The sequence below is a fragment of the Methylobacterium sp. Leaf89 genome, assembly GCF_001422215.1.
Taxonomy (GTDB): Bacteria; Pseudomonadota; Alphaproteobacteria; order Rhizobiales; family Beijerinckiaceae; genus Methylobacterium.
Map to the genome: position 1 here is coordinate 717,681 of NZ_LMML01000028.1, position 189,365 is coordinate 907,045.

Annotated in this window: 183 protein-coding genes, 1 tRNA gene, 1 other RNA gene and 1 pseudogene; 98 read left to right on the forward strand and 88 right to left on the reverse strand. The window is 70.3% G+C overall.

What is annotated here, in order from left to right; translation table 11 throughout:
• The 3 genes from ASF18_RS24775 to ASF18_RS14565 all read left to right on the forward strand — a co-directional run.
• Window positions 1-184 (forward strand): methylenetetrahydrofolate reductase (locus tag ASF18_RS24775; protein ID WP_244472709.1); only part of this gene is annotated, 184 nt, incomplete at its 5' end.
• A gap of 137 nt (window positions 185-321) precedes the next feature.
• Window positions 322-4,074 (forward strand): methionine synthase, encoded by a 3,753-nt coding sequence (metH, locus tag ASF18_RS14560; RefSeq protein ID WP_056352542.1) that lies wholly within the window; start codon window positions 322-324, stop codon window positions 4,072-4,074.
• 143 nt (window positions 4,075-4,217) lie between these two features.
• Window positions 4,218-4,664, forward strand: a complete 447-nt coding sequence (locus ASF18_RS14565; RefSeq protein ID WP_056352544.1) for a hypothetical protein — start codon at window positions 4,218-4,220, stop codon at window positions 4,662-4,664.
• Here the strand turns inward: ASF18_RS14565 and ASF18_RS14570 are convergent.
• The gene (locus ASF18_RS14570) at window positions 4,661-4,876 is read right to left on the reverse strand and encodes a hypothetical protein (RefSeq protein WP_056215381.1); all 216 of its coding nucleotides are present in this window, start codon (window positions 4,874-4,876) and stop codon (window positions 4,661-4,663) included. The genes ASF18_RS14565 and ASF18_RS14570 overlap by 4 nt on opposite strands.
• 246 nt (window positions 4,877-5,122) lie before the next feature.
• Between ASF18_RS14570 and fae the strand changes: the two genes are divergently transcribed.
• Complete coding sequence (gene fae, locus ASF18_RS14575) at window positions 5,123-5,662, forward strand: formaldehyde-activating enzyme (protein WP_056214816.1); 540 nt, start codon at window positions 5,123-5,125, stop codon at window positions 5,660-5,662.
• Window positions 5,663-5,725: 63 nt separating this feature from the next.
• Here fae and ASF18_RS14580 read toward each other — a convergent pair whose 3' ends face one another.
• From ASF18_RS14580 to ASF18_RS14590, 3 genes are all read right to left on the reverse strand, one after another.
• Window positions 5,726-6,181, reverse strand: coding sequence for a hypothetical protein (locus tag ASF18_RS14580; protein ID WP_056352546.1), 456 nt, complete (start codon window positions 6,179-6,181; stop codon window positions 5,726-5,728).
• A 29-nt stretch (window positions 6,182-6,210) separates the two neighbouring features.
• Window positions 6,211-7,197 carry a histidine kinase dimerization/phosphoacceptor domain -containing protein gene (locus ASF18_RS14585; RefSeq protein WP_056352548.1) on the reverse strand — a complete coding sequence of 329 codons (987 nt, stop codon included), beginning with the start codon at window positions 7,195-7,197 and terminating at the stop codon, window positions 6,211-6,213.
• Window positions 7,198-7,333: 136 nt separating this feature from the next.
• The gene (locus ASF18_RS14590; protein ID WP_056352550.1) at window positions 7,334-10,657 is read right to left on the reverse strand and encodes an error-prone DNA polymerase; all 3,324 of its coding nucleotides are present in this window, start codon (window positions 10,655-10,657) and stop codon (window positions 7,334-7,336) included.
• A 160-nt stretch (window positions 10,658-10,817) separates the two neighbouring features.
• Here ASF18_RS14590 and ASF18_RS14595 point away from each other — a divergent pair, with 160 nt between their 5' ends.
• Window positions 10,818-11,774: a D-2-hydroxyacid dehydrogenase family protein gene (locus tag ASF18_RS14595; RefSeq protein ID WP_056352552.1), complete on the forward strand. Its 957-nt coding sequence runs from the start codon at window positions 10,818-10,820 to the stop codon at window positions 11,772-11,774.
• Window positions 11,775-11,792: 18 nt separating this feature from the next.
• Here the strand turns inward: ASF18_RS14595 and nudC are convergent, their stop codons facing one another.
• From nudC to ASF18_RS14630, 7 genes are all read right to left on the reverse strand, one after another.
• Window positions 11,793-12,698, reverse strand: coding sequence for an NAD(+) diphosphatase (nudC, locus tag ASF18_RS14600; RefSeq protein WP_056352555.1), 906 nt, complete (start codon window positions 12,696-12,698; stop codon window positions 11,793-11,795).
• Window positions 12,699-12,702: 4 nt separating this feature from the next.
• Window positions 12,703-13,119, reverse strand: a complete 417-nt coding sequence (locus ASF18_RS14605) for an HIT domain-containing protein (RefSeq protein WP_056352557.1) — start codon at window positions 13,117-13,119, stop codon at window positions 12,703-12,705.
• 46 nt (window positions 13,120-13,165) lie between these two features.
• Complete coding sequence (locus ASF18_RS14610; RefSeq protein ID WP_056352559.1) at window positions 13,166-13,945, reverse strand: molybdopterin-dependent oxidoreductase; 780 nt, start codon at window positions 13,943-13,945, stop codon at window positions 13,166-13,168.
• Window positions 13,945-14,583 (reverse strand): cytochrome b/b6 domain-containing protein, encoded by a 639-nt coding sequence (locus ASF18_RS14615; RefSeq protein ID WP_244472710.1) that lies wholly within the window; start codon window positions 14,581-14,583, stop codon window positions 13,945-13,947. The genes ASF18_RS14610 and ASF18_RS14615 overlap by 1 nt, the downstream gene beginning before the upstream one ends.
• A gap of 68 nt (window positions 14,584-14,651) precedes the next feature.
• Entirely contained in the window at window positions 14,652-15,251 is a 600-nt protein-coding gene (locus tag ASF18_RS14620; protein ID WP_056214846.1) for a hypothetical protein, read from the reverse strand.
• A 96-nt stretch (window positions 15,252-15,347) separates the two neighbouring features.
• Window positions 15,348-15,947 (reverse strand): hypothetical protein, encoded by a 600-nt coding sequence (locus tag ASF18_RS14625; protein WP_056214851.1) that lies wholly within the window; start codon window positions 15,945-15,947, stop codon window positions 15,348-15,350.
• A gap of 94 nt (window positions 15,948-16,041) precedes the next feature.
• Complete coding sequence (locus ASF18_RS14630) at window positions 16,042-16,899, reverse strand: universal stress protein (protein ID WP_056214854.1); 858 nt, start codon at window positions 16,897-16,899, stop codon at window positions 16,042-16,044.
• 328 nt (window positions 16,900-17,227) lie between these two features.
• On the opposite strand from ASF18_RS14630, the gene ASF18_RS14635 reads away from it, so the two are divergent.
• Window positions 17,228-17,935, forward strand: a complete 708-nt coding sequence (locus tag ASF18_RS14635) for a DUF4142 domain-containing protein (RefSeq protein WP_056214857.1) — start codon at window positions 17,228-17,230, stop codon at window positions 17,933-17,935.
• 103 nt (window positions 17,936-18,038) lie between these two features.
• Here the strand turns inward: ASF18_RS14635 and ASF18_RS14640 are convergent, their stop codons facing one another.
• From ASF18_RS14640 to ASF18_RS24785, 3 genes are read right to left on the reverse strand one after another with little or no spacing between them, the layout of a single operon-like run.
• Window positions 18,039-18,710 carry a carbonic anhydrase gene (locus ASF18_RS14640; RefSeq protein ID WP_056352563.1) on the reverse strand — a complete coding sequence of 224 codons (672 nt, stop codon included), beginning with the start codon at window positions 18,708-18,710 and terminating at the stop codon, window positions 18,039-18,041.
• Between the two features lie 60 nt (window positions 18,711-18,770).
• Window positions 18,771-19,286 carry an NUDIX domain-containing protein gene (locus ASF18_RS24780; protein WP_244472711.1) on the reverse strand — a complete coding sequence of 172 codons (516 nt, stop codon included), beginning with the start codon at window positions 19,284-19,286 and terminating at the stop codon, window positions 18,771-18,773.
• Between the two features lie 21 nt (window positions 19,287-19,307).
• On the reverse strand, window positions 19,308-20,090 hold the full coding sequence (locus tag ASF18_RS24785; RefSeq protein ID WP_056352568.1) for a DUF429 domain-containing protein: 783 nt from the start codon (window positions 20,088-20,090) through the stop codon (window positions 19,308-19,310).
• 102 nt (window positions 20,091-20,192) lie between these two features.
• Between ASF18_RS24785 and ASF18_RS14655 the strand changes: the two genes are divergently transcribed.
• On the forward strand, window positions 20,193-20,591 hold the full coding sequence (locus tag ASF18_RS14655; RefSeq protein WP_056214871.1) for a DUF3775 domain-containing protein: 399 nt from the start codon (window positions 20,193-20,195) through the stop codon (window positions 20,589-20,591).
• 45 nt (window positions 20,592-20,636) lie between these two features.
• Here the strand turns inward: ASF18_RS14655 and ASF18_RS14660 are convergent, their stop codons facing one another.
• Window positions 20,637-21,023 carry a hypothetical protein gene (locus tag ASF18_RS14660; RefSeq protein ID WP_056214874.1) on the reverse strand — a complete coding sequence of 129 codons (387 nt, stop codon included), beginning with the start codon at window positions 21,021-21,023 and terminating at the stop codon, window positions 20,637-20,639.
• A 130-nt stretch (window positions 21,024-21,153) separates the two neighbouring features.
• On the opposite strand from ASF18_RS14660, the gene ASF18_RS23760 reads away from it, so the two are divergent.
• The 3 genes from ASF18_RS23760 (at window position 21,154) to ASF18_RS14670 (ending at window position 22,535) form a co-directional block, all read left to right on the forward strand.
• Window positions 21,154-21,360, forward strand: coding sequence for a hypothetical protein (locus tag ASF18_RS23760; protein ID WP_156649827.1), 207 nt, complete (start codon window positions 21,154-21,156; stop codon window positions 21,358-21,360).
• An 82-nt stretch (window positions 21,361-21,442) separates the two neighbouring features.
• The gene (locus tag ASF18_RS14665) at window positions 21,443-22,102 is read left to right on the forward strand and encodes a transglutaminase-like cysteine peptidase (RefSeq protein ID WP_056214877.1); all 660 of its coding nucleotides are present in this window, start codon (window positions 21,443-21,445) and stop codon (window positions 22,100-22,102) included.
• Between the two features lie 94 nt (window positions 22,103-22,196).
• A complete protein-coding gene (locus tag ASF18_RS14670; protein WP_056352573.1) occupies window positions 22,197-22,535 on the forward strand; it encodes a hypothetical protein in 339 nt (112 codons plus the stop codon).
• Between the two features lie 43 nt (window positions 22,536-22,578).
• Here the strand turns inward: ASF18_RS14670 and ASF18_RS14675 are convergent, their stop codons facing one another.
• From ASF18_RS14675 to ASF18_RS14685, 3 genes are all read right to left on the reverse strand, one after another.
• Entirely contained in the window at window positions 22,579-23,712 is a 1,134-nt protein-coding gene (locus ASF18_RS14675) for an ABC transporter permease (RefSeq protein ID WP_056352575.1), read from the reverse strand.
• A 25-nt stretch (window positions 23,713-23,737) separates the two neighbouring features.
• Complete coding sequence (locus tag ASF18_RS14680; RefSeq protein WP_056214886.1) at window positions 23,738-24,178, reverse strand: DUF4112 domain-containing protein; 441 nt, start codon at window positions 24,176-24,178, stop codon at window positions 23,738-23,740.
• Window positions 24,179-24,289: 111 nt separating this feature from the next.
• Complete coding sequence (locus ASF18_RS14685) at window positions 24,290-25,444, reverse strand: aminotransferase (RefSeq protein WP_056275414.1); 1,155 nt, start codon at window positions 25,442-25,444, stop codon at window positions 24,290-24,292.
• 753 nt (window positions 25,445-26,197) lie between these two features.
• Here ASF18_RS14685 and ASF18_RS14690 point away from each other — a divergent pair.
• From ASF18_RS14690 to zwf, 5 genes are all read left to right on the forward strand, one after another.
• On the forward strand, window positions 26,198-27,694 hold the full coding sequence (locus tag ASF18_RS14690) for an MdtA/MuxA family multidrug efflux RND transporter periplasmic adaptor subunit (RefSeq protein ID WP_056352577.1): 1,497 nt from the start codon (window positions 26,198-26,200) through the stop codon (window positions 27,692-27,694).
• Window positions 27,695-27,698: 4 nt separating this feature from the next.
• A complete protein-coding gene (locus tag ASF18_RS14695; RefSeq protein WP_056352579.1) occupies window positions 27,699-30,824 on the forward strand; it encodes an MdtB/MuxB family multidrug efflux RND transporter permease subunit in 3,126 nt (1,041 codons plus the stop codon).
• On the forward strand, window positions 30,821-34,126 hold the full coding sequence (locus ASF18_RS14700; RefSeq protein WP_056352581.1) for an efflux RND transporter permease subunit: 3,306 nt from the start codon (window positions 30,821-30,823) through the stop codon (window positions 34,124-34,126). Before ASF18_RS14695 ends, ASF18_RS14700 begins: the two co-directional genes overlap by 4 nt.
• Window positions 34,123-35,619: an efflux transporter outer membrane subunit gene (locus ASF18_RS14705; protein ID WP_156394130.1), complete on the forward strand. Its 1,497-nt coding sequence runs from the start codon at window positions 34,123-34,125 to the stop codon at window positions 35,617-35,619. Before ASF18_RS14700 ends, ASF18_RS14705 begins: the two co-directional genes overlap by 4 nt.
• A 137-nt stretch (window positions 35,620-35,756) precedes the next feature.
• On the forward strand, window positions 35,757-37,283 hold the full coding sequence (gene zwf, locus ASF18_RS14710; RefSeq protein WP_082487552.1) for a glucose-6-phosphate dehydrogenase: 1,527 nt from the start codon (window positions 35,757-35,759) through the stop codon (window positions 37,281-37,283).
• Here zwf and ASF18_RS14715 read toward each other — a convergent pair.
• The 3 genes from ASF18_RS14715 to ASF18_RS14725 all read right to left on the reverse strand — a co-directional run bounded on the left by ASF18_RS14715 (window position 37,263) and on the right by ASF18_RS14725 (window position 40,206).
• A complete protein-coding gene (locus ASF18_RS14715; protein ID WP_082487553.1) occupies window positions 37,263-38,081 on the reverse strand; it encodes a restriction endonuclease in 819 nt (272 codons plus the stop codon). The genes zwf and ASF18_RS14715 overlap by 21 nt on opposite strands.
• 363 nt (window positions 38,082-38,444) lie before the next feature.
• Window positions 38,445-38,939, reverse strand: a complete 495-nt coding sequence (locus tag ASF18_RS14720) for a MucR family transcriptional regulator (RefSeq protein ID WP_056214905.1) — start codon at window positions 38,937-38,939, stop codon at window positions 38,445-38,447.
• A gap of 583 nt (window positions 38,940-39,522) precedes the next feature.
• The gene (locus ASF18_RS14725; protein ID WP_056352583.1) at window positions 39,523-40,206 is read right to left on the reverse strand and encodes a class II aldolase/adducin family protein; all 684 of its coding nucleotides are present in this window, start codon (window positions 40,204-40,206) and stop codon (window positions 39,523-39,525) included.
• 166 nt (window positions 40,207-40,372) lie between these two features.
• Here ASF18_RS14725 and ASF18_RS14730 point away from each other — a divergent pair, with 166 nt between their 5' ends.
• Window positions 40,373-43,003, forward strand: coding sequence for a bifunctional acetate--CoA ligase family protein/GNAT family N-acetyltransferase (locus ASF18_RS14730; RefSeq protein WP_056214910.1), 2,631 nt, complete (start codon window positions 40,373-40,375; stop codon window positions 43,001-43,003).
• A gap of 18 nt (window positions 43,004-43,021) precedes the next feature.
• On the opposite strand, the gene ASF18_RS14735 is transcribed toward ASF18_RS14730, so the two are convergent.
• A complete protein-coding gene (locus ASF18_RS14735) occupies window positions 43,022-43,918 on the reverse strand; it encodes a helix-turn-helix domain-containing protein (protein WP_056214913.1) in 897 nt (298 codons plus the stop codon).
• A 582-nt stretch (window positions 43,919-44,500) separates the two neighbouring features.
• Here ASF18_RS14735 and ASF18_RS14740 point away from each other — a divergent pair.
• The 3 genes from ASF18_RS14740 to ASF18_RS14750 all read left to right on the forward strand — a co-directional run bounded on the left by ASF18_RS14740 (window position 44,501) and on the right by ASF18_RS14750 (window position 45,576).
• Window positions 44,501-44,710: a cold-shock protein gene (locus ASF18_RS14740; RefSeq protein WP_055947623.1), complete on the forward strand. Its 210-nt coding sequence runs from the start codon at window positions 44,501-44,503 to the stop codon at window positions 44,708-44,710.
• Between the two features lie 134 nt (window positions 44,711-44,844).
• Window positions 44,845-45,207 carry a DUF6481 family protein gene (locus ASF18_RS14745; RefSeq protein WP_274534727.1) on the forward strand — a complete coding sequence of 121 codons (363 nt, stop codon included), beginning with the start codon at window positions 44,845-44,847 and terminating at the stop codon, window positions 45,205-45,207.
• Between the two features lie 174 nt (window positions 45,208-45,381).
• Window positions 45,382-45,576: a hypothetical protein gene (locus ASF18_RS14750; protein WP_055947626.1), complete on the forward strand. Its 195-nt coding sequence runs from the start codon at window positions 45,382-45,384 to the stop codon at window positions 45,574-45,576.
• Between the two features lie 98 nt (window positions 45,577-45,674).
• On the opposite strand, the gene ASF18_RS14755 is transcribed toward ASF18_RS14750, so the two are convergent.
• Window positions 45,675-46,595: a L,D-transpeptidase gene (locus tag ASF18_RS14755; protein ID WP_056214916.1), complete on the reverse strand. Its 921-nt coding sequence runs from the start codon at window positions 46,593-46,595 to the stop codon at window positions 45,675-45,677.
• A gap of 334 nt (window positions 46,596-46,929) precedes the next feature.
• On the opposite strand from ASF18_RS14755, the gene ASF18_RS14760 reads away from it, so the two are divergent.
• The 3 genes from ASF18_RS14760 to ASF18_RS14770 all read left to right on the forward strand — a co-directional run bounded on the left by ASF18_RS14760 (window position 46,930) and on the right by ASF18_RS14770 (window position 51,779).
• Window positions 46,930-47,178 (forward strand): hypothetical protein, encoded by a 249-nt coding sequence (locus ASF18_RS14760; protein WP_056214919.1) that lies wholly within the window; start codon window positions 46,930-46,932, stop codon window positions 47,176-47,178.
• A gap of 212 nt (window positions 47,179-47,390) precedes the next feature.
• Window positions 47,391-50,141 (forward strand): PAS domain S-box protein, encoded by a 2,751-nt coding sequence (locus ASF18_RS14765; RefSeq protein WP_056352586.1) that lies wholly within the window; start codon window positions 47,391-47,393, stop codon window positions 50,139-50,141.
• A 381-nt stretch (window positions 50,142-50,522) separates the two neighbouring features.
• A complete protein-coding gene (locus tag ASF18_RS14770; RefSeq protein ID WP_056275699.1) occupies window positions 50,523-51,779 on the forward strand; it encodes an MFS transporter in 1,257 nt (418 codons plus the stop codon).
• Window positions 51,780-51,789: 10 nt separating this feature from the next.
• Here the strand turns inward: ASF18_RS14770 and ASF18_RS14775 are convergent, their stop codons facing one another.
• Together ASF18_RS14775 and ASF18_RS14780 are read right to left on the reverse strand one after the other, a co-directional pair.
• The gene (locus ASF18_RS14775) at window positions 51,790-52,554 is read right to left on the reverse strand and encodes a ComF family protein (RefSeq protein ID WP_056352588.1); all 765 of its coding nucleotides are present in this window, start codon (window positions 52,552-52,554) and stop codon (window positions 51,790-51,792) included.
• A 49-nt stretch (window positions 52,555-52,603) separates the two neighbouring features.
• Window positions 52,604-52,834 (reverse strand): hypothetical protein, encoded by a 231-nt coding sequence (locus ASF18_RS14780; protein ID WP_056352590.1) that lies wholly within the window; start codon window positions 52,832-52,834, stop codon window positions 52,604-52,606.
• A 115-nt stretch (window positions 52,835-52,949) separates the two neighbouring features.
• On the opposite strand from ASF18_RS14780, the gene ASF18_RS14785 reads away from it, so the two are divergent.
• Window positions 52,950-53,831 (forward strand): methyltransferase domain-containing protein, encoded by an 882-nt coding sequence (locus tag ASF18_RS14785; protein WP_056275448.1) that lies wholly within the window; start codon window positions 52,950-52,952, stop codon window positions 53,829-53,831.
• Window positions 53,828-54,187, forward strand: a complete 360-nt coding sequence (locus ASF18_RS14790) for a DUF427 domain-containing protein (protein WP_056275450.1) — start codon at window positions 53,828-53,830, stop codon at window positions 54,185-54,187. The genes ASF18_RS14785 and ASF18_RS14790 overlap by 4 nt, the downstream gene beginning before the upstream one ends.
• Window positions 54,188-54,200: 13 nt before the next feature.
• Here the strand turns inward: ASF18_RS14790 and ASF18_RS14795 are convergent, their stop codons facing one another.
• The 4 genes from ASF18_RS14795 to argJ all read right to left on the reverse strand — a co-directional run bounded on the left by ASF18_RS14795 (window position 54,201) and on the right by argJ (window position 58,272).
• Window positions 54,201-55,772, reverse strand: a complete 1,572-nt coding sequence (locus ASF18_RS14795; protein ID WP_244472712.1) for a DUF6880 family protein — start codon at window positions 55,770-55,772, stop codon at window positions 54,201-54,203.
• Between the two features lie 84 nt (window positions 55,773-55,856).
• Entirely contained in the window at window positions 55,857-56,285 is a 429-nt protein-coding gene (gene mutT, locus ASF18_RS14800) for an 8-oxo-dGTP diphosphatase MutT (RefSeq protein ID WP_056214936.1), read from the reverse strand.
• Window positions 56,282-57,025 carry an SIMPL domain-containing protein gene (locus tag ASF18_RS14805; RefSeq protein WP_056352592.1) on the reverse strand — a complete coding sequence of 248 codons (744 nt, stop codon included), beginning with the start codon at window positions 57,023-57,025 and terminating at the stop codon, window positions 56,282-56,284. Before ASF18_RS14805 ends, mutT begins: the two co-directional genes overlap by 4 nt.
• Complete coding sequence (gene argJ, locus ASF18_RS14810; RefSeq protein ID WP_056352594.1) at window positions 57,022-58,272, reverse strand: bifunctional glutamate N-acetyltransferase/amino-acid acetyltransferase ArgJ; 1,251 nt, start codon at window positions 58,270-58,272, stop codon at window positions 57,022-57,024. Before argJ ends, ASF18_RS14805 begins: the two co-directional genes overlap by 4 nt.
• A gap of 380 nt (window positions 58,273-58,652) precedes the next feature.
• On the opposite strand from argJ, the gene ASF18_RS14815 reads away from it, so the two are divergent.
• Complete coding sequence (locus ASF18_RS14815; protein WP_056214943.1) at window positions 58,653-59,087, forward strand: hypothetical protein; 435 nt, start codon at window positions 58,653-58,655, stop codon at window positions 59,085-59,087.
• 213 nt (window positions 59,088-59,300) lie between these two features.
• Here the strand turns inward: ASF18_RS14815 and ASF18_RS14820 are convergent, their stop codons facing one another.
• Window positions 59,301-59,819 (reverse strand): PRC-barrel domain-containing protein, encoded by a 519-nt coding sequence (locus tag ASF18_RS14820; protein WP_056352596.1) that lies wholly within the window; start codon window positions 59,817-59,819, stop codon window positions 59,301-59,303.
• 192 nt (window positions 59,820-60,011) lie between these two features.
• Here ASF18_RS14820 and ASF18_RS14825 point away from each other — a divergent pair, with 192 nt between their 5' ends.
• Entirely contained in the window at window positions 60,012-60,620 is a 609-nt protein-coding gene (locus ASF18_RS14825) for a glutathione peroxidase (protein ID WP_056352598.1), read from the forward strand.
• 4 nt (window positions 60,621-60,624) lie between these two features.
• Here ASF18_RS14825 and ASF18_RS14830 read toward each other — a convergent pair whose 3' ends face one another.
• On the reverse strand, window positions 60,625-60,849 hold the full coding sequence (locus ASF18_RS14830) for a hypothetical protein (RefSeq protein WP_056275463.1): 225 nt from the start codon (window positions 60,847-60,849) through the stop codon (window positions 60,625-60,627).
• Between the two features lie 120 nt (window positions 60,850-60,969).
• On the opposite strand from ASF18_RS14830, the gene ASF18_RS14835 reads away from it, so the two are divergent.
• Both ASF18_RS14835 and ASF18_RS14840 read left to right on the forward strand, forming a co-directional pair.
• Window positions 60,970-61,200, forward strand: coding sequence for a hypothetical protein (locus tag ASF18_RS14835; RefSeq protein WP_244472713.1), 231 nt, complete (start codon window positions 60,970-60,972; stop codon window positions 61,198-61,200).
• Between the two features lie 87 nt (window positions 61,201-61,287).
• The gene (locus tag ASF18_RS14840; protein WP_056275467.1) at window positions 61,288-61,527 is read left to right on the forward strand and encodes a hypothetical protein; all 240 of its coding nucleotides are present in this window, start codon (window positions 61,288-61,290) and stop codon (window positions 61,525-61,527) included.
• A 24-nt stretch (window positions 61,528-61,551) separates the two neighbouring features.
• On the opposite strand, the gene ASF18_RS14845 is transcribed toward ASF18_RS14840, so the two are convergent.
• Window positions 61,552-62,889 carry a diguanylate cyclase gene (locus tag ASF18_RS14845; protein ID WP_056352600.1) on the reverse strand — a complete coding sequence of 446 codons (1,338 nt, stop codon included), beginning with the start codon at window positions 62,887-62,889 and terminating at the stop codon, window positions 61,552-61,554.
• Window positions 62,890-63,334: 445 nt separating this feature from the next.
• Between ASF18_RS14845 and ASF18_RS14850 the strand changes: the two genes are divergently transcribed.
• Together ASF18_RS14850 and ASF18_RS14855 are read left to right on the forward strand one after the other, a co-directional pair.
• Complete coding sequence (locus ASF18_RS14850) at window positions 63,335-63,934, forward strand: nitroreductase family protein (RefSeq protein WP_056352603.1); 600 nt, start codon at window positions 63,335-63,337, stop codon at window positions 63,932-63,934.
• Window positions 63,935-63,944: 10 nt separating this feature from the next.
• The gene (locus tag ASF18_RS14855) at window positions 63,945-65,561 is read left to right on the forward strand and encodes an AMP-binding protein (RefSeq protein WP_056214965.1); all 1,617 of its coding nucleotides are present in this window, start codon (window positions 63,945-63,947) and stop codon (window positions 65,559-65,561) included.
• Between the two features lie 3 nt (window positions 65,562-65,564).
• Here ASF18_RS14855 and ASF18_RS14860 read toward each other — a convergent pair whose 3' ends face one another.
• Window positions 65,565-65,972: a hypothetical protein gene (locus ASF18_RS14860; RefSeq protein WP_056352605.1), complete on the reverse strand. Its 408-nt coding sequence runs from the start codon at window positions 65,970-65,972 to the stop codon at window positions 65,565-65,567.
• A 252-nt stretch (window positions 65,973-66,224) separates the two neighbouring features.
• Between ASF18_RS14860 and ahcY the strand changes: the two genes are divergently transcribed.
• The 8 genes from ahcY (at window position 66,225) to addA (ending at window position 80,419) form a co-directional block, all read left to right on the forward strand.
• Window positions 66,225-67,631: an adenosylhomocysteinase gene (gene ahcY / locus ASF18_RS14865; RefSeq protein ID WP_156389726.1), complete on the forward strand. Its 1,407-nt coding sequence runs from the start codon at window positions 66,225-66,227 to the stop codon at window positions 67,629-67,631.
• A 313-nt stretch (window positions 67,632-67,944) separates the two neighbouring features.
• A complete protein-coding gene (locus ASF18_RS14870) occupies window positions 67,945-70,443 on the forward strand; it encodes a PAS domain-containing sensor histidine kinase (protein WP_056352875.1) in 2,499 nt (832 codons plus the stop codon).
• Window positions 70,444-70,635: 192 nt separating this feature from the next.
• Entirely contained in the window at window positions 70,636-72,162 is a 1,527-nt protein-coding gene (gene tsaE / locus ASF18_RS14875; RefSeq protein ID WP_082487612.1) for a tRNA (adenosine(37)-N6)-threonylcarbamoyltransferase complex ATPase subunit type 1 TsaE, read from the forward strand.
• 76 nt (window positions 72,163-72,238) lie between these two features.
• The gene (locus ASF18_RS14880; RefSeq protein WP_056275476.1) at window positions 72,239-72,976 is read left to right on the forward strand and encodes a nucleotidyltransferase family protein; all 738 of its coding nucleotides are present in this window, start codon (window positions 72,239-72,241) and stop codon (window positions 72,974-72,976) included.
• A gap of 67 nt (window positions 72,977-73,043) precedes the next feature.
• Window positions 73,044-76,184 carry a double-strand break repair protein AddB gene (gene addB, locus ASF18_RS14885; protein WP_056352877.1) on the forward strand — a complete coding sequence of 1,047 codons (3,141 nt, stop codon included), beginning with the start codon at window positions 73,044-73,046 and terminating at the stop codon, window positions 76,182-76,184.
• 66 nt (window positions 76,185-76,250) lie between these two features.
• Entirely contained in the window at window positions 76,251-76,664 is a 414-nt protein-coding gene (locus ASF18_RS14890) for a PIN domain-containing protein (protein WP_056275480.1), read from the forward strand.
• An 18-nt stretch (window positions 76,665-76,682) separates the two neighbouring features.
• Window positions 76,683-76,931, forward strand: a complete 249-nt coding sequence (locus tag ASF18_RS14895; RefSeq protein WP_056275483.1) for a hypothetical protein — start codon at window positions 76,683-76,685, stop codon at window positions 76,929-76,931.
• Window positions 76,928-80,419, forward strand: a complete 3,492-nt coding sequence (gene addA, locus ASF18_RS14900; RefSeq protein WP_056352608.1) for a double-strand break repair helicase AddA — start codon at window positions 76,928-76,930, stop codon at window positions 80,417-80,419. Before ASF18_RS14895 ends, addA begins: the two co-directional genes overlap by 4 nt.
• A 104-nt stretch (window positions 80,420-80,523) precedes the next feature.
• Here the strand turns inward: addA and cobT are convergent, their stop codons facing one another.
• From cobT to ASF18_RS14915, 3 genes are all read right to left on the reverse strand, one after another.
• Complete coding sequence (gene cobT, locus ASF18_RS14905) at window positions 80,524-82,425, reverse strand: cobaltochelatase subunit CobT (protein ID WP_056275490.1); 1,902 nt, start codon at window positions 82,423-82,425, stop codon at window positions 80,524-80,526.
• 37 nt (window positions 82,426-82,462) lie between these two features.
• Window positions 82,463-83,446 carry a cobaltochelatase subunit CobS gene (cobS, locus tag ASF18_RS14910; protein ID WP_056214992.1) on the reverse strand — a complete coding sequence of 328 codons (984 nt, stop codon included), beginning with the start codon at window positions 83,444-83,446 and terminating at the stop codon, window positions 82,463-82,465.
• Window positions 83,447-83,701: 255 nt separating this feature from the next.
• Window positions 83,702-84,328: a DnaJ domain-containing protein gene (locus ASF18_RS14915; RefSeq protein WP_056214996.1), complete on the reverse strand. Its 627-nt coding sequence runs from the start codon at window positions 84,326-84,328 to the stop codon at window positions 83,702-83,704.
• 135 nt (window positions 84,329-84,463) lie between these two features.
• Here ASF18_RS14915 and ASF18_RS14920 point away from each other — a divergent pair, with 135 nt between their 5' ends.
• Both ASF18_RS14920 and arfB read left to right on the forward strand, forming a co-directional pair.
• Window positions 84,464-84,748 (forward strand): BolA family protein, encoded by a 285-nt coding sequence (locus tag ASF18_RS14920; protein WP_056215000.1) that lies wholly within the window; start codon window positions 84,464-84,466, stop codon window positions 84,746-84,748.
• A 40-nt stretch (window positions 84,749-84,788) separates the two neighbouring features.
• Window positions 84,789-85,208, forward strand: a complete 420-nt coding sequence (gene arfB, locus ASF18_RS14925; protein WP_056215003.1) for an alternative ribosome rescue aminoacyl-tRNA hydrolase ArfB — start codon at window positions 84,789-84,791, stop codon at window positions 85,206-85,208.
• A gap of 22 nt (window positions 85,209-85,230) precedes the next feature.
• On the opposite strand, the gene ASF18_RS14930 is transcribed toward arfB, so the two are convergent.
• Both ASF18_RS14930 and ASF18_RS14935 read right to left on the reverse strand, forming a co-directional pair.
• Window positions 85,231-85,968, reverse strand: a complete 738-nt coding sequence (locus tag ASF18_RS14930) for a YoaK family protein (RefSeq protein WP_056215006.1) — start codon at window positions 85,966-85,968, stop codon at window positions 85,231-85,233.
• Window positions 85,969-86,161: 193 nt separating this feature from the next.
• Window positions 86,162-87,097, reverse strand: coding sequence for a methyltransferase domain-containing protein (locus tag ASF18_RS14935; protein ID WP_056215400.1), 936 nt, complete (start codon window positions 87,095-87,097; stop codon window positions 86,162-86,164).
• Window positions 87,098-87,138: 41 nt separating this feature from the next.
• Between ASF18_RS14935 and ASF18_RS14940 the strand changes: the two genes are divergently transcribed.
• The 3 genes from ASF18_RS14940 to ASF18_RS14950 are packed head-to-tail and all read left to right on the forward strand — an operon-like array spanning window position 87,139 to window position 90,373.
• Window positions 87,139-88,185, forward strand: coding sequence for a ligase-associated DNA damage response exonuclease (locus tag ASF18_RS14940; RefSeq protein ID WP_056352610.1), 1,047 nt, complete (start codon window positions 87,139-87,141; stop codon window positions 88,183-88,185).
• Window positions 88,182-89,906: a cisplatin damage response ATP-dependent DNA ligase gene (locus tag ASF18_RS14945; protein WP_056352613.1), complete on the forward strand. Its 1,725-nt coding sequence runs from the start codon at window positions 88,182-88,184 to the stop codon at window positions 89,904-89,906. The genes ASF18_RS14940 and ASF18_RS14945 overlap by 4 nt, the downstream gene beginning before the upstream one ends.
• Window positions 89,903-90,373 (forward strand): secondary thiamine-phosphate synthase enzyme YjbQ, encoded by a 471-nt coding sequence (locus tag ASF18_RS14950; protein ID WP_056352616.1) that lies wholly within the window; start codon window positions 89,903-89,905, stop codon window positions 90,371-90,373. Before ASF18_RS14945 ends, ASF18_RS14950 begins: the two co-directional genes overlap by 4 nt.
• Before the next feature lie 12 nt (window positions 90,374-90,385).
• Here the strand turns inward: ASF18_RS14950 and ASF18_RS14955 are convergent, their stop codons facing one another.
• Complete coding sequence (locus ASF18_RS14955; RefSeq protein WP_056352618.1) at window positions 90,386-90,832, reverse strand: DMT family transporter; 447 nt, start codon at window positions 90,830-90,832, stop codon at window positions 90,386-90,388.
• 95 nt (window positions 90,833-90,927) lie between these two features.
• On the opposite strand from ASF18_RS14955, the gene ASF18_RS14960 reads away from it, so the two are divergent.
• The 3 genes from ASF18_RS14960 to ASF18_RS14970 all read left to right on the forward strand — a co-directional run bounded on the left by ASF18_RS14960 (window position 90,928) and on the right by ASF18_RS14970 (window position 93,730).
• Window positions 90,928-91,839 (forward strand): LysR family transcriptional regulator, encoded by a 912-nt coding sequence (locus tag ASF18_RS14960; protein WP_056275502.1) that lies wholly within the window; start codon window positions 90,928-90,930, stop codon window positions 91,837-91,839.
• A gap of 85 nt (window positions 91,840-91,924) precedes the next feature.
• The gene (locus ASF18_RS14965) at window positions 91,925-93,097 is read left to right on the forward strand and encodes a zinc-dependent alcohol dehydrogenase (RefSeq protein WP_056215031.1); all 1,173 of its coding nucleotides are present in this window, start codon (window positions 91,925-91,927) and stop codon (window positions 93,095-93,097) included.
• 81 nt (window positions 93,098-93,178) lie between these two features.
• Window positions 93,179-93,730 carry a hypothetical protein gene (locus tag ASF18_RS14970; protein ID WP_056275507.1) on the forward strand — a complete coding sequence of 184 codons (552 nt, stop codon included), beginning with the start codon at window positions 93,179-93,181 and terminating at the stop codon, window positions 93,728-93,730.
• A 151-nt stretch (window positions 93,731-93,881) separates the two neighbouring features.
• On the opposite strand, the gene ASF18_RS14975 is transcribed toward ASF18_RS14970, so the two are convergent.
• Both ASF18_RS14975 and ASF18_RS14980 read right to left on the reverse strand, forming a co-directional pair.
• Entirely contained in the window at window positions 93,882-94,871 is a 990-nt protein-coding gene (locus tag ASF18_RS14975) for a catalase family peroxidase (RefSeq protein ID WP_056352620.1), read from the reverse strand.
• Window positions 94,872-94,964: 93 nt separating this feature from the next.
• Window positions 94,965-95,807, reverse strand: coding sequence for a porin family protein (locus tag ASF18_RS14980; RefSeq protein WP_056352622.1), 843 nt, complete (start codon window positions 95,805-95,807; stop codon window positions 94,965-94,967).
• A gap of 562 nt (window positions 95,808-96,369) precedes the next feature.
• On the opposite strand from ASF18_RS14980, the gene ASF18_RS14985 reads away from it, so the two are divergent.
• Entirely contained in the window at window positions 96,370-97,122 is a 753-nt protein-coding gene (locus ASF18_RS14985) for a bacteriorhodopsin (RefSeq protein WP_056352624.1), read from the forward strand.
• Between the two features lie 5 nt (window positions 97,123-97,127).
• Entirely contained in the window at window positions 97,128-98,042 is a 915-nt protein-coding gene (locus tag ASF18_RS14990) for a Brp/Blh family beta-carotene 15,15'-dioxygenase (protein ID WP_056352627.1), read from the forward strand.
• Here ASF18_RS14990 and queC read toward each other — a convergent pair.
• The 3 genes from queC to queE are packed head-to-tail and all read right to left on the reverse strand — an operon-like array spanning window position 98,009 to window position 99,755.
• Window positions 98,009-98,716: a 7-cyano-7-deazaguanine synthase QueC gene (gene queC / locus ASF18_RS14995; RefSeq protein ID WP_056352629.1), complete on the reverse strand. Its 708-nt coding sequence runs from the start codon at window positions 98,714-98,716 to the stop codon at window positions 98,009-98,011. The two genes, ASF18_RS14990 and queC, sit on opposite strands and share 34 nt — an antisense overlap.
• Window positions 98,713-99,078 (reverse strand): 6-carboxytetrahydropterin synthase QueD, encoded by a 366-nt coding sequence (gene queD, locus ASF18_RS15000; protein ID WP_056215059.1) that lies wholly within the window; start codon window positions 99,076-99,078, stop codon window positions 98,713-98,715. The genes queC and queD overlap by 4 nt, the downstream gene beginning before the upstream one ends.
• Before the next feature lie 44 nt (window positions 99,079-99,122).
• On the reverse strand, window positions 99,123-99,755 hold the full coding sequence (gene queE, locus ASF18_RS15005) for a 7-carboxy-7-deazaguanine synthase (RefSeq protein ID WP_056352631.1): 633 nt from the start codon (window positions 99,753-99,755) through the stop codon (window positions 99,123-99,125).
• Window positions 99,756-100,124: 369 nt separating this feature from the next.
• Between queE and ASF18_RS15010 the strand changes: the two genes are divergently transcribed.
• The 3 genes from ASF18_RS15010 to ASF18_RS15020 all read left to right on the forward strand — a co-directional run bounded on the left by ASF18_RS15010 (window position 100,125) and on the right by ASF18_RS15020 (window position 104,216).
• Window positions 100,125-101,645: a D-alanyl-D-alanine carboxypeptidase family protein gene (locus ASF18_RS15010; protein ID WP_056352633.1), complete on the forward strand. Its 1,521-nt coding sequence runs from the start codon at window positions 100,125-100,127 to the stop codon at window positions 101,643-101,645.
• A gap of 313 nt (window positions 101,646-101,958) precedes the next feature.
• The gene (locus ASF18_RS15015; RefSeq protein WP_056275534.1) at window positions 101,959-103,086 is read left to right on the forward strand and encodes a GTP-binding protein; all 1,128 of its coding nucleotides are present in this window, start codon (window positions 101,959-101,961) and stop codon (window positions 103,084-103,086) included.
• A 215-nt stretch (window positions 103,087-103,301) separates the two neighbouring features.
• Complete coding sequence (locus tag ASF18_RS15020; RefSeq protein ID WP_056352634.1) at window positions 103,302-104,216, forward strand: hypothetical protein; 915 nt, start codon at window positions 103,302-103,304, stop codon at window positions 104,214-104,216.
• Window positions 104,217-104,240: 24 nt separating this feature from the next.
• Here ASF18_RS15020 and ASF18_RS15025 read toward each other — a convergent pair whose 3' ends face one another.
• The 5 genes from ASF18_RS15025 to ASF18_RS15045 all read right to left on the reverse strand — a co-directional run bounded on the left by ASF18_RS15025 (window position 104,241) and on the right by ASF18_RS15045 (window position 108,280).
• Entirely contained in the window at window positions 104,241-104,564 is a 324-nt protein-coding gene (locus ASF18_RS15025) for an HPr family phosphocarrier protein (protein WP_056352636.1), read from the reverse strand.
• 117 nt (window positions 104,565-104,681) lie between these two features.
• Complete coding sequence (locus ASF18_RS15030; protein WP_055947765.1) at window positions 104,682-105,083, reverse strand: PTS sugar transporter subunit IIA; 402 nt, start codon at window positions 105,081-105,083, stop codon at window positions 104,682-104,684.
• Between the two features lie 125 nt (window positions 105,084-105,208).
• Window positions 105,209-105,730 carry an HPr kinase/phosphatase C-terminal domain-containing protein gene (locus ASF18_RS15035; protein WP_056352638.1) on the reverse strand — a complete coding sequence of 174 codons (522 nt, stop codon included), beginning with the start codon at window positions 105,728-105,730 and terminating at the stop codon, window positions 105,209-105,211.
• A 20-nt stretch (window positions 105,731-105,750) separates the two neighbouring features.
• Complete coding sequence (locus tag ASF18_RS15040) at window positions 105,751-107,472, reverse strand: sensor histidine kinase (protein WP_082487557.1); 1,722 nt, start codon at window positions 107,470-107,472, stop codon at window positions 105,751-105,753.
• A 97-nt stretch (window positions 107,473-107,569) separates the two neighbouring features.
• Window positions 107,570-108,280 carry a response regulator transcription factor gene (locus tag ASF18_RS15045; protein WP_055947774.1) on the reverse strand — a complete coding sequence of 237 codons (711 nt, stop codon included), beginning with the start codon at window positions 108,278-108,280 and terminating at the stop codon, window positions 107,570-107,572.
• A 342-nt stretch (window positions 108,281-108,622) separates the two neighbouring features.
• Between ASF18_RS15045 and ASF18_RS15050 the strand changes: the two genes are divergently transcribed.
• Window positions 108,623-109,438 carry a DUF2470 domain-containing protein gene (locus tag ASF18_RS15050; protein WP_200917608.1) on the forward strand — a complete coding sequence of 272 codons (816 nt, stop codon included), beginning with the start codon at window positions 108,623-108,625 and terminating at the stop codon, window positions 109,436-109,438.
• 86 nt (window positions 109,439-109,524) lie between these two features.
• On the opposite strand, the gene ASF18_RS15055 is transcribed toward ASF18_RS15050, so the two are convergent.
• The 3 genes from ASF18_RS15055 to ASF18_RS15065 all read right to left on the reverse strand — a co-directional run bounded on the left by ASF18_RS15055 (window position 109,525) and on the right by ASF18_RS15065 (window position 111,997).
• Entirely contained in the window at window positions 109,525-109,785 is a 261-nt protein-coding gene (locus ASF18_RS15055) for a hypothetical protein (RefSeq protein ID WP_056275544.1), read from the reverse strand.
• A gap of 137 nt (window positions 109,786-109,922) precedes the next feature.
• Entirely contained in the window at window positions 109,923-111,260 is a 1,338-nt protein-coding gene (locus tag ASF18_RS15060; protein WP_056352643.1) for an ATP-binding protein, read from the reverse strand.
• Entirely contained in the window at window positions 111,257-111,997 is a 741-nt protein-coding gene (locus tag ASF18_RS15065; protein ID WP_056352644.1) for a response regulator transcription factor, read from the reverse strand. The genes ASF18_RS15060 and ASF18_RS15065 overlap by 4 nt, the downstream gene beginning before the upstream one ends.
• Window positions 111,998-112,259: 262 nt before the next feature.
• Between ASF18_RS15065 and lepA the strand changes: the two genes are divergently transcribed.
• The 3 genes from lepA to ASF18_RS15080 all read left to right on the forward strand — a co-directional run bounded on the left by lepA (window position 112,260) and on the right by ASF18_RS15080 (window position 115,810).
• On the forward strand, window positions 112,260-114,065 hold the full coding sequence (gene lepA / locus ASF18_RS15070; RefSeq protein ID WP_056215406.1) for a translation elongation factor 4: 1,806 nt from the start codon (window positions 112,260-112,262) through the stop codon (window positions 114,063-114,065).
• 16 nt (window positions 114,066-114,081) lie between these two features.
• A complete protein-coding gene (locus ASF18_RS15075) occupies window positions 114,082-114,927 on the forward strand; it encodes a glycosyltransferase family 2 protein (RefSeq protein WP_082487559.1) in 846 nt (281 codons plus the stop codon).
• Between the two features lie 190 nt (window positions 114,928-115,117).
• On the forward strand, window positions 115,118-115,810 hold the full coding sequence (locus ASF18_RS15080) for a L,D-transpeptidase (RefSeq protein WP_056352646.1): 693 nt from the start codon (window positions 115,118-115,120) through the stop codon (window positions 115,808-115,810).
• A 14-nt stretch (window positions 115,811-115,824) separates the two neighbouring features.
• Here ASF18_RS15080 and ASF18_RS15085 read toward each other — a convergent pair whose 3' ends face one another.
• The 5 genes from ASF18_RS15085 to ASF18_RS15105 form a co-directional block, all read right to left on the reverse strand.
• Complete coding sequence (locus tag ASF18_RS15085; RefSeq protein WP_244472714.1) at window positions 115,825-116,880, reverse strand: sensor domain-containing diguanylate cyclase; 1,056 nt, start codon at window positions 116,878-116,880, stop codon at window positions 115,825-115,827.
• A 154-nt stretch (window positions 116,881-117,034) separates the two neighbouring features.
• Window positions 117,035-117,466, reverse strand: coding sequence for a hypothetical protein (locus ASF18_RS15090; protein WP_056352648.1), 432 nt, complete (start codon window positions 117,464-117,466; stop codon window positions 117,035-117,037).
• Window positions 117,467-117,639: 173 nt separating this feature from the next.
• Window positions 117,640-118,026, reverse strand: coding sequence for a hypothetical protein (locus ASF18_RS15095; protein WP_056215104.1), 387 nt, complete (start codon window positions 118,024-118,026; stop codon window positions 117,640-117,642).
• 66 nt (window positions 118,027-118,092) lie between these two features.
• Window positions 118,093-119,952, reverse strand: a complete 1,860-nt coding sequence (locus ASF18_RS15100; RefSeq protein ID WP_056352649.1) for a methylmalonyl-CoA mutase family protein — start codon at window positions 119,950-119,952, stop codon at window positions 118,093-118,095.
• Between the two features lie 169 nt (window positions 119,953-120,121).
• Window positions 120,122-120,925: an undecaprenyl-diphosphate phosphatase gene (locus ASF18_RS15105; protein WP_056352881.1), complete on the reverse strand. Its 804-nt coding sequence runs from the start codon at window positions 120,923-120,925 to the stop codon at window positions 120,122-120,124.
• 255 nt (window positions 120,926-121,180) lie between these two features.
• Between ASF18_RS15105 and ASF18_RS15110 the strand changes: the two genes are divergently transcribed.
• From ASF18_RS15110 to ASF18_RS15125, 4 genes are all read left to right on the forward strand, one after another.
• Complete coding sequence (locus ASF18_RS15110) at window positions 121,181-121,873, forward strand: glutathione S-transferase family protein (RefSeq protein WP_056215114.1); 693 nt, start codon at window positions 121,181-121,183, stop codon at window positions 121,871-121,873.
• A 68-nt stretch (window positions 121,874-121,941) separates the two neighbouring features.
• Entirely contained in the window at window positions 121,942-123,087 is a 1,146-nt protein-coding gene (queG, locus tag ASF18_RS15115) for a tRNA epoxyqueuosine(34) reductase QueG (protein ID WP_082487616.1), read from the forward strand.
• The gene (locus ASF18_RS15120; RefSeq protein WP_056352651.1) at window positions 123,084-123,947 is read left to right on the forward strand and encodes an SDR family oxidoreductase; all 864 of its coding nucleotides are present in this window, start codon (window positions 123,084-123,086) and stop codon (window positions 123,945-123,947) included. Before queG ends, ASF18_RS15120 begins: the two co-directional genes overlap by 4 nt.
• Window positions 123,948-124,031: 84 nt before the next feature.
• Window positions 124,032-125,123: an acyltransferase gene (locus ASF18_RS15125; protein ID WP_056352653.1), complete on the forward strand. Its 1,092-nt coding sequence runs from the start codon at window positions 124,032-124,034 to the stop codon at window positions 125,121-125,123.
• Window positions 125,124-125,135: 12 nt separating this feature from the next.
• Here ASF18_RS15125 and ASF18_RS15130 read toward each other — a convergent pair whose 3' ends face one another.
• A complete protein-coding gene (locus tag ASF18_RS15130) occupies window positions 125,136-126,182 on the reverse strand; it encodes a GNAT family N-acyltransferase (protein WP_056352654.1) in 1,047 nt (348 codons plus the stop codon).
• A 215-nt stretch (window positions 126,183-126,397) separates the two neighbouring features.
• Complete coding sequence (locus tag ASF18_RS15135) at window positions 126,398-126,832, reverse strand: DUF2267 domain-containing protein (RefSeq protein WP_280138939.1); 435 nt, start codon at window positions 126,830-126,832, stop codon at window positions 126,398-126,400.
• Window positions 126,833-126,980: 148 nt separating this feature from the next.
• Here ASF18_RS15135 and ASF18_RS15140 point away from each other — a divergent pair, with 148 nt between their 5' ends.
• From ASF18_RS15140 to ASF18_RS15205, 14 genes are all read left to right on the forward strand, one after another.
• Entirely contained in the window at window positions 126,981-128,513 is a 1,533-nt protein-coding gene (locus ASF18_RS15140) for a helicase HerA-like domain-containing protein (protein ID WP_056352664.1), read from the forward strand.
• A gap of 223 nt (window positions 128,514-128,736) precedes the next feature.
• Window positions 128,737-129,051, forward strand: a complete 315-nt coding sequence (gene rplU, locus ASF18_RS15145) for a 50S ribosomal protein L21 (RefSeq protein WP_056215136.1) — start codon at window positions 128,737-128,739, stop codon at window positions 129,049-129,051.
• 39 nt (window positions 129,052-129,090) lie between these two features.
• Window positions 129,091-129,357 (forward strand): 50S ribosomal protein L27, encoded by a 267-nt coding sequence (gene rpmA, locus ASF18_RS15150; RefSeq protein WP_056179428.1) that lies wholly within the window; start codon window positions 129,091-129,093, stop codon window positions 129,355-129,357.
• A 149-nt stretch (window positions 129,358-129,506) separates the two neighbouring features.
• Complete coding sequence (obgE, locus tag ASF18_RS15155) at window positions 129,507-130,541, forward strand: GTPase ObgE (RefSeq protein ID WP_056352666.1); 1,035 nt, start codon at window positions 129,507-129,509, stop codon at window positions 130,539-130,541.
• Between the two features lie 76 nt (window positions 130,542-130,617).
• Window positions 130,618-131,754, forward strand: coding sequence for a glutamate 5-kinase (proB, locus tag ASF18_RS15160; RefSeq protein WP_056352885.1), 1,137 nt, complete (start codon window positions 130,618-130,620; stop codon window positions 131,752-131,754).
• A gap of 108 nt (window positions 131,755-131,862) precedes the next feature.
• Window positions 131,863-133,161 carry a glutamate-5-semialdehyde dehydrogenase gene (locus tag ASF18_RS15165; protein ID WP_056215424.1) on the forward strand — a complete coding sequence of 433 codons (1,299 nt, stop codon included), beginning with the start codon at window positions 131,863-131,865 and terminating at the stop codon, window positions 133,159-133,161.
• Between the two features lie 30 nt (window positions 133,162-133,191).
• Window positions 133,192-133,815 (forward strand): nicotinate-nucleotide adenylyltransferase, encoded by a 624-nt coding sequence (locus tag ASF18_RS15170; RefSeq protein WP_056352668.1) that lies wholly within the window; start codon window positions 133,192-133,194, stop codon window positions 133,813-133,815.
• 63 nt (window positions 133,816-133,878) lie between these two features.
• Window positions 133,879-134,322 carry a ribosome silencing factor gene (gene rsfS / locus ASF18_RS15175; protein WP_082487563.1) on the forward strand — a complete coding sequence of 148 codons (444 nt, stop codon included), beginning with the start codon at window positions 133,879-133,881 and terminating at the stop codon, window positions 134,320-134,322.
• A 16-nt stretch (window positions 134,323-134,338) separates the two neighbouring features.
• Window positions 134,339-134,839 carry a 23S rRNA (pseudouridine(1915)-N(3))-methyltransferase RlmH gene (rlmH, locus tag ASF18_RS15180; protein ID WP_056275575.1) on the forward strand — a complete coding sequence of 167 codons (501 nt, stop codon included), beginning with the start codon at window positions 134,339-134,341 and terminating at the stop codon, window positions 134,837-134,839.
• Between the two features lie 29 nt (window positions 134,840-134,868).
• Window positions 134,869-136,191, forward strand: a complete 1,323-nt coding sequence (locus ASF18_RS15185; protein ID WP_244472715.1) for a peptidoglycan DD-metalloendopeptidase family protein — start codon at window positions 134,869-134,871, stop codon at window positions 136,189-136,191.
• The gene (locus tag ASF18_RS15190) at window positions 136,191-137,513 is read left to right on the forward strand and encodes a S41 family peptidase (protein WP_056215148.1); all 1,323 of its coding nucleotides are present in this window, start codon (window positions 136,191-136,193) and stop codon (window positions 137,511-137,513) included. Before ASF18_RS15185 ends, ASF18_RS15190 begins: the two co-directional genes overlap by 1 nt.
• Before the next feature lie 138 nt (window positions 137,514-137,651).
• Window positions 137,652-138,860 carry a divergent polysaccharide deacetylase family protein gene (locus tag ASF18_RS15195; protein ID WP_056352676.1) on the forward strand — a complete coding sequence of 403 codons (1,209 nt, stop codon included), beginning with the start codon at window positions 137,652-137,654 and terminating at the stop codon, window positions 138,858-138,860.
• Window positions 138,861-138,952: 92 nt separating this feature from the next.
• A complete protein-coding gene (locus tag ASF18_RS15200; protein ID WP_056275718.1) occupies window positions 138,953-139,510 on the forward strand; it encodes an RNA pyrophosphohydrolase in 558 nt (185 codons plus the stop codon).
• A gap of 14 nt (window positions 139,511-139,524) precedes the next feature.
• Complete coding sequence (locus tag ASF18_RS15205; protein ID WP_056215156.1) at window positions 139,525-140,136, forward strand: DUF2939 domain-containing protein; 612 nt, start codon at window positions 139,525-139,527, stop codon at window positions 140,134-140,136.
• 14 nt (window positions 140,137-140,150) lie between these two features.
• On the opposite strand, the gene ASF18_RS15210 is transcribed toward ASF18_RS15205, so the two are convergent.
• The 3 genes from ASF18_RS15210 to ASF18_RS15220 are packed head-to-tail and all read right to left on the reverse strand — an operon-like array spanning window position 140,151 to window position 142,125.
• Window positions 140,151-141,227 carry an ROK family protein gene (locus ASF18_RS15210; protein ID WP_056352678.1) on the reverse strand — a complete coding sequence of 359 codons (1,077 nt, stop codon included), beginning with the start codon at window positions 141,225-141,227 and terminating at the stop codon, window positions 140,151-140,153.
• 55 nt (window positions 141,228-141,282) lie between these two features.
• Window positions 141,283-141,645: a hypothetical protein gene (locus ASF18_RS15215; RefSeq protein ID WP_056352679.1), complete on the reverse strand. Its 363-nt coding sequence runs from the start codon at window positions 141,643-141,645 to the stop codon at window positions 141,283-141,285.
• Between the two features lie 51 nt (window positions 141,646-141,696).
• Window positions 141,697-142,125, reverse strand: a complete 429-nt coding sequence (locus ASF18_RS15220) for a response regulator (RefSeq protein ID WP_056352681.1) — start codon at window positions 142,123-142,125, stop codon at window positions 141,697-141,699.
• 168 nt (window positions 142,126-142,293) lie between these two features.
• Between ASF18_RS15220 and ASF18_RS15225 the strand changes: the two genes are divergently transcribed.
• The 5 genes from ASF18_RS15225 (at window position 142,294) to ASF18_RS15245 (ending at window position 146,236) form a co-directional block, all read left to right on the forward strand.
• Window positions 142,294-142,983 (forward strand): YoaK family protein, encoded by a 690-nt coding sequence (locus ASF18_RS15225; protein ID WP_056352683.1) that lies wholly within the window; start codon window positions 142,294-142,296, stop codon window positions 142,981-142,983.
• Between the two features lie 13 nt (window positions 142,984-142,996).
• Window positions 142,997-143,998, forward strand: a complete 1,002-nt coding sequence (locus ASF18_RS15230; protein WP_056352685.1) for a hypothetical protein — start codon at window positions 142,997-142,999, stop codon at window positions 143,996-143,998.
• Window positions 143,999-144,003: 5 nt separating this feature from the next.
• Window positions 144,004-144,291 (forward strand): hypothetical protein, encoded by a 288-nt coding sequence (locus ASF18_RS15235; protein WP_056275586.1) that lies wholly within the window; start codon window positions 144,004-144,006, stop codon window positions 144,289-144,291.
• A gap of 67 nt (window positions 144,292-144,358) precedes the next feature.
• Window positions 144,359-144,886 carry a DUF2937 family protein gene (locus ASF18_RS15240; protein WP_056352688.1) on the forward strand — a complete coding sequence of 176 codons (528 nt, stop codon included), beginning with the start codon at window positions 144,359-144,361 and terminating at the stop codon, window positions 144,884-144,886.
• 111 nt (window positions 144,887-144,997) lie between these two features.
• Window positions 144,998-146,236 (forward strand): hypothetical protein, encoded by a 1,239-nt coding sequence (locus ASF18_RS15245; RefSeq protein ID WP_056352689.1) that lies wholly within the window; start codon window positions 144,998-145,000, stop codon window positions 146,234-146,236.
• 4 nt (window positions 146,237-146,240) lie between these two features.
• Here ASF18_RS15245 and ASF18_RS15250 read toward each other — a convergent pair whose 3' ends face one another.
• Together ASF18_RS15250 and ASF18_RS15255 are read right to left on the reverse strand one after the other, a co-directional pair.
• The gene (locus ASF18_RS15250) at window positions 146,241-146,660 is read right to left on the reverse strand and encodes a metallopeptidase family protein (RefSeq protein WP_056352691.1); all 420 of its coding nucleotides are present in this window, start codon (window positions 146,658-146,660) and stop codon (window positions 146,241-146,243) included.
• A complete protein-coding gene (locus ASF18_RS15255; RefSeq protein WP_056215191.1) occupies window positions 146,657-147,385 on the reverse strand; it encodes a pyrimidine 5'-nucleotidase in 729 nt (242 codons plus the stop codon). The genes ASF18_RS15250 and ASF18_RS15255 overlap by 4 nt, the downstream gene beginning before the upstream one ends.
• Before the next feature lie 406 nt (window positions 147,386-147,791).
• Between ASF18_RS15255 and ASF18_RS15260 the strand changes: the two genes are divergently transcribed.
• The 4 genes from ASF18_RS15260 to ASF18_RS15275 are packed head-to-tail and all read left to right on the forward strand — an operon-like array spanning window position 147,792 to window position 151,322.
• On the forward strand, window positions 147,792-148,346 hold the full coding sequence (locus tag ASF18_RS15260; RefSeq protein WP_056275594.1) for a SiaB family protein kinase: 555 nt from the start codon (window positions 147,792-147,794) through the stop codon (window positions 148,344-148,346).
• A gap of 14 nt (window positions 148,347-148,360) precedes the next feature.
• A complete protein-coding gene (locus ASF18_RS15265; RefSeq protein ID WP_056215197.1) occupies window positions 148,361-148,747 on the forward strand; it encodes a DUF1987 domain-containing protein in 387 nt (128 codons plus the stop codon).
• The gene (locus tag ASF18_RS15270; protein WP_056352695.1) at window positions 148,744-149,604 is read left to right on the forward strand and encodes a diguanylate cyclase; all 861 of its coding nucleotides are present in this window, start codon (window positions 148,744-148,746) and stop codon (window positions 149,602-149,604) included. The genes ASF18_RS15265 and ASF18_RS15270 overlap by 4 nt, the downstream gene beginning before the upstream one ends.
• Window positions 149,601-151,322 (forward strand): SpoIIE family protein phosphatase, encoded by a 1,722-nt coding sequence (locus tag ASF18_RS15275; RefSeq protein ID WP_056352696.1) that lies wholly within the window; start codon window positions 149,601-149,603, stop codon window positions 151,320-151,322. Before ASF18_RS15270 ends, ASF18_RS15275 begins: the two co-directional genes overlap by 4 nt.
• Window positions 151,323-151,343: 21 nt before the next feature.
• Here the strand turns inward: ASF18_RS15275 and argB are convergent, their stop codons facing one another.
• Complete coding sequence (gene argB / locus ASF18_RS15280; RefSeq protein ID WP_055947887.1) at window positions 151,344-152,240, reverse strand: acetylglutamate kinase; 897 nt, start codon at window positions 152,238-152,240, stop codon at window positions 151,344-151,346.
• Window positions 152,241-152,504: 264 nt separating this feature from the next.
• Between argB and ASF18_RS15285 the strand changes: the two genes are divergently transcribed.
• On the forward strand, window positions 152,505-152,714 hold the full coding sequence (locus tag ASF18_RS15285) for a hypothetical protein (protein ID WP_056215206.1): 210 nt from the start codon (window positions 152,505-152,507) through the stop codon (window positions 152,712-152,714).
• A gap of 200 nt (window positions 152,715-152,914) precedes the next feature.
• The gene (locus ASF18_RS15290) at window positions 152,915-153,190 is read left to right on the forward strand and encodes a hypothetical protein (RefSeq protein ID WP_056215210.1); all 276 of its coding nucleotides are present in this window, start codon (window positions 152,915-152,917) and stop codon (window positions 153,188-153,190) included.
• Here ASF18_RS15290 and ASF18_RS15295 read toward each other — a convergent pair.
• Complete coding sequence (locus ASF18_RS15295) at window positions 153,187-153,963, reverse strand: MOSC domain-containing protein (protein WP_056352698.1); 777 nt, start codon at window positions 153,961-153,963, stop codon at window positions 153,187-153,189. The genes ASF18_RS15290 and ASF18_RS15295 overlap by 4 nt on opposite strands.
• A gap of 229 nt (window positions 153,964-154,192) precedes the next feature.
• On the opposite strand from ASF18_RS15295, the gene clpB reads away from it, so the two are divergent.
• Complete coding sequence (clpB, locus tag ASF18_RS15300) at window positions 154,193-156,823, forward strand: ATP-dependent chaperone ClpB (RefSeq protein WP_056352700.1); 2,631 nt, start codon at window positions 154,193-154,195, stop codon at window positions 156,821-156,823.
• Window positions 156,824-156,895: 72 nt separating this feature from the next.
• Here clpB and ASF18_RS15305 read toward each other — a convergent pair whose 3' ends face one another.
• Entirely contained in the window at window positions 156,896-157,279 is a 384-nt protein-coding gene (locus ASF18_RS15305; protein WP_056352703.1) for a hypothetical protein, read from the reverse strand.
• 162 nt (window positions 157,280-157,441) lie between these two features.
• Between ASF18_RS15305 and ASF18_RS15310 the strand changes: the two genes are divergently transcribed.
• Together ASF18_RS15310 and ASF18_RS15315 are read left to right on the forward strand one after the other, a co-directional pair.
• Window positions 157,442-158,887 carry a TIGR00366 family protein gene (locus ASF18_RS15310; RefSeq protein ID WP_056215223.1) on the forward strand — a complete coding sequence of 482 codons (1,446 nt, stop codon included), beginning with the start codon at window positions 157,442-157,444 and terminating at the stop codon, window positions 158,885-158,887.
• A 35-nt stretch (window positions 158,888-158,922) separates the two neighbouring features.
• Entirely contained in the window at window positions 158,923-159,546 is a 624-nt protein-coding gene (locus tag ASF18_RS15315; RefSeq protein WP_056352705.1) for a hypothetical protein, read from the forward strand.
• 129 nt (window positions 159,547-159,675) lie between these two features.
• Here the strand turns inward: ASF18_RS15315 and ASF18_RS15320 are convergent, their stop codons facing one another.
• The 5 genes from ASF18_RS15320 to rpmH all read right to left on the reverse strand — a co-directional run bounded on the left by ASF18_RS15320 (window position 159,676) and on the right by rpmH (window position 163,484).
• Window positions 159,676-160,050: a DUF423 domain-containing protein gene (locus ASF18_RS15320; protein ID WP_056352707.1), complete on the reverse strand. Its 375-nt coding sequence runs from the start codon at window positions 160,048-160,050 to the stop codon at window positions 159,676-159,678.
• A complete protein-coding gene (gene yihA, locus ASF18_RS15325) occupies window positions 160,047-160,697 on the reverse strand; it encodes a ribosome biogenesis GTP-binding protein YihA/YsxC (protein WP_056215233.1) in 651 nt (216 codons plus the stop codon). Before yihA ends, ASF18_RS15320 begins: the two co-directional genes overlap by 4 nt.
• 136 nt (window positions 160,698-160,833) lie before the next feature.
• Window positions 160,834-162,687, reverse strand: coding sequence for a membrane protein insertase YidC (yidC, locus tag ASF18_RS15330; RefSeq protein ID WP_056352709.1), 1,854 nt, complete (start codon window positions 162,685-162,687; stop codon window positions 160,834-160,836).
• The gene (gene rnpA, locus ASF18_RS15335; protein ID WP_056352711.1) at window positions 162,680-163,264 is read right to left on the reverse strand and encodes a ribonuclease P protein component; all 585 of its coding nucleotides are present in this window, start codon (window positions 163,262-163,264) and stop codon (window positions 162,680-162,682) included. The genes yidC and rnpA overlap by 8 nt, the downstream gene beginning before the upstream one ends.
• Before the next feature lie 85 nt (window positions 163,265-163,349).
• Window positions 163,350-163,484 carry a 50S ribosomal protein L34 gene (gene rpmH / locus ASF18_RS15340; protein WP_055947927.1) on the reverse strand — a complete coding sequence of 45 codons (135 nt, stop codon included), beginning with the start codon at window positions 163,482-163,484 and terminating at the stop codon, window positions 163,350-163,352.
• Between the two features lie 601 nt (window positions 163,485-164,085).
• Between rpmH and ASF18_RS15345 the strand changes: the two genes are divergently transcribed.
• Entirely contained in the window at window positions 164,086-164,616 is a 531-nt protein-coding gene (locus tag ASF18_RS15345) for a DUF1465 family protein (protein ID WP_056215243.1), read from the forward strand.
• Between the two features lie 132 nt (window positions 164,617-164,748).
• Here the strand turns inward: ASF18_RS15345 and rpmE are convergent, their stop codons facing one another.
• Window positions 164,749-165,003: a 50S ribosomal protein L31 gene (gene rpmE / locus ASF18_RS15350; RefSeq protein WP_055948879.1), complete on the reverse strand. Its 255-nt coding sequence runs from the start codon at window positions 165,001-165,003 to the stop codon at window positions 164,749-164,751.
• A gap of 178 nt (window positions 165,004-165,181) precedes the next feature.
• On the opposite strand from rpmE, the gene ASF18_RS15355 reads away from it, so the two are divergent.
• Window positions 165,182-167,029 (forward strand): ABC transporter transmembrane domain-containing protein, encoded by a 1,848-nt coding sequence (locus ASF18_RS15355; protein ID WP_056215246.1) that lies wholly within the window; start codon window positions 165,182-165,184, stop codon window positions 167,027-167,029.
• Between the two features lie 36 nt (window positions 167,030-167,065).
• Here ASF18_RS15355 and moeB read toward each other — a convergent pair whose 3' ends face one another.
• Window positions 167,066-167,848: a molybdopterin-synthase adenylyltransferase MoeB gene (moeB, locus tag ASF18_RS15360; protein ID WP_056352888.1), complete on the reverse strand. Its 783-nt coding sequence runs from the start codon at window positions 167,846-167,848 to the stop codon at window positions 167,066-167,068.
• A gap of 112 nt (window positions 167,849-167,960) precedes the next feature.
• On the opposite strand from moeB, the gene dapE reads away from it, so the two are divergent.
• On the forward strand, window positions 167,961-169,172 hold the full coding sequence (gene dapE / locus ASF18_RS15365; protein WP_056352714.1) for a succinyl-diaminopimelate desuccinylase: 1,212 nt from the start codon (window positions 167,961-167,963) through the stop codon (window positions 169,170-169,172).
• Between the two features lie 32 nt (window positions 169,173-169,204).
• Here dapE and truA read toward each other — a convergent pair.
• From truA to recR, 4 genes and pseudogenes are all read right to left on the reverse strand, one after another.
• Window positions 169,205-169,951, reverse strand: a pseudogene (gene truA / locus ASF18_RS15370) (tRNA pseudouridine(38-40) synthase TruA); the annotation flags it as partial.
• A 19-nt stretch (window positions 169,952-169,970) separates the two neighbouring features.
• Window positions 169,971-170,900, reverse strand: a complete 930-nt coding sequence (fmt, locus tag ASF18_RS15375; RefSeq protein ID WP_056352716.1) for a methionyl-tRNA formyltransferase — start codon at window positions 170,898-170,900, stop codon at window positions 169,971-169,973.
• A gap of 22 nt (window positions 170,901-170,922) precedes the next feature.
• Complete coding sequence (locus ASF18_RS15380; RefSeq protein ID WP_056352718.1) at window positions 170,923-171,438, reverse strand: peptide deformylase; 516 nt, start codon at window positions 171,436-171,438, stop codon at window positions 170,923-170,925.
• Between the two features lie 106 nt (window positions 171,439-171,544).
• Window positions 171,545-172,150, reverse strand: a complete 606-nt coding sequence (gene recR / locus ASF18_RS15385; RefSeq protein ID WP_056215269.1) for a recombination mediator RecR — start codon at window positions 172,148-172,150, stop codon at window positions 171,545-171,547.
• 426 nt (window positions 172,151-172,576) lie between these two features.
• Here recR and ASF18_RS15390 point away from each other — a divergent pair, with 426 nt between their 5' ends.
• Complete coding sequence (locus ASF18_RS15390; RefSeq protein WP_056352889.1) at window positions 172,577-174,193, forward strand: phosphoenolpyruvate carboxykinase; 1,617 nt, start codon at window positions 172,577-172,579, stop codon at window positions 174,191-174,193.
• Window positions 174,194-174,251: 58 nt separating this feature from the next.
• Here the strand turns inward: ASF18_RS15390 and ASF18_RS15395 are convergent, their stop codons facing one another.
• The 5 genes from ASF18_RS15395 to ffs form a co-directional block, all read right to left on the reverse strand.
• On the reverse strand, window positions 174,252-174,584 hold the full coding sequence (locus tag ASF18_RS15395; protein WP_056215272.1) for a hypothetical protein: 333 nt from the start codon (window positions 174,582-174,584) through the stop codon (window positions 174,252-174,254).
• A 155-nt stretch (window positions 174,585-174,739) separates the two neighbouring features.
• Window positions 174,740-176,647, reverse strand: a complete 1,908-nt coding sequence (locus ASF18_RS15400; RefSeq protein WP_056352722.1) for a CHASE3 domain-containing protein — start codon at window positions 176,645-176,647, stop codon at window positions 174,740-174,742.
• Window positions 176,648-176,760: 113 nt separating this feature from the next.
• Window positions 176,761-177,081 (reverse strand): YbaB/EbfC family nucleoid-associated protein, encoded by a 321-nt coding sequence (locus tag ASF18_RS15405; RefSeq protein ID WP_056215279.1) that lies wholly within the window; start codon window positions 177,079-177,081, stop codon window positions 176,761-176,763.
• 67 nt (window positions 177,082-177,148) lie between these two features.
• On the reverse strand, window positions 177,149-179,035 hold the full coding sequence (locus tag ASF18_RS15410) for a DNA polymerase III subunit gamma/tau (RefSeq protein ID WP_056352724.1): 1,887 nt from the start codon (window positions 179,033-179,035) through the stop codon (window positions 177,149-177,151).
• Between the two features lie 67 nt (window positions 179,036-179,102).
• Window positions 179,103-179,201: signal recognition particle sRNA small type (gene ffs / locus ASF18_RS23110), an RNA gene on the reverse strand.
• 235 nt (window positions 179,202-179,436) lie between these two features.
• On the opposite strand from ffs, the gene ASF18_RS15415 reads away from it, so the two are divergent.
• Complete coding sequence (locus ASF18_RS15415) at window positions 179,437-179,904, forward strand: DUF5991 domain-containing protein (protein ID WP_156649831.1); 468 nt, start codon at window positions 179,437-179,439, stop codon at window positions 179,902-179,904.
• A 47-nt stretch (window positions 179,905-179,951) separates the two neighbouring features.
• Here ASF18_RS15415 and ASF18_RS15420 read toward each other — a convergent pair whose 3' ends face one another.
• Window positions 179,952-180,215 carry a PepSY domain-containing protein gene (locus ASF18_RS15420; protein ID WP_156389713.1) on the reverse strand — a complete coding sequence of 88 codons (264 nt, stop codon included), beginning with the start codon at window positions 180,213-180,215 and terminating at the stop codon, window positions 179,952-179,954.
• A gap of 163 nt (window positions 180,216-180,378) precedes the next feature.
• Between ASF18_RS15420 and ASF18_RS15425 the strand changes: the two genes are divergently transcribed.
• Window positions 180,379-181,914, forward strand: a complete 1,536-nt coding sequence (locus tag ASF18_RS15425) for a YifB family Mg chelatase-like AAA ATPase (RefSeq protein WP_056352728.1) — start codon at window positions 180,379-180,381, stop codon at window positions 181,912-181,914.
• A 90-nt stretch (window positions 181,915-182,004) separates the two neighbouring features.
• Here ASF18_RS15425 and scpA read toward each other — a convergent pair whose 3' ends face one another.
• Together scpA and ASF18_RS15435 are read right to left on the reverse strand one after the other, a co-directional pair.
• Window positions 182,005-184,170, reverse strand: coding sequence for a methylmalonyl-CoA mutase (gene scpA / locus ASF18_RS15430; RefSeq protein ID WP_056352730.1), 2,166 nt, complete (start codon window positions 184,168-184,170; stop codon window positions 182,005-182,007).
• A gap of 167 nt (window positions 184,171-184,337) precedes the next feature.
• A complete protein-coding gene (locus tag ASF18_RS15435; RefSeq protein WP_056215295.1) occupies window positions 184,338-185,246 on the reverse strand; it encodes an N-formylglutamate amidohydrolase in 909 nt (302 codons plus the stop codon).
• A 208-nt stretch (window positions 185,247-185,454) separates the two neighbouring features.
• Between ASF18_RS15435 and ASF18_RS15440 the strand changes: the two genes are divergently transcribed.
• The 4 genes from ASF18_RS15440 to ASF18_RS15455 all read left to right on the forward strand — a co-directional run bounded on the left by ASF18_RS15440 (window position 185,455) and on the right by ASF18_RS15455 (window position 187,536).
• Window positions 185,455-185,811 (forward strand): response regulator, encoded by a 357-nt coding sequence (locus ASF18_RS15440; protein ID WP_003603128.1) that lies wholly within the window; start codon window positions 185,455-185,457, stop codon window positions 185,809-185,811.
• Between the two features lie 94 nt (window positions 185,812-185,905).
• Window positions 185,906-186,163, forward strand: a complete 258-nt coding sequence (grxC, locus tag ASF18_RS15445) for a glutaredoxin 3 (RefSeq protein ID WP_056215299.1) — start codon at window positions 185,906-185,908, stop codon at window positions 186,161-186,163.
• Complete coding sequence (locus tag ASF18_RS15450; protein WP_056352732.1) at window positions 186,160-187,008, forward strand: carbon-nitrogen hydrolase family protein; 849 nt, start codon at window positions 186,160-186,162, stop codon at window positions 187,006-187,008. Before grxC ends, ASF18_RS15450 begins: the two co-directional genes overlap by 4 nt.
• A gap of 36 nt (window positions 187,009-187,044) precedes the next feature.
• On the forward strand, window positions 187,045-187,536 hold the full coding sequence (locus tag ASF18_RS15455) for a DUF1178 family protein (protein WP_056352734.1): 492 nt from the start codon (window positions 187,045-187,047) through the stop codon (window positions 187,534-187,536).
• A 3-nt stretch (window positions 187,537-187,539) separates the two neighbouring features.
• Here ASF18_RS15455 and ASF18_RS15460 read toward each other — a convergent pair whose 3' ends face one another.
• Window positions 187,540-188,028 (reverse strand): disulfide bond formation protein B, encoded by a 489-nt coding sequence (locus ASF18_RS15460; RefSeq protein ID WP_056352735.1) that lies wholly within the window; start codon window positions 188,026-188,028, stop codon window positions 187,540-187,542.
• Between the two features lie 20 nt (window positions 188,029-188,048).
• A complete protein-coding gene (locus ASF18_RS15465) occupies window positions 188,049-188,630 on the reverse strand; it encodes a YqaA family protein (protein WP_056215313.1) in 582 nt (193 codons plus the stop codon).
• Between the two features lie 139 nt (window positions 188,631-188,769).
• Between ASF18_RS15465 and ASF18_RS15470 the strand changes: the two genes are divergently transcribed.
• Window positions 188,770-188,854: transfer RNA gene (locus ASF18_RS15470), tRNA-Leu, on the forward strand.
• The last annotated feature ends 511 nt before the right edge of the window (window positions 188,855-189,365 follow it).

Below are 189,365 nucleotides of genomic sequence, written 5' to 3' on the forward strand. Positions count from 1 at the left end.
CGACGTCGAGACCCGGCGCCTCGTGGCGGCGGCGGTGGCGGCCGAGCAGGTGCTCGACCTCGTCGACCACGGCGTCAACGACTTCCACTTCTACTCGATGAACCGGTCCGACCTCGTCTACGCCATCTGTCACGTGCTCGGCCTGCGGGCGCAGGCACCCAAGGTCGCCGCCAAGGCGGCATAAGCAAACGTCATCCCGGGGCGCCGAAGGCGAGTCCGGGATCCGACACGCCGACCCTGTCGAACTTCACTGTCCGGACCCGTCGCGGTTCCGGGTTCCGGGTGCCGCGCCGCGGTCCCGGAACGATGCGTGAGAAACCCATGACCGACCTGCGCCCCGTCGACGGAAAAGAGATCGAAGCCGCCCTGCGCCAGCGCGCGGGCGAGAAAATCCTCGTCCTCGACGGGGCGATGGGAACTGTGATCCAGCGCCTGGGCTACGGCGAGGCGGACTTCCGCGGTGACCGCTTCGGCGACCATGCGCACGACCAGAAGGGCAACAACGACCTTTTGATCCTCACCCAGCCCGACGCGATCCGGCAGATCCACCTCGATTACTTCCTGGCCGGGGCCGACGTCTGCGAGACCAACACCTTCTCGGGCACCACGATCGCCCAGGCCGATTACGGCATGGAATCGATCATCCACGAGCTGAACGCGCAAGGCGCGCGCCTTGCCCGCGAGGCCGCCCAGCTCGCCGAGCGCCAAGACGGCCGCCGCCGCTTCGTGGCCGGCGCCATCGGCCCGACCAACCGCACCCTGTCGATCTCGCCGGACGTCAACAATCCCGGCTACCGGGCCGTGACCTTCGACGAGGTCAAACAGGCCTACGAGGAGCAGGTGCGCGGCCTGATGGATGGCGGCGCCGAGCTCATCCTGATCGAGACCATCTTCGACACGCTGAACGCCAAAGCGGCGGTCGCCGCCGCCTGGGCGGTGTTCGAGGAGCGGGGCATGGCCCTGCCGATCATGATCTCGGGCACGATCACCGACCTCTCCGGCCGCACCCTCTCGGGCCAGACCCCGGAGGCATTCTGGAACGCGCTCCGCCACGCCGGCCCGCTCACCATCGGGCTGAACTGCGCGCTGGGCGCCAAGGAGATGCGCGGCCATATCTCGGAGCTGTCGCGCATCGCCGACACCCTGGTCTGCGCCTACCCGAATGCCGGCCTGCCCAACGAGTTCGGCCTCTACGACGAGAGCCCCGAGGCCATGGGCAAGCTGGTGGGCGAGTTCGCCACCGCCGGCCTCGTCAACATGGTCGGCGGCTGCTGCGGCACCACGCCGGACCACATCCGCGCCATCGCGCAGGCCGTAGAGGGCGTGAAGCCCCGCGCCATTCCCGAAGTGCCGCGCCTGATGCGCCTGTCGGGCCTGGAGCCGTTCACGCTGACGAAGGAGATCCCCTTCGTGAACGTCGGCGAGCGCACCAACGTCACCGGCTCGGCCAAGTTCAGGAAGCTCATCACCGCCGGCGACTACGCCGCCGCTCTCGACGTCGCCCGCGACCAGGTGGCGGCGGGCGCCAGCATCATCGACGTCAACATGGACGAGGGTCTGCTGGATTCCGAGAAGGCGATGGTGGAGTTTCTCAACCTCGTCGCCGCCGAGCCCGACATCGCCCGCGTGCCGGTGATGATCGATTCCTCGAAGTTCCACGTCATCGAGGCCGGGCTCAAGTGCGTCCAGGGCAAGGCGATCGTGAACTCGATCTCCATGAAGGAGGGCGTCGAGAAGTTCGTCCACGACGCCCGGGTGTGCCGCTCCTACGGCGCGGCGATCGTGGTGATGGCCTTCGACGAGCAGGGCCAGGCCGACACGCTGGAGCGCAAGGTCGAGATCTGCACCAAGGCCTACAGGGTCCTGACCGAAGAGGTCGGCTTCCCGCCGGAAGACATCATCTTCGACCCGAACGTGTTCGCCGTCGCCACCGGCATCGAGGAGCACAACGGCTACGGCGTCGCCTTCATCGAGGCGACCAAGACCATCCGCGAGACCCTGCCCCACGCCCACATCTCGGGCGGCATCTCGAACCTCAGCTTCGCCTTCCGCGGCAACGAGCCGGTGCGCGAGGCCATGCACGCGGTGTTCCTTTACCATGCGATCCAGGTCGGCATGGACATGGGCATCGTGAATGCCGGCCAGCTCGCGATCTACGACGAGCTGCCGCCCGAGCTGCGCGAACTCTGCGAGGACGTCGTCCTCAACCGGCGCGACGATGCCACCGATCGCCTGCTGGAGGCGGCCGAACGCTTCAAGTCCGGCGGCGGCGTCCAGGCCAAGACCGCCGACCTGTCCTGGCGCGAGGCGCCTGTCGAGAAGCGCATCGAGCACGCGCTCGTCAACGGGATCACCGAATACATCGTCGCCGACACGGAGGAGGCCCGCCTCGGGGTGGAGCGTCCGCTCCACGTCATCGAGGGCCCGCTCATGGCCGGCATGAACGTGGTGGGCGACCTGTTCGGCTCGGGCAAGATGTTCCTGCCGCAGGTGGTGAAGTCGGCCCGCGTGATGAAGCAGGCGGTCGCCTATCTCGAGCCCTTCATGGAGGCGGAGAAGCTCGCCAACGGCGGCGACGGCAAGCGCCAAGCCGCCGGCAAGATCCTGATGGCGACCGTGAAGGGCGATGTCCACGACATCGGCAAGAACATCGTCGGCGTCGTGCTCGCCTGCAACAACTACGAGATCATCGACCTCGGCGTGATGGTGCCGGCGGCCAAGATCCTCGACGTCGCCAAGCGCGAGAACGTCGACATCGTCGGCCTGTCCGGCCTCATCACCCCGTCGCTGGACGAGATGGTGCACGTCGCGGCCGAGATGGAGCGCGAGGGCTTCGACGTGCCGCTCCTCATCGGCGGCGCCACCACGAGCCGCGTCCACACGGCGGTGAAGATCCATCCCTCCTACAACCGCGGCCAGACCGTCTACGTCACCGATGCGAGCCGCGCCGTCGGCGTGGTCTCCAGCCTGCTCTCGAAGGAGACGCGGGATTCGACCATCGCCAACATCCGCGCCGAGTACCGCAAGGTCTCGGACGCCCATGCCCGCTCGGAGCTCGACAAGCAGCGCCTACCGCTGGCGAAAGCCCGCGCCAACCCGTTCCGGATCGACTGGTCGGGCTACCAGCCGAAGAAGCCGAGCTTCACCGGCGTGCGGGTCTACAGCTCCTACGAGGTCGCGGACCTCGTGCCCTACATCGACTGGACGCCGTTCCTGCAGACCTACGAGTTCAAGGGCCGCTACCCGGCGATCTTCGAGGATCCCAACCAGGGGCCGGCCGCCAAGGCCCTGTTCGACGACGCCCAGGAGATGCTGGCCCAGATCGTCTCCGAGCGCTGGTTCAACCCGAAGGCGATCATCGGCTTCTGGCCGGCGAACAGCCTGGGCGACGACATCACGCTGTTCACCGGCGAGAGCCGCTCGGAGACCCTCGCGACCTTCTTCGGCCTGCGCCAGCAGCTGACGAAGCGCGACGGGCGCGCCAACACCTGCCTGTCCGACTTCGTCGCGCCGGCCGAGACGGGGATCGCCGACTATGTCGGCGGCTTCGTCGTCACGGCGGGCCTGGAGGAGGTGCGCATCGCCGAGCGCTTCGAGCGGGCCAACGACGATTATCGCTCGATCCTGGTTAAGGCGCTCGCCGACCGCATCGCCGAGGCGTTGGCCGAGCGCATGCACGAGCGGGTCCGCCGCGAGTTCTGGGGCTACGCCGCCGACGAGACCTTCACGCCGACAGACCTCGTGCGCGAGGAATATGCCGGTATCCGTCCCGCGCCCGGCTATCCCTCGCAGCCCGACCACACCGAGAAGGTCACGCTGTTCGATCTCCTCAAGGCGGAATCGCGCATCGGCGTGAAGCTCACCGAGTCTTACGCCATGTGGCCGGGCTCCTCGGTCTCGGGCCTCTACATCGCCCATCCGGAGGCGCATTACTTCGGCGTCGCCAAGGTGGAGCGCGACCAGGTCGAGGACTATGCCGTCCGCAAGGACATGGATGTGCGCGAGGTCGAGCGCTGGCTCGGCCCCATCCTGAACTACGATCCGGGCCGCTACCTCGCGGCCGCCGCCGAGTAGGATGCGCGATCCCGTCCCGGAAGCCGGGGCGGGATCGAATCACACCGGGATGTGGCCGGCGGAGGCTTGACCGTGGGCGCGCCTGCGCTTCAATGCCGATCCGGACCGACCATGGCCCGAGACCAGCGAAGGGCGTCTGAATCGTGTACCGGCTCACCGGCTCCCTCGTCGCCACCGTCGCGCTCGGGCTGATCGCCTCGGGCTGCACCGGCTTCGCCTACATCTCCAAGACCTATGTCAGCCTGACGCCCCAGGTCGTCACCATCGGCTGCAAGGACCCCTACGAGGTCTACGACCAGCGCCGGGTCCGCAAGATGCTGATCGTCTCCAACGCCCTGCGCGAGACCACCGGCTGCGGCATCGACGATGCGTTCGTCGGCGGCGATCCGGCCCTGACCCGGGTCAAGCGCTTCCGCGATGCGGCGCGCACCTACCTGAACGAGACGGGGCGCGAGGATTGCCGGGTCCGAGGCGAGACCGTGTTCACCGACCTGCAGACCGAGTTCACCTACACCTGCGCGGCGCCGATCGAGCCCCGCGACGCCAAGGTGCAGACCCTGCCGGGCCGCAGCAACCGCGTCGGTCTCTAGCGTTCCCCGGAGCCCGAGGCGCGGGGAAACGTCCGCTCCATCGCGTCGCCCGATGCCGCCAGCAGCGCCCGCGCCAGGGTTCGGGCCTCCTCGCGGTCGAGGGCGAGGATCGCCGTGACCGGGGCGCCGTTCGTACCGGGCAGACCGATCTCGACCCGGACCCCGTCAGGCGCGGCCGCCACCGCGATGCTCCAGTCCCGTTCTCCGCTCATGGGCTTTGCGCCTCTCCCGTGTCCTCGACCCTCCCGGTCGCTGGCGGTCCTGCATAGCCGATCTTGCATAACCGATCCTGCATGACTGATCCTGCATGACTGATCCTGCATGACCGATCCGATGGCGTGAGGCCAGGGGCCGGAAGATCCGCCCCGCGATTGACGCCGTGCCGCCCTCTGGTGTTTGTGCGCCCCGACCCATCCCGGCCCCCGGGGCACGGCGATCATTCAGGGAAGGAAGACCCCATGTCCGAGATCTGGTTCCGTACCGGCGAGGCGACCGTGCTCGCGGCGGAAGGGCAGTACACCGACGCGATGCCGGAGGTGCTGATCGGTTCCACCCGCGGCCCGGTGGGCCAGGCCTTCGCCGGCATGATGGGCCAGGTCCAGGGCCACACCCGGATGTTCGTGGTGCGCGATCTCAACCAGCTCGTACGCCCGGCCACGATGATGACCACGAAGGTCACGATTCATACCGCCGAGTATGCCGAATTGCTTGGCGGTGTCGTCCAGGCCGCCACGGGGGATGCCATCATCGACTGCGTGATCGAGGGCGTCCTGCCCAAGGACGGGCTCGACGAGCTTTGCATGATCATCATGATCTGGCTGGACGAGCGCTGCGGATCCGACCCGGACGTCGACCGCAAGGATCTCTACCGGACGAATTACGAGGCGACGAAGCTCGCGATCAGCCGCGCCATGAAGGGCGAGCCGACCATCGACGAGCTCATCGCCAACCGGAAGACGGTGAAGCACTACGCCCTGGAAGACGTGATCGAGTACTGATCCTTTCGGAGCTGCGACGGGGCGCGGATCCAGGGTGATCCGCGCATCCGGAGAAGGAGCCTCCTAACTCGGCGGGATCCGTCCCACCGAGCACAGGGTGCGGATTGAGCCACTGGCGTCGGTGTAGCAGCTCGCCGACCAGCCGTTCTGCTGGATGAAGGATTTGCGCCGCTCCTTCAGGGCGGTGGCGTGCGCCGTGGCGATGGCGGCCTGGACCGCACCGGCACCCTCGCCGACCACGATCTCGGCCGCCAGGGCGAGATCGGCGAAGTAGGCGGCCGAGGGCGTCGGGTCGGAGGAGGCGGCCTGCACGATGGGCTCCGCCCGGCAGGTCAGGTCGAGCTTCAGGCCGCCGGGGACCCGCAGGTCGATGCTGGGGCCGGTGCGCCGGCCGACCTTTCCACCCATGGCGCTGGCGATCCGGGCGGCGAGGTCGTCGCACGCGTCGGCCCATGCGAGGCCGGGTCCGAGCAGGCTCGCGCCGAGGAGGAGGGGGAGGAGGGCGCTGCGCAATCGCATGGTCGGGCTGTCCGGGGAGGTGAGGCCCCTCAGGGCGTGAAGGCCAGGCGGACCACCGTGCCGCCCTCGTTGCTGTAGGTGAGCTGGCCGCCGAGCTGTCCGGCGAGGCCCTGTGCGATGCGGAAGCCGAGGCTGCGCGTGGCGTCCGGGTCGAAATCCGCGGGCATGCCGCGCCCGTCATCGGCGATGACGAGCTGCAGGCGCTCCGCATCGAGCTGCTCGAGTTGGATCGTGATGGTGCCCCGCCGCCCGTCCGGGAAGGCGTGCTTCAGGGCGTTGGTCACCACCTCGACCACGAGGAGCGACAGGGTGGTGAGCTGGGTGAGATCGAACCGCAGGGGCGGCGTGTCGACGAGGCAGACGATGTTCTGGGCGCCCGTGGCGTCGAGGAGATCGGTGCAGAGTTCCTTGAGGTACTGCCCCACCGGGCGCTCGATGCTGCTCGGGTCGTACAGGCGCCGATGGATCCGCGAGATCGTCTCCAGCCGCACCCGGGCCTCGTCGAGGGCGGTGAGCGCCGCCTTCGGATCGTTGCCGACCTTGCGCTTCTGCAGGGTCAGCAGGGCGGCCACGAACTGCATGTTGTTGGCGACCCGGTGCTGCAGCTCCTGGAACATCGTGCGCTGCTGCTCGTAGAGCCTCGCAGAGACCTGCCGTTCGGTGCGCAGCCGCTCGCCCGCCCGGTGCATGACGTGGATCAGCGCGATGTCGACCGCGACGATGAACACGTAGAAGCACAGGGCCAGGGCGGTCGGCCCGTCGATGAGGAAGGTGCTGGCGGGCGGGATGAAGAAGTACCAGGCGGCGAAGCCGCTCAGGGCCGCGCAGGTGATGCCGGGCCGCAGGCCGAAGAAGAAGGTCGTGAGGATCACGGCCGGGAAGAACGTCAGGTAGGGAAAGCCCGGCGGCAGGATGTCGTCGAGGGCGAAGCGCAGGCCGAGGGCGAGGGCCGAAGCGGTTAGGGCGGCCCCCTCGCCCAGCCACGCGCGCGCGCGCAGGCGCTCGGTCGCATGCACGACCTGCCAGCCTTTCCACCAGGGGGCGTGTGTCGATGAGTGGGGCAGCGTCGTGGGTCTCGTCGAGGTTTGGAACAGCTCTAGTCTTGGGCAGGCCGAGTGGCCAGCGGGTTCGGCCCGTAGTCGCGATTCGGCCTCAATGAAAATCGCGGCTGCGGTAAATTCGTCGATCCTCCGGGGCGCCGAAATCGGTGGTCTCGGGCGGTAGCCGCAGGCCGCCGGCGCGCAGGTCGCGCAAGGCGGACGAGAGGTCGCGGAACTGTTCGGCCAGGAGGTGCACCACGAGGCCCTGGCGCTGCACCCGGCCGCGCACCGCCAGGAAGCGGGCGCCCATGGCGGTCGCGCGGTTGGCCTCGAACACGTCGCGCCAGACGATGACGTTGGCGATCCCGGTCTCGTCCTCCAGGGTCAGGAACACCGTTCCGCGCGCCGTGCCCGGCCGCTGCCGGGTGAGGACGAGGCCCGCCACGGTGACGCGGGCATTGTTCGCCACGCGGGACCCGTCGTGGTGGTCGCGAGCCGGGATCGCGCCGATCCGGGCGAGCCGCGTCCGGAAGAACGCCACCGGGTGGCCCTTCAGGGAGAGGCCGGTGGCGGCGTAGTCCTCCGCCACGTGCTCCGAGGCCGCCAGGGCGGGCAGGGCCACGGCGGGTTCGGCCCGGAACAGCCCGTCATCGGCATGGAAGGCGAAGAGCGGCATCGGCGTGTCGAGGAGATGCGCCCGCCGGTCGCCGTCGGTCCGCAGGGCCGCCTTGCGGGCGGAGGTGCCCTCCAGGGTCCGCACCGCCCAGAGGGCGGCCCGCCGGTCGAGATCGAGGGAGCGGAACGCATCCGCCTCCGCCAGCCGCTCCAGGGCATTGCGGGGCAGGGCGAGGGCCGCCTGCAGGCCCTCGATGCTGGCATAGCCGTTGCCCCGCAGAGCCACGAGGCGGTGCATGGCGGCCTGCGGCACCCCGCTCACCTGGCGCAGGCCGAGGCGCACGGCGAAGCGCCGCGGGACGCCGGGGGGCGGGGGCTCCAGGGCCGGTTCGAGGGTGCAGTCCCAATCGCTCGCATTGACGTCGACGCCGCGCACCTCGACCCCGTGGGCGCGAGCGTCGCGCACGAGCTGCGCCGGCTGGTAGAAGCCCATCGGCTGGGAGTTGAGGATCGCGGCGAGGAAGACGTCGGGATGCCGGCACTTCATCCAGGCCGAGGCGTAGACCAGCAGGGCGAAGCTCGCCGCATGGCTCTCGGGGAAGCCGTAGGTGGAGAAGCCCTCGATCTGCTTGAAGCAGCGTTCGGTGAAGTCGCGCGGGTAGCCGCGCGTCACCATGCCCTCGACGAACTTGGTGCGGAAGTTCACGATCTGGCCGTTGTGCCGGAAGGTGGCCATGGCTCGGCGCAGGCCGTCGGCCTCGTGCGGCTCGAAGCCGGCGGCGGTGATGGCGATCTGCATGGCGTGCTCCTGGAACAGGGGCACGCCATAGGTCCGCTTGAGCACGCTCTCGAGTTCGTTCGCAGGCCCGTGATCGGGATGGGGTGAGGGGTATTCGACCGGTTCGATCCCCTGGCGGCGGCGCAGGTACGGGTGGACCATGTCGCCCTGGATCGGCCCCGGCCGGACGATCGCCACCTGCACCACGAGGTCGTAGAATTCCCGCGGCTTCAGGCGCGGGAGCATCGACATCTGCGCCCGGCTCTCGACCTGGAACACGCCCACCGAATCGGCCCTGGCCAGCATCGCGTAGGTGGCTTCGTCCGCGCGCGGCAGGTCGGCCAGCGTCGGATAGTCGTGCCCGTAATCGCGTGCCAGGAAATCCACGCCCCGGCGCAGGCAGCTCAGCATGCCGAGCGCCAGCACGTCGACCTTCATCAGGCCGAGGACGTCGATGTCGTCCTTGTCCCATTCGATGAAGGTGCGGTCCGCCATGGCGGCGTTGCCCACCGGCACGGTCTCGTCGAGGCGTCCGCGCGTCAGTACGAAGCCGCCCACATGCTGTGACAGGTGGCGCGGGAAGCCGATCAGCGCGTGGGCGAGTTCCAGCGCCTGCCGGATCCGCGGATTGTCCGGGTCGAGCCCGGCCTGCCGGATATGCGCGTCGGGCAGGTCCTTGCCCCAGGAGCCCCAGACCGTGTCGGCCATCACGCCGGTGATGTCGGGGGGCAGCCCGAGGACCTTGCCGACCTCCCGGATGGCACTGCGCGGGCGGTAGTGGATCACCGTGGCGCAGATCGCGGCCCTGTCGCGGCCGTAGCGGTCGTAGAGGTACTGGATCACCTCCTCGCGGCGCTCGTGCTCGAAGTCGACGTCGATGTCGGGGGGCTCCGCCCGGTTCTCCGAGATGAAGCGGGCGAACAGCAGCCGGATCTCGGTGGGGTCGACCGCCGTGATGCCGAGGCAGTAGCAGACCACGGAATTGGCCGCCGAGCCGCGCCCCTGGCACAGGATGCCCCGCTTGCGCGCGAACTCGACGATGTCGAACAGGGTGAGGAAGTAGCGCGCGTAGTTCATCTTCTCGATGAGCCGCAGCTCATCCTGGATCGTGTTCACGATTTGTTCGGGAATGCCGTCGGGATAGCGCCATTGGGCGCGCTTCATCACCTGGTCGGTCAGATAGCCCTGTGCGGTGAAACCCGGCGGCACCGGCTCGTCGGGGTATTCGTAGGTCAGTTCGTCGAGGGAGAAGCTGCAGGTCTCCGCGATCTCGATCGTGCGGGCCAGGGCCTCGGGATGATCGGCGAAGAGGCGCGCCATCTCGGCCGCCGGCCGCAGGTGGCGCTCCGCATTGGCCTCCAGGCGATAGCCCGCAGCCGCCAGGGTGCAGCCCTCGCGGATGCAGGCGACGATGTCCTGCAGGGGACGCCGGTCCGGGTGGTGGTAGAGCGCGTCCGAGACCGCCACCAGGGGGGCGCCCAGGCGTTCGCCCCAGGCGGCCAGGCGCCCGAGGCGGCGACGCTCGTCGCCGCGCCGGCGGTGACTCCCCGCCAGGGTGACCCGGCCGGGGGCCTCGGCGGCGAGCTGGCGGACATGGCCGAGGAAGGGGTCGTCGTCGCCGAGCCGCTCCGGCGGAACCGCGATGAGCATCTGGCCTTCGCTGGCAGCCAGGAGCTCCGAAAAATCGAACCGGCACTGGCCCTTCTCGGAGCGGCGGTTGCCGAGGGTCAGCAGCCGGCACAGGCGGCCATAGGCGGCCCGGTCCATCGGGTAGGCCACGACCTCGAAGCCCTCCTCGGTCACGAGGCGCACGCCGGGCAGGAAGCGGATGCCGGGCTCGCCGGCGGCGGCACGCCGTTTCGCCTCGGCATGGCCCCGAACCACGCCCGCCAGGGTGTTGCGGTCGGCGATGCCGATGGCGTGGAGCCCGAGCTCGGCGGCCTGCCCCACCATCTCGCCGGGATGCGAGGCCCCGCGCAGGAAGGAGAAGTTCGTGGTGACGGCGAGCTCGGCATAGGCGGGCGGTTCGAATATCGACCCCATCTTCCTCCCGGCTCCGCTGCACCCGTCTGCAGTCGAGAACGAATCGTGATCGTTTCGGATCCCGGGGTGCCGGTTTCGCGTCGCGGAGTCAAAGTCTCGAGGGCGGCTGGCCAAGCTGTTCGCTGTGCGTTAGCCCGGTCCTCCCCTGACAGGATGTCCCATGCTCACTTGTGCGATCCTCGACGATTACCAGGGCGTCGGCCCCACCATGGCCGACTGGTCTGGGCTGTCGGACCGCCTCACCCTGCGCGACCTGCGGACCACCTTCGCGTCGCGGGAGGCGCTGGTCGACGCGATCCGGGACTGCGAGATCGTCGTGATGATGCGCGAGCGCACGCCGTTCCCGGCCGACCTCTTCGCGCAGCTGCCGAAGCTGAAGCTCCTCCTCACCAGCGGCATGCGCAACGCCTCGATCGATCTGGCCGCCGCGCGTGCGCACGGCGTCACGGTCTGCGGCACCGCCAGCCACCCCGAGCCGCCGGTGGAGCTGACCTGGGCGCTGATCCTCGGGCTCGCCCGCCACCTCGTGCCGGAGGTGCAGGCCCTGCGGACGGGCGGACCCTGGCAGTCGAGCGTCGGCAGCGACCTGGCCGACCGCCGTCTCGGCCTCGTCGGTCTCGGCAAGACGGGTGCCCGGGTCGCCCGGATCGGCCAGGCCTTCGGCATGGAGGTCAGCGCCTGGAGTCCCCATCTCACGGCCGAGCGGGCCGCGGCCGAGGGCGTGGCCCTCGCGCCCTCGCTGGCGGCGCTGCTGGCGGCGAGCGACGTGGTCTCGATCCACCTCGTCCTCGGCGCCCGCACCCGCGGCCTCGTCGACGACGCGGCCCTGCGCCGGATGCGGCCCGAGGCGTTCCTGATCAACACCTCCCGTGCCGCGATCGTGGACGAGGCCGCCCTCCTGGCCGCCCTCACCGAGAACCGGATCGCCGGTGCCGGCCTCGACGTCTTCGAGACTGAACCGCTGCCGCCGGATTCGCCCTGGCGCACCCTGCCCAACGTGCTGGCGACGCCGCATCTCGGCTACGTGACCGAGCGGAACTACCGCACCTATTTCCCCGAGATCGTGGAGGACATCCGTGCTTTCCTCGATGGGGCGCCGATCCGCGTCCTAGGATGAGCCGGCCGGGGCAGGGCCTCAGGCCCGCCCGTCCACGAAGGCCCGCATCAAGAGGTTGGCGATCGCCAGGGGGGGCGGCGTGGTCAGGCCGTCGGGATGGCGGCCCTCGAGCATCGCCGCGACGGTGTCCCGCGAGAACCATTGCGCGTCGGCGAGTTCCTCTGGATCGAGAGTGATGGTCGCGTCGAGGCTCTCGGCCACGCAGCCGATCATCAGCGAGGACGGGAACGGCCAGGGCTGCGAGGCGTGGTAGCGCACCGCGCCGATGGTCAGGCCGACCTCCTCGAAGGTCTCGCGCCGCACGGCGTCCTCGACGGTCTCGCCGGGCTCCAGGAAGCCGGCGAGGCAGGAATACATGCCCTCATGGAAACGCGGCGAGCGCCCGAGCAGGCAGGCATCGCCCCGGGTGATCAGCATGATCACCACGGGGTCGGTGCGGGGAAAGTGATGCGTCCCGCAGGCCGTGCATTCGCGGCGGTAGCCGCCGGCCGCGAGGGTCGTCGGCGCTCCGCACTGGGCGCAGAAGCCGTGACGCGCATGCCAGCCGAGCAGCGACTTCGCCGTGGCGAGGAGCCCGAGTTCATGGGGCGCGATCCGGCCCTCGCCGGCGAGGCTGCGCAGGTCGTTGGTCCGGGATCCCGGATCGGCCTCAAGGCCCTCGGCCAGCTCCGCCGGAACGGCGGCGGCGAAGACCGGGTCGCCGTCCAGGCGGCCGAGATAGAGCGTCAGGCTGCGCGGGGCCGTCCGGGCGGCCACCTCCGGCGTCAGGAGTGCCGTGTCGCCGGCCAGTACGACGCGGTCGCCGGCCAGGACGACGATCCGCGCGCCGGGCGCGTCGAGGTCGGGGATCGCGGACGCGCTCTCGGCGGAGTGGCGCACGAGGCGGCTGTGGACGTAGCCGAGCTGGCCCGAGGCATCGACCATCGCCTCAGGCCGCCGCGAACAGGGCGCCGATGCGCTCGATCATCTGGGCGCGGGCATGGTGCGGGTAGGGGGTCGCGGTGCCGATGCCCCAAATGGGCTTCGGCCAGGCCGGATCGGAGTGGAAGCGCCCGATCACGTGGACATGGAGCTGGGCCACCACGTTGCCGAGGGCCGCGACATTGACCTTGTCGGGCTTGGCCAGCGCCAGCATCACCCCGGTGGCGATCCGCATCTCATCCATCAGGCTTCGGGCATCCTCCGGCGCGAGGTCCGTGATCTCGCTGGCGCCGGCCCGGCGCGGCACCAGGATCAGCCAGGGGAAGCGGGCATCGTCCATGAGGAGGACGCTGCAGAGGGTGAGGTCGCCCACGTGCACGGTGTCGGCGGCGAGCTGCGGGTCGAGGGCGAAGTCGGGTTCCATGTCGCTGCGATGTAGCGCGCAACCGTGGCCGATGCGAGGGCCGGCTTCAGATCCCACTGAACCAATTGTAGCCCTGGTCCTCCCAGTAGCCGCCTGGATAATCGTTGGTCACGAAGATCGCTGCGATGTGCTTCGGGCTCTTGAAGCCGAGCTTCGTCGGCACCCGGACGCGGAGCGGATAGCCGTACTCGGGCGCGAGAGGCTGGCCGGCGAAATCGAGGGCCAGGATCGTCTGGGGATGCAGGGCGCTCGGCATGTCGAGGCTGCCGTAATAGCGGTCGGCACATTTGAAGCCGACATACTTGGCGGTCAGGTCGGCGCCGCTCCGTTCCAGGAAGGTCCGCAGCGGCACGCCGCTCCACTGCCCGATCTGGCTCCAGCCCTCGATGCAGATGTGCCGGGTGATCTGGCTCTCCTGCGGCAGGGCGCGCAGCTTCGCCAGCGTCCAGGGCGTCTTGTCGGCGACCCGGCCGGAGACCTCGAGCGTCCAAGTCGACTCGTCGATCTCCGGGATGTTGTCCGGCGGGTAGAAGGCGTTGAAGCGGAACGGCGTATCGATCATCGAGGCCGGGTAGGTGGGGGCCAGGGTCGTGGGGTCGAACAGCCATTGCTGGACCTGGTCGTTGGCCCGCGACATCGCCCAGAGCACCCGGTCGGCCAGGGTGCCGTTGCTCCCCGTGGAGAGATCGCAGCCGGACAGGAGCGTCAGGGCGCCGACCGAGAGGCCGCCCCGCAGGAGCATGCGTCGTTCCAGGCTGGCGAGGTCCGGGGCGATGTCCCTGCGCAGGGCCTTCAGGCGGGTGGCGGTTTCGGGATCGCGGGACATCAGGCGGAGGTCTCCTCGTTGATGCGGGCACGCCCGGTGATCATCGCCAGCAGCGTGCTCGGCACGATGACCACGAGGGCGAGGTGCAGGAGGATGAAGCCGGCGAGACCCGCCATGGCGCCGAAATGGACCCGCCGCGCCCATTCATACCCACCGAACAGGTTGGCCAGGGTCTGCCACTGCACGGGCTTCCACAGGGCGCAGCCGGAGGCGACGAGGAGGAGGCCGAGCACGATGGCGATCAGGTAGGCGAGGCGCTGGACGGCGTTGTAGCGTCCGATCCGGTGGCTCAACCGCAGTCGCAAGGCCGCGCGGGCGTCGCGCCAGATCGCGCCCGGGCTCAGGGGCAGGAAGCTGGTGGCGAAGTGCCGGGCCAGGAGTCCGTAGGCGAGGTAGGCGAGGCCGTTGAGGGCGAAGAGCCACATCGCGGCGAAGTGCCAGGCGAGGGCGCCGCCGAGCCAGCCGCCGAGAGTGGCCCATTTGGGAAACACGAAGGGAAAGAGCGGCGAGGCGTTGTAGATCGCCCAGCCGCTGAACAGCATGCAGAACACCGCGACGGCGTTGATCCAGTGGGTGATCCGCACCACGAGCGGGTGAATCACCACGAGGCGCGACGGTGTTTCGGGGACGATCGCCAACGGGACCTCGAGATTTGGGGATGGAAATCCCGGCCCCATCCGCGATCGCGGAGGGGCCGGGGAGGGGATCACATCGACGGGACGGTGCCGTTGCGGCCAACGATCAGGACGGCGGCGTTGAGCTTGCCGTCCGCGCCCGCCTTGGTGAAGGCCACCACCTTGGCGCCCGGAACCACGATGCTCTTCTCGCCCGGATCGACCAGGGTCACGGGCACGTCCTGCGGCACCACGACCTTCTTCTCGCCGCCCTGATACTTGACCAGCAGGGTCCGGCCCTCGGTGCCGGACAGGCTGCCGATGGCACCGTTGGTCATGGTGGAGTTGGAGCCGAGATCCCACGGATAGTGGCCGTCGGCGGTGCCGCGCAGGGAGGAGGCGAACACCGTCACTTGCAGGGCTTTCTGGGTGCCGTCGGGCTGGGGGATCGCGGCGGTGCCGATGTAGCTCTCGGACTTGATGTCGGAGAGCTGGCCCGTGCTGGCGGCCAGGATCTTGGTGTCGTCCCCGAAGACCACGGTCTTGGTCTCGCCCATGCGGGGCTTGATCGTGACGGTCGAACCATCGACCGACTCGATGGTGCCGCGGTAGCGCACCACGTCGGCGGCACGCGCCGGTGCGGCGGCGAGCGCGAGGCCGACGGTGAGGCCGGTGAGCAGCGTCTTCATCATGGCGTTCTCCCTAAGGTGTTGGAGGGCGGGCGCGGGGCGCCCGCCCCACCCGGTGTTCCGGGCGTCTTCAGGCGATGGGGCTGGCTGCGCCTCCGCTCACATCGGCGGGACGGTGCCGTTCTCGCCCACGATCATCCGGTCGGCCACCGCGACGCCGCCGGCATCCGCTTTGGTGAAGGCGACCACGCGGGCGCCCGGCTTGATCTTGCTGGCGTCTCCGGGGGCAAGGGCCACGACCGGCACGCCCTCCGGCACCGTGATGGTCTTCTCGCCGCCCTTGTAGGTCACCCGGATCGTTCGGTCGGTGGTCCCCGAGAGGGCCCCCACCGCGCCGTTGGTCATGGTGTTTTCCTTCTCGAGATCCCACGGATAGTGGCCGTCGCCGGTCCCGCGCATGCTCGGCGCGAACACCGCGACCTCGAGGGCCTTCAGGGTTCCGTCCGGCTGCGGCGTGGCCGCGGTCCCGATGTAGCTGTCGGGCTGGATGTCGCTGATCTTGGCGCTGTTGGCGGTGGCGACCCGGACGGAGTCGCCCAGCTTCACCTGCACCGGGGCGCCGAGGCGCGGCTTGATGGTGACGCTGGTGCCGTCCACCGCCTCGATCGTGCCTCGGATGCGGACGACGGGGGAGTCGGCCATGGCCGGCAGGCCGAGAGCGAGGCCGGACAGGGCGAGGACAAGGGTCAGCGACTTCATGCAGAGGATTCCTGGCGACCGGTTCGAACCGGCCGCCGGAACGGTGCTCCCGATCTTCTACGTGCGCAAGTCAATTGCGCGCGATGCGGATCGATCAGTGGGCCATCAGCATCGGGATCGCCGCATGGGCGAGGAGGTGGCTCGTCGGGCCGCCGAAGATCATCTGGCGCAGGCGGCTCTGGGTGTAGGCGCCCTTGATCAGGAGGTCGCACCCGAAGGTTTCGGCCTCGGCGAGGTAGACCTCTCCCGGGGTCCGCCGGCCGGCCGAATGGGCCCGGAAGTCGGCGCCGATGCCCTCGCAGGCCAGGGCGCGGGCCAGTTCCTCGGCGGTCGGGCCCGGCACCGTCCCACCCTCGACGCTGATGACGCGGATCCGTTTGGCTTGCCGCAGGAACGGCATTGCGAAGGCCACGGCGCGGGCGGTCTCGGTGGAGCCGTTCCAGGCGATCAGGATCGCCTCGCCCAGGGTAGCCGGGGCGATCGGCGGCGCCAACAGGATCGGACGGCCGCTCTCGAACAGGGCAGTCTCGAAGGTGGTCATACGCGGGGCGCCGTCCTCCGTGCCGGGCCGGCCCACCACCGTGGCGGTGAACAGGCGCGCGTACTGGCCCAGGAAGCCGTCGCCGGCCGGCACGTCGGCCCGCCAGCGGTAGCGCGGACCGGCGGCCAGGGCCTCCGGGTTGCACGGGCCCTCGGCCGCGAGCGGCAAGCCGGCCCGGGTCATGAAGTCGATGAACTGCCGCCCGGCGCGCTCAGCCTCGACCTTGTCGGCCTCCTCGTCACGGAGCCAGGTCATGCCGCCGACCATGTCGACGGGAACGTACTCGGCCAGGGCCGGCCGCAGGGAGACGCCCTCGATGAGGCTGCCGAACCGGCGGGCGGTGAGGATCGCGGTCTCGAAGACCGAGGGCAGGGCGTCGTGGGACGCGACGGGAACGAGCAGGGTCTTCATCGGGAGCCTTCCTCGCAGCGGCACGATGGGCCCAAGCTAGTGCGAAACGCGGTCCCGGAAAACAGGATGGCCGAGGCCGCCTGAAGTTTTCCCGAGGCCTCTGCGTCGCCAAACCAAGAGGCACGGCACACCGACTAATCGATCGATAAGCTTGGCCATTTCAAAGGTCAGTCGCTTTCGGAAAAAGCTCAGAAAAGACTTTGTCCAAGTTGGGAACCCCTTCGGAACTTCCTCGTTGGCCCCCCAATCGTGACAGGCGGGCTTCGCGTCGGGAAGAAATAGCCTTGGCGCGTTCGAGCTGCACTGTCTCGCCGGATTTGAGGAACACATGATCAAGAAAACTCTCGCTCTCACCGCCCTGATGACCGCCCTGTCCGCTCCCGCCTTCGCGCAGAGCATGGGCGATTTCCGTATGGACGCCATGCAGGCCAACGCCTTCGAGATTCAGTCCAGCCAGATTGCGATCAACAAGAGCCGCAACCCGCAGGTGCTGCGCTTCGCCCGCGATGCAATCCGTGACCACCGCGCCGCCAACGTCGCGCTGGCCGGTGGCGAGAACAACTACGCCGCGGTGCGCGGCAACGAGGGTCTCGGCGGCCTGATCACCGCCCCGCTTGCGGTCGCGGGTGGTGCGGTCGGTGCGGCCACGGGCGCCGCCGCCGGCGCAGTGGGCGGCACCCTGAGCGGCGGTCCCATCGGAGGCGTCGAGGGGATCGGTTCGGGCGCGGCCCGCGGCGCGGCGACGGGCAGCCAAGCCCTGCGCGGCGACGTGGACACCACGGCCGGCACCACCATCATCCAGCCGAACCCGCAGCAGCAGGCCATGCTCGCCGAGCTGTCGCAGACGCCCGCCGGTCCGCGCTTCGACCGTCTCTACGGCCGCATGCAGGTCCAGTCGCACGAAATGACCATCGGCATGTTCCGCTCCTACGCCGCTTCGGGCCCGAACCCGGCCCTTCGCGCCCATGCGGAGCAGGCCCTGCCGGTCCTGCAGGCCCATTACCAGATGGCGCAGAGCCTTCCGGGCGCCCGCTGAACCGTACCAGTGCCACGTCGGGCTTCATCGCCCGGCGTGGTGCGACGATCGAGAAGGACGCCAAGCCTCGGGGCTTGGCGTCCTTTTTCGTTTCAGGGCGGGCTTACGCCTCGGCGCAGCCGATCATCGAAGCCGGGCTCAGGCTGCGTCCCGCCTGGTCGATGGCGGGTTTGAACGCGCCTGTCTCGGGGTCGCGCAGGAGCAATTCACCGCGCGCGATGCCGAAGTGGGCCCCGTGCAGGATCAGCTGCCCGCCTTCCACTCGCTTGCGCACGAACGGGAATGTCATCAGGTTCTCGAGGCTCTGCGCGACCATCGCGTATTCGAGGCGGGTCAGGTAGTCCGGGGCCTCCGTGTCGCCGGCCTTGCTAGCGGCGGGCTCGACCAGGGAGACCCACTTGCCGATGAAGTCACCTTTCGAGAGGGGCTTGGCGGGGTTGGCGTAGGCCTTGATGCCGCCGCAGGTGGCGTGCCCCAGCACCACGATGTGCTTGACCTCCAGGCCCTCCACCGCGAACTCGATCGCCGCCGAAGTGCCGTGATAATCGCCGCCGGTCTCGTGCGGGGGGACGATGTTGGCGACGTTGCGGATCACGAAGAGTTCACCCGGTCCGGTATCGAAGATCACCTCCGGCGAGACGCGGCTGTCGCAGCAGCTGATCATCAGGACCTCGGGGCTCTGGCCCTCGGCGAGCTTGGCGTAGCGCTTGGCCTCGTCGGTCAGGCGTCCGTCGATGAAGGAGCGGTAGCCGGCCTTCAGCGTCTCTGGAAACATGGGTTGATCCTCGCTCATGGGTGTCGTGGAAGGCGCGCCAACGCGTGGCGCGCCGGATGGCTACGGTTGCTCCCGCCAGTTTACGACGACTGGCGCCGCCGGTATCGTCCCGGCAACGATGTCGCGGGCGACCTCGACCAGCCCCCTCGGCTCGATGCGCTCGGAGGTGGACGCGAGTTCGGCCAGCGTCCACCAGCGGGTACCGAGGACGGGGTTGTCCTCGGTCTCGGCCAGGCGGCTCGTGTCCACGGTCGCGTTGGGCAGGCGGACGACGAAGTAGCGCTCGCGGGCGTAGCGGGAGGTCCGGAACAGGTGGAAGGGGCCGTCGCAGGACGCGACCTGCGGCCCGATTTCGGCATCCGCCACGCCGATTTCCTCGGACAGTTCGCGCCGGCAGGCCTCCACATGCGTCTCGCCGGCCTCCAGCCCGCCCCCGGGCATGAACCAGAAGGTGCGGTCTTCCGGCTTGCTCGGATCGATCGGGCGCACGGACTCGTAGGCGATGAGCAACAGACGGTGATCGGGATCGAACACCAGCGCCCGGGCGATGTCGCGAACGGTCAGATCCTGCCTCATGTCCATTCCCGCCGCCCCGCTTCAGCTCCCCGATCTAGCAGGGATTTCGCTGGCGGCCAGGGGGTGGCCTGGCGGATCGGCCGGCATCCAGATCGCGACGGGAAGGCCCTCGCCGTCCCGGTCGGGCGGATCGGGCAGGGGGCGGGCACGGCCCTCGGCGAGATCGCGGGCGACCACGAGGGCGGCCAGCGCATCGAGGTGGTCGTCGGCACCGACCCCGGATGGCCGTCCCGTGATCAGGCCCTCGGGCAGGCCGGCGCGTCCGAGCAGGGCGCGGCGTTCGGAAAGGCCCGCCTGGCGTGCCGGGCCCTTCTTGCCCGCCGCCAGGGGACGTCCGCCGTTGAGGCAGCGGAACACGATCTCGGGATGGACCTCGTGAAGGCGCGCCATGAGATCCGGGCGGGCGCGCAGCAGCCCATCGACCGCCCGGATGGCAGGCAGGATGTTCCAGCACTGGATCGAGGGCGCGAAGGGCGGCGTGCTGTGCGCCCGCGACAGCGCCTTCGCGTCCTCGTAGGTCGCCGCATAGACCGCTGCGCGGGCCGGCACCGGAAACACGCTGGCCCGTCCGGCACCCAGGACGGCGCGTGCTGCCCGATCGGCACTTCGTCCACCGCCGGTCACGTGTGCCTCCAGACCGATGGGACAGTCGATCCCCACGCGGATCGGCGCCTCGGGACCGTCGAGGAGGTCGACCGGCCGAGCGACGCGTACGGCGCGGAAGCGTGCGGGGTCGTCGAGGTCGAGGAGGACCCCGGCCCAGGCCCCACGGCACCCGTCGAGACCCCCGATCCAGCGCGTCATCGGTGTCGGCCGGACGCGGTCGGCGCGAACCGGATCGGGCTTGGCCCGTTGTCGCTGCTCAGGACCGCCGCTGCCGGCGGCCGCCGAAGCGGGAATGCGTTCATGGACATCGCCGTCGACAAGGTCACCGAGATCATCCTGCGCGTGCGCGCCGTCGATGTGAAGGAAGGGGCGACCGACCCCGATTCCGGCTCCAACCCCACCGATGACGGGGCCACCGACGTGCTCGTCTCGGGCACGGACGACGCCACTGAGGAAGAATTGCGGTCGATGATCGGCGCCCTCAACGACGACGAGCGCGCCGACCTCCTGGCGCTCCTCTATATCGGGCGCGGCGACATGGAGCCCGAGGAATGGTCCGAGGCGGTACGCTTCGCCCGCGAGCGCGAGGCGGTCGGCGAAGGGGCCGCCCACGAGATCCTCGGCATCCCCAATGCGGGCGACCTTCTCGAAGAGGGCCTGTCCAACCTCGGCATCACGCCGGACCTGCCCCAGGCCTAAGGCCAACAGGAACCCGAGGCGGGCGGTGCGCCCCGGGGCGTGGCGTCAGCGGCAGGGCAGGGCGAGGGCGGTGTCGGCGACGAAGCCGGCCGTGTCGCGCAGGCCCTGCGGCTGACGCGAATCCGCCGACACCGCCTCGGCCTCCGCGTGCAGGCGGTCGTTGCAGGCACAGGTGGCAATCTGCCCACGTGGTGGCGAGCAGATGTCGTGGTGCATGCAGGCGAGGTCGAGGGCATCGATGGGCGGGCGCGGGCTGCGATTGCCCGGTCCGCAGTAATTGCCATGGATCAGGAACGTCCCGCTCTCCGGGTTCACGTAGGGCATCTCCTGCGCCCGAGCGGCGGGGATCATCACGGCCGCCAGGGCTGCGGCGAGCGCCAGCCGCGCCGTGGCCAGCCGGGCGGTCCGGAAGGGTCGATCTGCCTCAATCATCGAAGTCTCGTCGTCTCGGTCTGATTGCGCCCTCGCGGGTGGAAATGGGGCCTCCTCATCCGGTGACAAGCGTCCCTCCGCCCGACCCCGGGACACTTGCGGCGTGCGAGCCCAGCCGAGACTCCGTCGCATGCAGATCGACCCGAGATTGTTCGGCGTCCGGCAAAACAATCCTCGACCGCAACACGGACACGCGATGAAATTCAGTCCGGCAACGCTGCGCGGCCGTACGGGGACGGCGTCGTTCCCGCCGCCGATCTCGGGCGTGTCGTGGTGGATCGGTGCGTCGACCGAACGCCATGACGGCGAACCGAAGCGCCGCCATCCACACCGTTAACCTTTTCTTAACCCGCCGATTGTGGTGCAACGCCGGCCGTGGGACATTCGTTAACAGAAGCTTAACGGGGCCAAGGGCGGTCATGCGGTACGGGTTTTCCCAGCGGTTCTCGGCTCTGACGACCCGCTTCGCCGCCTTCGGCGCCGCGACGCTGTTCGCGGGCCTCGCCGCCCTGTCGGGGGCGGAGGCGCAGACCTTGGCAGCCCTGCCCACCGTCCCAAGCGCCATCAGCGCCGGCGCCCAGACCCGCCCGATCGCCGCCTGGGTCGATTTCTGCGCCGCCTACGCGACGGAGTGTGCGGTGAACGGCGCCGAGCCGGCTCAGATCACCCTGACGCCGACGATCTGGAACACCATCGTCTCGGTCAACCGCCGGGTAAACAAGTCCCTCGTCGCCGTCACCGACATGGACCACCTGCGCGTCGCGGACCGCTGGGACCTCGCCGAGGACGGCTCGGGCGATTGCGAGGATTTCCAGCTCCTCAAGCGCAAGCTCCTGGCCGAGGCCGGGCTGCCGCGCCGGGCGATGCGGATGACGGTCGTGATCGACGAGAAGGGCGAGGGGCACGCCGTTCTGACCCTGATCACGGATCGCGGCGACCTCATCCTCGACAACAAGACCAGCACGATCCTGCCCTGGCGTCAGACCGGCTACACCTTCATCAAGCGCGAGAGCCAGGATGCCGTCGCCTGGGTGTCCCTGGGCCGGGCCGCCTCGCCCGTCACCACCGCCAACCGCTGACGCTGTCCCCGTGCGGGATCGTGGACAATCCGATCCTTTAAGGGGCGGTTAAGCGTGGCGGCGCGAGGGTGATCCCGCTCCGGGATACCCCGCCATGACGTTCCGCCATCACCTCCGCACCGCCGCTGCGCCCGCTCTGCTGATGCTGCTCGTCGCGTCCGCGGCGGCGCAGGAGGCTCCGAGCGTGGCCGAGCGCCACGCCTCCTGGCGCGCGTGCCTCAACCGCAACTTCGCCCTCGAGGTCGTCCTCTCCAGCCGGGTCATCGCCGCCGACGCGGCCCTGCGCACCTGCCGGCCCAGCGAACAGGCCTACCTCACCGCCCTCGCGGCCTCCCCCCTCGTCGATAGCGACGACGTCGCCCGGGTCCGGCCGGCCCTGCTCCTCCGTGCCAGGGGCTGGCTGCTCGACGGCGGTCGCCAGCGCCCGCTCTGAAGAGCTCTCTCTCAAGGCTCCCCGCCGCGGCGGCAAACGGCTGTCAGGCGAAGGATTTTCGCGGGTCGAAGGCATCGCGCACGGCCTCGCCGGCGAAGACCAGCAGGCTCAGCATCACCGCCACCACGAAGAAGCCGCTCAGTCCGAGCCAGGGGGCCTGGATGTTGTCCTTGCCCTGGGCCAGCAATTCGCCCAGCGAGGCCGAGCCGGGGGGCAGGCCGAAGCCGAGGAAGTCGAGGGAGGTCAGCGTCCCGATCGATCCGTTGAGGATGAAGGGCAGGAAGGTCAGCGTCGCCACCATCGCGTTGGGCAGGAGGTGGCGGCTCATGATGCGGATGTTCGAGAGGCCCAGCGCCCGGGCGGCGCGCACGTACTCGAAGTTGCGGGCCCGCAGGAACTCCGCGCGCACGACTCCGACGAGGGACACCCACGAGAACAGCAGCAGGATGCCCAGCAGCACGAAGAAGCCCGGCTCGATGAAGGCCGAGATGATGATGATCAGGTAGAGGGTCGGGATGCCGCTCCAGACCTCGATGAAGCGCTGCAGGGCGAGGTCGACCCAGCCACCGAAATAGCCCTGCACCGCCCCGGCGATCACCCCGATCACCGAGGAGATCAGGGCGAGGATCAGCCCGAACAGCACCGAGATGCGGAAGCCGTAGATGATGCGCGCCAGCACGTCGCGGGTGGTGTTGTCGGTCCCGAGCCAGTGCGTCTCGAGTTCGGAGCAGGACTTGCCGACGTTCTGGCACTGGGCCTCCGTCAGCATCCAGGTCGGGGGCGAGGGGGAGGGGGTCGGCAGGCCATCGATGATCGTGTCGTAGGAATAGGGGATCGGCGGCCAGATCGCCCAGCCGTTGTCGGCGATCTCCTTGCGCGTCTCTGCCGAGCGGTAGTTGGGCCGGGCATAGAAGCCGCCGAACTTCTCGTCCGGGTAGTCGATGACCACCGGGAACAGGATCTCGCCCTTGTACGAGACCACCAGCGGCCGGTCGTTGGCGATGAACTCTGCGAACAGGCTCGTGACGAACAGGGCCGTGAAGATCAGGAACGACCAGTAGCCCAGGCGATTGCGCCGGAAATTGGCGAGCCGCCGCCGGTTCAAGGGCGAGAGGCCCCGCCCCGGCGGGGGCAGGGCGACTGCCCGGGCGCTGTCGGGACGCGCGACCTCGTTCATCGGGCGCCCCCCCGTACGTCGGATCTCAGCCGTCGATGTGCGTCGCCGTGCCTTCGATCTCGTTCGGGCGCAAGCCGCCATGCCGCTCGAGGTGACGCCGCAACAGGCGCACGTTGCGGCGGTTGGCCTTGAACGCCGCATCGAACAGGTCGCCTGCCAGGGGCACGGCACCGAGCGCCCCGTCGGCCGCGATGTTCAAGGCCATCCGGGCGATGAGCCAGCGCGGCGCCCCGAGCCGGCGCGCCTCCACCACGATGTAGGAGGCCAGCAGCATGCCGGCGACGTCGCCCACCACCGGGACGAGACCCACCAGGGCGTCGAGGCCCACCCGCCGGTTGATGCCGGGGATCACGAAGGCCGAATCCATGAGGTGTGCGAACGCCTCCAGGCGCAGCAGCGTTGCCTCGCGGTCGTCCGCCTTGGGTCGGAAGCGGGTCGTGGCACCGGCGGTCTGGGTGAAGTCCATGGTCGGGCTCCGGGGCAAGTCCAGCCTGGGGGAAGGGCGCGGCGTGGTCATGCGTCGGGATGTGGCCCCGGTCCCGTGCGCCCGCAAGCGCCGCCCCTGCGAACCCGCCCATCAGGCCGCCTGCCGCGCGACGGTGGAGAGCCGGTCGAGGGCCCGGTCGAGGACGTCGTCGGCCTTGGCGAAACACAGCCGCACGAGGTGGCGCACGGACGCATCCGGATAAAAGGCGCTGATCGGAATCGCGGCGACGCCGTGCCGGCGCACCAGGTCGTCGCAGAATGCGACGTCGTCGTCGCAGCCGAGGGGCGCGAGGTCGACGGTGAGGAAGTAGGTGCCGTGGGAAGGCAGCACCCGGAAGCCGCGTTCGGCGAGGCCCGCCGACAGGCGGTCGCGGGAGGCGGCGAAGCGCGCGCGCATGCCGGTGAAGTAGGCGTCGTCCTTGGCGAGCCCGTAGGCCACCGCCTCCTGCAGGGCGGGCGGCGTCGTGAAGGTGAGGAACTGGTGGGCGTTGGCCACCACCCGCAGCAGGGCCGGCGCCGCCATCACGAAGCCGACCTTCCAGCCGGTCAGGCCGAAGATCTTGCCGGCCGAGCCGATCTTCACGGTCCGGTCGCGCATGCCCGGGAGCGCCATCAGCGGGCAATGTCGTGCGCCGTCGAAGACGATATGCTCCCATACCTCGTCGCAGACCGCCACCACGTCGTGCCGAGTGCAGAAGGAGGCGAGGAGCGCCAGATCCTCCCGTCCGAAGACCGTGGCGCTGGGATTGAGCGGATTGTTCAGGACGACGAGCTTCGTCCGATCCGAGAATGCGTCCGCCAGGGCGTCCGCGTCGAGGCGGAACTGCGGGGGCTGGAGCGGCACGATGCGCGCGACGCCGCCGGCCCGGCGCACCAGCGGCAGGTAGGCGTCGTAGAGGGGGGCGAACAGCACGACCTCGTCACCCGGCGCGATCAGGGCGAACAGGGCGGCGGCGATGGCCTCGGTGGCCCCCGACGTCACCATCACCTCCGCCATCGGCTCGAGATCCAGCCCCTGGTGGTGCGCGTAATGCGCCGCGATCGCCCGGCGCAGGTTGGGCAAGCCCATCATCGGCGGGTATTGATTGTCGCCGTGCAGCACGGCCTCGGCGGCCCTGCGCCGGACATCCTCCGGTCCCGGATCGTCCGGGAAGCCCTGACCCAGATTGATCGCGCCGAGGTCGCGGGCGAGGCCCGACATCACCGTGAAGATGGTCGTCGGCAGATCGGCGAGGACGGGATTCATGGAGAGCGGGGGTTCGGGGAAGGGGAAGGGCGCGGCGAGCCGTGGCGTAGCACGCCCCTTCGCCCCGGTGAAATGTGCGTCTTCGCACGCCGCCCGAACCACCTCCGCGCGGGTGGCCTGACGATTGTTGACTTTCATCAGCCATCACGTAACTCTCGACTCACGGCTGGAGCGGTGATTGCCAGCGCGGGACTTCGCCCCCTCGTTCCGTACACGTGTCGTCGCCGCTCCGGTCCTTCCCAAGAAGAGGTCGTCGCTTCCCCCAGCGGCGGCCTTTTCTCGTCTGTCGGAGGGCTGGCCGCGTAACCGGGCGCGTCTCGGCAGGGATTTCCGGGTGCCGGCGCGACAGCAATACGGTGGAAACGCGAAGGCCGCACTGGAGTCGCATTGGTTCCCTAGAGCGTCTCCCATGCCGTGCCGCGACCGCCTTCGAGACCTGGGACCGGCCGGGGTCGAGTTTCGCTTGGAGCAGATCCAGGGTCGGGCGAGAACCGCCGATGCGGGGCGCAGGGTGCGACGTCGCTCGATCCTGTCCCGGGGCGCCCATGGACCTTATGTCCTCCCCATCGGCAGCCCCTGCCGATCCGGCCAAGCATCGACTGGCCGAGCACCAGCTGGCCAAGCGTCGATCGGACATGCGCCGACCGGGCATGGGGACCGGGATTGCGTTGCGCCGGCGGCCGTTGGTCTCGTGAGAGCCTGCCGGTTCTTCCGCTCGCAACGCCGTCCGCAACACGCCATGATCGTCAGGCCATGAACGAAACCTCTCCCATCCGCACCGAGACAGCGCGCGAATACCCCGGGACGCTCCGGGACGACGCGCGCCCGGGCGATGTGCTGCCGCGCGAGTCGCGCACCGCACCACCGGCCCGTCGCAGCCGGGCGGGGCTCTGGTTCGTCCTTCTCCTGATCCTGGCGGGGGGCGGATACGCCGGATACCGCTTCTACCTCGCGCCGAAAACGGAGACCCAGGTCGCCGCCACGTCCGGGCGCGGCAAGGGAGCGGGTGGGCGCGGCGGCCATGGCGAGCCGGCCCAGGCGGTGGGCATCGCCACGGTCGCGGCGGGCGACGTCCCGATCGTGCTGGCCGGCCTCGGCACGGTCACGCCCCTCGCCACCGTCACGGTGCGCTCGCAGATCAGCGGCTACCTCACGGAGATCGGCTTTCGCGAGGGCCAGACCGTGAAGAAAGGCGATTTCCTCGCCCAGATCGATTCGCGCCCCTACGAGGCCCAGCTCGCCCAGTATCAGGGCCAGTTGATGCGCGATCAGGCCCTGCTGCAGAACTCGAAGCTCGATCTCGCCCGTTTTCAGCGGCTCTCCCAGCAGGATTCGATTTCGAAGCAGAACGTCGACACGCAAGGGGCCCTCGTGAAGCAGAACGAGGGCACGGTGGCGGCCGATCAGGCCCTGGTCGACCAGCAGAAGCTCAACATCACCTACACCCGCATCGTCTCGCCGGTGGAAGGCCGCGTCGGCCTTCGGCAGATCGACCAGGGCAACTACATCACGGCGGCCTCGACCAGCATCGTGGTGGTGACCCAACTGCATCCGATCTCGGTGGTCTTCACCCTGCCGGAGGACGACGTCGCGCGGGTGATGCGCCGCGTGCGGTCGGGCGCCAAGCTCATCGTCACGGCTTACGACCGGGGCGACACCAACGTGATCGCCACCGGCGTCCTCGACACGGTGGACAACCAGATCGACACCACCACCGGAACGGTGAAGCTGCGCGCGATCTTCGAGAACCAGGACGACGCCCTGTTTCCGAACCAGTTCGTCAACGCCAAGCTCGTCGTCGATACCGTGCGCGACGCCCCGATCGTCCCCACGGCGGCGATCCTGCGCGGGACGCCGGGCACCTACGTCTACCTGCTGCAGGGCGACGACAAGGTCGTCGTCCGCCCGATCAAGCTCGGCGAGGCGGATGGCCCTCGTACGGTGGTGACCGAGGGACTGAACATCGGCGACCGCGTGGTCGTGGACGGGACCGACCGCCTGCGCGACGGCGCACCGGTGCGCATCACCGAGGAGGCCGGCAAGGCCCGGAGCGCCCCGCACCGCGATCATGCGGCCGATGTGCAGGGCAAGCCGGCCGGTGGTCGGGGCGCGCCGGCGGAGGCTCAGAGCACGCCGGCCGCCGCGCCGGTGACGGAGGGGGCCAAGCCCGACGCCGCCAAGGCGGATGCCGTCGCGCCCGAGAGCCAGAAGCGCGAGCGCCGCCGGCAGCGGCCGGCCGAGGCGCAATGAGCCGATGAATCCGTCCCGCCTCTTCATCCTGCGGCCCGTCGCCACCACGCTGTTCATGCTGGCGATCCTGCTCGTCGGGATGGTGTCGTACCTGAACCTGCCGGTCTCGGCCCTGCCGTCGGTCGACTACCCGACGATCCAAATCCAGACCTTCTATCCGGGCGCCAGCCCCGAGGTGATGACCTCGGCGGTGACGGCGCCGCTGGAGCGGCAGTTCGGACAGCTCGCCAACCTCAACCAGATGACGTCGCAGAGCTCGGCCGGCGCCTCCGTCATCACCCTGCAGTTCAGCCTGGATCTCGCCCTCGACATCGCCGAGCAGCAGGTCCAGGCCGCGATCAACGCGGCGGGCAACCTCTTGCCCTCGGACCTGCCGGCCCCGCCGATCTACGCCAAGGTAAACCCGGCCGATGCGCCGATCCTGACCCTGGCTCTGACGTCGAAGACCCTGCCGCTCACCGAAGTGCGCGATCTGGCCGAGACGCGACTGGCCCAGAAGATCTCCCAGGTGGCCGGCGTCGGCCTCGTCAGCACCGGCGGCGGACAGCGCCCCGCCGTGCGCATCCGCTTCAACGCCCGCGCCCTGGCCGCCTACGGCCTCAACATCGACGACCTGCGCACCACGGTCACCAACCTCAACGTCAACACGCCGAAGGGCACCATCGACGGGCCGACGCAGTCCTATTCCATCAACGCCAACGATCAGATCCGCGACCCGAAGGCCTATGACGACGCGATCATCGCCTACAAGAACGGCGCGCCGGTTCGGCTCTCGGACGTGGCCGACGTGGTCAACGGTCCCGAGAACACCAAGCTCGGCGCCTGGATGGACGAGACGCCCGCCGTCATCCTGAACATCCAGCGCCAGCCCGGCGCCAACGTCATCAGCACCGTCGACAAGATCAAGGCGCTGCTGCCCCAGCTCCAGGCGACCCTGCCCGCCGCCATCGGCGTCACCGTGCTCACCGACCGCACCACGACCATCCGCGCCTCGGTGCACGACGTGCAGGTGGAGCTGGCGCTGGCCATCGGCCTCGTGGTGCTGGTGATCTTCCTGTTCCTGCGCAGCGTCTCCGCGACCCTGATCCCGAGCCTGTCGGTGCCGCTCTCCCTGATCGGCGCCCTGGCGGTCATGGACCTCTACGGCTTCTCCCTCGACAACCTGTCGCTGATGGCGCTCACCATCGCCACCGGCTTCGTGGTCGACGATGCCATCGTGGTGATCGAGAACATCGCCCGCCACGTGGAGGAGGGCGATTCCCCCCTCGAGGCCGCGCTGAAGGGCAGCCGCGAGATCGGCTTCACCATCATCTCGCTCACCGTCTCGCTGATCGCCGTGCTGATCCCGCTGCTGTTCATGGGGGACGTGGTGGGGCGCCTGTTCCACGAATTCGCGATCACGCTGGCGGCCACCATCATCATCTCGGCGGTGGTCTCGCTCACCCTCGTGCCGATGCTGTGCGCCCGCCTGCTGAAGGCGCACGTGCCCGGTGCCCAGGACCGGCGCGAGGGGATCGTCGCCCGCACCGCGCGCCGGGGCATGGACGGCATCATCGCCGGCTACGGCCGCATGCTGCGGGTGGTGCTTCGCCACCAGACGCTGACCCTGATCGTGACCCTCGGCACGATCGCACTCACCGCCTACCTGTTCGTGGTGATCCCGAAGGGGTTCTTCCCGGTGCAGGATACCGGCGTCATCCAGGGCGTCACCCAGGCCGACCAGACCGTCTCCTACGCCGCCATGGCCGAGCGCCAGCAGAAGCTCGCCGCCGTCGTGCTCAAGGACCCGGACGTGCAGAGCCTGTCCTCCTTCATCGGGGTCGACGGCCAGAACGTCACCCTGAATTCCGGCCGCTTCCTCATCAACCTGAAGCCGCAGGACCAGCGCATCGCCCGCGCGCCCGAGATCATCGAACGGCTCAAAGCGGCCACCACCGATGTCGCGGGCATCCGCCTCTACCTGCAGTCGGTGCAGGACCTCACCATCGATACGGCGGTGGGCGCGACCCAGTACCAGGTCATCCTGGAGAACCCGAACCTGACCGAGTTCGAGACCTGGGTGCCGCGCTTCGTGCGGGCGCTGCAGGCCTCCCCGCTGCTGATGGACGTGGCGAGCGACCTTCAGGCGAGCGGCCTGGCCGCCTACATCACCATCGACCGTCCGACCGCCGGGCGCTACGGCATCACGCCGGCCACCGTCGACAACGCCCTCTACGACGCCTTCGGTCAGCGCATCATCTCGACGATCTTCACCCAGTCGAACCAGTACCGGGTCATCCTCGAGGCCGACCCGGACCTGCACAAGACCATCGAGAGCCTGGACCACATCTACCTGCCGTCCTCCACGGTCGCCTCCGGCCAGGTTCCGCTCTCGGCCGTGGCCCAGGTGAGCGAGCGGCGGGCGCCGCTGCTGATCAGCCATCTCGGTCAGTTCCCCGCCACCACCGTGTCGTTCAATCTCGCGCCCGGCGTGGCGCTCGGCGATGCGGTGGGGGCGGTGGAGGCGGCACGCCGGTCGATCGACCTGCCGCCGAGCTTCCGCGTAGTGCCGCAGGGCTCGGTCTTCGCCTTCCAGTCGGCGCTCTCGAACCAGCTCTTCCTGGTGCTGGCCGCCATCGTCACCGTCTACATCGTCCTCGGCGTGCTCTACGAAAGCTTCATCCACCCGATCACCATCCTGTCGACGCTGCCCTCGGCCGGCATCGGGGCGCTGATTGGCCTGATGCTGTTCGGGCTCTCCCTCGACATCATCGCGATCATCGGCATCGTGCTGCTCATCGGCATCGTGAAGAAGAACGCGATCATGATGATCGACTTCGCGCTCCAGGCGGAGCGCGAGGAGGGCATGAGCCCGCGCGACGCGATCTACGAGGCCTGCATCCTGCGCTTCCGGCCGATCCTGATGACCACGCTGGCGGCCCTGTTCGCGGCGGTGCCGCTCATCGTCGGCACCGGCGTCGGCTCCGAACTGCGCCAGCCGCTCGGTATCGTCATCGCGGGCGGCCTCATCGTCAGCCAGGTGCTGACCCTGTTCACCACCCCGGTGATCTACCTCGCCTTCGATCGCCTGGAGCGCCGCCTCTCCGGCCGCCGCACCGGCGGCGCCGACAGCGTCGAGGCGCTGCCGTGAACGTCTCCGAGCCGTTCATCCGGCGGCCCGTCGCCACCACGCTGCTGACCATCGGCGTGCTGCTCGCGGGCATCTTCGCCTTCCTGAAGCTGCCGGTGGCGCCGCTGCCGCAGGTGGATTTCCCCGTCATTCTGGTTCAGGCGCAGATGGCCGGCGCCTCGCCGGAGACCATGGCCACCACGGTGGCGGCGCCCCTGGAGCGCCGCCTCGGCGCCATCGCGGACGTCACCGAGATGACCTCGACGAGTTCGCTCGGCTCGGTCCGCCTCGTGCTGATGTTCGGGCTCAACCGCGACATCGACGGGGCGGCCCGCGACGTCCAGGCCGCAATCAACGCCGCGCGGGCCGATCTGCCGACGGCCCTCCGGTCGAATCCCACCTACCGGAAGTTCAACCCGGCCGACGCGCCGATCCTCATCCTGGGCCTCACCTCGAACACCCTGACGCCGGGCCAGCTCTACGATTCCGCCGCCACGGTGGTGCAGCAGAAGATGTCCCAGCTCCCCGGGGTCGGGAACGTCGACATCGGCGGCTCGTCGCTGCCGGCCGTGCGGGTCGAACTCGATCCCACGGCGCTCTTCAACTACGGCATCGGCCTCGAGGGCATCCGTGCGGCGCTCGCGTCGGCCAACGCCAACTCGCCGAAGGGCGCCATCGAGACCGAGACGCGCCACTACCAGCTCTACGCCAACGACCAGGGCCGGGTGGCGGCCGATTACCGCGACCTCGTGGTGGCCTATCGCAACGGCGCGGCCGTACGCCTGACCGATGTAGGCGCGATCGAGGATTCGGTGGAGGACCGGCGCAACCTCGGCCTCGTCAACGGCAAGCCGGGCGTGATCCTGTTCATCTACAAGCAGCCCGGCTCCAACGTCGTCGACACGATCCGGGGGCTGAAGGCGGCGATTCCGCAGGTGACGGCGGCGCTCCCGGGCGACATCGACCTCATGGTCACGGGAGACCGCAGCGCCACCATCCGGGCCTCCCTGGCCGAGACCGAGGAGACGCTGCTCATCGCCGTCGTGCTCGTCATCTTCGTGGTGTTCCTGTTCCTGCGCTCGGGGCGGGCCACGCTGATCCCGGCCGTCGCGGTGCCGATCTCCATCGTCGGGACCTACTCGGCGATGTACCTGCTCGATTACAGCCTCAACATCCTGTCGCTGATGGCGCTCATCATCGCCACGGGCTTCGTCGTGGACGACGCCATCGTGGTCCTGGAGAACATCCAGCGCCACATCGAGAAGGGCAGGCCCCGGGTCGAGGCGGCGCTCCTCGGCTCGCGCGAGGTCGGCTTCACCGTCATCTCCATGAGCCTGTCGCTCGTGGCGGTGTTCCTGCCGATCCTCCTGATGGGCGGCATCGTCGGGCGCCTGTTCCAGGAATTCGCCGTAACGCTCTCGCTGGCGATCCTGATCTCGCTGGTGCTCTCGCTCACCACCACGCCGATGATGTGCGCACTGCTCCTGCGGCGCGAGGCCCCCCACGAGACCGTGCGGCCGAACGGGTTCGTGCGCGTCCTGGAGGCCGGGTTCGACGGGATGCTGAGGGGCTACGAGCGCACCCTGCGCATCGCCCTGCGCCATCGTCGGCTGGTCGCCCTCTCGCTGCTCGCGACCGTGGGCCTGAACGTCTACCTCTACGTCATCGTGCCGAAGGGCTTCTTTCCCGAGCAGGATACGGGACAGATGATGGGCGGCATCCAGGCCGACCAGCGCATCTCGTTCCAGTCGATGAAGCAGAAGCTGGAACAGGCCACCGCCATCGTGCAGGCCGATCCCGCGGTCGACAGCGTCGTGGGCTTCACGGGCGGGCGCGGCACCAACTCGGCCAACGTCTTCGTGGGCCTCAAGCCCCGGGGCGAGCGTGAGTCGATCACCGCCGTGATGGCACGCCTGCGCCCGAAGCTGTCGCAGGTCGCCGGCGCCCGCCTCTACCTGTTCCCGCGCCAGGACCTGCGCATGGGCGGCCGCCAGAGCTTCGCCCAGTATCAGTACACCCTCCAGGGCGACACGGCGGAGGAGCTCTACGCCGCCGCGCCGAAGCTGGTGCAGGCGCTGCAGAAGAACCCGATCTTCGCCGACGTCACCTCCGACCAGCAGGAGGGCGGCCTCGAGAGCCGCCTCGTGATCGACCGGGCCAGCGCCTTCCGCTACGGCCTGACCCCGGACAAGATCGACAACACGCTCTACGACGCCTTCGGCCAGCGCCAGGTCTCGACGATCTACAACCCTCTGAACCAGTATCACGTCGTGATGGAGATCGCGCCGCGCTACCTCCAGAGCCCCGACACCCTGAAGATGCTCTACGTCTCGACCTCGGGCGGCAAGGCGCGGGGCTCGGCCACCACCAACGCGGTGGCCGGCACGGTGGCGGGCGCCCCGACCGGAGCCGCGGCGACCGGCGCCGTCGGCGCGACGGCGGCCGCCGACGCCAGTGCCGCCTCCATCGCCACCGATTCTGCCCGCAACGCCGCCGCCAACGCCATCGCGGGCGGCAAGGGCGGCGCCTCGTCGAGCGCGCCGGTGTCGAGCGCCAAGGAGACGATGATCCCGCTCTCGGCCTTCGCCCGCCTGGAGACCGGCAACGCGCCCGTGCAGGTGAATCACCAGGGCCTGTTCGTCGCCACCACGATCTCGTTCAATCTCGTGCCCGGCAAGAGCCTGTCCGATGCCACCGCCGCCATCGAACAAGCCATCACCGACCTGCGCCTGCCCGCCACCATCCACGGCGAATTCGCGGGTTCGGCCAAGAGTTTCCAGGAATCGTCCTCACGCCAGCCCTTGCTGATCCTGGCCGCGCTGCTGGCGGTCTACACGATCCTCGGCATCCTCTACGAGAGCTTCATCCACCCCGTCACGATCCTCTCGACGCTGCCCTCGGCCGGCATCGGCGCGCTGCTGGCGCTTCTCGTGTCCGGCACCGAATTCACCGTCATCGCGCTGATCGCGGTCTTCCTGCTCATCGGCATCGTCAAGAAGAACGCCATCATGATGATCGACTTCGCCCTGGATGCCGAGCGCACGCGCGGAGCCTCCCCGAAGGAGGCGATCTTCGAGGCCTGCCTCTTGCGCTTCCGCCCGATCATGATGACAACGCTCGCCGCGATGCTCGGCGCCTTGCCCCTCATCCTCGCCGGCGGGGAGGGCTCCGAACTGCGGCGGCCCCTCGGCATCGCCATCGTCGGCGGCCTGATCGTGAGCCAGATCCTGACCCTCTACACCACCCCCGTCGTGTACCTGTATCTCGACCGGCTGCGCCGCCGCGCGCCGGCGGCCGGCGCGGCCCTGAGCCCGGCCGAATGAGGCTGCGCCCCGGACTCTTCGCCCTCTTGGGCCTGCCCGGGCTCGTGTCCGGCTGCATGGTCGGGCCGGACTACGCGCGTCCTTCGGTGGAGACGCCCCTGGCGTTCAAGCAGGGGGGCACCCGCGAGGACAGCGCCGCCTACGTGGCGAGCCGCAAGGGCTGGCGTCCGGCCGCGCCCAATGACGGGGCCGAGCGCGGCGACTGGTGGCGGGTGTTCCGCGATCCCACCCTCGACCGCCTGATCCGCCTCGTGGATGTCGACAACCAGAGCCTGCGGGTCCAGGTGGCCGCCTACGAGCAGGCGCGCGCCTTCGTCGCCCAGGCCCGCGCCGCCCTGTTCCCCACGGTCACCGGCGCCCCCAGTGTCTCGCGGTCCCGCTCCCTCGGGATCGAGCGCACCAACGTCTCGCTCCAGGGTCAGGCCAGCTGGGAACTCGACCTGTTCGGCCGCATCCGCCGCAACATCGAGAGCGAGGTCGCCACGGCCCAGGCCAGCGCCGCCGAACTCGCCCTGGTGCGCCTGACGCTCCAGTCCGAAGTTGCGACCAATTACCTGACGCTGCGCTACCAGGATTCGCTCCAGCGCGTGCTCAACGAGAACATCGAAGGCTACAAGAAGAGCCTCGCGATCACCGAGAACCAGTACAATGCCGGCGTCGCCGCACGCTCGGACGTGATCACGGCCCAGACGCAGCTCCAGACCACGCAGGCCCAGGCCATCGCCATCGGCCTGCAGCGCGCCACCTTCGAGCACGCCATCGCGCTCCTCGTGGGTCGGCCGCCGTCGGAGCTGAGCCTGCCGGTGGCGCCGCTCGCCGCGCGCCCGCCCGCCGTGCCGGTCGGCATTCCCTCGACGCTTCTCGAGCGGCGCCCCGACGTCGCGCAGGCCGAGCGCAACGTCCAGGCCCAGAGCGAGCAGATCGGCGTCGCCGTGGCGGCTTTCTACCCCACCGTGACGCTCTCGGCCTCCGGCGGCATCTCGGGCAACCCGGCCAACGGCCTGCTCTCCGCCGTCAACCAGGTCTGGTCGGTGGCGGCCGCCGGCACGGAGGTGTTCTACGACGGGGGCGCCCGCGCGGCTGCCCTGCGCATCACCCGCGCGGCCTATGACGCCAGCGTGGCCAATTACCGCCAGACCGTGCTCACCGCCTTCTCGGAGGTCGAGAACGGCCTTGCCGGCGTGCGCATCCTTGCCCGGCAGCAGGTGGCCCAGGACGAGGCCGTGGCCTCGGCCCGCCGCGCCGTGGAGATCACCCTGAACGAGTACCGGGCCGGAACGCAGAACTTCACCACCGTGGTCACGGCCCAGGCGCTCGCCCTGAACAACGAGGTCGCCGCCCTGCAGATCCGCCTCAACCGTTTCACCACCGCGGTCTCGCTGATCCGCGCGCTGGGCGGCGGCTGGGACGTGCGCAGCCTGCCGAGCGGGGAGGACCTCAAGGAAGCCCGCCTGCCGGTGGATTCGGGCCAGGCCGTCCGCACCGACGAATAGGGACCGGCCCCGCGTCCCGGTCGGGTCAGCCCATGCGATCCGGCACGACCTTGGCCGGAACGTCGCCGGGCGCCGCAGGTTGACGAGCGGATTTTGCCGGCGCGCCGCGCCGCAGCCGTGAGTGGAGGCCGTGGGCCATGGACCAGACACCCCCCGCCAAAGCACCCGCCGCGACACCCGAGCATCAGCCCGTTCCGGCGGCCCCCCCCTGCACGCTGGTGATCTTCGGGGCCGCCGGCGACCTCACGAAGCGGCTCCTGATGCCGGCGCTCTACAACCTCGCGGCCGGCGGCCTGCTCGACCCGGCGTTCCGCATCATCGGTGTCGACCACAACGCCAACACCGACGAGGGTTGGCGCGATGCCCTATCCGAGACGATGCAGTCCTTCACCACGGACCGGACGTCGGAATTCCACCCCGACCACATCGATCCCAAGGCCTGGGGCTTCGTCAGCGAACGCCTCAGCTTCCGCCAAGGGGACTTCACCGCCGCCGAGACCTTCACGGGCCTCGCTCAGGCGCTGTCCGGCAACGTCATCTTCTATCTCGCGGTCTCGGCCCGCTTCTTCGGCCCGATCGTCGATGCCCTGGGGGAGGCGGGCCTGCTGAAGGAGCAGGCGGGCGTCTTCCGCCGCGTCGTCATCGAGAAGCCGTTCGGCAGCGACCTTGAATCGGCCCGCGCCCTGAACGCACGCATCCTCGAGCAGGGCACCGAAAGCCAGTTCTTCCGCATCGACCACTTCCTCGGAAAGGAGACGGTTCAGAGCATCCTGGCGATCCGGTTCGGCAATGGCCTGCTGGGGCCGGTCTGGCATCGCGACCACGTCGATCACGTTGAGATCACCGCGGCGGAGACCATCGGGGTCGAGGCGCGCGGCGCCTTCTACGAGCCCACGGGCGCCTTGCGCGACATGGTGCCGAACCACCTGTTCCAGCTGCTCTGCATGGTGGCGATGGAGCCGCCCAGGAGTCTCGACGCCGAGGATGTCCGCGACGAGAAGGCTCGGCTCATCCAGGCGGTGCAACCGGTCCAGCCCGCGCAGGCGGTTCGCGGCCAATACGGGGCGGGTCAGGAGCACGGGCACGCGGTGCCGGCCTATCGCAATGAGCCCGACGTCGCCCGCGATTCCCACACCGAGACCTACGTCGCCCTGAAGCTCGCCATCGACAACCCGCGCTGGAAGGACGTTCCGTTCTACCTGCGCACCGGCAAGCGGATGACTGACCGCGTCACCGAGATCGCCCTTCATTTCCGGCCGCCGGCGCACTCGCCCTTCGCGACGCCGGATGCGCCCGTAACCCCCGACGTCCTGCGCTTTCGCATCGACCCCGAGCAGGGGATGGACATCGAAATGAACGCGAAGCGGCCCGGGCCACGCCTGGATCTCGGCCGGGTCACCGCCGCCTTCGACTACGGGGATTTCTTCCGCGAGACGCCGAGCGTCGGCTACGAGACGCTGCTCTACGATTGCCTCATCGGCGACGCGACCCTGTTCCAGCGGGCCGACAGCATCGAGGCAGCCTGGGCGGTGGTGGATCCGCTGCTCAAGGCCTGGACCGATGCGCCGGTGGAGCCCTACGCCGCCGGAAGCGACGGGCCGGAGGGCGCCACCGCGCTCCTGGCCGCGCAGGGCCATCGCTGGCTACCGCTCGGCGAGGGATGATCGCGGGGGACGAACCGCGCGCCGCTTGGCGCCGGGCGGCGGGGCGACCGGCGGCGCGGGCTGCAATTCGGCGAGGGCGTCGTGGTGCAGCAGCCGGACGCCGGTGGCGGCGGCGAGCTTGCGCGCCGCTGGGGTGAACCCGGCATTCGAGACGACCGCCGCCATGTCGGCGGACCAGTAGCGCATCGCCGCAGCGATCTCCTGCACGGCGCCGTTGCCCACCGGACGCCCGTAGCGCTTGCACTGGACCACGAGACGCGTCCCGGCCTGCTCCGCGACGATGTCTGCGCCCTGATCGCCGCTGGCCTGGGTGGCGCGCGCGTTCCAGCCTGCCTCGCGCAGACGTCCCGCGCAGTAACGCTCGTAGGCGATGCCCTCCTCGGGCGCCTCGCTCTCGTCCGGCAATTGCACTCCATCCGCCACCCGTTCGATGATGACGAGGATGTCGTCCCAGGCTCCGTCGATCTCGTCGCCGCGGCCACGGGCCTCCAACTGCGGCACCACCGTGCGCTCGGCGAAGTAGGTTCGCTCGCGCTCCCAGCCGTCGCTGATCAGGTTGCCGTAGGCATCGACGAAGCATTCCTGTCGCCGCCGCAGGGCCAGGGTCGGCGCATGGGGGCGTGCGATCCTCCGGATCAGTCGGCGCAGGCGCCGCGGCCGGTCGAGATGGTGAAGGACGACACCGGCCCATGCCAGTCCGGCTCCGATGGCGCCGGGCTGCCCGAACCAGAGGGCGCAGCCCCCTCCGAGCACGGACGTCCAGAACAGGCGCGCCACGAGCTGCGATCGACCCGACATGTGGTGGTCCCAACCGGAAGAGGGCCGGGATCGTTCGACCCTCGACCGCGGTGGACCCGACCGTGGCAGCGGAGGGTTGCGCGTTCTCTAACGCCGTCCGGGTCGCGGAGGGGAGAAAGTGCTCCGGATGCCCGGAGATCTTGCGGGTTAGCGCGCCGGATCGACCTTCCCGCGGCATCGTGCCGGTTCGAATACCGACCCGATCTGTAAAACGCGTCGTTTCACCGGATCTGCCAAGATCAGTGCAGGAGCAGTCGACAAGCTGTGGACAAGACGAACGAGGCCGAGGCGATGCGCCTCGGCCTCGTTCGTCATCCCTCCGGCGTCAATCGCGTTCCGGCGCTAAGCCTGCGCGTCCTGGCGTCAGGCCTGAGCCGCCACCTTGGGCCGACGCCCGCGCGGAGCCGACTCCGCCTTGGCCTCGGTCTCGACGGCCACGCTCTCCTGCTTCCGACGCTGCTGGCCGAGACCCATGTTCTTGGCCAGCTCCGAACGGGCGGCCGCGTAGTTCGGGGCGACCATCGGATAGTCGCTCGGGAGGTTCCACTTGGTGCGATACTGCTCGGGCGTCATCTCGTAGCGCGTCCGCAGGTGACGCTTGAGAGACTTGAACTTCTTTCCATCCTCGAGGCAGACGACGTAGTCCGGCGTAATCGAGCGCTTGATGGACACGGCCGGAGTCAGAGGCTCCGCCTTCTCCTCGGTCCCGACCTGGTTGAGCTTGCTCAGGGTGGCGTGCACCGAGCCGATCAGCGCCGGCAGGTCAGCGATCGGAACCGAGTTGTTGCTCACGAATGCGGACACGATGTCGGCCGCGAGTTCGATGTAGTCCGGCAGGATTCCGTTCTCGGTGCTCATTCTGAATCTCTCGTTGCGTTCTGAATACCACCCACCCCGAGGGCGTCGTGCCGGTTGGGAGGTTTGGCTGCCGCGTCATGGTTGTGACTTGCTGCTTGCTATGATGAAGCAAAGCAAAAGGCAAGAGCCTCATCAGGTCTCGTATAGGTCGCATCCGGTCGATGTCTGGTGAACTGGAATAGACCAGCAACCACTGCCATTCCGACGAACTGGACTAAATTTGCGCGATTTTGCCTGTTCCTGCACGGACTGGGCGACTGGGCGCCCTAATGCCTCACGGTTCAGATCGGGGAACCGGAAAAATAATTTTCTACGGCAGGAAATATGATCTCTTACAGACCAGGTCTGTATCGAAATTTGAGCTAAAGCGGACCTCTAGGGCCGATTACCGGCAGAGTTGGCCGGAGCGCTAAAATGGCTCTTGAATACAAAATCTAGATGCGAACCGGCTCGTACAGACTGTGGAGGCCGCGTGTTTTTATCCGCGGCCACGCACGGACCTGCGTAAAAATTTACGCAGGTCCGCCCGAAAAGGTCCGGAACGGACGATTTCGACACCTGTCCCGGGCCGTGCGAGACCTGATCACCCGTCCGTTCGGCTGCGCGGACCGTAAGATTTGAACCGTTCCACCGTTCTCCAGATCTCGTCGTCTGGCAGCACCACGGGATTTCCGACCTGAAGCGCCACCGCATATTGGCGGCAGAGCGCTTCCACCTCCACCGCGAGCCAGAGGGCCTTTCGAAGATCGGTTCCGACGGCAATCATGCCGTGATTGGCCAGGAGGCAGGCCATCCGTCCCTCCAGGGCGTTGAGGGCCGCCGCCGACAGGGCTTCGGTGCCGTAGGGCGCGTAGGGGGCACAGCGCACGGTCGGTCCGCCGGCCGCCGCGATCATGTAGTGCACCGCCGGAATGTCCTGCCCGCAGATCGCGAAGGCGGTGCAGTGGGTCGGATGCGCGTGGACCACCGCGTTCACCTCCGGACGTGCCGCGAGGATGTCGCGGTGGAAGCGCCACTCGGAGGAGGGGGCGAGCGGGTGCGCGAAACCGCCGTCGAACCGCATCGCCACGAGATCCTCCGGCCGCAGCGTCTCGGCCGGAATGCCGGACGGCGTGACGAGGAAGCCGTCGCCCGCCCGCACCGACACGTTGCCGGAAGTGCCCTGGCTCAGACCGAGCGTGAGAAGGTCGCGCATCGCGGCGACGATGTCGGCACGGATCGCTCCGTCCGTCGATTCGGTGGCGGGAGAGGGAGGCTGGGACGGCATGCGGGTCTCCGGACGCGAACGCCCTACCGGTCGGGCGCAGGCGGTCTATAACACCGCCTGCCGGACGCGTTCGCGATCCGACCCGGTTACCAAGCCGGCGACGCTCCTGCTGCCGGGACGGTTCAGGAGCGACCGCCCCGTCACCCGAGCAGAGGCAGGTCGGCCGATGAGTACGTACCGCTTCGAGGCGTTGGTCGCCCCGCGCGCGATCGCCCTGGTCGGTCTCGATGCCGGGCCGGATGGGCTGGCCGAGGCGGCCCTGGCCAATCTCCGTCGCGGCGGCTTTCCGGGGCCGATCCATTGCCTCGGCTCCGATGCGGCCGCCGGTCAGATTCCACGCTTCGCCGACCTTCCCGTTGCGCCGGACCTCGTCATCCTGGCGACCCCGGCCGAAGCGATTCCCGAGCAGATCGCGGAGGCCGGGCTGCGCGGTGCGGCCGGTGCCGTCATCCTGACGCCGGATGTCGGCGATGCGGTCTGCGAGGCGGCTCGGGCGGAGGCGCGCCGCCACGGCCTGCGCCTCCTCGGGCCCGGCAGCATCGGCCTCTCCGTTCCCGGCGCCCACCTCGATGCGAGTCTCCTGGCCCGGCCCCCCAAGGCCGGCGACCTGGCGCTGGTCTCGCAGTCGGGAACCGTCGCCGCCGGCATCGTCGAATGGGCGGCCCGCCGGGACGTGGGCTTCTCGGCGGTGCTGTCCCTCGGCATCGCCTGCGATATCGACGTCGCGGATTGCCTCGACCACTTCGCGGCCGACATCCGCACCCGGGCGATCCTGCTCTCCCTCGATGCGGTCGTGGATGCGCGCAAGTTCATGTCGGCGGCGCGGGCGGCCGCGCGCGCCAAGCCGGTCGTGGTGCTCCGAGCGGGGCGCCACCGGGCTCCGGCCCGGCACGCCGCAACCCATACGGGCGCGCTCGCCCGGCCCGACACCGTCTACGAGGCGGCCTTCCGCCGCGCCGGACTGCTCGCGGTGGAGAGCCTGGATGCGATGTTCTCCGCGGTGGAGACGCTCGGGCGCCAGCGCCCCTTCCCGGGGCATCGCCTCGCGATCCTGGGCAACGGACGCGGGATCGGCGCCCTGGCGGCCGACCGGCTCGCGGATCGCGGCGGCACCCTGGCGGCGGCCGGGACGCTCGGCAATCCCGTGGATCTCGGCGTCGCCGCCGGACCGGAGGCCTATGCCGACGCCCTCGCGCCGCTGCTGGCGGATCCGGGCAACGACGCGGTGCTCGCCGTCCACGTGCCCACGGCCCGCTCGGACGGCACGGAGGTCGCCGGAGCGATCGCCGACACCGTGACCCGGATCCGTCGGAACGGCGCACGCAAGAAGCCGGTCTTCGCCGTGACGATCGGTGAGGAGGCCGAGGCGGTCGGACGCCTCGCCGCCGCGGGCATTCCACGCTTCTCCACCGAGGACGCCGCCGTCGAGGGTTTCCTGCACCTCGTACGCTATCGCGAGGCGCAGGACGACCTGATGCGCACGCCGGATTCGCTGCCGCGCGACTTCTCGCCGGACGTCGAGGCGGCCCGCGCCGTCGTCGCACGCGCCGTGGCCCAGGGGCAGACCTGGCTCGACCCCGTCGCCGTGGCCGACCTCCTCGCCGCCTACCGCATCGACAGCGTGCCGCTGGCGCTGGCGCCCGACATCGATGCGGCCGCGACGGCCGCATGGCCCATCATCGCGCAGGGCGGCGCCGTGGCGCTCAAGGTCGTCTCGCCCGACATCGTGCACAAGTCCGACGTCGGCGGCGTGCGCCTCGATCTCACCAGCGAGGCCGACGTGCGGGCGGCCGCCGCCGACATCCTCGCCCGGGCCCGGCGGCTGGCGCCGGAGGCACGGATCACCGGTTTCGCGGTCCAGCCGATGATCCGGCGCGGCAAGCAGCGCGAGCTGATCGCTGGGCTCGCCGAGGACCCGACCTTCGGGCCGGTGGTGGTGTTCGGGCGGGGCGGCACGGCGGTGGAGGTCATCGACGACCGGGCCCTCGGCCTGCCCCCCCTCGACCTGCGCCTCGCCTCGGAGCTGATCGACCGGACCCGCGTCGCCCGGCGTCTCGCCGCCTATCGCGACGTGCCGGCGGTGAACCGCCACGCGGTGGCGCTGGTCCTGGTGAAGCTGGCGCAACTGGCGGCCGACTGTCCCGAGGTGCGCGAGCTCGACATCAATCCGCTCCTCGCCGATGAGACCGGCGCCCTCGCCCTCGATGCCCGCGTGATGGTAGCGGCCGAGACCGCGGCCGGCCGCCGCGCTCGGGGCGCCTACCATCCGCGCTTCGCGATCCGACCCTATCCGGTGGAGTGGGAGCGCACCCTCCACCTCCGGGGCGAGACCGTCACGGTAAGGCCGGTGCGGCCGGAGGACGAGGCGCTGTTCCTCACCTTCTTCCAGTCGGTCAGCGCCGAGGACCTGCGCTTGCGCTTCTTCGCACCGGTGCGGGACTTCAACCACGCCTTCCTCGCCAAGCTCACGCAGCTCGACTACGCCCGCGCCATCGCCTTCGTGGCGATCGACGCGGCCACCGGAATGATGCTCGGCGCCGTCCGTCTCCACGCCGATGCCAACCATGAGAGCGGCGAATACGCCATCCTGATCCACGGCGACCGGAAGGGAACAGGCCTCGGCCACGCCCTGATGAGCCTGATGATCGACTGGGCCCGGGTCGAGGGGCTCTCCCGGGTCGAGGGGACGGTCCTGCGCGAGAACCGACCCATGCTCGCGGTCTGTCGCCAGCTCGGCTTCACGGTCCGGCCCGACACGGAGGATGGCGCCGTGGTCAAGGTCGCCCTCGCCTTGTAGCGCGTCCGCCGATCCGCTTCACGCCCGCTCGCTGATCCGCCGGACGCCGCCGGGATCGGCTCTGGCGCTGAACTGCGACGGCGTCATCCCGTAATGCTGCCGGAACAGCCGGCTGAGCTGGGCCGAGCTGCGAAACCCGACTGCCTCGGCGAGCACGGCGATGGGGTGCGGTTGCGCCGGCGCACTGAGGGCCGCCTTGATGCGCTCCAGCCGGGCGGAGCGGATGAAGCACTCGACGCCGCCGACGGGCTGGAACATCGCGAAGAGCCTGGAGCGCGAGGCGCCGATGCTGCGCGCGACCTCCGCGGCGCTCAGGTCGGGATTGCCCAGATTCGCCTCGATATAGAGACGGGCCTTCTGGTGCAGCCGCGCCGGATCGCTGAGGGACGTGCCGTGACCCAGGGCGGCGGTGATGGCCTGGGCCATCAGGGTCGCGGTCTGGGCGACGGCCTCGGCGTCGAGGGCGGTCCAGTGCGGCAGGCGGTCCCGCAAGCGCAGGAGATGGGCGGTGTAGGGCGCGGCGATGTCCGGCGGAATGACGAGGCCGTGGATCGCATCCAGGGGGCCGAACCAGCGGCGGGCGAAGGCGCGCGGCATCCCGACGAAATTGCGGCGTTGCCGGGGGATGTCCGGAGCGTCGCGGATGAGCACGGGCCGGGAGAAGTCGATGGCGTAGACGGACCCGGCCCCGGTCCGCACGTCACGGCCATCGAAGTTGGCGACGATGTCGCCGGTCTCGACATGTTGGAGAACGATCGCGTCGAGGCCATCGAAGCCGAGCTTCTGCGCCGTCCGGTGAAAGAGGAACGGAACGCCGTCCATGAAATGAAACCGCAGGTGTTCCGACCAGAAACTGGTGATTTCCACGTGGAAGGGCGTCGCCAGGGGCGTCACCAGCGCAGAGCTGGCAAACATCAATTGATAGATCTGAGCGGCGTCTTCCTGAGGGTAATCGCCGCTTGAGAACTGCACGCTCCGGAGTGGGAAAGTCCCGTCTGGAGGGTGTTGGACGGATGGCGAAGCGTGCAAGGCCGGGTCACGACTGTTGGGCGCGGGATCGATGTCGTTAATAGGAATGGCGTCATCCGGTTCCGCCCCGGCGACCGGATCGTACGGCAGGCCGCGGCCCTGCCGGAGGCGCTGCGGTCGGCACGACCCGCGCCCACGGATCTGGACCGCACGGACCCGATGCGAACGATGCCCCGGGACCAGAATCTCGAGGGGATATTCCGCGAAGAAAGCGAGAGATACACCCGGCCGGCACAGATATTTCGGCCGCGGGATTTGCGTCCCGTGCCGCGGGATTTGAAATTCGATTTGCTAATCGGCCGCGAAGCGCGTAGAGATTAGCCATCAATTCAACGGCTGAACCTCGATGGCGCGGTTTCGTTACGAAATCGTGTGCCAGAGAGCTCTGTCTTGAACTGATGACGGAGACGGCCGCGCATGATCGCGTGGACCTCCGGTAGATGAAGCCCGCAAGGGCGAAGGAATACGATGGCTGTCGGTACTGTTAAGTGGTTCAACGAGACAAAGGGTTTCGGTTTCATCCAGCCGGATAATGGCGGAAGCGACGTGTTCGTGCACATCTCGGCCGTCGAGCGCGCCGGCATGCGCGGCCTCGCGGAAGGCCAGAAGGTCTCCTACGAGATGGAAACCGACAAGCGCAGCGGCAAGCAGTCCGCCGGCAGCCTCCAGACCGTCTGATCACGGCGGGCTCCCGTGTGGAGCCCAACCTGTTTCGAGAGCCGCTTCCCGGATGGGAGGCGGCTTGCTTGTGTTCTGAGACCCGATTCCAGGGGAGCGCGCCGTCGGCGGCGTCCCGCATGACAGGATCCTGTGTGAGCCAATTCAACCCGAACTCGATGACCGACCGCCTCAAGGCCGCGACCGAAGCCCGTGCCGCGGCGCTGGCCCGCTTCCGTGACCGCCCGGCCGCGGATGATCCGGTCGTGGTCGCCCGCAAGGCCGAGCGGGCTCAGATCGCCCGGGAGCGCGAGATTCGCGTCGCGGCCCGCGAGCAGGCCCGGCTCGAGGCCGAGGCGCAGCGCGCCGCGGAGGCCGAGGCCGAGCGCGAGCGTCAGGCCGCCGAGGAAATTCGCGCCGCCGAGGAGAAGGTGGCGCAGGCCGCTGCCGCACGCCTGGAGCAGAAGGCTCAGCGCGATGCGCGCTACGCCGCCCGCAAGGCCAAGGCGCGCCGCTGACGGTTTCCGTCGCCGGGATCGTTCGATCCCGCGACCCCACGGCGGATTCGGCGCGGATCCGCCCGACGGTTCCGTCCCTCGGGACGAGACCGCATCACCGGGGCCGCCGCGACGGGCGGGCCCACCTCAGGCGCGACGTCAGTCCGCCGAACCTCCACCGAGGAGACAAGCGCCATGTCCCACAAGTTCAAGATCGGCCAGCGCGTGCGTCGCGCCCAGATCGGCTACACCGCCCCGAAGAGCGATATCTCCGACGTCTTCGAGATCGTCCGCCTCGTCCCCGAGGATCAGACCGGCGAGCCGTTCTACCGGATCAAGTCCGGGAGCAGCGAGCGCGCGGTGCGCGAAGGCGAGATCACCGAGGCCTGAGCGGCCCGCCTCCGCGCCCGGCGCGGAGCCCACACCCTCAGGGCGAATATGCAGGCCGCGGCCTCCCCTTCACGACGTGAGGGGGAGGCCGTTTTCCGTCAGCTCAGCACCACGACGCGTGAGCCGATCTCGACGCGGCCGTAGAGATCGATGACGTCCTGGTTGATCATCCGGATGCAACCCGACGACACGCTCTTGCCGATCGACTCCGGCTCCAGCGTCCCGTGAATGCGGTAGAGCGTGTCCTTGTTGCCCTGCCACAGGTAATGGGCCCGGGCCCCGAGGGGATTGTGCGCACCGCCGGGCACGCCGAGACCGCTCTGGAGCTGGGAGACGGAGCGCGCCAGCTTCGGCGTGCGGGCGATCATCTCCTTGGGCGGATACCAGTCCGGCCACATCTGCTTGGAGTTCACCGTCGAGGCGCCGGCCCACGAGAAGCCCTGCTTGCCGACGCCCACGCCGTAGCGACGCGCCCGGCCATTGGGCTGGACGAGGAAGAGGTGATGGGCCCGCGGGTCGACCACGATCGTGCCCGGGGTTTCCGAACCCGTATAGGCGACCTCCTGGCGCAGGAAGGACGGGTTCGCCTTGCGCCAGTTGAAGGCATAGACGGGGAAGGGCTCGTCGGTGACCGCCGCGTAGGCGCGGTTGAAGTCGATGGGACCATCGTCGACGGGCTTGGCCGGAGCGGCCTGCTGCACCGAGGCGGGCGGCACCTGCCGCGGGGCGTAGAGATCCGCATCCGGATCGTCCGCCACGGCGCGGCCGCGCTGGCTGCGCGCCGGTTCGAACCCGCGGTCCGATCCACGCTCGGAATAGGGCACGTACTGGCCGCCCCGGCGACGGTAGAGCCGTCCCTCCTCGTCGCGATAGAGGCGCTCATCGTCGTAGGGGCCATTCCCATCGATGGCGCCGCCGAAGAGGCCGCGCCCCTGCGCGAGGGCGGACCCGACGGGCGTGAGAAGCGCGAGGCTCGTCGTCGCCCCGGTGAGAAGCGTGCGGCGGGTCGTCTGAGGCATGGACGTTGCTCGGGAAGTCGTCGGAGATGGGTCGTTCGAGCCCGGGCCTAGCAAGTCGACGCAGAGCCGTCACGTCATCTGAACGACGGGCAGCCCTGCAGGGGCACCAAAGTTCGGGGGCGATGCAGTGCGGGCACAATCATAGGGTCTGGAAACCATCCGGAAAACCTTCCGAAGACCCGCGCGAATACGCCGGCATCGTGCTTTCACCATGTCTATGAAAAAGCGGTGATCAGCCCCCGGCCGGGATGGGCGATCGATTGCAATGTGCCGCGTCGTGCCGACATAGGTGGTCCTCCGCCAAGCCCTCTCTCGAATACATGGAACGCGACCCGTGCCGGTCCCCCCGCGTCCCCGTCACCGCGCGCGCCCTGCGGCGCTCGCGGTCCTCCTGCTCGTCTTCCTCGTGCCCACGGACGGGCAGGCGGGCCGCAGCCGAACCGCGCGCGTCGCGGAGCCCGCCGCTCCGGTGACGAGTTGGACCTCCAGCGAGCCGGAGAACCCCACCTGCCAGCGCACCCGGCGCAAGCTCTGGCAGGCCGACGAGGGCTGGGTGGTGCGCAGCATCACGGTCTGCCGGTAAGGCGTCCCGCGCACCGCCCGAATGCATCCGTGCAAAATTCATTTGCGCGAAATTGATGATCCGCCGGCGGTTGAACGTAGGACAATCGCCCGCGCTTCGCTAAAGCTTGCGGGGCACGCGTCGGATCGACCGTCGTCGGTCCTGTGCGAGGATCAAGGGTGCAGGATCGTCCGAGCCGAAGGGCATCGGGGGGAGCGTGGCCGGAGGGACGATTGAGTAGGACCGGCGATGCGCCCGAGACGGGGCCCGAGGCTCTGGCGCGCTACGACATCCTGGATACCGCGCCCGAGGACGCGTTCGAGGACATCGTGACGCTCGCATCCCGGCTGCTGGAGATGCCGGTCTCCCTGGTCTCCCTGGTGGATACCGATCGCCAATGGTTCAAGGCCCGGGTCGGCTTCGCGCGCCCCGAGACCGCGCTCACGGAGTCGATCTGCGCTCACGCGGTGCGGCAGGACGGGCTCTTCGTCATCCCCGACACGACGCGGGATTCGCGCACCGCGGAAAATCCCCTCGTCACCGGCGAACCGCACGTCCGGTTCTACGCCGGCATGCCCCTGCGCACGCCGGAGGGGACGGCCCTGGGGACCCTCTGCGTCCTCGACACGCGGCCGCGCCAGCTCTCCGAGGCGCAGGGCTTCATCCTGCGCACCCTCGCCGGCCAGGTGATGACCGAGCTCAACCTGCGGCGCGCCCTGAAGGAGCGCCGCGCGAGCGACCGACACAATGCGGCGATCATCGGGAGCGCCATCGATTACGGCATCGTCACCCTGGATCTCGCCGGCCGTGTCACGAGCTGGAATCCAGGCGCCGAATGCGTCCTCGGCTGGAGCGAGGCCGAGATTCTGGGCCAGCCCGCCGACTTCTTCTTCACGCCGGAGGACCGGACGCGCGGAATACCCGATCACGAGATGCGCGTCGCCCGCGATCTCGGCCGGGCCAACGACGAGCGCTGGCACATGCGCAAGGACGGCTCGCGCTTCTGGGGCATGGGCGAGATGATGCCCCTCATGAATGAGGCGGACCGGCAGGTCGGCTATCTCAAGATCCTGCGCGACCGCACGGCCCAGCGCCAGGCGGACGAGGCCCTGCGCAAGCAGACGGCCCTCCTGCAGACCGTCACCGATCACCTCAGCGAGGCGGTGTTCCGCCTGAACGAGGACGACGTCGTCATTTTCGCCAATCCGGCCGCCGAGGCGATGCTCGGCTGGCCCCGCGGCAGCCTGATCGGCCGCAACCTCCACGACACGGCCCATCACCACCATCCCGACGGGCGGCCGTTCCCGCGCGAGGACTGCGAGGTCGTCCGCTCCCTTCGCAGCGGCGTCGCCCTGCGCGACCGCGAGGCGACGTTCTTCCGTCAGGACGGATCACCCATCGACGTCATCACCAGCAACGCCCCCATCGTCGAGGACGGGGTGGTGCAGGGCGCCGTCCTGACCCTGACGGACATCACCGAACGGAAAACGGCCAATGCCCGGCTGCGCCGGAGCGAGGAGCGCCTGAGCCTCGCCCTTAACGCCTCCGGCATGATCGGCACCTGGGACTGGGACCTGCGCGACGACGTGGTCTATGCCGATCCGAACTTCGCGCGGATCTACACCGTGGATCCGGAGCGCGCCGCCCTGGGCGCGCCCCTGGCGGACTACATCCGGAACTTCCACCCGGACGACCTGCCGCGATTCCAGGAGGAGCTCGACCGCCTCTTCGCGGGGGCCAAGGAATTCGCCTGCGAGTATCGGATCCTCCAGCCGGATGGCTCCCATCGCTGGGTGATCGCCCGCGGAAGCCTCGTGCGCGCCGCCGACGGGACGCCGCTGCGGTTTCCGGGCGCGTCGGTGGACATCACCGAGCGCAAGCGCGCCGAGGAGCGTCAGGCGGCCCTGGTCGAGCTCGGTGAGCGCCTGCGGGAGTTGCAGGATCCCGGCGAAATCGCGTTCGTGGCCGCCGAGATCGCGGGTCGGACCCTCGGCTTGACCCGCGCCGCCTACGGTGTTGTGGACGATTCGGGCGTCTATCTCGACATCATCCGGGACTGGACCGTGCCGGGGGCGAGCACCCTCGTCGGGCGCCACCGCTACGCCGATTACGGCTCCTACCTGTCGGAGCTGCGCCAGGGGCGCGACGTCGTCATCGCGGACGTGGAGACCGACCCCCGCACCGCCGACCGATTCGAGGCTTTCCGCGCCCTCGACGTGCGCACCGTCATCAACCTGCCGCTGATGGAGCGCGGGCAGCTCGTGGCGGTGTTCTGCCTGCACGATTCGAAGCGGCGGGACTGGACGCCGGACATCCTCGATTTCGTGCGCAACGTCGTCGACCGCACCCGCGCCGCCGTGGCCCGCCTGCGGGCCGAGGAGCAGCAGGAGCTGGTCAACCGCGAACTCAGCCATCGGATGAAGAACCTGCTGGCGATGGTGCAGTCGATCGCGACCCAGACCATGCGCAGCGCCATCGATGTGGACACGGCCAAGGAGGTGCTCGCCGGCCGCCTCATCGCCCTGGGCCAAGCCCATGACCTGTTGATGGGCGGCGCCCTCGGCAGCACCCTGATCGGCCCGGTGGTGCGTGGCGCTTTGAAGCTGCACGAGGATCGCGCGGGCCGTTTCCGCCTCGACGGGCCGGACCTGGAGATCGGTGCCAAGCCGGCCCTGTCCCTGGCGCTGATGCTGCACGAACTCGCCACCAACGCGGCCAAGTACGGGGCGCTCTCGGATGAGGATGGCCACGTGGCGATCCGCTGGGAGGTCCGCGACGAGGCCGGCGAGCCGACCCTCGCCTTCTCCTGGGCCGAGATCGGCGGCCCCCCGGTGACGCGGCCGACCCGCAAGGGGTTCGGCTCGCGCTTCATCGAGCGTGGGCTCGCCGGCCAGGTCGGCGGCACCATCGCCCTCGATTTCCCCGCCGACGGCGTCACCTGCGCCATCGCCGCGCCCCTGGCGGCCTTCCAGGCCGACGGCTGAGACGGGCTGCGCTCGATCGAAGCGGTCCCCGGATCGGCACGCCTGCGCGGCGCTCGAGCCAAGCCCGGATCCGCCCTCCGGAAGGGATCGAACGACTTTCGTACGAGTCGCCGCATGCCGGCGCCTCGACCCTGGACATTTCCTGGGCAGTGCCGTCTCGCGCGGCGACCCGGCGCCGTGGACCGCCGCAGGCGAAGGCCAGCGCATCGGGTCGGCGTGGCGAGGAACGGCATTCCGAAAAACTGGCACGTTCGGTGCTTGGCTCGATCCGTCGCCGGTCGGCGACGCGCGGAGCAAAGGCGCTCCGCATGCGGACGGCGTGAGTCCGGATCCCTTGGCATGAGCGGCCGCCCTGCGGCCGCGAACCTCGAGACGCACTCCATGGCCAGCTTCAAGACCGTGATGAAATCCGGTCATCCTCCGACCCTGTTCGCCGCCTTCCTCTACTTCGATTTCTGCTTCGCGATCTGGGTGCTCAACGGCGCCATGGGTCCGTTCATCACCGAGACCTACAAGCTGACCCCGGCCCAGACCGGATTCATGATCTCGCTGCCGATCCTGGCCGGTGCGATCATGCGCTTCCCGCTCGGGGTGCTGGCCCAGTATATCGGCCGCAAGAACGCCGCCATCACCGAGATGACGGTGATCATGTTCGCGATGGCCTTCGGCTTCTTCTACGTGAACACCTACGACGAGGTGCTCGCCATGGGCGTGCTCCTCGGCATCGCCGGGGCCTCCTTCGGCGTCGCCCTGTCCCTCGGCTCGGGCTGGTTCCCCAAGGAGCACAAGGGCCTCGCCATGGGCATCGCCGGGGCGGGCAATTCCGGCACCGTGCTGGCCGTGCTGTTCGCGCCGCCCCTGGCCCAGGCCTATGGCTGGCAGACCGTCTACGGCTTCGCCGGCTGCGTCATGGCGATCCCGCTCATCGTCATGATCGTCTTCGCCAAGGAGCCGCCGGACGCCGAGCACCAGTCCTTCCGGGAGCACGTCTCCTGCCTGTTCCAGAAGGACGGCTGGGCCTTCAACCTGATCTACATCATCACCTTCGGCGGCTTCATCGGCCTGTCGAACTTTCTGCCGACCTTCTTCTACGAGCAGTTCGCCGTGACAAAGGTCGAGGCCGGCCGGTTGACCATGCTGGCGGCGCTGATGGGATCCGGCATCCGCGTCGCCGGCGGCTACTTCGCCGACCGCCTCGGGGGCATCCTGGTGCTGTCCGTCGTGCTGATCGCCGCGGTGGGCTCGTTCCTGCTCCTGACCGCGTCGCCCTCCCTGGCGCTGACCACGGCCCTGTTCATGCTGTGCTTCGCCGCCCTCGGGGCCGGCAACGGCGCCCTGTTCCAGCTCGTGCCCCTGCGCTGGCCCGCCAACACAGCGGTGGCCGGCTCGATGATCGGCGAGGTCGGAGCCCTCGGCGGCGCCATCCTGCCCAACGTGATGGGCCTGTCGAAGCAGTATACCGGCTCCTTCGCCCTCGGCTTCGTCGGCTACGCCGTCTTCGCCGCGCTCGTGCTGGTCTGCCTGTTGGTGTGGCAGCGCAAATGGGTCGGCACCTGGGTCGGCCCGCGCGGCAAGGTGCTGACGCCGGGCACGCCGGAGCCCGCCGAGGCCGGCCGTCTCGGCCCGCTGACGGCCTGAACCGCGCCCCTCAGCCGATCTCCTCCGCCACCAGCGCGAAGGTCAGGACATCCACCGCCGCCGCGCCGCCGCGCAGGAGCACCCGCGCGGCGGCGTTGGCCGTCGCGCCGGTGGTCATCACGTCGTCGATCAGGAGAATGCGCCGCCCCTGCAGCCGGGGGCGCATCGACTCCGGCACCTGGAAGGCGCCCTGGAGGTTCGTCGCCCGGGCCACCCGGCTCAAGCCGACCTGCGGGCGCGTCGCCTTCACGCGCGCGAGGGCGCCCGGCTCGAAAGGCCGCCCGGCGATCCGGCCGATCCGGCGCGCCAGGAGCGCGGCCTGATTGAAGCGGCGGCGCCACAGGCGCCAGCGGTGGAGCGGCACCGGCACGAGGCAATCCGCGCGGGCGAGGAGCGCCGCGCCGGCCCCCGCCATCATCCCGGCGAGGACAGGGCCGAGATCCAGGCGGTCCTCATATTTCAGCCGGTGCACGAGGTCGCGGGCGACGCCCTCGTAGAGCGCCACCGCCCGCGCCTGTGCGAAGACCGGGGGATCGGCGATCGCGCGGGGGGACAGCAGGGCGCCGGTTCCGTGATCGACCGCGAAGGGGGTCCCGAAGCGATCGCAGCAAGGCGGCGCGATCAGGCGCAGCCCCGACCAGCAGCGGGCGCAGAGGGCGTGCGGGTCGGCAATGGCGCCGCCGCAGCCGGGGCAGGTCGGCGGATAGACGAGGGCGAGGCCGCCGCGGAGGGCGGCCCGCAATCCCGTGGTGACGGCGCGGGCGACAGGAGCCATGACGGCCATCCTACCACCCGCACCAAGCGGATGCGACCCCTGGTTGTTCTCAGCGGGCCTGCGGCTGCGGCTGGGCCGGGTTCTGCTCGCGGTCGCGCTTGTTGGCCTGGTGGCGGCCGACGGCGCAGCCGGCCGCGGCGCCGAGGACGCCATGACCCGCCACGTGGCCGGCGACGCCGCCCACGAGGGCGCCCTTGATGCAACCCTTGGCCTCGGCTCCGGTGGTGGCAAGGCTGATGCCCGCGAGGGTGAGGGCCGCGCCGAACAGGATGGACTTCATGGCGTCTGATCTCCTCGATTCGTCGTCGAATCGCTGGGCCTCAACAGCGAGGGACGGAGACACGTTCCGTCCCGGTAGCGGCTGGCGCTCGCGCTGCAGGCGCGCCATCTAGATCGTGATGACCGCGCCTCCGCTGTTCGATACGGGCCTCGCCCGCCGCCGCCTCGCCCGTGCCCACCGGGCCGGCTATGCCGACTTCCTGCTGCGCCGGGTCGTCGACGATCTCGACGACCGCCTCGGCGCGGTGCTGCGGACCTTCACGGAGGCCGTCGACCTCGGCACCCCCGCGTCCCTCGCCGCCGAGCGCCTGCGCGCCTCCGGCCGGGTCGGGCACGTCACCCGTCTGGCACCCCGGGCGGAGGCCGGCGCGGTGCTGGCCGACCCCGAAGCCCTGCCGCTGGCGCCCGCCCGGTTCGACCTCGCCGTCTCGCTCCTCGCCCTGCAGCACGTCAACGACCTGCCGGGTGCCCTGGCGCAGCTGCGCCGGGCTCTGCGCCCCGACGGGCTGTTCATCGGCTGCCTCCTCGGCGGCCGGACCCTGACCGAGCTGCGCCAGGTCTTCGGGCAGGCGGAGAGCGAGGTGGAGGGCGGCGTCAGCCCGCGCGTGGCCCCCTTCGCCGAGGTCCGCGAGATGGGCAGCCTGCTTCAGCGGGCCGGTTTCGCCCTGCCGGTCACCGACGTCGAGACCGTCACGGTGCGCTACCGCGACCCGTTTGCGCTCATGCACGACCTGCGTGCCATGGGGCTGACCAACGTCCTGGTCGACCGCCGCCGGACCCCCCTGCGCCGCGACACGCTTCTGCGGGCCGCCGCGCTCTACGCCGAGCGCTTCGCCGATCCGGACGGGCGCCTGCGTGCCAGCTTCGAGATCCTGTGGCTTTCCGGCTGGGCTCCGCACGAGAGCCAGCAGAAGCCCCTGAAGCCGGGCACCGCCCAGACGCGCCTCGCCGAGGCCCTGGGCACCACCGAACGCAAGACCGAGGGACAGGAATCATGAGAGAGCCCGGACCCGACCATCCGATCACCGTCGCGCCGCATCCGGGGAAGTTGCGTCTCCGGCTCGCGGGGACGCTCATCGCGGAGACCGAGTCCGCCCTCGTGCTCACCGAGGCGAACTATCCGCCGGTCTTCTACATTCCGCGGGCCGATGCCCGATGGGCGCACTTCACCCCGAGCGCCCGCCACAGCCATTGCCCCTACAAGGGTGACGCCCGCTACTTCACGCTGACGACGCCGGACGCCACCCGGCCGGACGCGGTCTGGAGCTACGAGGCACCCTATCCGGCGGTGGCCGCCATCGCCGGGCACCTCGCGTTCTATCCGGACAAGATCGACCCGATCGAGCAGGACTGAGCAGGCCCGGCCCTCAGTCCCGGACCTGGGACCAGAACGCGGCCTTGCGCCCGTGAAGCCGGCGCAGCGTGCCGCGGTAGGCCTCCGGATCCTCCGTCAGGCCGTCGAGGGCCTGGAGGTAGCGGGCGGCGTGGCCGTAGGCGGCGCTGCGCCCGTGCTCGAGGATGGAATCGATGAGCAGGCGGTAGAGCTCGGCCGCCGCCTCCGGCTGCGTCCGCTCCAGGGCCTCGGCGGCGGGCGCCAGGATCTCGTAGCGGCTCCCGTCCCAGCTGCCGCGATGGGCCATGACCAGGCGAGCGGCGCGGGTCGAATTCGGCCAGTGGGTTAGGAAGGCGAGCGCCCGGTAGCGATCGGGATGAGCCTGCGCCTGATCGAAGGCCCGATCCAGCGCCGCGTCGTCCTCGAAGTCGGGCAGCTTGGCGAGGTAGGCCCGCAGCATCGCGGGGTCGAGGTTGCGCCCGAAGGCATCCCAACGCAGGGCCTGCGCGGCCTGCGTCTGGCCGAGGCTGTCCAGAATGCGGATCTCCACGGCCTGTCGCGCGCGTTCCGGGGCATCGGGGTCGAAATGCCCGGTGAGCAGTGCCTCCCGGGTGACCACCACCGGTCCCCGCTTCTGCGGACGGCGAATCCAGTCCAGGGCCTCCGGGGCCCGGCCCGCCGCCAGCAGACGCTCGGCGATCCGCACCCGGTCCGGCTGTTCGGGCGACACCGCCTGCTCGAAGGCGATGAAGGCATCGACGTCGCCGGCCCGGTCGGCGAGGGCTTGGCGCATGCGCACGAGGCGGCTGCGGGCGAGCTGAGACGCCCACGCCTTCTCGCCGCCGGTCCGGACTTCCGAAGCCGGGGGCGTGGCGTCCGCGAGGGCCGCGTCGAGGGGGGGCAGGGCTGCCTCCGGCAGCCGCGGGATCAGGTCGTGCATCAGGGTCTCCACGAAGCCGTACCCGTCGGCGCCGAGGCGGGTCACTAGCCCCGTGGCGACCCCGGCCGCCGCCTCCGCGGGGAGATCGACGATCAGGGAAGCGGCCGCATCGACCGCCCGTTCGTAGACCCCGTGGATGCGCCCGCTCGAATCCTCCGCGCGTCCGAGGACGTCGTTGGCCCCGCCGAGGAAGCGGATCAGCCGGTCGAGGGCCGCCCGCGGGTCCAGGGCGGCGAGCTCGGTCACCACCGTGGTGAGCATGGCGTCGAGATCGGCGGCGAAGGCCCGCTGCTTCTGCCAGTCGATGTAGCCCTGGCCCCGCTCCAGGGCGGTGAGCCGCCGGTCGATCAGCGCCGCGATGGCGTCCGGCCCCTGCAGGCTCGCCACCGCCGCGGTCACCAGCTTCTTGAAGGTCGGGTTCCGCGCCGTCTCCGACAGGACGAGGCCGATCAGGCGCTCCAGCCCGAGCGCGGTCAGGGTCTCGGGGCTCGGCGTGGTCTTTCGCGAGGCGCGCTTAGGCTTGCTCGCGTCGGACTTGGGCTCGCTCGCGGCGCGCTTGGGCGCGCTCGCGGCGCGCTCGGGCTTGCTCGCGGCGGACGTGTCCGCAACGGGCGGCCGAACGGCCGCCGCCTTCGTCGCCGGTTTCGCCGCTGCCCTGCGTGCCATGCACCGTTCTCCCTCTCCCGACAGGGCAAGTCGTTTCCCGACAGGGCAGATCGCGCCGGACGGGATCTGCCCGTCAGAACTGGATCAGGGTCCGAGCAGATCCAGCAGGAAGGGAATCAGCGGCGCATCGGCCGGCGGCATCGGCTGGTCCTTGAGGTCGCGCGGACGCACCCACTTCAGCGCCTGCCCCTCCATGGAGCGCGGCAACCCGTCCCAGCGCCGGCAGATGTAGAGCGGCATCAGGAGGTGGAAGTCCGGATAGGCGTGGCTCGCGAAGGTGAGGGGGGCGAGGCAGGCCTCCTGCACGGTGATGCCGAGTTCCTCGAAGAGCTCGCGGATCAGGGTCTCCTCCGGCCGCTCGCCCGGGTCGACCTTGCCGCCGGGAAATTCCCAGAGGCCGGCGAGCTGCTTGCCGGGCGGGCGCTGGGCGAGGAGCACGCGTCCATCGGTGTCGACCAGCGCGACGGCGACGACGAGGAGGATGCGCAGGGGCGCGGGCGTCGCCGGGGTCATGGGGCGATCGCGAAGGTCGCGGCGACATCGGCGGCGGTCTCGATGGTGCCGGCGACGAGGGGCACCGGCGTGCCGCCGCGCTTGGCGCGCATGGGCGCGGGCGCCGCGAAAGCGATCGGCGGCCCCGAGGACGTCGCCGGGGACTGGATCGACACCACCCGCCCGAGGGTGACGCCGGCCGCCTCGGCCAGCCGTTCGGCCTGGGTCCGTGCATCCTTCATCGCCGCGCTGCGCACGGCGCTTTCGGCCGCGTCGGGATCGCGCAGGCCGAAGCCGACGCCGTCGATGCGGTTCGCCCCCCCGTCGAGGGCCCGCCGCATCAGGTCGCCGAGGCGCCCCATATCGGCGAGGCGAACCCGCACCGTGTTGGCGGCGCGGTAGCCGTCCGGCTTCTCGGCGAAGGACCCGTCCGCCTGTCGGACCGAGCGGGTGACCGGCTGCAGCGTCACCGCGGAGGTGCCGAGATCCGCCTCCGGCACCTTGAAGTCGGCGGCCAGCGCGAGGATCGCCTTCGCGGCGGTGCTGGCGCCGTCGAGGGCGGCGGCCGGGGTCGCGCCCCTGGCCTCGACGCCGATCTCCACCGAGGCGAAGTCCGGTGCCACTTCGGAGCGGGCGCGTCCGACGACGCTGATCCAGCCCTCGGCGAGCCCCGGCCTGTCCTCGGCCCGCGCCGCGCCCGGGACGTCGAGCAGGACGAGCGCCAGGAGGGCGGAGAGGGCGACCGCCTGGGTGCGCCTCATGAGCGGTAATCCCCGTTGATCTCGATGTAGAGCTTGGTCAGGTCGCAGGTCCAGACGCGTGCGCTGCCCTCGCCGAGACCGAGATCGACCCGCACGGTGACGTCGGACTCGCGCATCACGGCGCTCGCCGCCGCTTCGCTGTAATCGGGATCGCGGGCGCCCGCGCGCGCCACGCGCACGTCGCCGAACCAGATCGCGAGGCGGTCGCGGTCGGCCGGCTCGCCGGCCTTGCCCACCGCCATCACCACCCGGCCCCAGTTGGCATCCTCGCCCGCGATGGCGGTCTTCACCAGGGGCGAGTTGGCGATCGACATCGCGATGCGGTGGGCCGAGGCGTCGCTGGTCGCCCCCGTGACCCGCACGGTGACGAATTTGCGGGCCCCCTCGCCATCCCGGGCGACGAGCTGGGCCAGATCGACCAGGAGGTCGTCGAGGGCGGCGCGGAACCCGGAGAGGCGCGGATCGCCGGCGTCGGACATCGCGGCGTTGCCGGCCGCACCCGTCGCGAACAGCATCAGGGTGTCGGAGGTGGAGGTGTCGCCGTCGACGGTCACGCAGTTGAAGCTGGTGGCCGTGCCGGCGGAGAGGAGCGCCTGGAGCACCCCCTGGGGCAGGGCGGCATCGGTGAAGACGAAGCTCAGCATCGTCGCCATGTCGGGGGCGATCATGCCCGCGCCCTTGGCGATGCCGTTGAGGGTGACGGTGACGCCGTCGATGGTGGCCCGGCGCGTGGCGAGCTTGGGGAAGGTGTCGGTGGTCATGATGGCCTGGGCGGCCGCGGCCCAAGCCTCGGCGCCGTCCCGGGTCCGCCCGGCGCAGTCAGCCAGCACGCCCTCGAACTTGGTGGCGTCGAGGGGCTCGCCGATCACGCCGGTGGAAGCGATGAAGATCTCCTCCGGCCGGCACTGTGCCGCCTCGGCGGCGATCCGGGCCGTCAGTGCAACGGCCTCGCGCCCGCGCAGGCCCGTGAAGGCATTGGCGTTGCCGGAATTCACCACGAGGGCTCGGGCACCCGCACTGCCCAGCGCCTCGCGGCACCAATCCACCGGAGCGGAGGGGCATTTCGAGCGGGTGAACACGCCGGCCGCCTGCGTGCCCGCGGCGAGCGCCACGTAGAGCACGTCGGTCCGCCCGGAATAGCGGATGCCCGCCTGCGCGGTCGCGAGCCCGACGCCGCGAATCGCCGGGAGCTGCGGTTGTGTCCGGGGCGCCAGCGGCGAGACGGGGGGGCTCTTGGCAGACGACATGGGCGAGGGCTCCGGATCTCTGCGGCCGTCTCGGGCGCGCGGCGAGGCCGGTGTTGCCCCGCGCGCGCCGTCCGCGTCAACCGCGACCACCGTCATCCCCCTGTCGCATCGGACGCGACGGCCACGAGTCCTGTCAGACCAGGGACTTGTCCAGGGGATCCGCTTGCAGACCTGAGCCAGTGCTGCGGTGCAGCATCGTGTCGTGCGGGAGTTCTCCGGGTCGACGGTCCGGGACATCAGACGAAGGCGGGCCCGAAAGACACTCGCCTCGGCAGGATGGGGGGCTTGTCTGTACGAGCGAACGTGACATAGCATGCTGCGACGCACAGTTTCCGAGGTGATCGGCACGGATGTCCAGGCGCGAGGGGGGAGTCTCGACTATGGAACGACCGACTTCGCCAGGTGGCGCCTACGGCGTTCAGGTTCTGATCGCCGGTCGCCAGAAGCATTGGCGCGATGAGGTGACGTCGCAGATTCGACGAGCGGGCTTCGCGGCCACCACGGTGGATTGCGGCGTCGACGCGATGACGGTCCTGGCCCTCGGCCTTCCCGTCGATGTTCTCGTGACGGACGTCAGCCTGCAGGGCAAGCTCTGCTGCCAGAAGCTGGCCTTGGAAGCCCGTGCTCTGCGCCCGGACCTGCGCATCGTCTTTGCCAGCGACCTGGAATCGCTGGCGAGCGAAGACGATCCGACGCCGTGGCTCGAGGAGCTGTTCGACGCCCAATTCCCCGACGACCGCGACGGCCTGATCGCGGTCCGGCGCATCGACAACGTCGCCAGCACGGTGCGGGACGCTCTGCGCAGCCCTGCCTGATCTCATCGGCCTTCGCTGCACGCGACCGGCTCTTCGAAACCGTCCCCTTCGGGATCGACCGGCGGTGCCGTTGGGCTCCGATTGGCGAGCCGAATACCCCAACGACGTGACGGTTTTCTGACGGTCCGGTGCGGGTCAGACCTGCGATGCCCGGAAACGAAAAACGCCCTCGCAGGGATGCGAAGGCGTCCGTTCAACCCATCCGGGGCCGGATCACTGCGCCTTGGGGGCGTCCGCCGGCTTCGGATTGGCATCCGTGTTCGTGTTGGTGGCATCCGCATTGGGCTTGGCCTTGCCGAGGTAGACGTATTCCGGCGCGGCGCGGAGCTGGTCCTTGTTGGTGTCGATGGTCGCCTTCAGGGTGGTGTCGTCGACGCGGACGAGCTTCATGGCGCTCGGGTCGATGGCCACGTACTTCGTGCCGATCCCGAGGAAGCCGCCGACGCCGACCACCCACGACTTGACCGTATTCTTCTCGTCGAGCACGACGTCGGCGATCTCGCCGATGGTCTCGTTGGCGGCGTTCTGGATGGTCAGGCCAACCAGCTTCGACGTGACCATGTCGCTCTTGTTCTGCACCACGAAGGTGGGGCGCAGATCGTTGGCGAGGGTCGCGGGGGCGGCCTGGACCGGTGCCGGCGAGGCGGCGGGCGCGGTGGCATCCGGCGACTGAGCGAGGGCGAGGGTGGCGCTGGCAGCGAGGAGAGTCGTGCCGAGCAACAGGCTGCGCATGGACGAAGTCTTTCGAAAGGTCGGGCCGAAGGGCGAACGAGGGGGGCCGTGGTGCCACAGCTCAAGTTCAAGCTTCCGCCAAAGGTTCCCGCGATCCGGCATGGTGAATGGACGAACGCCGGTCGGGCCTTAGATTTCTCGGTCCAAGGGGCGGCGGAACCGGTCCGCGCGCCCGCCACGGGGTGCCGCACCATGTCGAACGTCCTGCTGCCCAACGCCCGGCCCGCCAACGCCCGGCTCGCGCGGTTGCCGCGCCGTCACGCCCTCGCGTTGCTCGGCGGGGCCCTCGTCTGCGGTGTCCGCCCGGCCGTGGCCGACGCCAGGAAGGCGGGCGACTTCGCCTTCGAGAAGCCGGAGGGCGGAACCCTGCCGCTCTCGGCCTATGCCGGTCGGCCCATCCTCGTGGTCAATACGGCTACGGCCTGCGGCTATGCCGGGCAATTCACGGGGCTGCAGGGCCTCTGGACCCGCTTCGGTGACCGGGGCCTCACCGTCATCGCGGTGCCGTCGCCCGATTTCGGCAACCAGGAACCCCTGGACGGCGTCGCCATCGCGGAGGCCGCCCGCAAGAACCATGGCGTGACCTTCCCTGTCACCGCCAAGACCCATGTCCGGGGTCCCGCCGCGCATCCGTTCTATCGCTGGGCGGCCGCCGAGAAGCCCGGCAGCACGCCCGGCTGGAACTTCCATAAGTATCTGGTCGACCGCGACGGCAGCCTGATCGGCGCCTTCCCGTCCTCGGTCGAGCCCAACGATCCGCGCATCGTCACCGCGATCGCCAACGCGCTGCCCGCCGCCTGAGCGTTCAGCGCGGGATGTCCCGGGGCGGGCGCAGGGACCCCGGTGGAGGCGGTGCGCGGCGGGGGCGCCGGGCCCGCTCCGACGTCCCGCGCACCGGCGGCGAGGCGTAGTTCGAGGCGAAGGGATTGGCCGGGGTGCGATCGGCGCTGCCGAACAGGCTGAACTCCGCCCGGGCGCCCTGGTCCGCGCCCAGCAGCGTCAGGAGGAGAGCGAGGCAAAGGCGGCGCATGCGTGTTCCCGGGGTCGGCTGACTGCCTTGTCCCGATATCGCAAACCCCCACATCCCGCGAGAGGCCGCCCCGGAATCACCCTGAGATCCGGGCTGGCGCGGGACGGGTCGAGGAACGGGATGATGAAGCCGCACCGGTTCGAGCAGGCGGGTATCGTCTTCGAGATCGCCTTCGAGCGGGCGCCGGAGGGCTGGGTCGCCCATATCCGCCGCTCCGACAGCGAAACCACCCACGCGATCGGGTTTCCCGATGGGCCGGGCTACGACCCCGCCGATGTGCGCGGTTCGCTGATCGCGGGCTGCGCGGCGGCGCTTCCCAACCTGTCCTGGGCGAGCCCGACCCGACACTGAGCGGAACCTCCCGAACCGCCCCGTGTTCGCCCTCCCGGATGCTGCGCTCGCAGACGCGCGGGTGCGTGAAACGGGAAGGAACAGCCGATGTCCGAGATCACCTATCGCATCGTCGAGCACGATGGCGGCTTCGCCTACAAGGTCGGCGACGTGTTCTCAGAGACCTATCCGAGCCATGACGAGGCCCTGCAGGCGGCCCAGGCCGCCGCGGCCGAGCAGCAGGTTCCGGGTTCGACGGAGGGCATCCGCTACCAGGACAGCCAGGGCGCATGGCACGACGAGACCGCCCAGGGCAACGATCGTCCGACGGCCCGCGTGGTCGATTGACGTCCGGTCCCGGTCCGGCGGCGCTCAGACCGAGCGTCGCCGGGGCGGGGCCCCACCGGCCGGCCAGGCGGCCAGGGCCGGCTCGACCTCGAGGCCCGGTCCGGTCCCCGCGCGAAAGGGCGCGCCCTCGCATTTGGTGCGGTTGCGCCCCGCCGACTTCGCCCGGTAGAGCGCTGCATCGGCGGCCTCCACCAGGGCGGCCGGGGTCTCCGCGCCGTCCGGGCTCGCCGCGACGCCGACGCTGACGGTGACGTGGTCCAGGCCGTCGCCGCGCCCGGCATGGGGCAGGGCGAGGGCATTGAGCGACTGGCGGACCCGCTCCGCCAGGTCGATGGCCGCCGCGCTGTCGAGGCCCGGCAGCAAAAGGGCGAATTCCTCGCCGCCGTAGCGCGACACCAGGTCGGCGGTCCCGCTGACCCGGGCGGTCAGCAGCCGCGAGATCTCGCATAGGCAAGCATCGCCCGCCCCGTGTCCGTAATGGTCGTTGAAGCGCTTGAAGTGGTCGACATCCACCAGCATCAGGGCGAACGGATCGCCGTCGCGGGAGGCCTGCCACAGGGCTTCGAGACGCTGCGAGAAGGCCCTCCGATTGGCGAGGCCCGTGAGCGGGTCCGTGGTCGAGAGACGGGTCAGCCGGGCGTTGGCGACCACGAGCTGCTGCGCCCGCAAGGATTCCCGCAGCGTGTAGAGGTAGTTGCGTCGGTTGGCGCTCTCGATCTCATGCGCGGCCCCCAGACTGAAGGCGATGCCGATCAGCATGTCGAGCCGGACCAGGCCCGCCAGATCCGAGGCAATCTCCGGGTGGGCGGCGATGGCGAGGCCGCCGGCGAGCGCGGTCGTGCCGGAGACGATGCAGGCCCAGGTGAACCGGAGCGCCAGGGAGATGTTGGCGAAGATCACCGTCAGCCAGATCGCCGTGGTCGCGTGGGCGACGTTGGGTCCGTGGCCGAGCCAGAGCGTGAGCACCGGGATCGTCACCGCTGCCAGGACGCCGAGGCCGCACAGGGCCTCCCGAATGGGGGCGCTCACCCGGCTCAGGCCCACGAAGATCCCGATGGCCAGCGGCGTCATCACGGCGAACCGCAGGACCAGATTCAGCATCGCGACGTCGGGCGTGGTGACGAAGGCGGCCCCGGCATAGAGGTGGAAGACCGCGAGGCCGATGAGGGTGGTGCGCCGCAGGTGCCGAACCCGCCGGCGTCCGGTCTCCGCCTCGAACCGGCTTTCGAGTTCGGCCGGGAAGACGAGGCGCCAGCGCGTCGCCTGCAGCGTCCGTTCGATGAGCACCAGCAGACGGTCGCTGGCGCGAAACGACAGGGAGCCCGGATCGTCGGACGATCGGGCAGCAGACGAAGCGATCACGCGCGGAAAAATCCATGGGCAAGCGGGCGGCGGGCAGGCGGGCAGGCGGGCGACGGGCAGGCGAGCCACTTCGGCTCCCGGGCGAAGAGTTCGGCTCCCGGGCGAAGAGTTCGGCCCCCGGGCCAAGAGTTCGGCTTCCGGGCCAAGCGTTCGGCTCCCGGGCCAAGCGTTCGGCCCCACGGGCAAGAGTGACCGCAACTCCTGTCGGCATGCTTGCCCCGATCGCTAAAATCCGAGCGATCGATGGCACAGAATGACCAGGACGTGTAAAAATGTGCCTGACAATCTTGGGATGTGACGGTGCCCGACCGAATGGACGATTGCCTCCCGGGGGCCACCTCGTGCATGCCTCGTCCAGATCCGGGCGCGCGCCGCCGCGGACCGCGTTCGGGGCTGCCCGTCGCCATCCCTCGACCCGGATCTCTACGCCTTCTGGAGCCTGCCCGTGACCCTCTCGAACCCACGCCAGCCCGACCACGACATCGATCCGCTTTTCCTCGAGCGCTGGTCCCCGCGCGCCTTCACGGGCGAGGCCGTGCCGGAATCCGAGCTTCTGCGGATGATCGAGGCCGCCCGCTGGGCGCCGTCCTCCTACAACTCCCAGCCCTGGCGCTTCGTCTACGCCCTGCGCGGAACCCCCGCCTGGGAGACCTTCCTCGACCTGCTGGTGCCGGGAAACCGCAAGTGGGCGGAGGGGGCCGGCGCCCTCGTCATCCTGGTCTCGAGCAAGCTGATGAAGACCGGTGACGGCCTGACGCCCTCGGCGAGCCATTCCCTCGACACCGGGGCCGCCTCGGCGAACTTCCAGCTCCAGGCGATCCGCCAGGGCTGGCACGTGCACGGCATGGGCGGGTTCGACAAGGCGCGCTCCGTCACCGTGCTCAACGTGCCGCCGGACCATCAGGTCGAGGCGGCCTACGCCGTCGGGCGCGCGGCGAACCCGGCCGATCTCACCGAGGAGCAGCGGGCCAAGGAGGTGCCGAACGGCCGGCGGCCGATCAGCGACTTCGCCTTCGCCGGTGCCTTCAAGGCCCGCGAAGCCTGAGTCGTCCGCCGTGCTGAGATCCGCCCCCGATTATGCCGGGCTCGTCGCCGGGTTCGCCTGGGACATCCCGGAGCGGTTCAACATCGGCGTCGATGTCTGCGACCGCTGGGCTCTGCGCGCGCCCGATCGGGTCGCGATCCAGGAGCTCGTCGGGGCGCGGGTCTCGGACGTCACCTTCGGCCACCTGAAGGATCGCTCCGATCGTCTGGCGGCCGGGTTGCGGGCCCGGGGCGTGGTGCCCGGCGACCGCGTCGGGGTCCTGCTCCCGCAATCGGCCGCCGTGGTGATCGCCCATGCGGCCGCCTACAAGCTCGGGGCGATCGCGCTGCCGCTCGCGGGCCTGTTCGGGCCGGACGCCCTGCGCTACCGCCTGGCCGATGCCGGGGCCCGCGTCCTGATCACCGACGCGGCGGGCCTCTCCAAGATCGAGGCCCTCCGCGCCGACCTGCCGGACCTCGACCTCGTCGTCTGCGTGGACGGCGCGCGGGGCGAGGCCCTCGGCTGCGATGCCCTGCTCGCCGAGGCGCCGGGCGGGTTCGTGCCGGTCGACACCCGGGCCGACGATCCCGCCCTGATGATCTACACCTCCGGTACGACCGGGCCGGCCAAGGGCGCGCTGCACGCCCACCGGGTGCTCCTGGGGCATCTGCCGGGCTTCTGCATGATGCACGATTTTCCGCCGCAGGCCGGCGACCGGATGTGGACGCCGTCCGACTGGGCCTGGGCCGGCGGCCTCCTCAACGCGACGCTGCCGAGCCTGCATTTCGGCGTGCCGGTGCTGGCCTGCCCGAATTTCCGGTTCGAGCCGGAGGCCGCGTTCCGGCTGATCGCCGAGCGGGCGATCAGCCTCGCGTTCCTGCCGCCGACGGCCCTGCGCATGCTGCGCGGCGTCGCCGATCCGCGCGGGCGCTTCGACCTGTCCCGCCTGCGCAACATCGCCTCCGCCGGCGAGGCCCTGGGTCCGGAAACCTTCGACTGGGCGCGGCGCGAACTGGGGCTCACCATCGGCGAGGCCTACGGCCAGACCGAGTGCAACCTCGTCCTGGCCGCCTGCCGGGCGGCCGGGGTGGCGCGGGCCGGCTCCACCGGACGCCCGGTCCCCGGGCACCGGGTCGCGATCCTGCGGCCGGACGGCAGCGAGGCCGCCGCCGACGAGCCCGGCGAGATCGCCGTCGCCCGGCCCGACCCCGTGATGTTCCTGCGCTACTGGAACCAGCCCGAGGCGACGGCGAAGAAGTTCTTCGGTGACTGGATGCTCACCGGAGACACCGCCCGGCGCGACGCCGACGGCTACGTCCACTTCGTCGGGCGCGAGGACGATCTCATCACCTCGGCCGCCTATCGCATCGGTCCCACCGAGATCGAGGATTGCCTCGGCGCGCACCCGGCCGTGGCCCTCGCCGCCGCGGTGGGCAAGCCGGATCCCCTGCGAACCGAGATCGTGAAGGCCTACGTCGTCCTGCGCCCGGGCTACGAGGCCTCGGATGCCCTGGCCGCCGAGATCCAGGCCTTCGTGCGCACCCGCCTCTCGGCCCACGAATACCCGCGCGCGATCGCGTTTCGCGATCATCTGCCCATGACCACCACGGGCAAGATCATCCGCCGGCAGCTGCGCGACGAGGGGTGAGGCTCACCGCACCGTCACGCGGTAGCGGACGCGGCTGACATTACCCACGGGATCGACCAGTTCGAGCGCAAACGCGTCGCGGCCGGTATAGCCGGGCGCCGCGGTGTAGAACACGAAGGTCGCGGGCCGCTTGCGGGCATTGCAGTGCGCCCGCGCATTGAACATCGGGAAGCTCGGAAAATCCTGTCCCTGCGCGATCTGCACGCGGCCGTCATGCGGCGCTTCGATCAGGCTGATCGTCATCGGGCCGAGAGACTTGCACGTCGGATCGAGCGAGGAGAACGAGGCGGCCGTGAGCCGGCTGCTTCCGAACACGACCTTCTCGAACGTGGGCACGCGCATCGGGCTCGCCTGGGCGGTCACGCCCGAAGCGAGACCCATGGCGCTGGCCAGGACGACGTGCCGGATCATGGGGGCTGCCCCGCTCTTGGGAACACTGCGCCGGAGCATGCCCGAGTCGTGGGCCCGGCGCAGACACAACCGATTCCAAAAAGACACGTTCTGCGGGATTTGTAACGCGCGGGCGACCGACCGGCCCAGGCGGGACCGACTGGAATCATTCGCATAAAGACATCTTTATATCTTGATTGCCTCTGGCCCGGCGCCCTGCTATAGGCCTCGCCGAGACGCAACGAGAGACGGAGCGATTACGAAATGGCCCAGATTTCCCCGGCCCAGGATTACATCGTCAAGGACATCGGTCTGGCCGAGTACGGCCGCAAGGAGATCTCGATCGCCGAGACCGAGATGCCGGGCCTGATGGCCACGCGCGAGGAATTCGGTCCGTCGCAGCCCCTGAAGGGCGCGAAGATCGCCGGCTCGCTGCACATGACGATCCAGACGGCCGTGCTGATCGAGACCCTGAAGGCGCTGGGCGCCGACATCCGCTGGGTCTCCTGCAACATCTACTCGACCCAGGACCACGCCGCCGCCGCCATCGCGGCCGCCGGCATCCCGGTCTTCGCCATCAAGGGCGAGACCCTGGAGGAGTATTGGGACTACACCTCGAAGCTGTTCGACTGGCATGACGGCGGCCTGCCGAACATGATCCTCGACGACGGCGGCGACGCCACCATGTTCGTGCACCTGGGCCTGCGCGCCGAGAACGGCGACACCGCCTTCCTCGACAAGCCGGAATCCGAGGAGGAGGAGATCTTCTTCGCGCTCCTGAAGAAGAAGCTCAGCGAGAAGCCGAAGGGCTGGTTCGCGGGCCTCGCCGACTCGATCAAGGGCGTCTCCGAGGAGACCACCACCGGCGTGCACCGCCTCTACAACCTCGCCAAGGAGGGCAAGCTCCTCTTCCCGGCGATCAACGTGAACGACGCCGTCACCAAGTCGAAGTTCGACAACCTCTACGGCTGCCGCGAGTCGCTGGTCGACGGCATCCGCCGCGGCACCGACGTGATGATGGCCGGCAAGGTCGCCATGGTCGCGGGCTTCGGCGACGTGGGCAAGGGCTCGGCCTCGTCGCTGCGCCACGCCGGCTGCCGCGTCCTCGTCTCCGAGGTCGATCCGATCTGCGCGCTCCAGGCCGCGATGGAAGGCTACGAGGTCGTGACGATGGAGGACGCCGCGCCGCGCGCCGACATCTTCGTCACCGCGACGGGCAACAAGGACATCATCACCATCGAGCACATGCGGGCGATGAAGGACCGCGCCATCGTGTGCAACATCGGCCACTTCGACAACGAGATCCAGGTCGCCGGCCTGAAGAACATGCAGTGGTCGAACATCAAGCCGCAGGTGGACGAGATCACCTTCCCCGACGGCCACCGCATCATCCTCCTGTCGGAGGGACGCCTGGTGAACCTCGGCAACGCCACCGGCCACCCGTCCTTCGTGATGTCGGCCTCTTTCACCAACCAGACCTTGGCCCAGATCGAGCTCTGGACCAACCCGGGCAAGTACGAGAAGCAGGTCTACACCCTGCCGAAGGCCCTCGACGAGAAGGTGGCGCTCCTCCACCTCGAGAAGATCGGCGTGAAGCTCTCCAAGCTCCGTCCCGACCAGGCCGCCTATATCGGCGTCTCCGAGAACGGCCCGTTCAAGCCCGACCACTACCGCTACTGAAGACCGCTCCGGCGCCCCTCGCGGGGCGCCGCGACGACCTCCGATCGGCTCCTGCGAAGCCCGGCCCCGTGCCGGGCTTTCGCGCGTCCGGTCCCTGCCGGACGCGCCGTCGCAGTGTGGCTTTTCTGCGCTCCTGCGCGGCCATCGCCTCCGAAGCCTCTAAAGTTAAGCTTAAGCCTCTTCCGGGACGATTCCGCCTCGCGCTAGTGTGGGCTGATTCCTCAGATGGAGTGGCTCGCAGCCGGCCTCCGGCCGGTTGCGGGATGGGCGCCTTTCGGCGTCTCATCGAAGATTCGTGGAGGCGGGACGGATCATGAGGGTCGAACGAACGGCGCGCGCCCTGCTGTGCGCCGGCTCTCTCGCCGTCGCCGTGGCCGGTCCCCCGGCGCGGGCGGCCGGGACGGGGCTGGATGCCGGCGCTGCCGTCTCGGGGTTCGGGCAACACACGCACAACGCGGCCGGTCTCGCCATCCTGATCGGCCTGACGGTGTTCGCCACCATCGTGGCCCTGCTGCACATGCGCGAGCGCGGCCGCTGGACCCGGCGCGAGCGCGACCTCGTGACCGAGCTGTCGGCCCTGCGCGAGTCCCACGACCGCGCCGAAATGCTCCTGAACGCCGAGCGTCAGGTCCTCATCACCTGGTCGGGCCGCGGTGCGCCGACCATCGAGGGCGATCTCGGCCTCATCGATGGCCGGCGCGCGCCCGGCGACGCCGATCCTGGCCTGCCCGGCTTCGAGACCTGGCTGCATGCGGTCGACGCCGACGCCCTGAACACGGCCGTCGAGGCGCTGCGCGCCCGCGGCGCCGGCTTCCGCCTGAGCCTGCGCACCCAGTCGGGCCGCTTCATCGACGCGCACGGGCAGGCCCTGTCCGGCCGCGCGATCCTGCGCCTGCGCGAGACGACCGACGAGAAGCGCGAACTCATCGACCTGCGCCTCACCCTGTACGAGGCCAAGCGCGGCCTCTCGGCGCTCGGCAGTCTCCTGGACGCGATCCCGCATCCGGTCTGGCGCCGCAACCGCGACGGGGCGCTCGCCTGGGTCAACCTCGCCTACGTCGCGGCGGTGGAGGGGGGCACCCGGGAGCACGCCCTCGAGGCCGGCGTCGAACTCCTCGACCGGCAGGCCCGGGACCTCATCGCCCGCGACGAATCCGGCCGCCTGGCCACCGGGGGGCGCGTCCCGCATCGTCTCTCCGCCGTGGTGGCGGGCGGCCGGCGGACCCTCGACGTCACCGAGAGCGCCATCGAGACCGGCCGCGTCGGCATCGCCGTCGACGTCTCGGAGCTCGAGAGCGTCCGCGCCGACCTGCAGCGGCAGATGGATGCCAACGTCCGCACCCTCGACCAGCTGCCCACCGCCGTGGCGATGTTCGACGCCCGCCAGCGCCTGATCTTCCACAACGCCGCCTACCGCCAGCTCTGGGACCTCGACCCGGCCTTCCTCGACGGCCGCCCCCTCGACGGCGAGATCCTCGACCGGCTGCGCGCCGCCCGGAAGCTGCCCGAGCAGGCCGACTTCAAGTCCTGGAAGGCCGACGTGCTCGCCGCCTACCGCGCCGTGGAGGCCAACGAGGCCTGGTGGTACCTGCCCGACGGGCGCTCGCTGCGCGTCGTCGCCGATCCCAACCCCCAGGGCGGCCTGACCTACCTGTTCGACGACGTCTCGGAGAACATGAAGCTCGAATCCCGCTACAACGCGCTGATGCGGGTCCAGGCCGAGACCCTCGACACCCTGAAGGAGCCCGTGGCGGTGTTCGGCGCCGACGGCCGGCTGACCTTCGCCAACCGTGCCTTCGCGACCCTGTGGCGCCTCGATCCCGAGACCCTGCGCGAGCGCCCCCGGGTCGATGCCGTCATCGCCGCCTGCCAGACCCTCTCGCCCGACGAAGACCCGTGGATCGACATCCGCGGCGCCATCACCGGCCTGGAAAGCCGCGCCGGCCTGACCTGCCGCCTGGAGATCGTCGACGGCACCGTGCTCGACTGCGCCGCCCAACCGCTGCCCGAGGGCGCGACGCTGCTCACCCTCATCGACGTTACCGCCAGCGTGAACGTGGAGCGCGCGCTCACCGACAAGAACGACGCCCTGGAGCGGACCTCGCAGCTGCGCGACACTTTCGTGAACCACGTCTCCTACGAGCTGCGCTCGCCGCTCACCAACATCATCGGCTTCACCCAGCTCCTCGGCGACGAGACGGTGGGCGCCCTGAACGAGCGCCAGCGCGAGTATTCCGGCCACATCATGCGCTCGTCGGGCGCGCTGCTCGTGATGATCAACGACATCCTCGATCTCGCCTCCATCGATGCGGGCTCCCTCGAGCTCACCCGCGAGGTGGTCGACGTCCGCGCCACCGTCGATGCCGCCGTGCGCGGGCTGGAGGACAGGCTCGCCGATTCCGCCATCGCCCTCGATCTCGACGTGCCCGACGACGTCGGCACCTTCGTGGCCGACGGCAAGCGCGTCCGCCAGATCCTGTTCAACCTCCTGTCGAACGCCGTCGGTTTCTCGGCGCCGGGCCAGCAGGTCCGCGTGGAGGTCCGCCGCAACGCCTCGGAACTGACCCTGGCGGTGGCCGACCAGGGGCAGGGCATGCCGCCCGACGTCGCCGCGCGGGTCTTCGACCGCTTCGAGAGCCACACCCTCGGTACCCGCCATCGCGGCGTCGGCCTCGGCCTGTCGATCGTGCGCTCCTTCGTGGAACTGCATGGCGGACGCGTCGGCCTGGACTCGGCCCCCGGCGCCGGCACCCGCGTCACCTGCACCTTCCCGATCACCGAGCCGACCGCGCGGCGGGATGCCGCCGAGTAGGTGCGTCGGACGGGGGCGTCCCCATGGAGCCTTCGGTCCGTCCGCGATTTGGTTAAGGATGCTCCGGTATGACAGCGGGGCTCCGCGCGATCCGGGTCCGGCCGGGGCGGCGCACGGCCATGGAGGAGTTGGGCGTTGAACGAGGATGGTGCCGACACGCCCCAGCGTGAGGTGAAATCGGCCTGGGAGATCATGCTGCCGGAGGAGAGCGCCACCGAGGATCTCGGCCGCTTCCTCGCGGGGCTCCTCGTGCCGGGGGACATCGTCGCCCTGTCCGGCGGCCTCGGCGGCGGCAAGACCACCCTCGCGCGCGCGCTGATCCGGGAACTCGTGGGCGACCCGGACCTCGACGTGCCGAGCCCGACCTTCACGCTGATCCAGCCCTACGAGGCCGCCGACGGGCGGGCCATCGTGCATGCCGACCTCTACCGCCTGCGCAGCCCCGACGAACTCGTCGAGCTCGGCTTCGACGAGATGGCCGAGACCGCCATCACCCTGGTGGAGTGGCCCGAGCGCCTGGGACACCGCGACGCGCCGATGCTGACCGTCGACCTGTCCCTGCGGGCCGAGTTCGGGGACGGGGCGCGCTTCGCCCGCATCGACGGCAGCGGCGGCATGGCCGCCCGGCTCAAGCGGGCGCGCGCGCTGCGCCTCCTCCTCGTCCGCAGCGGCTGGGACGAGGCCGCCCGCGTCAACATGCAGGGCGACGCCTCCTCGCGGGCCTACGAGCGGCTCGTGAAGCCGGACGGCAAGACCGCCGTGCTGATGATCTCGCCGCCCCGCGCCGACGGCCCCCCGGTCCGCAACGGCCGCCCCTACAGCGCCATCGTCAAGCTCGCCGAGAGCGTGCACGCCTTCGTCGGCATGGATCGCGGCCTGCGCGCCCTCGGGTTCTCGGCGCCCCGCATCTACGGCGAGGACCTCGCCGAGGGTCTGTTGATCCTGGAGGATCTCGGCACCGAACCGGTGGTCGACGCCAACGGGCCGCGCCCGGAGCGTTACGCCGAGGCGGTGCGCCTCCTGGCCAAGCTCCACGCCACCGAGCTGCCGGGCGTCCTCCCCGTGGCCGACGGCATCGACCACGTGCTGCCGCCCTACGACCTCGAAGCCCTGGTGTTCGAGACCGAACTGCTGCCCGACTGGTACTGCCCGGCGATCCGGGGGGGCGAGCTGCCCCACGCGGCCCGGTCCGAATTCGTGGCCCTGTGGGCGGAGGTGCTCGACAGCATCAAGCCCGACCGCCCGACCTGGACCCTGCGGGACTACCACTCGCCGAACCTGATCTGGCTGCCCGAGCGCGAGGGGCTGGAGCGCATCGGCGTCATCGACTTCCAGGATGCGGTTCTCGGCCATCCGGCCTACGACGTCGCCTCGCTCCTCCAGGACGCTCGGGTGGACGCGACCGCCGAGTTCGAGCTGCGCCTCCTCGGCCTCTACGTGCGCGAGCGCCGGGCCCGCGAGCCCGAATTCGACATGCAGGCCTTCGCCCGGGCCTACGCGGTGCTGGCCGCCCAGCGCGCCACCAAGATCCTCGGCATCTTCGCCCGCCTCGACCGGCGCGACGGCAAGCCGGCCTACCTCGCGCACCTGCCGCGCATCGAGGGCTACCTCGCGCGCAACCTCAACCACCCGGCCCTGACCCATCTGCGCCTCTGGCACGAGGCGCACCTGCCGCACCTCGTGCCGAAGGCCGGGGGCGAGCCGGCCGAGGGCGGCTGAAGACCCGCGATGCCCGCGGGGAGGCTGCCGGAGGGCGGCCGCGCCCGCCCGAGACCTCTCCGACGAGACGAACGCCATGTCCGACACAGCCCCCATCACCCGCGCCTTCGTCCTCGCGGCGGGCCTCGGCAAGCGCATGCGCCCGATCACCGCGACGGTGCCCAAGCCCCTGGTGGAGGTGGCCGGCCGGGCGCTCCTCGACCACGCCCTCGACCGGGCGGCGGAGGGCGGCATCACCGAGGCGGTGGTCAACGTCCACTACCTCGCCGACCTGATCGAGGGGCACGTGGGCAAGCGCCGGACCGCCCCGGCGATCGTGCTCTCGGACGAGCGCGACGCCCTGCTGGAGACCGGTGGCGGCGTGAAGAAGGCCCTGCCGCTCCTCGGCGAGGACCCGTTCGTGGTCTTCAACGCCGACTCGTTCTGGCTGGAGGGCCCGGAGTCGAATCTCGGCCGCCTCATCGCCGCCTGGGACCCGGCGGCGATGGACATCCTCCTCCTCGTCGCCCCGACCGCGACGAGCCTCGGCTACGAGGGCAACGGCGACTTCGCGATGGATTCGTCCGGGGCCCTGGAGCGACGGGGCGAGCGCGAGGTGGCGCCGTTCATCTATGCCGGCGTCGCCATCCTGAAGCCCGGCCTGTTCGCCGGGACCCCGGAAGGGGCCTTCTCCCTCAACCTCCTGTTCGACCGGGCCATCGCGGCCGGCCGCCTGCATGGCCTTCGCCTCGACGGGCAATGGCTCCACGTCGGCACGCCGGAGGCGATCACGGCCGCCGAGGCCCGGGTGAAGTCCACGGCGCCGACGCTCTGAGCGCAGGTCGGCGATTCCGCGGGGCATCGCATTCCCGGGCCGGGGATTTGGTGGCATGGAGGGTGGGATGCCGACCTCAGACGTCCCGACCGCCCAGGTCTTCTCGATCCCGCCCGGCGCGCCCTTCCTGCCGACCCTCGCCGACGCCCTGATTTCGGGGCGCCTCGTGGGCGCGATCGGCGACGACCCCTTCGCGCTCGCCTCCGTCACCCTCTACCTGCCGACCCAGAGGGCGGTGCGGGCGCTGGCCGCGATCCTCGCCGCGCGGCTCGGTCACGCCGCCCTGCTGCCCCGGATGGTCCCCCTTGGCGAGGCCGACGAGGCGGAGCTGGATCTCGCCGCCAACCCGCTCCTCGAGAACGGCCCCGACCGTCTCGCCCCGGCGATGCCGCCCCTGGAGCGCCGCCTCATCCTCGCCCGCCTCGTCCAGGGCTGGGCCGAGGCGGTGGACCGCACGCTGCTGCCCATCGACGACGACGTGCCCTTCCTGGTGCCGTCCTCCCCCGCCGACGCGATCGGGCTCGCCGCGGACCTCGAACGCCTCATGGACGCGCTCACCGTCGAGGGGCTGCCCTGGGACGAGATCGGCGGCGCCGTGGAGGCCGAGTACTCGCGCTATTTCGGCCTGACCCTGGATTTCGTGAGGATCGCCGCCGAGGCCTGGCCCGGGATCCTCGCCGAGCGCGGGATGAGCGACCCGGTCTCGCGCTCGCGCCGCCTCGTCCTGGCCGAAGCCGACCGGCTGATGCGGGATCGGCCCGCCGACCCGGTGATCGTGGCGGGCTCCACCGGCTCCGTGCCGGCCACCGCAAAGCTGATCGCCGCGGTGGCCGGGTTGCCCCGCGGCGCCGTGGTTCTGCCGGGCCTCGACTCCGAGCTCGACGGCGATGGCTGGGACGCCATCGAGACCGGCGAGGGCTTTTCGCGCGAGATCGCCCACGGCCATCCGCAGGCGGTCCTGCATCGCCTCCTCGGTCCGGCCGGTCTCGACCGCGACCGGGCGCAGGTGGCGACCCTCGGAGAGACGTCCGCCGAGTCCCACGCCCGCTTCGGGCTGCTGTCGCAGGCCCTGCGCCCGGCCGAGACCACCGAGGCCTGGGCCGCCCTGGACCCTGCCGACCGCGCGCGGCTGGCGGAGGAGGGCCTGCGGGGCCTCGCCGTGGTCGAGGCCAGCGACGAGCGGGAAGAGGCGCTGATCATCGCCATCGCCCTGCGCGAGACCCTGGAAAGGCCGGGCGCGACCGCGGCTCTGGTGACTCCGGACCGCGCCCTGGCCCTGCGCGTCGCGGCCGAACTCGCCCGTTGGGGCATCGTCGCGGAGGATTCCGGCGGCGAGGCCCTGTCGCGCAGCCGGGCCGGGCGCCTGGCGCGGCTCGCCGCCGAGGTCGCCGCCGATCTCCAGCCGGCCCGGCTGATCACGCTCCTGTCCCATCCCTATGTCCGCCTCGGCCTGCCGCGCAGCGACGTGGTCCGGGCCGCCGCCGCCCTGGAGATCGGCACCCTGCGCGGGCCCGCCCCGGCGCCGGGCTTCGCCGGGTTGCGGCAGGCCCTGGCCGACCAGCGCAGCGCCACCGGGCGACGGCCCCGCGCCAAGCGCCGCCTGACCGAGCGCGACTGGGACCTCGCCGCCGGACTCCTGGACCGGCTGCAGGAGGCCTTCGACGGCTTCCTCGAGGCCGATCACCGCGACGTCGGCAACCTCGTCGCCTATGCCGCCTGCCACCGCGCCACCTTCGACCGGCTGATCGACGCGGCCGAGGGCGAGGCCGTCGACGACGCCTCGCTCGGCGTGCTCGACACCCTCTTCGACGACCTCGAGATGGCCGAACCCGGCCTGCTGCCCGGCCGCTTCGGCGACTACCCCGCCTTCTTCACGGCGCTCGCCCGCGAGCGGCTGGTGGCCTGCAGCGACGGGCGCCCGCATCCGCGCCTGCGCATCCTCGGCCTGCTGGAGGCGCGGCTGATGAGCGTCGACCGGGTCGTGCTCGGCGGCCTCGACGAGGGCGTCTGGCCGATGAAGACGACCACCGACGCCTTCCTCAACCGGCCCATGCGCGAGCGCATCGGCCTCAACCCGCCCGAGCGCCGGATCGGCCAGAGCGCCCACGACTTCGTCCAGGCCCTCGGCCACCACGACGCCCTCATCACCCGGGCGGCCAAGCGCGAAGGCGCACCGACCGTGCCGTCGCGCTTCCTGCAGCGCCTGCGCGCCTTCACGGGCGACGCCGGCTGGAACCGGGCGTTGGCCGCCGGGCGCCGCTTCTCGGCCTACGCCGCCGCCCTCGACCAGGGTACCGGCCCGGCGCAGGCCCGTCTCAAGCAGCCCCGTCCGAAGCCGGATCCGGCCCTGTTCCCGCGGTCCCTGAGCGTCACCGAGGTCGAGACCCTGGTGCGCGACCCCTACGTGATCTTCGCCCGGCACGTCCTCGGCCTCGATCCGCTGGATCCGGTGGCGGCCGAGCCGGGGGCCGCCGACCGCGGCACGCTGATCCACGAGATTCTCGGAGATTTCGCCGAGCGCTACCCGGATTCCCTTCCGGACGGCACCTTGGCAGCAGAGGTCTTGGCCGGCATGGCGGCGAACGCCTTTGCGTCGATCAACGATACCTACCCTTCGCTGTACGCGGAATGGTGGCCCCGCTTCGTGAGGTTGTCGGAAGAATATCTCGCATGGGAGGGTGAGCGCCGGGCGCAGCTGGGCCGGGTGCACCCGGAAATCTCCGGCAAATGGGTGATCCCGATGGGCACCGAGACCTTCATCCTGCGGGCGCGGGCCGACCGGATCGAGCGGCGCCGCGACGGCGGGGCCTGCATCGTCGACTTCAAGACCGGGCTGCCGCCGAGCAACAAGGAGGTCTTCGCCGGGTTCTCCCCCCAGCTCACCCTGGAGGCGGCGATGCTCATGGCCGGGGCCTTCGACGGCTTCCCCGCCACCACGCTGACGCCGGACCTCCTCTACGTCCACGCCTCGGGCGGCCGCAAACCCTTCGAGCCCCTGGCGGTGAAGCCGCCGCGGGGCGACGAGCGCGAGGTCGCCGCCATCGTGGCCGAGCACGTCGCCCGCTTCCGCGGCCTCGTCGCCCGCTTCCTCACGGGCGAGGCCGCCTACACCTCCCGACCCTACCCGAAATACGCCAAGTCCTACGGCGACTACGACCACCTCGCCCGGGTGCTCGAATGGTCGCTCGGCGGCGAGGGGGAGGGCTGAAGGACCGCGCGGGACAAGCCGGATTTCGCTCTTGACCGATATCGCCCGCAATATCATCTTGAGAAGATGATCGTCGTCGATGCCAACGTCGTGCTCGGCGCGCTGCGATCCCGCAACGGCGCATCCCACGCCGTGCTGCGGGGGCTGCTCACCCGCCGGTTTTCGTTCGCGCTCTCGCCCGCGATGGTGTTCGAGTACGAGGATGTCCTCAAACGTCCGGGGCTGCTGGGGCCTACGCCCTGGATCGAAGAGGCCGGGATCGACACGATCCTGGACGCCCTGTGCGCGACCGCGGTCCTGACCCTGCCCTGGTTCCGCTTCAGGCCGTTCCTGGATGATCCGAAGGATGATCTCTACGTCGAATGCGCCCTGGCCGCCGGAGCCGAATTGATCCTGACCCACGATCGCCACTTCCGAAAGCCGGTCCTGTCGGCTTTCGGTCTTCGGGCGATGACCCCGCAAGCCTACCTGACCCGCTGACAGATACGAGGATGGGCCATGCCGAACTTCGCACTCCGCCTGCCCGACCACGTCATGTCCCAGGCCAAGACGGCCGCTGACGAGGACAACGTCTCCATCAACCAGTTGCTCGTCGCCTTCATCGCGGAGGGCCTCGGGCACCGTCGCGGCCTGAAGGCGCTCCAGGCGCGGGCCGAGCGCGCCGACGTGGAGGCGGCCCTGGCCCTGCTCGACGGGGCCCCCGACGTCCCCCCCGAGGCGAAGGACCGGATGAGGTCGGATCGATGAGCGCGGCGACCGTCCGAGAAACCTTCGTCGTCGACGACCTCACCAAGGCAGCGCAGCGCCAGGCCGCCGATCCGCGCGCCTCGGCCTGGGTCTCGGCCAATGCCGGCGCGGGCAAGACCAAGGTCCTCACCGACCGGGTGGTGCGCCTGCTCCTCGACGGGGCGCCGCCCGCCCGCATCCTCTGCCTCACCTTCACCAAGGCGGCGGCGGCCAACATGTCGATCCGGGTGTTCCGGGTCCTCGGCCGCTGGGTGACGCTGGACGACGCCGCCCTCTCGGCCGAACTCACGGAACTCACGGGGGAGCGCCCCGCCCGCAAGACCCTGCAGGTCGCCCGGCGGCTGTTCGCTCGCGCGGTGGAGACGCCGGGCGGCCTGAAGATCGAGACCCTGCACGCCCTCTGCGAGCGCCTGCTGCACATGTTCCCCTTCGAGGCGAACGTGCCGGCACGCTTCGTGGTGCTGGACGAGACCCAGGCCGGGGAGGCCTTCCGGATCGAGACCGGCAACGTGCTCGCCGATGCCATCGGCGGCGGGCATCGGCCTCTCGGCGAGGCCCTCGCCGTCGTCGGCCCCGAGGCGACGGGGGACGCCCTGCGCAAGGCGATCCGCAGCGCCATGCGGGCCCGCGACGTGCTCGACAGCCGCGTCGGCCTCGACGGCCCCTTCGCCGCGCTGGCCGACACCCTCGGCGTCCGGCCCGGCGACAGCGCGGCGGCGATCGAGGCACGGATGCTGGACGGGGGCTTGGGCGATCTCACCGCGTTCGCCGGCCGCCTGCGCACCGGCAAGGCCACCGACGACGGCATCGCCGACAGGCTGCTCGCGGTGGCCGCGGCGGCCGCGCCCGCCGAGGCCCTGGAGACTTACCTCGGGGTCTTCTTCACCAAGGAGGGCGCCCCGAAGGCCGACAGGAGCCTCGGCACCAAGGCTGTGCCGGAGGATGCCAAGCAGGCCCTGTGCGACGAGCGCGACCGCCTGGAGCCGCTGCGGGACGCCCTGCGCGGCGTGCGCGCCCTGGAACGCACCCGCGCGCTCTTCACCCTCGCGGGCGAGATCCACCGCCGGGTCGAAGCCCAGAAGGCCCGCCTCGGCGCCCTCGACTTCGACGACCTGATCCACAAGACCCTGGACCTCCTCGGCCGGGTGGATTCCACCTGGGTGCTGTACAAGCTCGACCGCGGCGTCGACCACGTGCTCATCGACGAGGCGCAGGACACCAACCCGCACCAGTGGGAGATCCTGCGCCGCATCACCGCCGAGTTCGCCTCCGGCGAGGGCGCCCGCGAGGTCGCCCGGACCCGCTTCGCCGTCGGCGACCCCAAGCAGTCGATCTACAGCTTCCAGGGGGCCGAGCCCCGCGAGTTCGAGACCACCCGGCGCGCCTGGCAGCGGGCGGCGGCCGGCGCCGACCTCGCTTTCGAGGACGTCCACCTGAACCTGTCGTTCCGCTCGGCCGGCGGGGTCCTGCGGGCCGTGGACGCCACCTTCGCGATCCCCGAGCACTACGAGGGCCTGTCCTTCGAGGACGCGGCCGTCGGCACCACCCACAGCACCGCCCGGGTCACGGCGCCCGGCACCGTCGAACTCTGGCCCATCGAGGAGCCGGCGGACGAGCCCGAGCCCGATGCCTGGGCCGCCCCCGTCGACGCGCCGGAGACCAACGCGCCGGCCATCGTCACCGCACGCCGGGTCGCCCGGGCGGCCCTGACCTGGATCACCGCCGGCGACGAGACCGGCCGGGTCTGGCGCCCCGGCGACATCCTGATCCTGGTGCGCAAGCGCTCGGCGGCCTTCGAGGAGGTCATCCGCGCCATGAAGGCCCTCGGGGTGCCCGTCGCCGGCCAGGACCGCCTCGACATCGCCGCCCACATCGCCGTCAACGACCTCGTGGCGGTGGGCCGCGCCGGCCTCCTGCCGGCCGACGACCTGACCCTCGCCGGCGCGTTGAAGACGCCCCTGGTCGGACTCGACGACGACGACCTCGTGCGCATCGCCGGACGGCGCGACCTCGACGAAACCCTCGAGGATTCCCTCGCGCGCCATGCGGCGGCCGGCGACCCCGCGGCGATCCGCGGCCACGCGGCCCTCACATCCTGGATCACCCTCGCGGCCTGCGAGGGCCCGTTCGGATTCTACGCCGCGCTGCTCGGGGCTCGCGGCGGCCGCCGCGCCCTGGTCTCCCGCCTCGGCGGCGAGGCCGGCGACGCCATCGACGTCTTCCTGATGACGGCGGCCCAGGCCGAGCAGGCGCCCGACGCGCCCTCGCTCGGCGGGTTCCTCGCCCGCTACGACACCGTTCCGGGGCGCGGAGAGGGCGGCCACACGGTCAAGCGCGATCTCGATTCCGGCCGCGACGAGGTCCGGGTGATGACGGTGCACGGGGCGAAGGGGCTGGAGGCCCCGGTGGTCGTCGTCATCGACGGCTGCGAGGCCCTGGGGCGCAACGACCCGCCGCTCCTGCCGCTCGTGCCGGGGGCACAGCGGTTCGGCCACGGCGCCGCGCTGCTGCCGCCGGTCTGGGCCGGGGCCAAGGCCGGCGACTGCGAGGCCGTGACCCAGGCCCGCGCCACCCTGCAATCCCGGGCCCGCGAAGAGCACAACCGCCTCCTCTATGTGGCGATGACCCGTGCCGCCGACCGCCTCGTCATCGCGCCCTATCGCGGGCACGAGGCCCCGAGCGAGGCCGCCTGGTGCGAGATGGTCCGCACCGGCCTGGAACGGTCCTTCGGTCTCGGGGAGGTCCTGGAGACCCCCCACGGCCCCGCCACCCTGTGGCGCGACGGCGGCGCGGCGGAGCCGGCGGCCCCGTCCCCCTCCGCCGCGGAGAGGCCGCCGGACCTGCCGGCCTGGCTGGAGGCCCCCGTCCCGGCCGAGGTCGAGGCCGCCCCTCCGGTGACGCCGTCCGGCGCCCTCGGGGCCGCCGACACCCGCCGCCAGCCGGGCCAGCGGCAGGCCGACAGCGAGGCGCGCCGGCGCGGGACCCTGATCCATTCCCTGGTGGAGCACCTGCCGCGGATCGACCCGGCCCAGCGGGAGGCCGCCGCGACCGCCTTCGTGCGCGCCCGTGCACCCGGATTCGACCGTGCCAAGCAGGACGGCATCGTGGCCGCGACCCTGCACCTGTTCGCGGAGCCCGACCTGGCGCTGCTCTTCGCGCCGGAGGCACGGGCCGAGGTGACGCTGTCGGGGCGGGTCGTGGTCGGTGGCGTCTCGCGCCCGGTCTTCGGTCGTGTCGACCGCCTGGCCATCGCCCCGGACACGGTCTGGGTCGCGGACTTCAAGACGGGCCGGCCCCCGCGGGACGGGGCGCCTCTGCCGCGCGCGGAAGCCGGGCAGATCGCTCTCTATGCCGCACTCCTGGCGGAGATCTACCCGCGCCACCGCGTGGTGCCGATGCTGGTCTGGACCTCGGGACCCGTCATCCGCCGGCTCGATGCCGACGCCGTCGCGGCCGCCCTCGACGCGCTGGCGCAGAGGGCAGCGTGAGCCCGAGAGTCTGTCAGGTTCATCCTGAACCGGACAGACTCCCTAATCCTTTCTCAGCGTGAGTCTTTTCCGGGTAACCGGTTCCCCCTTATCCCTGACACACGCTACCGCCGCCCGCCGGCGGCCCGCTTCTGCGGCGCCGACGTGCCCGAATCCTCCTCGAAGAGTTCGGCGAGCTTTTCCGTCATGGCGCCGCCCAGTTCCTCGGCGTCGATGATCGTCACGGCGCGGCGGTAGTAGCGCGTCACGTCGTGGCCGATGCCGATGGCCAGCAGTTCCACCGGCGAACGGGTCTCGATGTCCTCGATCATCCAGCGCAGGTGGCGCTCGAGGTAGTTGCCGGGATTGACCGATAGGGTCGAGTCGTCGACCGGCGCGCCATCCGAGATCACCATCAGGATCTTGCGCTGCTCGGGCCGGGCCAGCAGGCGCTTGTGCGCCCAGTCCAGCGCCTCGCCGTCGATGTTCTCCTTGAGCAGGCCCTCGCGCATCATCAGCCCGAGGTTCTTGCGCGCCCGGCGCCAGGGCGCGTCGGCGCTCTTGTAGACGATGTGGCGCAGGTCGTTGAGGCGCCCCGGCGTGTTCGGCTTGCCGCCGGCGAGCCACGCCTCGCGCGACTGTCCGCCCTTCCAGGCGCGCGTGGTGAAGCCCAGGATCTCGACCTTGACGCCGCAGCGCTCGAGGGTCCGCGCCAGGATGTCGGCGCAGGTCGCCGCCACCGTGATCGGGCGCCCGCGCATCGAGCCGGAATTGTCCAGCAGGAGCGTCACCACGGTATCGCGGAAATTCGTGTCCTTCTCGCGCTTGAAGGAAAGCGGCTGGAACGGGTCGGTGACCACGCGTACGAGGCGGGCGGGATCGAGCTGGCCCTCTTCGAGGTCGAAGTCCCAGGCCCGGTTCTGCTGGGCCAGGAGCCGGCGCTGCAGCCGGTTGGCGAGGCGCCCGACCACGCCCTGGAGATGGGCGAGCTGCTTGTCGAGATAGGTCCGCAGGCGCGCCAGCTCTTCGGCGTCGCAGAGGTCCTCGGCGTGGATGATCTCGTCGAAGCGCGGGTTGAAGACCTTGTATTCCGGCCCGCGCGGCTCGTTCGCCCGCTGCGACGGCGGCCGCCAGGCCTCCGACGCTTCCTCGGATTCGGCGTTCTCGGCCTCGTCGGGCAATTCGCCCGAGGGCGCATCGGCGGCCTCGGTGGCGCCCTCCTGCAACTCGTCGGAGGCCTCCTGCGAGGTCTCCATCTCGGAGCGGTCGCCCTGGGACTGCTCCTCGGCTTCGCCCTCGCTCGGGGTCTGCTCGTCGTCCTGGGCCTCGTTGTCGTCCTCGTTCTCGTCGTCCTCGGGATCGAACGGCGTCTCGTCCGCCATGTCGAGGGAACTGAGGAGGTCGCGAACCGAGCGGGCGAAGGCGCGCTGGTTCTCGATCGAGCCGATCAGCCCGTCGAGGTTGGGGCCGGCCTTCTCCTCGATGTGGGTGCGCCAGAGGTCGACGATCTTGCGGGCCGCCTCCGGGGGCGCCGCACCGGTCAGGCGCTCGCGCACCATCAGGGCGACGGCATCCTCCATCGGCGCGTCGGCCCGGTCGGTGATGTCCTCGTACTTGCCGCCGCGATGGTAGCGGTCCTCCAGCATCGCCGAGAGGTTGGCGGCGACGCCGGACATGCGGCGTGAGCCGATCGCCTCGACGCGGGCCTGCTCGACCGCGTCGAAGACCGCCCGGGCGCCGGCATTCTCCGGCGCCAGCCGGCGATGCACCGCCACGTCGTGGCAGCCGAGCCGCAGGGCCATCGAGTCGGCGTTCCCGCGCAGGATCGCGACGTCTTCCGGCGTCAGCTTGCGCGGCGGTTCGGGGAGGCGCGCCTTATCACCCGTCAGTGCTGGGCGGTCGCTGGCATAGACCACCTCGATCTCGGAGCGCTTGGCGATGGCGCGCAGGCAGCCCGCCACCGAGCGCTTGAGCGGTTCAGCGACGGGCTCGCGCCGGTCGCCGGGCTTGCGGTTGGAGATCGACATGCGGGTCGACGGTTTCCTCGAAACGGACGGGAGGGGGTCAGCTCAGGGCGACGTTCGAGGCGCTTTCGGGCAGGTCCTTGCCGAAGGCGCGCTGGTAGAACTCCGCCACGAGGGTGCGCTCCAGCTCGTCGCACTTGTTGAGGAAGGTCACCCGGAAGGCGAAGCCGATATCCTGGAAGATGTCGGCGTTCTCGGCCCAGGTGATCACCGTGCGGGGGCTCATGACCGTGGAGAGGTCGCCGTTCATGAACGCGTTGCGGGTCAGGTCCGCCACGCGCACCATGCGGTTGACGATGTCCCGGCCGCCGTCGCGCTGGTAGTGCGCCGCCTTCGACAGCACGATGTCGACCTCGCGGTCATGGGCGAGGTAGTTCAGGGTGGTGACGATCGACCAGCGGTCCATCTGGCCCTGGTTGATCTGCTGGGTGCCGTGATAGAGGCCGGACGTATCGCCGAGGCCCACCGTGTTGGCGGTGGCGAAGAGGCGGAAGGCCGGGTGCGGGCGGATCACGCGCTTCTGGTCGAGCAGCGTCAGGCGGCCCGAGAGTTCCAGCACGCGCTGGATCACGAACATCACGTCGGGGCGGCCGGCATCGTACTCGTCGAAGACCAGGGCGACGTTGTTCTGCAGCGCCCAGGGCAGGATGCCGTCCTGGAAGGCCGTGACCTGCTTTCCGTCCTGCAGCACGATCGCGTCCTTGCCGACGAGGTCGATGCGCGAGACGTGGCTGTCGAGGTTGATCCGGATGCAGGGCCAGTTGAGGCGTGCCGCGACCTGCTCGATATGGGTGGACTTGCCGGTGCCGTGATAGCCCGTGACCATCACGCGCCGGTTGCGGGCGAAGCCCGCCAGGATCGCCAGGGTGGTCTCCCGGTCGAAGATGTAGTCCGGATCGAGGTCCGGCACGTGCTCCTCGCTCTGCGAGAAGGCCGGGACCCGGAGATCGAGGTCGATGCCGAAGGCTTCTCGGACGGAGACTTCCCGGTCGGGAAGCGAGGCGGGCGAGACGTCAGAAAGCATAAGGACCTCGTCGGGGCGCGGGTGCCGCGGGGGTGTCACGGAACACGCGGGCTATGTCGGACTTCGGGGTCTCGCGGCTCGGGGACGATGAGCCGCGCGCGACCGCCATCTAAAGGTCGGCGCCGGGCGGCGCCAAGGGGTGTCGGGACTGCATATAGGGCCTCACGCGGCAATTGCCGCCCCATCCTGAGCAGGGGAGACCCAGAAAACGTGCATCGATCGTGCCGGAACCTCGGGCCGGCGTCGATCGCCGCGTCAGCAGAGGCCGGCGGCGCGCAGGGCATCGTGCGCCCGGATGATGTCGCGCAGACGCTCCTCGAACGAGCGGTCGCCGCCATTGGCGTCGGGGTGGAAGCGTTTCACCAGGGTCTTGTACTGCGCCTTGATGGCCGCCGAATCCGCGTTCTCGTCGAGGCCGAGTACGTCGAGAGCCTTGAGGGTCGCCGCCGAGTGCCGGGGTCGGCGCGGCTCGGGTGCGGCCTTGCGCCGGGCGGTCTCGCCGACGCCCTCGGCCCGCAGGATGTCCAGGGGATCGACATAGGCCCAATCGCGCTTCGGCGCCGCCTTGCCGCGCTCCCCCGCGGTGGCCGGGTTCACGCCCATCGCCCAGGTCGGGCGATGCCCGATGATGGCGTCCTTCTGGAAGGCCTGCACGGCCGCATCGTTCATGCCGTCGAAGTAATTGTACGTGGCGTTGTAGGCGCGCACGTGATCCATGCAGAAACGCCAGTACTGCCCCTCCGCCTTGCGGCCCTTGGGCGCGCGGTAGAGGCCGGGGTTCTTGCACCCGGGCGTCTCGCAGGTCTGGGCTGCGGCCGTCTTCGGCTCGTCGCAGGACGGCTTGATGCGGATGCTGTCGAACAGGGGCGAGTTGAGATCCATGATGGGGCGATTATGAGGGGGTGGGTCGGAGACACAAGAGCGGCGGGCCTGATGCCGCATGCGGTGTTCGGGGGTTGACGCGTGAGACCGGACGCCGGCGCTTGACCGCAGTCCAAAAACGAGGAGACGCCCGCGATGACCGAGACCGTGACCCTGAAGGACTGGATCACCGACACGCTCCGGGTGCAACTGGCGCCGCAGGACTTGGCGGTGATCGACGAATCGCACCTGCATGCGGGCCATTCGGGAGCGCGGCCCGAAGGAGAGACGCACTTCCGATTGGACGTGGTCGCGGCCGCCTTCGAGGGCAAGAGCCGCGTCGAACGTCATCGCCTTGTCAACGCCGCCCTCGAGCCGGCCTTCCAGCGCGGACTCCACGCCCTGGCGGTGCGCGCCCGCACGCCCGCCGAAGCAGCCTGAACGCGGCGACCTGATCCCAGATCCTGCGAGAGATTCCGCCGTGGCCCTTCAATGCACGCCCCACATCGCCATCGACGAGGCGGAGCTGGAGGAAACCTTCGTGCGTGCATCCGGCCCCGGCGGACAGAACGTCAACAAGCTCTCGACGGCGGTGCAGTTGCGCTTCGACGCCCGGCGCTCGGCCGCCCTGCCGGACGCGGTGGCCGTCCGCCTGATGCGGCTGGCGGGGCGGCGCCTCACCGTCGACGGGGTGATCGTGATCAGCGCCCAGCGCTTCCGGACCCAGGACCGCAACCGGGCCGATGCCCGCGAGCGGCTGGCCGAACTCGTGGCCGAGGCGGCGGTGCCGCCGACGCCCCGGCGCGCCACGCGCCCGACGCTGGCCTCGAAGAAGCGCCGCCTCGACGAGAAGTCGAAGCGGAGCGCCACCAAGCGCCTGCGCGGCAGCGGCCTGGATTAGGGGCCGCGCCTCGGATCTCCACTCAGATCTTGGCCGCCGCCGTACCATCCGGCGGATGCGTCTCGACCTCTCCGCTGACGTAGCGGCTGCCCGGCTTCATGATCGTCAGCACCAGGGCGATGAGGGCGAGCAGCGCCGAGACCGCGGCCGGAAACAGGAACGCATCCTCGCCGTAGCGCATCTGCAGGAAGCCGCCGATGACCGCACCGGTGCTCAGCGCCGCCCAGAGGGGGGCCTGGATCCAGAACGAGGGGGCCACCGTGCCGAGCATCAGGTTGGCGAGCCCGGTTCCGAACCGCACCACCGCGCCGGTGACGTAGGTGAGCGCGAGGCTGCGCCCGCCCTCGTCCTGCAGCGTCGCGTTCTGGAGGCCCAGAGCGATGACGATCGGGTAGGCGTGGAGCGGGAAGGCGAAGGTGCCGTGGGGGACGATGAGCCCGATGGTCAGGAGCACCGACTGCAGCAGGAGCAGCACCGAGAGGCGCCAGCGCCCGACCCAGGCGGCGATCAGGGTGCCGGCGAAGGCGCCGAAGCAGAAGAGGACGATGACCGAGGCGACCCGCGACGTGCTCTCCCAGTCGAAGCGGCTGACCGAGACGCCGAATCGGGTCGTGTTGCCGCTCATGAACGACATGAAGAGCTGCGAGAATTCGAGAAAGCCGATGGAATCGGCGCAACCGGCCACGGCCGAGAGGGCCAGCGCGAAGGGGATGCGCGTCGCGGCACTCGCCGGAAACGACTTGTTCTGCGTCTCTGCCATAGGGTTGCTATCCTCCGTCCCGTGCGGCGGCTGAACTACGGTGGCGTAAGGCCGATACGCTCGGTGCACCGCCGGACCTCGACGTCAGGTCCCGGGCGGGGTGATCCGATGCGTCCGGGGCAACAGTCACGCTCCCGTTTGGTTCAACCGCGTCGTGCGCTTGCGCTCAAGGGCGGCGACGGACACGTGAATGTTACCGCCGCCGGGCGACGATGACTTGGCCGGGGACGTCGGCTCCGTTTTCCCGTCGCACGACGGCCGGCTCGGCGCGTTCGAGGGCGAGCCCCGCCCCCGCCAGGGTCTCCCGCACCAGCGCGTCGCCATGGGCGTAGCGCGCATCCGCTCCCAGGATGAGTCCGTCGCCCGGATGGGACTGCACCGTGAAGGCAAAGCGCCCGCCCGGGCGCAGGACGCGGGCGCTGCCGGAGACCACGCCGGCGAAATCGCCCACGTAGATCATGACGTCGGCGGCCGTGACGCAATCGGCCGAGGCGGGGGGCTCGGCGCCGAGCGCCGCCACCAGCTCGCCCTCCACCAGCCGGTGATAGCCGCCGCGCCGCCCGGCCTCGGCCAGCATCCCGGGCGAGAGGTCGATCCCGGTCAGGAACTGCGCCCGGCCGGCGAGGGCGGCCCCGACGAGCCCGGTACCGCAGCCGAGGTCGATCACCCACCCGAGGGGCGTGGCCGGACCTGCCGATGCCTCGAGCGCATCGGCGACGAGCGTATGCCCGCGATAGGACAGGCCCTCCACGAGGTGGCGGTCGAAGCGCGGCGCGTAGGCGTCGAACAGCGCCCGGACGTAGCCCGGCGAGATCGCGCTGGCGGCCTCGCCGGCGCCGATGCGCACCAGGGCGAGGCGGGCGCCCTGCGCGTCCTCGGGGTCGAGGTCGAGGGCGCTGGCGTAGGCGCGCAGGGCCGCGTGGTGATCGCTGGCCCGCCCGCTCTGGGCGTACCGGCCTTCGCGGGCCCGGCCGAGGAGGAACCAGGCCGGGGCGAAGCGGGGGGCGATCTCCAGGGCCTGCTCCGCCATCTCGGCGGCAGCGTCCGGATCGCCGTCGTCGAGGCAGCCCTGGGCGTAGGCGTAGCGCCGGTCGGCGCGAAGGTCGCCGGAGGTGATCGTGCGGGACATGTGGCTGCGCATGGGCGTCGGGCGCCCTATATGCCGCGCCAATGAGTTTCAGCGCCAGCGATCTTCTCACCCTGACCCGCGAGGGCCTGTACTGCCCCCTCGGCGGCTTCCACGTGGATCCGACCTGGCCGGTGCCGCGCGCCCTCATCACCCACGGCCATGCCGACCATGCCCGGGCGGGGCACGGGCGCGTGATGGCCACGGGCGAGACCCTGCGCATCATGGCGGTGCGCTACGGCGCCGATTTCTGCGCGAGCCGGCAGGAGGCCCCCCTCGGCGAGGCGATCCGCATCGGCGACGTCACCGTGCGCTTCGCCCCCGCCGGGCACGTGCTCGGCTCGGCCCAGATCGCGATCGAGGCGCAGGGCGTGCGGGTGGTGGTGTCGGGCGACTACAAGCGCGCCGACGACCCGACCTGCCTGCCCTTCGAGGTGGTGCCCTGCGACGTCTTCATCACCGAGGCGACCTTCGGCCTGCCGGTGTTCCGGATGCCGGACACCCGCGACGAGGTGCAAAAGCTCCTCGATTCCGTGACCCTGTTCCCCGAGCGCGCCCACATCGTCGGCGCCTACGCGCTCGGCAAGGCGCAGCGGGTGATGGCCCTGCTGCGGGAGGCCGGCTACGACCGGCCGATCTACCTGCACGGCGCCATGGAAAAGCTGACCGAGCTCTACAAGCAGGAGGGCATTCCCCTCGGCGAGACCCCCAAGGTGGTGGCCACCGAGCGGGCCAAACTGCACGGGGCCATCGTGCTCTGCCCGCCCTCGTCGATCCAGGACGTCTGGTCGCGCAAGTTCCCCGACCCCGTGACGGCCTTCGCCTCGGGCTGGATGCGGGTGCGGGCCCGGGCCCGGCAGAAGGGGGTCGAGCTGCCCCTCTGCATCTCCGACCATTCCGACTGGCCCGATCTCTGCCGCACCATCCTGGAGACCGGGGCCGGGGAGGTCTGGGTCACCCACGGGCAGGAGGACGCCCTGGTGCACTGGTGCGGGACGAAGGGCATCAAGGCCAAGCCCCTGCACCTCCTCGGCTACGGCGACGACGGCGAGTCCGAGCCGGTCGCCCCGCCGGAGGAGGCCGTCGCATGAACGACTTCGCCCACCTCCTCGACCGCCTCGCCTACGAGCCGCGCCGCAACGCCAAGCTGCGCCTGCTGCAGGACTACTTCACCCACGCTCCCGACCCGGAGCGCGGCTACGCGCTCGCCGCGATGACCGGCGGCCTGACCTTTCGCGAGGCCAAGCCGGCGATGATCCGGGGCCTGGTCGAAGCCCGCGTCGACCCGGTGCTGTTCGGGCTGTCGCACAACTACGTGGGCGATCTGGCCGAGACCACAGCGCTGATCTGGCCGGCGCCCGTGCCCTCGGATGGCGAGCCGGTCATCGGCCCCGGCCACAACAATCCTCCCCCGCACGTGCCGACGCTCGCCGAGGTGGTCGAGACGCTGGGCACGGTGAAGAAGGCCGACCTGCCCGCCCGCATCGCCGCGTGGCTCGATGCCCTCGACGAGACCGGGCGCTGGGCGCTGCTGAAGCTCATCACCGGCGCGCTCCGCGTCGGCGTCTCGGCGCGCCTCGCCAAGACCGCCATCGGGGCGCTGGGCGGCCACGAGGCCGACGCGGTCGAGGAGGTCTGGCACGGGCTCGAGCCGCCCTACGCCAGCCTGTTCGCCTGGGTCGAGGGCCGGGGCGAGCGCCCCACCACCCTGAACCCGGCCCCGTTCCGGCCGCCGATGCTCTCCCACCCCATCGACGAGGAGGGCGATTTCGAAAAGCTCGATCCGGCGGCGTTTTCCGGCGAGTGGAAGTGGGACGGCATCCGGGTTCAGCTCGTCGGCGGACGGGACGCGGCCGGGGAACACGTGGCGCGGATCTACTCGCGCACCGGCGAGGACATCTCCGGCGCCTTCCCGGATCTGGCCGAGGCGATCACCTTCTCGGGGGCCATCGACGGCGAGTTGCTGATCCTGCGCGAGCGCCGCGTGCAGAGCTTCAACGTGCTCCAGCAGCGCCTGAACCGGAAGGCCGTGACCCCGAAGCTCCTGGAGGAGTTCCCGGCCCATGTCCGCGCCTACGACCTGATGCAGGCGGACGGCGAGGACCTGCGCCCGCTGCCCTTCACCGCGCGCCGGGCTCGCCTGGAGGCGTTCGTCGCCGCCCTCGATCACGCCCGCATCGACCTCTCGCCCCTGGTGCCCTTCGCGACCTGGGCGGATCTGGCCGCGGCCCGCGCCGACCCGGCCGCCGTGGGGGCGGGCGAGGATGCCGACGCCATCGAGGGCGTCATGCTCAAGGCCCGCGACAGCGTCTACCTGCCGGGCCGGCCCAAGGGGCCGTGGTGGAAGTGGAAGCGCGAGCCGTTCCGCGTCGACACCGTGATGATGTACGCCCAGCGCGGACACGGGAAGCGCTCGTCGTTCTACTCCGACTACACCTTCGGGGTCTGGCGCGCGCGCGAGGACGGCACGCCCGAGCTCGTGCCGGTCGGCAAGGCCTATCACGGCTTCACCGATGCCGAGCTGCAGAAGCTCGACCGCTACGTCCGCAACAACACCACCAAGCGCTTCGGCCCGGTGCGCGAGGTGTCCTACGGCCTCGACCACGGCCTCGTGCTCGAGATCGCCTTCGAGGGGGTGCAGCGCTCGACCCGGCACAAGTCGGGCGTCGCCATGCGGTTTCCCCGGGTGGCGCGCATCCGCTGGGACAAGCCGGCGGCGGAGGCCGACCGGATCGACGCCCTGGAGACCATCCTGGCCCGGGGCGAGCGCGAGATCGCGCCGGGCGAAACCCTGACGGAGACGCACGGATGAGGCAGGCGGGCAAGATCGGTGCGCTGCAGGGCTTCGCCAGCGGCCCGGTGGCGCGTCAGGCGGCGGCCACGGTCACGGTCTCGACGCCCGGCCAGGGCTTCACCGACATCACCGGGGCGGTGGAGGCCTTCCGCGCGCAGAGCGGGATCGCGGAGGGCCTCGTCACCGTGTTCTGCCGGCACACCTCGGCCTCCCTGACCATCCAGGAAAATGCCGACCCCGATGTGCGGACCGACCTCCTCACCGCCCTCGACGGGCTCGCGCCGCGCCATGCCGGCTACGTGCACGGCGCCGAGGGGCCGGACGACATGCCGGCCCATATCCGCACGATGGTGACGGATTCGAACCTGGCGATCCCGGTGAGGGGCGGGCGCCTCGCCCTCGGGACCTGGCAGGGGATCTACCTCGTCGAGCACCGGGACCGGCCGCACCGCCGGGAGATCGTCCTGCAGGGGCTCGGCGCCTGAGAACCGGCCGGATCAGCGCCGGATCAGCACCACGCCGCCGATCAGGAGCGCCACGCCGATCACGCGGGTCGCGTCGAGTTCGCGCTGGGCGAGGCCGAGCCAGCCGAAATGGTCGAAGGCCACCGAGGCCAGCATCTGGCCGGTGACGAGGAGGGCCAGGAAGGTCGCCGCGCCGAGTTCCGGCACGAGGATCGTGGCGAGCGCGATGAAGACCGCGCCGAAGAACCCGCCGCTCCAGCCCCACCACGGAATGCGCCCGGTCAGGCTGGCCGCCGGCAGCGGGTCGCGCAGGGCCAGGGCCAGCACCACCATGGACAGGAGGCCGACGAAGTAGCTGGCGAAGCCCGCCCAGGCGGAGGAATTCAGGGCGATCCGCAGATTCGCGATCAGCGCCTGCTGCACCACGATGCTGGCGCCCGCCATGACGGAGAGGGCCACGGGAAGCAGGAGGTTGAGCATCGGCCTGGCACCTGTTCGGGACACGGGCGCCTTGACAACCATTCCGTGGCCATGCCGTCAAATGACGGATCGGCGCGTTTCCATGCGGATGGGGCATGATCAATCCGGGCCATCTCGATCTCTTTCGCGCGGTGATGCGCCATGGCGGGATGACCCGGGCCGCCGCCGCGCTGGGCATCGGCCAGCCGCACGTGAGCCGGGCCATGGCCCAGCTCGAGGCCGAGACCGGCCTTTCGCTGTTCGTGCGCGGCCACGGCACCGCCCGGCCGACGCCCGAGGGGGAGGCCTTCGCCCGCGAGGTTGAGCGGAGCCATGCCGGCCTCGAACAGCTGACCCACGCCGCCCGGCAGATCCGCGAGCTCGGCACCGGGCCCCTGCGCGTCGCCTGCCAGCCGTCCCTGGCCTCCCGCCTGCTGCCGCGGGCGATCCGGCGCCTCATGGCCGAGCATCCGGGTGCCCGCGTCGCCGTCCATGTGCCGAGCCCCGACACGATCTGGGCCTGGACCGCCTCGGGCCGGTGCGACCTTGGCCTCGCCCGCCCGCGCTCCGGCCATGCGGGGGTGGCGGCCGAGGGCTTCCTCACGGTCGACGCGGTCTGCGCCCTGCCGCGCCGGCACCGGCTGGCCCGCCGGCGCGCCATCGGGGTGGAGGACCTCGTCGGCGAGACCCTGATCGCCGGCGGTCCCGGCCTGTTCCAGGAGGCCGTCGAGGCGCGGTTCGCGGAGGCCGGGTGCGTGCCGCGCTTTCCGCTGATGGCGCAGTACACGGCGGCGCGCTGCGGGCTCGTCGCGGAGGGCCTGGGCCTCGCCATCGTCGATCCGGTCCCGGCCGGCGAACTCACCGGCCTGCCGATCGTGCTGCGCCCGTTCCGGCCGGCCCTGCCGATCGAGACCGCGCTGATCCGGCCGGCGGGCCGCCCGCCGGGGCGCCTCGCGGAGCGCCTGATCGACTTCCTTCGCCTGGAGCGCGACGCGCTGGTTCCGGAACCGATCCTCGCGCCCGATTGAGACCTGCGATCCCGAACCGAACTCACGTCCCGTCGCCGGGTTCTCAGCATATCGGCGACACGACACCGCACGTGGGAGAGATACGATGAAGGCTCTCGTCTGGCACGGCGCTCAGGACATTCGCTGCGACTCCGTCCCCGATCCCCGGATCGAGGACGAGCGGGACGCGATCATCAAGGTCACGGCCTGCGCCATCTGCGGCTCGGACCTGCACCTCTACGACCACGTCATGCCCGGCATGGAGAAGGGCGACGTCATGGGCCACGAGTTCATGGGCGAGGTGGTCGAGACGGGGAAGGGCGTCGGCGGCAGCCTGCGCAAGGGCGAACGGGTGGTGATCCCGTTCACGATCATCTGCGGCGAATGCGACCAGTGCAAGCGCGGCTTCTTCTCGGTCTGCGAGCGCTCGAACCGCAACAAGCACCTCGCCGCCAAGGTCTTCGGGCACACCACCGCGGGCCTCTTCGGCTACACCCACCTCACTGGGGGCTATGCGGGCGGCCAGGCCGAGTACGTCCGCGTCCCCTTCGCGGACAAGACCCACATCAAGGTGCCGGAGGGGCTCACCGACGAGCAGGTCCTGTTCCTCGGCGACATCTTCCCCACCGGCTGGCAGGCGGCGGTGCAGGCGGACATCCAGCCCACCGACACCGTGGCGATCTGGGGCGCCGGCCCGGTCGGCCAGATGGCGATCCGCTCGGCGATCCTGCTCGGCGCCAAGCAGGTGGTGTGCATCGACCGCGTGCCCGAGCGCCTGGAGATGGCCCGGGCCGGGGGCGCCGTGACCATCGACAACGGCACGGAGAGCACCGTCGAGCGGCTGAACCAGCTCACGGCCGGCAAGGGTCCGGAGAAGTGCATCGATGCCGTCGGCATGGAAGCGCACGCCCCCCGCGCCCTGGAGCACGCCTACGACCGCCTGAAGCAGGCGATGATGCTGGAGAGCGACCGGGCCAGCGTCCTGCGGGAAATGATCTATGTCTGCCGCCCGGCCGGCATCCTCTCCATCCCGGGGGTCTATGGCGGCCTCGTGGACAAGATCCCGATGGGCGCCCTGATGAACAAGGGCCTCACCGTCCGCACCGGGCAGACCCACGTCAACCGCTGGACCGACGACCTCGTGAAGCGGATCGCCGACGGGCAGATCGACCCCTCCTTCGTCATCACCCACCGGGGCCGCCTCGAAGACGGGCCCGATCTCTACAAGACGTTCCGCGACAAGAAGGACAACTGCATCAAGGTCGTGCTCCGGCCCTGAGCGCCGCCCGTTTTCCCGATGGAGGAAGTCCGCATGCCCGCATCCGCGTCCCGTCCGGATCCGATCCTTCGTTCCGGTCGGATGAGGCCCGAAGTCCCGCCCGCCCGGCTGTCCTCGGACCGCCGGCGCCGGCCCGATCCGGCCACGCGCCAGGTGGCGCAGGGCCTCGGCTGGTTCTCCCTCGCCCTCGGGATCACCGAGCTGACCTGCGGCGACGCCATCGCGCGCTGGCTCGGCATGCCCCGCGCCGGCGCGCTGGTGCGCGCCTACGGTGTGCGTGAGATCGTCCAGGGCGCCGGCATCCTCGGCTCCCACGATCCGACGCCGTGGATCTGGGCCCGGGTGGCCGGCGACGTCCTCGACGTCGCCACCGTCCTGCCCGGCCTCACGGGCGATCCGCGCCACCGCGCCAACACCGGCATCGCCCTCGGCGCCCTGGCGGGCGTCGGCGTGATCGACGTGCTCTGCGCCCAGGCCCTGTCCGACGCCCCCCTGGCGCCCTCGGAGCGCGTCCGTGCGGATTATCGGAGCCGGAGCGGTTTCCCGAAGGGCATCGACGCGATGCGCGGCGCCGCCCGCGACGTCCGGCCCCCCGAATTCACGACGCCGGAGGGGCTCCGGGCCTGGGCTTAGGGCGCGGACCGGGCGCGGATCGCCCGGTCGCGATGCGGGCGCCCATCGCGACCCGGGTGCCGCCGTACGGGGGTCGCTCCGCACCACAGGCGGTCCCGGGCCGGCATCCCGCCATCGCCCGTCCGGGACCGCCCCGGTCGGGTGCTTGGCCTCAGTTCGACCGCCGCGACAGCGAGATCGCGTAGGCCGGCGAGCGGATGGCGAACATCGGGTCGTCGGCGGGGCCGGCCACGCCCGCGGGCAGGTCGACCACCGGATCGAAGGTCGCCGCGTCGCAGGTGGCGGCCGGCGCGAGGGCGGCGATCGCCAGGGTGCCGAGCTTGACCGACTTGCGATTCTCCTCGGGCCAGAGGACGGTGGGATCCTGGGTCGGATCGCCTGGCTCGCCGAGGATCGCCACGAGGTCGAACGTCGCCGGCCCCTGCGCGAGACGCGCCGTCAATTCGTCGGCGTAGAACGCGTCGGGCTTGGCCTTGGCCTCGTCGTCCGTGAGGCCGAGCTGGCCCGCCGTCGCCACCGTCTTCAGCTTGGCCACCGTGGCTTTTCCGGCGGCGTCGGTGAGCGTGTAGGCGTGGACGCCCCAGTAATCGACGCCCGCGTAGCTCGCCGGCACCGGGCGCGCGTTGAGCCAGGCGGCCTGCCGGGTCGTCTCGGGGTTGGCCACCCCGAACGCCTTGATCTTCTCGGCATCCGGTTTTCCGTCCGGTCCCGGCGCCCGCACGCTGGCGAAATCGAGCAATTGCTGCGGAGTCTTGGAGCCGAAGACCGGGGCCGAGATGAACACGAACACCATGTCGCCGGTGGAGTGGTTGATCCGCATGGAGAAGCCGCGCGTGACGGGCTTGGCCTTGTCGGAGACCTTCGGGTTGCTGCCCCCCATGGAGAAGCGGGCCGTCACCGGCAGGGGCTTCCCGGGGGCGCGGCTGAAGTGCGGCGCCTTGGACAGGCCCTGCGCTTCGGCCGAGGGCGTGAAGCTGCCCGTGACGCAGACGCCCTTGGCCCCGCTCCCGCGCACGTTCGGCTGATTGCCGCCGGCCTTGAACAGGGCGTCGACGATGGCCTGCGTCTCGGGTTCGGCCTTCGCAGGCGTCGAGCAGGCGAGGGCGGCGATACCGCCGAGGAGCAGCAGGTTCGGTCTCATCACGGGCGCACCCCACGGGCAAACGGATCGAGGTCGGGAGACAACGGAGCCGACACCCCGGGCGCGATTCCCGGGGTGTCGGCCGGGTCGGGCCTAGTAGCTGCCGAACTTGTAGTTCAGGCCGGCGCGGACGAGGCTGCCCTCGGTGGAGATGCGGCTGTTGTAGCCGACACCGGGACCGCCGACGCTGGCGACGAGCAGATTGCGGCTGCCGAGATCGTAGCGCAGGTATTCGGCCTTGAGGGTCACGGCGCTGGACTTGAAGAAGTTGAAGAACGAGTCCGTGGGCAGGGCGTACTCGATGCCGCCGCCATAGGCGTAGCCGGTCTCGATATTGGAGCGCGACCCCGCATAGGTGACGGGCAGGCCGGTGGTGAAGGTGATGCGCTGGGTGACGTCGCCGTAGGCGAAGCCGCCGGTCCCGTAGATCAGGAACTTGTCGAAGGCGTAGCCGATCCGGCCGCGGACGGTGCCGAGGAACGACAGCTCGGTGCGGTAGCTGTTGGTCAGCTGGTTCGGGTTGAAGACCGGGTTGAAGATGACCTGGGTCGTGGTGCGCTGGAGGTCGGTGTATTGCGCATCGGCTTCGAGGCCGACCACGATGCCGCTGCCCGGGGTGAACTGATAGTTGTAGCCGACCTGGCCGCCGCCGGTGAATCCTTCCGACGCATTCCGCACGGACGCCTGACGCAGACCGTTGACGACGTTGTTCTGCAGCTGCGCGCCGCCGGGGGTGTTGATGCCCGTGGTGCGGATGGTGTCGTTCTCGCTGAAGGCGTAGCCGGCATTGATACCGAAATAGGCGCCCGTCCAGGTGAAGACCGGGATGGGCGTGAAGACCGGCGGGGGGGCCTGACGGCGGGGCAGGTCGGCGGCGGCGGCGGCGCTGGAGAGAAGCGCGGCGGCACCGCCGGCCAGGAGCAGCGTCTTGAGCATCGGCAAAGGGCCTTCGGGTTCAGGACTTTCGGGATGGAGGGACGGTGCCCGCCCACCCTCGACATGCCGATCCCTTGCGACCATGCATAGATCTTGCGGCGTTCAGGCGTCGTATTCCGAAGCAGATCCGCCGCTTTCCAATGCTGCAGTGATCTATCTGCAACAGAAATTCCAATGGATCTCCTAGTAATAAACTTTTCGTGATAGCGGATTAAAACAGAACTCTGTTCTTTACTGCACTATTGGGCGTCGGCTTGCCCAAGAGGGCGAATCGCGGCGCTCGGTATTGCGGCCTGGATCTGCGGCTCCGGCGTGAAGGGGGGGCAGGGTCGCTCCGGGGCGGCGCCGCGGCTCGCATCCGCGATCGTCGCTGCCGATTTGCTGGCTGCCGAGGCCGGCTTTCCGGTCCTGCCCCTGCATTTCGCGCATGGCTCGGCGGAGGCCTTCCGGTCTCACCCGACTGTGACCTCTTCTCCGTGCAACGATCGACGCCGAGGCAACTTGGGCAGGGGTGCCGCCACGTTCGGGGCGAGCCTTTCATCCCTGTAGCAACGAGATGTTGATGACGCCTCAATTCTGGCTTTGGCTCGGCTTCGCGGGCATGGCGGCCGGTGCCGCCGCGATTCTGTTCCTCGGGAAGCGGCGGACCCCCGCGGAGGAGGCGGATGCCATCATCCACGGGATCGTGCCGATCATCGCGGCCTGTTCCTACTTCGCCATGGCGACGGGGCAGGGGAGCATCGCCCTGCCGGCCGGTCCGGAAGCGGCCGACGCCGCGCGGCAGTTCTACTTCGCCCGCTACATCGACTGGACCTTCACCACGCCCCTGCTGCTCGTCGGCCTCGCCCGCACGGCGATGCATTCGGGGATGCGCCGTCCGGCCGTCGTCTGGGGCCTCGTCGGCTCCGACCTGATCATGATCGTCACCGCCCTGGCCTTCGGCCTCTCGACGGTCGCCTGGGTGAAGTGGACCTGGTTCGCCATCTCCTGCGGCGCGTTCCTGGCCGTGTTCTACGGGATCTTCGTGCAGCTGCGGGAGGAGAACGCCACCGAACGGGCCGATGTTCGCTCCGCCTTCCTGCGCAACGCCGTGTTCCTCTCGGCAGTCTGGTGCGCCTATCCGGTGGTGCTCCTCGTCGGCCAGGACGGCCTCAGCTTCCTGTCCCCCGCCGTGGCCCTGGCCGTGGTGGCGATCCTCGATCTGACCGCGAAGGTGGTCTACGGCGTGATGGCGACGCTGCAGACCACGCGGGCCGTCGACCGGGACCTCGCCGAAGGCACGGTCACGGCCAAGCCCCTGCGCCGGGCGGCCTGATCCGGATGGCGGCGCGCGCCTCCCTCGCGGGGCTCCTGCCCCTGGCGGGGGCCGGCGCGGCGCTCGCCCTCGTCGCCTCCGCGGCCCTGCCGCGCGAGGCGTCCTGGCTCGCGGCCCTCCTCGTGGTGATCGGGCTCGGCGTGCCGCACGGCGCCCTGGACGGGGCCGTGGCGGCGCCCCTGCTGCGCCCCCGCTTCGGATGGGCCTGGTTCGGGATCTTCGCGGTTCCGTATCTGGGCCTCGCGGGCCTGGTCCTGCTCGCCTGGCAGGTCGCCCCGCTGGCGACCCTGGCGGGCTTCCTCGCCCTGTCGGTCCTGCATTTCGGCGAGGAGGATGCCGGCCCGGACCGGCCCCTCGAGGTCCTGGTGCGCGGGGGGCTGCCGGTCGCGCTGCCGGCGCTGCTGCGGCTCGAGGAGACCGCCGGGCTGTTCGCGGCCGTCACGCGGGTGCCGATGCCGGAGCTTCCCGGCTGGTGGGTGGCGGCGTCCTGGGTCTGGCTCGCCCTCACGGCCTCCTGGGTGTTCGCGGGGCGGCGACCCTGGTCCGTGCGCGGCGAGATGGCCGCCCTGGCGGCCGCCTTCTGGCTGCTGCCGCCGCTCACCGCCTTCACCCTGTACTTCGTCGGACTCCACGGTCCCCGGCACATGCGGGCGCTTGTGCGCGATCCGACCCGGGCGCCGGGCATCGACACGATGGGCAAGGCCGTCCGCGCGTCGCTGCCGGTGTTCGGCCTGACCCTCCTGCTCGGCGCAGCCCTGTGGCCGCTCTACGCCGCCGGCACGGACGACCCCGCCGCCACCCTGCTGTGCCTCACCCTGCGGATGCTGTCGGCCCTGACGGTGCCGCACGTCCTCCTCGACCGGATCGCGGCCCGGGCGCCGGCGGTTCAGGCGACCGGTTCGGCGACGAACTTGGCATAGCCCCGGGCCCGCAGATCACAGGCCGGGCACTGGCCGCAGCCGTGTCCCCAGGGATGGCGGTCCCCGCGGGTGCCGAGGTAGCAGGTGTGGCTGTCTTCGACGACGAGATCGACCAGCGGCTGTCCGCCGAGGTCCCGGGCCAGGGCCCAGGTCTCGGCCTTGTCGATCCACATCAAGGGTGTGTGCAGGACGAAGCGCCGGTCCATGCCGAGGTTCAGCGCCACCTGCAGCGCCTTGATGGTGTCGTCCCGGCAATCCGGGTAGCCCGAATAGTCGGTCTCGCACATGCCGCCGACGAGGTGCGTCAGCGCGCGGCGATAGGCCAGCGCCGCCGCGAAGGTGAGGAACAGGAGGTTGCGGCCCGGCACGAAGGTGTTGGGCAATCCGTCCGCCTCGAACGCGATGGCGGTGTCCCGGGTGAGGGCCGTCTCGGAGACCTGGCCCAGGGCGTCGAGGGCGAGCGTATGGTCGTCGCCGAGGCGCGCGGCCCATTCGGGTTTCAGGGCCGCGATCCCCGTCCGCAGGGCGTCCCGGCAGTCGAGTTCGATCCGGTGGCGCTGGCCGTAATCGAAGCCGAGGGTCTCGACATGCGCGAAGCGCTCCAGGGCCCAGGCGAGGCAGGTGGTGGAATCCTGGCCCCCCGAGAACAGGACCAGGGCGCGTCCCGCGCTCATCGCTGGCTCTCGCCCTCGTACTCGGCCCAGGACATCGGCGTCTCGTAGACCTTCACGGAGGAGAGGGCCGGCAGCGCCGCCTTGGTGCGGTCCCAGATCCAGGCCGCGATGTGCTCGGCGGTGGGGTTCTCCAGCCCCTCGATCTCGTTGAGGCAGTAATGGTCGAGGCGCGCCAGCACCGGCGCGAAGGCGTGCTCGACGTCGAAGAAATCCACCACCCAGCCGCTGGCCGGATCGACGGCCCCCGAGAGGGTGAGCTCGACCCGGTAGGAATGCCCGTGCATGCGGTGGCAGCGATGGGTCTCGGGCACGTTCGGCAGGCGGTGGGCCGCCTCGAAGGTGAAGGCTTGGGTGATCTTCATCGAGCAATCTTCATGGTGCGAGCGGGCGGGATCCTCCGGGATCCTCAAGGAATCCCGATGATCTTGTGCGTCTGGAGCGAGAGGCGCCAGCGCGCGTCGCGCCGGCAATAGGCGACCGCCTCGGCGGTGTGGGCGAGCCGGTCCGGCCCGTCCATGGGCTGGAGCCAGTGGTGGCGGAAGTCGAGATCCGCGAAGGCCTCCGGTCCCGCCTCCGCCTGCGGGAAGACGAGCTTGAGCTCGTGCCCGCTGCGCTGGACGATCGGGTTGCCGGCCTTGGGGCTGACGCAGATCCAGTCGATCCCGGCCGGGGCCGCCAGGGTGCCGTTGGTCTCCACCGCGATCTCGAAGCCGGCTGCGTGGACGGCCGCGATCAGGGCGTCGTCGAGCTGGAGCAGCGGCTCGCCGCCGGTGAACACGACGTAGCGGTGACGCGGCCCGCCGGCCCAGGTCTTCGCGATGGCGTCGGCCAGGTCCGGCGCCGTGGAAAAGCGCCCGCCGCCCTCGCCATCCATCCCGACGAAGTCGGTGTCGCAGAACCGGCAGGCCGCTGTGGCGCGGTCCTCCTCGCGGCCCGACCAGAGATTGCAGCCGGCAAAGCGGCAGAACACCGCCGCGCGGCCGGCCTGCGCGCCCTCGCCCTGCAGGGTGTGGAACAGTTCCTTGACTGCGTACGCCATCACGTCCTCGGCACCCGCCCCGGCGAACCGTCCGGGCCAAGCGCACCCCATCCTCTGAAACATCCGTCGGCCGCGATAAGCGCCTTACGCGCACATAAGCGGTCCCCGGCGCGGGCACCACGGGGCCCGGCGGCCCCCACCCATGCGGAGGGTGGCGGTATACCATGATTCCGCCGGCCTCTCGCGTCTGCGAGAGGCTCTGCCATGCTCCTGCCACGGAACGCGGCTTTGTGGAGACCGTGTCACGATCCGGCGAGGCGCGCTTGCCGCCGCTCCCGGAGGGGTGGCATGCCAGCTTGGCCGTTGACCGGCTTCCCGCCAGGGCCGATCATCGATCGGGCCGGGGCGTTCCTTCTTGAGACAGGCCTGATGTCGAACGGATTGTTGAGGCGCCTCGTCGTCGGTCTCGCGGTGGCGGCGGGCCTGCTGGGTGCGGGTTCCGCGAGCGCCACCACCGCACCGATCCTCGTGGTCGATGTCGATTCCGGCAAGGTGATCTACGGGCAGGCGGCCACGGACCCGTGGTTCCCGGCCTCCATCACCAAGCTGATGACGACCTACGTCGCCCTGGACCTCGTCCGGCAGGGCAAGCTCTCCCTCGACACGCTCCTGACCATCTCGCCGGCGGCCGCCGCCGAGCCGCCCTCGAAGATGGGGTTCCGCCCGGGCACCAAGCTCACCCTCGACAACGCCCTGAAGATCATCATGGTCAAGTCGGCCAACGACGTGGCCTGGGCGATCGGCGAGAATCTCGGAGGCTCCGTCGAGGGCTTCGCCCAGATGATGAACGAGACCGCCCAGCGCATCGGCATGCGCGAGAGCCGCTGGACCAACCCCAACGGCCTGCCCGATGCCCGGCAATGGACCTCGGCGCGCGACATGGCGGTCCTCGGGCGCGCCCTGATCCGCGACTTCCCCGAGAGCCGCGCGCTGTTCTCGATCAGCGCGATCCAGTTCGGCCGCTCGGTGATGGCCAACCACAACGGTCTCCTGGGCCGCTATGCCGGCGCCGACGGCATGAAGACCGGCTTCATCTGCTCGGGCGGCTTCAACGTGGTGGCGACCGCGACCCGCAACGGACGCCGCATCCTCACCGTGGTGATGGGCCAGCCCAGCGCCCGCGAGCGCGACCTGAAGGCGGCCGACCTGTTCGATTACGGCTTCAGCCAGTCCCCCGGCTGGGGCGCCCAGACCCTCGACGCCCTGCCGTCCTCCGGCCTCTCGGAGCCGCCGGACATGCGGCCCTACATCTGCGACCGCAAGAAGCCGATGCCGGTGGACGAGGGCCAGGGCGCCATCACGGCCAGCGCGAGCGCCGCGGGCGCCAGCGCCGACAACGCCAACGCGCAGCTGATGGCCGCCGCCGCCCCGCCCTCCGCGGCGCTGGCCTTCGCCACCATGAACAGCGCCGCCCTGCGCAACCGCGCCCTGCCGCCCCGCGCCCCGCTGCAGCCGATCCTGGTCTGGATCGGCCGCGACCCGGCCGAGGGCGCCATCGCGCTGAACGAGCAGGAAGAGGCCGAGAAGGCCGAGAAGGCCGCCAAGCTCGCGGAGGCTCGCAAGGCCAAGCTCGAGGCGGTCGCGGCCAAGCGCGAGGCCGCCCACCAGGCCAAGGCGGCCGCCCCCGCCCCGAAGGCCGCCGCCAGGCCCGAGCCGAAGAAGGCCCTCGCCCGCGGCAAGGCCGGCGTCCCGGCCACGGCCAGCGCCTACGCCCCCGCCGAGTCGACGCCCGTGATGGAGGGCGCGCCGAAGCTGAAGGTCGGCGCGGTCAAGAAGCCGGCGGCGAAGGCGGCCCCCAAGGCGGGTGCCAAGGCCGAGAACAAGCCGGCCGGTGCCGCCGCCAAGGCGAAGGCGACCAAGGCGGCCAGCAAGGCCCAGGCGGACGAGTAGGACGGTTTCGGGGGGCGGTTCGCGCAGTGCGGCCGGCCTCGCCCACGGGCCCGTTTCAGCCCCACGTCATTCCGGGGCCGCGGAGCGGAGCCCGGAATCCAGACACGCCGAGGGTGCAGGACTGTCCACAGTCAGCGGTTCTGGATTCCGGGCTCGCCTTCGGCGCCCCGGAATGACGGTATGCGTTACATCATGCGTTCCGGGACGACGGCCCTGCTTCAGCCCCATGCGCCAACCCCACACGTGTGTGTTCTGTAACATTATAACACCCACGAGGATTGAGCGCCGCCGCCCGGAGGGCTAGGTCAGGGGGATGACCGACCTGTCCAAGCCCGATCCCCGCGCGCCCGAGCCGATCCCGCTCACCGTCCTCACCGGCTTCCTCGGAGCCGGCAAGACGACGCTGCTGAACCGGATGCTGCGCGATCCGGCGCTGGCCGACACCGTGGTCATCGTCAACGAGTTCGGCGAGATCGGCCTCGACCATCTGCTGATCGAGCGGATCGACGAGGACATGGTCCTGCTGGGGGCGGGCTGCCTGTGCTGCACGGTGCGGGGCGATCTCATCGCGACGCTGGAAGACCTGCTGCGCAAGCGCGACAACGGCCGCATCCAGCCCTTCCGCCGGGTGGTGATCGAGACGACGGGCCTCGCCGACCCCGCCCCGATCCTGCACGCGCTGATCTACCACCCCTATCTCGTCATCCGGTACCGCCTGCAGGGCGTCGTCACCGTGGTCGACGCGGTCAACGGCGCCGCGACCCTCGACGCCCATGCCGAAGCCGTGCGGCAGGTGGCGGTGGCCGACCAGATCGTGGTGACGAAACGGGATCTGGCGGAGGATGACGGCCGCGCCCTGGAGGCGCGCCTGCGGGCCCTGAACCCGACGGCGCCCCTGCACGCGGCCGCGGTGGCGCCCGCCGAGCTCCTCGGCGGCCTGTTCGGCCTCGACGGCAAGAGCGATGACGTGCGCGCCTGGCTCGGCGAAGAGGCCGCGCGCGAGGCCCATCACGGGCACGACCACGCGGGGCACCACCACCACGGCCACCACCGGCACGACGTGAACCGGCACGATGCCGCGATCCGGGCCTTCAGCCTGACCAGCGACGTGCCCGTGCCCCGGGCCGCCTTCGAGATGTTCCTCGATCTCCTGCGCTCGGCCCACGGTCCGAACCTGCTGCGCCTGAAGGGGCTCGTGGCCCTGGCCGATGCCCCCGACCGGCCGCTGGTGGTGCACGGGGTGCAGCACGTGATCCACGCCCCGGTCCATCTCGAGGCCTGGCCCGATGCCGACCATCGCTCGCGCCTCGTCCTGATCCTGCGCGACCTCGACCCGGCCTTCGTCACCCGCCTGTGGGACGCCTTCCTCGGACGGCCGCGCATCGATGCGCCCGACGCGGCGGCGCTGACCCACAATCCCCTGGCGATTCCGGGCGGCTAGGGCAATTTCGGTGATCTCTGGATTGCCGAAATTGCCCTGATCTATTGTGTGGTCGCATTTTCTTCACGCGAGCCGGAATCCACCTCGTTTGAAAATGCTCTAGGAGGCACCCCGTCCGGAAACGGGCGGCACCGATCTTGAAATCTTAATGCCGACTGGCGCCTCGGGGCGCCCCAGTGTCCCGGAATGGGACGTCGGCGGGATCGGATCGGGACATGAGACAGCGCTTCACGGTGATCGAGGGCGGCGCAGCGGCCGAAGGTTCGGTGGTCGCGGGTTCGGTGGCCGGCACTTCTCTGGCCGATGCCACCGAGCGCGCGCCCGCTTCGCCGATCGGGGCATCCGTGTCCTGGCGCGTCGACCTGCGCCGGGCGGCGGCGGTGAGTGAGGCGGAGATCGCGGCGTGGCGTGCGCTGCTGGTGCGCGCCCGGGTCGCCGATCCGGTCCTGTCCGATCCCGACCACCTGCTGTCGGTGGCCCAGCATCAGGCGGGAGGGCGCGACCTCGTCTTCGCCCTCGCCTGGGCGACCGGGCAGGGGCCCGACCAGCTCGCCGCCGTGCTGCCGCTGGCGATGCCGCACACCCTCTGGGGCCAGGAGCGGATCGGCCTCTGGCAGCCCCATGGCACGACGCTCACCCCGGCCATCGCCCCGGCCTGCTTCGAGCCCGTGCGCGCGGCCGTGGCCGATTGCCTGCGCCGTTTGCGTCCCCGCGCCGTCCTGGCGCTCGAGCCCGTGGCCGCGCCTAGGCCGGAGACCGCCATCGCCCCACTCCGGGCCGTCCCGCGCCGCGCCGGGATCCCGGCCCACAGCCTCGTCGGCGTGCGGGCGAACCCGGCGCAGGTCGAGCGGGTCAGCGAGCCGGGCCTCGTCCGTGATGCGGTGGAGGAGTTCCTGCTCCTCGATGCCGAGGTCTCGTCCGCCCCGATCATCGGCGATCCGTCGGAGGCGGCCCTGGTGCGGGTGGTGACGCGGCTGTTCGCGCAGCGTCGGCAGGCCACGGTCGCCCTGACCCGGCGGGACGATGCCATCGTCGCGGCCACGATCACGCTCGGCCACGGCGCGCAGGCCGTTCTCTGGCGACAGGTCGCGGGCGAGGGGGTGCCGGAGCGGTTCGGCCGCCGCGCCTGAGGGGAGCGCGCCGCGCCCCTCCGCCTACTCGTCCTCGCCGAACCTGTTGGCGAGGAGGTCGCTGATCGCCGTCATGCAGGCCTCCGCGTCGCCGCCCGAGGTCACCACCGCGATCGAGGTCCCCTGCGCGGCGCCGAGGGTGAGGAGGCCCATGATCGAGCGGCCCCCCACCGTCTCGCCCGAACGGGTCACCGTGACGGCGGCATCGAAGCGCTCGACGGTCTGGACGAACTTGGCCGAGGCCCGGGCATGCAGGCCGCGCCGGTTGATGATCGGAAGGACCTGGATCAGCCCGCCCTCGGGCACCGGCGGCAGGCTGTCCTCGGCGTCGTCGTCGTCGTAGCTCATGGGCGTCGGCCGTCCCCTCGCTGGCGCGCCGCGCCGCATCCTGCGGCCTCGGCCGGCCCACCGCTCATGCCAGGGGCCCGAGACTGCCTGTAAGCCGTGGCGGCAAGGGAAGAAAGCCTATTTGCCGGCCAACACGCGCGACGCGACGTTGATGTACTTGCGGCCGGCCTCCTGGGCGTGGAGGACGGCGTCGCCGAGGGGCTCGGCATCGCGCACGCTGGCGAGCTTGATGAGCATGGGCAGGTTGATGCCCGCCACCACCTCGACCTGGCCGCCGTTCATGCACGAGAGGGCGAGGTTCGAGGGCGTGCCGCCGAACATGTCCGTGAGCACAACGACGCCCTTGCCGGTATTCACGCGGCTGACCGCATTCATGATGTCGAGCCGGCGCAGCTCCATATCGTCCTCGGGACCGATGGTGATGGTCTCGATCTGTTTCTGCGGCCCGACGACATGCTCAAGGGCAGCCTTGAACTCGGTCGCCAATAGCCCGTGGGTGACGAGCACCATTCCAATCATCGACGCGGGTTCCAACGCCTTGTGAGCGGAGCCGCCATTTTGTGCAGCGCAAGGTCGAGCGCAAGGTGAATGCGGCATTTTGTGTGCTCGAACGTCATCATCATGCCACGCTGGTGGCACGGGCGCTACGGTCTCGGGAGCGGCGGCAGACGCAAGACCGGACGGTGCGTCTCGCTTGCCACGCCGGAGCACGCGGCCAGGGCATCGAGCACGAGGCGCGGCGCGAGGCCAGAGCGCAGCAGGGCCGCGTCGAGGCGCAGGGCCGGCAGGTCGAGGCCGAGGAGCGGCGTGCGGCTCAAGGGGCTCTCGGGCAGGCGCGGGGCGTCGGCGACACAGTCGACCACCAGGCGAACCGGAACGCGGGGCAGGACCTCGACGACCCGGAGCAGGCCGAGGCCCCGCACCTCGATCCGGTCGCCGAGGGCGGGGTCGGCATGGGCCACCACGGTTTCGCCCGCGCGGGTGAGCCGGACCCGATCGTCGGCCACGAGGTGCGCCGACCCCTGCATTAGCTCCGCCCGGTCGAGGAGGAGGAGCGCGAGGGTCGACTTGCCGGCGCCCGACGCTCCCCGGATGAGCACGCCCGCGTCGCCCAGCGCGATGCAGGTGGCATGCACCGAGTCGGTGCGGCTCGACGGATCGCCCATGGCGCGGCCGGCCTCCCCGCTCAGCGGGTCACGGCCGGCAGGCGGACGATGAAGCGGGCGCCGCGCACCGTCGGCTCGCCGTCCTCGTCGGCCGGGCCGGGCCGGTTCTCGGCCCGGATCGTGCCGCGATGAGCCTGGACGATCTGGCGCGAGATCGAGAGGCCGAGGCCCGAATTCTGGCCGAAGCCCTGCTCCGGGCGGTCGGTGTAGAAGCGCTCGAAGATCCGCTCCAGGGCGTGCTCGGGGATGCCGGGGCCCTCGTCCTCGACGATGAGCTCGACGTCGCTGCGCACCCGCCGCAGGGCCACCCGCACCTTGGCATCGGGGGGCGAGAACGAGCGGGCGTTGTCGAGGAGGTTGTTCACCACCTGGCCGAGGCGGCTGTCGTGGCCGAAGATCGTGAAGGGCGCGTCCATCTCGCCCGCGGGCGTGTCCACGTCGAACTGGATCGCCGCGTCCTTCGGGCGCCGGCGCTCGTTGGCCACCGAGACCACGGTGGTCATCAGCTTGCGCATGTCGACCCGGCGGGCCTCGGCGCGGGCGAGCTCGGCATCGAGGCGCGAGGCATCGGAGATGTCGGAGATCAGGCGGTCGAGGCGCTTCACGTCGTGCTGGATGATGGCGAGCAGGCGCCCGCGCGAATCATCGGATTTGGCCAGCGGCAGGGTCTCGACGGCGCTGCGGAGCGAGGTGAGGGGGTTCTTCAGCTCGTGGCTCACGTCGGCCGCGAAGCTCTCGATGGCGTCGATCCGGCGGTAGAGCGCCTGGGTCATGTCGCGCAGGGCCCCCGACAGGTGGCCGATCTCGTCGGTGCGCCCGGTGAAGTCGGGGATCTCCTCGCGGGACTTGATGCCCAGCCGCACCTTCTCGGCCGCATCCGCGAGGCGCCGCACCGGCCCCGCGATGGCGCCCGCGAGCAGGATCGAGAGGACGAGCATCACCGCCGCGGCGATCAGGAAGACCTGCAGCAGGCCGAAGCGCTCCGAGGCGATGACGCGGTCGATGTCGCCCCCTTGCGTCGACAGCAGCAGGGCGCCGCGCACGGAGTTGGCCCGCTGGATCGGCACCGCCACGGAGACGATGGTCTCGCCCGCCGGGTTGCGGCGGACGATGGTGCCGCGGGCCCCCGTGAGCGCCACCTGGACCTCCTTCAGGCCGTGGCCGCTGGCCGGGCCGACATCCTCGACGCCGGGGGCCGCGCCGTCGCCGCCGAGCTTCGTCCCGAGCTTCGCCTGCACGCCCTCCCAGGCCTTCTCCAGCCAGGTGCGCTTGCGTGGCCGGACATCCGGGTCGCTGCGATTCATCTCGCCCCGCGCCGAGAGGGTGCGGGTGTCGAACAGGAGGCCGCCCTCCTGGTCGTAGACCCGGGCGCGGTTGCCGGTGGGCGTGATCAGCCGCCGCAGCAGCGGGGCCACCCGCTCCGGGTTCAGCGAGAAGGTGAGGGGGGAGGAAGGCTCTTCGGCCTCGCCGGCCTGGAGCTGGAGCAGCTTGTCGGGGTCGATCCGGATCGTGTCGGTCTCGACCGAGGCCGAGGAGGCGATGGCGCCGGCGATGATTTCGCCCTGGATCAGGAGGCTCTGCACCCGCGCCTGGATCAGCCCCTGGCGGAACTGGTTCAGGTAGAGGAAGCCGAACAGGAGCGCGATCAGCCCGACGAGGTTGAGCACGACGATGCGTCGCGTCAGGCTCGACGAGGCCCGTTGGCCGATCCCGTTCCAGATCTGGCGCGGCCAGCCCAGCATGCCGCGCGACGGGATTTCGCCTTGATCTGTGGTGGCCACGAGCGTCCGGTGGTGAGGGAACAGCGTTGCGGGAGGGAATGGAGGCCCGGGCCGGGCCTCAGCTCTCCTTGAAGCGGTAGCCGACGCCGTAGAGCGTCTCGATCATGTCGAAGCTCGTGTCGGTGACCTTGAACTTCTTGCGCAGGCGCTTGATGTGGCTGTCGATGGTGCGGTCGTCGACGTAGACCTGGTCGTCGTAGGCCGCATCCATCAGGGCGTTGCGGCTCTTCACGACGCCGGGGCGATGGGCCAGGGCCTGCAGGATCAGGAACTCCGTCACCGTCAGGGTGACGGGCTCGCCCTTCCAGGTGCAGGTGTGGCGCTCGGGGTCCATCATCAGGAGGCCGCGCTCCAGGGAGCGGGCGGCGGCATCGGCCTCGCGGGCGGCGGCGCCCGGGCCGTCCTTCGGAGCGAAGCGCCGGAGCACGGCCTTCACGCGCTCCACGAGGAGGCGCTGCGAGAACGGCTTATGGATGAAGTCGTCGGCGCCCATCTTCAGGCCGAACAGTTCGTCGATCTCCTCGTCCTTCGAGGTCAGGAAGATCACCGGAAGGTCGGATTTCTGCCGCAGACGCCTGAGAAGCTCCATCCCGTCCATGCGCGGCATCTTGATGTCGAAGATCGCGAGATCGGGCGGGGAATGCTTCAGGCCGTCCAGCGCCGAGGCGCCGTCGGTGTAGGTCTGGATGCGGTATCCCTCGGTCTCGAGCGCGATCGAGACGGAGGTGAGGATGTTTCGGTCGTCGTCCACGAGGGCGATGGTCGGCATGCGCGTGTCCTGTTGCTCGGATGCGGCTCGGCGGACGTCTGATGGCGCCAGCCCCTCCGCATCCCACCCCATCCTCCGTCGCGGACAGAGGGCAGAGATCGGCAAAAACGCGGTGGCGACCGTGCCGGGGAGGCGGGCCGCGTTCGCGCGGAGAGTCAGGCTGTGTAATGGCAATATGCTGAAAAAGCGAGCGACCTCGGTCGTTTGTTCGTTTGGCGCTTGACTGATGCCAACGGGCCGCAGTCCGGTGCCCTCGTGCGGAGCCCCGAACCCTGGCTATGATCCGGCGGCTGAACGCGGCCTGAGCGCCGGTCCGCGGGCACCGAATCGAGGGGGATCTTCATGGCCGAGGGCGAGACCAAGATGGCCGAAGGCGAGACCAGGACCGGGGGGGAGCGGCGCGGGCCGGCGGTGCCGCTGCCGGCCTCCGAGGCGCCGTTCGATGCGATCGGCCTCGCCCGCCATCTCCTGCGCAGCATCCGCTCCGGGGCGCTCGCCACCCTCGACCCGGAGGACGGCACGCCCTTCGCCTCCCTGGTGACCATCGCCACGGATGTCGACGGCACGCCCCTGATGTTGCTCTCGCGGCTCTCGGCCCATACCCGCAACCTGCTGAAGGACCCGCGCGCCTCGCTGCTGTTCAGCGCCGGCGGCAAGGGCGACCCGCTCGCCCATCCGCGCCTCACCGTCACGGGACGGGTGACCCAGACCCTGGAGCCGCGGGCCCGCGCCCGCTTCGTGGCCCGGCATCCGAAGTCGAAGCTCTACGCCGACTTCCCCGATTTCGGCTTCTTCGCCCTCGCGCCCACGGCCGGGCACCTCAACGGCGGGTTCGCCAAGGCCGCCGTGCTGACGGCCGACGAGCTGCGCCTCGACCTCACCGGCGCGGAAGGGCTGGTGGCGGGGGAGGAAGGGGCCGTCGCGCACATGAACGCCGACCACGCCGACGCCCTCGCCCTCTATGCCCAGGCCGCCGGAGCCGAGCCCGGCCCGTGGCGGCTCACCGGCCTCGACCCGGAGGGGATGGATCTCCTCACCGGCGACCGGACCGCGCGGGTGCTCTACCCGGAGCCGGTCCGCGAGATGGGCGCCCTGCGCAAGGCCCTGGTGGCGATGGCGGCCCAGGTCCGGGCCGGGGACGGCGCGCCGGCGGATTAGGCGCGGGCCCGGACCCCTGCGCGGGACCGGGGGCGCCGGGCCGAACGCTCGGATCGGCGTTCGGCCCTGCAGGCTCCGTCGCGCCCTCACTTCTTGTCGTGCGTGTGCGTTTTGGCGTGGGTGTGGGTGTGGCCGTCCTTGGCCGCCTGCACGGGCTTGCCGCTCTCGGGCGCCGTGGCGGACGCGCCGCGCTCGGTGTGGTGGTTCGGGCCGCCCGAGACGCCGCCGGTATTCGGGACGGCCTGCGACGGGTTCTCGGAGTTTCCGTTGCCCTCCGTGGCGGAGGCCTGTCCCGCCAGGGCGGTCATCAGGGCCAGGGAGAGAAGGGTGATGCTGATGCGCGACATGGTCTCGTCCTCGTGTCCCGCAGCCCCGTCGGCTGCGTCGAGACCTGATGTAGCCGAGGCGTTTGGCTGCCCGATGCCGGGTCCGTGACGAAGTGTGGCACGCGGCGGCGCGCCCGCGTCGCCGATCCGATCCCGCCTCAGCCCACCGGGCGCGGCAGGGTGATCCGCACCCGCAGGCCGCCGCCGGACCGGGTCTCCAGGCCGATGCGGCCGCCTTCGGCCTCGATCACCCGGCGGGCGATGGTCAGGCCGAGGCCGGTCCCGCCGGTGTTGCGGTTGCGGGAGGTTTCCAGGCGGGTGAACGGCGCGAAGGCCCGGTCGACCGCGTCGGCCGGCAGGCCGGGGCCGTCGTCGTCGATCCAGAGCTCCAGGCTCGCGTCCGCGAGCGCCAGGCCGATCCGGGCGCGGTCCCCGTAGCGGACGGCGTTGTCGACCACGTTGTCCAGGGCGCGCCGGAGCGCCACCGGCCGGATGGCGGCGAGTGCCCGGCCGGGCCCCTCGTACACCACCGCGTGTCCGGCATCCTGCCCGGCATCGGCGATGCTCATCAGCAGGCTGGCGACGTTGGTTACCCGCCGGACCTCCGGATCGGCATCGCCGCGCAGGTAGGCCAGGGTCGAGTCGATCATCGCCTGCATGTCGTCGAGGTCGGACGCCATCGCGTGCCGCTGCCCGTCGTCGGCGACGCCGTCGAGGCGCAGGCGCAGGCGCGCGATCGGCGTGCGCAGGTCGTGGGACACGGCGGCGAGGGCCTGGGTCCGCTCGGTGACGAGGTCGCGGATGCGCATCTGCATGCCGTTCAGGGCGCGGGCGATCGCGCGGGTCTCGTCGGGGCCGACCTCGGGCACCGGGACCACCCGGCCCTGGCCGACGGCGTGGCCGATCAGCCCGGTGAGATGGCCGAGCGCCCGCAGGGGCCGGGCGATCCGGTGGGTCAGCAGCACGGCGGCGAGGCCGACCAGGATCGCCATCGCGGTGGCCAGCATGGCCCAGGGATTGCTCAGCGCCATGCCCGAGGCGTGGGCGGAGTGGAAGGTCAGCTGGCTGCCGTCCGGGAGCGCCAGCGTGCCGCCGAGATCGAGCCGGTGGAGCGGGTCCGCGTCGCCCTCCATCACCAGGGAGAGGTTGGGGCCGAGGCTGGGGTCGAGGGCGGTCAGGCGCTGGTGCAGGGGCTCCAGGGCCGGGTCGCTCCGTCGCCCGGCCGGGGCGGGGGCGTCCGTCCAGGCGACCTCGAAATGGGGGTTGGACAGGGCCTGGGCCTCGGCGTTGCGCGCCGCCGGCGGGCGCCGCATCACCGCCTCGCGGGCCAGGGCGAGCTGTGTCGCCACCTGGGCGGCGAACGCCTCGGCGGAGGCGGCGGCCGCCGATCGGCGATAGAGCAGCAGGGCCCCGCCATGCACCGCCAGGATGGCCACGAGGAGGACGACGAGGGTCCGGGCCTCCAGGCTGCGCGACAGGGCGAACAGGCGCCTCACCGGCGCTCGACCTTCGCGGCCAGCATGTAGCCCGACCCCCGCACCGTCTTGATCACCGGCGGTTCGCCCTCGGGCGGGTCGAGCTTGCGTCGCAGGCGGCTGACGAGGGTGTCGACGCTGCGGTCGGAGGGCGAGCCGAGGCGGGCCCGGGACAGTTCGAGGATCTGCTCGCGGCCGAGGACCCGCCCGGGATGGTCGAGGAACACCAGCAGGAGGTCGTATTCCGCGCCCGAGAGGTCGACGCCGGCGCCGTCCGGATCGACCAGGGCCCGGCTGCGCAGGTCGAGGCGCCAACCCGCGAAGACGAGGGTCTCGCCGCCCAGGGAGGCCGCCGGCGCCAGGACGGAGCGGCGCAGGACCGCCCGGATGCGCGCGAGCAGCTCCGGGCGCCCGAACGGCTTGGCGATGTAGTCGTCGGCCCCGAGTTCCAGGCCCAGCACCCGGTCCGCCTCCTCGCCGCGCGCGCTGACGACGATGACCGGCACGGTGGAGCGGGCCCGCAGGGCGCGCAGCAGGTCGAGGCCCGATGCACCGGGCAGCATGACGTCGAGGAGGATCAGGTCGATCCCGCCCTCCGGCAGGAGCCGCCACATCTCGGCGCCGCTCCGGCATCCGGTGACCCGGTAGCCGCTGTCGCGCAGGGCCCGGCTCACCAGGATGCGCAGGCCGTCGTCGTCTTCCACCAGGAGGACGTGGCCCAGCTCCGGCATCGGCCCGGCGCCCTCCAACGGGTTCATGGTTCTGGCTCGGCTCCGAGGATGCGGCCACCGTCGCGAATCGGCGGGCGCGGGGAATCAGCCGGAAATCGCGGGCCGCCGCAAGCCCGGGGCCGGGCTCGGCCCCCGGCCGGGTCCGGCGCGCGCTTGGCGCACCGGGCCTGCGCTTGGCGCACGGAGCCGGCACTGCTATCTGCGGGCGACCTGTTTCCCATTCCAAGAAACCGTGCGCCGGGTCCGTCCCTTGGACGGCGGGCCGCGCGCGCCGGAGATCGCATCCTCGATGACAACGACCCCCATCGACAACATCCGCAACTTCTCCATCGTCGCCCATATCGACCACGGCAAGTCGACCCTCGCGGATCGCCTGATCCAGACCACCGGCACCGTGGCCTTGCGCGATATGAGCGAGCAGATGCTCGACTCGATGGATATCGAGAAGGAGCGCGGCATCACCATCAAGGCGCAGACCGTGCGGCTCGAATACAGGGCCGAGGACGGCAAGGACTACGTCCTCAACCTGATGGACACCCCCGGCCACGTCGACTTCGCCTACGAGGTGTCCCGGAGCCTCGCCGCCTGCGAGGGCTCGCTGCTGGTGGTGGACGCCTCGCAGGGCGTCGAGGCGCAGACGCTGGCCAACGTCTACCAGGCGCTGGACGCCAACCACGAGATCGTGCCCGTCCTCAACAAGATCGACCTGCCGGCGGCCGAGCCCGAGCGCATCCGCGCCCAGATCGAGGAGGTGATCGGCATCGACGCCTCCGAGGCCGTGGCGATCTCGGCCAAGAGCGGCCTCAACATCGAGGCGGTGCTGGAAGCGATCGTGACGCGCCTGCCGCCGCCCAAGGGCGACCGCGACGCGCCCTTGAAGGCGCTCCTCGTCGACAGCTGGTACGACGTCTATCTCGGCGTCGTCGTGCTGGTGCGCATCGTCGACGGCGTGCTCAAGAAGGGCATGAACATCCGCATGATGCGGGCCGATGCCGTCCACGGCGTCGACAAGATCGGCGTGTTCCGGCCGAAGATGGCCGATATCGGCGAGCTCGGTCCCGGCGAGGTCGGTTTCTTCACCGGCTCGATCAAGGAGGTGGCCGACACCCGCGTGGGCGACACGCTCACCGAGGACAAGCGCCCCTGCAAGGAGATGCTGCCGGGCTTCAAGGACGTGCAGTCGGTGGTGTTCTGCGGGCTCTTCCCGGTGGACGCGGCCGAGTTCGAGACCCTGCGCAGCGCCATGAGCAAGCTCCGGCTCAACGACGCGTCGTTCTCCTACGAGATGGAGACGAGCGCCGCGCTGGGCTTCGGCTTCCGCTGCGGCTTCCTCGGGCTGCTCCACCTCGAGATCATCCAGGAGCGCCTGGAGCGCGAGTTCAACCTCGACCTGATCTCCACGGCGCCCTCCGTGGTCTACCGCCTGCAGATGACGGACGGCACGATCAAGGAGCTGCACAACCCAGCCGACATGCCGGACGTGATGAAGATCACCGCCATCGAGGAGCCGTGGATCCGCGCCACCATCCTCACCCCCGACGAGTATCTCGGCGGCGTCCTGAAGCTCTGCCAGGACCGGCGTGGGACCCAGGTCGATCTGAACTACGTCGGCAAGCGCGCCATGGTGGTCTACGACCTGCCGCTCAACGAAGTGGTGTTCGATTTCTACGATCGCTTGAAGTCGATCTCCAAGGGCTACGCCTCGTTCGACTACCACATCTCGGATTACCGCGAGGGCGACCTCGTCAAGATGTCGATTCTCGTCAATGCCGAGCCGGTGGACGCCCTCTCGATGCTGGTCCACCGCACCCGCGCCGAGCATCGCGGCCGCGCCATGTGCGAGAAGCTGAAGGACCTGATCCCCCGCCACCTGTTCCAGATCCCGGTCCAGGCGGCGCTGGGCGGCAAGATCATCGCCCGCGAGACCATCAAGGCCCTGTCCAAGGACGTGACCGCCAAGTGTTACGGCGGCGACATCTCGCGCAAGCGCAAGCTCCTCGACAAGCAGAAGGAGGGCAAGAAGAAGATGCGCCAGTTCGGCAAGGTCGAGATCCCGCAGGAGGCCTTCATCGCCGCCCTGAAGATGGACGATTGAGCCGGGCCGCCCGACCGTGGATCCGCACCGGGACCCGAACGCCCCCATCCCGCTCACCGTCCTGATCCGGACGCTGAACGAGGCCGACCGCATCGCGGCCTGCCTCCGCTCGGTGCTGCCGCTCCGGTGCGAGATCCTCGTCATCGACGCGGGTTCGACGGACGCCACCGTGTCCATCGCCGAGGCCCTCGGGGCGCGGGTGGTGGTGAACCCCTGGAAGGGGTTCGGGCCGCAGCGGCGCTTCGGCGAGGACCTCTGCCGGCACGACCACGTCTTCAGCGTCGATGCCGACGAGATCCTGACGCCGGAGATCGTGCGGGAGATCCGGGGGATCTTCCAGGGGGGCGACATTCCGTCCCTGATGATCGTCCGCAAGGCGATGGTGCTGCCGCACCACGCGCGCCCTTCGCCCTGGGCCTTCTGCACCGAGAACATCTACCTGTACGACCGTCGGGTGGCCCGCACCACCGACAACCCGAACTGGGACAAGCTCGCGATCACCACGGACGCGAAGCCGGTGACGATCCGGTCCGTGGTCTGGCACCACACCTTTCGCGACTGGAACCACGCCATCGCCAAGTCGAACTATGTCGGGCAGCTCGCCGCCGACACGCAGCCGATCGGCTCGCGCTTCGAGACCGGCCTGCGGCTGGTGTTCGAGTACCCCCTCAACTTCCTGAAGTTCTACATCCTGCGGCGCTTCTTCCTCGCCGGCCTCGACGGTTTCGTGATGGCCAGCGTCCTCGCCTATGGCCGCTTCATCCGGATCGCGAAGATGCACGAGGCGACCCGCGGCCAGCCCTCCACGGGGCTGCCGTTCCTGCGCCGGGCCAAGCGCTCCGCCCCGGACGCCCCCGGCTGAGGCGCCGCCGGAGCCCGCCCGGCCACATCCGCGACGCAATCGGTCGGTTCCTGCTCGCGATTGACGTCCGCCCCCGGCGCCCGGCTTGCCAGCCGGACCGGGGACCGGCACTGTCAGCTTGGCCATAGGGGCCGCGCGGACCCGGGCGATCTGTCGGCCCGTCGCGCGACGGAAAGACGGGACGCCTGCGATGACGAGGGACACGAGGAACGTTGAGTCCGGCACGACGGACGGGCGAATGGGCTGCCTGAGCCGCCGGTCCTTCCTGGTCGGCACGGGAACCGGCCTCGGCGCCCTCGGGCTCGCCGGCTGCGTCTCTTCGGACGGCGTCCTGCGCGCCGAGGCGGCCAAGATCTACGGCCCGATGCCGGAGGAGAGGTTCCCCATCCCGGCCACCGACATCAGCAGGGTCGATCCGAAATACTTCCGCCGCACGGTCCCGTACCCGACCCAGGAGGCGGCCGGCACGATCATCGTCGATCCGGCCAACTACTACGTCTACCGCGTCGAGGGCGACGGGACCGCGACGCGCTACGGCGCCAATGTCGGTCGCGACGGGTTCCGCTGGAGCGGCGACGCCTATGTCGGGCGCAAGTCCGAATGGGCCACCTGGACCCCGCCCGCGGAGATGATCCGGCGCCAGCCCGAGGCGGCCAAGTACGCCCGCGGCATGCCGGGCGGTCTCGACAACCCCCTCGGCGCCCGCACCCTGCACCTCTACCAGAACGGTGCCTACACGCTCTACACGATCTACGCCTCGAGCGAGCCCGACACGATCGGCTCGGGCATCACCAGCGGCTGCGTCGGCTTGCTGAGCCAGGACATGATCCACCTCTACGCCCGCACGCCGGTGAAGACGAAGGTGGTCGTCCTGCCCGCCTGAGGGCGGACGCGTCCTCAGCGCGGCAGGGCCATGCGCAGGGTGCCGCGGCCGGCGGCCTTGGCCGCGTAGAGGGCCGCGTCCGCGCGGGTGAAGAGATCCGCCGGCGCCGAGGCGGCGACCCGGGCGATGCCCACGGAGGCGCCGAACCGCAGGCAGACGCCGCGATGGTGGTAGGGGTCGCGCATGGCCGCGACGATCCGCCGGCCGATCGCCTCGCAGAACGGCCCGTCGGCCTCCCGCTCCACGAGGACGGCGAACTCGTCGCCGCCGATGCGGGCGACGAGATCCGTTTCCTGGCAGGCCGCCCGCAGGCGCCGCGCGGCCTCCTGCAGGCAGACATCGCCCACGGCGTGCCCGTAGGTGTCGTTGATCGCCTTGAAGCCGTCGAGGTCGACCAGGAACAAGGCCCCACTCTCCGACAGCTGCGCCAGGCGCTCGTCGAAGACCGACCGGTTCGCCAGGCCCGTCATGCGGTCGAATTCCGCCCGGTAGCGCGTGCGGTCGGCGCTCAGCTTCTGCTCGGTGATGTCCTGCTTGAACCCGAACAGGCGCACGGGAACGCCCGCGCGGGTCTCCACCGACCCGGTGATGCGGATCCAGCGGCGGCTGCCGCGGCCGGCGACGATCTCGGCATCGAGGGTGAAGGGGGAGCGCCGGCCGATCGCCTCCGCTCGAACGGCCACGAGGTGGCGTCGCGCCTCCTCGGTGTAGCAGGCGAGGGTCTCCGGCCGGCTCACCGGGGATCCGTGCGGGAATTCGAAGAGGTCGTAGACCCCCTCGCTCCAGCGCAGGGACTCGTCCGGGAGGTCGCATTGCCAGAGGCCGATCCGCGCTTCGGCCGAGGCCGCCTCGAAGATGCGCGTCATGTCCGCGAGGGCGTCGGCCTGGCGCTGGATCAAGGCCGCCTGGGCGGCGAGTTCGCCCCGGAGGGTCAGGATCGTCGCGGTGTCCCGCCAGCGCTGGGCGGCAGCGGCGTCGACCGCCCGGGTGGCCAGCCGGAGGGCGGCGGACGCCAGGCGCGGGCGGTGCGGCGTCGGCAGAGGGTCGATGGGATCGTCGTCAGAACTCACGCGGCGTGCCCCGTTCGCGCCAAGGTGTTCAGCCCGGAGCAGGTACGGATCGTCAGCAATGCCGTCCCGGCTTCGAGATGTCCTCTCGTCATCACGCTAAGGGGAGGCCGGTTAACGGAGGCCATCGGCGGGAGAAGTTTCGGGCGGAGTCGACCTATTCGGCCGGCTTGTCCCCGTCCTGGGCCTCGACCTTGTCGACCGGCGGCTCGGCGCTCGCCATCGACTTGCGCTCCAGCATCGGCTGCAGGCGCTCGGCGAGCTGCTGGCCGAGATGGCGGGTGTAGGCGGTCTGGAAGTAGCGGGCGCCGGTGCCGCGGCCGTAGAGGCGATCATGCGCCTGGATCATCGCGTCGACCTCCGGGCGGCACAGGAAGCCGGTGACGCCGGCGGCCTCGTACCAGCGGCCCGCGCGGGCGTGTCGGGTCGCGGCGGGGTTGGACAGCACGGTCTCGGCGAAGCACTCCGTCGCCGCCCGCTCGAGGGGGGACATGACCCCGTGCGGTTGCGCCGGATTGCGCCCTGCCGCCTCCGCCGCGGTGCCCCATCCCAAGGTCGTCACCAAAGCGCCGAACAGCAAAGCCTTCATCGTCGGAAGCCCCGTGCGAAATCGATCTCGATCCGACGCGAGTATTCACCAGCGATTTGGTCCGGAGAAGGGCAGAAGTCCGGCACCGGGTGGTCCGACGACGATCGGCGCGCGGTTGTGGCGCGCCCATCACAGGGCCATCCTGGGCGCGGCTTCAGCCGCGACGCTCGGCCTCAGCCGCGACGCTCGGCGTTCCAGCGTCCGCTGCAGGCGATCAGCCCCGTGGTGTTCCAGGTGCCGTTGCCGGTGCCCGAGCGGCCCAGCCGGCCGACCACGTCGGCGGCGTCGCTGCCGCGGGAGATCACCGCCCGCACGGCGCCGGTCTGCGAGACGCGCCCGTTGATGTTGAACTCGCCGCCGGCATAGCTCGCCTCGCCGCGCCGGATCTGGACGCCGTAGCGGTAGGCCCGGTCGCAGGGACCGTCGAGGGTGACCACCTCGATGCTCCAGGTGCCGTCGTAGCGGTTGGGCACCTGGACCTTCTTCTTGGCGGCATCCGCGACCCCGGCGGAGGCGGTCAGGAGGGCAAGGGTGGTCACCGCGAGGGCTGCGCGTCGCATGGGAATCCGTTCGTGTTTCGACTCGACTGGGCCGAGAACGAGCGCGACCGCCTCAGGGTTGCGCGCCTACGCGTTCGTCGCGTGCGCCAGCGCTCCCGTCAGCAGCGCCAGAACGTCGCCGCCGGCATGGAGTTCGCCGTCGACGCCGGCCGCCTTGAGGGGGGCTGCGAGGTCGCCTGCCTTGCCGGCCAGGTACAGGGTGCTGGCCCCGGCCGCCTTGAGGGCGCGGGCGGCTTCCACCGCGTGGGTGGCGTAGAGCGCGTCGGACGAGCACAGGCAGGCGATGCGGGCGCCCGAGGCCCGGAAGGCCTCGGCCAGGGCCGCCGGATCGGTGAAGCCCTCCTGGTTCACGGCCTCGATGCCGCCGGCCGCGAAGGCGTTGGCGGCGAAGGTCGAGCGGGCGTTGAAGACCGCCACGGGTCCGAGATTGGCCAGGAACACCGCGGGGCGTCGACCGCTCGCGGCCAGCGCCGCGTCGGAGGCGTCGCGCAGGGCCTCGTAGGGTTCGGCGAGGCGCAGGGACGGCAGGGGCGGGGCGGTCAGGGCCGATCCGCTGCCGAAGCCGGCGGCGGGCGGCGCCGCCACGGGGGCGACGTCCAGCACCGTGACGGGCTTCTCGGCGAGGTAGGGGAATTCGCTGGCGCCGGTCAGGGCCTCGCGGCGGGTGGCGACGTTCCGGGCCCGCATCGCCTGGATCGCGGCGATCCGTCCCTGGATCGCACCGGCCCGCAGGCTCGCGACGAGGCCGCCCTCGCGTTCGATGGCCTGGAAGGCGGCCCAGGCAGCCGTGGTCAGCTCGCCCGTGAGGGTCTCGAAGCTGCCGGCGCCGGCGGCCGGGTCGGCCACGCGGGCGAGGTTCGATTCCTCGATGAGGACGATCTGGCTGTTGCGCACCACCCGTCGGGCGAAGGCGTCGCTCAAGCCGAGGGCCGCCGTGTAGGGCAGGGCGGTGATCGCGTCGGCGCCGCCGAGGCCGGCCGAGCAGGCGGCCATGGAGGTGCGCAGGATGTTCACGAAGGGGTCGCGCCGGGTCATCATCCGCCAGGCGGTCTCGGCATGGAGGCGCAGGGGCCGGGGGTCGAGGCCGCAGGCCGCTTCCACCCGGGCCCAGAGCCGGCGCATGGCCCGGAACTTGGCGATGGTCAGGAACTCGTCGGCATCGGCCGTGAGCAGCACCGCCACGGCCTCCCGGGCGCGCTCCAGCGGGTGCCCGTTGGCTTCGAGGGCGCGCAGGTAGGCCACCGCGGTGGCCAGCACGGCCGCGAGCTCGGTCGCCTCGCTGGCGCCGGCCTCGTGGTAGGGCCGGCCATCGGCGAGGCAGGCGCGTCCCGAGAAGCCCTCCGCGTCGAAGGCCGCCAGGGTGCGGGCGATCTCGGCGCCATAATCCTCCGCCAGGGACCCGCCGGCCGCCAGGGTGCCGATGGGGTCGAGGCCGAGGTCGAGGTCGAGGCCCTTCAGGGGCTCGCCGCGGGCCGCGACCACGTCCCGGATCAGGAAGGCGGCCTCGATCCCGCGCGCGCCCGCATCGAGCCGGGTGGCGATCAGCGGCAGCATCACGTTGCCGAGGGCTGCGTCGAGGTCGGCGGCGGTGGTGGCGGTGAGGCCGTAGCCCCGCGCGGAGGGGGCGCCGGCGAAGACCAGGGTGAGGGCGTCGGCGCCGCCCTCGAGATCGGCCAGGGCGAGGGCGCTCGCCTGGGCGCCGTCCGGGTGGTCGACCCGCTGGGCCACGCGCCACGGGCCGGGGGCCCGAACGGGCTGCGCCACCGGCGCGGCGGCGTCGTAGAGGGGTTCGATGCGGATGCCGTCGGCGGTCTTCGCGACGAGGCGCTTCTCGAAGTCGCCGCCCTTCAGAACACCGTCGACGAGGCCGAGCCAGCGCGCGCGGGTCGCGGGCGGAAACAGGTCGGCGAGGGGACGGTCTTCCATCGGGGCTGGCCTCCGCAGATGCTTGGCTCCGGCCAAGCGGCTTGGCGCCAGCCAAGCGTGGCCGGACATCCTTATCCGGACAGCCCTTGCACGGGGCGGCGCGCGGACGCAATCGCCTCCCCGTTCTGTATTTTTTATCCCGATCGATCCGGGGACCGGGCGACGCGCGTCAGCCGAAGATGATGAGGCCGGCGAAGCCCAGCGAGCCGACGATGATGCGCCACCAGGCGAACAGCCGGAACCCGTGGGAGGCGACGTAGTCGAGCACCGTCCGGACCACGATGAAGGCCGAGATGAAGGCGACGATGAAGCCGATCACGATCAGGCCGGTGTCGTCCCGCGACAGGTTCTTGTAGTTGTCGAGCAGGTCCTTGGCGAAGGCCCCCGCCATGGTGGGGATCGCGAGGTAGAACGAGAACTCGGTGGCCGAGCGCTTGTCGGCGCCCATCAGCATCGCGCCCACGATGGTGGCGCCCGAGCGCGACACGCCGGGGATCATCGCGAGGCACTGGAACAGGCCGATCCGGAAGTCCATCGGCAGGGTGAAGTCGAAGACGTCGTGCTTCTTCACCTCGAGGTCGGTCTCGTCGAGGACGAGGAGGACGATGCCGCCGGCGACCAGGGTCGCGCAGACGATCCAGGGATTGAAGAGATAGTACTTGATGTACTTCGAGAAGAGGCCGCCGATGATCGCCGCCGGCAGGAAGGCCACCAGGATTCCGAGGACGAATCGACGGGCCTTGGGGTCGTTGGGCAGCGCCAGGGTGATGCCGAGGAGCCGGCGGAAATAGACGGCCAGGATCGCCAGGATCGCGCCGAGCTGGATCAGCACCTCGAAGGTGTTGTTGGGCGATTCGAAGCCGATGAAGTGGCCGACGAGGAGCTGGTGCCCGGTGGACGAGACCGGGATGAACTCGGTCGCCCCCTCCACCACGGCAAGCACGACCGCCTTCGCGATGCCCATCGCATCCATCATCTCAGCGCCTCGACGGTTGGGGGTGTTTCGGGGGACCGGGCCGGTCCGGAGCGGGGGGTGTGGATCCACCTCGCGCGGCCTTCGCGGATCGAGGCTGATCCGTCAAGGTTGACGGATGGTTATCGCGTTCGCGCCAGGCATGTTAATGAGGCGGCAATCATCGGGCCATAAGTGTTATCGCCGCCGACCATCCCCGCGGGGCACCGACGCGGCCCGTCCCCCGGCACACCCTCCCCGTTCGAAACGGCCTCGATGGCGACGCTTTACCACTCTCCCTTCTGCCCGCATTCCCGCTTCATCCGCCTCGTCCTGTCCGAGATGGGCATGGAGCCGACGCTGATGGAGGAGCGTGCCTGGGACCGGCGCGAAGCCTTCCTGCTGATCAACCCGGCCGGGACGACGCCGGTGCTGGTGGAGCAGACCGGGCTCGCCGTGCCGGGAGCCGGAATCATCGCCGAGTATCTCGACGAGACCCGCGGGCTCGGCCTCAGCGGCCGGCGCCTCCTGCCCGAGACCCCGGCGGCCCGGGTCGAGGTCCGCCGCCTGCTCGACTGGTTCCTGGTGAAGTTCAACGCCGAGGTGACCGAGTACCTCGTCACCGAGAAGATCTCGAAGCGCTTCATGAACAGCGCCAACGGCGGCGGCCCGCCGGACATGAACGCCATTCGCGCCGCGCGCACCAACGTGCGCTACCACATGAAGTATATCGGCTACCTCATGTCCCGCCGGAAATGGCTGGCGGGCGACCATCTGACCTATGCCGATCTCGCCGCGGCGGCCCACCTGTCCTGCGTGGATTATCTCGGCGACGTGCCATGGGACGAGGACGAGACGGCGAGGGACTGGTACGCGCGGGTGAAATCCCGCCCGTGCTTCCGCACCCTGCTGGCCGACCGGGTGCCGGGCATGGCGCCGGCGGACCACTACGCGAACCTGGATTTTTGAACCCAAAGCGGACGCCGCAGGCCCGGGCCGCCACCAGGGCGCCCCGAACCGTCCTCGCGGGCGCCGACCTGCGTCGCGCCGTCGAGGCGCGCGCCCGCCTCCTCGGCTTCGAGGCCGTCCGCGTCACCCGGCCCGACGCCGTGCCCGAACTGAAGGCCCGGCTCCCCGCCTGGCTCGCCGCCGACCACCACGGCAGCATGGAGTGGATGGTCGAGCGGGCCGACCAGCGCGCCGACCCCGCCACCCTCTGGCCCGGCGTCCGCAGCATCGTCATGCTCGGCATGAATTACGGCCCGGAGCACGATCCCCTGGCCCTCCTGGCCCGGCGCGACCGGGGCGCCATTGCGGCCTATGCCCAGCGGCGCGACTACCACGAGGTGGTCAAGGGCAAGCTGAAGGAGCTCGGCGGCTACCTCTCGGCCAAGGGCGACGTCCGGGTGAAGGTCTTCGTCGACACCGCCCCCGTGATGGAGAAGCCGCTCGCCGCCGCCGCCGGCCTCGGCTGGCAGGGCAAGCACACGGTGCTGGTCTCGCGCGACCTTGGCAACTGGCTGCTGCTGGGGGCGATCTACACCTCGGCCGAGCTGGAGCCGGACGCGCCGGAGGCCGACCATTGCGGCTCCTGCCGCCGCTGCCTCGACATCTGCCCGACCAACGCCTTCCCGGCGCCCTACCAGCTCGATGCGCGCCGCTGCATCGCCTACCTCACGATCGAGCATGCCGGGCCGATTCCGACGGCGTTCCGCACCGCCATCGGCAACCGGGTCTTCGGCTGCGACGACTGCCTCGCCGTCTGCCCCTGGAACAAGTTCGCCGCGGTGGCCGCCGAGGGCCGCATGGCCGCCCGCGCCGATCTCGCGGCGCCGCCCCTGGCCGAGCTCGCCGGCCTGGACGAATCGGCCTTCCGGGTCCGCTTCGCCGGCACGCCCGTGAAGCGCACGGGCCGGGACCGCTTCCTGCGCAACGTCCTCATCGCCATCGGCAACTCCGGCGAGCCCGGTCTCGCCGCGGCGGCCGAGGCGAACCTGTCCGATCCGTCGCCCCTCGTGCGCGGCATGGCGGTGTGGGCCCTCGGGCGCCTCGTCCCTCCGAGAGGGTTGCGGGCCCTTTTCAACGCCCGGGGTTTCGGCGAAACCGACGATGCCGTCCGGGCCGAGTGGCGCCTGGCCCTCGATTCCGACGGCCCCGAGACGACAGGACCCGTTGCTGCATGAACCTCTTCGTCTTCGGTCTCGGCTTCACCGCCCGGCGCTTCGTGGAGCGCGCCCGCGACCGCTTCGACGCGGTCCGCGCCACGGTCACCGATCCGGCGCGGACCGGACCCGGCGACATCGCCGCGATGCGGGCCTTCGGACCGGGTTCCGACGATCCCCGCATCGCGGCCGACCTCGCCGACACGGACGTGCTCCTCGTCTCGGCCCCTCCGGTCCGCGACCTCGACACGACCCTCGGCGTATACCGCGACGCCATCGCGAAGAGCCGCATCGGCTGGATTGGCTATCTCTCGACCATCGGCGTCTACGGCGACCACCAGGGCGCCTGGATCGACGAGGATACCGCTCCCAGTCCGGTGAGCGGGCGCTCGCAGGGGCGCCTCGCCGTCGAGGAGGCCTGGCTGGCGCTGGGCCGCGAGACCGGCAAACCCGTCCAGGTGTTCCGCCTGTCGGGCATCTACGGCCCAGGCCGCAACCCGATCGTGAAGCTGCGCGAAGGCAAGTCGCAGCGGATTATCAAGCCTGGCCAAGTCTTTAACCGCATCCACGTGGACGACATCGCCACGACGCTCCTGGCCTCGATCGACAAGCCTCGGGGCGGCGCGGTCTACAACGTCACCGACGACGAGCCGACGCCGCCGCAGGTGGTCACCGAGTACGCCGCCAAGCTCGCCGGCCTGCCGCTGCCGCCGGAGGTCGATTTCGAGACCGCCGACCTCAGCCTCATGGCGCGCAGTTTCTACGGCGAGAACAAGCGGGTCCGGAACCACCGCATCCGGGACGAACTCGGCGTTGACCTCGCCTATCCGACCTACCGCGAGGGCCTGGCCGCCCTCGTGGCGGATGCGCGAACGGCGTAGCGGCCCGGCCTGCCCCGTGGACGCCCGGGTCCGGTCGCACCGGCCATCGCGACGGTTCGGCCCGCCTCACCGAGGGACCACGCCGTGAAAATCCTCCATTCCCTTCAGGCGTTACGGGGAATCGCGGCGTGCCTGGTCGTCTACGCCCACGCCTTCGACCTCGCCAGGACCCTGAGTGCCCGGCAGCCCGTTCAGGGCCGCCTCGGCCACCTCGAGGATTTCGGAGCCGTCGGCGTCGACGTCTTCTTCGTCATCAGCGGCGTCATCATCACCCTCACGGCGCAGCGCATCGTCGATCTGCCCTCCGCGCATCGCTTCGCCCTGCGTCGCGTCCTGCGCGTCGTGCCGTATTACTGGCTCCTGAGCGGCCTCGTCGTCGGCCTGACGCTCCTGTCCGGGCTGCCCGACCCGCACCGAATTCCCGCGACGGTGCTGTTCATCCCGTTCAGTGAGCGTGGCTTCGAGATGCCGTACCTCGCCGTCGGCTGGACGCTCTGTTTCGAGATGCTGTTCTATCTCTGCGTCTATCTCGCCCGCGCGTGGCTCTTCTGGACGCCGACGGGCCGGTTCTCCGTGGCGCTCGCTCTGTTCGCGGGACTCTTCGCCCTCGCGCGGCCCGAGCACCTCACCCTGTTCCTCCTCAATCCGATCATCCTCGAATTCGGCTTCGGCATCGGCCTCGCGTGGCTCTACCGGCGCGGCACCGTCGGGCGCACGGATGCGGGCTATCTTCTGGCCTTCGGTCTGATCGGCTTTGCCCTGAACCTAGTCTTCGGCTTCGGTCACGCCTCGGAACTGGAATGCACCGTCGCCCTGCCGGGGGCCGCCTACCGGGTGCTGGTCTTCGGCGTTCCGAGCGCCGGCGTGGTCGGCGGCCTGCTGCTCATGGAGCGCGCCGGCATGCGGATCGGAACGGCGCTGGAGGGACTCGGGAACGCGTCCTACTCGATCTATCTCACCCACACGATCACGTTCGAACTCCTGCGGGCTGCGGTGGCGCGGGACAGCCTGGCGCCCGACCTCCTCGTCGCCCTGGCGCTGGTCCTCGGCGTCGCTGTCGGCTTCGTGGCCTATCACGCCCTCGAGCGGCCGCTCCTGCGTGCCCTCGGAAGCCGGACGGCCCCCGCCGTCGAGGGCCGTCCGGGGCTTGCCGCCACCGGGACGGCGAGACCCTGAGCCGATGGGCCGTCAGGCGGCCCTGCGGTTCGCCGCCGGTCCGAAATGGTCGCGGTAGCGCTCCGCGATGGCCGAGACGGGCAGCACCACGAAGACGTCCGTGGTGCCGAACTGATGGTCCACCACGGCCCCGTCGCCGAAGGTGGCGCCGACGCGCAGGTAGCCCTTGATCAGCGGCGGCAGCGCCTGCAGCGCCGCCTTGGGATCCACGGCCTCACGTGCGAGGCGGTCCATGGCGACGTAGCGCTCGGGCAGGGCGCGGGCGCACCAGCCCTCCGCGGCGCGGGCATGGTGGTGCAGGAAGCTCAGGGGGAGGGCGAGGCGGTCGGGGTCGGTTCCCTCCAGGCTGGCGCAGCCCAGCATGGCGTCGATACGGTGGTGCTGGACATAGGCCCAGATCCCGGCCCAGAGCAGTTCCACCGTCCGCTTCGTCCGGTAGGGCTTCAGCACGCACGAGCGCCCGAGTTCGAGGAAGCGCGCCCCCGGATTGGCCGCCATCATCGGGGCGATGTCGTACTCGCCTGCGGTGTAGAAGCCGAAGTGGCTGTCGGCCGCTTCCTGGCGCAGAAGCCGATAGGTGCCGACCACCTTCGGCCGGGCCCGGCGGAAGGGCTTGGTGGCGAAGGGCGTGGTGTTCACGGCCGCGTGATCGATGACGAGGAGGTGGTCGCAGACCGCGTCGTAATCGTCGATGTCCCGGCGCGACAGCATCGCGAAGCCGCTCGGGACCGCCGACATCTCCTCGTAGAACACCCGGTAGCGCAGGCGCTGGGCCCGCCGGATCTCCGCGACGGTGGTGGCGAGGCGGACCTCCAGGGTGCCGATCCGGCCGAGGGTCGGGGCGAGGCCCGGCGCGGCCAGGGGCTTCTTCAGGCGGGGCTTGAACCGGATCGGCGCCGCCCCGGGCGGGAGCAGCAGACCGCGGGGATGGAAGGCCGGCAGGCCGCCGCGTCCCGCCTCGGCGGTGCGCTGCTTCAGCCGGGCGAAGGGGGCGTGCACATGCGCCTCCCAGCCATTGAGCCACGCCATGGAGGCATCGCGCGCGAAGTTCGGGACCATCGTCCAATCCGCCCTGTCGGGACACCGAGGCGGCTCCGCGGGAGCCCCTGGCCTCGTGCCTTCGGGACGTCACAACATCACGAAGCCCACACGCTTTTATGACACGGATTGCCGTTTAGCCAGAGAGGTTTGCAACGGGAAGGACCCGGCAGCTCGGCGACCGCCCGATGGGTAGTCGCCGAAGGACCGGGCCCACCGATCGCACACGAATGGACTCAGACGAACTGGTTCAAACCCGGGATCGAGCCGACGATCGGTCCCATCACGCCCTCTCCGGCCTTCTCGCGGCCGTAGGCGAACAGTTCCTGGCCGAGGGGCTGCATCTGGCCCATCGGCACACCGGCCGACATCAGCTTCTGGCCCAGCGCCATGACGCCGCCGCCGCCCATCATGCCGCCCAGCATGCCCATCAGGCCGCCGCCGCCTTCGCCGGCATTGGCCTCGGCGATCGTGGTCTCGGATCCCGGCAGGGCGCTGAGCAGCTGGCTCACCTCGGTGGCGGGCCCCTCCTTCTGGAGGAAGGCCAGGATATGGCCGATGGCGGTCTGGGCCGTGGCGGCGTCGAGGCCGGTCCGGTTCGTCACGCGGGCGATCAACTCTTCCATCTCAAACGGGCTCCTGGGTGGCCGGGTGTTCCGCGCGGCCGGGATTGCTGCTCGGTCGGGATGTTGTCCTTCCGGCCTCGTCGCCCCGAAATCAAGGCCGGCCCGCGAAGCGCTGGAAAATGCCGCGGTCGCGGCCCATAACCCTCACGGTCGATGCCGCCGCGCCCAGGCCGGCGAAGAGGAACGGACGGTCATGCAGGACGATGGCACGATCCTGGTCGGCAAAGCGCCGCTGAAGGACGGCAGCCTGAAGCCCGAGGGCCTAACCCTCCGGCTCGCCAATCGCCACGGCCTTGTGGCGGGGGCCACCGGCACCGGCAAGACCGTGACCCTGCAGGTCATGGCGGAAGGGTTCTCCAACGCCGGCGTCCCCGTCTTCGCCGCCGACATCAAGGGGGATCTCTCGGGCCTCGCGGCAGCCGGGGAATCCAAGCCGGTCTTCGTCGGGCGCGCCGCGGAACTGGGGATCCCCTACGAGCCCGACCGGTTCCCGACGGTGTTCTGGGACCTGTTCGGAGATCAGGGCCATCCGATCCGCTGCACCGTCATCGAAATGGGGCCGTTGCTGCTCGCGCGCCTGCTGGAGCTCAACGACACCCAGGAGGGCGTCCTCAACATCGCCTTCCGGGTCGCCGACGACAACAAGTGGCCGGTCCTCGACCTCAAGGATCTGCGGGCCCTGCTTCTCTACCTCACCGAGAACCTGAAGGCGGTCTCGGGCCAGTACGGCAACGTCTCGGCGGCCTCCGTGGGCGCCATCCAGCGCCAGCTCCTGATGCTCGAGAACCAGGGAGCGGACCGCTTCTTCGGAGAGCCGGCCCTCGACCTCAACGACTTCATGCGGGTGGACCGCGAGGGCCGGGGCATCGTCAACATCCTGGCCGCCGACAAGCTGATGCAACGGCCTCGGCTCTACGCCTCGTTCCTGCTCTGGATGCTCTCCGAGCTTTTCGAGCAGCTGCCCGAGGTCGGCGACCTCGACAAGCCGAAGCTGGTGTTCTTCTTCGACGAGGCGCACCTCCTGTTCGACGACGCCCCGAAGGCCCTCCTCGACGCGGTGGAGCAGGTGGTGCGCCTGATCCGCTCGAAGGGCGTCGGCGTCTACTTCGTGACGCAGAATCCCCTGGACGTACCGGAATCGGTCCTCGGCCAGCTCGGCAACCGGGTGCAGCACGCCCTGCGCGCCTTCACGCCCCGCGACCAGCGCGCCGTGAAGGCCGCGGCCGAGACCTTCCGCCAGAATCCCGGTTTCGACGTCGCCAAGGCCATCACCGAGCTCGGCGTCGGCGAGGCCCTCGTTTCGTTCCTGGAGGCGAAAGGCACGCCTTCGGTCGTCGAGCGCGCCCTGATCGCCCCGCCCCAGGGCCGCGTCGGCCCCATCACCCCGGCCGAGCGCGCCGAGCTCCTGGCGAAGAGCCCGGTGCGCGGCAAGTACGACCAAGCGGTCGATAACGAGAGCGCCTACGAGATGCTGGCCGCCCGCAAGGGCCTCGACGGCGGAGCGGACGGGGCCCAGGCCGCCGAGGGGAGCCTGGGCGGAATGCTCGGCGGCTGGCTCGGGGGCGTCCTTGGCGGCAAGCCCGCCGGTAAGGGCGGCCGCCGGCCGGCCCCCGGCCTCGCCGAGCAGGTGCTCGGCAACGCCGCCCGCTCGATGGCCCGCAAGGTCGGGACCGAGGTGGGCAACGCGATCCTGCGGAACGTCCTGGGCGGCTTGACGAAGCGGTAGCTTGTCGGGCGCCGAGGCTTCGCGACCGCATTGACAAATCACCCCGTCCCCGCCTATCCACCGCCTCTCGCGCGGCTTCCTCGACGAAGTCCGCGCGTTTCGCGTTCGCGCTCGGCCCAGGCATCAAGCCCCGATCCGGTGTCGCGGATGACCTGAACAAGAAGACGGTCCAGGCTCGCTTCGCGGCGAGCGGGAGACCGGCAGAGAACACGAAGAGAGAACGATGTTCGCAGTCATCAAGACGGGCGGCAAGCAGTATCGCGTCGCCGCCAACGACACCATCACGATCGCCACCCTCGCGGGTGAGGCCGGTTCGGCCGTCACCTTCGGTGACGTGCTCCTGTTCACGAACGGCGAAGGCGCCACTCAGGTCGGCGCGCCGCTGCTCTCGGGCATCAGCGTCACCGGCGAGATCGTCAGCCACGGCCGCGACGCGAAGGTCATCGCCTTCAAGAAGCGCCGCCGCCAGAACTCCCGCCGCAAGCGGGGCCACCGCCAGCATCACACGGTGGTCCGCATCACCGGCATCAGCGCCTGACGATCCGACCTGAGATCCAAGAATTCGGAGTAATTCCCCATGGCTCATAAAAAAGCAGGCGGCTCGTCCCGCAACGGCCGCGACTCGGCCGGCCAGCGCCTCGGCGTGAAGAAGTTCGGTTCGGAAGCCGTCATTCCGGGCAACATCATCGTGCGCCAGCGCGGCACCAAGTGGCATCCCGGCACCAATGTCGGCATTGGCACGGACCACACCCTGTTCGCCAAGGCCGCCGGCCGGGTGCTGTTCGAGACGAAGCGCGGCCGTGCTTTCGTCACCGTCGTGCCGATGCAGGAAGCCGCCGAGTAAGGCGCCGAGCCAGGGCCTTCCGCCAGGCGGGCCCGACCACCAGATGATCCCGGGGAAGATGGGAAACCGTCTTCCCCGTTGTCGTTTCTCCTCCTGACGTTTCGGTCGCGCGCTCGCGCCCCGAGAGCCAACCTGACCTGAGTCCGCCCGTGAAATTCCTCGACGAAGCCAAGGTCTATGTCCGCTCCGGCGACGGTGGCGCCGGCTGCGTGGCCTTCCGCCGTGAAAAGTTCATCGAGTTCGGCGGACCGAACGGCGGCGACGGCGGGCGTGGCGGCGACGTCTGGGTCGAGTGCGTCGACGGTCTCAACACCCTGATCGACTACCGCTACCAGCAGCACTTCAAGGCCAAGAAGGGCGAGCACGGCATGGGCTCGAACCGCCATGGGGCCAACGGTGCCGACGTGGTGCTGAAGGTGCCGGCCGGCACCGAGATCCTGGCCGAGGACGGCGAGACCCTGATCGCCGACATGACCCATGTCGGCCAGCGTGTGCGTCTCGCCAAGGGCGGCAACGGCGGCTTCGGCAACGCCTACTTCACCACCTCGACCAACCGCGCCCCGAAGCATGCCAACCCGGGACTGGAAGGCCACGAGCAATGGGTCTGGCTGCGCCTGAAACTCATCGCGGATGCGGGTCTCGTCGGGCTGCCGAACGCCGGCAAGTCGACCTTTCTCGCCACCGTGACGGCGGCCAAGCCCAAGATTGCCGACTACCCCTTCACGACGCTGCACCCGGGCCTCGGCGTGGTGCGCTCCGACGAGCGTGAGTTCGTTCTCGCCGACATCCCAGGCCTGATCGAGGGCGCCCATGACGGCGTCGGCCTCGGCGACAAGTTCCTGGCCCATGTGGAGCGCTGCCGGGTGCTGCTGCACCTCGTCGAAGCCACCAATGAACATGCGGGCCAGACCTACAAGCTCGTCCGGCGCGAGCTCGAAGCATACGGCCACGGCCTCGACGAAAAGCCCGAGATCGTGGCGCTCTCGAAGGCCGACGTCGTTGATCCGGACGTGCTCAAGGAGCAGGTCGCGCGCCTAAAGCGTGCCTCCAAGAAGAAGCCGCTCGTTCTGTCCTCGGCCACCGGCCTCGGCGTGCAGGACGCCCTGCGGGCGCTCGCCCGGGAGATGGACGCCGCCAAGCTCGCCGAGGCCGAGGCGCGGCCAGCGGAGGCGTGGCAACCCTGAGGAGGGGCAACCCGGTCTTGTGCGGCGGGCAACCGGTCGTCACAAGCGCTCCATCGTCCTCTCGCCGACGCTGCCGATGACCTCCGACCTTCAGATCCCCAATCTCCAAGATTTCCGTCGCATCGTCATCAAGGTCGGTTCGGCCCTCCTGGTCGACCGGACGCGCGGGCGCCTGCGCCATGCCTGGTTGAGTGCGCTCGCCGAGGACATCGCCGACCTTCATGCCAGCGGCGCCGACGTGCTGGTCGTCTCCTCCGGGGCCATCGCCCTGGGACGCACGGTGCTGGGCTACCCGCCCGGGACTCTGCGCCTTGAGGAGAGCCAGGCGGCGGCGGCCGTCGGACAGATCGCCCTGGCGCGCCATTGGTCGGAGGCTCTGGGCCATCACGGCATCGCCGCCGGCCAGATCTTGGTGACGCCGCAGGACACCGAGGAGCGCCGGCGCTACCTGAATGCCCGTGCCACGGTGCTGAAGCTCCTCGAGGTGCGCGCCGTACCCGTCGTGAACGAGAACGACACGGTGGCCACCAGCGAGATCCGCTACGGCGACAACGACCGCCTCGCCGCCCGCGTCGCCACGATGATCGGGGCCGACGTGCTTGTGCTGTTCTCGGACATCGACGGCCTCTACACCGCGCCCCCGCACACCGATCCGGCGGCGCGCCACCTGCCCCTGATCGAGCGGATCACCCCCGATATCGAGGCCATGGCGGGTGGGCCGGCCTCCGAACTCTCCCGCGGCGGGATGCGCACCAAGGTCGAGGCGGCCAAGATCGCCGCGAGCGGCGGCACCCACATGATCATCGCCGACGGGCGCGAGAAGAATCCCCTGCGCACCATCCTCCGGGGCGGGCGCTGCAGTTGGTTCCTGTCCGGCTCGAACCCCGTCACCGCCCGCAAAAGCTGGATCGCCGGCTCCCTGGAGCCGCGTGGCATCCTCACGGTCGACGCCGGCGCGGCGCGGGCCCTCCAGGGCGGCGCGAGCCTGCTGCCCGTGGGCGTGACGAAAGTCCAGGGCGGCTTCGGCCGCGGCGACGCGGTGGTGATCCGCGACGAGGCCGGGCGCATCCTCGGGCGCGGGCTCGTGGCCTATGACAGCGATCAGGCCCTGCGCATCATCGGCCGGCCGAGCCGGGAGATCGCGGACCTCCTCACCCATCCGGGTCGGGCCGAGATGGTCCACCGCGACGACCTCGCTATGGTGTGGGAATAGCAGCTCTGTCAGCGGCGATGCTTGTTGAGACGGTATCCGGCATGGCATGACGGGCGGGAACACATAGCGGCCGCGCCCCTTTCCGCGACGGTCGCGAGGATGAAGGCCGTGCCCGTTCTGAACCTGCGAACCGATTTTGCGCCCCCCGGCGATCTCTCTGAGGAGATGAACGCCATCGGCCGGCGCGCCCGCGCCGCCGCCCGCCAGATCGCCCTCGCGCCAGCTCAGACCAAGGACACGGCCCTGCGCCTGATCTCCGAGCGCCTGCGCGCCGAGCGCGACGTCATCCTGGCCGAGAACATCCTTGACGTTGAGGCGGCTCGTGCTGCCGGCCAGACCCAGGCGCTCATCGACCGCCTCACCCTCGATCCGGGCCGTCTCAACGGCATCGCGGACGCTGTGGCCAAGATTGGCGCGCTGCCCGATCCCGTCGGACGTCAGGTCGCGGCCTTCGAGCGGCCCAACGGCTTGCTCATCGAGCGCATCGCCGTCCCGCTTGGCGTGATCGGCGTTATCTTCGAGAGCCGGCCCAACGTCACCGCTGATGCCGGTGCGCTCTGCCTGAAGGCCGGCAACGCCGCAATCCTGCGGGCGGGCTCGGACAGTCACCGTTCCGCCATGGCCATCGCCCGCGTCATGCGCGCCGGGCTCGATGCCGCCGGCCTCCCGGCCGACGCCATACAGATCGTGCCGACCCGCGACCGCGCCGCGGTGGGAGCGATGCTCACCGGCCTCGACGGGGGCATCGATGTCATCGTGCCCCGTGGTGGGCGCGGCCTGGTGGAACGCGTGCAGGCGGAGGCCCGGGTTCCGGTCTTCGCCCATCTCGACGGCATCTGCCACGTCTACGTGGCGGCCGGCGCCGACCTCGACATGGCCCGTACCGTCCTGCTTAACAGCAAGATGCGCCGCACCGGCATCTGTGGGGCCGCCGAGACCCTGCTCGTCGACCATGCCTGTGCTGACACGCACCTGGCCCCCCTCGTCTCCGCCCTCCTGGATGCTGGCTGTGCCGTGCGCGGTGACGCCGCTACCCAGGCGGTCGACGACCGGGTCACCGCCGCCAGCGAGGCGGACTGGCGCACCGAGTATCTTGACGCCATCATCTCGGTGCGGGTTGTCGGCGGCCTCGACGCCGCGATCGAGCACATCGAGACCAACGGCTCGCACCACACCGACGCGATCGTCACCGACGACATGACCGAGGCGACCCGCTTCCTTGCCGAAGTCGACTCGGCGATCGTGACCCACAACGCCTCGACCCAGTTCGCCGATGGCGGCGAGTTCGGCTTCGGCGCAGAGATCGGCATCGCCACCGGACGGATGCACGCGCGCGGGCCGGTGGGTGTCGAGCAGCTGACGACCTTCAAGTATCGCGTCCACGGGAACGGGCAGACGCGTCCTTGACGCGGTCTCGCCTGACCCGACCGGGTCCCGATGCGCCTTGACGCATCGGGGCCGGTGCACCTGCCCCCCGTCGCGCCGGGCCTGCGCATCGGCCTCTACGGTGGCTCGTTCAACCCGGCCCATCTCGGGCACCGTCATGTCAGTCTCGTCGCCCTGCGGCGGCTAAGCCTCGACCGCCTCTGGTGGATGGTGACGCCGGGCAATCCGCTGAAGGATCGGGGCGAACTCGCGGCCATCGACCGGCGGGTCGCCGAGGCGGACCGCGTCGCCGACCATCCACGCATCGACGTCACCGATTTCGAATTACGGATCGGCGCGCGCTACACCCGTCAGACCCTGCGCTTCCTCACCCGCCGCAATCCATCGGTGCGCTTCGTCTGGATCATGGGCGCCGACAGCCTCGCGACATTTCATCGCTGGCAGGGATTTTTCGAGATCGCGCGCCTGATGCCGATCGCGATCATCGACCGGCCAGGCTTCACGCTGACGGCCCCGGCCGCCCGCGCCGCCCGGGCCCTGGCGCGCTGGCGTCTTCCCGAAGCGGAGGCGCCCAACCTGGCCGACAGGCCGGCCCCGGCCTGGGTCTTCCTGCACGGGCCGCGCTCGACCCTCTCGTCGACGGCGCTGCGGGCCAGGACGGGGGACGGTGCCTAGGCCGGTCATGGAAAAGGCAAGAGCCACATTCCACTTTATCCGCATACAGGGTACGATCACGGGATGACGATGGCGATTGCAGGAACCCAGACGCTGAACGACGCGGTCCATACCGGAGCCCCCGGCTCCGAAGACTCCACCAACCGGAAGATCGACGATCTCCGGAGCCTGGCTCTCGATTGCCTCGAGGACATGAAGGCCGAAGAGACGATCGCGATCGATCTGATGGGCCGGACCTCCCTGGCCGATACCATGATCATCACCTCCGGCCGCTCCCAGCGCCATGTCGGCGCCATCGCAGACCGGGTGCTGCAGGTGATGAAGTCGAAGGGGCTCGGCACTGCCCGCGTCGAGGGCCTTCCAGCCTGCGACTGGGTGCTCATCGATGCTGGCGACATCATCCTGCACATCTTCCGGCCGGAGGTGCGCGGCTTCTACAATCTCGAGAAGATGTGGGGCGCCGATCGGCCGACCAGCGATCGTCCCCTTTCCGCCGTCGCCGAGTGAGCGCCGGCACCGTTTCGTGCGCCTCCTCGTGGCGGCAGTCGGCCGCCTGAAGCCCGGACCCGAGCGCGACCTTGCCGCCCGCTACCGCGAACGGGCCGCACAGCTCGGGCGCGGCCTCGGATTCGCCGCCTGTGACATCGCCGAGATCCCCGAGAGCCGGGCCCGCCGCGCGCAGGACCGCGCCGTCGAGGAAGGAGCTGCGATCCTCGCCCATGCGGCCGCCGGCGCGGCGCTGGCGGTTTATGACGAGCGCGGCCGCGCCGATCTCACGAGCGAGACCATCGCGACGCGCGTCGGCGCCTGGCGCGATGCGGGCCGCTCCGTCCTCGTCCTCGCCATCGGGGGCGCCGACGGCCTGGACACCACCGTGCGGGACCGGGCCGAACTCAGCCTCTCGTTCGGAGCCGCCACCTTGCCGCACGGGCTTGTGCGCGTCCTCGCCCTGGAGCAGGTGTATCGCACGCTGACGATCCTTGCCGGCCACCCGTACCACCGCGGAAACCTCGACGAGCGATGAACCCGGCCACGCGACGCAGGCGAGACGGCATGAGAGGCGGCGTGCTGGCGCTCGTCCTCCTGGCGCCCCCGCTCCTCGCCGCGCCGGTCGCACTCCGCGCCGAGGAACCGGCGACGCCGGAGGCGGTTCAGAAGGCTTTCGAAGAGAAGACCCGTCGGGCCGAGAACCTCAGGCGCATCGAGGGCGCCCTCACCGCCAGCACCGGGGCCCGCGCCAAGTACGAGGCGGAGATCGCCAGCATCGGCGGCGACCGGGCCAAGCTCAACACCGCGCTCCTGGACGCTGCGCGCCAGGCGCAGGCCACCGAGGTCCGGATGAGCCGGCTGGAGGAGCGCCTGAAGACGCTCGGTGCCAGCGAGGCGGCCTTGCGCCGCTCGCTGGATTCCCGCCGCGGCGTGATCGCGGAAATCCTGGCGGCCCTGCAGCGGATGGGGCGGCGGCCGCCCCCCGCCGTGCTGGTGCGGCCGGAAGACGTGCTCGCCGTGATCCGTACCTCGATGCTGCTCGGGGCCGTGGTGCCCGAACTGCGCGGTGAGGCCGAGACCCTTGCCGCCGACCTCTCCGAACTCGTGAGGCTGAAGGGCCTCATCGCAGCCGATCGCGAAGGATTGACCAACGATCTCGCGGGCTGGGCCCGCGAGCAGCAGCGCCTGAACGCCCTCATCGCCGCGCGCCGCACCCGTCAGGCCGAAGTCGAGAGCGGCCTCGCGGCCGAGCGGACCCGCACGGCCGAGCTGTCGGTACAGGCCCGCAGCCTCAAGGATCTCCTCGACCGGATGGAGGGGGAGGTCGCCTCCGCCCGCCGGGCCGCGGAGGAGGCCAAGGCCGCCGAGACCCGCGAGGCCCGGGCGACGCAGGAGCGCTTCGCTGCCGCCGGGGCCCGGGATCCTGCCCGGCTCTCGCCGAAGGTGCGCTTCGTCGACACCCGTGGCGACCTGCCGCGTCCGGTCAGCGGGGCGCTCCTGCGCAGCTTCAACCAGCCCGACGGCAACGGCGGCACCACCCGCGGCATATCGCTCGCGACCCGGCCGAAGGCCGTGGTTTCGTCACCGGCCGATGGCTGGGTGTCCTTCGCCGGGCAGTTCCGCTCGTACGGGCGACTCTTGATCATCAACGCGGGCGATGGCTACTATCTCTTGTTGGCGGGGATGGACCAGATCAACGTCGAAGTCGGCCAGTTCGTGCTCGCGGGCGAGCCGGTGGCGGCGATGGGGGAGGGCGGTACCGGCGCCGATGCGGCAGCCGCTGATCGCGGCGATCCGGTCCTGTACGTAGAGTTCAGAAAAGACGGCGGCTCCATCGATCCGGAGCCTTGGTGGGCGAAAAGCCCCAGCGAGAAGGTTCGCGGATAATGCGCAAGGTTTCCCTCGTTCTGCTCGGCGCGTTCCTCGGCGTCGGGTCCTCCATGGTGGCGACCCAGACCCGCCTGCTCTCGGGGACGAGCGCGGTCGCGGCCTCCGCGGAGACCTACCGTCAGCTCAGCCTGTTCGGCGACGTGTTCGAGAAGGTGCGCACTGACTACGTCGAGAAGCCCGACGAGGCGAAGCTGATCGAGGCGGCCGTCAACGGCATGCTGACCTCGCTCGATCCGCATTCGAGCTACATGGATGCCAAGAGCTTCCGCGACATGCAGGTGCAGACCCGCGGCGAGTTCGGCGGCCTCGGCATCGAGGTCACGATGGAAGACGGCCTGATCAAGGTCGTGACCCCGATCGACGACACGCCCGCCTCGAAGGCCGGTATCCTCACCAACGACGTCATCACGCAGATCGACGAGGATCAGGTCCAGGGTCTGACCCTGAATCAGGCCGTCGACAAGATGCGCGGCCCGGTGAACTCGCCGGTGAAGTTGAAGATCAGCCGCAAGGAGTCGAAGGACCCGATCGAGGTCACGCTCAACCGCGACGTGATCAAGATCAAGCCCGTGCGCTCCCGCGCCGAGGGCGGCGACGTCGGCTACATCCGCCTGACCCAGTTCAACGAGCAGACCTTCGACGGTCTGCGTGCGGCGATCGACAAGCTGAACACCGACATCGGCGCCGACAAGCTCAAGGGTTACGTGCTGGATCTCCGCAACAATCCGGGCGGTCTCCTCGATCAGGCCGTGATGGTGTCGGACGCCTTCCTCGACCGGGGCGAGATCGTGTCCACCCGCGGCCGCAACCCGGACGAGACGCAGCGCTTCTCGGCCAAGGCCGGCGACCTGACCAAGGGCAAGCCGATCGTCGTGCTGGTGAACGGCGGCTCGGCCTCGGCCTCCGAGATCGTGGCCGGCGCCCTGCAGGATCACAAGCGCGCCACGGTCCTCGGCACGCGCTCGTTCGGCAAGGGCTCGGTGCAGTCGATCATTCCGCTGGGCGGCAGCGGCGCCCTGCGTTTGACCACCGCCCGCTACTACACGCCGTCGGGCCGCTCCATCCAGGCCAAGGGCATCGAGCCGGACCAGGAGATCCTGCAGGAGGTGCCGGACGAGCTGAAGGGCAAGGACGAGACCAAGGGCGAGGCCGGCCTGAAGGGGCACCTGAAGCAGAAGGACGTCGAAGAGCGCGGCGGTTCGTCCGCCTACGTCCCGCCGGACCCGGCCAAGGACAAGCAGCTCATCGCCGCTTTCGACTTCCTGCGTGGGATCCAGAAGGGCGCGGCCAACACGCCGAAGGCCGCCGTCCCGAACTGAGCGCGATCCGCGGCGCCTTAGCGAATCGTTAACCATGGCGGCCCCCAATGTCGGTTCAGGACCGACGCTGGGGGCCGTGGCCGTTTCGGCCAGTCCCTCAGCGATCCCCGGTCCGGGAGCCTGGGGAAGCGGCTGCGCGTGGCCACCGACGACATCCTGACCCGTCCGCTCGGCGGCAAGCCGACCGCCGGCCAGCGTCTGCGGGCGCTGCGTCAGGTGCGGGTGACCGCCCCGATGGTGCTCGGCGGCCTCGTGGGGGGCTTCGTGCTCGGCGCCAGCATCCTCGTCGTGGCCGGGGATCCCGAGGGCGGCGAGCCCAGCGCCGTGGCGGTCATCGCGCTCCGCGAACCGGTCCTACCGGAGCCGGCCGTACAGGCATCGAAGCCTGAGGCCGCGAAATCCGGTCCAAGCAGCGCCAGCGACGTCGAGACCGCCTCCGGCGTCACCGTCGTTCGCCCGACGGGCACGGCCGCCCCCACCGATGCGGTGGTCATCCAGGTTCCGTCCACGACCCCGGTGAAGCTGAGCGCCGCTCCGGATCCGCGGCTCGTCGAACGCGGCCGCCACGGCAATATCCCCCGCCTCGGCGACGGGCGCCTGCGCCCTCTCGACGTCTACGCACGGCCGGATCCCGGTGGTTCCGGGCCCCGCATCGCCATCCTGGTCTCGGGCCTCGGGATCGGCCAGGCGGCGACCGCCAGCGCTATCACCCGCCTGCCCCCGGCGATCAGCCTGGGCTTCGCGCCCTATGGCAGCGACCTCGAGCGGACCGTCGCCCGGGCCCGCGAGGCCGGACACGAGGCCCTGCTCCAAGTGCCCATGGAGCCCTTCGACTATCCCGACAGCGATCCCGGTCCCCAGACGCTCCTCACCAGCTCACGCCCGCCGGAGAATCTCGATCGCCTGAGCTGGGTGATGAGCCGGTTCTCGGGCTTCGTCGGCATCGTCAACTACATGGGTGCGAAGCTCACCAGCGATCCGGCTGCCCTGGAGCCGGTCCTGCGCGAGATCGGGGCCCGGGGCCTCGGCTTCGTCGACGACGGCACCTCCCCGCGCTCGATCGCCCCCGCGCTGGCCGCCAAGGGGAAGGTGCCCTTCACCCGGGCCGAGATCGTCCTCGACGCCCTGGCGCGACCCGAGGCCATCGACCGGGAACTGGCCCGGCTCGAAGCGCAGGCGCGTCAGAAGGGTTTCGCCTTCGGCTCCGCCTCTGCCCTGCCGATGAGCATCGATCGAATCGCCCGCTGGGCCGCCGAGGCGGAGGCGCGCGGCATCCGCCTCGTTCCCGTCAGCGTCGCCCTGCGTGGGAGCGGCGCAAGTACCCGGCTCACCAGCGCCAAGCCCTGAGACATCCGGAGTAATGGATCGGGCCGGGCGACCCGGCTCGGAATTGCGCTGCGGCGCCGTTTCGTGCGTTGCGGCACATGCCCCGCCTGCCTATGGTCGCCGCCATGACCGCATCCCCGTTCGCCGACGGCGCCGACCTTCCCTACCGTCCCTGCGTCGGCATCACGCTGATCTCGCGCGCCGGTCTCGTCTTCATCGGGCGGCGGCGGGCGGATGCCGGGCCGGAGCACGTGGCGGACGGACGGGCCTGGCAGATGCCCCAGGGCGGGATCGACGAGGGGGAGGATCCGGAAGCGGCCGCCCTGCGCGAACTGTACGAGGAGACCAACGTCTCGGCCGGCTCCGTGGTGCGCCTCGGCGAGACCCCGGGGTGGCTCTCCTACGATCTGCCCCAGGAGGTGCTGAAGCAGGCCTGGAAGGGGCGTTACCGCGGCCAGACGCAGAAGTGGTTCGCGTTCGGCTTCCTCGGCTCGGACGACGAGATCGACGTCGCAACGCCGGGCAACGGTGCCTTCACGTCCGAGTTCGATGCTTGGCGCTGGGAGCCGATCGCCGGGTTGCCGGATCTGATCGTGCCCTTCAAGCGGCCGGTCTACGAAGGCGTGGTCGACGCTTTCTCCGGGTTCACGACGTGGCGCGTCCCGGCGTGACGGCCTGACGCCCGATGCGGTGGTGGTCGATCCCGATCCTCTTGGTGCTCGGCTGGTTCGCGTACACGCTGACGCCGCTCTGGGCGCTCTACGACATCGCCCGCGCGGTCCAGGCGCACGACACCGACTACATCACCCAGCACGTCAATTTCCGATCCCTGCGCCTCTCGGTGATCCGACAGGCCGCCGCGGCGGCCCAGGCGCGGGATCCCGCCGCGCCGGATGCGGAGCCCCGGGAGCGCCAGCGCATCGCCGAGGCCGCTGCGGCCCTGGCGATCCCGATCGCCGAGGCCCTGGTCACGCCCAGGACGGTCGTCGACCTCCTCGATGACGGGTGGCCGCAATCGGTGGAATTCGGCCGCGACGGGCCGGAGCAGAAATCGGGGGGCGGGGGCCTGCGGATCGAGACCCTGCGCCGGCTGATCCCGTTCTATCTCGCTTCCGAGATGCGGGGCTTCCGCACCGTGGTCGTCGGCGTGCCGCCGGAGGCGGGCCGGGACCGCCGCCTGCGGATCCGCCTGCGCCTGCGCGCCTGGACCTGGCGCATCGTCGACATCGAGCTGAACGACGAGCTGCGCGAGCGCATCGCCCAGGCCTTCGCGCGCACCGGCGCGAAGGCGCGCTGAGGCCGCCCCGGCGGCTAGATCTCGTCCTCCGTGCCGCGGTTGGTGAACCGAGCGTTGCCCAGGCCGGTGCCGATGGTGAGTACCCCCCATCGGGTCACGTCCGTCCGGTGCGGAACTTCGCTGAGGCCCTGCACCACGGCATCGTTGTGCATGACAACCATGGTCGGATGCTCGCCGATCCGGGGGATCGCGGCCGTCACCCGCTCGGCGAGATTGAAGTCACGGCCCTCCCAGTTGCCGGGCAGGTTCTGGCCCCCGCGATCGATCGTGCCGTCGGCCTTGATCATGCCGGGACAGCCGATGCCGACGAACGGAGCCAGCGTCAGGCTGGCGCGGTCCGCCCGGCGGATCAGGTCGCCGAGCATGCCCACGAGGCGCTCCACCGCTTCGTCGCGGCTCGGTATCGGGTCCTCGTCGCAATGGCGCCAGATCTCAGAGCGCCAGACCTCGCTGCGCGAGAGGTCCGCGGCCTTCCTCAGATTCGTGACCACGACGCCCGCGCGGATGTTGCTGCCGCCGATGTCGACGGCCAGCAGGCTGTCGTATCCGGAGAACATCCAGGACGGCGCCAGGTGCACCGCGCCGATCAGGCCGCCCTCGTCGGGATGGTGCCGGATCGGTTCGAGGGTGATGCCGAGGCCCCCGGCGCGCAGAAGGTAGCCCGCCCGCGCGACCGCGAGGCGGCCGGCCCGGCTGTCGCTGAAGCCGCCGCCAACCACGATCGTCTGCGTTCCCTCCCAGCCGTCCTGACCGAGGAAGAGGCGGGCCACGCGGGCGAGTTCCTGCGCGAAGTCCTCGATGGCGCTGAACACCACGCCCGCGGCGAGGGGATCCTCGCCGAGGAGGATCTGGTCGATGCGGCGCTTGGAGAAATCGCAGCTCGCCTTGTCGCCCAGCGGATCGGCGCCCACGGCGCGCAGGCGCTCCCGGCACGCTTCCAGCATCTCGCGGAACGCAGACTTCGAAACCCGGTCGCCGATGAAGCCGTCGCCGTCCTTCAGCTCGATGTTGTAATCGTCGACCACCACCGACGGCAGCCGTTGCGCCGCGTGCGCGATGCCCGCCTCGCGGATCTGAGTGTCCTTCGCCATGCCGCTCCGCTTGCCCCTCGTCGTGTCGTTCTGCGCAGCTCAACGCACGGCGCGTTCATTTGGGCTTGGCGGTTTCGGTCGGGGCCGGCGCTTTCGGCTCGCGGGCCTCCATCAGGTCCTCGGCCTTGTCCTCGTCGGTATCGCCGCCGCGCTCGATGGTCTTCTCGGGGTTCGCGGCGAGGGCCCGCACGATCTCGACCAGGCGCTCGCACTCGGCGGCGTACTTGTAGGTCTCCAGCACGATGGCCGCGTCGCGCAGGGTGCGCAGGTCGCGCACCGTCTGCTTGTTGGCCGTCTCGCGCAGCTCGGCCTTGGCCGCGATGGCCTCCTCAAGCTTGGCGCCCTTCACGTCGCAGGCGGCCGAGGCCGTCCCCGTGCCGGCCAGGAGGACGAGGAGAGGGAGGAACAGATTGCGCATGGGAAGGCTCCGGGCTCCGGCGGCCGAACCCGCGCCGCGCGCGGTCCGGTCTCAACCGTGGTGGGGGTGGGGACGCAGGATCTCGTTGGCGAGGGCCACGAGATGGCTCAGGCGGTAAGGCTTCGGAACGAAGACGGATTGGGTGACGGCCTCGGCCTGCGAGAGGTGGCCGCGTCCACCGGAGGTGTAGACCACCGGCAGGTTCGGCAAGTAGCGGCGCGCGCGATGCGCCAGGGCGATCCCGTTCGTGTTGCGGGCCAGATCGATATCGGTGAAGAGCAGGTCGACGCGCTCCCGCGCCAGGATGTCCTCCGCCGCGTCGGCATCGGCGGCGGTGAGGACGCGGTAGCCCTCGTCGTGCAGCGCCTCGGCGGCGAGCTCGCAGACCATGGCTTCATCCTCGACCACCAGGACGGTCTCGGCGGCGGCGCGCGGGTTGAAGGCGGGATGGGCGGGAAAGGCGCAGGCGAAGGAAATCATGACGCAACTCCTACTCATCCGGCGTGAGCCCCTGGGGGCCGAGCCGGATCGCAAGACAAACGGGTCGCCGAGGCGCATCGTTCGCCGCCGATCACTCCAATTGCGCGGACTTGGTAAGCGAAGCTTTAACCCTGCGGCGGTGCCGGTGAGCGGGTGCGCGTTGCGTCCATGACCCGTCCCTGGCATCTCGGCTTCGGCCTCGTCCTCACGGCCCTGGCCGGGTACGTGGACGCCCTCGGGTTCATCAGGCTCGGCGGCCTCTACACCTCGTTCATGAGCGGGAACACGACCCAGTTCGCGGTCTCCCTCGGGCACGGCGACCCGCACCACGCCCTTCTGCCGGCCCTGCTGATTGCGGCCTTCCTCACGGGCGGCATCTGCGGCGGTGGCCTCTCGGCCCTGACGCCCGCGCGCTGGGTCACCCCGGTCATCCTCGGCTTTGAGACCGCGATCGTCGGCGCCGCCTTCGAGGCCGCCACGGCCGCGCCGGATTCCGGCATCGCCTCGCTGATGCTGGCCTTGGCGATGGGCGCGCAGAACGCCGTGCTGTCCCATGTCCAGGGCTTCCGGGCCGGGACCACCTTCGTGACCGGCGCCCTATTCGGGTTCGGCCAGAAGCTTGCCCTGGCGCTCGCCCGGCGCGGTGCGCGCACCGCCTGGATCGGCGACGGCGTCGTCTGGCTCGCGCTCCTCGTCGGATCCGTGGCCGGAACGGTCGCCTACGGAAAGCTGGCGTTGTATGCCCTCGCCATTCCCGCCGGCATCGCCGGCCTCCTCGCGCTCGTCGCGACGGTCCTGACGGCGCGTGGCGCCGGCGAAGGCCGCCGTCGCCAAGTGAGCCCGCGAGCCCCTGGTTGAGAGACCCGTTGCGATGAGTGCCCCCTCCCTCCTCGATCACGTGACGCCGCTGGCGGCCGGTGCCCACGTCACCGCCACGGTCTGGTTGAAGGACACCCTGGCCCTCGCCCTCGGGGACGGCGGCGTGCTCCTGGCCTCCGGCGCCGAACTCCGCCGGGTCGAGGCGCATCCGGAGGCCGGCATCTTGGTGGCGGCCGGCGACGGCCGCCGCCTCGTCACCGGCGGCGACGATGGCCGGGTGGTGGCGACCTCCGACGCGGGCGACGTCGTCGAGGTCGCCCGCGCAAAGAACGGTGCCTGGATCGACGCCCTTGCCCTGCATCCCGAGGGCGGCCTCGCCTATGCGGCCGGGCGCAATGTCGTCGCCCGCGACGCGAAGGGGCGGGAGAAGACCTTCGCGGCGCCCTCCACCGCCCGCGGCCTCGCCTTTGCGCCCAAGGGCTACCGTCTCGCGGTGGCGCACTACAACGGCGCCACCCTCTGGTACCCCAACCTCGACACCGTGCCCGACTTCATCGAGTGGAAGGGCTCGCATATCGACGTGACCTGGTCGCCGGACGGCCGGTTCGTCGTGACGACGATGCAGGAGAACTCCCTGCACGGCTGGCGTCTGCAACCCGACCGGGGCCACATGCGGATGTCGGGATACCCTGCGAAGGTGCGCTCGGTCTCCTGGTCGGGCGACGGACACTGGCTCGCGACCAGCGGCGCCGAGGCCGCCATCGTCTGGCCCTTTGACTCCAAGGAAGGCCCCACCGGCAAGGCACCCCGCGAGTGCGGCGTGCGGCCCGCCCGGGTCTCGCGGGTGGCGTTCCACCCCAAGGCCCTGGTCCTGGCCATCGGCTACGAGGACGGCTGCATCCTGCTCGTGCGCTTCGCCGACGCCTCGGAACTGCTGGTCCGGCCCGCGGTGAAGGGCAGCGCCATCTCGGCCCTGGCCTGGGATGGGCGCGGCAGCCGCCTCGCCTTCGGCTGCGCCGACGGGCAGGCCGGCCTCCTGACTCTCCCGGCCTGACCCCGATGGCTCTGTTCGGCTTCGGCAACCGCCGCCCGCCGGCGGATCAGGAGGCCCGCGCGGCGATCGTCGATTGGGTCCGCCGCTGCGGCGGTCTCGAAGAGGCCATCACCGTCAAGGCGAGCGAGATCGTCTGTGCCGACCCGGCCTGCCCGGGTATCGAGACCGTCATCCTGATCCTCGCCCCCGGGCTCCCGACCCGCGCCCTGAAGGTAGGCCGCCCCCTGCCCGACGTGACCGAAGCGGACATCGCCGCGGCGTTCGCCGGGGAGGGGACGGCGTCGCAGGGCTGAGCGGGGCGCCGGAACCCGCCGCGCCGTCGGGCCCTTGTCCCCCATTGCCACCCGCGCGGAGAGGCCGGTGTTTCGCGTCCTACGCACCCTGGGGCTTGCCCTCGGACTCCTCGGCGGCGCGCTGGCGGCGCAGGCGCCGGAATTCGCCCAGCAATATGCCCAGCGGCTCGGCGGCACCCTGGACGAACTGCGCCGCGTGGTCTCCGGTTTCGAGGCTGATGCCGTTGCCACCGGCCGCAGTCGCGACGATGCGGTGGCACGCCTGCGCGGCGACGGCGACCCTCTCGTCGCCCGGCGCGGCGAGGCGGCGCGCCAGGATATCGTGCGCTTCGCCGCCCTTGAGCGGCAGCGCCGGGAGCTCGCGGAGGCCGGCGGCCCCCTCGGCCGCGTCGTGGCCCTGATGCGCGATCCCGACCTCGCCCTCGCGCGGGCCACCTACCAGGACTACACTCCGGCGATCCCCACCACCGTCGACGGCCTAACCGCCGGCCTGCTCGGCTTCCTGGCCACCTGGGCCGGCTGGCGCATCCTCGCCGATCTCGGTCGGTGGCTCCTGGCGGGTCGTGGCCGGCAGTCCATGACCCGACCGGCGTGAGGACGCGACTGTTGCCCGCCGTCTACAGCGCGGCTCCCGCGGCTGCACTAGGGTCTGACCGTTAGCGCGCGGGCCTCATCCTGGCGCCGTTTCACGGCCTCCTTCGAACCCATGGCGCGCGTTCCTTCCACCTCGGTCGACCCAGCCATCGATGCCGCCGCCCTGTTGCGTCGCATCGGCTTCATCGGCCTGTTCGTGATCATGCCGGTGGCGGCGCAGGTCGCCCGCCGCGCGGTGGTCATCCTCGCGCCGATCTCCATCGCACTCCTGCTCCTGGCGAGCGCCATCGACGGCCGCGCGCGACCGGTCCGCCCGGCCTCCTCGCGCCTGCTGCGCTCGCCCGCCTTCCTGGCCGGCTGCCTGGTGATCCTCTGGTCGGCCCTGTCGCTGGTCTGGACGCCGTTTCTGAGCCTCGCCACCGAACGGCTGCTCAACGTCATCGCCACGCTTCTGATGACGATGGGGGCCTACCTCGCTCTGCCGGACCGCATGCGCTCGGCAAACCTCTATCTCCTGCCGGTGGGCGTGGCGGCGGCGGCCATCTTCGCCATCGGGCTTGGGCTCACGGGGCAGGGGCCGTTCGGACAGGGGCTCCTCGGACCCGACGAGGACGCGATCCTCGACCGGGGCCTGATCCTGCTCATCCTGTTCGTCTGGCCGGCCGTCTCGTGGCTCCGCTCGCGCGGGCGCAACAGCGAGGCCCTCGGGCTCGCCCTGCTCGTCTCGGTCGCACTCCTGGTCTCGCCCGGCCCGACAACCCTGGTCGCCTTGGCGCTGGGTGCGGTCGCCTTCGCGCTCGCGGCCTTCCGGCCCATGCTCGCGCCGCGCCTCCTCGGCGTCACGGCGGCCACCCTGCTGGTGTTGGGACCGGTCCTGCCCTTCATCGCCCGGCCGATCGGTGCGACGGTGTTCGGCGGGCGTGCGCCCGGCGTCCTGAGCCTCAAGGCTTGGCAGACCATCGTGACCAGCGAGCCGCTGCGGCTCGTCACCGGGCACGGCCTCGAGACGGCCCTGCGAGGTCGTTACGTCAACTTGTTGCCGATGAACGCCCCGCGGACCCTGCTGTTCGAGCTCTGGTACGAACTCGGCCTCGTCGGGGCCTTCGCGGCGGCCTTCGCCCTGCACGCTGCGATCCGCCGCGCGGGTCGCGAGGCATCGGTGCTGGTGCCCGGCGCCATGGCGGCCTTCGCCTCGGCCTTCCTCATCGCCTGCATCGGCGTCGGGATGACGGTGATGTGGTGGCTCACCACCCTGGCGCTCGCGGTCCTGGTTTTCGTCGCGGTGGAGCGCGGGCAGTTCCGCACCCGCCGGCCCAAGGCCAGCCTGTTGCCGTCCGCCCAGAAGGCCTGACGCCTCAGGCGTCCGCAGCCGCCTCGATCGCCTCCATATCGGCGTCGGAGAGGCCGAAATGGTGCCCGATCTCGTGGACGAGGACGTGCGTGACGAGGTGGCCGAGGGTCTCGTCATGCTCGGCCCAGTCGTCGAGCAGGGGGCGACGGTAGAGCCAGACCTGATTCGGCATCTGTCCGGTTGCCGCCTCGCCGCTTTGGGCGAGACCGATCCCACGGAACAGGCCGAGGAGATCGAAGGGGCTCTCGCAATCCATCTCCCGCAGGGTCTCCTCGTCGGGGAAGTCCTCCACGTGGATCACGAGGCCGGCGCAGAGATTGCGGAATGCCAGGGGCAGATTGGCGAAGGCCGCATGCGCCAGATCCTCGATCGCACCGAGGTCCGGTGCCCGAGCCGACGTCCAGTCCGGTTCGCCGCCGCTCACGGGAGTTCTGGCAACACGCGCTCCGCCAGGAAGCCGGCGAGATCGCTGGTGATGTGGTCGATATGCGGTTCGCGCACGGCTTCCTGCTCGAAGGCTTCCCGGAAGGGGTCGATCGTCGGAGGCACCACCAGCACCGTGGACATGCCGATGTCGTGCGGCACGATCAGGTTGCGGGCGATGTCCTCGAACAGGGCCGCCCGGCGCGGCTCCACGCCGTGGCGCTTCAGGAACCGCTCGTAGGTGGAGCGCTCGGGCTTCGGAATGAAATCGGCATCGGCGATGTCGAACACGTCCTCGAAGTGGTCGAGGATGCCGAGCTTGGCCGCCACGTTCTCGGCGTGCCGGCGCGATCCGTTGGTGAGGATGAGCTTGCGGCCGGGCAGGCGCTCGATGGCAGCGCCCAGCGCCGGGTCGAGGCGGATCGACGAATGGTCGATATCGTGGGCGAAGTCGAGGAAGTCGTGCGGATCGATGGCCGACTCCACCATCAGCGCCTTCAGGGTCGTCCCGTAGCGATGGTAGAAATACTTCTGTAGCGCCCGAGCCGAGAGACCGTCGAGTCCGTAGAGGCGCATGACGTAGAGGGTGATGCGCTCGTCCACCTGCGGCCAGACGCGGGCGTCGCTCGGATAGAGCGTGTTGTCGAGATCGAACACCCAGGTGTCGACCTGACGAAAGCCGCGGGATTGGGCGGTGGTGAAGTGGGGTTCGCCGGGCAGAAACAAGGTCGGTCGATGTGGTTCTGGGTGGGCCGCGAAGCCCGGCCATTCGAGATGGGGACCGGACACCGCGAAGGGAAGCGGGGCGCGTGCTTTTCAGAGCATGGCCGTCGGCATCCCGCAAGCATTCCCCCAACTGTACCCTGGGTCCACCTCGTCCGCTCGGTTCGTTGACGACCGCCTCTCCACACGCACCCGAGATGGAGTGATCAGTGGTTAGGCAGAATCAGTCCTGTGTGGATTCGAAATAGGCAGCTTAGTCATTGTCCTGGCGCTATTCTGCTTGCTGGCGGAAAGACGTGACGAAAAGGCCAGATTAACTCCACATATACGAACGACGAGCTATTCGATCAGAGCGGTATTGCGCGACGTCCAAGTCTGCTGCCGGCCCCGTGAGGCGGGAGAAATTGCATTGCTCGCACGCGATTTCATGAACTTCTTCGATGCGTCCCGGCGCCAGGGCGTGATCCTCTCCTTCGGCGGCGACATCTCGGAGAATGTCCTGTTCTCTCTCGGCGAAGTGCTTAAGTTGCGCATGAGCCAGGGCGAGACCGATGCGTCGGTGGCCAAGCGGGTCTTCGCGATCTTCGTCGAGCAGGCCCAGAACGTCATCCGCTACTCCGCCGACAAGGTCGTGAAGCCGTCCGGTCCGCAGGCGAGCCTGATCAGCAACGGAGTGATCGTCGTCGGCATGGAGGCGGGACGCTTCTACGTCGTCTGCGGAAACGAGTTGCCCGATCCCGACGTCCCGCCCCTGCGCGCCCGCCTCGACCACATCGCGAGCCTGAGCAGCGACGAATTGAAGGCGTATTACCGCGAGAAGCTCCGCCAGCCACCGGACGAGGGAAGCCTCGGCGGCAGCATCGGCTTGATCGAGATCGCACGGCGTTCCAGCGCCCCGGTCGAGTACGACTTCCAGGCGCTCGGCTCCGGGCGCAGCTTCTTCTGCCTCAAAGCCTATATCTGACGGGCCGACCACCGATGGACCGAATCCAGCTTGCCGCCACGGACCGCTCGCCGCGGGTCGATTTCGACTTCGCGACCGGGCACCTGTCCCTGCACGGCGAATCCTACCCCGAGGATGCGGCCGCCTTCTTCGGCCCCCTGCTCCAGGCCCTGCGCGCCTACCTGGCGGACACCTCCGCGACCCCGATCGTGTTCGAAGTCGGGCTGGCCTACTTCAACTCGTCGAGCGCCAAAGCGCTGATGAACCTGTTCATGCCCCTCGAGGACGCCGCCGAGGAAGGGCGCGCGGTCACGGTGCGCTGGCGGTTCGCCGATGGTGACGAGACCATCGAGGAGGCGGGCGAGGACTTCGCCGCCGACTTCTCCTACGCGCGGTTCGAGATGGTGAGGGAGGCCGCATGACCCGCGCGATCAGGGCCGTCGGAGGCGCGGCCTCCGAACCAGCTGATTCCTTCAGCCTCTACGACGCCGAGGAAGCGGTGCTGACCCGCACCGAGGCGATGCTGTCGGGGCTCTCGGACGTCGCCGGCGGCGTCCAGGCGCTGGCCGACGCCTATCGCCGGGGCTTTCGCGAGCAGCAGAGGCTGGTCCGGATGAGCGACCGGATGCAGCTCGACCTGCAGAAGGCGAACCAGCGCCTCGCCGATCAGCGCCGGGATCTCCAGGCCCTGAATGCCGCCCTGTCCGGTGAGATCGAGCACCGCACCCGGCTCGAGGCCGAGCTGCGCCGTCTGGCCGATACCGACGACCTGACGGGTGCCCTGGCGCGTCGCCGCTTCATGGAGGTCGCGGCGCGCGAATGGCTGCGCCACGCCCGCAGCGGCGCCCCGGTCTCCATCCTCATCCTCGATCTCGACCGGTTCAAGCTCCTCAACGACAGCTTCGGCCACGCGGCCGGCGACGCCGCGCTGGTCTCCTTCGTCGCGATCTGTCGAGCGCACCTGCGCACCCTCGACTTCATCGGCCGCACGGGCGGCGAAGAGTTCGCCATCGTCCTGTCCGATACCGGCCTGGAGGGCGCCGCGGCCTTCGCGGAACGCCTGCGCGAGGCCGTTGCCGCCACGCCGGTGCCCATGATGGATGCCGCCATGCGGATCACCGTGAGCATCGGCGTCGCCCAGTCCGAGCCGGGCGAAACCCTGGAGAGCGCCATGCAGCGGGCCGACGCGGCCCTCTACGCGGCCAAGGATTGCGGTCGCAATCGTATCGCGCTGAGGCCCGCAGCGCCGGACGCCTCCGGCGCCGCGATTCGGCCATGACCGCCGAGACCCCGGCCCTCGGAGCCGCCCCCGGCGCGTCCGCCGGCAGCCGGCCTGCCTCCGGCGAGGGACGCGGCGGGTCCCTGCGCGGCGCCGGCCCGCGGCGTAGCAGCGATTTCCTCAGCGCGGCTGGCTTCGTCGATGTTCCGACCGGCGAGCCGGGCGCGATGCGTCCGGGCGCCCTGCGCGGCGCGGCCCAGGGGCGTGACCTCGACAGCCTCGCCCACACCCTCTTCCTGCGGATCTATCCCGTGATCGCGGTGGTCGTCCTGGTGACGCAGATCGGCATCGCCTGGGTCAATTATCGCGACCAGCTCCACCTCTACACCGAGCGCGCAGGCCTGATGGCGTCCCTGACCGCCAAGGCCATCGCCGGCCCCGGCTGGAGCGGCAGCCCGGAGGTCTATCGCCGCCCGATGGAGGCCCTGACCCTCGACCCGGCCTTCCGCGCGGCGACCCTGCGCGACGCCGCCGGCACCGTGGTGATGACGCTGGGCGAGCCGAAGCGCGGGCGGTCCTTCGAGCAGATCACCACGCAGGCGGATCTCTTCGCCGGCCCGGTCGCCCCCCCGGTGGGGCACCTGACCCTGTCGATCTCGGCCGAGGCCCTGCGCGGCAACGCCGAGAAGCAGGCGATCCTCGCCGTCGTCACCAGCCTGATCCTGATGCTCGCCTTCGTGCTGACCCTGCACGCCAACGTGCGGCGGCACGTGCTGGCCCCCCTGAAGCGCCTGCTGCTGGCCATGCGAGAGGTCGAGCACAAGCGCTGGGTGCCGGTGGAGCTCGATGGCGCCTTCCGCGCCAGCAACGAGATCGACGTCATCTCCCAAGCCTTCAACCGCATGGTCGACGGACTCCGCGCCGGCGACGAGGCCAAGCAGCTCCTGCAGCAGCTGGAGCAGGCGCACCACAAGCTGGCCCAGGCCAACCACCTGGTGATGGAGAGCATCGGCTACGCCCGCCGCATCCAGAGTTCGGTGCTGCCCGACCGGTCGGCCCTCGACGGCACGGGCCTCGAGGTGGCGGTGCTCTGGGAGCCGCTGCACCTGGTCGGGGGCGATTACTTCTGGCTCGAGGAGATCGACGGCCTCGGCATCCTGCTGGTGGCCGACTGCACCGGGCACGGTGTTCCGGGCGCCTTCCTGACCCTCATCGTCGCCACCGCCCTCGACCGTCTGATTCACGAGCGCGGCCTGCGCGATCCGGCCGCCATCCTGGAGGCCCTCGACGGCATGGTGCGGACCCAGCTGCGCCAGGACGGACGGGGATCGGAATCCGACGACGGCCTCGATTGCGGCCTCTGCGTCTGGGACCCGGCCGCGGCCGAGATCCGCTTCGCCGGCGCCGGCTCGGCCCTGACCACCCTCGAAGGCGCGGCGGTGACCCGCATCCGCGGCGCCAAGCGCGGCCTCGGCTATCCGCAGCGGCCGGGCGAACGCTTCGCCGTCGAGGAGACGCGCCTGCGCGTTGCCCCCGGGACGACCTTCTACCTGATGACGGACGGCATCACCGACCAGATGGGCGGTGCCGGCCCGGCCCGACGCCTCCTCGGCCATCGCGGCGTGACCGAGATCCTGGGCAACCATCAGGCGGCGCCCCTGGCGGAGCAGGTGACGGTCCTCGATGCGGCGCTCACCGCCTATCGCGGCGAGGAGACGCGTCGGGACGACATGACCCTGGTGGCCTTCCGGCCGCGGACGCTGCCCCGCGCGACCTGAGCGCGGGGCAGGGGAGGGAGTTCAGCCCCGACGGATCAGGGTGCCGGCACCGTAATCGGTGAACAGCTCCAGCAGCACCGCGTGGCTGACCTTGCCGTCGAGGATGACCACCGCCTCGACGCCCTGCTCCAGGGCGTAGATGCAGGTCTCCACCTTCGGGATCATGCCGCCCGTGATGGTGCCGTCGGCGATGAGCCGGCGGCAATCGTCGATCGACAGCTCGGGGATGAGCTTCTTGTCCTTGTCGAGCACCCCAGGAACATCGGTGAGCAGCAGCAGGCGCTTGGCCCGCAGCGCCCCCGCGATCGCGCCCGCGAAGGTGTCGGCATTGACGTTGTAGGTCTGGCCGTCCGCCCCGAAGGCCACGGGAGCCAGGACCGGGATCAGCTCGGCCTTCAGCACCGCGTCGAGAACGCCGCGCTCGACGTGCTCGGGCTCGCCCACGAGGCCGAGATCGACCTCCTGCTCGGTCTGGCTCTCGGGATCGATGATGGTCCGGGTGGCCTTGCGGGCCCGCACCATGTTGCCGTCTTTGCCGCAGAGGCCGATGGCGCGACCGCCCTCGGCCGAGATCCAGCCGACGATCTGCTTGTTGATCGAGCCGGCCAGGACCATCTCGACCACCTCGACGGTGGCCTCGTCGGTGACGCGCAGCCCGCCGCGGAATTCCGATTCGATGCCGAGCCGGCCGAGCATCCGCCCGATCTGCGGGCCGCCGCCATGGACCACGATCGGCTTCAGGCCGGACTGCTCCAGGAGCACGATGTCCTCGGCGAAATCCTCCGCCGCCGCCCGGTCTCCCATGGCGTGGCCGCCATACTTGATGACCACGATCTCCTGGTCGTAGCGCTGCATGTGCGGCAGGGCCTGGACCAGGACCTCGGCGCGCACATGGACGTTGGGCAGCGGTTCTTTCATCGTGGGGCTCGTCCTCGATGGCGCGTCGGGCACCGCGCGCGACGCCGGGCTTCTAGCGCAGCATCGCGACGGTGCGAAGCAGCGGGGAAATGAATTTCACGCGGCGAGGCCGGGTATTGTCGGCCCCCATCGCGTGACGGCGCTGCCGGAGCGCGCGCGGGATCATTTCGCGGAGGCATCGAGAACGGGGTTGCAACCGCTCACCGGTAAGGGTTCCTTAAGGTTGACGAACCATGATCGGAAAGTCGCCGGGGATCCTGCACCATGCTGAATGCCGATCCGTACCATCCGCGTCCCACCCTGTTGAGCCCGCACCACATCGCCAGCGCGGTCGACCAGCTCAACCCGCAGGCGGCCTCCCCATCCGAGGTCTGGCGCCTCCTGACCGAACAATTCACCGTCGATCTCGACGCCGTCGCGGCCGTCCTGCCGCGATCCGAGCCCGAGCCGCATTGGTTGCAGATCCGCCGCTGACCGAGGTCGCGCCAACGGCGGCCCCATCCTCGTAGGACGGTGATCCGCGCCTCCTGGGACACGACGCTGGCACACGCCGTGCTTCGCCCTCTCCAACGACAACAACGATACGGGGAACACCAAGGCAACGATCACGCGGCCGCTCACACGCCGGAGCCACACCGCGGACCTTATTCGCCATCTCGAACAAGGGGTCCGTCATGTCTGAACTGCTCTCCGTCGCCCTCGTCTGTGCCGCGACGCTCCTCGCCAAGGATTGCTCCCGAGACACCGCCCTCGACGTCATGGTCGCCCCTGCCCGCACCCCCATGGAGTGCCTGATGCACGGGCAGACCGCCGCGGCCGCCACGGGCCTGACCGCAGGTGAGAGCCGCTACCTCAAGGTCACCTGCGAGCGCCGTCACGCGGACCTGCGCCATCTGCGCCGGGCCGGGTACGCCGCCGCCATCGTCCTCGTGCACCGCGACGCGATCTAGGCCAGGGTGAGAGCCTCGCCCACCGTCAGCACGCCGCCCTCCAGCACCTCCGCGTAGACACCGCAATCCGTGTGGCCGAGATGCTGCGCGAGCGTGCGGGGGATTGCGAGATCGCGCTGGCCCGTGACCGGGTCGACATTGGTCGCCGCGCAGCGCTGAGTGCGCTTGTGGATGCGCAGGCGCACGCCGCCCTCCGTCGTCAGCGTGCGGTCGACGAGATCGAGCTCGGCCCAGGGGCGGAGGCCGGTGACGTGGAGGTTCGCCCGGAAGCGAAGGGGGTCCACCGCCGCGCCGGTCATGGTCTCGAGTGCCGCGACGCTGGCAAGGTTGAGAAGCGAGACGAACCCGCGCGGGGAATCCGTGAAGCGATAACCGGCCGGTGCCGACAGCATGCGGGCTGGGCCTCGCAGGGATCCGGGCATGGTGCGGGTGAGGAAGTCTTCGATGGCGGCCCGTCCCTCCGGCTGGGCGAGGTCGCCACGGGCCGCGATCGCGCCACCCTGGCGGATCGTCAGCGTCCCGTCCTCGGGATCGTAGAGCGTGTCGAGCTGCGCCAGCGCCTCGTCGCGCATCAGCATCAGGAACTTGATCTTGGGCTGGTGCACCGGGGCAGCCGGGTCGAAGCCCGATGGGCCGTTCTCCACCGCGAACAGGCGGTCGCCCGGAAAGTAGTCACCGGCCGTCAAGGTCGCATGGTCCATCGGCTCGGGCGAGAGCCCCTTGACGGGGTAGCGATGGAGGGCGTCGAGGCGCAGGCTGGGCGTGTCCGTCATGCGCCGAGCGTGGCCCTGAAAGGCATCCGGGCGCAAGTCCGCGGCCGGCCGCCTGCCATCGCGCTCCACACCCTTGTGGTGCCGATTTGCAACACTACATCTCGAAGACCGGCGGCCAGGTGGCGCCGGGGTCTCCAGCGGCATCGGCCGTGGGGGCGACGTCTCGGCGATCGGTCGTGCCGCGAGGAGCGGGCGGCGGGTCGTGCCGACACGGGGAGGTGGGACACAGATGAATTTCGAGATCTATACCGAGCGCGCCCGCGGCTTCGTCCAGGCGGCGCAGAATCTCGCGATGCGCGAGGGCCATCCGCAATTCCATCCGGGCCACATCCTCAAGGTCCTGCTCGACGATCCCGAGGGCCTCTGCGCCGGTCTGATCGATCGGGCGGGTGGTCAGTCGCGGGTCGCCCTCGCGCAGACCGAGGCCTGGCTCGCCAAGCAGCCGAAGGTGTCCGGCAACGCGTCCCAGCCGCAGGCGACGCGCGAGCTCGTGCGCCTGTTCGACACCGCCGAGAAGGCGGCCGAGAAGGCGGGCGACAGCTACGTCACGGTCGAGCGCCTGCTGCTCGCCCTCGCGGTCGAGAAGGACACCGAGGCCGGTCGCGCGCTGGCGGCGGCCGGCGTCACGCCGGCCTCGCTCAACGGCGCGATCAACGCCCTGCGCAAGGGCCGGACCGCCGACAACGCCACGGCCGAGAACGCCTACGATGCGCTGAAGAAATACGCCCGCGACCTCACGGAAGCGGCGCGCGAGGGCAAGCTCGACCCGGTGATCGGCCGTGACGAGGAGATCCGTCGCACCATCCAGGTCCTGTCGCGGCGCACCAAGAACAACCCTGTCCTCATCGGCGAGCCCGGCGTCGGCAAGACCGCCATCGTCGAGGGTCTCGCCCTGCGCATCGTCGACGGCGACGTGCCGGAATCCCTGCGCGACAAGAGCCTGCTCGCCCTCGACATGGGATCGCTGATCGCCGGTGCCAAATACCGCGGAGAATTCGAGGAGCGGCTGAAGGGCGTGCTCTCCGAGGTCACGGCGGCCGAAGGCGGGATCATCCTGTTCATCGACGAGATGCATACCCTCGTCGGGGCCGGCAAGGCGGATGGGGCGATGGACGCCTCCAACCTGCTGAAACCCGCGCTGGCCCGCGGCGAGCTGCACTGCGTCGGGGCCACCACCCTCGACGAGTACCGCAAGCACGTGGAGAAGGACGCGGCCCTGGCCCGGCGCTTCCAGCCCGTCTTCGTGTCCGAGCCCACCGTCGAGGACACGGTCTCGATCCTGCGCGGGATCAAGGAGAAGTACGAGCAGCACCACGGCGTGCGCATCCAGGATGCGGCGCTGGTGGCGGCCGCGACCCTGTCGAACCGCTACATCACCGATCGCTTCCTGCCGGACAAGGCCATCGACCTGATGGACGAGGCCGGGTCGCGCCTGCGCATGCAGGTCGATTCGAAGCCCGAGGAGCTCGACAACCTCGACCGCGAGATCGTGCGCCTGAAGATCGAGGGCGAGGCCCTCAAGAAGGAGACCGATTCCGCCTCCCGCGACCGCCTCGTGCGGTTGGAGAAGGAGTTGGCCGACCTCGAGGAGCAGTCCGCCGCGATCACCTCGCGCTGGAAGGCCGAGAAGGACAAGCTCGGTGCTGCCGCCGAACTCAAGCGCAAGCTCGACGAGGCGCGCAACGAATTGGCCTCGGCCCAGCGCCAGGGGCAGTACCAGCGCGCGGGCGAGCTCGCCTACGGCGTGATCCCGGGGCTGGAGCGCCAGCTCGCCGAGATCGAGGCCCAGGCCGAGAGCGCCGTGGTCCGCGACGGCATGGTCGAGGAGGCGGTGACGCCGGCCCACATCGCGGGTGTCGTCTCGCGCTGGACCGGGGTTCCCGTCGACAAGATGCTGGAGGGCGAGCGCGACAAGCTCTTGGCCATGGAGACGGTGCTGGGCGAGCGCGTCGTCGGGCAGCGCGAGGCGGTGGAGGCGGTGGCGACCGCCGTCCGCCGGGCCCGCGCCGGTCTCCAGGATCCGAACCGGCCGATCGGCTCGTTCATCTTCCTCGGGCCCACCGGCGTCGGCAAGACCGAGCTGACCAAGGCCCTGGCCGGCTTCCTCTTCGACGACGACACGGCACTCGTGCGTCTCGATATGTCGGAATACATGGAGAAGCACTCCGTGGCCCGGCTGATCGGCGCGCCTCCGGGCTATGTCGGCTACGAGGAGGGTGGAGCACTCACGGAGGCGGTTCGGCGCCGGCCCTACCAGGTCGTGCTGTTCGATGAGGTCGAGAAGGCGCATCCGGACGTGTTCAACGTCCTGCTCCAGGTGCTCGACGACGGCCGGCTGACCGATGGACAGGGTCGGACGGTGGACTTCCGCAACACGCTCCTGATCATGACCTCGAACCTCGGTTCGGAATACCTCGTCAACCAGAGTGAGGGCGACGACACCGATGTCGTGCGCGAGGAGGTGATGGGTGTGGTGCGCAGCCACTTCCGGCCGGAATTCCTCAACCGGATCGACGAGATCATCCTGTTCCACCGTCTCAAGCGGTCGGAGATGGGTGCGATCGTCGAGATCCAGCTGAAGCGCCTGCAGAAGCTCCTCGACGAGCGCAAGATCACCCTCGACGTCGATCCGAAGGCCCGCGACTGGCTCGCGGACAAGGGCTACGACCCGGCCTACGGGGCGCGTCCCCTGAAGCGGGTGATCCAGAAGGCAGTGCAGGATCGGCTGGCGGAGCAACTCCTGTCCGGGCTGATCCACGATGGGGAAGTGGTGCCGGTGGAGGTCGGTCCCCTCGGGCTGAAGGTCGGCAAATCCGGCCTCAGCACCGAGCGCCGGCCGGAGAGTGTCACCCTCAACTGAGGCCGGGCGTCATCCCGACATCCCGGGGCCCGCGACGGCAGCCGCCGTTGCGGGCCTCGTCAGGCCGGCCGTTCACTGTCCCGAACGCAGGACGAGGCGGCGGATGCGACGGTCGAAGTCCTGGAAGCTGGCCGAGATGCCCCGGCCGGCGCAGGCCTGGAAGGAGTCGCCGGCGAAGAAACCGCGCGCACTCTGCTCGCGGCAGGCCATCAGGGGCGGGACCAGCACGGTGCCGAGGCCCACGACCAGCACCAGGGCGAAGTTCAGGATGACCGCGATCATCCACCCGAGGGGCGACAGGAAGGGCTTCTCGAAGTCCGTCCTGTCCCGCTCCTGATGGGCCAGATCCCGCACCTTGGTGCTGGCCTGACGCCGTTCGGCCATTCTCGCATCGAGGTCTCGGAGCTTCGAGATTTCGGCCACGAACAGGATCTCCCACGCGAGAACAGGGCGCATCGTAGGGGCGAACCCTCAATGAAGCCTGAAGCGGCGACCCTGACAGTCACACCCGATCATCACAGCCAAGCCTGTGTACCGGCGGGATTCCGTCTTGAGCCGGATCGGCAATTGCGGACAATGCGCCTCCCAAGGCCATTCCCTCGTTCCCAGGACTTTCCGATGTCGACACCCACGCCGGAGCGTCGCGCCGACTCCGCCGCGCTGGACAGCGCCCTGTCGCGGGCCGGCATCCGCTTCACCGCCTGGGCCGAGAAGTGGTTTCCCGATGCCTTCATCTTCGTCGCCATCGCGGTGGTCATCGTTGCCCTCGGCGCGCTGGCCAACGGTGCCCCGGCGCCCGCCATCGCCAAGAGCTTCGGCGACGGCTTCTGGAGCCTGATCCCCTTCACCATGCAGATGGCCTTCGTGACGATCGGTGGCTACGTGGTGGCGACGGCACCCCCGGTCCAGGCGCTGATCGATCGCCTCGCCGCCATCCCGAAGACCGGCCGCGGCGCCGTCGGGTTCGTGGCCGCGGCGACCATGCTGTCCTCGTTCCTGAGCTGGGGCCTGAGCCTGATCTTCGGGGGCCTTCTCGCCCGCGCGCTCGCCCGTCGCACGGAGCTCCGCATGGATTACCGTGCCGCCGGGGCCGCCGCCTATCTCGGGCTCGGCGCCACCTGGGCCATGGGCCTCAGCTCCTCTGCGGCCCAACTCCAGGCGAACCCGGCGAGCCTGCCGAAGGCGCTCCTGCCGATCACCGGCGTGATTCCCTTCAGCGAAACCATCTTCCTCTGGCAGTCGATGCTGATCGCCGCGATCCTGTTCGTGATGTCGGTGATCATCGCCTATGCCTCGGCGCCGCGCCCGAGCACTGCGGTGACGGCCGAGGATCTCGGCGTGAGCGTCGCGCGCGAAGAAGCCGATCTCGGCCGGCCCGAGCAACCCGGTGAATGGCTGGAGCACTCCCCGATCCTCACGATCCTCCTCGTGGTGATCGCCGGCGCCTGGATCTACCAGGAGTTCGCGCGGCAATCCTGGATCACCGCGATCTCGAACCTGAACACCTACAACCTCCTGTTCATCACCCTCGGGCTGCTGCTGCATTGGCGCCCGAAGCGTTTCCTCGTGGCGGTGGCCAAGGCCGTTCCGGCGACTGCCGGCATCCTCATCCAGTTCCCGCTCTACGCCGCCATCAGCGCGATGCTGACCGGGCCGAAGAACGCCGCCGGGATCTCGGTCTCCGAGGTGATCACCCACGCCTTCGTCAGCCTGAACACCACGGGCAGCTTCCCGATCTCGATGGGCGTCTACTCGGCGGTGCTCGGCTTCTTCGTGCCGTCGGGCGGCGGCAAATGGCTGCTCGAGGCGCCCTACGTGATGCAGGCGGCCAACGAACTGCAGGTCCATCTCGGCTGGGCGGTGATGGTCTACAACGCGGCCGAGGCGCTGCCGAACCTGATCAACCCGTTCTGGATGCTGCCACTCCTCGGCATCCTCGGCCTGAAGGCGCGCGACATCGTCGGGTTCAGTTTCCTACAGCTCCTCATCCACCTGCCGGTGGTGCTGTTCCTGCTCTGGGCCCTGGCCTTCACGCTGACCTACCACCCGCCGGTGATGCCGTAGGTTGCGGCCGGAAGCCGGACCGGAGGAGTAAACCCATGCGTGTCGCCGTCCTGCCGGTCCTGTCGATCCTTCTCTTCGGGAGCCTGTCCGCCTTGGCCCAAGACCGCCTGCCGCCGATACCGGCCGACGCCCTCAGCCCGGAGCAGAAAGCGGCATCCGAGGCTTTTCTCGCGGCGCGCAAGACCCCCGTCTTCGGTCCGTTCGTGCCGCTCCTGCGCAGTCCCGAGCTGATGACCAACGCGAGCAATATGGGGCTGCACCTGCGCTACCGCAGCGTACTGCCCCTGCGGCTGAGCGAGTTCATCATCCTGATCACCGCCCGGGAATGGACGCAGCAGCTGGAGTGGCACATCCATGCGCCGATCGCCCTGAAGGCCGGCCTCGATCCGGCGATCGTCGCCGCGATCCGGGAAGGCCGGCGGCCGGACGCGATGGGGCCGGAGGAGACGCTGGTCTACGCGTTCTCGACGGAGCTGCATCACAACAAGGCGGTGAGCGACACCACCTACGCCCGGGCGGTCCAAACCTTCGGCGAGCAGGGCGCCATCGAGATGGCGGGCATCAACGGCTATTACACGCTGCTCGCCATGAGCATGAATATGGCCCAGACCGCGCTGCCGGACGGCGCCGCGCCGCAACTGCCGCCGCTGATCCGTTAAGCGACGGGCTTCAGCGGCTCTGCGGGGCCGTCGAGGGCGTACGAGGGCGCACGGCTTCAGGGCCGAGGACGCGGCGTCGCCCGCGCGGTGACGCGATGCTCATCCGACGCCCAGCCGCCGGCTCATACCTCAGGACCGACGTGCCGGAACGAAGGCTGCCGCGGCCACGAGTAGCCAGCCGGCCATCAGGACGAAGCCACCGGTCGGGGCCGCCATGGGAAAGAGCGGTGTGCCATGGAGCGCCCGAAGCGCAAGGTCGCCCGAGAACAGTGCGAGGCCGACCACCAGGGCGGCTGCTGCGAGGCGGGTGACCGGCCGGTGCGTCGTGCCGCTGGCGGCCAACGCCACGAGCCCGAGGATCGCTGGGGCGTGGAACAGCAGGAACTGGGCGGCGGTCCTCAGGCTGTCAGCCCCGCTGAGATGGGCCGCCGCGGCGCTCGCGGCGACGCCGAGGAGACCCGCGAGGGCGCCAAGCGCCAGGAGAACGCGATCGAGGCCGTTCACGCGCCGCGCTCCTGCAGCAGGCGGGCGACACTGGCCCGAAGTTCGGGTACACCCCGGTCGTCGCGGCTCGAGGTAAGCAGGATCTCCGGGTAGGCGGCCGGCCGCCGGGCGATGGCGGCCTGCACCCCGGCGATGCGGGCGTCCATCTCGGACTTCTTCAGGGCATCGCCCTTGGTCAGCACGATCTGGTAGCTCACGGCGGCCTTATCGAGGCCGTCGAGGACGTCGGTGTCGATGCTTTTCAGGCCGTGACGCGAGTCGATCAGCATGAACACCCGGGCCAGGTTCGAGCGGCCCTTCAGGTAGTCGTGAATCAGGTCGGTCCAGGCCTCGACCTTGGTCTTCTCCACCGCCGCGTAGCCGTAGCCCGGCATGTCGACCAGGGTCAGGCGGCCGCCGATATCGAAGAAGTTCAGCTGCTGCGTGCGCCCCGGGGTGTGCGAGGTCCGCGCCAGGGTGTTGCGCCCGGTGAGTGCGTTGACGAGGCTCGATTTGCCCACGTTGGAACGGCCCGCGAAGGCGATCTCCACGCCCTTCATCGGCGGAAGGGCGGGCACGTTGGGGGCCGAGGCGATGAAGTCGGCCGCGCCCGCGAACAGCAGGCGGCCGGCCTCCAGCAGGGCGGCATCGTCTTCGGCTTGGGACATCGAGCGGCTCCGGGCGGAGGAGAGGGCGTGCCCATCACTCTCGCGAGCCGACACGCCGGAAACAGGAAGTCCTCCCCGTCGTGAAACGGAGAGGACCGGGTTGGGACAAGCGTCGCGGTCCTTGTGGACGGAGCGATCAGCTCTTGGCGACGGCGTTCTTGTCGGCAGTCTTGCGTCGGAACATCCCCCGCAGGTTGTCCCAAAGCTCCACCTTCACCCCGTTGCGGCGCATGATGACGTATTGTTGGATCACCGACAGGGTGTTGTTCCAGGCCCAGTAGATCACCAAGCCGGCCGGGAACGAGCCGAGCATGAAGGTGAACACGATCGGCATGAAGGTGAAGATCTGCGCCTGGACCGGGTCCGGCGGCGCGGGGTTCATCTTCATCTGGATGAACATCGTGATGCCCATGATGATGGGCCAGATGCCGAGGTGGATGAAGTCGGGCGCCGCGAAGGGCAGCAGGCCGAACAGGTTGAGGATGTTCGTCGGATCCGGCGCGGCCAGATCCTGAATCCAGCCGAAGAACGGCGCATGCCGCATCTCAATGGTGATGAACAGGACCTTGTACAGCGCGAAGAAGACCGGAATCTGGATCAGCACCGGCCAGCAGCCAGCAACCGGATTGATCTTCTCCTTTTTGTACAGCTCCATCATCGCCTGCTGCTGCTTCATCTTGTCGTCAGCATAGCGCTCGCGGATCGACGTCATCTCCGGCTGCACGGCCTTCATCTTGGCCATGGACTGGTAGGACTTGTTGGCGATCGGCAGGAAGAGCAGTTTCAGGCAGAAAGTCACCACGAGGATCGACACGCCGAAGTTACCGAACAGGTGGAAGAAGAAGTCCAGCGCCCGAAACATCGGCTTGGTGATGAAGTGGAACCAACCCCAGTCGATCAGCAGGTCGAACTGCTTGATGTTCTGGTTCGCCTGGTAGGCGTTGACGGTGTTCACTTCCTTGGCGCCGGCGAAGAGCTGCTGGGTCGCGGCGGCCGAGGCACCGGGCTGGATCACCTGCACGTTGCCGAGCACGTTGGCCTGATAGACCTTGGTGGCACCGTCGGTCCGCTCGGTGAAGCTGCCCGTGTAGGGGGTCGCCTGATCCGGGATGGCGGCGGCGGCCCAGTACTTGTCGGTGATCCCGACGAAGCCGCCGGTCACGCCCGGCCAGGTCTTGCCCTTGGTGCTGGCATTGCCGAGCGCCGGCTCCTTGGCGAGGTGGTCGTAGGTGTATTCCTGCAGCCCGTCGGCGCCGAGGACGCCGATCAGGCCCTCGTGCAGCACGTAGTAACCCTGGGTGTGCGGCTTACCCCAGCGCGAGACGAGGCTGTAGGGATAGAGGGAAACCGCGTTGGCGCCTTTGTTCTCGACCTCGTCGCGAACGGTGAACAGGAACTTGTCGTCCACCGCAATGGTCCGCTTGAACAGCAGGCCCGCGCCGTTGTCGTAGCTCAGCGTCACGGGCTTGCCCGGCGCCAGGGAGGTGGCATCGGCGGTCCATACGGTGTCGCCGTTGGGCAGGGGACCAGCGTTCTGGCCGACCCAGCCGAACTCGGCGTAGTAGGGATTCTCGGTGCCGGTGGGCGAGAGCAGGACGATGTTCGGGCTCTTGTCGTCGACGGTCTCGTGGTAATTCTTGAGAGAGACGTCATCGATGCGGCCGCCCTTCAGGGCGATGGAGCCGGCGAGCGCCGGGGTGTCGATGGTGACGCGCGGGGAGCGCGCGATCGCCGTCTCGCGCGGCACCACACCGCCGCCGGCACCCGAGGCGCCCGGCAGGGTTCCGGGGACGGGATTGGCCGGACCGCCTTCCTTCGGGCTGGCGCTCGGTACGCCGTCGGGACCGGCTGGCTGGGTGGCCGCCTTATTCTGAAGGGCGGCCTGACGCTGCTGCTCCACGCGGGGAGCGGCGATGAAATAGTTCCAGCCGAGCAGGACCGCCAGCGACAAGGCGATCGCGACGATCATGTTCGTCTTGTCATTACCCATCGGTCGGTCCGTCGCATGCTTTGGGAGGAGGGGAGGGCGCGTTCGCGCGCGCCGGACCGGGACCGGCCGGCACGGCGGAGCCCGTCGCGCCCGAGGCCAATAGCGGAGCCGCCGCCGATGCGCCAGACGCGGGCGCGCCTTTGCCGCGTCCGCGCCGAGCGGGCCGCGGATCGGACGTCGCAGATTTCTGATCCTGCGGCTTCGTCACCACGGCGACGGCACGGCGCAGGTCGTCGATGAGAGTCTCGAAAGGAGCGTGCAAGGCCGGGCGCCGGGCCACCAGCACCACGTCGGCCGGACGCACCGGCAGATCGCCGGCCGCCTGGGCCACGGCCGCGCGCAACCGTCGCCGGATGCGATTGCGCTCCGTGGCGTGGCCGACCCGCTTGGTGATGGTAAATCCGATTCGGAGTCCGCCACCCGCCGGATCGCCGGGGACGCCGTCCGTGGACGCTTCAACGGCGCGGACGAGGCCCTGCGCCGACAAGCGTTCGTTGTGGAAGCGACGTCCGCCGGCCGCGGCCAGGAACTCGGAGCGTCGCGTCAGCCGCCCGATCGCGGATGGGGCCGATGACATGCCCGATCCGATCTCGCAGCGGGTCCTGTGGCCCCTGGCCAGACTCATGATGAGGCGCGCCGCCCGTGACGGCGCCGCGGATCTCTCAGGCGGAGAGCTTCTTGCGGCCGTGCGCGCGACGGGCCGCGATGACCTTGCGGCCGCCGGCAGTGGCCATGCGGGCGCGGAAGCCGTGACGACGCTTACGCACGAGCTTGCTGGGCTGATAGGTTCTCTTCATGGCGCGATCTCCGAATGGCCGAGGATCGATCCGGGCCGCACCGAAGGCCGCACCGGATATTCACTCGCCCTGAAATGTGTCTGCAAGCGCGAACAGCGCCCCTCAAGGGCGCCGCGTCGCGATGGCGCGGCTTATGGGGCAAGGTCCCGCACGAGTCAATTCCGGAGCCTGCCGAAACGGCGAAATCCGGGGTTCGTGATCTGGCGCCCCGACGCCATCCCGTGAACTGTCCGTTAACCGATCCGCGCCATCCTGTGATCCTGTTCGGTTCTTCCGGACAACGCGCGGATCTTCCGATTCGCTCGCTTGGACTGCTCCCGAAACTCGCTAGTCAGGCCGCCCGCGACGGGCGGCCTTTTTTTCGTCCCGGGTCCTTCCCGCCTGGGGTCCTTCCCACGTCCAGATGTTGTGCCCGGTGTCTTCGCAGCGGCAGCGGCAGCGGCAGCGGGAAGCCTGGCACCGATCGCCCCCGTTAACGTTAACATCGGGTAAAGGCCGCGGGCCGGGACGTTCGGCGCTAGAGTTGCGCAGACAGGTGCAAACGCGCCGCCTTCGTCCCATCTCGGGACGCAATCGGTCCGGCCGCGGCACAGGAGGCACCATGAGCGGGTTCGACGTCATGTTCCGGGACGAGCGCGACTGGGTGAATTTCGGTGACACCTACGTCACCTCGGAGGCATTCAAGGTGCTCTTCCGCGAGGGCATGACCCTGGTCGAGGAAGCGGCGGCCTATCTCGACGGGACCGGCCGCGAGGAATCTCGGTTGATGTCCCGCGACGGGACGCTGAGCTATGCCAGCGAGAGCATGCGCCTCACCACGCGGTTGATGCAGATCGCCTCCTGGCTCCTGGTGCAGCGCGCCGTATCCGAGGGCGAGCTGACGCCGGCCGAGGCGATGCAGGAGAAGACCCGGGTGCGCCTGACCACACCCGAGACCTTCCGCAGCGAGGTGTTCGGCGTTCTGCCCCCGACCCTGCAGGACCTCATCGTGCGGTCGCGCCGCCTGCACAGCCGGATCCTGCACCTCGATGGCCTGATCGCCGACGAGCGTCCCAGCCCGCTGCCGCAGGAGAGCCCCGTCGTTGCCCAACTGAGCCTGCTGCGCTCGGCCTTCGGAGCCGCCTCCGCCTGACGCGGACGTCGCCCCGGATTCGGGCCGGGGAGGGGATTGGAAACGCAGAACGGGCGGCTCCGGGGGGAGCCGCCCGTTCTGCGTTGTCACGGGTCCGCCGCCGCGTCGGCGCGGCGGCGGACCAAGATGGCCTTACTTCTTGCCGAAGGAGAGGGCGCCGAAGCGCGAGTTGAAGCGCGAGACGCGGCCACCGCGATCGAGCATCTTCTGCTCGCCGCCGGTCCAGGCCGGATGGGTGTTCGGGTCGATGTCGAGGTTGAGGGTGTCGCCCTCCTTGCCGTAGGTCGACCGGGTCATGTACTCGGACCCGTCGGTCATCACGACCTTGATGAAGTGGTAGTCGGGATGCTCGGTACCCTTGGCCTTGTCGGCCGCGCTCTTTGCCATGACGAAATCCTTGAATAGCCAAGCCGACCGGCCCGTCTGGCGGCCCGCGGCCATAGATCACGCGCAATCGGATGAAGGCGCGCCTATACCTCACGCACCTTCGCCCGACAAGCGTGCGCCGCCCGAAGAGACCGCCGGACGGTCGCTTTTCCTGGAAGACCAACGATGACGAGGCACCATGGCTCGCGGCCGTGACAAGAAAATTCCCGGGGAGGCCCGGCCGAAGGCACCGCTCGGTTCGCTCCGCCCGCTGATTCCGTTCGCGATGGTCTATCGCGGCCGGATGCTCGCGGCGTTCCTGGCCCTCCTCGCCGCTTCGGGCGCGACCCTCGTGGTCCCGATCGCCCTGCGCCGGGTCATCGACCACGGCTTCTCGCCCGAGGGCCAGGGGGTGATCGACACCTACTTCGCCGCCCTGATCGGCGTCGTGGCGGTGCTCGCCCTCTCCAGCGGGGCGCGCTACTACACGGTCGCGACGCTGGGTGAACGCGTGGTGGCGGATCTGCGCACCGCCGTGTTCCGGCGCCTGACCCAGCTCGATCCCGCCTTCTTCGACCGCTCGCTCTCGGGCGAGATCATCTCGCGCCTCACCGCGGATGCCACGCAGGTGAAGGCGGTCTTCGGCGTCTCGATCTCGATCCTGCTGCGCAACGCCTTTCTCTTCACGGGCGCGGTGGTGATGATGGTCATCACGAGCCCGAAGCTGTCGGTCCTCGTCCTGGCGGCGATTCCCCTCATCGTCTTCCCGCTGATCCTCTCCGGGCGCGGCGTGCGGCGCCGGTCCCGGGCGGCGCAGGACCGCCTCGCCGACGCCTCGGCTTATGCCGCCGAGGCCGTGAACGCGATCCGCACCATGCAGGCCTTCGGCATGGGCCGGACCACCGCGAGCCGCTTCGCCGCGGCCGCCGAGAACGCCTATGCGGCCGCGCGGGATTCGATCCAGGCGCGGGCGCTCCTCACCGGCGTCGCCATCTTCCTCATCTCCGCCAGCGTCGTCGGCGTCATGTGGTACGGCGCGCAAGGGGTCCTGGCCGGGACCATGACGGCGGGTCAGCTCTCGCAGTTCGTCCTCTACGCGGTGTTCGGCGCGAGCGCCCTCGGGCAGCTCTCGGAAGTCTACGGCGAACTCGCCCAGGCGGCCGGCGCCGCCGAGCGCCTCGGCGAGATCCTGGCGGCCGAATCGACGATCCGCACACCGGCCGAGCCGCTGGCCCTGCCGGTGCCCGCCAAGGGCGCCGTGGCCTTCGAAGCCGTGCGCTTCCTGTACCCGGCCCGGCCCGACCATCCCGCGCTCGACGGCATCCGCTTCACGATCGCGCCGGGCGAGCGGGTGGCCCTCGTCGGTCCGTCGGGCGCCGGCAAGACCACGGTGCTGCAATTGCTGCTGCGCTTCTACGACCCGCAATCCGGCCTCATCCGGGTCGATGGCGTCGACATTGCCCAGGTCGACCCGGAGCAGCTGCGCGAGCGCCTCGCCCTGGTACCGCAGGACCCGACGGTGTTTTCCGGCTCGGTGCTGGAAAACATCCGGTACGGCCGGCCCGAGGCCACCGAGGCCCAGGTCCAGCGCGCGGCCGAACTCGCCCATGCGGACGGCTTCATCCAGGCCTTGCCGCAGGGCTACGCCACGACGGTGGGCGAGCGCGGCGTCACCCTTTCCGGCGGCCAGCGCCAGCGGGTGGCGATCGCCCGCGCCATCCTCAAGGACGCACCGATCCTCCTTCTCGACGAGGCGACCTCGGCCCTCGACGCCGAGAGCGAGCGCGCGGTGCAGACCGCCCTCGATACCCTGATGCGCGGTCGCACCACCCTGGTCATCGCGCACCGCCTGGCGACGATCCGCAAGGCGGACCGCATCCTGGTCCTCGACGGCGGCCGGATCGTCGAGAGCGGCACCCACGAGAGCCTGCTGGCGCAGGGCGCGCTGTACGCGCAGCTCGCGGCGCTGCAGTTCACCGATGCCCACGACGACGGCCTGCGTGCCCGGGAAGCCCGACCCCTCCTCGACGCGCTGCCGGCGGAGTAGGGCCGGACGAGCGACCGCGCCCGGTCGCGGGGGGGATCAGCCCTCCGTGCCGGTTCCGTTGAGCGGGTTGGCCTCGTCCCAGGCGTAGCCGAGGGTCTCGAAGCGCATCGCGCGGGTGTCGACCATGAGGAGGCGGCCCACGAGGGGCTCGCCGAAATCCGTCACCGTGCGGATCACCTCCAGGGCCATCAGCGAGCCCATGATGCCGGCAAGCGCGCCGAGCACGCCGGCCTCGGCACAGGGGGCGACGCTGCCGGGCGGCGGCGGGTTCGGGAACAGGCAGCGATAGGTCGGGTTCGGGCGCCCGCATGCATCGGTCTCGTAGGGTCGCAGCGTGGTCAGCGAACCGTCGAAGCGCCCGAGCGCCGCCGTCACCAGCGGGCGCCGCGCGTGGAAGCAGGCATCCGAGACCGCGTAGCGCGTGGCGAAGTTGTCGGACCCGTCGGCCACCACGTCGTAGGCGCCGATAAGGTCCGGGGCGTTCTCCGGGGTCAGCCGCAGCGCGTGCGCCTCCACGGCGACGTGCGGGTTCAGACGCGACACCGCCTGGGCCGCACTCTCGACCTTGCGCCGGCCGATATCGGGAGTCGCGTGGATGACCTGCCGCTGCAGGTTCGACAGGGAAACGGTGTCGTCGTCGACGATGCCGATGGCCCCGATCCCGGCGGCGGCGAGGTACTGGATCAGCGGGGCGCCGAGACCGCCGGCCCCGACGACGAGGACGCGGGCGGCCTTCAGCCGGGCCTGGCCCGGGCCGCCGACCTCCGGCAGGACGAGGTGGCGGGCATAGCGTTCGACTTCGTCGGGGGAGAGGGCCATGCCCCGCAGATAAGCCCCCCCGCCGCGCGGCGAAAGGCCGACCGCGAATTGCACCCCCGCGCGCTCGCGCTTATGGCCCTCCGCACCCGGACATCACGCGAGAGTCCCGCCCGTGCCGAACGCGTCCCTCGATCGCTCCCCCCTCGCCCTCGCCCAGAGCCTGATCCGCTGTCCCTCAGTGACCCCGGAGGAGGGGGGGGCGCTCGCCTGGCTCGCCGGCATTCTCGAAGGGGCGGGGTTCAGCGTGGAGCGCCCGCGCTTCTCGGAACCCGGCACGCCCGACATCGACAATCTCTACGCCCGCATCGGCACGCGCGCGCCCTTCCTGCTGTTCGCCGGCCACACCGACGTGGTGCCCTCCGGCGACGTCGCCCGCTGGCGCCACGGCCCCTTCGCCGGGACCGTGGAGAACGGGGTGCTGTACGGGCGCGGGGCCGTCGACATGAAGGGCGGCATCGCCTGCATGCTGGCCGCCGCTCTCGACTACCTCGACGTGGCCGGGCCGGACGTTCCAGGCTCGATCGGCTTCCTCATCACCGGTGACGAGGAGGGGCCGGCGATCAACGGCACGGTGAAGCTCCTCGAATGGGCCCGGGCCCGGGGCGAGCGCTTCGACCACTGCCTCCTGGGCGAGCCGACCAACCCGGACGTTCTCGGGGACATGATCAAGATCGGCCGACGCGGCTCGCTCACCGGGCGGCTGACTGTGCACGGGCGCCAGGGCCACGTCGCCTATCCGGACCTCGCCGAGAATCCGATTCCCGGCCTGCTGCGCCTCGCCTCCGCGCTGCTGGCCGCGCCGCTCGACGCCGGAACCCAGCATTTCGGCGCCTCGAACCTCGAATTCACCACCCTCGACGTCGGCAACACGGCGACCAACGTCATCCCGGGCGAGGCGCACGGCACCTTCAACGTCCGGTTCAACGACCGCTGGACCGCCGAGACCCTGGGTGCCGAGATCCGGAGCCGCCTCGACGCCGCCGCGGGCCGGAGCGTGCGCTACAGTCTCGACCTCCTGCCCTCGAACTCGCCGGCCTTCCTCACCGAGCCCGACGCCTTCACCGAACTCGTCGCCGGCGCCATCGCCACCGAGACCGGCCGCCGCCCGGTGCTCTCGACCACGGGCGGCACTTCCGATGCGCGCTTCATCAAGGACGCCTGCCCGGTCCTCGAGTTCGGCCTCGTCGGCCAGACCATGCACCAGACCGACGAGTGCGTGCCGGTCGCCGACCTGAACCGGCTGACAGCGATCTACACCCGGGTGCTGGCGGCGTATTTCGCTGGGCGGCAGGCCGACCGCTCGACGTCACCCTCCAGCCCATAGCTCTCGCGCGAACCCGGGTGTGCGCGATCGCCGTAGTCGACGCCGACCAGGGTCAGCCCGCAGGCCGGCGCCAACGGTCCGCAGCGGCGGCGGTCCCGGCTCGACAGGATGTCGCTCACGTCGTCGGCGCTGATGCGACCGCTGCCGGCCAGCATCAGGGTGCCGACCATCGAGCGGACCTGATGATGCAGGAAGGCGCGGGCGGAGGTCGCCACCACGATCTCGTCGTGCAGGCCCATCGGCAGGACGGCGACATCGAGTTGATCGAGAGTTCGGATCGGGCTTTTCGCCTGGCACTCAGCGGCCCGGAAGGCGGTGAAGTCGTGCAGCCCGAGGAGGCGCGGGGCTGCGGCCTGCATCAGTCCGACATCGAGGGCCCAGGGCACCTGCCAGACATGGGCGCGGTTGAGCACGGGAGGGCTGCGCCGGTTGAGGATGCGGTAGCGGTAGTGCCGGCGGGTGGCGGAGTGGCGCGCGTTGAAGTCGGCGCCGACGATCTCGGCGCTGAGGATCGCCACCGGGTTCGGGCGCAGGTGCGCGTTGAGCGCGTCGCGTACCACGTCGGTGCGCCAGTCCCGCGCGAGGTCGAGATGCGCCACCTGGTGCGTGGCGTGGACGCCGGTATCGGTGCGGCCGGCGCAGGTCAGGCCCGCGACTTCGCCGGAGAAGCGCTTGACCGCCGACTCGATCGCCCCCTGGACGGAGGGCTGCGCGGTCTGGCGCTGCCAGCCGCAGAACGGGCTCCCGTCGTACTCGATCACGAGCTTGTAGCGCGGCATCAGGTGCGGCCCGGTCCCGTCATGCCAGCCGCGTGCCCGGCGTCCGGTGGGTGCCGCGCACGAACTCGGCCCCGCTGCTGACGCCCCCCTTTCCGGCGCGGCGCAGCGCGCACAGGTGCACGGCGCCCTCGCCGCAGGCAACCGTGCCGTCCGTGTCGAGGAGCGTGCCCGGAGCGCCGGAGCCCGGCACGGCCTCGGCCGAGAGCACCTTCACCCGCTCCGGGCCCTTGCCGAAATCCGCCTCGAAGAAGGCGCCGGGAAAGGGCGACAGGCCGTTGACGTGGTCGGCGACCGCGTGGGCCGGGCGGGTCCAGTCGATGCGGGCCTCCTCGTTGGTGATCTTGTGGGCGTAGACCACGCCGTCCTGGGCCTGGGGCGTGAAGGCGAGCGTGCCCCGCTCCAGATCCCGGAGCGCGCGGGCCATGAGGTCGGCGCCGAGCGGCATCAGCGCGTCGTGGAGTTGCCCCGCCGTCATGCCGGGGGTGATGGGAATCCGCGCCTCCAGCGCCACGGGGCCGGTATCGAGGCCGGCCTCCATCCGCATGATGCCGACGCCGCTCTGCGCGTCGCCGGCCATCACGGCACGCTGGATCGGGGCGGCGCCGCGCCAGCGGGGCAGGAGCGAGCCGTGCAGGTTGAGGCAGCCGTGGCGCGGCAGGTCGAGGATCGCCTGGGGGAGAAGCAGGCCGTAGGCGACCACCACGGCGACATCGGCCCCGTGGCCGGCGAAGGTCGCGGCAGCCTCAGGTCCCTTCAGGCTCGCGGGCGTCAACACCGGCGCGCCGAGGCTCTCGGCCATCGCCTGCACGGGGGAGGGCTTGAGCGCCATGCCGCGGCCGGCCTTGGCCGGCGCACGGGTGTAGACCGCCGCGATGGCGTGGCCGTCGGCGGCGAGGCGCGCCAGGGTCGGCACCGCGAAATCCGGCGTGCCCATGAAGACGACGCGCATGGCTCCTACTCCCGAAGCCGGCTCAGACGTCGCCGCGCTTGGCCGCCTTGGCGAATTTCTTCACCACCCGGTCACGCTTCAGCTTCGACAGATGGTCGATGAACAGCACTCCGTCGAGGTGATCGATCTCGTGCTGGATGCAGGTGGCCAGCAGGCCGTCGGCCTCGATCTCCTGTTCCGTGCCGTCGAGGTCGCGGAAGCGGACGCGCACGCGGTCGGGCCGCTCGACCTCCCCGTAGAATTCGGGGATCGACAGGCATCCCTCGTCGTAGATCCGCTTCTCCTCCGAGGCCCAGACGATCTCGGGGTTGAGGAAGACCTGCGGCTGGCGGTCGTTCTCGTCCTTCGAGGTGTCGATGGTGACGATGCGCTTCGGTACGCCGATCTGGATCGCCGCGAGGCCCACGCCGGGAGCGTCGTACATGGTCTCCAGCATGTCGGCGGCGAGCGTGCGGATCTCGTCGGTCACCGGGCCGACCGGCTCGGAGGCAAGGCGCAGGCGCGCGTCGGGCAGGATCACGAGGGGGCGGATGGTCATGGGGCGATCGGACTTGCAACGGGTGCGGGGCGGGCGGCGGCCTTGAGCCCCCGCAGATACGGGCGCGCCGGAGTCCGGTCAAATACCGGCTCCGCGTGGTCCGGAGTCAGAACGGGGTGCGGCTGCGGATCGCGGCGGTGAGGGTGCCCTCGTCGAGGTAGTCGAGTTCGCCCCCGACCGGGACGCCATGGGCGAGGCGGGTCACCTTGAGCCCATGCGCCTTCAGGGATTCCGTGACGTAATGGGCGGTCGTCTGCCCGTCGACGGTGGCGTTGAGGGCCAGGATGATCTCCCGCATGGCCGGGTCGGCGGCGCGGGCCACGAGGCTGTCGAGGTTGAGATGCTCGGGCCGTACGCCGTCGAGGGCCGAGAGCACGCCGCCGAGGACGTGGTAGCGGGCCGTCACCGCCCCCGAGCGCTCCAGGGCCCAGAGGTCCGAAACGTCCTCCACCACCACCAGGGTGGCCGGGTCGCGGCTCTCGTCGCAGCAGATCGTGCAGGGGTCGCGCGTATCGACGTTGCCACACGCTTGGCACACGACGATCCGCTCCGAGGCCACCCGCATCGCGTCCGCCAGCGGCGCCAGGAGCGTCTCGCGCTTCTTGATGAGCTGCAGGGCGGCGCGGCGGGCGGAGCGAGGCCCCAGACCCGGCATACGGGCCAGAAGCTGGATCAGGCGCTCGATCTCGGGACCGGCGACGGCTTGTGCCATGGACGCAAATTCTCGTGACGGTTGGGACACCCACGCGGCAGATTACGGAGCAGGCGGGCGGATGGGACGGTACGGCGGTGCCGAACGGGTGCGACCGGCTCTTCAGCCTCGTCCGAAATAGGGTTTCCGGCCCGAAATTTCGCCCCCCGGCGTCGCGAAAACGCGGCGAAAGAACCTGCCGCACTGGCCTGCTTCCAAGGAGACTTCGTCGTTCATCCGGTTCATGTAAGTCTTTTTGTTGGCCAACAAGCGGATTGACGGCAAATCGTCCGTCTCTATGCAGGAAGGGCGCGGCTTTCGAGCGGTGAACCTGCGCGCGGTGGACCTGACCAACCACGCGGACGCTCGAAAGCCGAACGACGTCGGAGAGCCGACGGCTCCCGGTAATGGGTGGCGACGCGATCAGGTGCCCGAGGAGAGATGAGCGTGACCAATATCGGCGAATTCAATGCAGCGCAGGGTTCCGAAGCCATCGGGCTGCGCAACCTGAAGGCGGTCCACTGGAACCTCGAGGTTCCCCGCCTCTACGAGGAAGCCCTGGCCCGCGGCGAGGGACAGCTCGCCCGCGGCGGCGCCTTCGTGGCCACCACCGGGTCCCACACCGGCCGCTCGCCCAAGGACAAGTTCGTGGTGCGCGACGCCGCCACGGAGAACGAGATCTGGTGGGACAACAACGGCGCGATCACGCCCGAGCAGTTCGAGACTCTGTACGCCGATTTCCTCGCCCATGCGGAGGGCCGTGAGCTGTTCGCGCAGGACCTGCGCGGCGGGGCCGACCCGTCGCACGGCGTCAATGCGCGGGTGTACACGGAGCTCGCCTGGCACTCCCTCTTCATCCGCAACCTGCTGATCCGGCCGGATCGCGCGTCCCTTGCGGACTACGTCCCCGAGTTGACGATCATCGACCTGCCGAGCTTTCAGGCCGAGCCGCACCGGCACGGCTGCCGCTCGAAGACGGTGATCGCCATCGACTTCGCGCGCAAGCTCGTCCTCATCGGCGGCTCGGCCTATGCCGGCGAGATGAAGAAATCGGTCTTCACGTACCTCAATTATGTGCTCCCCGGCGCTGGCGTGATGCCGATGCACTGCTCGGCCAACGCGGCCCTCGACGAAGCCGGCGACTCGGCCCTGTTCTTCGGCCTGTCGGGCACCGGCAAGACCACCCTCTCCAACGATTCCTCCCGCCAGCTCCTGGGCGACGACGAGCACGGCTGGAGCCAGGACGGCATCTTCAACTTCGAGGGCGGCTGCTACGCCAAGACCATCCGTCTCTCGCGCAACGCCGAGCCGGAGATCTACGCCACCACCGAGCGCTTCGGCACGGTGATGGAGAACGTGGTGATCGACCCGGAGACCCGGGTCCCGGATTTCGACGACGCCTCGCTCACCGAGAACACCCGCTGCGCCTACCCGCTCGACTTCATCGCCAATGCGAGCGCGACGGGACGCGCCGCGCACCCCAAGAACATCGTCATGCTCACCTGCGATGCCTTCGGCGTGATGCCGCCGATCGCTCGGCTGACCGGCGCCGAGGCGATGTACCACTTCCTCTCCGGCTACACCGCCAAGGTCGCCGGCACGGAGCGCGGGCTGACCGCACCGGAGGCGACGTTCTCGACCTGCTTCGGCGCGCCGTTCATGCCCCGCCACCCCAGCGTCTACGGCAACCTGCTGCGGGACCTCATCGCCCATCACGAGGTCGATTGCTGGCTCGTGAACACCGGCTGGACCGGGGGCGGCGTGGGCACCGGGCGCCGCATGCCGATCCGGGTCACCCGCCGCCTGCTCACGGCCGCCCTGGACGGCTCCCTGGCGCATGTCGAGTTCCGGCGCGATCCCTATTTCGGCTTCCGGGTTCCCGTCGCGGTACCGGGCGTCGAGACGGAGGTGCTGTCTCCGATCGAGACCTGGACCAACAAGGCGGCCTTCCACGAGACCGCGACGCGCCTCGTCACGATGTTCCAGGAGAACTTCAAGCGCTTCGCCGCCCACGTGGACGCGGAGGTCCGCGCCGCCGAGCCGGTGCTCTCCGCGGCCGCCTGAGCGCCGGCCATCCGGGGCACGGCGCGTCCGCGTCCCGGCACGGGGTCCGATGGGGGCGCTACGGTTTCGGGGTCGCTCCGCGCGCGGGATCCTCGTCGCACAGGACATCGTCGCACAGGACCTCGGGGGCATTCTCCCGCGCTTCGCGAAAGAGGACGCCGACTTCGTTCCCGCTGGACCAGATCGTCTGCGCCCGGTAGGCGGTGTCGCCCGGGTCGAGGAAGAGGTCGAAGCTGTCCGGGACCTCGACCTCCGTGCAGAAGGCGACGCGGGCCCCGATGGGCGACAGGTTTCGCACGAGGCAGGGCGTCGTCTCGGCCGATGCCCCGTCGAGGGCAACACGACCGGACAGATGCGTCAGGGCCCGAACGGCGTTGCGATGCTCATCCATGCCTGCAACAGACACGGGCATCCGTTAAGACAGCCCGACTCCGATCGGTGAAAAGCGGGGCTATCGGCCGTAGACCGGTTGATGGCGGAGCAGATCGTGTCTCGAACCACGGATTCGGCGCGCCGGAGTGCCGGACGGGGCCCGCGCGGGATGGCTCAGGCCGCCTCGCGCACCATCGCCTGGCGCACCTTGAGGGCCAGCTGCTCCAGGGTATAGGGCTTGGCCAGCAACTGTACGTCGGCGTCGACCAGCCCGTTATGCACGATGGCGTTGCGGGTATAGCCGGTCGTGAAGAGCACCGGCAGGTCGGGCCGGCGCTCGTGGACGGCCTGGGCGAGCTCGCGGCCGTTGACCTCCGGCATGACCACGTCGGTGAAGAGCAGCGCGATCTCGGGATGCGTGTCGAGCTTCTGCAGGGCGTCCTTGGCACCCTCCGCGTGGATCACGGTGTAACGCAGGTCGCGCAGGGCCGCGACGGCGAGGTCGCGCACCCCGTCCTCGTCCTCGACGACCAGGATCACCTCCCGGGCCGAGCCCTCCGGGAGCATCGTCGGCGTGACCCGCGCCATCTCGGCGGCGTCGCCGAGATGGCGCGGCAGGTAGAGCCGGACCGTCGTTCCCCGCCCGGGTTCGGAATAGATCGCCACGTGGCCGCCGGACTGGCGGACGAAGCCGTAGACCTGGCTGAGACCGAGCCCGGTGCCCTGTCCGACGGGTTTCGTCGTGAAGAACGGATCGAACGCCTTGGCGGCGACGTCGGGCGGCATGCCGCCGCCGCTGTCGGTGAGGGCGACAAGGACGTATGGGCCGGCCGGAACGCCGGGATTCCGGGCGGCATAGGCATCGTCGAGATGGACGTTGTCGGTCTCGATGACGAGTCGGCCACCCTTCGGCATCGCGTCGCGGGCGTTCACCGCGAGGTTGAGAATCGCGTTCTCCAACTGGTTGGCATCGGCCTTCGTGGTCCAGAGGTCGGGGGCCGCCACGGTCTCGATCCGGATGGATTCGCCCAGGCTGCGGCGCAGCAGGTCGGACATCGCGGCAATGAGGCGGTTGCAGGCGATGGCCTCCGGGGCGAGGGGCTGCTTGCGGGCGAAGGCGAGCAGCCGATGCGTGAGGGTCGCTGCCCGGTCTGCGGCCTTGAGGGCCTGCTCGGCGTAGCGCTCCACCGCCCGCTCTCCGCGTTCCAGGCGTCGCTTGAGGAGGCTAAGATTGCCGATGACGATCGCCAGCATGTTGTTGAAGTCGTGCGCGAGGCCGCCGGTGAGCTGCCCGAGGGCTTCCATCTTCTGGGATTGGCGCAGCCGATCCTCCAGCATGTCGCGGGTGGCGGCGGCCTCGATCAGGGACGCGTTCGCCTCCTGCAGGGCCGCGTGGGCGCGAAGGGTCCGCTGATGGCGCCGGCTCGCGTCGATCACCACGTACGCGCCGAGGAGGACGATCAGGACCACGGCCGCCGCGACGGCGAGCTGCACTTGGCGGGCAGCCTCGCCCGCCTGTTCCTGTCGACTGATCAGGCGGCGATAATTGTCGGCCTGCGCCTCACCGAAGAGCGAGCGGATCTCGTCCATGAGGTGCTTGCCCTCGCCGGAGCGCATGCGCGCCAGGGCCGCTTCCACCTGGCCGGTGCGGCGCAGGGCGACGGTCTCGCGCATCTCCCCGAGCTTGGCCCCGGCGGCGCGGCTGAGCCGGGCGATGATCGCCGACATGCCCGGATTGCGTGCAACGGCTTCCGCGATGGTGGACAGGCGGCCGGGCGTCCTCGCGCCGGCTTCCTCGTAGAGCTTGAGGTAGGTCTCGTCGCCCGAGAGGAGAAACCCGCGCTGTCCCGATTCCGCATCCTGGAGGCCGGAATACAGGGTGAAGATGGCGTCCCGGATGCGGACGCTGCGGCGCAGTTCGGCTCGGTTCGCATCCTGCTCCGCAACCAGATTGCCTGTCGCAGCAGCTGTCGCGATCAGCAGTAGAAATCCGATGATGAGAGGCGCAATTTCCCTGAAGCGTCCAGGTACAGCCTTGGGCTGTATCGGCGTAGCCCGAGGAAGATGCGCATCAAAGTTCATGATCCAGCCGGCGGGAGAACGTTGGAGCCCCAACGTTCCACTCCGACCAGCCTATGGCAACGCTTCGGCGACCAAATTGTGATCGATGTTGCCGAATTGCCGGGTTGACGGTCTTAGAACAACTTCATGCCCGGGGGGATCGGCAGGCCCTTGGTGAGTTCGGCCATCCGCTCGGCTGCAACCTGTTCGGCCTTGCCGCGGGCATCGTTGACCGCCGCAACGATGAGGTCCTCCAGGATCTCGCGCTCGTCGGCCACGAGCATGGCGGGGTCGATCTGTACACCCTTCACGAGGCCTTTGGCCGTCATCGTCACGCGGACGGCGCCCCCGCCCGACGCACCCGACACCTCGACGGTGTCGAGTTCGTCCTGCAGGGAGGCCATTTTCTCCTGCATCGCCTGGGCCTGCTTCATGATGCCCATGAGGTCGCGCATCGGGTCTGCCCTCTCTGTCGTTCCGGAACCGGGATGGATCACATCTGGGGCGCCACGGCCCCGGAGGCTATGTCTCGTCGTCGGGCTCGTCGGTCTCGGCCTCGCCGGTAGGCGCGGCCTCGATCGCCGGCGATCCCTCGGGCGCCTTGTCGCGCACGTCGACGATCTGCGCTCCGGGAAACCGGGCCAGGACCTCGCGGACCAGGGGATGGGCGGCGGCGTTCTGGTGGCGGGTCTCGGTGGCGGCGCGCGCAGTGGCGTCGAGGGTCGGCTCGCCGGCCTCCTTCGACAGGGCGACGATCCAGCGCCGGCCGGTCCAGGCGTCCAGGGCGCGGGCGAGGTCGTTGGCGATGCTCTGGCGCCCCCCGTCGGCGAGGCGGAACTCGATGCGCCCCTCCTCGAAGCGCACGAGGTGGACTTCGCGCTCCAGGGCCATCTTCAGGCCGATGTCGCGCTTGGCATCGGCCAGGGCGACAACGTCGGTGAACCGGAGGAGGCGCGGCCCTTCGGGCTGCGGCGCGGGAGCCGGGCTCGCGAGGGCGGGGCGCGACCCGCCGCCATTGGCCGCCATGGTCAGGGCCGGGCGCGGCGGCGGCGCCTCCCCTGAAAAGGTCGGGATCGGTGGCAGGGCCGGGCGGCCCTCGGCCATCGCGGGGCCCGGCGACGGCGACGGGGACTGGGCGAGTGCCTGGGCCGCGGCACCGGAGGCCGCCGCGGGGCCCGTCAGGGCCTGGGCCTTCATCTGGCGCAGGGCCTCGTCCGGGGTCGGCAGGTCGGCCGCGTAGGCGAGACGCACCAGGGCCATCTCGGCCGCCGCCAGCGGGCGGGTCGCCGTCTGCACCTCGGGGATCGCCTTCAGGAGGATCTGCCAGGCCCGCGACAGCACGCGGACCGAGAGTGTCTTCGCGAACGCGCTCCCCCGCGACCGCTCCGCTTCGCTCAGGGTCGGATCGGCGGCAGCCTCGTCCGGCACCAGCTTCAGGCGGGTGACGAGGTGGGTGAAGCTCGCGAGGTCGGACAGGATCACGGCCGGGTCTGCGCCGGCCTCGTACTGCCCGCGCACCTCCGCGAAGGAGGCCGGAATGTCGCCGCGCATCACCGCCTCGAACAGGTCGACGATGCGCCCGCGATCGGCCAGCCCCAGCATGTCGCGCACGCTCTGGGCGCTGACGAGGCCGGCCCCGTGGGCGATCGCCTGGTCGAGGAGCGAGAGCGCGTCGCGCACGGAGCCCTCGGCCGCCCGGGTGATCGCCGCCAGCGCCTCCGCGTCGGCCTCGACGGATTCGGCGGCGCAGATCCAGGCGAGGTGCCCGACCAGGGTTTCGGCCTCGACGCGGCGCAGGTCGAAGCGCTGGCACCGGGACAGGATGGTCACCGGCACCTTGCGGATCTCGGTGGTGGCGAAGACGAACTTGGCGTGCGGCGGTGGCTCCTCCAGGGTCTTCAGGAAGGCGTTGAACGCCTTCTCCGAAAGCATGTGGACCTCGTCGACGATGTAGACCTTGTAGCGGGCCGAGACCGGCGAATAGCGGATGCCGTCGATGATGCCGCGCACGTCGTCGATGCCGGTATGCGAGGCGGCATCCATCTCCAGCACGTCCATGTGCCGGGATTCCATGATGGCCTGGCAGTGCCGGCCGAGCTCCGGCATCGCGATGGTGGGGCCGGTATCGGGATGGCCGTCGCGGATGTAGTTCAGGCCGCGGGCGAGGATTCGGGCGGTGGTGGTCTTGCCGACGCCGCGCACGCCGGTGAGCATCCAGGCCTGGGGGATGCGGTTGGCCGCGAAGGCATTGGCCAGAGTCCGCACCATGGCGCCCTGGCCGATCAGGTCGTCGAAGTTCTGGGGCCGGTACTTGCGCGCCAGCACCCGATAGGGCGTGGCGGCCGGGGTCGGCTCGGGAAGGCCGGGCAGGAGCCCGGCATCGCTCAGAGGACCGGAGGTCGCGTCCATGCCGCCTTGCTGGGTTGGTGCGGCTCCGGTCGGAGGGTGCCGCCACGCGAGCCCGAGGCATCGATCGAGGTGGGAGGCTGGACGAAGACCCGCTCGGTCTCGTTAGGGCTGCTTCCTTCCGGACCTGACCCGGTTGGCGAGTGAAACGTCCCTCGCCAACCTCCCAAGGGCTATATGGCCGCCGCGCGCGACGGATGCAAGCGGACTCCGGGTATTCCAAGCGGACTCCGGGGTATTCCAAGCGATCTCTGGGTATCCAAGCGGACTTCGCGCCTCGGAGGGCGACTCCCGACAGGCCGGTGCGGGCAGGGCGGGGAAGGCGGCCGCGGTATGCCCGCAAATCGCCCGATCCCTGCGCCAACTTCCGCGTCCTGTCCTGATCGATGACGAGGGAGATGCCGATGACGCGGCGGTTCGGCTTGAGACTGATGGTGTCCACCGGCCTCGTGGCGGGCCTGATGGCTGCATCCGCCGCGCCCGAGGTGCCGGGAGCTTGGGCTGGGCGCTATCTCTACGAGCACGACGGCGGGCGCACCGTCGGCGGGTCGCCGATCGTCGTCACCTACGACCTCGACATCGCTCCGGGACGCGCCAACCGGGACTGCCTGCTTCGGATCGAGGGCTTCCAGACCGACGAGACCATCGTCTGCAAGGCGAGCGGTACGGACGAGCGCTTGTCCGTCGCCTTCCACACCTTCGGCGATGGACGGACGGTCAACGCCTACGGCACGCGGCTCTACGATGTCGGAACAAATCTGTTCGAGATGCGCCGGGGCGGCGATATCGTCCTGACTAAGTGGCGGGCGCTCAATCCGAGCGGTGCCGGCTCGGCCGCGCCGGCCGGCACCTACTTCACCCGCAAGGGCTGAACGCCGGAGCAATGCTCCGGCGAAAGGTCACTGCGGAGTGCGCGGGACTATTCGGCCTTGCGCTTCACGATGGCGAAGGTCTTGGGGTCGAGCTCTAGGTCGAACTGCTTTCCGTTGGCGTCGATGGCGTCGTCGACCTCGATCTCGTCGTCCTCGACCTCGATCTTCTTCCACTTGGTGAAGCCTTCCTGCTTCAGGACGGCCTCGATCTTGGTCTGCTCCTCCGGGGTCGGCTTCCGGTCGGCGAAGGCGGAGCCGGTGAAGGCGAGGCCGAGGGCGAGGGCGGCGAGGCCCGTGAGCTTGATCGACATGGTGTCTCCCTGCTGTGTCGAGGAATGTTTCTGACCTCCATCGAACCATTCAGCCCCGATGAGGTTCCTCTCGACGTCGCGCGATGGCTGCGCCCAGAGGTTGTATCCGGGGGCGCCGCCCCCTAGGGTCGCCGGATCTTTCCGCCCCGAAGGTCGATCCAGCATGGTCACGCGCGTCGCCACCGTGGCGTTCGAGGGCATCGAGGCGCGGGCCGTCGATGTCCAGGTTCAGATCGCCCCCGGCATCGTCGCCTTCACGGTGGTGGGCCTCGCCGACAAGGCGGTGGCGGAATCCCGGGAACGCGTGCGGTCGGCCCTGATCGCCTCCGGCCTCGCCCTTCCGGCCAAGCGCATCACCGTCAATCTCGCCCCGGCCGACTTGCCGAAGGAGGGCTCGCACTACGACCTGCCGATCGCACTGGCGGTGATGGGCGCCATGGGCGCCCTGCCGGCGGATGCGCTCGCGGGCTACTGCGTTCTCGGCGAACTCGCCCTCGACGGCACGATCACGGCGGTGTCCGGTGTGCTGCCCGCCGCCATGGCCGCCAGCGCCCTCGGCCTCGGCCTGATCTGCCCGGCCGCGACGGGGCCGGAGGCCGCTTGGGCCGGCGGCGACCTCGACGTGCTGGCGCCGCGCTCGCTCATCCAGCTCGCCAACCACTTCAAGGGTACCCAGGTCATGGCCCGGCCCGAGCCTGCGGTGGCCGCGCCGGGCGCTGCCCTGCCGGATCTGCGTGACATCAAGGGTCAGGAGGGCGCCAAGCGCGCCTTGGAGATCGCGGCGGCCGGCGGTCACAACCTCCTGATGAACGGGCCCCCGGGGGCGGGCAAGTCGATGCTCGCCGCGCGGCTGCCCTCGATCCTGCCGCCACTGGCACCGCGGGAGCTCCTCGAAGTCTCGATGATCCAGTCGGTGGCGGGCGAACTGAAGGGCGGAGCCCTTTCGAACCGGCGCCCGTTCCGGCAGCCGCACCATTCCGCCTCCATGGCGGCCCTGGTCGGCGGTGGCATCAACGCCCGTCCGGGCGAGGCCTCGCTGGCCCATGGCGGCGTGCTGTTCCTCGACGAATTGCCTGAGTTCACGCCCCAGGTCCTCGATTCCCTGCGCCAGCCGATGGAAACCGGGACGATCATGATCGCGCGGGCCAACCACCGGGTGACCTACCCGGCGCGCTTCCAGCTCGTCGCCGCGATGAACCCCTGTCGGTGCGGTCAGGCGCTGGAGCCGGGCTACGCCTGCCGCCGGGGGCCGAACGAGCGCTGCGTCGCCCAGTACGGCGCCCGCATCTCCGGGCCGCTCCTCGATCGGATTGACCTGCGCATCGAGGTCGGGGCGGTCACGGCCGCCGACCTGATCCTGCCGCCGCCCCTGGAGGGCTCGGCCGAGATGGCGGCGCGTGTGGCGGCCGCCCGCGCGCTGCAGTCCGCGCGCTACGCCGCCTACGACCCGGACGCCACGTTCACCAACGCCACCTGCCCGCCGCCGGTGATCGAGGCCGTGGCGGCGCCGGACCAGGAGGGGGCCGCTTTGATCCGTTCGGCCGCCGAGACCATGCGGCTCTCAGCGCGCGGCTTCCATAGGACCCTGCGCGTGGCCCGCACCCTGGCCGACCTCGACGGTGAGGCCCGGGTCCGCCGCATCCACCTCGCCGAGGCCCTGTCCTATCGCGGACGATCGGACCAGCCAGCAGCGGCATGACGGCGCCCGGAGCCCCTGTCCGGTCGCGGTCGAGCCCCCGGAGGCCTGGGCGCAGGCGCCGGGCGGCGGTGGTGCGCTCGACCCGATGCCTTATTCGGCGGCTTGGCGCGCGGCGTAGCCGAGGCGCCCGTTCAATTCCTCGATCAGCTTCACGGCGGCCTCCGCGATGACGGTGCCGGGCGGAAAGATCGCCGAGGCGCCGGCGGCGTAGAGGGCGTCGTAGTCGCCGGGCGGGATGACGCCGCCGATGACGATCATCACGTCGCCGCGGCCTTGCTCGGTGAGCGCGGCCTTCAGTTCCGGCACCAGAGTCAGGTGACCGGCGGCCAGCGACGACACGCCGACGATGTGGACGTCGTTCTCCACCGCCTGCCGGGCGGCCTCCGCGGGTGTCGCGAAGAGTGGCCCGATATCCACGTCGAAACCGAGATCGGCGAAGGCGGAGGCGATCACCTTCTGGCCGCGGTCGTGTCCGTCCTGGCCCATCTTGGCGACGAGGATGCGCGGGCGGCGCCCGTCGTTTTCCTCGAAGGTCTCCACGAGCTTGCGAACGGTCTCGACCACCGGCGACATGCCACCCACCTCCCGCTTGTAGACGCCCGAGATCGAGCGGATCTCAGCCCGGTGACGGCCCCAGGCCGTCTCCAGGGCGTCCGAGATCTCGCCCACCGTGGCCTTGGCCCGCGCCGCGTTCACGGCGAGTTCGAGGAGGTTGCCCGTCCCCCGCGCCGCTGCCGTCAGGGCCGCCAGGGCCGCGTCGACCTCCGCCTGGTTGCGCTCGGCCCGGAGCCGTTTCAGCTTGTCGATCTGAAGGGTTCGGACATTGCCGTTGTCGACGCGCATGAGCTCGATGGCACGGTCGTCGTCAGGCTTGAACTTGTTCACGCCCACGATGGTCTGGCGGCCGGAATCGATCCGAGCCTGGGCTCGGGCGGCCGCCTCCTCGATGCGCAATTTCGGAATGCCGGCCTCGATGGCCTTGGCCATGCCCCCCAGCTCATCGACTTCGCGCAGGTGCTCCCAGGCGCGGGCGACGATGTCCTGTGTCAGCTTCTCGACGTAGTAGGAGCCGCCCCACGGATCGACGATGCGCGTGGTGCCGCTCTCCTGCTGCAGGAAGAGCTGGGTGTTGCGGGCGATGCGGGCCGAGAAGTCGGTGGGCAGCGCCAGCGCCTCGTCCAGCGCGTTGGTGTGCAGGGACTGGGTGCCCCCTTGCGTCGCTGCCATCGCCTCGATGCAGGTTCGGGTGACGTTGTTGAAGACGTCCTGCGCGGTCAGCGACCAGCCCGAGGTCTGGCTGTGGGTGCGCAGGGGCAGCGACTTGTCGCTCTGCGGCTCGAACTCCTTGACGAGCTTGGCCCAGATCAGGCGCGCGGCCCGCATCTTGGCGATCTCCATGAAGAAGTTCGTCGAGATCGCCCAGAAGAACGACAGACGTGGAGCGAACTGGTCGATGGTCAGCCCGGCGGCGAGGCCCGCCTTGATGTACTCGACACCATCGGCCAGCGTGTAGGCGAGCTCGAGGTCGTTCGTCGCCCCGGCCTCCTGCATGTGATAGCCGGAAATCGAGATGGAGTTGAACTTCGGCATGTTCTTCGAGGTGTAGGCGAAGATGTCGCCGATGATCCGCATCGAACCCGCCGGCGGGTAGATGTAGGTGTTGCGGACCATGAACTCCTTGAGGATGTCGTTCTGGATCGTGCCGGCGAGCTTTTCCGGCGGGACGCCCTGCTCCTCGGCCGCGACGATGTAGAGGGCCAGGATCGGCAGCACCGCGCCGTTCATCGTCATCGAGACGGTCATCTCGTCGAGCGGGATGCCTGAGAACAGCGTCCGCATGTCGTAGATCGAATCGATCGCCACACCGGCCATGCCCACATCGCCCGAGACGCGCGGATGGTCGGAATCGTAGCCCCGGTGGGTTGCGAGGTCGAAGGCCACCGACAGGCCCTTCTGCCCGGCGGCGAGGTTGCGCCGGTAGAACGCGTTCGAATCCTCTGCCGTGGAGAAGCCGGCATATTGCCGGATCGTCCAGGGCTGGGTCACGTACATCGTCGGGTAGGGGCCGCGGAGGTAGGGCGCCACGCCCGGATAGGTGTCGAGGAACTCGATGCCTTCGCGATCCTCGGGGCCGTAGACGCCCTTCACCGGAATGCCCTCGGGCGTCATCCAGGGCTCGCCCGTGGGCGGCACCGGAGCCGGCACGGCATCGGCCGCGTAGGGAACGGTCGCGAAGTCTGGGATGCGAGACGTCATGGGCTCTGGCTCGTGCGGCGGCGGCGTCCCGGCATTATAGGTACGCGCGCAATCTGGGCTACTCCTAACCGGACTTCGCCCGGATGGGGGCGGCAAAACCGTCACTTTCGCGCAAGCGGCCGGCAAATCTTTTCGGGCCGCTGCCAAAACTTTCTTGTCGGACGGCCCTACTCGGCGGCCATCCGTGAGGGGGCAAGACCCTGGACCTCGGCGGCGACGGCCGCCACGACGCTGCGCAGGTGCCAGACCAATTCCGAGAAGCCCGGCGTGATCGCGAGGCTCGCCTCGTTCATGTAGAGGCCCCGATTGATCTCGATCTGCAGCGCGTGGCGCTCGACGTTCGGCTCGCCGTAGTGCTCGGTGATGAAGCCGCCCGCGTAGGGCTTGTTGCGCAGAACGCGGTAGCCGCGGGCGCGCAGGTGGTGCTCGAAGGCGTCGATCAGGATCGGCGCGCAGGCGGTGCCGAAACGGTCGCCCAGGATGATGTCGGCCCGCGCCGCTTCGTCGCGCCCGAGGCTCGACGACGGCATCGAGTGGCAGTCGATCAGGATGGCGTGCCCGAACTGGCGCGCCGTGCGCTGGATCAGGCTGCGGAGCGCGCGATGATAAGGCTTGTACAGGGCCTCGATCCGCTCGACCGCGGCCGCCACCGGCAGACGTCCGCGATAGATCTCCTGCCCGTCGGCCACGAGGCGCGGGATGGTGCCGAGGCCGCCCGCCACCCGCATGGAGCGGGTGTTGGCGAAGGCCGGCAGGCGTCCGTCGAACATGCGCGGGTCGAGTTCGTAGGGCTCGCGGTTCACGTCGAGGAAGGCCCGCGGGAAATGCGCCCGCATGAGGGGCGCCCCGAGATCGACCACCGGGGCGAACAGCCGGTCCACGTGCGCGTCTTCCGAGCGCCGCAGCGCGAGCCCGTCGAGGCGCGAGGCGGCCAGGAAGGCCGGCGGGTAGACGGTGCCGGAATGCGGCGTGTTGAAGACGAAGGGGAGGGTATGCGCCGTCGGCTCGTCCACCGTGAAGGGCGGATCGAAGGCTGCCGCCCCGGACGCTTCGGGGGTCTGGAACGGCTCTGTCATCGCGGCGCGGGCGCCTCGGTGCGGACGGGACAACGCATCGCCCCACTTTGCGGGTTGCCGACTTGCCTGTCCAGCAGGACGGGCGTGCCGCGAGGCCGCCGCTCGTGCCGTTGGACACCCCCGCCCCGACGGGTCGGCAACGTTCTGTTTACCAAGCCGGTGCTTTGTGGAAAGAACACGTCGAATCAAAGGTACGGGACGCTGCTCGATGAAGATCCTCCTGGCGGAAGACGACAACGACATGCGCCGCTTCCTGGCCAAGGCGCTGCAGAACGCCGGCTACGACGTGCTGTCGTTCGACAATGGGCTGTCGGCCTACAATCGCCTGCGCGAGGAGCCCTTCGAGCTGCTCCTCACCGACATCGTGATGCCCGAGATGGATGGGATCGAGCTGGCGCGCCGCGCCACCGAACTGGACCCGGACATCAAGGTGATGTTCATCACGGGCTTCGCCGCCGTGGCTCTGAACCCGGATTCGAAGGCCCCCAAGGACGCCAAGGTCCTGTCGAAGCCCTTCCACCTGCGCGATCTCGTCAACGAGGTCGAGAAGCTGCTGGCCGCCTGAGCGTAACCGCCGACACCCCCACTTAATCGAGGCAGTAGGAAGAGCCTGCCTGCTCGCCTATATGCTGTACGGATTGGGGTGGGGCGTTTCGACGATGAAGCCGGTCACGATCTATACAACCGCGTGGTGCCCGTACTGCTCGGCGGCCAAGAGCCTGCTGCGCGACAAGGGCATCGCGTTCACCGAGATCGACGTCGAGCGGACATCCGGCTCGCGCACCACCATGGTTCAGCGCGCCGGGGGCCGCACGAGCGTGCCGCAGATCTTCGTCGGCGACACCCATGTGGGTGGCTGCGACGACCTCTATGCCCTGAACGGCGCCGGCAAGCTCGACGCCCTGGTGGCCGCATGAGCGACGCGCCGAAATTCACGGCCGCCTGCGTGCAGATGCGCTCGGGCCGCGAGCTCCTCGCCAACCGCGACGCCGCGGTGGCCCTGGTCCGCGAGGCCGCGGATGCCGGTGCGCACTACGTCCAGACCCCCGAGATGACCTCCCTGGTGGAGCGCAGCAAGGCGAGCCTGTTCGAGAAGGTCACGGCCCAGGACGACGACCCGACGCTGGCGGCCCTGCGCGACGTCGCCCGCGCGCGCGGCATCGTGATTCAGATCGGGTCACTCGCCGTGCGCAACGGCGACAAGGTCGCCAACCGCGCCTTCCTGATCGATGCGGAGGGGGCGATCACCGCCTCCTACGACAAGCTCCATCTCTACGATGTCGACCTGCCCAACGGCGAGCGCTGGCGTGAATCCGCGACCTATACGGGGGGCGCCTGCGCCGTCGTCGCGGACACGCCCTGGGCGGCCATCGGCCTCGCCATCTGCTACGACATCCGCTTCCCGGCCCTGTACCGGGCCCTGGCGGAGGCGGGCGCCACCGTCCTGACGGCGCCGGCCTGCTTCACCAAGCAGACGGGGGAGGCGCATTGGCACGTGCTGCATCGGGCCCGCGCCATCGAGACCGGTTCGTTCATGATCTCGGCGGCCCAGGGGGGGCACCACGAGGACGGGCGCGACACCTACGGCCATTCCCTCATCGTCGATCCCTGGGGCCGGATCCTGGCCGACGCCGACGGGGCCGAGCCGGGGGTGATCCTCGCCGAGATCGACCTCGCCCGCGTGGCCGATGCCCGCGCCCGCATTCCGACCCTGCAGCATGCCCGCCCCTTCACGATCGAGCGGGTGGGGCGCCCTTCCTGACGCCGCTCGCACACGTCTTCCGAAAACCGTGACCCGATGATCCGCTATACCCTCGTCTGCGAGGCCCAGCACGGCTTCGAGAGTTGGTTTCCCTCGAGCGATTCCTTCGATGCGCAGGCGGCGCGCGGACTCGTCTCCTGCCCGGTCTGCGGCTCGGTCCAGGTCGGCAAGAGCATGATGGCGCCCTCGGTCGTCCGAACGGATCGCGGTTCCCGCACCCCACCGGCCCCGGCGGGGCTCTCCTCGGAGGCGGGCTCGATCCCCGCGGCACCGCACACAACGCCGCAACTGGCGCTCACCGAACCCGAGCAGCGCCTGCGCGCCCTGAGGCGGGCCATGCGCGAGGCGGTGACGCGGAACGCCGACGATGTCGGAACGCGCTTCCCGGAGGAGGCCCGGCGGATCCACTACGGGGAGACCGAGACCCGAGCGATCTACGGCGAGGCCAGTTTGGACGAGGCGCGCGCCCTCGTGGACGAGGGCATCGCAGTGGCGCCCCTGCCGCCGGCCTCCGACGACCGGCATTGAGTCTCAGCGCTTCAGCGCGGCGGTTCCGGCTACCGACGCCAGGGCGAAGGCGATGAGCGCGTTCCAGCCTGCGAGAGAGATCCCGGCCAGGCGCCAGGCCGCCGTGGAACAGTCGGCCACGCGCGTGCTCTGGAGTGCGTTCAGGAAATCGCCGACGTCGGACGGATTGGCGCCCGCGCCGCCCCCGCAATCGGTGGGTCCGGCCCAGAGGCTCCACTCCGCCCCGGCGTGATAGACGCTGAGTCCGGCCCCGTAGAGAAGGCCCAGGGCGGCGAGGCCGAGGACGAGGCGGGTGGCCCGGGCGGGCAGGACAAGGCCCAGGAGCGCCAACGGAATCGCCGCGTAGTAGGGAATCCTCTCCTGCAGGCAGAGTTTGCACGGCACGTAGCCGAGCCCCCACTGAAAGTACCAGGCGCCCGCGAGCGTCAGCACGGATCCGACGAGCAGGAGGAGGGCGGCGCGGCGCAGGCGCAGGAGCGAGGCGTAATCCATCTCTCTAAGGTCACCTTGGTCTAGAGCAACACCTTGAACAGCACGAAGCCGAGGATGATCACGGCGACGGAGATCGCCGCCACCACGTTGAGGTGGCGGTCGAGCACCCCCCGGATCTGAACGCCGTAGCGGCCCAGAAGTCCCGCCAGGATGAAGAACCGGGCGCCCCGCGTCAGCAGCGACAGCACCACGAACCAGAACAGGTCGTAATGGGCGAAGCCCGAGGTGATGGTCACGAGCTTGAAGGGGATCGGCGTCAGGCCCTTCAGCAGGATCACCCAGTGTCCGTACTCTGCGTAGGAGGCCTGGAAGGTGGCGGCCTTGTCGGACAGGCCGTAGACCCGAAACACCCACTGGCCGATGGAATCGAACAGCAGGGCGCCGATTGCGTACCCGACGAGGCCGCCCGCCACCGAAGCCAGGGTGGTGATGAGGGCGTAGAACCAGACCCGATCCGGCCGGCTCACCGCCATCGGCACCAGCATCACGTCCGGCGGCACCGGGAAAAACGAGCTCTCGGCAAAGGCCACCGCGCCGAGGGCGTAGGGTGCGGAGGGCTTGCCCGCGAGCGCGAGGATCCACTCGTAGAGGCGACGGATCATAAAGGGGTCCGAGAGGGCTGGAGGGGATGGGCGGCGCCCTTTGACCATACGGCGCCGCCCCTGGCGAGCGCTCGCAGACCGCACTGCGAAGAAAACACCACTGGCCGAAACCGGTAAGGTGTGCGATGACGCGACCGCTGCGGGCGTGGTGGAACTGGTAGACGCGCCGGACTCAAAATCCGGTTCCGCAAGGAGTGTCGGTTCGATTCCGACCGCCCGCACCACCCGGCGCCTTCGGCAGCCTCGATTTCGCCCAGGCCGTCTTGATCCGCCTCACCTCGGCCGACGGCCCCCGAAAAGGGCGCGATCGACGACCTCGCCCTGGCGACTCTCGGCAGAAACCTGCTCTGGCCTGCCTGAGCTTGCGTGGACAGCCGAGAGCCAGTCCAGCCCCTGGTATAATCTAGACGGATGGTCCGGTCGGCTCCGACTGCTCGCGGACCCGTGATACGAGGGCGATCCGACCGAGTGCGGTCGACACGCGCCTCGCAGAGCTCGGATCTCGATGCCGGTGGACCGGAGCAGACCTCCGGCGCGAGTGCACCGCAGGTCTGTCTTTCTTTCGGGTGTCGTCTTCAGGCGACGAGCAACACGTCGCGTCCCAGACCCGCAACGAGGTCGAGGGCGGTCACGCCGGCGAGCTGGAAGGTCTCGCTCAGCCCGCCATGGGCCGCATCCGCCGTGATCGTGTAGAGGTCCGTGCCCGTCATGTGGCTCAGCGTGGCGCCCGTGCCG

Bases quoted from the DNA above. Each gene is read 5' to 3' on its own strand.
- ASF18_RS14975 (WP_056352620.1), bottom strand. From the start codon at position 94,871: ATGAGACCGAACCTGCTGCTCCTCGGCGGTATCGCCGCCCTCGCCTGC.
- ASF18_RS14730 (WP_056214910.1), top strand. From the start codon at position 40,373: ATGAGTACGTACCGCTTCGAGGCGTTGGTCGCCCCGCGCGCGATCGCC.
- ASF18_RS14605 (WP_056352557.1), bottom strand. From the start codon at position 13,119: ATGGAACCCGACTTCGCCCTCGACCCGCAGCTCGCCGCCGACACCGTG.
- ASF18_RS15015 (WP_056275534.1), top strand. From the start codon at position 101,959: ATGACCGACCTGTCCAAGCCCGATCCCCGCGCGCCCGAGCCGATCCCG.
- proB (WP_056352885.1), top strand. From the start codon at position 130,618: ATGACCTCCGACCTTCAGATCCCCAATCTCCAAGATTTCCGTCGCATC.
- ASF18_RS24780 (WP_244472711.1), bottom strand. From the start codon at position 19,286: ATGAGGCAGGATCTGACCGTTCGCGACATCGCCCGGGCGCTGGTGTTC.
- ASF18_RS14955 (WP_056352618.1), bottom strand. From the start codon at position 90,832: ATGCTCAACCTCCTGCTTCCCGTGGCCCTCTCCGTCATGGCGGGCGCC.
- ASF18_RS14805 (WP_056352592.1), bottom strand. From the start codon at position 57,025: ATGAGGCGCACCCAGGCGGTCGCCCTCTCCGCCCTCCTGGCGCTCGTC.
- scpA (WP_056352730.1), bottom strand. From the start codon at position 184,170: ATGACGTCTCGCATCCCAGACTTCGCGACCGTTCCCTACGCGGCCGAT.
- ASF18_RS15440 (WP_003603128.1), top strand. From the start codon at position 185,455: ATGAAGATCCTCCTGGCGGAAGACGACAACGACATGCGCCGCTTCCTG.
- ASF18_RS14750 (WP_055947626.1), top strand. From the start codon at position 45,382: ATGTCCCACAAGTTCAAGATCGGCCAGCGCGTGCGTCGCGCCCAGATC.
- ASF18_RS14735 (WP_056214913.1), bottom strand. From the start codon at position 43,918: ATGTTTGCCAGCTCTGCGCTGGTGACGCCCCTGGCGACGCCCTTCCAC.
- ASF18_RS14610 (WP_056352559.1), bottom strand. From the start codon at position 13,945: ATGTCCCGCGATCCCGAAACCGCCACCCGCCTGAAGGCCCTGCGCAGG.
- ASF18_RS15270 (WP_056352695.1), top strand. From the start codon at position 148,744: ATGACCCGCGCGATCAGGGCCGTCGGAGGCGCGGCCTCCGAACCAGCT.
- ASF18_RS14715 (WP_082487553.1), bottom strand. From the start codon at position 38,081: ATGTCGGGTCGATCGCAGCTCGTGGCGCGCCTGTTCTGGACGTCCGTG.
- ASF18_RS15020 (WP_056352634.1), top strand. From the start codon at position 103,302: ATGAGACAGCGCTTCACGGTGATCGAGGGCGGCGCAGCGGCCGAAGGT.
- argJ (WP_056352594.1), bottom strand. From the start codon at position 58,272: ATGTCGTCTGCCAAGAGCCCCCCCGTCTCGCCGCTGGCGCCCCGGACA.
- ASF18_RS15010 (WP_056352633.1), top strand. From the start codon at position 100,125: ATGTCGAACGGATTGTTGAGGCGCCTCGTCGTCGGTCTCGCGGTGGCG.
- ASF18_RS14960 (WP_056275502.1), top strand. From the start codon at position 90,928: ATGATCAATCCGGGCCATCTCGATCTCTTTCGCGCGGTGATGCGCCAT.
- ASF18_RS15395 (WP_056215272.1), bottom strand. From the start codon at position 174,584: ATGGATGAGCATCGCAACGCCGTTCGGGCCCTGACGCATCTGTCCGGT.
- fae (WP_056214816.1), top strand. From the start codon at position 5,123: ATGTCCGAGATCTGGTTCCGTACCGGCGAGGCGACCGTGCTCGCGGCG.
- ASF18_RS14795 (WP_244472712.1), bottom strand. From the start codon at position 55,772: ATGGCACGCAGGGCAGCGGCGAAACCGGCGACGAAGGCGGCGGCCGTT.
- ASF18_RS24785 (WP_056352568.1), bottom strand. From the start codon at position 20,090: ATGACGCGCTGGATCGGGGGTCTCGACGGGTGCCGTGGGGCCTGGGCC.
- ASF18_RS15235 (WP_056275586.1), top strand. From the start codon at position 144,004: ATGGCTCTGTTCGGCTTCGGCAACCGCCGCCCGCCGGCGGATCAGGAG.
- ASF18_RS15410 (WP_056352724.1), bottom strand. From the start codon at position 179,035: ATGGACGCGACCTCCGGTCCTCTGAGCGATGCCGGGCTCCTGCCCGGC.
- ASF18_RS15465 (WP_056215313.1), bottom strand. From the start codon at position 188,630: ATGATCCGTCGCCTCTACGAGTGGATCCTCGCGCTCGCGGGCAAGCCC.
- ASF18_RS15220 (WP_056352681.1), bottom strand. From the start codon at position 142,125: ATGATTTCCTTCGCCTGCGCCTTTCCCGCCCATCCCGCCTTCAACCCG.
- ASF18_RS15185 (WP_244472715.1), top strand. From the start codon at position 134,869: ATGAGAGGCGGCGTGCTGGCGCTCGTCCTCCTGGCGCCCCCGCTCCTC.
- ASF18_RS15215 (WP_056352679.1), bottom strand. From the start codon at position 141,645: ATGCGCAATCTGTTCCTCCCTCTCCTCGTCCTCCTGGCCGGCACGGGG.
- queD (WP_056215059.1), bottom strand. From the start codon at position 99,078: ATGAAGATCACCCAAGCCTTCACCTTCGAGGCGGCCCACCGCCTGCCG.
- ASF18_RS15435 (WP_056215295.1), bottom strand. From the start codon at position 185,246: ATGACAGAGCCGTTCCAGACCCCCGAAGCGTCCGGGGCGGCAGCCTTC.
- ASF18_RS15245 (WP_056352689.1), top strand. From the start codon at position 144,998: ATGGCGCGCGTTCCTTCCACCTCGGTCGACCCAGCCATCGATGCCGCC.
- ASF18_RS14660 (WP_056214874.1), bottom strand. From the start codon at position 21,023: ATGATTGAGGCAGATCGACCCTTCCGGACCGCCCGGCTGGCCACGGCG.
- rnpA (WP_056352711.1), bottom strand. From the start codon at position 163,264: ATGTCATCGGCCCCATCCGCGATCGGGCGGCTGACGCGACGCTCCGAG.
- ASF18_RS14570 (WP_056215381.1), bottom strand. From the start codon at position 4,876: ATGAGCGGAGAACGGGACTGGAGCATCGCGGTGGCGGCCGCGCCTGAC.
- ASF18_RS14695 (WP_056352579.1), top strand. From the start codon at position 27,699: ATGAATCCGTCCCGCCTCTTCATCCTGCGGCCCGTCGCCACCACGCTG.
- lepA (WP_056215406.1), top strand. From the start codon at position 112,260: ATGACAACGACCCCCATCGACAACATCCGCAACTTCTCCATCGTCGCC.
- ASF18_RS14990 (WP_056352627.1), top strand. From the start codon at position 97,128: ATGGCGGCGCGCGCCTCCCTCGCGGGGCTCCTGCCCCTGGCGGGGGCC.
- queE (WP_056352631.1), bottom strand. From the start codon at position 99,755: ATGGCGTACGCAGTCAAGGAACTGTTCCACACCCTGCAGGGCGAGGGC.
- zwf (WP_082487552.1), top strand. From the start codon at position 35,757: ATGGACCAGACACCCCCCGCCAAAGCACCCGCCGCGACACCCGAGCAT.
- ASF18_RS15205 (WP_056215156.1), top strand. From the start codon at position 139,525: ATGCGGTGGTGGTCGATCCCGATCCTCTTGGTGCTCGGCTGGTTCGCG.
- addA (WP_056352608.1), top strand. From the start codon at position 76,928: ATGAGCGCGGCGACCGTCCGAGAAACCTTCGTCGTCGACGACCTCACC.
- clpB (WP_056352700.1), top strand. From the start codon at position 154,193: ATGAATTTCGAGATCTATACCGAGCGCGCCCGCGGCTTCGTCCAGGCG.
- yidC (WP_056352709.1), bottom strand. From the start codon at position 162,687: ATGGGTAATGACAAGACGAACATGATCGTCGCGATCGCCTTGTCGCTG.
- ASF18_RS14970 (WP_056275507.1), top strand. From the start codon at position 93,179: ATGAGGCCCGAAGTCCCGCCCGCCCGGCTGTCCTCGGACCGCCGGCGC.
- ASF18_RS23760 (WP_156649827.1), top strand. From the start codon at position 21,154: ATGCAGATCGACCCGAGATTGTTCGGCGTCCGGCAAAACAATCCTCGA.
- ASF18_RS14725 (WP_056352583.1), bottom strand. From the start codon at position 40,206: ATGCCGTCCCAGCCTCCCTCTCCCGCCACCGAATCGACGGACGGAGCG.
- ASF18_RS15190 (WP_056215148.1), top strand. From the start codon at position 136,191: ATGCGCAAGGTTTCCCTCGTTCTGCTCGGCGCGTTCCTCGGCGTCGGG.
- ASF18_RS14640 (WP_056352563.1), bottom strand. From the start codon at position 18,710: ATGTTTCCAGAGACGCTGAAGGCCGGCTACCGCTCCTTCATCGACGGA.
- ASF18_RS14835 (WP_244472713.1), top strand. From the start codon at position 60,970: ATGATGAAGCCGCACCGGTTCGAGCAGGCGGGTATCGTCTTCGAGATC.
- ASF18_RS14685 (WP_056275414.1), bottom strand. From the start codon at position 25,444: ATGAATCCCGTCCTCGCCGATCTGCCGACGACCATCTTCACGGTGATG.
- ASF18_RS15230 (WP_056352685.1), top strand. From the start codon at position 142,997: ATGAGTGCCCCCTCCCTCCTCGATCACGTGACGCCGCTGGCGGCCGGT.
- ASF18_RS14950 (WP_056352616.1), top strand. From the start codon at position 89,903: ATGAGGCAGGCGGGCAAGATCGGTGCGCTGCAGGGCTTCGCCAGCGGC.
- ASF18_RS14870 (WP_056352875.1), top strand. From the start codon at position 67,945: ATGAGGGTCGAACGAACGGCGCGCGCCCTGCTGTGCGCCGGCTCTCTC.
- ASF18_RS15110 (WP_056215114.1), top strand. From the start codon at position 121,181: ATGGCGACGCTTTACCACTCTCCCTTCTGCCCGCATTCCCGCTTCATC.
- moeB (WP_056352888.1), bottom strand. From the start codon at position 167,848: ATGGCCCTCTCCCCCGACGAAGTCGAACGCTATGCCCGCCACCTCGTC.
- ASF18_RS14935 (WP_056215400.1), bottom strand. From the start codon at position 87,097: ATGTCCCGCACGATCACCTCCGGCGACCTTCGCGCCGACCGGCGCTAC.
- grxC (WP_056215299.1), top strand. From the start codon at position 185,906: ATGAAGCCGGTCACGATCTATACAACCGCGTGGTGCCCGTACTGCTCG.
- ASF18_RS14825 (WP_056352598.1), top strand. From the start codon at position 60,012: ATGTCGAACGTCCTGCTGCCCAACGCCCGGCCCGCCAACGCCCGGCTC.
- ASF18_RS14630 (WP_056214854.1), bottom strand. From the start codon at position 16,899: ATGAAGACCCTGCTCGTTCCCGTCGCGTCCCACGACGCCCTGCCCTCG.
- ASF18_RS15065 (WP_056352644.1), bottom strand. From the start codon at position 111,997: ATGAACCCGTTGGAGGGCGCCGGGCCGATGCCGGAGCTGGGCCACGTC.
- ASF18_RS15045 (WP_055947774.1), bottom strand. From the start codon at position 108,280: ATGCCGACCATCGCCCTCGTGGACGACGACCGAAACATCCTCACCTCC.
- ASF18_RS14820 (WP_056352596.1), bottom strand. From the start codon at position 59,819: ATGCGCAGCCTGTTGCTCGGCACGACTCTCCTCGCTGCCAGCGCCACC.
- rsfS (WP_082487563.1), top strand. From the start codon at position 133,879: ATGACGATGGCGATTGCAGGAACCCAGACGCTGAACGACGCGGTCCAT.
- ASF18_RS15040 (WP_082487557.1), bottom strand. From the start codon at position 107,472: ATGCTGGGCTGGCCGCGCCAGATCTGGAACGGGATCGGCCAACGGGCC.
- ASF18_RS15025 (WP_056352636.1), bottom strand. From the start codon at position 104,564: ATGAGCTACGACGACGACGACGCCGAGGACAGCCTGCCGCCGGTGCCC.
- ASF18_RS15120 (WP_056352651.1), top strand. From the start codon at position 123,084: ATGAACCTCTTCGTCTTCGGTCTCGGCTTCACCGCCCGGCGCTTCGTG.
- ASF18_RS14590 (WP_056352550.1), bottom strand. From the start codon at position 10,657: ATGGGGTCGATATTCGAACCGCCCGCCTATGCCGAGCTCGCCGTCACC.
- queC (WP_056352629.1), bottom strand. From the start codon at position 98,716: ATGAGCGCGGGACGCGCCCTGGTCCTGTTCTCGGGGGGCCAGGATTCC.
- ASF18_RS15130 (WP_056352654.1), bottom strand. From the start codon at position 126,182: ATGGTCCCGAACTTCGCGCGCGATGCCTCCATGGCGTGGCTCAATGGC.
- ASF18_RS14720 (WP_056214905.1), bottom strand. From the start codon at position 38,939: ATGAGCACCGAGAACGGAATCCTGCCGGACTACATCGAACTCGCGGCC.
- ASF18_RS15405 (WP_056215279.1), bottom strand. From the start codon at position 177,081: ATGCGCGACCTCATGGGCATCATGAAGCAGGCCCAGGCGATGCAGGAG.
- ASF18_RS14580 (WP_056352546.1), bottom strand. From the start codon at position 6,181: ATGCGATTGCGCAGCGCCCTCCTCCCCCTCCTCCTCGGCGCGAGCCTG.
- cobS (WP_056214992.1), bottom strand. From the start codon at position 83,446: ATGCTTTCTGACGTCTCGCCCGCCTCGCTTCCCGACCGGGAAGTCTCC.
- rpmH (WP_055947927.1), bottom strand. From the start codon at position 163,484: ATGAAGAGAACCTATCAGCCCAGCAAGCTCGTGCGTAAGCGTCGTCAC.
- ASF18_RS14945 (WP_056352613.1), top strand. From the start codon at position 88,182: ATGAACGACTTCGCCCACCTCCTCGACCGCCTCGCCTACGAGCCGCGC.
- ASF18_RS14775 (WP_056352588.1), bottom strand. From the start codon at position 52,554: ATGGCTCCTGTCGCCCGCGCCGTCACCACGGGATTGCGGGCCGCCCTC.
- nudC (WP_056352555.1), bottom strand. From the start codon at position 12,698: ATGGTCGATGCCTCGGGCCAGCTCGGCTACGTCCACAGCCGCCTCGTG.
- rpmE (WP_055948879.1), bottom strand. From the start codon at position 165,003: ATGGCAAAGAGCGCGGCCGACAAGGCCAAGGGTACCGAGCATCCCGAC.
- ASF18_RS15210 (WP_056352678.1), bottom strand. From the start codon at position 141,227: ATGGCGAAGGACACTCAGATCCGCGAGGCGGGCATCGCGCACGCGGCG.
- ASF18_RS14980 (WP_056352622.1), bottom strand. From the start codon at position 95,807: ATGCTCAAGACGCTGCTCCTGGCCGGCGGTGCCGCCGCGCTTCTCTCC.
- rplU (WP_056215136.1), top strand. From the start codon at position 128,737: ATGTTCGCAGTCATCAAGACGGGCGGCAAGCAGTATCGCGTCGCCGCC.
- ASF18_RS15200 (WP_056275718.1), top strand. From the start codon at position 138,953: ATGGTCGCCGCCATGACCGCATCCCCGTTCGCCGACGGCGCCGACCTT.
- ASF18_RS15140 (WP_056352664.1), top strand. From the start codon at position 126,981: ATGCAGGACGATGGCACGATCCTGGTCGGCAAAGCGCCGCTGAAGGAC.
- ASF18_RS15420 (WP_156389713.1), bottom strand. From the start codon at position 180,215: ATGTCGATCAAGCTCACGGGCCTCGCCGCCCTCGCCCTCGGCCTCGCC.
- ASF18_RS15225 (WP_056352683.1), top strand. From the start codon at position 142,294: ATGACCCGTCCCTGGCATCTCGGCTTCGGCCTCGTCCTCACGGCCCTG.
- ASF18_RS15290 (WP_056215210.1), top strand. From the start codon at position 152,915: ATGTCTGAACTGCTCTCCGTCGCCCTCGTCTGTGCCGCGACGCTCCTC.
- ASF18_RS15105 (WP_056352881.1), bottom strand. From the start codon at position 120,925: ATGGATGCGATGGGCATCGCGAAGGCGGTCGTGCTTGCCGTGGTGGAG.
- ASF18_RS15455 (WP_056352734.1), top strand. From the start codon at position 187,045: ATGATCCGCTATACCCTCGTCTGCGAGGCCCAGCACGGCTTCGAGAGT.
- ASF18_RS15285 (WP_056215206.1), top strand. From the start codon at position 152,505: ATGCTGAATGCCGATCCGTACCATCCGCGTCCCACCCTGTTGAGCCCG.
- rpmA (WP_056179428.1), top strand. From the start codon at position 129,091: ATGGCTCATAAAAAAGCAGGCGGCTCGTCCCGCAACGGCCGCGACTCG.
- ASF18_RS15275 (WP_056352696.1), top strand. From the start codon at position 149,601: ATGACCGCCGAGACCCCGGCCCTCGGAGCCGCCCCCGGCGCGTCCGCC.
- ASF18_RS14860 (WP_056352605.1), bottom strand. From the start codon at position 65,972: ATGATCCGGCACGTCGTCCTGGCCAGCGCCATGGGTCTCGCTTCGGGC.
- ASF18_RS15095 (WP_056215104.1), bottom strand. From the start codon at position 118,026: ATGCGACGCGCAGCCCTCGCGGTGACCACCCTTGCCCTCCTGACCGCC.
- ASF18_RS15460 (WP_056352735.1), bottom strand. From the start codon at position 188,028: ATGGATTACGCCTCGCTCCTGCGCCTGCGCCGCGCCGCCCTCCTCCTG.
- ASF18_RS15080 (WP_056352646.1), top strand. From the start codon at position 115,118: ATGACGAGGGACACGAGGAACGTTGAGTCCGGCACGACGGACGGGCGA.
- ASF18_RS15315 (WP_056352705.1), top strand. From the start codon at position 158,923: ATGCGTGTCGCCGTCCTGCCGGTCCTGTCGATCCTTCTCTTCGGGAGC.
- ASF18_RS14770 (WP_056275699.1), top strand. From the start codon at position 50,523: ATGGCCAGCTTCAAGACCGTGATGAAATCCGGTCATCCTCCGACCCTG.
- ASF18_RS15295 (WP_056352698.1), bottom strand. From the start codon at position 153,963: ATGACGGACACGCCCAGCCTGCGCCTCGACGCCCTCCATCGCTACCCC.
- cobT (WP_056275490.1), bottom strand. From the start codon at position 82,425: ATGTCGATCTCCAACCGCAAGCCCGGCGACCGGCGCGAGCCCGTCGCT.
- ASF18_RS14665 (WP_056214877.1), top strand. From the start codon at position 21,443: ATGCGGTACGGGTTTTCCCAGCGGTTCTCGGCTCTGACGACCCGCTTC.
- ASF18_RS15100 (WP_056352649.1), bottom strand. From the start codon at position 119,952: ATGGAAGACCGTCCCCTCGCCGACCTGTTTCCGCCCGCGACCCGCGCG.
- ASF18_RS15265 (WP_056215197.1), top strand. From the start codon at position 148,361: ATGGACCGAATCCAGCTTGCCGCCACGGACCGCTCGCCGCGGGTCGAT.
- ASF18_RS14740 (WP_055947623.1), top strand. From the start codon at position 44,501: ATGGCTGTCGGTACTGTTAAGTGGTTCAACGAGACAAAGGGTTTCGGT.
- fmt (WP_056352716.1), bottom strand. From the start codon at position 170,900: ATGCGCGTCGTCTTCATGGGCACGCCGGATTTCGCGGTGCCGACCCTG.
- ASF18_RS15090 (WP_056352648.1), bottom strand. From the start codon at position 117,466: ATGAAGGCTTTGCTGTTCGGCGCTTTGGTGACGACCTTGGGATGGGGC.
- ASF18_RS14675 (WP_056352575.1), bottom strand. From the start codon at position 23,712: ATGAACGAGGTCGCGCGTCCCGACAGCGCCCGGGCAGTCGCCCTGCCC.
- ASF18_RS14705 (WP_156394130.1), top strand. From the start codon at position 34,123: ATGAGGCTGCGCCCCGGACTCTTCGCCCTCTTGGGCCTGCCCGGGCTC.
- ASF18_RS14655 (WP_056214871.1), top strand. From the start codon at position 20,193: ATGGACATCGCCGTCGACAAGGTCACCGAGATCATCCTGCGCGTGCGC.
- ASF18_RS15055 (WP_056275544.1), bottom strand. From the start codon at position 109,785: ATGTCGCGCATCAGCATCACCCTTCTCTCCCTGGCCCTGATGACCGCC.
- ASF18_RS14930 (WP_056215006.1), bottom strand. From the start codon at position 85,968: ATGGCAGAGACGCAGAACAAGTCGTTTCCGGCGAGTGCCGCGACGCGC.
- ASF18_RS14755 (WP_056214916.1), bottom strand. From the start codon at position 46,595: ATGCCTCAGACGACCCGCCGCACGCTTCTCACCGGGGCGACGACGAGC.
- ASF18_RS14840 (WP_056275467.1), top strand. From the start codon at position 61,288: ATGTCCGAGATCACCTATCGCATCGTCGAGCACGATGGCGGCTTCGCC.
- ASF18_RS14965 (WP_056215031.1), top strand. From the start codon at position 91,925: ATGAAGGCTCTCGTCTGGCACGGCGCTCAGGACATTCGCTGCGACTCC.
- ASF18_RS14880 (WP_056275476.1), top strand. From the start codon at position 72,239: ATGTCCGACACAGCCCCCATCACCCGCGCCTTCGTCCTCGCGGCGGGC.
- ASF18_RS14625 (WP_056214851.1), bottom strand. From the start codon at position 15,947: ATGAAGTCGCTGACCCTTGTCCTCGCCCTGTCCGGCCTCGCTCTCGGC.
- ASF18_RS14920 (WP_056215000.1), top strand. From the start codon at position 84,464: ATGACCGAGACCGTGACCCTGAAGGACTGGATCACCGACACGCTCCGG.
- ASF18_RS15345 (WP_056215243.1), top strand. From the start codon at position 164,086: ATGAGCGGGTTCGACGTCATGTTCCGGGACGAGCGCGACTGGGTGAAT.
- ASF18_RS15035 (WP_056352638.1), bottom strand. From the start codon at position 105,730: ATGGGCGATCCGTCGAGCCGCACCGACTCGGTGCATGCCACCTGCATC.
- tsaE (WP_082487612.1), top strand. From the start codon at position 70,636: ATGCTGCCGGAGGAGAGCGCCACCGAGGATCTCGGCCGCTTCCTCGCG.
- ASF18_RS14780 (WP_056352590.1), bottom strand. From the start codon at position 52,834: ATGAAGTCCATCCTGTTCGGCGCGGCCCTCACCCTCGCGGGCATCAGC.
- ASF18_RS15050 (WP_200917608.1), top strand. From the start codon at position 108,623: ATGGCCGAGGGCGAGACCAAGATGGCCGAAGGCGAGACCAGGACCGGG.
- recR (WP_056215269.1), bottom strand. From the start codon at position 172,150: ATGGCACAAGCCGTCGCCGGTCCCGAGATCGAGCGCCTGATCCAGCTT.
- ASF18_RS15310 (WP_056215223.1), top strand. From the start codon at position 157,442: ATGTCGACACCCACGCCGGAGCGTCGCGCCGACTCCGCCGCGCTGGAC.
- metH (WP_056352542.1), top strand. From the start codon at position 322: ATGACCGACCTGCGCCCCGTCGACGGAAAAGAGATCGAAGCCGCCCTG.
- ASF18_RS14915 (WP_056214996.1), bottom strand. From the start codon at position 84,328: ATGGATCTCAACTCGCCCCTGTTCGACAGCATCCGCATCAAGCCGTCC.
- mutT (WP_056214936.1), bottom strand. From the start codon at position 56,285: ATGACCCCGGCGACGCCCGCGCCCCTGCGCATCCTCCTCGTCGTCGCC.
- ASF18_RS15355 (WP_056215246.1), top strand. From the start codon at position 165,182: ATGGCTCGCGGCCGTGACAAGAAAATTCCCGGGGAGGCCCGGCCGAAG.
- ASF18_RS14595 (WP_056352552.1), top strand. From the start codon at position 10,818: ATGCTCACTTGTGCGATCCTCGACGATTACCAGGGCGTCGGCCCCACC.
- ASF18_RS14940 (WP_056352610.1), top strand. From the start codon at position 87,139: ATGAGTTTCAGCGCCAGCGATCTTCTCACCCTGACCCGCGAGGGCCTG.
- ASF18_RS14815 (WP_056214943.1), top strand. From the start codon at position 58,653: ATGGAACGACCGACTTCGCCAGGTGGCGCCTACGGCGTTCAGGTTCTG.
- ASF18_RS14890 (WP_056275480.1), top strand. From the start codon at position 76,251: ATGATCGTCGTCGATGCCAACGTCGTGCTCGGCGCGCTGCGATCCCGC.
- ASF18_RS15305 (WP_056352703.1), bottom strand. From the start codon at position 157,279: ATGCGCCCTGTTCTCGCGTGGGAGATCCTGTTCGTGGCCGAAATCTCG.
- ASF18_RS14830 (WP_056275463.1), bottom strand. From the start codon at position 60,849: ATGCGCCGCCTTTGCCTCGCTCTCCTCCTGACGCTGCTGGGCGCGGAC.
- ASF18_RS15170 (WP_056352668.1), top strand. From the start codon at position 133,192: ATGCGCCTTGACGCATCGGGGCCGGTGCACCTGCCCCCCGTCGCGCCG.
- ASF18_RS14690 (WP_056352577.1), top strand. From the start codon at position 26,198: ATGAACGAAACCTCTCCCATCCGCACCGAGACAGCGCGCGAATACCCC.
- addB (WP_056352877.1), top strand. From the start codon at position 73,044: ATGCCGACCTCAGACGTCCCGACCGCCCAGGTCTTCTCGATCCCGCCC.
- ASF18_RS15425 (WP_056352728.1), top strand. From the start codon at position 180,379: ATGGTCACGCGCGTCGCCACCGTGGCGTTCGAGGGCATCGAGGCGCGG.
- ASF18_RS15400 (WP_056352722.1), bottom strand. From the start codon at position 176,647: ATGAACTTTGATGCGCATCTTCCTCGGGCTACGCCGATACAGCCCAAG.
- ASF18_RS14670 (WP_056352573.1), top strand. From the start codon at position 22,197: ATGACGTTCCGCCATCACCTCCGCACCGCCGCTGCGCCCGCTCTGCTG.
- ASF18_RS15030 (WP_055947765.1), bottom strand. From the start codon at position 105,083: ATGATTGGAATGGTGCTCGTCACCCACGGGCTATTGGCGACCGAGTTC.
- yihA (WP_056215233.1), bottom strand. From the start codon at position 160,697: ATGTCCCAAGCCGAAGACGATGCCGCCCTGCTGGAGGCCGGCCGCCTG.
- ASF18_RS14790 (WP_056275450.1), top strand. From the start codon at position 53,828: ATGAGAGAGCCCGGACCCGACCATCCGATCACCGTCGCGCCGCATCCG.
- ASF18_RS15450 (WP_056352732.1), top strand. From the start codon at position 186,160: ATGAGCGACGCGCCGAAATTCACGGCCGCCTGCGTGCAGATGCGCTCG.
- ASF18_RS15380 (WP_056352718.1), bottom strand. From the start codon at position 171,438: ATGACCATCCGCCCCCTCGTGATCCTGCCCGACGCGCGCCTGCGCCTT.
- ASF18_RS14680 (WP_056214886.1), bottom strand. From the start codon at position 24,178: ATGGACTTCACCCAGACCGCCGGTGCCACGACCCGCTTCCGACCCAAG.
- ASF18_RS15415 (WP_156649831.1), top strand. From the start codon at position 179,437: ATGACGCGGCGGTTCGGCTTGAGACTGATGGTGTCCACCGGCCTCGTG.
- ASF18_RS14895 (WP_056275483.1), top strand. From the start codon at position 76,683: ATGCCGAACTTCGCACTCCGCCTGCCCGACCACGTCATGTCCCAGGCC.
- argB (WP_055947887.1), bottom strand. From the start codon at position 152,240: ATGAAAGAACCGCTGCCCAACGTCCATGTGCGCGCCGAGGTCCTGGTC.
- ASF18_RS14985 (WP_056352624.1), top strand. From the start codon at position 96,370: ATGACGCCTCAATTCTGGCTTTGGCTCGGCTTCGCGGGCATGGCGGCC.
- ASF18_RS14620 (WP_056214846.1), bottom strand. From the start codon at position 15,251: ATGATGAAGACGCTGCTCACCGGCCTCACCGTCGGCCTCGCGCTCGCC.
- ASF18_RS14635 (WP_056214857.1), top strand. From the start codon at position 17,228: ATGATCAAGAAAACTCTCGCTCTCACCGCCCTGATGACCGCCCTGTCC.